The organism is Thioalkalivibrio sp. ALM2T (assembly GCF_000381505.1).
GTDB lineage: Bacteria > Pseudomonadota > Gammaproteobacteria > Ectothiorhodospirales > Ectothiorhodospiraceae > Thioalkalivibrio > Thioalkalivibrio versutus.
On sequence record NZ_KB906557.1, the window covers coordinates 197,704 to 414,854 of the forward strand.

Here is a 217,151-nt window from a genome sequence, read left to right on the forward strand (position 1 = left end):
GTGTCTATTCTTAACTGGCCGGCCCGAGAACCCTTCCGCAAGGGGCTCCATACGGGAGAGGAAGATCAAAACAGGCGGCATCTTGTAGGGTGCGGTTGAGCGCAGCGAAACGCACCGTTCCCCACGTCGTGCGAACCCCTGATGCGATTCGCTGCGCTCATCACATCCTACGCCCCCCCCGGCACCCGCTCCGCGGGCGCGGCACGCCATGGTCGAAGGCCGAGCGTGCCCAGATGCCGGAACAGCCTGCCTCCATCCAATGGCACAGGCCTTCGGACCGCCGTTGTCTTGACCTACCTCCCCGTTGTCGTCGCGCCGAGTGGAGAGGCTTTCCGCGGGATCAGAGGCGCTGGATGTTTGAGCGGAGCCGAAGGCGCAGCGAGTTCAGCGCCGCCCGCGAAAAACCTCGGAGCGAGGGAAACCCCGGCCCGCGCAGCGGGCCAGGGTCGCGGCCGTCGGGCGTGTTTCTTGGGTACTTCTTTGCACGAGCAAAGAAGCCCGTTTTTGATCAACAACGGGCGCGGCGCGCTGGCGAGTCAGCGCCGGGCAGTATGCGGACCGAAGCCACCGTAAACACCCAACGACGAACCGGGACCAGCCTCTACTGGGCGAGAGGGCGGAAGACACCTCAAACGGCAGCCAGGGAGCCGCGCGGCTTGGTGCGCGTTAGCGCTTGACGGTGGCGCGGAGGGCCAGGCGTACCAGGGTCTCCACCGAATCCGCCTGATCGCGTACAGTGGCGACCATCTTCTCGGCGCTAGCGCGTTGATAGCCCAACGACTCCAGCGCGGCCAGGGCCTCGGCTTCCATCGCGGCGGCGGGCGTCGGTTCGCTGCCGCCCGCTCCCCCGGCGGGCGCGCCGACAAAGCCCATCTCGGCAAGGCGTTCGCCCAGTTCCAGCACGATGCGCTCGGCGGTACGCTTGCCGATACCCGGCACCTTGGCCAGGCCGGTGACATCGCCACCGCTGATCAGGCCCGCCAGCTCGTCGCCGGCGTAGGTAGAAAGCATGGCCAGAGCCAGCTTCGCGCCGATGCCGTTCACACGGATCAGACGCCGGAACAGGTCACGATCGCGCTTGTTCAGGAAACCGAACAGCTGATGGGCATCCTCGCGCACGACCAGATGGGTGGCCAGCACGACGGTCTCGCCCGGCTCCGGCAGGGCCGCCAGCGTGGACAAAGGGACGTCAACCTCGTAGCCAACCCCGCCGGCGTCGATCACGACGCCATTGACCTCCCGGCTGATCAGCCGACCTTCCAGCCGCGCGATCATGGGCGGCCGCCGATCGAGCCGGAGGTGGCGGCCGCCAGGCGCGCCTCGTGCTGCTGGGTGTGGGCGTGGCAAAGCGCGACGGCCAGGGCGTCGGCGGCGTCGCTGCTGGCCGGTTCGGCCAGGCGTAACAGTTGCTGCATCATGTGCTGGACCTGTTCCTTGTCCGCCCCGCCGATACCGACCACGGCCAGCTTGATCGCACGCGGGGCGTATTCGTGTACCGCAAGGCCAGCCTGGGTGGCGGCGCAGATGGCCGCGCCCCGGGCATGCCCCAGCTTGATCGCGGACTGGGCATTGCGCGCGACGAACACCGATTCGATGGCCAGCACGTCGGGCTTCAGTTCGTCGATCACCTCGACCACGCCGGCGAAGATCTCGCCCAGGCGCTCGGGGAACCCCTTGGCCTTGGGCCGGATCACACCGTGCCCGCAGGAGCGGCCGCGGCTGCGATCATACTCGACGACCGCGAAGCCGGTGATCCGGGAACCGGGGTCGATCCCGAGGATGCGCACGCCCGTCACGCGGCGGCCGGATCAGTCACCGCTGACCTCATCGGGAAAGTCGGCATTGGTAAAGACGTTCTGCACGTCATCCAGGTCGTCGAGCATGTCGAGCAGCTTGAGGATCGACTCGGCGGTCTCCGCATCCAGGGGCGCGAGCGTCTCCGGGCGCCAGGTGACCTCGGCATCTTCCGGTTGGAGTTCGCGTTCCGCCAGCGCCGCGCGGACGTCCTGATAGGTATCGGGTTCGGTGATGACCTCGATGGAACCGTCATCCTCGACCTGGACGTCTTCGGCCCCGCCTTCCAGCGCGGCCTCCATCACCACCTCTTCGTCCAGCCCGGGGGCGAAACGGATCACGCCCTTGTTCTGGAACAGGTAGGCCACCGAGCCGTCGGTCCCCAGATTCCCGCCCATCTTGGAGAAGGCGTGGCGCACCTCGGCGACGGTGCGGTTGCGGTTGTCGGTCATGCAGTCGACCAGGATCGCCGCGCCGCCCGGGCCGTAGCCCTCGTAGCGGATCTCCTCGACGTTGTCGCCGTCGCTCTCGCCCGCCCCGCGCTTGGCCGCGCGTTCGATGGTGTCGCGGGTCATGTTCGCGCCCAGCGCCTTGTCGATCGCCAGGCGCAGGCGAGGGTTGGTCTCCGGATCGGACCCGCCGTGGCGTGCGGCCACGGTGATCTCGCGGATCAGCTTGGTGAAGAGTTTGCCGCGCTTGGCGTCCTGAGCATTCTTGCGATGCTGGATGTTCGCCCACTTGCTGTGGCCTGCCATTCGGTCACGACTCCTTGGATTGGGTTCGGTTGCAGCGGCCCCGGGATTCCTCCGAGCCGCAGGACCCGCACAGTCTAATCGCTGGCGCGGCGGTAATCACGGATGCCTGCGCAGTACTCACCCACACCGCCTCTTCCCTCTCCCGTCATTGCGAGGAGCGCAGCGACGAAACACAAAAGCAGCGGAGCTGCGTTGAACGGCCGCAGGCCGGCCCGAAGAAGGACGCGCAGCGCGTCACCAACCGCACAAGCCCCGTCATTGCGAGGCCCCGAAGGGGCCGTGGCAATCTCCTCACGCTGGCAGAGCGCTGGAGTCACGATCCGGTGGTTCCGGACGGAGATTGCCGCGTCGCTGCGCTCCTCGCAATGACGGGGGCGGCGGTGGGGTCGGGCCGGCTGGGGTTATGGCAGGAACTCGCCCGTTTCCAGGAAATGGAGGGTCTCCTGGACCAGGAGACGGTTGACCAGCATGCCGAAGTGGGAGACCGGCATGGTGAGGTGGCGCGAGACCTCCGGACCGCGAGTCTCGTCCACCGCGACCGTGCCATCGTGCGGATCCGGTAGCGGCGCGACCCAGGGCCCCGGCCCGAACGGCTTGCTGCCGGCGATCATGCCGACGTCGCGACCGCGCAGGACGGGACTGCCGCCGAGCAGGCCACGGTCCAGGGCGGCGCCCAGCCACCAGCGGCCAATTCGGTTCTGCGCGAGGCACGCGGCCACACGACTGCCCTGCAGCGGCGAACCCAGCATCACGATACGCCCAGGGCGCTGCACGGGCGCGACCTCGAACAGGTGGCGCACGATCACGCCGCCCAGGCTATGGGCAACCAGGTGCACAAGGTCGCCAGGAACATCCTCGAGAAACGCAGCCAGGGCACGCGCGGCCTGCTCCGGCGTTTGCCGGCGCGAGGCATAGCGGAACCCGTGAACCTCGTAGCCGGCCGCGCGCAAACGGCGGCCCAGCAGGGCCATCTCCAGGCCCGGCATGTGCCAGCCATGGACCATGACCACACTGCTGCGCATGCCGGTCATGGCGTTCGGCCGGACACGCGGTTACTCGGCCTGTTGCGTGGCGCTGGGACGCAGACGGATACCGAGCTCGCGCAGCTGCTTCTCGCCCACCGGGGCCGGGGCGTCGGTCAGCAGGCAGGCGGCGGTCTGGGTCTTGGGGAAGGCCATCACGTCGCGGATCGAGTGGGCGCCGCTCATCAGCATCACCAGGCGGTCGAGACCAAAGGCCAGGCCGCCGTGCGGCGGGGCACCGAAGTTCAGGGCATCCAGAAGGAAGCCGAACTTCTCGCGCGCCTCTTCCTCACCGATACCCAGGGCCTCGAACGCGGCCTGCTGCATCTCGGGGTTGTGGATACGGATCGAGCCGCCGCCGACCTCGGTGCCGTTGAGCACCATGTCGTAGGCGCGGGACAGCGCCTCGCGGGGGTTGGCGCGCAGCGCCTCCGGATTGTCCACCGCCGGGGCGGTGAACGGGTGATGCAGGGCATACAGGCGCTTGTCCTGGTCGTCGTATTCGAACATCGGGAAGTCGACCACCCACAGCGGCTGCCAGCCTGGCTCAACCAGTTCCAGGTCGTGCCCGATCTTCACGCGCAGGGCGCCGATTGCCTCGTTGACCACCGAGGCCTTGTCCGCGCCAAAGAAGATCAGGTCGCCGGCAGCAGCCGCGGTCTTCTCCAGGATCTGCCGCGTCACGTCCTCCGGCAGGAACTTGAGGATGGGCGACTGCAACCCGCCCTCGATATCAGCCGGGTCGTTGACCTTGATGTAGGCCAGGCCCTTCGCGCCGTAGCGGCCGACATACTCGGTGTAGACGTCGATCTCCTTGCGCGTGAGCTTGGCGCCACCCGGCACACGCAGTGCGGCCACGCGGCCCTCGGGGTCATTGGCCGGGCCGTTGAAGACCTTGAACTCCACCGCCTGCATGACCTCGGTCAGCTCGGTGAATTCCAGCGGGATGCGCAGGTCCGGCTTGTCGGACCCGAAGCGGGCCATGGCCTCGGCATAGGCCATGCGCGGGAACGGGTCGGGCAGTTCCACCCCCTGCACCTCGCGGAACAGGTGACGGATCAGGCCCTCGGTCACCTCCATCACGTCCGCCTCGTCGACGAACGCCATCTCCATATCCAGCTGGGTGAACTCCGGCTGGCGATCGGCGCGCAGGTCCTCGTCGCGGAAGCAACGGGTGATCTGGTAGTAGCGATCCATGCCGGACATCATCAGCAACTGCTTGAACAGCTGCGGCGACTGCGGCAAGGCAAAGAAACTGCCCGGATGCGTGCGGCTGGGCACCAGGTAGTCGCGCGCACCTTCCGGCGTCGCCTTGGTCAGCATCGGGGTCTCGAGGTCGAGGAAGTCGCGCTCCTCGAGGAAGCGGCGCATCGCCGCGGAGACCTGCGCACGCAGGCGCAGGCGCTGCTGCATCAGCGGGCGACGCAGATCCATGTAGCGATAGCGCAGACGGGTGTCCTCGCCGACGTCTTCATCGTCCAGCGGGAACGGCGGGGTCTTGGCCGCGTTCAGGACCTCTAGCTCCAGGCCCAGGATCTCCACGGCGCCGGTGGGCAGGTCGGGATTCTCGGTGCCCTCGGGACGCCGGCGCACGCGTCCGGTCATGCGGATCACGTACTCGGTGCGCAGCTGTTCGGCGCGCGCGAAGACCTCTTCGCGATCCGGGTCGAACACGACCTGGACCAGGCCCGCGTGGTCACGCAGGTCGACGAAGATCACGCCACCGTGGTCACGCCGGCGGTTCACCCAGCCGCAAAGGGTCACCTCCGAGTCGAGTTCGTTCTCGGTGACACGTCCACACAGATGAGTTCGCATTGCGCTGTTCCAGCCGAAGGGCACGCCCGCCAGGGGCCTGCACGGTGAGTCGGGAAAACGGGACGAACATGGCGTTCGCACCCGTGAAAAGGCCGGAAATCTTACGATTTGCCCTGCCCCTGCGCAACCGGCGCCGGCGCTTCTTCAAGGCTTCTCATCGGTGTCACGACCCCCATGGACATCACGAACTTGAGACCATCCTCCACCGTCATGTCCAGTTCAATGGCTTCCTCGCGCGGGACCATGATCACGAAGCCGGAGGTAGGGTTGGGCGTGGTCGGGACGAAAACGGTGATGACGTCACGCTCGGTGCGGTCCTGCACCTCGCCAACGGCGACACCGGTCATGAACCCCACCGACCACAGCCCGCGGCGCGGATACTCGATCAACATCACCTTGCGAAACGCCTGCCCGCCATCGGACAGCACGGTCTCGGTGACCTGTTTGACTGCGCCGTAGATCGAACTGACCAGCGGGATTCGGCGGACGATCGATTCGCCCACCGACACCAGCTTGCGCCCAACGATATTGGCCACCACCACGCCGGTCACGAACACGACCACGACCGCCAGCACGATGCCGGCACCCGGGATGGAGAAACCAAGAATGGCCTCCGGCCGCCAGGGCGGCGGCAGAAGGAGGATGGTGAAATCCAGCAGGTCGACCAGCAGCTTGATAATGAAGCCGGTGACGATCAGCGGCAGCCAGACCAGCAGCCCTGCAATCAGATAGCGGCGCAGGGAGACCAGCATTGATCAGGTGCCGGTCGCGGCGGTACCGGTCTTGGCGCTACCGGAAGATGCGGACTTTCCGGAGGCGTCCGACTTCGTTGAGCTACTGCCGCTGGAGCTGGTGGCCGAGCTGCTGCCCTCTTTCAGGTTGCGCTTGCCGTCCTTCTTGAAGTCGGTCTCGTACCAGCCGCCGCCGGCCAGACGGAAGCCGGCCGCTGACACCTGCTTGGTCAGGGCCTCGGCACCACACTCCGGGCAAATGGTGGCCGGCGGATCGGAAATCTTCTGCAGGATCTCGGAGACCTCGCCGCAATCCTTGCACTGGTATTCGTAAATGGGCATGACTGGAATCCTCGGAATGCGTCCGCGAAAACACGGGTTGAGGCGTATTATGCGGCCGTTTTCGGGGAATGAAAGGCCTTCGCTTCCGGCAAACCGTTTTGCTGATCCCGAACGGTATTTCCCAGGCACACGCAAGCAGCCGGCTCGCCTTGCACGCCATCAATGGCATCCCGGCCGAAGGTCTGCGCAGAACCGGGATCTCCAGCGCCGCGGCAATCCCGACCGGAGCGATCCCGGATCACCGCTACGCGGCGTCCGGAAAGACGACAGCGGGGGGCGTCTCTTGCTGTCTACCGGCCAATCCGCACTGGGGTTTGCGCCCAACGGCCGCAGCGCGGATCATTCACCCCCAACTCGACGATACGACCGCGCAAGGACCTGTCATGGCCGAAAAGATCGTGATCATGCTGCTGAACCTGGACCTGGACCGCCCTGGCACGCTGGGGGCGCCCTTCTTCCAGGCCACCGTCGCCGCCGCGATGGATCTCGAGGTGGAGATCTACTTCGCCGCCGGCACCACACGCCTGCTGCGTCAGGGCGTAGCGGAGACCATCTACCCCGGCGAGGCCAGGGAAAAGTCCGTCTACAGCTTCATGCAGGACGCCCACGAGGCCGGCTGTGCCTTCTACGCCTGCGCCGGAGCGATGAGCGAGAACGGCCTGACGCTGGACAACGCAGTGCCGGAACTGGACGGGATGCGCGGCGGCGGCGCCTTCATCGGCGAGGTCGTCGAGGACGGCGTCGCCACCCTGACCTACTGAGCGCGCCGCGGTGAGCGAGACCTCTTCCCGCGCCGTCCTGATCACCGGCTGCTCCAGCGGCATCGGGGCCTGCACGGCGCGCGTGCTGCGTGAGCGCGGCTACCGCGTGTTCGCCACCGCCCGCCGCGGCGAGGATGTCGCCCGCCTGAAGAAGGACGGCTTCGAGGCCCTGCAACTGGATCTGAACGACTCCGCCAGCATCCACAGCGCGGTCACCGAGATCCTGCACCGCACCGACGGCCACCTGTACGCCCTGTTCAACAACGGCGCCTACGGCCAACCGGGCGCGGTGGAGGACCTGAACCGCGCCACACTGCGCGCCCAGCTGGAAACCAACGTGCTCGGCTGGCTGGAGCTGACCAACGCCGTACTGCCCGCCATGCGCCGCGCCGGCGAGGGCCGCATCATCCAGAACAGCTCGGTCCTGGGCCTGGTCGCCCTGCGCCTGCGCGGGGCCTACGTCACCTCCAAGTTCGCGATCGAGGGCATGAGCGACACCCTGCGTCAGGAACTGCACGGCACCGGCATCCATGTCGCCCTGATCGAGCCAGGACCGATCCGCAGCGCGTTCCGCGCCAACGCGCTGAAGGCCTTTCGCTACCACGTCCAGCGCGAGTCGAGCCCCTGGCAGGAGACTTACCGCGCCGCCGAGGCCCGCATGGCGAACGCCGAGGCCGATGCACCGTTCACTCTGGGCCCCGAGGCCGTCGCGCGCTGTGTCGTGCACGCGCTGGAGGCCCGCCGCCCGCGGGTGCGCTATCACGTGACCTTCCCCACGCGGCTGTTCGCCTTCCTCAAGTGGCTGCTGCCGGCCCGCGCGATGGATGCCGTGCTGCGCGGTGTATCACGCGGGGAGAACCGCTGACCGTGGCACACTGCACCGCATGAACCTGATCTTTCTCGCGCTGATCGTGATCGCCGTGGCCACGGCCGCGATCCGCGAGATCCGCTCCACCGACCCCAACGAACAACCGATGCAGGCTCTGTCCGAGGGCGCCATCGAGGCTGCCGGCTCCGCCGTGGAGCTGGCACTGGGGCTGGTCGGGGTGATGGCGCTGTTCCTGGGCCTGATGAAGGTCGCCGAGGCCGGCGGGTTGCTGACCGTGCTGGCCCGGCTGCTGCGCCCACTGATGGTGCGCCTGTTCCCGTCGGTCCCGCCCGAACACCCGGCGATGGGCGCGATGATCCTGAACTTCTCCGCGAACATCCTGGGCCTGGGCAATGCCGCCACGCCATTCGGCATCCGCGCCATGCAGGAGTTGGAAAAGCTGAACCCGCACCCGGGCACTGCAACCAACGCGATGGCCCTGTTCCTGGCAATCAACACCTCCAGCATTACGCTGCTGCCCACTGGCGTGATCGCCCTGCGCGCCTCGCTGGGTTCCGAGGCCCCGGCCGCGATCCTGCCGACCACGCTGTTCGCGACCCTGTTCGCGACCATCGCCGGCATCGCCAGCGCGCTGATCCTGCAGCGCTACTTCCTGCCACCACCGGCGACTCGCAGCATTGATCCGAGCCAGACGTCCGCGGACGCCGCGAGCGAACTGGACGATACGCTGCCCGAGGCGGGCCGGGAGGCGACGGCCGAGCCCACCCAAAACGCCGACAAGACAGCGGACAAGACCGATCAACAGCCGATGAACATCGAGGTCCCCACCGAGGGCTACCCCGCCTGGGTCTCAATACTGGTCCTGCTGAGCGTGCTCGCAATCATCCCGCTGACCATCCTCTACGGCCAAGCGATCGCGCCATGGATCATCCCCGGGCTGGTGGTGGGCTTCCTGTCCTACGGCGTCATTCGCGGCGTACCGGTCTACGAGGTGTTCGTGGAGGGGGCGAAGGAGGGCTTCAATGTCGCGCTGCGCATCATCCCCTACCTGGTCGCGATCCTGGTCGCGGTGGGCATGCTGCGCGAGAGCGGGGCACTGGGGATGTTTGTCGGGCTGGTCGGGCCGTTGACCACGCCGTTCGGCTTGCCGGCCGAGGCGCTGCCGATGGCGCTGCTGCGCCCGCTATCCGGCTCCGGCGCCTACGGCATCATGGCCGGCATCATGCAGGATCCGGCCACCGGGCCGGACACGCATGTCGGCATCCTGGTCTCGACCCTGCAGGGCTCGACCGAGACCACCTTCTACGTGCTCGCCGTGTACTTCGGCGCCATCGGCATCAAGCGCGTGCGGCACACCCTGGCCGCCGCGTTGACCGCAGACGCCGTCGCGGTGATTGCCGCGGTCGCGATCGTCGGCTTTCTCTTTCTGTAAGAAAATACTGACCAGGGACGGAGCCCCCCGCGCACCCCCTGCGCCGGGTCAGCCGGTCAGGCGGCTAGCGCGGCAGCCTTGTAACGCCCGCAGGAGCGCACTCGGACCGATCGGCTTGGTGAGCAGGTCGTTGAAGCCGGCCTGTTCGACCCGCTGGCGCGTGGCATCCGTGGCATCGGCGGTCACCGCAATCACCGGAATGGTGGCCAGCTCCGGCTCGGCCCGCAGCGCGCGCAGCACCTGAAAGCCATCCATGACCGGCAGGTGCAGGTCGAGCAGGATCAGGTCGGGCGGGTCCCGCAGGGCCATGTCGAGCCCCTCGGCGGCGGATTCCGCCATCCGGCAGTCAGCGGCGCCCTGCTGTTTCAGCGTCTCGCGCATCAGTCGCTGGTTGGCATCGTGGTCCTCGATACAGAGCACGCGGCAGTCGCCCGGCGCGCCGGAGCCGCCGGGCAGTGCCGCAGCGTCCCCGGTGCCGGACGGCATCCGGTCACGGGCCCGGGGCAGACGAAACCAGAAGGTACTGCCCTCTCCCTGCACGCTGTCGACCCCGATCTCGCCCCCCATCAGGTCCACCAGATTGCGGGTAATGGCGAGCCCGACACCGCTGCCCTCGATCCCCTGTTGGTCGGCCGCCAGTCGCTCGAACGGCTGGAACAGCCGCCGGCACTGCTCCGCGTTCAGCCCCGGCCCGCTGTCGTGGATCGCGATCCGAACCTCGGCCTCTGACGGCTCGCAGCTCACGCGTACGCTTCCGCCGGGCCGGTTGTACTTGATCGCGTTGGAGAGCAGGTTCAGGAGCACCTGCTTCAGGCGCCGCGGATCGGCCTCCAGCATGACTTCGGGCAACTGATCCGGCTCCAGCTCCACCCGATACTCGCGCGCCACGGGCGCAAGCAACGACAGGCAGTCCTCCAGCACCGGACCCGGCGCCACCGGCTCCGGATCAACCTGCATGCGGCCGGCCTCGATCCGGGCCAGGTCCAGGATCTCGTTGATCAGGTCCAGCAGATGCCGGCCGGCGCGCGTGATCTCGTCCAGGTAGCCACGCTGCTGGTCCTCCAGCGCCGGATCGCTCTCCAGCAGCTGGGCAAAGCCGAGCACCGCGTTCATGGGCGTACGCAGCTCGTGGCTCATGTTGGAGAGGAAATCCGACTTGGCGCGGTTGGCTGCCTCGGCCGCCTCGCGGGCGCGATGGAGCTCCGAGCGGCGACGCAACTCATCGGTGAAATCGCTGAAGATATTGAAACCGTACTGCGGCTCCCCACGGGCATCGCGCACTACACCAATGGTGCTGGCCGTAATGAACACGGCCCCGCTGGCGCAGCGCAGGGGCAGCTTGCCCGTCCAGGCCCCGCCCTCGGCCAGTACCTGGTCGATCTCCTGCGCCTCCTTCTTGTTCTCCTCCGGGATGACCCCCATCTCATGAAAATCCCGGCCCAGGAGATCCTCCAAGCGGTAGCCCAGCATCTCCCGAGCGGACACATTGACGTAGACGAAACGGCCCTCGCGATCCACCACTACGATCCCCTGTTCGGAAGATTCGAAGATGCGCTGGAACAACGCCAGGTGCTCCTGCGCCTGGTGCAGCTCGGTAATGTCCTGCAGGCTGCCGCCGACGTGGGCCAATCGGCCGTCGGCATCGAAGCGACCGCTCGCGATCATGTGGACATAGCGGATGCGATCCCCCGGCAATTGCACCCGGTGGTTGATCTCGTGATGCCCGCTCGCGCCGACGCCCCCCAGGAAGTTCTCGACCTGATTGCGATCCTCCGGGTGCACCAGGCTCAAATAGTCATCGCGCTCAAGGGGCGCGTCTCCGGCATCCATCTCGAAGATCTCGCGGATCACCCGGGACCAGGTGATCCAACCACTCTGCGCGTCCATCTCCCAGTTGCCGATACGCGCCAGACGTTGCGACTCCAGCAGGCGGGTGGACAGCTGGGACAGCGCCAGTTCGGAATTCTTGCGCTTGGTGATGTCCTGCATCACGCCCAGCATGTACAGGACCTCGCCGTCCCGGCTTCGAACCACGTCGCCACGCTCCAGCAGCCAGTGTTCGGACCCGTCCGGCCAGATCACCCGATGCTCCAGCTCGAGGTAGGAGCCGCGGCGCAGGCTGCTGGCGATGGCGGTGCGCACCCGTGCCTTATCATCAGGATGCACGGCGCTCAGGAAATTGGAGATGGTCGGCTCCAGCCCACCTTCGGGATAGCCCAGCAGCGGCGGGATGCGCTCCGACCAGCCCAGCGCCTCGCGCTCCGGCGCCCACTCCCAGGTCCCCATGTTGGCGAAGATCTGACTGGAGCGCAGGCGATGCTCCTGCCGCTTCACATGGGTAATCTCGGTGCGAATGGACACGTACTGATAAGGCCGGCCATTGCTCCCGAGATACGGGACGATGGTCGTCTCTACCCAGTACAACGAACCATCGCGCGCGCGGTTGCACACCTCGCCCCGCCAGATTCGGCCGGCGGCAATGGTCGCCCACAAGTCGGCATAGAACTCCGGCGGATGCTGCCCGGACTTGAGGATCCGGTGGTTGCGCCCCATCAGCTCGGACACGGCGTAGCCGCTCACCCGCGCGAACCGCTCGTTGGCGTAGATGATGTTGCCAGCGACATCGGCAATGCTCACCAGGGAGTGCTCGTTGACCGCCACGTGCTCGCGCTCGCGCTCGTACAACGCATCGCGATAGGACTGGCTGACCCCGTCGATCTGGCGCAGCTGGCGCGCCCGCGCCGTGATGGTTGCCGCGACTCGGGCCGGCTCCACCGGCTTCAGGAACACCCCGGCAACCCCGGGGTGCAGAGTCATCAGGTGATTGACCCGGCTGGGATCTTCAGTCAACAGCAGCAGTGGGATCGCGCCGCCGTTATCCCGGGTACGCAGCAGCGCGACAAACGACTCCACCGGTTCCGCCAGCCCCTGCAGGTCCAGGACGACCACGTCCGCGCCCGCCTCACGCAGGTGGCGCCGGACCCCCTCCGGATCGGATGCAATGGCCACACCCAGGCCTGCGCCAGTCAGGTAGGACTCGAGGCCGCCGTCTGCTGCATCATGGGTAACCAGCAGCACGCGATAGTCGGAGTCGACGATCACGCCGCCGATCTGCATCAGCTGCTCAATCAGGGTGTCCGTAGCGAGCGGGTGATCGAGACAGCGCGCCACCCCTTGGCGCACGCATTCGAGACGCGCCCCGGAACTCCAGCGGCGCGCAACCGCCAGCACCGGTAGGTCGCTAGCCAGCGCGGCCCCCAGACCGGGCAGCCCGCCGCCATCCGTGGCCACGGTATCGGCGCACAGTACGACTGCGGAAAACGGTGCATCGTCTGGGGCCACATCGGACCCAGGGGCATCCACCTCGCCCCGCGTCACGCGAAAGCCCTGCTCGTCGAGCATGCGGGCGATCTCGTCACCGGCCTCGCCCCCATCGTCGATCAGGCACACCCGCGTTTCGGCCGGGCGCCCGCCCAACGGCTGTATGCGGGCCTGGGCGACCGGCCGCGCGCGTTGTCGGTAGGCCTCGACACTCGTCGCGAGGCGTCGGACCCCGGCATGGATCAGGTCGCGATCCGGCCCGGCCGGGGCACGCCGAACGCCGGCGAGGGCAGCGCACAGGGATTCGGCGACCCCACGAATCAACCCGACATCGAAAACCTGGGCCGCTTGCGCCAGGGATTGGGCCTCGCGGTACAGTGTGGTGAGCCGATCGCGATCCTCCCCAGTACCGTCCAGGGCCTGAGCAAGCTTCTCCAGCTCCGCCGCGCGTTCCCCCAGGGACTCGAGAAACTCGCCCCGCAAACGCGCCAGCCCCGGCGATGCCGGGGCCGGGTTCACGGCCGTTGGCTGTAACGAATGCAACGGGTCAGTTCGGCGGACCGCCCGGATTGATGTCCTTGTCCTTCACGATGAAGTAGACCCCGATGGCGGCCAGACCCATCCACATGAGCAGCGCGAACACCCCGAGGATCTCCCAGAGCGTCACGAAGAAAAACAGCATGATGGCGGCAGCACCAAGGAAGATATTGCCGATCACGAAATTGGACGGCCGGCGGGATTCATTGTCGGGCATGGACGGCTCCGGTTCAGGCGCCTGGAGCGACGCCAGTGAACGCTACTGTTTCTTGTAGGGGGTAAAGTCGAACTCCCCGGCGGTCATGTCGTCCCACAGATCGCTCTGCAGTACGGCCAGCAGCTTGAACAGCTTGCGCAATTCGGGGTCATCCATGAAGCGCTGGTCCTCGCTGGCTTTCAGCACCTCGACCAGGGTGGCGCACTGCTCACGGCTGATCCCGAGGACATTCAGGCCGTTCTCTCCCATCTCGACATCCATCGAGCGACTCCCATTCGGTTAGATGGCGCCGATTGTAGCCGGTCGCGCACCGATGGCGAAAACGCCGGACTCCGGCCACGTTATTGCGAGGCCCCGCAGGGGCCGTGGCAACCTCGTGACGGACCCCCGACGTTCGACCGGGCCGGCGCCGGGGTCGGCCATGGAGATCGCCACGTCGCTACGCTCCTCGCGATGACGGTACCTACTACCCCCGTCATTGCGAGGCCCCGAAGGGGCCATGGCACAAAAGCGCGAAGCGCGTTGAACGGCCGCAGGCCGGCCCGAAGGGCGAGCGCAGCGAGTAACCTCCGGACGAAACCCCCGACGTTCGTCCCCGCCGGCGTCCGGGTCGCCCACGGAGATCGCCACGTCGCTACGCTCCTCGCGATGACGGTACCCGCTACCCCCGTCGTTGCGAGGCCCCGAAGGGGCCGTGGCACAAAAGCGCGAAGCGCGTTGAACGGCCGCAGGCCGGCCCGAAGGGCGAGCGCAGCGATAATCTCCCAACGAAACCCCCGACGTCCGACCGGGCTGACGCCGGGGCCGCCCACGGAGATCGCCACGTCGCTGCGCTCCTCGCGATGACCGGTATGGCTTACGCCGTCTGAGCGCGGATCAGGTCGACCCGGGTGCGCACGTACAGGTAGTACAGCACCGGGATGATCACCAGCGTCAGCAGCGTAGAGACAAACACGCCGAAGATCAGCGAGATCGCCAGGCCGGAGAAGATCGGGTCGTCGAGAATAAACCCGGCCCCAACCATCGCCGCCAGGCCGGTCAGCACGATCGGCTTGGCGCGCACCGCGCCGGCGTGCACCACCGCGTCGATCACGTCGACACCGCGACGGATCTCCTCGTTGATGAAGTCCACCAGCAGGATGGAGTTGCGCACGATGATCCCGGCCAGCGCGATCATTCCGATCATCGAGGTCGCGGTGAACTTGGCGTCCATGAAGAAGGCATCCATGAAGGCATGCCCCGGCATCACCCCGATCACGGTCAGCGGGATCGGCGCCATGATGATCAGCGGCACCATGTACGAGCGGAACTGCGCCACCACCAGCAGATAGATCAGGAGCAGCCCCACCGAGTAGGCGATCCCCATGTCGCGGAAGGTCTCGTAGGTCACCTGCCACTCGCCGTCCCACTTGAGCGAGAAGTTATAGGGGTTGTCCGGCTGGCTGATGAACAGCTGTTCCAGCGGCTCATCATAGGCCATGGGCTGGCCGCGCAGGCCGAAGAACATGTCGAACATGCCGTACAGCGGGCTATCCAGCCCGCCGGCCAGGTCGCCCATCACGTAGACCACCGGCAGCAGGTTCTTGTGATGAATCGAGTGCTCGAGGGTCGAGTCGACCACGTTGACGACCTCGGACAGTGGCACCAGCGTGCCGTCGCGCGAACGCACCTTGAGCCCCAGGACCGGGTCCAGGCTGCCCTTCTCGGCCTGATCGAACTCCAGGCGCACGGGCACCGCGTACTTCACGTTAGAGCCGTACAGGTAGGTCACGTCCTCGCCCGACAGGGCAGTCTCGATCGCCTGCACAACCGCCTGCTGCGATACACCCAGGCGCGCGGCGCGTTCGCGGTCGACCTGCAGGATCTTCTTCTGCCCCGGATACTCGACCGAGTCATCGATATCGGTAAGGCCATCGGTGTTCTCGAAACGCTCGCGCACCTGCCGGGCGATCTCGATCTGGCCGCCATAGTCCGGTCCGTAGATCTCGGCGACGATCGGCGACATCACCGGCGGCCCCGGCGGGACCTCGACCACCTTGACGGCCGCGCCATGTCGATCGGCGATCGCGTTGATCGCCTCACGCACGCCCAGAGCCACCGCGTGACTCTTGCGATCGCGCTCGTAGGAATCGACCAGGTTCACCTGAATGTCGCCGACATGCGAGCCCTCGCGCAGGTAGTACTGGCGCACCAGACCGTTGAAGTTGATCGGCGCCGCGGTGCCCGCGTAGGTCTGCACGTTGTGCACCTCGGGGACCGTCTTCAGGTAGTCGCCCATCTCCGCCAGCACGCGGGAGGTGCGCTCCAGACTGGTACCTTCCGGCATATCCAGCACCACCTGGAACTCCGACTTGTCGTCGAACGGCAGCATCTTCATGACCACCAGCTGGAAGTACGCCAGCGACACCGAGGCCAGGATCAACACCAGGGTGCCCAACCACAGCGCGAGGCGAGCGGTCTTCTTGCGGCCGCCAGTGCCAAGGAAGGGCAGCAGCAGGGTGTTGAAGATCTTCATCAGCCCGGCCGAGGCGCTCTCATTCTCAGCGCTGTGGCCGCCGCTGGCGGGCGCCGCGTGCTCGTGCTTCTCGGCCTGGCGCCGCAGGACCTTGTAGGTCAGCCACGGTGTGACCACGTAGGCCACCGCCAGCGAGATGATCATCCCCATCGAGGCGTTGATCGGGATCGGGCTCATGTACGGGCCCATCAGGCCGGTCACGAAGGCCATCGGCAACAACGCCGCAATCACGGCAAAGGTCGCGAGGATCGTGGGGCCGCCCACCTCGTCCACCGCCAGCGGAATCGCCTCGATGAACTTCTTGCCGCCCTTGGCCATGTGCCGGTGGATGTTCTCGACCACGACGATGGCATCATCCACCAGTATCCCGATGGAGAAGATCAGCGCGAACAGCGACACCCGGTTGAGCGTGAAGCCGTAGGCCCAGGAGGCAAACAGCGTGATCGCCAGGGTGATCACCACCGCCACGCCAACGATAAACGCCTCGCGCCAGCCAAGCGCGATCCACACCAGGATAACCACCGACGCGGTGGCCAGAATCAGCTTCTGGATCAGCGTGTTGGCCTTGTCGTCCGCGGTCTGGCCGTAATTGCGGGTAATGGTCGTCTCGATACCGTCCGGGATGTAGGTCCCGCGCAACTGCTCCAGCCGCTCGACCAGGGCATCGGCGATATCCGGGGCATTGGTCCCCGGCTGCTTGGCGATCGCCACCGTGACCGCCGGATGGCTATCACCCAGGCGCGCGCGATCCCCCGCGGCGGCGCCATGGGCAAAGCGCACATGCTCTGTGGCATAGGCCGGACCCTGCACCACCTCGGCAACATCCGACAGGTAGATCGGGCGATCCTCGTGCATCCCGACCACCAGGCTGGCGAAGGCCTCGGGCTCGGTGATGAAGTCGCCAGCCTGGACCAGGATTTCCTGGTCGTCCTGGTACAGCCGGCCTGCATCGCGCGAGAAGTTCGAGGCCTGAAGGCTGTCGCGCAGGTCATCCACCGACAGGTTGTGGGCGGCCAGGGTCTCCGGCTTGAAACGCACATGCACCACGTGATCAGGCCCACCGACGGTGTAGATGTCGCGGGTGCCCGGTACGCGCTTGAGCTCGGCCTCGATGCCATGTGCCACGCGCAGCAGGTCATGTCCGCCGCGCTCGGGGTCCTCGGTCCACAGGGTCACGTTGACGATCGGCACGTCGTCGATCCCCATCGGCTTGATGATCGGCTCGCCGACCCCCAGACCCTGGGGCAGCCAGTCCTGGTTGGAGAAGACCTGGTTGTACAGGCGCACCAGGGCCGCGGTGCGATCCTCGCCGACCTCGAACTGGATGGTGATCTGCGCCATGTTCGGGCGCGAGGTCGAATAGATGTCATCGATACCCTCGATCTCCGAGAGCACCTGTTCGGCCGGCGTGGCAACCAGCTGGGCCACCTCCTGCGCGCTCGCCCCCGGGAACGGGATGAACACGTCGGCCATGGTCACGTTGATCTGCGGCTCTTCCTCGCGCGGCGTGACCAGGATCGCGAACAACCCCAGCAGCAGACCGATCAGGGCCAGCAGCGGGGTGATCTGGGTAGTCAGGAAGGCCTTGGCAATGCGCCCGGAGATCCCCATGCGCTCGGACGCCCCCTCCGTGCCGGCATCGCTCATCGGTTCACCTGCTGATGTTCCTTCAGATAGATCTGCGCATGCACCGGATCCAGCGCCACGCGTTCATCGTCGTCCAGGCCGCCGAGGATCTCGATCATGCCGTCATGCTGGCGCCCGACCCGCACCTGGCGGAAGGCAACCCGATCATCCTCATCGACGACGTACACGGCGATGACCTCGCTGCGATAGACCACAGCCTCCACCGGCACCAGCAGGCGCTCAACGTCCTCCACCACGAAGGCCGTCTTCACGAACATGCCGGGGAACAGGCCGAGGTCCTGCTGCTCCGGCAGGTTCACGCGAATCCGGAAGGTGGAGCTGGCCGGATCGGCATAGGGGAAGATCGTCAGACTCTCGGCCGCCACGCGGTCCCCGTTCAGCAGGACCTCGGCACTGCGCCGCTCGCGCACGTTGTGGATCAAGCGCTGCGGCACATCCACGGCAACGCGCAACTGGTCCAGGCTGATCCCGGACAACAGCGGCGAGCCCGGGCTGACCGACTCACCGACCTCGACATGACGCTCGGTGACGATCCCGGAGTACGGCGCATACACCTCGGTGTAGCCGAGCTGCTCGCGGGCCTCCTCGACCCGGCCTTCGGCCGAGCGCAGGCGGGCACGCGCCGACCCCAACGCGGCCTCGGCGCGGTCGAACTCGGAGCGCGAGACCACCCCCCGCTCGAACACATCCTCAATCCGGTTGAACTCCGAACGCGCCTCGTTGAAGCGGGCGCGGGCGTCGGCCAGATCGCCCTCCGCCTGGCTCACACGAGCCTGCTGCTCGGTATCACTGACCCGAACCAGGAGCTCGTCGACCTCGACGAAGTCATCCACGTCCACGTAGATCTCGCGGATGCGCCCGGACGTCTGGGCGGAGATCGTGGACCGCTGCACCGCCTCGACGCGGCCATCCAGGATGCGTTCCTGGGCAATGATCTGGCGTTCCGCGGTGGCCGTGTCGAACGGCAGCTCCGCCTGGGCCGCAAACGGCAACAGCAGCAGGGCCCACAGGGTGTGGCGCATCCGGATTCGTGTCATGGGGTCTTTCCTTGCTTGGTGAGGTCGCCGGGGATGGGCCGTCTCGCACTCGTCCCGGCTCCATATATTAGCTTTTTCTAATTTATTATTTCCTGATGCTGAACGCAATCCGGATGCATCCTCCCGCGACCGGTCCGCTTCCTCGCAGCGAGTATAGCCACCCTGACAAGGGTTTCACCCACCCCGGCGACTCGCCGGGACGCTGCAGCGCACCCGCGCTCCCCGTATCATGGCGACCGATCCGGGAACCACACAAGATCTGGAGGACGCCATGCCGCTGCTGCGAGTCGAGACCAATACCGCCCTGCCGGACGATGCCGCCGGCCTCAGCCAGCGCCTGTCCGCGCAGGTCGCCGACTGGCTGGGCAAGCCCGAGGGCTACGTGATGGTGGCCTGCACGCATCACCCGGCCATGTGCTTTGGCGGCAGTACCGATGCGCTCGCCTACTGCGAGCTCAAGAGCATCGGCCTGCCCGAAGGCCTGACCCGCGAGCTGTCGCGCAAGCTGTGCGACGCCCTGCAGGCAGAGCTGGGTATCGAACCCGCTCGCGTGTACATCGAATTCGCCGACGCCCCGCGCCACTTCTGGGGCACCAACGGCACCACGTTCTGAACCCTTTCCAGCCATCAACCACGGACTGCACCCGATGCGCGTCTCGCAATTCCCGCTGAACACCCTGAAGGAAACCCCGGCCGACGCCGAGATCATCTCCCATCAGCTGATGCTGCGTGCCGGCTACATCCGCCGGCTGGCCTCCGGGCTGTACACCTGGCTGCCACTGGGGCTGCGCGTGCTGCGCCGGGTCGAGGGCATCGTGCGCGAGGAAATGAACCGCGCCGGCGCGCTGGAAGTGCTGATGCCGGCGGTGCAGCCCGCCGAGTTGTGGCAGGAATCCGGCCGCTGGGACTTCTACGGCGCCGAACTGCTGCGCCTGAAGGACCGCCACGACCGGGACTTCTGCTTCGGCCCGACCCACGAGGAGGTGATCACCGACCTGGTACGCCGCGAGGTCCGCAGCTACCGCCAGCTCCCGATCAACTACTACCAGATCCAGACCAAGTTCCGCGACGAGCGCCGCCCGCGCTTCGGGATCATGCGCGCGCGCGAGTTCCTGATGAAGGATGCCTATTCCTTCCATATCGACGGTGACTCGCTGGCCGATACCTATCGCCAGATGCACGCGGCCTACACCCGCATCTTCGAGCGCTGCGGGCTGGACTTCCGCGCCGTGGAGGCGGACACCGGCGCGATCGGCGGCAATGCCTCGCACGAATTCCACGTGCTGGCCAGCTCCGGCGAAGACGCCATCGCCTTCTCCCCGGCCGGCTTCGCTGCCAACGTCGAGCTGGCCCCCTGCCCGCAGCCGGGCCCGGCCCCGGCGCCCGGCGCGGCGATGACAAAGATCGCCACGCCCAACGTGCACACCATCGACGAACTGGCGAGCTTCCTGAACATCCCGACCGAGCAGACGGTAAAGACCCTGGTGGTCGCCGCCTCCGATGACATTGACGCCGACCTGGTGGCGATCGTGCTGCGCGGCGATCACGAGCTGAACGCGGTCAAGGCCGAGAAACACCCCTGGATCGCCGAACCGCTGCGTATGGCCGAGGCGGCCGAGATCCGCGCCGCGTTCGGCGCCGACCCCGGCTCGCTGGGCCCGGTGGGCAGCCCGATCCCGGTGCTGGCCGACCAGACCATGCTCGGCATGGCCGACTTCGTGGTCGGCGCCAACGCGGACGGCCATCACCTGACCGGCGTCAACTGGGGCCGCGACCTGCCACAGCCGGAGAGCGCGGACCTGCGCAACATCACCGAGGGCGAGCCGGCGCCGGACGGCTCCGGGGCGATCGAGATTCGCCGCGGCATCGAGGTCGGCCACATCTTCCAGCTCGGCGACAAGTACAGCCAGGCCCTGGGCGCCCGCGTGCTGGACGAGGACGGCCGCGAACAGGTCGTGACCATGGGCTGCTATGGCATCGGCGTCTCGCGCGTCGTCGCGGCGGCCATCGAGCAGAACTCCGACGAACGCGGCATCTGCTGGCCCACCGCCATCGCGCCCTTCGACATCGCGCTGTGCCCGATCGGCGCGAAGAAATCCCAGCGCGTGCGCGAGGCAGCGGAGAAACTCCACGACGACCTGCAGGCGGCCGGCTTCGAGGTCCTGCTGGACGACCGCGGACAGCGCCCCGGCGTGATGTTCGCCGACATGGAGCTGATCGGCATCCCGCACCGCATCGTCATCGGCGAACGCGGCCTGGACGCCGGCGAACTCGAGTACCAGGACCGCCGCGCCCCCGAGGCCGAACACCTGCCGCTCGACAACCTGCTCGACACCCTGCGCGAACGCCTGCGGGGCTAGGGTCGGCCAAAAATACGTGGGCCTTGCGGACTATTAACGCACCGCGTTAATGTCAATGCATGATCAGGAGCTACCCAGGGAGGCGCTGAGCAATGTACGCGCTCGCGTTGGTGCTCCATTTTTTCCGAGACCAGGCGCGGCGTGCAGCCCGGTAGTGGTTCTACCGGCAATCGGCGCAACGCAGGATCGGGAAAAATGGGGCACCAACCCCACTAGCTATTGAACGACGGGGCTCGGCCGATTTTGCCCGCTGACCGCGTTGCGGTTCCCTTGTGCAGAATGGCTGCACAGCAGTCACCGCGCCTTGTCAGCACGCAAAATCGACTCGAGCGCGAGCGCGTACATTGCTCAGCGTCTCCCTCGGCAAGGAAGCCGAACGCGTGGCGCAGGGCGAGTCATGTCGCCGAATATCGGCCGATATCGTACGCCGCGCGCGGATGCGGCTGGCCCGCATCCATGCCGCCACCCAACTGGACGACCTGAAGGTTCCGCCGTCGCACCACCTGGAACGGCTCAAGGGAAACCGGGCGGGCCAGTACAGCATCCGCATCAACGCGCAATGGCGGATCTGTTTTGAATGGCACGACGGCCATGCGTACAACGTCGAGATCGTGGACTATCACCGATAGGCGGGACGCCGGAGGCGACCATGAATCATGAAAATTCGCATAACCCGATCCATCCAGGGGACCACTTGGCCGAATTCCTGGAAGAGACAGGGATCAGCCAGTACCGCCTGGCGCTGGATATCAGCGTCCCACCCCGCCGGATCAACGAGATCGTTCGCGGCAAGCGCGCCATCACCGCCGACACAGCCCTTCGTCTGGGCCGATACTTCGGCACCTCGCCCGAGTTCTGGATGAATCTTCAGGACCACTACGAGCTGGCGTGCGCTCAACAGGCGCTGGGCAATCGGCTCGACCAGGAAGTTCGCCCGCACGTCGCCTGAGCGAAGGCAGCGGCCGCGCCATGCACTCCCATGAAACATTGAACAGGAACCGCGTCGTGCGCGGCGGTCGCTAACTGCAGTGGAAAACATAAGCTTCACGCTGGAGATGGGGATCGTGTTCGGCCTGCTGGGGCTGACGATCCTACTGTTCGTGACCGAGGTGATCCGGATCGACCTGGCGGCGCTGAGTGTGCTGTTCCTGCTGGGGATGGTCGCGCTGGTGCCGGGGGTCGCGCCGATCGTCGAGGGCGAGGCGCTCTTCTCCGGCTTTGCCTCGAACGCGGTGATCGCGATCATCGCGGTGATGATCATCGGTACGGGGCTGGACCGCTCCGGAGTAATGAACCGCCTGGCGGACCTGATCCTGCGGTTTGGCGGGAAGACGGAACGCCGGGTTATGGCAACCACCTCGGGCGCCGTGGGCATCGTGACCAGCTTCATGCAGAACATCGGCGCGGCCGCTCTGTTCATGCCGGTGATCAACCGCATTGGTGCCGCCGCCCGCATCCCGCGCTCGCGCCTCCTGATGCCGATGGGCTTCGCCGCGATCGTCGGGGGCACGCTCACGCTGGTCGCCTCCAGCCCGTTGATCCTGCTCAACGACCTGCTGCCCAGGGATGTCGAGGGCTTTGGCCTCTTCGACGTGACGCCCATCGGGCTGGCTCTGCTCGCCACCCTGATCCTGTACTTCGCGGTGCTCGGGAAATGGGTTCTGCCCGCCCGCGATCCGCAGACGGAAGACCCGGACGAGAGCCGGGTGCAAACCACCTCCGCCTGGTTCCGCGAGGTCTATGGCATGGACTTCGGCGTGCGCGAGGCACGCCTGGGCGAGGACAGCTCGCTGGCCGGACGCACGGTGGGCGATTTCGAGGCAGCCTTTGGCGTACACGTCGTCGGCGTGACCAGCGATGACGAGACCCGCATCGAGCCCAACCGCGACGTGGAACTGAAGCGCGGGGCACACCTGGCCATCCTCGGACCGGTCACCACCATCGAGAAGACCTGCGACAGTACCGGGACCGTCCTCAAGGACGAGCTGGATGTGTTTGCGCGCGTGCTGTCGGCCCGCCATGGCGGGATCGCCGAGGTCATCGTGCCGCCCGGCTCCGACCTGATCGGACAGACCGTGCGCGACAAGGGCATGCGCCGCACCTACGGCATCTCGGTCCTGCGCATCCAGCGCGGCGACGACCTGATCATCGAGGAGGTCCCGGACACCCCGCTGAAGGCCGGTGACACGCTGGTGGTGCATACGCCATGGGAGCACCTGCAGGCGCTGGAGGACAACCGTGACTTCGTGGTGGTGACCAGCCGCTATCCGCGGCGCAAGCAGGAGGCCTCGAAGACCCACCGGCCGCTGGCTGCGCTCGGGTCGCTCGCGCTGGGACTGGGGCTCGTGCTGTTCACCGACCTGCCGCTGGCGCTGGCCCTGCTGGGCGGCGCACTGGGGATGATTTTCAGCGGCGTCATCAGCATGGACGAGGCCTATCGCGGCATCAGCTGGAAGACGGTGTTTCTGCTGGCATCGCTGATCCCGCTGGGGCTTGCGGTGGAGAATTCCGGGGCTGGCGAGTGGATCGCCACCAACGGCATGCAGCAGCTGCACGGGATGCCGGTCTGGGTACTGCAGGTCGCGGTGTTCCTGCTGACCACCTTCTTCACCCTGGTCATGTCCAACGTCGGCGCAACCGTGCTGCTGGTCCCGCTGGCGGTCAGCTTCGCGAGCGTCGCCCAGGGCATGGGCATCGATGCCGATCCACGGGTCTTCGCACTGATTGTCGCGATCGCCGCCTCCAACTCGTTCATCCTGCCCACCCACCAGGTCAACGCCCTGATCATGGACCCCGGCGGCTACCGCGTAGCCGACTACCTGCGCGCCGGCTCGCTGATGACCGTGCTCTTCATGGTCGTCTCGCTGCTCGTAATCAACCTGATCTTCTAGACAGACCCGATCAGCGAGACGCCGGCGCTCGGAATCATTGTTGCGCGTTGCGCAAACCGCTACACTCGAACCATGATCAAGACGATCCGCCACAAGGGACTGAAGCGGTTCTATCAATCCGGCTCCACAGCCGGAATACAGGATCGGCATGCGAAGCGGCTACGAATGCTGTTGATCGCCCTGGAGACCGCTACCGTCATCGACGACATGGATGTTCCTGGCTTTCGGCTGCACAAGCTCCTAGGGAAACACTGATTAATGTACACGCTCGCGCTCGAGTCGCTTTGGCGTGCGAACAAGGCGCGGTGACTGCCGTGCAGTCATTCTGCACAAGGGAGCCGCAACGCCGTGCGCACGCCAAAGCGGCCGAGCCCCGTCGTTCAATAGCTTGTGGGGTTGGCACCCCAGGTTCCCCGATCCTGCGTTGCGCCGATTGCGGGTAGAACCACTACCCGCTGCACGACGCGCCTTGTCTCGGAAAACCTGGGGTGCCAACGCGAGCGTGTTCATTAATCAGTGTTTCCCTAGGACTCGATCCACCACGCTGGTCGATCAGTGTCAGCGGCAACTGGCGATTGACGTTCGAGTTTCGTGATGGCCAAGCGTATCTGCTGGATTACGAGGACTACCACTGATGGAAAGCACCGCCCACATGCACAATCCTCCGCATCCCGGCGAGTTCATCCGCGAGGTGTATCTGGAGCCTTTCAACCTCAGCGCCCGTCGGCTGGCCGAGCGGCTCGACGTGGCCCCGTCGACGCTGGGACGGATCCTGAAGGGATCGAGCGGCATCACCCCAGAAATGGCCCTGCGACTATCGAAGGCGTTGGGACGAACGGCTGAAAGCTGGCTCGCGATGCAGGATGCGCACGATCTCTGGTGCGCTCGCAAGCGGGTCGATCTTGACCCGGTCCAACCCATCCGCTTCGACGCCGCCTGACCTCGGGACCCTCGACATGCGTTCGGTTCAGGGAAAGTACAGCAGGCATCGCCGAGACTGACTGTCCGACCAACCGAGACCCCCGATCATGCGCAACCTGCCTTCCCTTGCAGTCATCTTGCTGCCGCTTCTCTTGCTCATCGCCTGCAGCCCGCGGATCTACGGGGTAAGCGAGGAACAGTGGGACACGATGGGCGAGGCCGAGCGTGTCGAGGCCATCCGCGCCTGGGAATCGGTGCAGAAGGCGCGCGAGGTCCGCCTGCAGGCGGAGGCCGAGCAGGAGGCGGCGCTGGCGGCCGAACGCACAGCGCAGATCGCCGCCATCCGCAGCGGCGAGGCCGGCCTGCCCGGGGATCTGATCCGTGTGAGCCTGCGCGGTGGAACCCTGCGGATCGGCGGCCGCGACCGGGCGTTGGAACCGACGTCCTTCACCCTCGCCAGTGGCGAGGTCCGCACCATCGAGGTCCACTCCGAACGCCATCGCAGCGAACTTGAGGTTGCCTTCGATGACGGCCTGCTGCTGATCGATCTGCCGCGCCATTCCCGCACCGGGGCCGCGCGTCTGCCCTGGGACGGCGCCTGGATGCAGGGGGCCGAGTCCCGCATTCGTTCGGACGGGCCACACCGGCTGCGCGACGTGCGTGCCTTCGTCCAGGTCATTCCGCCACCGGGCCGCCCGCTGCGGCGCTACTGACGCGCCATCGGGTCAACCGGTGGAGAAGTCTCCCGGCGCCGGGTCGGGCGGCGGCAACTCCTCGGCCTCCACCGCGTCGACCCGCGCCATACGCGGGCCGTCCGCCAGCCACTCCTCCAGCGCGTCCAGTGCCTTGCGCGGACCCACGGCCAGCACCTCCACGCTGCCGTCCGGTTCGTTGCGGGCATAACCGGTCAGGCGCAGGCGTTTCGCCTCGTCGCGGGTAGACGCGCGGAAGAACACGCCCTGTACCTGGCCGCTCACACGCCAGCGGCGGGCATGGTTATCATTGGTCTCCGTCATTTGTTGTCCTCCGGAGTGGATTCATGTCCGATGCCCCTACGCTGTACCACAACCCGCGCTGCAGCAAGTCGCGTGCGACCCTGGCGCTGCTGCGCGAACAGGGCGTGGAACCGCAGATCGTCGAATACCTGAAGACCCCGCCGGACGCGGCCACCCTGCGCGCGATCGTGGACAAGCTCGGCATCACGCCACGCGACCTTCTGCGCACCGGCGAGGCGGAATACCGCGAACTGGGCCTGAAGGATGCCGAGATGGACGACGAGGCGCTGATCCAGACCATGGTCCAGCATCCGAAACTGATCGAGCGCCCCATCCTCGTCCGCGGCGACGTCGCCCGTATCGGGCGCCCGCCGGAACAGGTCCTGGAGATCCTGTCGTGAGCGCCGCCCCCGAGATCCTCGTGCTGTACTACAGCCGTTATGGGGCGACGGCAGAACTGGCCCGCCACGTGGCCAGTGGCGTGGAGCGCGCCGGTGCGGTCGCCCGCGTGCGCACCGTACCGCCGGTGAGCACCAACATCGCCGGCGACGCCCCGGCGGTCCCCGCCGACGGTCCGCCCTACGCGGAGACCCGCGACCTCGAAGAATGCGCCGGGCTGGTGATGGGGTCGCCCACCCGTTTCGGCAACATGGCCGCGCCACTGAAACACTTCCTTGATGGCACCAGCGGTCTCTGGGCCAGCGGCGGGCTGGTGGATCGGCCGTTCGGGCTGTTCACCAGCACGGCTACCCAGCATGGCGGGCAGGAGACCACCCTGCTGACGATGGCCATGCCGCTGATCCACCAGGGGATGCTGTGGGTGGGCGTGCCCTACACCGTGCCGGAACTGAGCACCACCACGAGCGGCGGATCGCCCTATGGCGCCAGCCACGTCGCGGGGGGCCAGGGCGAACACCCGGTCACGCGCGACGAGCAGCGCATTGCCGGCGCGCTGGGCGAACGCGTCGGCCGCATTGCCCTGCGGCTCCAGGCCGGAGACGACGCATGATCCTCGCCGCCCGCGCGCTGGCGCTGATCGCCTACTTCGGCCTGCTGGGCGTGATCCTGATCTGGACGACCTGGATCGACCCGCCGGAGATCGTTCCGATCGCCGTGGCGCTGGTCGTGCTGGTCCTGCCGCTGATGTTCCCGCTGCGCGGCATGCTGCACGGACGCCGCTACACCCACGCTTGGTCCAGCCTGCTGGCGCTGGCTTACATCACCCTCGGTATCACGCTGGCCGCCGCGGCGGACGCCCGGCTCTACGGCGTGCTGATGACCACCACCAGCCTCGCCTGGTTCGCCGGCTGCCTGCTCTACGTCAAGCTGGACGCCCGCCGCGCCCGTCAGCTCAAGGACGATTGACAGGAAGATGGGAAGGTCGGAGGAGGACATGATTGTAGTGGCTCGGATGGGGCCTAAGCGCGTTGCTCCATCCGATGCGTTACTACCCTTCCCAACGCCTCAAAGCGGTGAGCCGGGGCCCTCCTGATGGGATACTTCTGGTGCCGGCGATCCCGGCTCTACGCTGCACTTCGGTCGGGATGACGGCGCAACGGCCGGTTGCCCCTCAAGGCCCCAACCATCCAATTCCTTCCCTACTTCCCATCTTCCTGTAAACCGCCCTTGACCTTGACCTTGACCTTGACCTGACCCTTCTTCGTGCGTTTCGTGGTGAGAATCAGCGAGTAGGATGCAGTTGAGCGCAGCGAAACGCATCAATCCGGGAACCGGGAAGCCCCGAGCCGCGACACGATGCGATTCGCGGAGCTCATCGCATCCTACCGTTCTGAAAGCCTTGTCCCTTTCTTCGTGGACTCTGTGCCCTCTGTGGTGCAAACGCCCTTGACCTGACCCTTCTTCGTGCCTGCGTGCGCTTCGGGGTGACGATCAGAAACGCGCGAGCTGGTCGCGGACGAAGGGGATGGTCAGGCGCCGCTGCTCGGCCAGGGCGGCCAGGTCCAGGCGGTCCAGCAGCTCCAGTAGCGCCACCAGGTCGCGGCGATAGTGGCGCAGCAGGTACTCGGCCACCGCCTCCGGCAGCTCCAGCCCGCGCAGAACCGCGCGCTGGGCGAGGATGCGTTTGAGATCCTCCTCCTCCGGCGCCTGCATGCGGAACACCGGCCCCCAGGCGAGGCGCGAGGTCAGATCCGGCAGGCGACTGCCCAGCCCGTCCGGCGCGTGCGCGGCCGCCAGCAGCACTCGGCAGCCGCCATCGCGAAGTCGATTCAGCAGCCCGAACAGGGCCTCGTCCCAGTCGCCCTGCCCGACCACCGCATCGAGATCGTCCAGCGCAACCAGGCGGGCGCGCTCCAGCCCATCCAGCACCGCCAGCGGCGGCGCGGTCACCAGTTCGGCCAGCGGCAGATAGGCCACGGGCTCGTCGCGTTCGTGGCCCTGATGGCAGGCAGCCTGCAGCAGATGGGTCTTGCCCAGGCCCGCCGGGCCGTGCAACAGGATCTGTGGCTCGGTCATCCCGGTCCCGATCGAGAGGGCCTCCACCGCGTCCCGCGCGAGGCGGTTGCCGCCCGGATAGAAGCTGGAAAAGCGCGAGGCGTCGCGCAGGCGTAAATCCAGCGGGAGCTGGCGCTGCGGCGCAACATTGCCTCCCTGCCCCGTCGTCATGAGCCTCCGCCCCCTGTATCCACGGGCGCATCCTCGGCATTCAGGCGCCGGTAGTGCGCCAGGGTATGGCGCACACCCACGGCCAGGACCGCCGCCACCGGCAACGCCAGCAGCACGCCGAAGAACCCGAACAGCTGGCCGCCCGCCAGCACGGCAAAGATCACCGCGACCGGGTGCAGCCCGGTACGGTCCCCCACCAGCCAGGGCGTCAGGACCATGGACTCCAGCACCTGGGCAATGGCGAAGATCACCAGCACGATCAGCAGCAGGCTCCAGCCGTCGCCCTGCACCAGCGCCGCGGCGGTCGCCAGCAGCACGCCAACAATCACGCCGACATAGGGAATGAAGCTCACCAGCCCCGCGATCAGGCCGATCGCCAGCCCCATCTCCACGCCCACCACGGTCAGGGTGACGGCATAGAACAGGCCGAGCGCCAGCATCACCAGCAACTGCCCGCGCAGGAAGGCCCCCAGGGTCTCGTCCGACTCCGCGGCGAAGGTCAGCACTGCCGGGCGCCAGGCCTGTGGCAACAAGTCGCGCAGCCCATCCAGCAGCCGCGGCCAGTCGCGCAGCAGGTAGAAGCTCACCACCGGGATCAGCACCACGTTGAGCACCCCCAGCACCAGCGCGCCGGTCGAGCTGCCGATCCATTGCAGCACGCCCCCGGCCAGCCCGCCGGCCTCGCGCCAGTGGTCGGCCACCAGCCCCTGCAGCGCGCTGGCATCCAGCGGCGGCAGGGAATCCCCGGCCAGATCCTCCAGCCGCGGGCGCACCTGATCGTCGAACCAGCCGAGGATTTGCGGCATCGCCAGCGTAAGCCGCTCGAATTGGGCGATCGCCAGCGGGATCAGGATCAGGATCAGCGCCGCCAACCCCAGCATCACCAGCAGGAAGATCACCACGGTCGCCAGGGTGCGCGAACGCCCCGTACGCGCAACCAGCCGGGTCACCAGCGGGTTGAACAGGTAGCCGATCAGCAGGGCTGCGACGAAGGGCGTGAGGATGGGCGCCAGCAGGTACAGCGCTCCGCCAAGGACCAGCAGCCCAACCAGGGCAGCCAGCGGGGCGGCTGACAGCGGCCAGACATGGTCGCGGGTATCCGGATTCATGGCGTCCTCCCCGAGGTCCCTGCCGGATTCGTGTGTCCGTGCAGGTGACGCCAGGCATAAAACCCCCATTGCACGGTATAGGCCAGCCCGCTGGCCACGGTGGTGAAGGCCACGACGATCACCAGCAGTTGCACCCAGATCGGATCCAGCGCCAGCAGACCGACCTTCACGATGGCTACCAGTACCAGTGTGATCTGCAAAAAGGTGTTCATCTTGCTGATCAGCAGCGGCCGGATGGCCAGCGGGCCCACGAACACCCGGTACAGCGCGGAGCCCACGGTCAGCCAGACATCCCGCCCGACCACCAGCACCAGCAGCCACAACGGCAGTAGCCCGGACATTGTCACCGCGACGTAGACCCCCAGCATCAGCAGCTTGTCCGCTGCCGGGTCCAGCCAGGCCCCGAGCCGCGTGTGCCAGCCGTAGCGCCGCACCAGCCAGCCATCCAGGGCATCACTCAGCCCGGCGATCGTCAGCAGCACCACCGCCACCACGTAGTGCTCCAGCGCCAGCAACCACACGATCGGCGGAATCAGCGCGATCCGGCCAATGGTGACGGCGTTGGGGATCTGGTGGCGAGGGAACATTCGATAAAAGTGGGCGCGAACCGAGGCCGGCGCGGATTAGCGCCGGTCCAGCCAGGCATCGGCCCCGGCGGCGTCCTCGGGCGCCTCGGCCCGCGCGAAGCCGGAGCCACGCAGCAGATCGATCAGATCGTCCTGCTCGAGTCCAGTACGGACCTGCAGCACCACGCTATCGCCGGCCAGGGAATCCAGGCGCGCGGCCTCCACCGCCTGCAACCGCGTCAGCTCGGCGCGCAGGCGCTCGAAGGCCCCATAGCCCTGAACCCCGGCAAAGCCCAGACGCAGCCATTCCGGCTCGGCCGCCACCCGCGCCAGGCGTTCGGCCACCTGATCCAGCCCTCGCGCCACCGCGTCGTGCGCTGCAGTACCGGGATTCTCCCCGCTCGCCGAGCTGCGATATTCGCGGCCATCGTGCACGGCAATCGCCCGCGCCTCCGCCCCGCTCGTGGTCTCGCGCACATGCAGCAGCACGACGCCATCGGCGTCGTAGCGACGCGCCGCCTCCACCAGCGGTTCGGTCACGCCGCCGACAATGTCGGACGGCTGGGCCGCGCGGCGGTCCTGAAGGTCGCCCAGGGGGAACAATAGCGGCATGTCACGCGCCGCGGCCAGATCGCCCAGCGCGGAGAGAATGCCCGGACCGTCCACGGCATCCCCGAGCAGGTCGCGCTGCCCGCCCCGCTCGTGGACGGCCCAGACCAGCAGCCCCGGACGCTCCCCGAGCACGGATGGCACCCCGGCATCGCGCAGCGCGCTGCGCAGACGGAAGCGGTCGAACTCCAGGCGGTAGGACTCGTCCTCGACCTGCTGCCGGCGCTCCAGGGCCGCGATCCAGCCCGCGTCGTCACGGGCGTCCAGCAACGCCTCGACCAGTTCCAGTACGGGCTCCGAGCGCAGCCCGGCCAGGCGCACCAGCGCCTGTTCCAGGCCCTGCTCCAGGGCCGCGGACTCGTCCTCGGCCGTGACCGTCACCACCACCGGACCATCGGCCGCGGCCGCGGCCGCCGGGGCCAGCACAAGGAGGAAAAGACCCAGCAGCATAGCCAGGCGCGAATGCGTTCGGGGATGCAGTGACATGGTTGCGTTCAATTGTTCGACAAGCGCCACAAAATACCACAGGCCACCGCGCCGAAGTCCCTGAGGAAAGCGGCCAAATGCGGCCCGGGCCAGACCGTCTTCTTTGCACGCCCGCACCCGGCTCGCTACCATGCCGGGTTCTGTAAGACCGCCACGGCGCGCGGTCGTCAAACATCGGGGAACCCATGTCCGAATCCCGTTCAGGCCTGACCTACCGCGAGGCCGGTGTCGACATCGAGGCCGGCGCCGAGCTGGTCGAACGCATCAAGCCGCACGCGGCGCGCACCCGGCGTCCCGGTGTCATGGCCGGACTGGGGGGCTTCGGCGCCCTGTTCGAGCTGCCGATGGATCGCTACAAGCAGCCGGTTCTGGTCTCCGGCACCGACGGCGTCGGCACCAAGCTGCGCCTGGCCCAGGAGACCGGTCGTCACGACAGCATCGGCATCGATCTGGTCGCGATGTGCGTGAACGACATCGTGGTCCAGGGCGCCGAGCCGCTGTTCTTCCTCGACTACTACGCCACCGGCCACCTGGACGTGGACATCGCCGCCGACGTGGTCACTGGCATCGCCGAGGGCTGCGAACAGGCCGGTTGTGCGCTGATCGGCGGCGAGACGGCCGAGATGCCCGGGATGTACCAGGGCGAGGACTACGACGTGGCCGGCTTCGCGGTCGGCATCGCCGAGAAGGCCGCCCTGATCGACGGCAGCCAGGTCACCGCGGGCGATGTGGTCCTGGGCCTCGAGGCCAGCGGGCCGCACTCCAACGGGTATTCCCTGATCCGCCGCGTGCTGGAACACTCCGGCGCCGGCCTGGACGCCCCGTTGCCGGGCGCCGACGGGGTCACCCTCGGCGAGGCGCTGATGGCCCCCACCCGGATCTACGTACGCCCGCTGCTGGAGCTGCTGCAGCAGTTCCCGGTGCACGCGATGGCGCACATCACCGGCGGGGGCCTGACCGAGAACATTCCGCGCGTCCTGCCGGATACCCTGGGGGCACGCATCGACCCGGACAGCTGGGCCCGGCCGCCGGTGTTCCAGTGGCTACAGCAGGCCGGCGACATCGCCGACGAGGAGATGCTGCGCACCTTCAATTGCGGCATCGGCATGACCGTGATCCTCCCCGAGGACCGGGTCGAGGCCGCCAGCTCGCAGCTGGCCCGGGCCGGCATCCGCAGCTGGCCGATCGGCGTGATCCAGGAACGCGACGACTACCAGCCAAGCGTCTCCTACGCCGCCGCATGAGCGTCCCCGCCGGGCAATCGGCCGAGACCCCGAAGCGCCTGGTGGTGCTGATCTCCGGGCGTGGCAGCAACCTCGGCGCACTGATCGAGGCCTGCGAGCAGGACCGCATCCCGGCGCAGATTGTCGGCGTCATCAGCAACCGCCCCGATGCCGCCGGCCTGGGCTTTGCCGAACAGCATCACATCCCGCACCGGGTACTGAACCACCGCGACTACCCCTCGCGCGAGGCCTTTGACGCCGACCTGGCCACCGCCATCGAGGACTATGCCCCCGACCTGGTCATCCTGGCCGGCTTCATGCGCATCCTGACCCCCGGTTTTGTGGACCGCTTCACCGGCCGGATGCTGAACATTCACCCGTCGCTGCTGCCGAAGTACCGTGGCCTGGATACCCATGCCCGCGCCCTGGCCGATGGCGAACCCGAACACGGCGCCAGCGTGCACTTTGTTACCCCGGAACTGGACGGCGGCCCGGTCATCATGCAGGCCCGCGTGCCGGTCGACCCCAACGACACGCCCGACACCCTGGCCGCCCGCGTGCAACGGGCCGAGCACCGGCTGTACCCCGAGGCCGTGCGCCGAGTGTGTTCAGGTGAAATTCAGTGGTCCGGGCGGATCCTGCAGGCCGACGGCTCGCCGCTTGAGGCGCCGCTGCAACTCGACGAGGACACCCACGATGTTTAAGGAACCTCTGCCCGAATCGCGTGTTCGCGCTCGAGTCGCTTTTGCGTGCGAACAAGACGCGGCGACTGCCGTGCAGTCACTCTGCACAAGGGAGCCGCAACGCCGTGCGCGCGCAAAAGCGGCCGAGCCCCTTCGGGGTTGGCGCCCCCTGTTCCCCGATCCTGCGTTGCGGCACTTACCGGTAGAACCACTACCGGCTGCGCACCGCGCCTTGGCTCGGAAAACAGGGGGCACCAACGCGAACGCGCGATTCGGGCAGAGGTTCCTTAAGGCCCTGACGACCGGAGCCGCCCACCGCACCCGGTCGGCTAGAACCCCCATGTCCCGACTCGCAATCGCCCTGCTGCTGGCCCTGCTGGCCGCCCCCGCGGCTGCGGAGCGCGACCTGAGCCCGATCCCGCCTTACACCGCCAGTTACGAGGCCAACGCCATGGGCAACACGCTCAAGGCGCGCATCACGCTCAATCACGAAGACGTGCAGACCCGCATGGCGATGGACGCCCATGTCTCCGGTTTCCTGCGCATCCTCGGGCGTTTCGAGCTGAGCCGCGAGGCCCTGATGAACAGCCGAAACGGCGATTTGCAGCTGGTGCAATCGCGCAGCCAGCAGATCACCCCGCGCCGCGAGCGCAAGGTCGAGACCCGCTTCGACTGGGAGACCAACCGCGCGATCGGCACCATCAACGGCGAACGCTTTGATCTCGAGGTGCCGCCGCAGACCCTGGACTTCCTTGGATCGCTGTATCTGATGATGCAACGCCTGGAGAGCGGGGCCCTGTCCAGCGCAGGCGACCGCGAAACCATCCAGGCCCTGGAACGCGACCGCCTGCGCGAATACCGCTTCGAGTATGCCGGGCGCGAGACCATGGACTCCCCGATCGGCCGGGTCGAGACCATCCGCATCGATCGCCGCACGGACGACAGCGATGTCGCCCTGTCCGCCTGGTTCGCCCGCGAACTGCGCCATGTCCCGGTGCGCTTCGACTACGAGGCCGACGGCCGCGTGTTCGAGCTGAACCTCACACAGCTGGAATGGCACGACCCGATCATTGATCTGACCGACGAGTAACCACCATGAGCGAAACCTTTGACCTGGCCATCATCGGCAGTGGCCCCGGGGGCTATCGTGCTGCCGTCCTGGGCGCCCTGCGCGGACTGAACGTCGTCATCATCGAAAAGGCCGACTGGGGCGGCTGCTGCCTCAACCGCGGCTGCGTGCCCAAGAAGGACTGGTACCACACCGCACGCACGGTTGCCGCCCAGCGCCACTTCGCCGGCCGTGGCATCAGCGGCAGCCTCAGCGCCGACATGGGCAAGGCCTGGGACCACCAGAAGGACGTGGTCACCGAGGTGCGCAACTCCTACCTCGGCTACATGAAGCACCTGAAGATCCAGTACCGCCACGGAGCCGCGAGCTTCCGCGACGCCGAGACCCTGGAGGTCGTGACCGACGACGGCACCGAGGTCGTGAGCGCCCGGCACACCATCATCGCCACCGGCGCCACCGCCAGCGTGCCGGCACCGTTCAAGGCCGAGCCCGGCCGCGTCCTCACCACCGACATGCTGTTCGACGACAAGCCGCCGGCCGGCCAGCGCGTCGCCATCATCGGCTCCGGCGTGGTCGCCACCGAATTCGCCTGGATCTTCCACCACCTCGGCAAGGACGTGGCCTGGCTGAGCCGCTCCAAACCACTGTCCGGACAGAAGTTCAGCCCCCAGGCCCTGGGCACGCTGAAGGAACGCCTGGCCGAGGACGGCGTCGAGCCCACCCGCGTCAAGGGCTACGAGAAGGTCGAGATATCCGACGACGGCGTCACCATCACCGACACCGAAGGCAACACCTTCGAGGTCGACTGGGTCCTGCTCGGCACTGGCCGCACCCCACACACCGAGGGCCTGAACCTCGACACGATCGGCGTGAAGACCGATGGCCGCGGCTTCGTCCAGCGCCGCCCCACCCTGCAGACCGACGTCGACAACATCTACGTCATCGGCGATGTCGCCAGCGAGTGGCAGACCGCCAACCACGCCCTGGCCGACGCGACCATCGCGGTCGAGAACATCCAGAACGGCAACACGCGCGAACAGGACGAGCGCTTTGTCCCGATCGCGATCTACTCCGCGGTGGAGATGGCGCGCCTGGGCATGGACGAGGACGACGCCGAGGACGATGAACTGGAACCGGCGGTCGGCTTCGCCGCCTTTGAGACCTCCCCCCGCGCCCTGGGACAGGACGAGCCCGAGGGCTTCGTGCGCCTGATCGGCGACATGGACACCGGGGCCCTTCTGGGCGGCGAGGTGATCGGCGCCGACGCCGGCGAGCTGATTCATATCCTGTCGCTGGCCCCCGACCGCGACACCGCACTGGCCTGGATCGCCAAGGGCCAATGGAACCACCCGACCCGCGCCGAGGAATTCCTCAACGCGACCGAGACCCTCGCCTCCAAGTGGGGCCTGAAGTCCGAGATCTTCGGCCTCTGAACGGCTCGCGATTGCCGCAAGGTGCCAGAGACCACCTCAAGGCAGTCCGACTGTCGCGCAAACCTCGCAATCCGTGCCGTGAACGACTAGGTTCGCGGGTGCATGCAGTGACAAGGACGCCTCATGATTGCCAAGCCCGACTACATCGAATGCGGTGAATCCGCTCGCCTGATCCCCGTCACCGCGGACTCCAACCGGGAAGTTCGGGCGACCTCGGTCGTACTTGCCGCGATGCGCGGCATTTTCGAGTTTCGCCAGACCATGCTCAATTCCCTTGGCGTCCGCGTCGGCAACCGCGCCGAGCTGGGAGCCTGGACAGAAGTCACCTTCAGCGAAGACCGCAAATCGAAGCAACGTAAGACGAAGAACGATCGTCCGGACGGGCTTATTGTCCTCGACACCGGCCGCAAGAAGTGGACCGCCCTGATCGAGGCGAAAATCGGCAACGCCGAGATCGGCGAGGACCAGCTGCAGACCTATCTCGATCAGGCGAAGGCCCACAAGATCGACGCCGTCATTACCATCACTAACCAGTTCGTCGCCGAGCCCTCGCACCACCCCGTCAAACTACCCAAAACGCAGACGCGCAACATCGAGCTGTATCACTGGTCCTGGATGTATCTGCTGACGCAGGCCACGCTCCTCCTCGAAGGGAACGAGATCGATTCCCCCGACCAGCACTTTCTGTTGGAAGAGGTCGTGCGCTATCTCGGGCACGATTCAAGCGGTATCAGCCGGTTCGACAGCATGAATCGCGAATGGAAAGACGTCGTTTCCAAGGTAAAAAGCGGCGCCACGCTGAACAAGAACAGCGAGGAAGTGGAGAACACCGTCTCCAGTTGGCACCAGGAACAGCGGGACCTGAGCCTGGTCATGAGCCGCAAACTATCGCGTTCGGTGCGGCTGCGTCTGTCACGCTCGCATCGAACCGACCCGAAAAAGCGATTGAAGGATGATTCCGAAATCCTCGCCAGTAAGCATGTTCTGGAATGCGAACTAGAGATCCCCAATGCGGCTGCCGAACTTCACGTGACGGCCGATCTGGCCAAGCGGGTAATCGTCTGCTGCATGAAGCTGGCTGCGCCACAAGACAAGAAACGCGCCAGTGCGCGGGTCAACTGGCTACGGCGTCAATTGTCGGGCATCGATACCACCGGTCTGTTCGTCAAGGCCACCCGACCCGGCCGCGCAGAAGCCACACAGGCGGCCCTGGCCGACGTGCTGGAAGACCCGGATGCATTGGAGTCCGACAACACGGATGTGGTCCCTACAGGCTTCGAGGTTTTCTACATGAGCGATCTCGCGGCGCGCTTTTCTGGCAACAAGGTCTTCATCGAAGAGCTTGAGCGCGCCGTGCCGCATTTTTACGAGCAAGCCGGCCAACGGCTGAGAGCCTGGGTACCCCCTCCTCCTACGATCCGGAGGGGCGACCCTGCAGCACCCGCTAACGAGGATGGCTCATCCGATAGTGATGATGTTGCGTCCGACACAGCGATCTGAGGCGCTCACAGGGCGAGAACTACCGCCCTCTACGGTGTGTTACGAGTAGTTCGCCTCTTTACCGGTGCGCTTAGCTTCAAGAAGTTCCGTGTCCGCGCGGTGGACGAAGTGGTCAAGATGGGTGTCGTCGGCGAGAAAGCCGGCCGCGCCGACACTGATGGAGATGTCTGCCTGTTCCAGCACCCGCGCCTGCAGGCGCTCGGCCATCCGCCGGGCGTCTGCCAGGCGGGTGTCCGGGAGCAGGACGACGAATTCGTCCCCGCCATAGCGTCCAAGCAGGTCCGCGTCGCGCAGGGTTGCCTGCGCGGTCGCGGTGACCCGCTTCAGCATAGCGTCGCCGGCCGCGTGTCCCTCTTCATCGTTGATCCGCTTGAAGCCGTCGAGATCGAACATCAACAGCGATAGGGGATTGCCGTGGCGGCGGGCGCGCTTCATCTCGCTCTCGGCCCGTGCCTGAAAGTGCCGGCGATTGCCAACCCCGGTGAGGGGGTCGCAGGACGCGAGTTTTTCCAACCGCTGATTGGCCTCCTGGAGCTCGCGGTTGGCCCAGGGAAACACTGATGAATGTACGCGCTCGCGCTCGAGTCGATTTTGCTCGCTGACAAGACGCGGTGCCTGCCGTGCAGTCATTCTGCACAAGGGGGCCGCAACGCCGTCAGCGGGCAAAATCGGCCGAGCCCCGTCTTTCAATGGCTTGTGGGGTTGGTGCCCCATGTTCCCCGATCCTGCGTTGTGACGCTTGCCGGTAGAACCACTACCGGACTGCGCAACACGCCTTGTCTCGGAAAACATGGGGCACCAACGCGAGCGTGTACATTCATCAGTGTTTCCCTATTCAGGGCCTGAGTGCGCTCCTCGACCACGGCCTCCAGGTTGTGGCTGTAGCGCTCCAGATTCTCACGCGCCAGGCGCAACTCGGTGACATCCTGGGAGATTCCGAACAAGTGCGTGATCGCGCCCTGCGTGTCATGCACGGGCAACAGCAGGGTGAGCCAGTGCCCTTCCTTTTCGACTCCATCGCCGTCGCGAAAGGCCGCATGTTCCTCGTAGCGCAGGGGCGCATCCTGGCGCAGGCAGTCGCGGTAATGCGCGACCACCTGCTCCGCGACCGGCCACGGCAGGATGTCGTGCAGGCGCCGGCCGGTACAGTCCTGCGCGAACAGCTGTTGCATCTTCGCGTTGGATGCCTCGACCACGAAATCCGGGCCTTCGACCCGAATCAGGAACATGTTCTCCGGAAAATGCTGCCAGATCTCCGCGAGCACGCTGGTCTGCGCCAACTCGTGCAGAAATCCTTCCCTCGCCGTTCTATCGTCCGTCATCGAATACCCTTCTGGTACGCTGGGGACACGCGACCCCACACACGTGGTCGCCCTCGAATCGATCTGTCGTGCTGACAAGGCGTGGTGAGCTCAGTGTAGCCGAGCTTTCGTCGCGAACCGCAACGCCGTCAGTGGGAACATTGGCCGAAGCCTGGCGTTCAATGACTTGCGGGGTTGATGCCCCGCGTTCCTCGACCCGGAGCTACCTACCACGGGTGGCAACGGGCCGGTAGAACCGCGTCCACCCTGCGCCCCACATGGAGCGCCGACGCGGGTGTGGACAAGGGCCAGCGTCGCCCTAACGCATGTACCCGTAACCCTCCTGCTGTTGCAGGCGGATGATTTCGGCATCGGCCATCGGGACGACGCTCGCGAAGCCGTGGAAGTCCTCCGGGGCGTAGCCGCGACGAGCCGCGCCGGCCTGGCAGATGCGATATTCGATCACGCCATTCAGGGTCAGCCCGCGGGCACGCGTCATCAGCTGCTCGTGCGCGGCGAAATGCTCGCGCGCGAACAGGTCCAGCGCTCCACCATGGACCACCAGGACGATGTGGCTGTCGAAGGGGTCGTCCTCGACCATCCGGCTCAGGTAGGCCGCGTGGTCGAGCACGTTCTGCAGGGCCTCCGGTGTCCCGGCGGTCACGTCGTACACGGCCCGCAGACCCTGGTAGTCCTGTTCCACCGGCGCAGCCGCGCCCCAGGGGGCTGGAGTCTCCCCTGCCTGAGCCATGACGACGGGCCCGGTCGCGACCCCCATCATCCATCCGGCGAGCAGGAGTGCCCGCCACCCGCGCTGGGTGTTTGCTGTCATTCCGTCGGTCCTCTCGGTTCGCGGTCCGCCTGGTTCGCCCGCCCGGGCCCATCGGCCACCAGGGCCTCGAAATCGGCGACCGGCATGGCGTGGTGATACAGGTAACCCTGAAAGCGCTGGCAGCCGTGACGCACGAGGAAATCACGCTGGGCCTCGTTCTCCACACCTTCGGCAATCAGGCTCAGGCCCATGTTGTGGGCGATGGCCGCGATCGTCGCGACGATGTTGGCGTCGTCCGCGTCGTGCTCGATGTCCTGGACGAAGGAGCGATCGATCTTGAGCACATCCAGCGGGAGACGCTTGAGATAGCCAAGCGAGGAATACCCGGTCCCGAAGTCGTCCAGCGCCAGCGCCACCCCTCGCGCCCGCAGGGCCTCCAGATTGGCAATCAGCTGCGGCGAGGCATCCGCCATCACGCTCTCGGTCACCTCGATGTGCAGCCGCTGGGCAGCGGCCCCGGTCTCCTCCAGGATGCCTGTTACCTCGTCCATCAGGCGCGCCTGGCGCAAGTGATGCGGCGACAGGTTGACCGAGATCGGCAGATCCTCCAGCCCTGGCCGCGCCTGCCAGGCACGCAATGTCTGGCAGGCCTGAAGCAGCGCCAGGCGGCCTATCTCGAGGATCTGCCCGGTGTGCTCCGCCACCGGGATGAACTCGCCCGGGGAGATCCAGGTTCCGTCCGGCTGCGGCCAGCGCATCAATGCCTCGGCACCCAGGATCCGTCCCTCCGGGTCCACCTGGGGTTGCAGGTGGATCACCAGTTCCTCGCGCCCCAGCGCCTGGCGCAGGTTGCGCTCCAGCTCCGCCTCGCGCAGCAGGGTCCGTTGCATCGCCGGGTCGTAGAAGCGCACCGCGTTACGGCCCTGGTGCTTGGCCTGGTACATGGCGAAATCGGCCTGCTTGAGCAACTCCTCCGGCGTATCGTAGCCACGCGGGAACAGGGTGATCCCGATGCTGCCGGACATCACATGCTCGATGTCATCGATCCGGACCGGCTCGCGCATCGCCTTCAGCAGCTCGCCGGCGATGCGCTGGGCGTCGACCCCCGCCTGTGAACGATCGGGGCTCAGCTCCTCCAGCAGGGCAACAAACTCGTCGCCGCCCAGGCGTGCCACGATGTCCTGGTCGCGCAGTCGCGCGGTGAAGCGCTGGGCCAGGGCCTGCAACAGGCGATCCCCGGCGGAATGGCCGCAGGTGTCGTTCAGGGTCTTGAAATTGTCCAGGTCGATCAGCAGCAATGCGGCATGCCGGCGGGTCCGGTTGACCGTGTGGATGGCGTGTTCCAGATGCTCCAGCAGGAGTCGCCGGTTGGGCAGGTCGGTCAGCGCATCGCGGAACGCCAGGCGGGCGTTTTCCTCTTCGACCTCCAGGATGCGGCCGAGGCGCTGCGCCATAGTCTGTGTCACCTGCTGCAAGCGGGCGATCTCGGTCACCCGGGAGTCAACGCGCAGATCCGTGTGGAATTCTCCATGGCCGATCCGGTCGAGGGTCTTCATGGCCTGCTGCATCGGCCGCAGGGTGCGACCCAGCCACAGGTACAACCCGCCCGCGATCAGCACGAGCACCAGGAAGGCGGCCGCATAGGTCAGCGCATTGATGAGGTTCTGGGTGGCGACCGATTCGGTCAGGTCACGCGACAGGACCACGTTGGCGGTCGGGCGCTCGGCCGCGTATGGCGTTAGGGGCAAATAGACCACCTGCGAATGCCGACCATCCAGATCCACGCGCCCGGCGGCCGCCTGCTCCTGCAGTCGCCCACTCAGCGAAAGGGACATCGAGAATGGCGCGGTGAGGGCCAGTGGCCCGCGACCATCCAGCAACGCGGCGCGACCGCCGATCGCCTCCGCCATGGACTCGAGCGCCGAGGTCGACAGATCGCGCAGTTGCACGACACTGCCGATGGGATTGCCGCCACGATAGACCGGGATGGCCAGACCGGCATAGATTCGCTCGCCGGGCACATGATGCAGCCCCTCGTGGAAGCGCCCGTCCGCCAGCGCCGCGTCCGCCAGCGGCACGCGCTCGCCACGGGTGCCGTCGGAGTCATAACGCACCGTGCCCTGGGCATCCAGGACCACGATCCGGTCCGCGATCCCGCCGGCGCGCAGGCGGTTGTACAGAGGGTCCGCGTAGGTGCTGATGCCCGCGTCGGCACGCATGGCGCCAATCAGCGCCTCGTTGCGCGTCACCGCGGTCGCCTCGGCGCGCATGCGCTGCCACTCGTTCGCCAGCGTCTGGCGCCAGGCGGCCGACTGGCCCTCCACGCCCAGCCGGTCGAGGCGCTGCTCCGCCTGACCGACCGCAAGGTGCGTGCCCATCGCAAGGGTCCCGGCAAGCACGAGGAGCCCGGCGAACATGACAGCGGTCAGGACCGTCTGGAGCCGTATGCCCTTGCCGGAATGTGCGTCTGTGGCGCCCACGCGGCTATTCGAAGGGATAGCCGGAGCGGATCCACTCGGGAAAGCCGCCGGGAAAGTAGTAGAGATGAGTGAAGCCCCACCCGAGGGCGCGGTGCGTGGCCGCCTCGGTGCGCCAGCAGTCCCGTTCGTTGCAGTACATCACCACCGGGGCGTCCAGCTCGCCGATGAACTCCAGCAGGCTCTCCCGGGTAAAACGATTCCGCTCGTCATCGGGGTCGCGCATGATCGTCAGGTTGCGGGCCTCTGGCACTCGCCCCGCCTCGAAGTCCGCGCGCAGCCGCGTGTCCACGAAGGGCACGCCCTCGCGGAACAGCGCCCAGGCCTCGGATGCCTCGATGGTCTGGGTACCCGGGATCGCTGCAGGCGCGCGATAGGGGCCCTGAGCCGCCGCCGCACTCCCCACGACCAGCGCCACCAGCACCCCGAACGCCGCGATCCAGCGAGGCCATGCGCGGCCGGCGCGGCGCATCCGGACGCGGGGTTGACGATATCCAGCGATCATGCGGGAACCGTAGCACGTTGCCCGCTCTGCGCCACACAAAAAAGGTCTTTCCAGGACACGTTCTAGCGTGGTTCTGCCTCGCCAAGTCCATGCGACGACGCCCGTCCCGATTTACAGCCCGAATTGCGCACAAAAAAAGCCCCGCACTAGGCGGGGCTCTCTCAACCTGGCGCTTGCGCGCCGGGGTTGTCTTACTGAGCTTCGACGTTCGCGGCGGCCGGGCCCTTCTGGCCCTGCTCGACGTCAAACGAGACGCTCTGGCCTTCTGCCAGCGACTTGAAGCCGCTACCCTGGATGGCGCTGTGATGGACGAAGACGTCCTTGGAGCCATCAGACGGGGTAATAAAGCCAAAGCCTTTTTCGTCGCTAAACCACTTCACTGTACCTGTAGCCATTTCGGTTACCTCTGCTTGTTCATAATAGATTGGGTTTTCGAGGGGAGGAGAGACTGGAGGGCAACCGAACGACGATGGAACTTGATCGTGATTCTACGCGGCCCCAAACCAACCGGGACCGGAACTGCGAATCTTAACGCCCCTTTCGGGGTGTCGCCTGGTGCTGCATGGAGCCTGTTACCGTTACCTCGCAGCCATTGTCCTCCCAAACCGCTCTCGATTGAAAGTGTTTTTTCGGATTTTCTTGATGTGCGCCCGGAAAATCGTTTGTTATCCGCCGCTTGAGTCGGATTTTAATTTGGATTCAGGTGCTTGTTTCCCACATGGAAGCGGTTTCAAGGCATTTCCGGCCAGAACCAACCCGCCTCGAGGGACACCGGCCGCACCCTCATGCCCAGGCCACCCGCTACTCCAAACCATCAAACACCCCCTCCATTGCCAGCGGCAGCGGGACGTGTAGCGACGCCGCCATCACTCGCAGCAGCTCGACCTCGGCCGGCACCACCTGACCGCCATGGCTGACGGTGGTCACCATCGCCCGAATCAGCGAGTCCTTGTCGCGCATGCGCAGGGCATCCAGCTGTTCCAACACGCGGTCCAGCACATTCGCCCATGCGCGCGCACCGGCCGCCCCGGTCAGGGCCTCGGGGATCTCCACCGCCAGCGGCAGCGCCCCGTCCAGGCTGCCAATCCCGGCGGTCAGCGCGGCGCGCGCCGCCGCCGGGTCGTCTGGATGGCCATGGTGGGCCAGCACCGCCAGCAGGTAATGCGCGCTCTGCTTGTGGGCGTCCAGCGTGGCAGTCCTGGGGCGGGACGCCGCGGCAGGATCCTGCACATCCCGCAGCTGGCGGCTCAGCATGCGCCCAAGGGCATACTCGAATACCGCCACCCGACCATCGGCATGAATCAGCCGCTCCACCAGCCCCTGCAGGCGCGCACGCTCCTCGGCTGAAAGCCGCCGCAGCATCGGGAAGCCCAGCTCCAGAAGCGACAGGCGCAGGTCCTCGCGCAGCGCAGGTTCCGCTGCCTGCAGACGACGTACAGCCTCTCCGCGCGCCTCCCCCAACGCCTCGGCAATCATCATCAGCTGCCGCTCGCGCACATCCGGGTCCGCATGCAACAGGAGATACAAGACCACCTCGATCGCCCGCGCATCCGAGCGCGCGGCCCAGGCCAGTGGACCCGGGATGGCCGCAAGCAACATGCCGGCACCGAGAATATGGGTCAGTGCCGGGTGGCCACCGAGGGCATCCCCCACGGCCTCGGCGCCCGGCAGGCGCCCCTCGCGTTCGCGCTGCATGCCGTCCACCGCGCGCTCGTGCGCCCGCTGCCGCACCCGGGCATTGAGCTGGTCGCGCAGGCGCTGCAGATCCCGGGGCTCGAAATGCGGCTGCAAGGTGCGGATGCGATCCAGCAGGGGTGGATGGGTCTCGAAGATCTGGCCGATCGCGTCGCTGGCGAACAGCATGTGAGTGATCTCCTCGGTATTGCCATTCAGCCCGGCATAGCGGGCCGCGACCTTCTTCAGCGCACCGGCCAGGCCGTCCGGCTCGCGGGTGAACTGCACGGCGTGGGCGTCCGCGAGGTATTCGCGCTGGCGCGAGATGCCGGCCCGGATCCAGCGCGCCAGGGCCAGCCCGGCATAGCCCACCACGATCAGGGTCACACTGAGCACCCCGACCGCGGTAGCGGCAATATCGCCCTTGTGTCGACGCCGGCGCCGCGCCAGCCCGCCCTGCCCCAGCAGCGCCAGAATCTCGATCCCGTAGAGGATGCCGATCAGGCGCATGTTGAGGCGCATGTCCCCATTGAGGATATGCCCGAACTCGTGCGCGACTACACCCTTCAGCTCGGCGCGCTCCAGGCTGTCCAGCGCACCGCGGGTCACGGCGATCACCGCATCGTTCGACGCAAAGCCTGCGGCGAAGGCGTTGATGCCCAGGTCCTGCTCCAGCACGTAGATCTCGGGCACCGGCACCCCGGAAGCAATGGCCATCTCCTCGACCACGTTGCGCAGCTGCCGCTGCTGCGGGTCCGCGGGATGGCCTTCAACCCGGACGCCGCCCATTTCCAGCGCGATCAGGCGGCCACCGCCATCACGCAGCCGCCAGGCGCGGTAGAGGCTCGCAAGAACGATCAGCCCCGCGGTGATTCCCATGGCCCAGGCCATGGCCGCGGTGCCGCCCCCCATAGCCCAGACGATCAAGCCCAGAGCCCCGACGATCGCCAGCACGGCCAGGGCAAACAGCGCCAGCAACCAGCGGGCCCTGCGCTGCGTCTGCTCCTGCTGCGCGAAGAAGTTCACCGGTGTGCTCCCACAGGGCTATGCTCCGCGCAGCCCGACGCTTGCGGCTCCCCATTCCAGCAAGCGCCGCGCGGCCCTCGCTCCGCCCCCCTGGATGCGCCTGAATGATCCATCCCCCTCCTGCCTGCCACGGTCTTGCTCCCTCACTGTAAGCCCGCCATTGGCCGCCGAGCGAGCCGCTCCGTGGTCGGCCTTTTCTGCCGGCCAGCCCGCCGCCAACACCCAGGGCTACAATGTACGCGCCGAACCCAGGTGCCCCGAGAGCGTATCCAGCAAACCATCACGCTGCGCATGCAGCTCGTCCAACCGAACAAGCGCGCGTTCCCCTTGACCCCGTTCGCGGAGTAGCACCAGCTCCCCGGCCAGTTCGTGGATCTCCTGATGCCGCTGGAGCAGGGTCGCGAGCTCGACCGGGGAAAGCAGCCCTGAATGCTCCAGGCTGTGTACAAATCCCTCCCGGTCCTCGGCGAACGTCGGTGGTTGCGGGCTCTGGCCGCGAAGGTAGGCCTCCACCCGCATCACCCAGGCCCGATGCGCAACAGAGGCATACATCAGCGGCATGTCCTCGCGACCAATGCGGGAGAGCCCTGCCCAGTGCGTCGCTGGCCGCCAGTCGCGCACCCAGCCCGGGATCCGATCCGCCGGCATGGGACGAGCAATACCGTAGCCCTGGGCCAGGTCACAGCCGAGGTACAGCAGCATGTCGCCATGCTCAAGGGTCTCGACACCCTCGGCGATAACCCGGCGTCCGAAGGCCTCGGCCAGACTCATCACCCCGTTCAGGATGGCCAGATCCTCCGGGTCCTCCAGGATATCGCGTACGAAGCTCTGATCGACCTTCACGGTCCCTGCAGGCAGACGCTTGAGGTAGGTCAGCGAGGCGTAGCCGGTGCCGAAATCGTCCAGCGACACGGCGACACCCAATGCACGGCAGCCCTCCAGACGCCGGGTCACCTCGACCATGTCGCCCAGTGCACTGGTCTCCAGGACCTCCAGCTCCAGGCGCCGGGGCGCGATTTCCGGATGCGCCTCCAGGAGTAGCTGCAGGCGTTCGACAAAGTCACTCTGGCGCAGCTGGAAGGCAGCGACGTTGACACTGACCTCCAGGGCCGGGCCGTCCTCGGCCTCCCACTCTTCCATCTGTTTCAGGGCCCGCTCGATGACCCATTCCCCCAGCTCGACGGACAGGGGATGATTCTCGATTTCGGGCAGGAAGCGGGCAGGCGGCAACAGGCCATGCTCGGGGTGCTGCCAGCGGATCAACGCCTCGACCCCGATCACCTCGCCCGTGCGCATGTTCACCTTGGGCTGATAGTGCAGCACGAACTCCTCGTCTCCCAGGGCGCGACGGATGTCCTCGATGGTCTCGTGATGGCTGCGGGCCGTCCGGTCGCGCTCGGCATCGAACACGTGAAAACGCCCCTTGCCGGCCAGCTTGGCCTGATACATTGCCTGATCGGCCTGGCGCAACAACTGGTCGGCCTCCAGGTCCTGACCGGCCTCGGGGTAGAAGGTCACCCCCAGACTGGCGGACACCTGAAGCCGGTCGTTGTCGATGCGTACCGGCTCCGAGGCAGCCCCGAGCAGACGTTTCAGCAAGGGCCCGCAGGCGTAGACACTGTCCACATCCACCAGGACCGCGACGAACTCGTCACCCCCCAGGCGTGAAAGCGTGTCCTCGGCGCGCATCACGCCCTTCATGCGCGCCGCAAGCTCCACCAGCATCCGGTCCCCGGCGGCGTGCCCATGGGTGTCGTTGATGGCCTTGAATCCGTCCAGGTCCAGGTAGACCACCGCCAGGCGCTCGCCATGGCGTTGCGAATGTGCCATGGCCTGGTGCAGACGATCCGCCAGGAGTACGCGATTGGGCAGGCCGGTCAACGGATCGTAATGCGCGATCCGTTCCAGCTGTCGCTCGTGATCCTTGAGGGTGGTGATATCGGTCGAGATGCCCAGCAGCCCGACGATCCGTTCCGGATCGATCTCGTCCCGAATCGGGGCCTTGATCTCCAGGTAAACCCGGCGTTGACCGGCAGGATCGACGACTTCGACCTCCTCGGTTGTCTGCTCACCGGAAAGCACCCGGCGGTCGATCTTGTGCAACCGGCGCACGGTTTCCGGGGGAAAGAACCGGTTGTCGTCACTGCCGGGCAGATCCTCCGGGGTCACACCGAACAGCTCCAGACCGGCGTGGTTGGCAAAGGTGTAGCGGCCCTCTGTGTCCTTCATGTAGATGTAGGAGGACACATAATCCAGTGCGGCGCGGAAACGCTGGGATTCGGCGTGCGCGGCTCGCAGCGCCAGTTCGTCATTCTTGCGCTCGGTGATGTCGGTATCGGTACCGATCATGCGTAACGGACGCCCATCCTCGGCACGGCTGACGACGATTCCACGGTCCTGGATCCAGATCCAGTGGCCATCCTCGTGCTGCATCCGGTACTCGTTCACGTAACGCGCCCGGCGACCCTCGAGATAGTCCCGCAATGCAGACGTCGCAGCCACACGATCATCCGGATGGACGCGTCTTTCCCACTCGTCCAGGGAGGTCCCGAGGGCGGACTCGTCCACCCCCATGATCTCCGCCCAGCGGGGGGAGAAGTACATCGTGTTCTGTGCGATGTCCCAGTCCCAGAGGCCACCGCCGGAGCCCGCGATGGCAAAGCGCCAGCGGTATTCGCTCTGGCGCAGCTGCTCTCCCTGCTCCCTGAGCTCTTCGGTCAGGCGGGCAGCAATCTGCTCCGCCCGCACGCGGGTGCCGGAGATGGACAGGATCAATCCGAACAGCAGGCCGCTCAGCAACAGCCCCGCGCCCAGCGTCGCCCAGGCGGTGGTATAGGCCACCACTTCCTGCGGACTCTGATGATCGAACTGCAGGGACCAGATGCGCCCGTTGAAATTGACCTCCCGGGACTGGGCAAACCGACTGGGCGCCCCGGAGTCGATCTCGCTGTTGCTGAATAGCAGCCCCTCCGAATCCACCTCGGGGCCGTCATAGATGCGCAACCCCACGGCCTCGCCTTCCATCAACTCCCAGTCTCCGAGGATGCCGGTCATCAGATCCGTCATGCGGTAGGGACTGTAGGTCCAGCCTTTCAGGGCCTGCGCGCGCTGCGCCCGCGTGTTGGTCGGCATATCCACGTGATAGACCGGTACATACATCAGGGTTCCGGCCTGCACATCGTCCCCGGTCTCCTGCAACAACTGCACCCGACCGGACAACGCGGCGCGACCGGTGTCGCGGGCCTGAATCATCGCCTCGCGGCGCACCGACTCGGAGAACATGTCATAGCCGAAGGCCCGCTGATTACGGGCATCAAACGGTTCGAGAAACACGATGGAGGTGTAGATATCCCGCGGGCCCGCGGGATGCACGGTGTAATCCGGATAGCCTTCGGCGCGAATCTCTGCGATATGGGACTCGAGCTCGTCGGGCCGCAGCAGGCGCGTGAAGCCGATCCCCAGCACCTTTTCAAGGGTGTCTGAGACGCGCAACTTGCGCACGTAGTCGCGCCATTCCGTGCGCGTGACCGCGTCGGAGGCATCGAACAGCCCGGCCGCCCCGCGCAGAACCAGGGCATAGGCATCCACGCGTTCTTCGATGCGGATCGTGACCTGATCAGCGGCGAAGGCAAACCGATCGACCGCCTCGTCATCCAGCAACTGCTTGACCTGCACCGCCGCCAGCAGCGACAGCAGCACGCCCAGCATGAGCACCAGGGCGGCGAACGAATACCGGCCGTTTGCATGGGCACGTGGATGAAATAGCGAAAGAAGCTTCAACAAGGCGCCCAGACGCGGAAGGATGCCTAGTTAATCACAAAAAAAGCGCCGATATACAGGGCCCGGTGCCAGGCCAGGGGATCCCCCGCCGCGCCCCCGGCGGTTGCCTGGATCCGCAGGGCAAGTCCCGTTTGCAAAACCCTACCGGGACACCCGCCCTGCCCGGCACGGCCAGCCCGAAATGGTCCCGAGGCTGGCCTCACCGCACAGGATCAGTCGCCGGCCACCGTCATGGATTCGATCAGGATGGAGCCGGTGTGGATATTGCCGCGGCGGTCGACGTCGGTGCCCACGGCCGCCATCCGCTGGAACATGTCCTTCAGGTTGCCGGCGATGGTGATCTCCTCCACCGGATACTGCAGCTCGCCGTTTTCCACCCAGAAGCCGGCGGCCCCGCGGGAATAGTCGCCGGTCACCGGGTTCACGCCCTGGCCGATCAGCTCGGTGACCAGGAAACCGGTCCCCATCTCGGCCAGCAGGGCGGCGAAGTCCTTGTCGCCCGGGGCCACGGTCACGTTGCGCGCACCCCCGGCGTTGCCCGTGGCCTCGAGGCCCAGACGCCGCGCAGCGTAGCTGTCGAGGGTATAGCTCTGCAGCACGCCGTCGGCGATCAGCGGGCGGTTGCGGGTGCGCACGCCCTCCCCGTCGAACGGGGCGCTACCCAGCGCGCGCGGCGTCTGCGGGCGTTCCTCGATCTGCATCCACGCGGGGAACACGTTCTCGCCGATGGCGTTCAGCAGGAACGAGCTCTCGCGGTACTGGGACGGACCGGCGATCGCACGGGTGAAACTGCCAATCAGGGTGCGCGCCATCTCCGGGGCAAACAGCACCGGGCAGTTGCGGGTCGACAGCTTGCGCCCGCCCAGCCGGCGCACGGTGCGCTCGGCGGCCTCGCGCCCGACCTGCTCGGCAGCGGTCAGGTCCTCCGCGTGGCGTGCGACGGTATAGGCGTAGTCGCGCTGCATGCCTGCTGCGTCGCGCGCCACCAGCGCGCAGGACAGGGAGTGCCGGGTGCTGCGATAGCCGCCCATGAACCCCTGGCTGTCGCCGAGAAACGCAACGGCCCGCCGCGTGCTGACGCTGGCACCCTCGGAGTTCTCGATCCGTTCATCTGCCGCGAAGCCGGCGGCCTCGATGGTACGGGCCAGCTCGGTCGCCTCGGCGGCGCTACAGCCCCAGGGGTGATCCAGGCCAAGGTCGTCCCACTCACTCGCCTTGAACGCGGGATCAGGCATCCCGGCGTACGGGTCCGGCTCGGTGTAGCGGGCGATGCGGCAGGCCGCCTCGACGGTGTCGATCAGGGCCTGGTCACTGAAATCGGTGGTGGAGGCAGCCCCCTTGGACTGGCCGAAATAGACGATCAGCGAAAGACTCTGGTCACGCTCGTGCTCCAGGGTTTCGATCTCGCCCTTGCGCACCCCCAACTCCAGCCCGACGCTGTGACTGACCACGGCCTGGACGTCCGAGGCACCGCGCTCGCGCGCGGCCTCCAGCGTGCGCTGAACCCTCGTCTGCAGGGAGTCCAGCGAATGGGACAGGGCCTGGACCCCGTCTTCCTGGGACACGGGTTCCGGGATGGCGCGTTCGGGAGATGTACTCATGCAGGGTTCCGCTACTCGATGACTGATCTGGGGGCGATACAAGGACACCCCAGGCCGGATGGCCCGGGGAAGGGATGACTAGTCGACCCGGGCGCCGTGCTTGTGGACCGCGCCGGCGTTACCCCAGCGCTCCAGGTCGTCGACGTGCACACCGACCCAGTAGAGCATTCCGACGCTATCACGCGTCCAGCCGCCCACCAGGTCCTGGCCTTCGCTCAGCTCCACGTGGTGGGCGAACTGCTCGGCCTTGTCGCGCGCGCGAAAGACATGCCACTGGACGATCTTGTCGTGGCCATGCCCTTCCGGCAGGGAACGTTCCTGTTCGAGAAAATCGAGATTCATCTGTGCCTCCTTGGTTGCATCGGCCCCGCAGCCCTCAGGCCGCCTGGGTACCGCCCACGGTCATGCCGTCAATACGGAGCGTGGGCTGTCCCACGCCGACCGGCACGCCCTGGCCCTCCTTGCCGCAGGTGCCGACGCCGGAATCGAGCTTCATGTCGTTCCCGATCATCGACACCCGGGTCAGGACATCCGGGCCATTGCCGATCAGGGTCGCACCCTTGACCGGGTACGTCACCTTGCCCTTCTCCACCCGGTAGGCCTCCGAGGCGGAGAACACGAACTTGCCGGAGGTAATGTCCACCTGCCCGCCACCGAAATTGACCGCGTACAGGCCATCGTCCACCGAGGCCAGGATCTCTTCCGGATCGGCGTCACCGCCCAGCATGTAGGTATTGGTCATGCGCGGCATCGGCAGCCGGGCATAGGACTCGCGACGGCCGTTGCCGGTGGACTGCGTACCCATCAGGCGGGCATTCATCTCGTCCTGCATGTAGCCGCGCAGCACGCCATCCTCGATCAGCACGGTCTGCTGAGTCGGATTGCCTTCGTCGTCCACGTTCAACGAGCCGCGGCGGCCCTCCAGGGTACCGTCGTCGACGATGGTGATGCCCTTGGCCGCCACCTGCTCGCCGATGCGCCCGGAGAAGGCCGAGGTCCCCTTGCGGTTGAAGTCACCCTCCAGCCCATGGCCGATCGCCTCGTGCAACAGGATGCCCGGCCAACCGGGCCCGAGCACCACCTTCATGCTGCCGGCCGGCGCGTCGCGCGCATCGAGATTCACCAGGGCCTGGCGCACCGCCTCGCGGGCATAACCGGCGGCGCGGCCATCCTCGCGGAAGTACTGGTAGCCGTGACGACCGCCGCCTCCGGAGGTGCCAGATTCACGGCGCCCGCCCTGCTCGACGATCACCTGGACGTTCAGGCGCACCAGCGGGCGCACGTCGGTGGTCATCTCGCCGCGGGCATTCAGTACCAGCACCACCTCGTGCACCCCGGCCAGCGAACACATCACCTGGGTCACGCGGGAATCCTCGGCGCGGGCGACGGCATCCACCTCCTTCAGGAGGTCGATCTTGGCCTGCTCGCCCAGCGAATCGAGCGGATTGTCGGGGGCGTACAGCGCCGGCCGCGAGGACGCGCGCGAGGCAACCGCAATACGCCCGCTCTGCCCGGCACTGGCAATGCTGCGCGCGGTCTTCGCGGCCTCCAGCATGGCCGGCATCGCGATGTCGTCGGAATAGGCGAACCCGGTCTGCTCGCCGCGCACCACACGGATGCCAACGCCGCGTTCGATGTTGAAGCTGGCGGATTTCACGATGCCGTCCTCCAGCGACCAACCCTCCTGGCTGGCGAACTGGAAGTAGCAGTCACCGCCATCGATACCGTGACCGAAGGTGGTCCCCAGAAGGGTGCTCAGCTCGCTTTCGCCGAGACCGGCGGGGTCGAGCAGGGTCTGTTGCGCAAGGCGGTCGATCATGAAGTCCTCTCGGGTTCCGTAAATCCGCTGTTCCGTGTCCATCATGGGGGAGCAGCTGTCGGCCCTCAGTATGGAGCTTGGGGCACGCCGTTCGCTTTCAAGCGCGCGGCCGTTGCGGGTATATCGCCACCCCGGCCCGGAAAACGCGGTATCCAGGGGGTACGCTTCCTGGTCAGATGGCCCCGGGGCACGGCAGGCGGCGGTGGTCCACTGCCGGGAAGCTGCTCCGGATGCGCGCGGCCTGGGTCGGGTCCAGATTCGCCAGCAGTACCCCGGGGTTGCGCTGCAACTGGCCCACGACCCGACCCCAGGGGTCCACCAGGGCGCTATGGCCGTAGGTTTCGCGGCCGTTCACGTGGAAGCCGCCCTGGGCCGCCGACAGCATGTAGTACTGGTTCTCGATTGCGCGCGCCCGCAGCAACACGTCCCAGTGCGCCTGTCCGGTCTGGGCGGTGAAGGCCGCCGGCAGGGCGACCCATTCCGCATTCTGGTCCAGCAGGGCCCGGAACAGCTCGGGGAAGCGCAGGTCGTAGCAGATCGCCAGCCCCATGCGGCCGACCGGCGTATCGACGACCACCACCTGGTCACCCCGCTCGAAGACCTTCGACTCGGTGTAGGCCTCGGTGCTGTCCGGCAGGCACACATCGAACAGGTGGATCTTGTCGTAGCGCGCCACCTGCTGCCCGCGGTCGTCAAACACCAGACAGGCCGAACGTACCCGCTCGGAGCCCGGGGTCTGCAGCGGGATGGTCCCGCCAACAATCCACAACCCCAGGCGCCGGGCCTGCTCCGCAAGGAACGCCTGCAGCGGGCCGGCACCATCGGCCACCTCCGCGATCCCGAGGATGTCGGTGTCCTGCATGCCCATGAAGGCAAAGTTCTCCGGCAAAACCGCCAGGCGGGCACCCTTGCCGGCGGCTTCCTGCAGCAATCGCTTCGCCTCCAGAAGGTTCGCCTGGGGCTGGGGTCCGGAGGCCATCTGGATGGCCGCTACCTGAGTCATGTCGCTCCGATCATCTGGTTACCGGGGCCGGTTATGGCGCCCGCAACGCCGATCCCTGCCGGCGTTAGTCGTTGTCAGTCCCATCGGCTCCCGCGGCCGGTTGTACCAGCACGCGCACCTGCGGGTCGTCCCAGGGGCCCGTCACCGCATACTCGACACGAGCCGCCTCTTCTATCTGATCCCCAATCCCCAGCACGCGTTCCGCAAGCAGCACCACGACCCCGGTCACCGGCCCGCCCACCAGCGCCCCGACAATCGGCAGCGCGGTACGCAGGCTGGGCACCACCACGATCTCGTGATCGTAGTCGCGCGCCACCAGCCCGGTGCGACCACTCAGGCGTACGCGCGCCGAGGGCCCTTCCATGCGCAGGGCCGGCACGTAGAGATCACCATCGCGCAGTGTCGCCTCCGCGATCAGTTCGCTGAAGGTCAGGCCTTCGGTGAACACGTCGCGGAAATCCAGCCGCAGCCGCCGCGGCAACACGTCCAGACTAACCAGGCCGAGCAGGCGGCCGGCGCCCGGCTCGACATCCGCCAGACGCCCGTCCTCCAGGGAGAGTTCCATGGAGCCCGCCAGCTGCGCGAGGCGCGGGGCATACAAAGGGCCCGGCCAGGTCAGCGACAGCGAACCGTCACCGCTACCGCCGACCATCGCACGCGACAACCCCGCCGACTCGAGCGCCCGGCCCCAGTCACCGCCGGAGAGGCTCACGTCCAGGCGCGTCTCCGGCAGACCGCCGGTGGTCACCCGCCAGACCCCGACGGCGTCTGCGTGCAGGTCACCGTCCGGGGTCCTCAGCTCCAGGTCGCGGACGACCAGTCCGTTCGGCTGCGGCTCCAGCCCCAGCTCGATATCCGCGAAACGGTAATCCCCCAGCGCCAGGCTGTCGAGGGTCAAGTCCACGGCCGGCCACACGCGCGGGTCCTCGAAGCTCCCGGCTGCGACGGGCTTCACCCCGGGATCGGGGTCCGGCTCGCCGCCCCACTCAAGATCCTCCAGGACCAGGTGGCGCACATGCGCCTCCCAGCGGTCGCGCCCGCCCGCTCCCATCGGCCGCCAGCGGGCCTCGCCCGCCAGCCAGTCGGAAGTGGCCTCCAGATCCCAGCCCGCATCCCCGCGTCGACCGAGAAAGCGCACACCGGGCAGGTCCTGCTCGCCCCAGCGGATCCGGTCGCGGATATCCAGTTCCAGGCGGGTCAACGCGACCGCTCCCGCGGTTTCCCCAGCGTCCTGGCTGGCCGCACCCAGATCCACATCGCCACCCCAGGGGGCCTCGCTCAGGGCCTTGAGCCAAGGGTCGACCGCCAACTCCGGCAGGCGCGCCCGCACCGAGACCCCCTCCCCCGGCAAGGCCAGGGCACCCGCCCACGGCGCGCCGATCTCCAGCGCCATGGCCTGCAACCCAATCCCGCGTGCCGCCGTACGTGGCTCGGCACCCCGTACAGCCGGGTCCTCCGGCGCGGCCGCCGCAGACAGACGCAAGTGCGCCCGCAACACCTGACCCAGCGTCAGGTGGCCGATACCGGCGCCGTCATGCCCGAGCGGAAGCGCCAGCTCCAGCTCGCGGGCCGCAGCCGCGGACTTGCCGATCGGCTCCGGCCAGTCGATCGCGACCCCGACCAGGTCCGAGCGCAACTCCAGACGAGCCCCGTCCACCGCCGGCCCCAAGCGCAGCTGGGCATCCCAGTGCGCCGAGCCGTCGAGATAGGGCGCAAGCTCCGGGAAGTCCTCCAGCCACGGGGCCAGGGGTTGCGGGCCGCGCGCCGTCAACCGCGCCGTCTCGCCATCCAGCGGCCAGTCCGCCCCCAGCGTCACCGTCTCGCCGTGAACCCGCGCGGTGACCCCATCGGCCGTCACGCGATCCCCGGTATCGAACTGGACCCGTCCCTCCACGGACTCGAGAATGGTCGGCCAGCCCGAGACCTCGGCGCGGATACCCCGCAGGTCCAGCTCACCGGCGACGCGGGTCGCGGCCATTCGGCCCGCCTGCAGCGGGAGGTTCAGGGACAGACCCAGCCGGGTCGGCCCGTCCAGCCGCGCCTGGTCACGGAGTTCGGCCGCCTCCTCCAGCAACTCGGCCTGGCGCAGGTAGTCCAGAAGATCCGCCGCATCGCCCTCTGCCGTGCCTTCCAGTTCGAGGACCGCATGCTCCATGTCCTCGATCCCGATCCGGGTGTCGCGCACCTCGGTGTCCAGAATGCGCCCGCGCGCACCCTCGGCGCGGAAGCTCGCGTTGTGGAACAGGAGCCGGCCACTGAGGTCCTCGGCCCGCGGCCAGCCCTCCTGATAGTCGAGGATGCCCGCCTCGACATCCGCCCAGAGATCAAACACACCCTCGTCGCCGGCGAACGGGAAGTCTTTCCCGCGCCCGCGATAGGCCATGCCGCCGCCGGAGGACGTGCCCGTAACGATGCTGTCCACCAGCCACTGGTAGGTGTTGTCCGGCAGGTGGTAAAGCGGCAGGTAGCGCGCGGTGTGATCACCGTCAGCACGCAGAATGTCCATCGCAATATCGACGCGGGGGCCGGCCGCGTGCCCATCCAGCAGCACCCGCAGGCGGCCGCGAACCGCGGCATGGGCATTGGCGGCATTCAGGCCCTCGCCCGCCAGGCGCCAGTGTCCGGCGTCATCGCGCTCGGCACGCAGCCGTCCGCGCACCGTATCCAGCGGCACCGGATCGGCCAGCACACGCGGCAGGTCGATCTGCAGGTCGCGGCTGTCCAGCAGCAGTTCCACACCGCCACGGCGCCATTGCATATAGCCCGCGGCGCCCTGCACGCCAAGCCCGTGATCCCCTGCGCGCCAGCCAAGGTCGTGCACATCGGCCTCCGCCCAGACAGGCTGCAGACGGCCATCCTCGCGGCGGGCCTCCAGCCGGGCGAAATCCAGGGTGCCGCGCGGATGCAGGTCCGCGATCCGCTCCGCCAACTCGGGCGCCGCATCCTGAAGCAGCGTGAGCAGCGGCGCGTAGGGTTCCACTTCGAGATCGCGCGCGGCCATTTCCACCGCGTCCACCACCAGCCCCTCCGGCTTGCCCTCCAGGCGATAGGCGAGTCGCAGATCGCCGGAACCGGGCTGGGTCCCGCTCCAGGACGAGCGGTGGCGATCCTCCTGCACCCGCCAGTCGAAACGATGTCCGATGGCCGGGCCGACCGGCTCCCCGGCCAGATTGAGGGTGGTTTCGTGCTCCCCACGCAGCCAGGCCATACGCCCGTCGTCGAGTCCGCCCCACAGACGCAGCGCCGCCGTGCCCTCGGGCGCGGGCCAGCCGAGGTAGGCCAGCCACGGCTGCCAGGCGGTCAGGTCGACCGCATCGGCCCGCAGGAAGAAGCGCGCATCACGCAAATCCGCCGCGGGGGCCTTCAGCCCCAATTCGAAGTGCCCACCCGCGGCCTCGCCATCCAGCACCCCTTCGAGGTACATCCGCAGCGACCCGTCATGCGCCGTGCGCAGGGCGGCCCGGTCCAGCCACGCATCGGACTCCAGGCCGGCGCTGCGATCGTCCCAGACCAATCGGATGGCCTCGGCCTCGACATCCGGCCACTGCTCCACGGGGAGCGTGAACAAGCGGCCCTCGCCCATGCCAAGCTCGCGACCGTGCAGGGAAAAGCGTCCGTCGGCGTGGCGCACCAGGCGCAGCTCGACGCCGCGAAGATGCACTGTGAAGGATGGATGGCGACTGCGCAGACTGGCCCCGACGCTCAGCGCGACCCCGAGGTGGTCGATGGCGACCGGTTCACCATCCGGCATCGCCACGCGGACATCGCGCGCCACCAGCGCCGGCGACCAGCCGGTCCAGCCGAGTTCAATCCCTGCGGCGGTGACCTCGCGCTCGAGCTGCTCGCTGGCAGTATCCTCCACCCAGGCGTGCAGGCCATCCCAGTGCGGAAGCGCCAGGCGCAGCAGCACGATCACGATGACCAGCGCCAGGAAGGCGCCCAGCGCCACCCTCAGGATTTGTGATAGGCGTCTCATTTCTCCACCGGGAAGGCGCAATCCGGTCCGCCCGGCCGACCGGGACCCGTATCCGTGCTGGGTCCGCACTGGCGATTCATCTTCGCGCCTCTTCCTCCCTGACGGAGACGGGGACCGGGTGTCTGTCTACTTATTACTTGTAGATCAGACGAAGACCACGTCGAACTGTTCCTGGGTGTACAGCGTCTCCACCTGGAAGCGGATCGGGATGCCGACAAAGCTCTGCAGTTCGGCCAGGCTGGCGGATTCCTCGTCCAGCAGCAGGTCGATCACGTTCTGCGAGGCCAGCACGCGCAGCTCGCGCGCATCGTACTGACGCACCTCGCGCAGGATCTCGCGGAACAGCTCGTAGCACACCGTCTCGGCCGACTTCAGGTAGCCACGCCCGCTGCACACCTGGCAGGGCTCGCACATCTGGTGCTCCAGACTCTCGCGGGTGCGCTTACGGGTCATCTCCACCAGGCCCAGCGGCGACACGTCGCAGGTCTGGGTCTTCACATGATCGCGTTCCAGGGCCTTTTCCAGCGCGCGGATCACCTGGCGCTTGTGCTCGTCGTCCTGCATGTCGATGAAATCGATGATGATGATCCCACCGAGGTTACGCAGGCGCAGCTGGCGGCCAATCGCCTGGGCCGCCTCCAGGTTGGTCTTGAAGATCGTCTCTTCGAGCTTGCGGTGACCCACAAACCCACCGGTATTGATGTCGACCGTGGTCATCGCCTCGGTCTGGTCGAAGATCAGGTAGCCGCCGGATTTCAGCTCCACCTTGCGCTCCAGGGCGCGGTGGATCTCTTCCTCGACGTTGAACAGATCAAAGATCGGCCGCTCGCCCGGATAGTGCTCGATCCGGCCGATCAGCTCCGGCAGATAGCGCTCGACGAAGCCGCAGACCTTCTGATAGGTCTCGCGCGAATCGATGCGGATACGCTCGATATCGCCCCCCACCATGTCGCGCAGGATGCGCTCCACCAGCGGCAAATCGGCGTAGACCTCGGTCCCCGGCGGGGCCCCGACAGCCTGCTCCTGCAGGGTATCCCAGACCTTCTTCAGGAACGCCGTGTCGTTATACATGGCCTCGTGGTCGGCCAGCTCTGCGGCCGTGCGCACGATAAAGCCGTGCTGCGGCGCCAGCTCGTCACGCAACTGCTCGATGGATGCACGCAGCCGTGCGCGCACGCCCTCGTCCTCGATGCGCGTACTCACACCGACATTGGACTGGTTCGGCATCAGCACCAGATTGCGCGACGGCAGGGTGATATAGGTGGTAAGCCGTGCGCCCTTGGAGCCCAGCGGGTCCTTGACCGCCTGTACCAGGACCTCCTGCCCCTCGCGCAGCAGCTCGCGGATACCCTCGCGCACCACCGGGGCCGGCGTGCCGGTGCCATTGCCGCTGGCCACGGGCGCCGCAGGGGCGTCGCGGGCAGACGGGCCGTTGCCATTGAGCTCTTCGCGCTCCACCGGGGCCACGTCGGAGGCATGCAGAAAGGCCGTGCGCTCCAGCCCGATATCGACGAAGGCTGCATCCATGCCCGGCAGTACCCGCACCACCCGGCCCTTGTAGATGTTCCCCACAATCCCGCGGCGGCGGGCGCGCTCCAGGTGCAGCTCGGTCAGGACGCCATTTTCCACCAGGGCCACTCGGCTCTCCTGGGGCGTCACGTTCATCAGGATCTCGGTTCCGGTCATGCGTTCTTCTTGTTCTTGATGTCACGGGCAGACCGCCGAACCCGCACACGGGCGGGCCGGCGATCAGGGATGTCGGGCTACTTGGTGGCGGCTTCGGCCGCGGCGGCCTCTGACTCTCCAGAGGGCTCCGGCGGCGGCCGCTGGGCGCGCGGCCAGGACTTGATCACCGCATGCACCAGCGTCGCCAGCGGGATGGCAAAGAATACCCCCCAAAGCCCCCAGATGCCGCCGAACACGAACACCGCGGCGATGATCGCCACCGGGTGCAGGTTGACGACCTCCGAAAACAGCAGCGGCACCAGCACGTTGCCGTCGATGAACTGGATCACCCCGTAGGCAATCAGTACCCAGGCGAACTCCGAGCTCAGGCCGAACTGGAAGTATGCGACCGCCGCCACCGGGATGGTCACCACGGCCGCGCCGATGTACGGAATGATCACCGAGATGCCCACCATGAACGACAACAGCACGGCGTATTCCAGCCCGAACCAGTTGAAGGTAAGAAACGTGACCGCCCAGACAATCACGATCTCGATGAATTTGCCGCGCACGTAGCTGGCGATCTTCAGGTTCACCTCGGTCCAGACCTCGCTGGCCAGGTGGGTGTCCTGGGGCATGAAGCCGCGGATCCAGTTCAGGATCAGATCGCGGTCCTTCAACATGAAGAACACCATCAGCGGGACCACGATCAGGTAGATCACCACGTCCACCAGGTGCCGTGCCGAGGACAGCGAGAACGACACCACACGTTGCCCCAGCAAGGTCGCCTCGGCGCGAATGGCCCCCATCAGCTCGAACACCTGATCGTCACTGATCAGTTGCGGGTAACGCTCGGGCAGCTGCAACAGCAGGTTCTGGCCCTCGGAGATCATGCCCGGCAGCTCGCGCACCAGCTGGGTCACCTGGGCCGACATCAGCGGCACCACGCTGAACAGCGCCGCCACCGTCAGCGCCAGGAAGGCCAACAGCACAAGGGTGACCGCGAGGATGCGCGGGATGTGCAAAAAGACCAGCTTGCGCACCGCCCCCTCCAGCAGGTAGGCGATGATTAGCGAGGCCAGCAGCGGCGCCAGGATACGCCCGGCAAAGACGATGATCAGGAATCCCGCGAGCAGCAGAAACGCCAGGATCACCACCTGCGGGTCGGTGAAATGACGCTGGTACCACTGGCGCAGGATATCGATCATGACGAGGCCCCTCCCGGCGCCTCGTCATGGTCGGCATCCGTCTGTCGGGTCGGATCCTGGACGACGGCCTTCTCGTAGTGAGTCCGAAAGACCACCTCCAGCTCGTCGATCACCTCCACCGCCGGGCGCCCCTGCATCACGTGCTGGCCCATCAGGGCCGAGGTCTCGTTCAGCAGCTTGGAGCGCTCCAGCATGGGATAGGTCGCAGAAAGCCGGCGCATCGCCTTGATGACGGACTCGCTCTCCGGACGCGGGATCGGCTCCGGCTCGGGGACCGGCTCCGGCGCGGGGGCCGGCGACTCCTGGTCCAGAAAACGGGCGAATTTCAGCAGGCTGGCCTGATCCTCGGTCGACAGCCGCGCGGCGATCTCGGCGATCACCTTGGCCGGGTCCTCCCGGCCCTTCTTGCGCGCACCGCCGAGTACCGACCCGAGATCGCCCCCGGACAGGCCCCCCTCGTTGCCCATGCCCAGGGGTGGGATCATCCCTCGTCCTCGATCTTCAGGCTGAACACCGGCATCTTGCGGCGTTCCTGCATCAGGCCCAGCGTCTTCACCAGGGCCACCAGCACGTCCTCGGTCACCTTCTGCATCTCGCCCCATTCCATGCGCGCCTCGCCCAGGAGCTCGCCCATGTTCGGCGGCGGATTGTGCCGCGCCTCCATGATGATGTCCTCGAGCATCCCGGGCTTCACCTCGGGTCGGAACAGCATGCCATAGGTCAGCTCGTCCGGCCGGATCGCCAGCCAGTCGCCGTCGTCGTCCACCAGGATCGGCTGCACGTCCTCCGGCAGGTCGACGCGGCCGTTGACCAGCTGCAGCACCCGCCGGCCATCCAGGGCCTCGGCCAGTGCGTCGCCCTCGCCGGATGCGGTCTTGTGCGCGGTCACGAAACGGGCACGGTACATCGGGTCCTCTTGCGCGGTGCCGCCGGCCTGTTCGGCCACCAGCAGCCCGCCCATACCGACGCCCACCACCGGACGCTTCGAGCGGCGGAAGATATCGATCAGCGACAGCTCGTCCGGGACCTGCGGATTCTCCTCGTGATCCGCCGTCGGCCAGGCGCCGCCCAGCAGCCACAGCCCGTCGAACTGGGCTGCGGAGCCCGGCAGGTCCTGACCCACGAACGGTCGGTAGTAGGAGAAGCCGATGTCGCGCTTCTCCAGCTGCGACTCGATCAGGCCGAGAAACTCGGAATAGGTATGCTGCACCACGCAGTAGTTCTTCATGTCACGTCAATCCTGTTTGAGTTCTGATGCGGGGGCGAGCGGACGCTGACCGGTGCAGTACCCGCGCAGGAACTGCATCAGCACCTCCAGCGTGGGTACGCGGAACTTCTGCCGCGCATGCACCAGCGAGATCGGCCGTTCCAGCGGCGGCGACAGCGGCAACGCCACCAGTTCGCCAAGGGCCAGTTCCTTGGCCACCACCGCCTCGGACAGCACCGAGACCCCCATGCCGGCCACCACCGCGCCCTTGATTGCCTCCGGGCTGCCCAGTTCCATGCAGCCGCGCAGACTGCTGCGGTCGTATCCGGCGCGCCCAAGGTACTCCATGATGACCTCGCGGGTCCCGGAACCCTCCTCGCGGCATATGAATGGGCGTTCGATGAAGTCGGCGACGGTCACCGTGTCGCGCCGGGCCAGCTCGTGTTCCGGCGGCACGATTAGCCGCAGCTGGTCCACCAGACAGGGCTGGACCTGCAGGCTGCGGTGGGTCACCGGGGCCTCGACGATGCCGAGATCGACACTGCCCTCCTCGACCATCACCACGACATTCTCGGTATTGCCCACCCGCAGGCGTATGCCGATATCCGGATGCTCGCGGCGGAATGCACCCAGCAGCGCCGGCAGCATGTATTCCGCCACCGTGGTACTGGCCCCGATCACCAGCGCCCCGCCGTCCGCACCCTTCAGCTCGCGCAGCGCGGCCTCCATCTCGCCATAGGTGTCAAAGATGCGTTCGGCATATCGTTGTACCAGCCGCCCGGCATCGGTCAGGGTGACTCGATTGTGGTTGCGGTCGAACAGTCGGGTATCCAGCTGTTCCTCCAACTGGCGCACCTGAAAGGTGACCGCGGGCTGCGTCATGTGCAGCACCTCGGCGGCGCGGGTGAAAGACAGCAACCGTGCCACCGTAAGAAAGACCTGCAAACGCCGATCGGCCATGCCGCTCCGCCAAGTAGAAGGTTCCAGACAATCAGGGAAACCCTGGTCGAGGAATGCTACCAAGCCCCCGCGACCGGCAACAGCGACCCAGCGCGCGATGCGGCGATACCGGACCGCGCGCACAGCCCGCCCGCAACGTCTATAAACGTGGCGGCACCCAAAAGGCGTTAGCCGAAGGAACCGGAATGGCGCAGCCCCCGTTTGCCGCTTGGTCGTATACACGCTCACAGGGAATCCGTGGAGGCTGGCGACTCGCCGGGGCCGCTGCCGTCCCAATTCTAATGGCGCTGGTGGCCCTGGTTGTCCATGAGACCGGCGGCACCTCCACCGCCTACCTCAACTTCATCCTCATCCCGGTGCTGCTGGGGGCCGCCCTGTTCGGGCTGTGGGGCGGGCTGGCCTTCGGGCTGCTGGCGGGGCTGCTCCTGGGTCCGTTCATGCCCCTGGATACCGCCACCGGGGCGGCTCAACCCGCATTGAACTGGCTCACGCGCACCGGCATCTACATCGTCCTCGGGGGATTCTCCGGCTGGCTGTTCGACACCCTGCGCCGCCACTCCGAACGGCTTCTGGAACAGGCCTACAATAACCCCGTAACCGGCCTGCCCAATCGCGAGTCGCTCGAGCAGTATGCCCGGCAACTGATGACCCAGGCCGACGCCCCGCACGCCGCCGCCACCCGCGTGTTCGTCATCAGCCTGCAGATGGACAACTACCCGGACAGCATCGGCGCCCTGGGCTTCGCCGCCGAGCGCCCACTTCTGCGATCCATTGCCGAGCGCCTGCAGGCCGTGGCCGAGCCCGCCGGGGCGACCGTGTTCCACATCCACGACGATCACTTCGCCCTGATCCTGCCGCACCGTAGCCGCAAAGAGACACTCGCCGTCACACGCGCCGCGATCGAATGCCTGCAAACGCCCTTCGAGGTCTTCGAGATCCCGGTCTATCTCGGGGCCCACGCGGGCGTCTCCTCCTTCCCCTTTCATGAGCAGGATGAACCCACCCGGCTGCTGACCAAGGCCTGGAGGGCGATGCACGAGGCCAGCCACTCGGGGCGCCGCTATCGCACGTACAACCGCCGCAGCAACGATCACAGCCTCTATACCGTGGAACTCCTGGGCGAGCTGCAGAGCGCGCTGGACGACGGCCAGCTAAGCCTGCACTACCAGCCGAAGGTCGATCTCGCGAGCGATCAGGTGATGGGCCTGGAGGCCCTGCTACGCTGGGACCACCCGGTTCGGGGCCGCATCGCTCCCGACCAGTTCATACCGCCGGCCGAGCGCACCGGACTGATCCACAGCCTCACCGACCGGGTCCTTGATCTCGCACTGGCCGACATTGCCCGCCTGCGCGCCGAAGGCCTGGACATGCCGGTCAGCGTGAATATCTCGGCGCGCAACTTCCTCGACCCCGGATTCGCCGATCGCCTGCTGGAGAAGGTCCACGTCTCGGGGCTTCCACCCTGCGCCCTGGAACTCGAGTTCACCGAGACCGCCGTGATGGCGGACCCGGACGAGGTGATCCGGGCCCTGCGTCGCCTGACCGAGGCCGGACTGGAACTCGCCATCGACGACTTCGGCACCGGTTATTCGTCGCTGGCCTACCTCAAACGTATGCCGGTGACGACGCTCAAGATCGATCAGGCCTTTGTACGGCAAATGCTGGAGCACCCGGTCGACCGGCAGATTACCCGCGCCAGCATCAGCCTGGCCCGGGATCTGGGCCTCAAGGTGGTCGCCGAGGGAGCCGAGGACGCGGCCACCCTGGCGCGGCTGCGCGACTACGGATGCGACGCGGCTCAGGGCTACGGCATCGCGCGTCCGATGCCACTGGAGGCGATCATCGCCTGGACGCGCGACCGGGGCCTCGTCCCCGGCCTGTGCCCGGAGGCCGCTGAGCGGCTCACCATGCGAGCGAGCGGCCAATAATCGGCTCGTTCACGCTCGAACCAACTGGCCCTGGAGCAAGGCTTCTTGCCCCACAGCCGCCGCGAATGTTCCCGAATTGATCAGCGCCTCCCTTGCACCCGCCCCGGGGCTACGCTATAGTCCGCCGTCTTTCTGGTAGACCCAAATTCCGGAGTCCCCCGATGGCCCGAGTATGTCAGGTGACCGGCAAACGCCCGGCGACCGGTAACAACGTTTCTCACGCTCACCGCAAGACGCGGCGGCGCTTCCTGCCCAATCTGCATTTCCACCGTTTCTGGGTGGAGAGCGAGAACCGCTTCGTACGCCTGCGCCTTAGCTGCAAGGGCATGCGGATTATCGACAAGCGCGGCATCGACGCGGTCCTGGCGGACTGCCGTGCCCGCGGTGAAAAGGTCTAAGGAGGCTTCACGATGGCTGCCAAGTCCGCACGCGACAAGATCCGCCTGGTGTCCTCCGCCGGCACCGGGCACTTCTACACCACGTCCAAGAACAAGCGGAACATGCCCGAGAAGATGGAGATCAAGAAGTTTGATCCCGTCGTCCGCAAGCACGTGATGTACAAGGAAGCCAAGATCAAGTAATCGCGCCCATCGGCTCGATTGCCTGACAACAGGCGAAAAAAGGCCCGGCCCGCCTACGCGGTTCCGGGCCTTTTTGCGTTGGCGCGAGCGAGAAACGAACCGGCAAACGCATTCGCGTTAGCGCACCGTTTCCCACTTGCCACTCGGCTCGCGGGGCTCGAGCACGCCGCGCTCAACGCGCCCGGTCGGCGCTCGAGATCATCTCGAGCGCGTATGCATCCAGCCATATCCCCCGTTGATGCGGGCTCAGACCGGATCCGGCTGCCCGCCATCCCCTGGCGTCGCGGCGCCCTCGGCGGCGGTTTCCGCCCAGCGCGTCATCACGCGGCCCCAGCGGTGAGCCGTCGCCGGATCCAGTTCGATCTTGGTATAACGCCCGCCATCGCGGATAATGACCCGCAGCAGCGGGACCCCCGAGTCGTGCAGGATCTGGCGCAACTCCACGACTTCTCCAAATGGCGCATCAATCGAATCCATGGTGCTTATGTCCCTCCCGAGCCGGCCTGCCGCACGCAGTCGTGGCCGCCCATCCGTTTTTGACCAAGGGAAACACTGATTAATGTACACGCTCGCGTTGGTACCCCAGGTTTTCCGCGACCCGGCGCGTCGAGCAGCGGGGAGTGATTCCACCCGCAAGCGGCGCAACGCCGGATCGGGGAACCTGGGGTGGCAACCCCGCAAGTTATTGAACGCCGAGGCTGGACCGCCCGTTTTTAACGAGAACGGGCGTGCGCACGGCGTTGCGGCTCGCTTGTGCAGAGTGACTGCACGGCCATCACCGCCCCTTGTTCGCACGCAAAAGCGACTCGAGCGCGTACATTAATCAGTGTTTCCCTAGCGCAAGCATGCAACCAATTTTTGTCGGCCGGCAACCCATCTTTGACGATCAGGAGAATCTGATCGGCTTCGAGCTCCTCTTTCGCACCGGGCACCTGGATGCCGCCTCGGTCACCGACGGCGACCTGGCCACCTCCGACCTCCTGCGCAGCGCCTTCATCGACATCGGCCTCCAACACCTGGTCGGCGAACACCTGGCCTTCGTCAATCTCACCCGCGGCTTTCTCGAACACGAGGTCATCACCAGCCTGCCTCCGGAACAGGTCGTGCTGGAGATCCTGGAGGATATCGAGATCGACGCCGAGGTCATCGCCGCGGTACGCCGACTGAAGGCCCAGGGCTTTCGCATCGCACTGGATGACTACCAGTTTCAGGAGAGCCATTCCGAACTGGTCGGACTGGCCGATCTGGTCAAGCTCGATGTGCTCGCCCTGGGCGGCCAGCGCCTGGAGCAGGAAGTCACCAACCTGGGCGCCTTCGACGTGGAACTGCTGGCCGAGAAGGTCGAAACGGCCGAGGACTATGCTCGCTGCCAGGCCCTTGGCTTCACCCTGTTCCAGGGCTTTCACCTGTCCTTCCCCCACGTGATCGAGGGACAGCGCCTGGAGAGCCTGGAAATGGCCCTGCTGCGCCTCCTGCGCGCGCTACAGGCGCCGGATCCGACGCCGGCCGAACTGGAGGAACTGATCGCCGCCGAGCCCGGGCTCGCCATCCAGCTGCTGCGCATCGCCAACAGCCCGGCCTATCGCGGCTCTCGCCCGACCGATTCGCTCTACAACGCGATCCTGCGCCTGGGCCAGGGGCGCATCAAACGCCTGGCGATGCTGATGGTACTGCGTGGTACCGGCAATCCCACCCACGGGCTCGAGCAGGTCATGATCCGTGCCCGTATGGGCATGCTGATGGCGCGCGCCCTGGGCCTGCACCCCTGGGAGTGCGAGCGCTACTTCACCCTGGGCATGCTCTCCGGGATGGATCGCGTGCTGGGGGTACCGCTGCGACACATCCTGGGCGAACTCCGCCTGTCCACCGAAATGGAACAGGCCCTGATGGAAGGCACAGGACCGCTGGCACCGCTGCTGGCGACCATCGCCGCCTTCGAAGGCCCGACACCCCCGCTGGACAACACGAATGCCCCGGTCCCGGCGCCGGTCTCCAGCCGCCTTTACCTGGAAGCCGTACGCTGGACCGAGGATGTGCTCGCCTCGCTGGCGGAGAACTAGATGCCCCCCCTTACCCTGCGCAGCCAGCTCATGCCGGAAGCCGCCGCCGGCCCCAATACGGGAATGCACATCCGGCTGCGCGAACCCGCCGGGATCGACAGCGGGCCCGGCCACCTGGAGATCCGCCCGGGCCTGCAGCCCCTGACACCGGATCACTATGTCGAGTACTGGACCGCCAGCGGCACGCCAACACCGGTCCACGAGGGGCCCGTCCACCTGCTGGAACACGAGGACGTCCTCTTCGCGACCTGGAGCGGACCGGATAACGGCCTCCGGGAGCAGACCGAACACGCCTACCGCGCCCTGCTGGCCGCCTGCCGAGCACGCGGCTTCGAGCATTTGGCGCGCGTGTGGAACTACTTTGGCGACATCCATGCCGAGGAGGACGGGCTGGAACGCTATCAGGCCTTCTGCATGGGCCGCGCCACCGCGCTTGAGGCCCTGGAAATCCCGCTCGCCAGCATGCCGGCCGCCACGGCCATCGGGAGCGACCAGCGCCAGCTGATCATCTACCTGATCGCCACTCGCACCCCGGCCGAGTCCCTGGAGAACCCGCGTCAGGTCAGCGCCTATCATTACCCGGCGCGCTACAGCCCGAAGAGTCCGACCTTCGCCCGTGCGACCCGCCTGGAAACCGCGGGCGGCCCACTCATCCTGCTCTCCGGCACCGCCAGCATCGTCGGCCACGAGAGCCGTCACCCGGACGACGTCGTCGCCCAGGCACGCGAGACCCTGGCCAACTTGCGGTCCCTGCATGACACCGCTGGCCACGAACTGCCACGCCCGTCCTGGCTGCGCGTCTACCTGCGACATCCGGAAGACCGGCCCAAGGTCGCCGCGGTCCTCGCCGAGCACTACCACGACGCCCATCCGGGGCCGATCGTCCAGTGGGTCCGCGGCGACGTCTGCCGGCGCGAGCTGCTGCTGGAAATCGAGGGCGTGCATGCCTGAACTGCCCGAGGTCGAGACCACCCGGCGCGGGCTCGCCCCCCTGCTGGCCGGGCGCCGCATCACGGCCTTCGAGGTCCGCGAGCCGCGCCTGCGCTGGCCGGTGCCGCCGGAGCTGGTGCAGCAACTGGCCGGCGCCCGGGTCCGCAGCCTGACCCGGCGCGCCAAGTACCTGTTGCTGGAGACCGATCGTACTGGCCTTCTGCTGCATCTCGGGATGTCCGGGAGCCTGCGCCACTGCACACCCGAGACGCCTTTGCGCCGGCACGATCACCTGACCCTGCATCTGGACAACGGCTACCAGGTTCGGCTGCACGATCCGCGCCGCTTCGGCTGTTGCCTGCCGCTCCCCGAGGGCGCCGTACCCCACGCCTTGCTGGCCGACCTCGGCCCGGAACCCCTGGACCCCGAATTCGATGGCGACTACCTGTTCCGCCGCAGCCGCGGCCGCCGCAGCCCGGTCAAGGCCTTCATCATGGACCAGGCGATCGTGGTGGGAGTGGGCAACATCTACGCCACCGAGGCCCTGTTCCTCGCCGGCGTTCGGCCCGGGCGCGCGGCCGGACGCGTCACGCGAGCCGAATACGAGCGCCTGGCAAGCCACATCAAGGCGGTGCTGGCGGCGGCCATTGAACAGGGCGGGACCACCCTGCGCGACTTCCTGCACGAGGACGGCACCCACGGCTACTTCCGCCAGTCGCTGCGCGTCTACGGCCGCGCCGGCGAGCCTTGCCCGGTCTGCGCCGAGGTATTGCGCACACGCCGCATCGGCCAGCGCGCCAGCAGCTACTGCCCCGCCTGCCAGAAGTAGATCGACCCCACGCGGGTCAGCTGCGCCGAAAGGCCGTTGTTCACCGCACAGCGCAGGCGGACGGGCGGGCTTACAGATAACGCGAGACGCGCGGCACGGCATCCAGCAGGTGGCGGGTGTAGTCGGCCTGCGGATTGGCCAGCACCTCGGCGGTGGCGCCGATCTCCTCCATACGCCCGTCGTGCATCACCAGCATGCGGTCGGAGAAGTACTCGACGACGCCCATGTCGTGGGTGATGAAGATCATCGCCAGACGTCGCTCCGCGCGTAGCCGGCCCAGGATCTGCAGCACCTCTGCCTGGACGGATACGTCCAGCGCGCTGGTCACCTCGTCGCAGATGATCACGTCCGGGTCCAGCACCAGGGCCCGCGCGATCGCGATACGCTGGCGCTGGCCACCGGAGAACTCGTGCGGATAGCGCCACAGGGTGTCCTCCGGCAACGCCACCTGATCCAGCACCTTCCCGGCCAGGGCAATCCGCTCATCCTGATTGGCGCCGATGCCATGCACCGCCATCGGCTCGGTCAGCAGCGTCAGCACGTTCAGGCGCGGGTTCAGCGACGAGGCCGGGTCCTGGAACACGACCTGCAGATGCCGCCGCAGCCGGCGCAACGGCTTGCGTGCCATGTGGGTCAACGACTCGCCCCGGTAGCGGATCTCGCCACCGGTCGGCTCGATCAGGCGCAGGATCGCGCGGCCCAGGGTGGTCTTGCCACAGCCGGACTCCCCCACCACGGCCAGCACCTCGCCATTCTCCAGCTCGAAACTGACGTCATCCACCGCCCGCACCACATCCACCTGGCGACGCATCAGGCCCTTCAGCACCGGGAAGTGCACCTGCAGGCCGGACACCTGCAACAGTGCTTCGCGCCCCGCGCCCGGCACCGGCGGCAGCGGTGGCAGGTTCTCCGGCAAGGCCTGGATCAGCTTGCGGGTGTAGGCGTCCTGCGGAGCGCGCAACAGCGGCAGGCATTCACCCTGCTCCACCAGGCGCCCCTGGCGCATGACCGCCACGCGATCAGCCACCGAGGCCACCACGCCGAAGTCGTGGGTGATCAGCAGGACCGCCATGCCGTTCTTCTCGCGCAGGTGGTCGATCAGCTTCAGGATCTCGGCCTGAATGGTCACGTCCAGCGCGGTCGTCGGCTCGTCCGCGATCAGCAGATCCGGCTCGGCGACCAGGGCCATGGCGATCATCACCCGCTGGCGCTGGCCGCCGGAGAGCTTGTGCGGGTACTCGTCGCGGCGCTGTTCGGGGTTCGGCAACTGCACCTCGCTCAAGACCTCGAGGGTGCGCGCGGCGCGCTGCTCCGGACTCATCTGCGGACGGTGCAGGCGCAGCACCTCCTCGATCTGATCGCCCACCTTCAGCACCGGGTTCAGGGAGGTCATCGGCTCCTGGAAGATCATGCCGACGCGGTCGCCGCGCACATGCTGCATCACCGCGCTGGGAAGCCCCAGCAACTCCTGGCGGCCTTCGCGTCCGGCCAGCCAGGCCTCGCCCGAGGGCCTCTCGAACCCCGCATCCAGCAGCCGCATGATGGCCAGCGCCGTGATCGACTTGCCGGAGCCCGACTCCCCGACCAGGGCAAACAGCTCGCCCTCGCGGATGGCGAAGCTCACATCCTCCACCAGCGCCGCCTCGCCGTCGCGGTGGCGGATCTGCAGATTGCGCACCTCCAGCATGGTCAGCGCACCCCGCCACTGGTGGCGCTGGTGGCCCCGGCCGCCGGGCGTGCGCCATCATCGCGATTGGCGGTGCGCGCCGCGGAGCGGGCATGCGGGTCCACCGCGTCGCGCAGGGCCTCGCCGATCAGGTTGTAGGCGAACACGGTCAGGAAGATCGCGCCCCCGGGGAAGGCCGCCATCCACCAGTTGAAGGTGGAGCTCTGTACCGCCTGGTTCAGCATCTGACCCCAGGAGGGGTCATCCACCAGTCCGAGGCCGAGGAACGACAGGGTCGCCTCGGCGAGGATCGCGGAGGCGACGCCAAAGCTGGCCGCGACCAGGATCGGCGCGATGCCGTTCGGCAGCATGTGCCGGAACAGGATGGACGGCAGCGACAGCCCCGAGGCGATGGCCCCCTGCACGAAGTCCTGCTGGCGCAGGCGCAGGAACTCGGCACGCACATAACGGGCGTAGCCGGACCATGAGGTCAGCCCAATGATCAGCATCATCAGGTACAGCGAACGGCCGAAGAAGGCGACGAAGGTCAACAGCAGGAACAGCGTCGGGATGGCCTCGAAGATCTCCACCAGGCGCATCCCGATCATGTCCACGATCCCCGAGAAATAGCCCATCAGTCCGCCCAGGATCACCCCGATCCCCAGCGCAATCCCGGTCGCGATGAAGCCAATGGACAGCGCGATGCGCGTGGCGTGGATCATGCGCGAGAGCACGTCGGCGCCGGTATCGTCCGTACCGAACCAGTGCACCCGCTCCGGGGACTCGCGCGGGGCCTCCAGCCCGGTATCGGCGTAATCGCGCAGGTAGTCGCGCGGCGAGTACGGGATCGGCGCGCGGATTACCCGCTGGTACTCGCCCAGCACCTCGGCCTCGCGGTACTGCTCGTGAATCACCAGCGACGGCGGCGACACCGTCTGCCAGGCCACCACGCCCAGCACCGCGCCCAGCACCGCCCAGAGACCGAAGCGCCGCCATGGCCGCCCGGGCAGACGCCAGAAGATCAGAGCCAGCACCAGCAAACCAAACAGGGTGACGTCCGCAGCCGTCAGGTAGCGCAGAAACGGCAGCGCCCAGGCGCCGTCGGCGGTCTGCACCAGCAGCGGGTGGGAATTCGCGAGCACCGGCGCAAGGACCGCGACCAGGGTCAGCAGCGCGATCCAGCCAATGCCGAGGCGGGCGCCCCAGCGCAGCAGGATCTCGCCCACCACGCGCCGGGCCCAGGAACGGCTGCGGCGATCCGCCTGCTGCGTGTTGTGCGTGGTCTCAGTCATAGCTCACCCGCGGATCGACGATGGCGTAGGCCAGATCCGCCAACAGATAGCCCACCAGGGTCAGCACGCCGGAGATCAGGGTGATCGACAGCACCAGCTCGCGGTCGCGCGTCTGCACGGCCTCCACCGCCAGCTTGCCCATGCCATCAATGGAGAAGATCGCCTCCACGATCACCGAGCCGGCCAGCAGCGAGGGCAGCAGCGTGGCCGACACGGTGATCAGGGGCAGCAGGGAATTGCGGAACACGTGACGCCACAGCACGTCGTGCTCGGCCACCCCCTTGGCGCGCGCCGTACGCGCGTAATCCGAGGTCAGGTTCTCCAGCACCGCCGAACGCGAAAGCTTGGCCAGGAATGCCAGCCCGCCGTAGGACAGGCACAGCACTGGCAACACCAGGTGCCAGGCCCGGTCCAGCAGGAAGCCCGGCACCATATGGCCCGGCGCCAGACCCAGCGCCAGCGCCAGCCCGGCACCCAGCCCCAGGGTGCCCAGATAAAACCCGCGCAGGACGCCCCAGTCACTGTGCGCCATCATCCAGCCCACTCCGCCCCCGAGAAGCACGGCCACGGCGGTACTGACCATCCCGGCCGGTGCCAGATCGCGGAACATCAGCCAGCCGCAGACGGCCCCGAGTGCCGCCCCGACCCCGCCGCGGATACGGGCGGGCAGGTAGCGCGCAAGGTAGATCCCCAGCGCCACCCCCAGAAACGGCAGGATCAGCAGCAACGGCAACGCCCAGACCACCTCCACCGTGGGCAGGAAGGTCATGTCCAGCGCTGCGCGCTGGCTGAGCCCCCCGGTGGGGAACCACTGCCAGAACTGGTCGGAGGCAAAGAAGCCGATCAGCAACACGCCGGCCAGCATGGTCGGCACCGACCACAGGGCCAGCAGCACGACGCCTGACTGCGAATCGAAGGCCTGGCCATGCTGGGTGGCCGCGCGCACCCCCACGGCGACCGCGACGATGTAGATCAGCGGGATGGAGAGCACGTTCAGCAGCAACGTGATCGGCAAACGTTCGGCCACCAGATCGATCACCGGCCGGCCATAGCGGAAACTGGTGCCCAGATTGGGGACCTTGAAGTGTGGCCAGCCGGTCAGCGAGCCGTCCGCGTCCTGGGCAAATCCGATCGGCGAGATGTTGTTCAGCCAGCGCCCGAACTGCACCGGGGCCGGCTGATCCAGCCCGTAGAGCTGGTTGTAGTAGTCCTCCATCGCCTTCTGTGCCTGGGGCTCCAGGCCCTGCCCTTCGACCAGCGTCAGGGCGCTGATCCCACCGGGTGCGGCCGCCATCACCGCAAACACGACCACGGTGATCCCGAACAGGGTCGGCACCATCAGCAGCATGCGGCGCAGGATGTAGGTCAGCATCGCGTGCGGCGCTCCCCTGCCGCTTCAGCTTCCATGGGCATCGCCGGCTACTGCCCGTACCGCTGCGATTCGAACGGGACGTAGATCTCCAGCGGCACCGCCCCCAGGTTGAGCCCCAGCGCGGTCTGCTCCAGGTTCTGGATGCGCCGGTCGATGAAGGCCAGGGTCTGGCGCCGCATCAGGAAGGTATACGGCTGGTCCTCGTGCAGGATGCGCTCGGCCTCGCGCCAAAGCTCCATACGCGCTGGTTCGTCTACCTCGCCACGCGCCGCCTCGATCACCGCATCCAGTTCGGGGTTCTGATAGTGGATGAAGTTGTCGCCACCGGAAACCACCTGACTGGAGTGGAACATCTGGTAGATATCCACCTCCACACCGCTGGTCCAGCCCAGGGTGATGGCATCGAAATCCTGGCGGGTGAGTTGTTCCAGCATCACCGACCACTCGGTCGGCGACGGGCGCATCTCGATCCCGGCCCGCGCAAAGAGATCGCGCAGGAACAGCGCGATGCGGCGGGTGTCCTCGTTGTCCTGGAAATACGACAACTCGAAGGAGAACGGCTCGCCGTCCTCGTTGACCAGCACGCCATCGCGATTGCGTTCGCGGAAGCCCGCCTCGGCCAGCAGCTCCAGGGCGCGCTCGACATCATAGGGGATCGGATCGAGATCCGGATTGTGCTGATCGCTGCGCGGTGAAAACGGGGAGATCGCGCGCTCGGCATACCCCAGCATGACCTCCTCGATCAGCCGGTCAACGTCGGTCAGGTAGCTCATCGCCTTGCGTACCCGCGGGTCGGCGAAACGCGTCGGCTCGCCATCGCGCTGCTGGTTCCAGGCAATGTAGGAATAGCCGGCCGTGGGGCTCATGTACTCGTGGGTATCCGCGCGCTCGCGCAGGGCCTCGTCGTCGCGCAGCCGAGCATATTCGCGTGGACGCGCCCCGTAGACGTCAATATCGCGATTGCGGAAGGTGGTCAGGCGCGCACTGTCATTCTGGATCACCCGCCACACCAGCCGATCCAGCGACGGCTCCACCGGTCCCCAGTAACGCGGGTTGCGCTCCAGTTCGATACGGCCGGCATCCGGGGTCCAGCCGGTCGGGTCCTCCATGCGGTAGGGTCCGGAACCCAGCAGGATGCCGCGCGATTCGTTGAAGGTCTCCGGATCGTCCAGGTAGCGCCCATAGAAGTGTTCCGGCAGGACATCAAGGCCGCCCGCCACCCGCATGGCGTCGAAGTACGGCTCCTCGAACACGAACCGCACCGTGCGTTCGTCGACGGCCTCGACCGCCTCGATCTTCTCCAGGAAGGCCCGCGCCCGCGGGACCGCCACGGCATCGGTCATCAGGAAGTTGTAGGTGAACTGGATATCGCCCGCCGTCAGCGGTTCCCCGTCGGAGAACTGCAGACCCGGGCGCAGGCGGAAGGTCAGCTCGGTCCCGGTATCGTCGAACTCCCAGGATTCGGCCAGCAACCCCTGCCACTCCAGCGTCTCCGGGTCGCGCACCACCAGCGACTCCAGCACATAGTTCTGCACCTCGGAGGCATAGGCATCGGAGGAGACATACGGCGTGATCGTCGCGAGGCCCGTGCCAAAGGCCTGCACCAGCCAGTCACCCTCGGCGTAGTCGCCCTGCTCGGCCGCCCGCGCCGCCCGCCGGAACGCCGAGGGAACATCGTCCGCCCGCGCGGCGCGCTCGCCATCCATCCCGGTAAAGCGCCCGGAGGCCAGATCCGACTCCAGACCCTGCACACTGCGCCGCAACGCTCGGAGGTCACGGGCCTGCTCGGTCATGGTGTTTTGCATGGAGGCCATGCGCTGCCACTGGCGGTCGATCTGGACCATCACCAGCAACAGCAGAATGCCCAGCACGATCAGGGTGGCGATCCAACCGAAATGACGACTCACAAGGCCTCCGGGCGATTGCGGGGACGGTCACGGGGACCGCCGATCTTCGCACTATAACAAGCTGCCTGCTCCGGCTCACCGGGTGCTGGCCGCACTTGCGGCACATCGGTATGATCCTGAAGACACTGGCGTCCTTCCCCCGGTTCCGTACGTGGACGGGCGCCGTAGAGACGGCCCGTCCGGGCGCGTCGGCACGGATCTGAGCCAAGGAGTTTCAAAATGGGTTTTCTCAAGGGCAAGCGCGCACTGATCGTCGGCGTTGCCAGCAACCGTTCCATCGCCTACGGCATTGCCGCGGCCATGCATCGCGAGGGCGCCGAACTCGCCTTCACCTACCAGAACGAACGCCTGCGCGATCGCGTCGAGAAGCTGGTCGCGGATTTCGATTCCGACATCCTCGTACCCTGTAACGTCGAGGATGATCGCGAGATTGAACAGGTCTTCGAGCACCTGGACAATTACTGGGACGGGGTCGACATCCTGGTGCACTCGGTCGCTTTCGCGCCCAAGGAGCAGCTGGAGGGGGACTTCCTCGACAACATGACCCGCGACGGCTTCCGCATCGCGCACGATGTCAGCTCGTACAGCCTGGCCGCGCTGGCCAAGGCCGGGCGCGGCATGATGAAGGACCGCGACGCCTCCATCCTCACCCTCAGCTATCTGGGCGCCGAGCGCTCGATGCCCAACTACAACGTGATGGGCCTGGCCAAGGCGAGCCTGGAGGCCAACGTGCGTTACCTGGCCTACACCCTGGGGCCGGAAAGCACCCGGGTGAACGCGATCTCCGCCGGCCCGATCCGCACCCTGGCGGCCTCCGGCATCGGCGACTTCAAGCGCATCCTCGATCACGTTCAGGCCAACGCGCCGCTGCGCCGTAACGTCACCACGGATCAGGTCGGCAACGCCGGCGCCTTCCTCTGCTCGGACTTGGCCTCCGGGATCACCGGCGAAGTGATGTACGTCGACTCCGGCTACAACACGGTCGGCCTGGGCGCAGCCGAGATCGGCCTCGAAAAATAAGGCGACCCTGCAGTACCCGGGCGATCCCGGGTACCAGAAAAAAGCCCGGCGCCGCGCAAGCGGGCCGGGCTTTTTCGTGGGCGGGATACGAAAATCGCATCCTGATTCCGCGTGGACTAGTCGAGCGCGTCGGGGAAGCGCTTGATCTCCGCTTGCTCTTCCAGCCAGGCGAGATAGGACCGGAACTCGGCACTCCCGTAGGCATTGCCGATCTGGTCGCGTGCCTGCTGGCGCGCCGCAGCATCGATTGCATCCTCACCCATGCGCACCGCTTCCAGCACCGTCACCGCGAAGTCACCATCCCCGATCCGGGCGCCGGCAATCTCCACCGTGCCCTCGCCTGGCGCCGGCAGGCGGAACAGATGGTCCTGCAACCCGGTTGGCAGCTCGGTCGCCCGTTCACGGGTGACCTCGACCGAGCGACTCCATTCTCCGTTCTCCACGGCCTCGGCGGTCCAGTCGTCGGCTTCGCGCAGCCGCTCGATCAGGGCCTCACCCGCCTCACGCGCGGCATCCGCGGCTGCCTGACGCTGCAGGCGCTCGCGGATCTCGTCCTCCACCTCGGCCAGCGGGCGCACCTCGGCCGGCTCGTGCTCATCGACACGCAGGATCACGGTGGAACGGTCCTGCAGGTCAATCGCCTCGCTGTTGTTGCCGTCTTCCAGTACCCGCGGGTCAAACGCCGCATCGCGAATGGAACGGTGGCGGGCGATGCCATCGCCCGAGCCGCGCGAGAACCAGTCGCTGGTCTGGACCTCCAGGCCCGTTGCGTCGGCGGCCGGCTCCAGACTGTCGGGAAACTCGATCGCCAGTGCCATCAAGTCGTCCAGGGCGTCGATCTGCATCTGTTCGGCCGTCCGGTCACGCAGGTCCTGCTCGACCTCCTCCCGCACCTCTTCGAACGGCTGCGCCCGGGATTCATGGATCGAGGTCACCTCAAGGATGAACCAGCCACGATCCGTTCGTACCGGCTGACTGATGAGGTCCTTCGGCAGGGTGAAAATGACCGTCTCCAGGGTGGAATCCAGATCGCCCCGGGCGACCTCGCCCAGGCTGCCACCACGGTCGGCCGTCAGGCTGTCTTCGGAGTATTCCTCGGCCAGGTCGCCGAAATCCTCGCCATCATCCAGGCGACTGCGCACTTCACGGATCCGTGCCTCGCCATCTTCGTCGGTGTCCTGGATGCGGATCTGGCGCACCTCGCGCAGTTCCGGCTCTTCGTAGCGACTGCGATTGACCCGGTAATGCTCGCGCACCTGATCCTCGGTGACATCGACCCCGGCCTCCAGGCCTTCCGGGTCCAGGCGCAGATAGCTCACCCGCACCCGCTCCGTGGTCGTGAAGTCTTCCGGATTGGCGTCGTAATAGTCGCGGATCGCGTCGTCATCCACCACATCGGGACGATCAAAGTCGTCCGCGGCGAAGACCTTCCAGCTCGCAACCCGCGTCTGGTTGCGCAGGCGGCTGTAATCCTCCACCAGGGCTTCCGGCACCACCCCCGTGGCCTGGATGCCACGCTGAATTTGCGACATCACAATACTGCGGGCGATGTCCTGCTCGAAGTCGGCCGGGCTGATGCGCTGAGCATTCAACAACTGGCTGTAGCGTTCGCGGCTGAAGTGGCCCTCCTCCTGAAACACCGGCATGCCGCGGATCTCGCGCAATACGCTGTCACCCGCCGCCTTGAAGCCGGCGGAATCGGCCGCCTGGCGCAGCAGTTCCTGGCGGATCAGGGTCTCCATCGCCTGCAGGCGGATGCCCTGCTCGTCCAGCACGTCATCCGGGATCTCGCCGCCAAACATGCGCGCCATCTCGTCGCGCTGGGCGCGGGCCTCCTGGTGCACGTCGCGCACCGCGATATCCGTGCCGTTCACCTCGGCGGCGACCAGCGGGCCCGCCCCGCCGAAATACTCGCCCAGGCCCCACAGGGCAAAGGGGATGGTGATCAGGCCAATGATCACATAGGCGAGCCAGCCGCTCGCCCGGTCACGAATCGCTTGCAACATGATGGTCTCTGCTCACTCCGGCAATTGGGAGGAAAACGGGAATCAGCGGCCGATGGTAGCAGGCACGCCCGCGCGCGTCTGCGCCTGGGCGGCGGTGTCTGCCACGCAGCGCCCGCTGACAAGAAGAAGGCCCCGACCAAGATCATCTACAGGCAGAAGCGACGACTGGATGGGCGGCGCCGCGAAAACCTGAGCCCCTGGACCGGTCTCCGCGCATGATGCCTCGCGCACTCTCGTGCCGGCGCCGATCGCTGGGGACATCCCTCGGAGCCGTCGGCCTGGAGGGTCGGACCTCGCATTCGATGCGCCCGCGCGACTGCTATGGACCCAGGTCTGGCCCAAAGGTGTGGCTTCCAGCGCTTCGTAGTGGTCAACAAAGAAAAAGGCGCCACAAGGGCGCCTTTCTCAAAGATGGCGGAGCGGACGGGACTCGAACCCGCGACCCCCGGCGTGACAGGCCGGTATTCTAACCAGCTGAACTACCGCTCCGTATTCGTGCAGCGCAACCAGGGTCAGGGTTGCACTTGGTGGGTGCTGACGGGTTCGAACCGCCGACATTCGCCGTGTAAAGGCGACGCTCTACCAACTGAGCTAAGCACCCGATAAAGCGCGCTAGTTTACTCGATCCTTGAGCGCTTTACCAGCCTTGAACGAAGGCGTTTTCGAGGCGGCAATCTGGATGCTCTGACCGGTACGCGGGTTACGGCCGGTGCGGGCTTCGCGCTCGCGCACCAGGAAGGTACCAAAGCCCACGAGGGAGACCTGGTCACCCTTGGCGAGGGTATCGCCGACCACACTCACCATGGCATCCACGATCTTGCCGGCCTGGGCCTTGGGAACATCGGCTTCCGCCGCGATCGCGTCGATCAATTCGGATTTATTCATGAAGCGCTTCCTTATCTCAGTGGTGACTCAGGCTTTCTGCCGGACGGGGCCTAGCTTACACCAGCCGGGGACCTTTTCTCCATGGCCCCGCGACTGCCCTCGGCACGAAATCAGATGATGCGCATGGGGTTATAGCAAGCCCCCCGAAAAAGTGTCAAACGCCCTTCCGGCGGGGCGCGCGGCCAGGCGTGAACCAGCACACAAAAAACCGCGGGCGCCGATGAATCCAGCGCCCGCGGTTTCGCTCCAATTACAGATGCTTAGTGATGCCGGACCCGACGGCGACCGGATTCTTTGGCCGGCTTGACGACTTCCTCAACCTTCTCTGGCGTTTCCCCGGCCTTGCCTTCCGGCATGTGGGTCAGCGCGAGCTCGAGCACCTCGTCGATCCAGCGCACCGGACGAATATCCAGCTTCTGCTTGATGTTCTTCGGGATGTCGACCAGATCCTTCTCGTTCTCTTCCGGGATCAGGACGGTGCGAATCCCTCCGCGGTGGGCGGCCAGCAACTTCTCCTTCAGGCCCCCGATCGGCAGAACCTGACCACGCAGCGTGATCTCACCGGTCATCGCGACATCCGCCCGCACCGGGATACCGGTCAGTGCCGAGACGATCGCGGTGCACATGCCGATGCCCGCGGACGGGCCATCCTTCGGCGTCGCACCCTCCGGCACGTGGATGTGCAGGTCCTTCTTCTCGTGGAAGTTCTCCTCCAGGCCAAGGGCCTCGGCGCGCGAGCGAACCACGGTCAGGGCGGCGTGGATGGACTCCTGCATCACGTCGCCGAGCTTGCCGGTCTGCTGGGTCTTGCCCTTGCCCGGGACCACGCTGGCCTCGATGGTCAGCAGCTCGCCGCCGACCTCGGTCCAGGCTAGACCCGTGACCTGCCCGACCTGATCGTTTTCCTCGGCCAGGCCGAAGCGGAAGCGACGCACGCCGAGATATTTCTCCAGCGTCTTGGGTGTGACCGAGGTGGTGCGTGCCCGCTCCTTCTCGCTGGCCAGCAGACGCTGCTTGGCCACCTTGCGGCAGACCTTGGCAATCTCGCGCTCCAGCGAGCGCACGCCGGCCTCGCGGGTGTAGTACCGCACCATGTCGCGCACCGCCGAATCGGAGATCTGGATCTCGGCCGGCTTCAGGCCGTTGGCCTTGATCTGCTTGGTCAGCAGGTAATTGTGCGCGATGTGGACCTTCTCGTCCTCGGTGTAGCCGGACAGGCGGATGACCTCCATGCGGTCCAGCAACGGCCCAGGGATGTGCATGCTGTTGGCCGTGGCCACGAACATCACGTCCGACAGGTCGAAATCGACCTCCAGGTAGTGGTCGCTAAACGTGTGGTTCTGTTCCGGATCCAGCACCTCGAGCATCGCCGAGGCCGGGTCACCCCGGAAGTCCATCGCCATCTTGTCGATTTCGTCCAGCAGGAACAGTGGGTTGCGCACACCGACCTTGGCCAGGTTCTGGATGATCTTGCCCGGCAGCGAGCCGATGTAGGTCCGACGATGGCCGCGGATCTCGGCCTCGTCGCGCACGCCGCCCAGCGCCATGCGCATGAACTTGCGATTGGTCGCACGCGCGATGGACTGCCCCAGCGAGGTCTTGCCAACCCCGGGCGGACCCACCAGGCACAGGATCGGGCCCTTCAGCTTGCGCACGCGGGACTGCACCGCGAGGTACTCGAGGATGCGTTCCTTGACCTCTTCCAGGCCGTAGTGGTCCTCGTTGAGGATCTTCTCGGCGCGCGTCAGGTCCTTGCTGACCCGGGTCTTTTTCTTCCACGGGACGTTGACCAGCCAGTCGATGTAACTGCGCACGACGGTGGCCTCGGCCGACATCGGCGACATCATCTTGAGCTTGTTCAGCTCGGCGGTCGCCTTCTTCTTGGCCTCCTCCGGCATCCCTGCCTTCTCGATCTTGTCGGCCAGGTCTTCCTGCTCGTTCGGCGCGTCCTCGAGATCCCCCAGCTCCTTCTGAATGGCCTTCATCTGCTCATTCAGGTAGTACTCGCGCTGGGACTTCTCCATCTGCTGCTTCACGCGGCCACGGATCTTCTTCTCGATCTGCAGCACATCCATCTCGCCCTCGATCTTGGCGACCAGGTGTTCCAGGCGTGCGCGCACATTGGCGATCTCGAGGACTTCCTGCTTCTCCTCCAGCTTCAGCGACATGTGCGCGGCAATGGTGTCGGCCAGGCGCGAGGTGTCGTCGATCCCGGCCAGCGAGGTCAGGATCTCCGGCGGGACCTTCTTGTTCAGCTTGATGTACTGCTCGAACTGATTCAGCGCGGAGCGGCCGAGGATCTCCAGCTCCTTGTCCTCGGTGTCGTATTCCTCGTCGATCAGCCGGATGTCGGAGACGAAGTAGTCCTCCTCCTTCTCGACATTGCCGGTAGTGGAGATATCCATCACATGGGCGCGCTGGGCACCCTCCACCAGCACCTTGATGGTGCCATCGGGCAGGCGCAGCAGCTGCAGGATATTGCCCAGGGTGCCAATCTGGTGCAGATCGCCGGCCTCCGGCTCGTCGACCTCCGCGCTCTTTTGCGCGACCAGAAGCACCTGCTTGTTCTCGGCCATGGCCGAATCCAGCGCGCGGATCGACTTCTCGCGACCCACGAACAGCGGGATGACCATGTGGGGATAGACCACGACATCGCGCAGCGGCAGGACCGCGACGCGCTTGACGGGGGAGTCCACCTCGTTCTGGGAGGAGTGGGTATCGGTCATGTTGCCCCCTAAGGGCTGGACGAATGTACAGGAGGAAGTGGGGGCGGCGGCGCCCGTTTCAAGGGCGCCGCAACACTTCCGCTCAGGAATCCGCGGCAGCCTGCTTCTTGGCGAACGAGTCGTTCTCGTAGACCAGGTACGGTTCGGCATCGCCACGGATCACCGCCTCGTCGATCACCACCTTGCTGACCCCCTCCATGGAGGGCAGCTCGTACATGGTGTCGAGCAGGATGTTCTCCATGATGGTGCGCAGACCGCGCGCACCGGTCTTGCGGGCCATCGCCTTGTGGGCGATCGCGGACAGGGCATCGTCGCGGAACTCGAGCTCCACGCCCTCCATCTCGAACAGGCGCGCGTACTGCTTGATCAGGGCGTTCTTCGGCTGGGTCAGGATCGTGATCAGTGCGTCCTCGTCGAGCTCGTCCAGCGTCGCCTGCACCGGCAGGCGGCCAACGAACTCGGGGATCAGGCCATAGCGCACCAGGTCATCGGCCTCCAGCTGCTTCAACCACTGGCCACCGGACTTGGCCGCCTCGGTGGTGCGCAACTCGGCGCCAAAGCCGATCCCGCCCTTCTCGGCGCGCTGCTGGATCACCTTCTCCAGCCCGGAGAAGGCACCGCCACAGATGAACAGGATATTGCTGGTATCGACCTGCAGGAATTCCTGCTGCGGGTGCTTGCGCCCGCCCTGCGGCGGCACCGAGGCGGTGGTGCCCTCGATCAGCTTCAGCAGGGCCTGCTGCACACCCTCGCCCGAGACGTCACGGGTGATGGACGGGTTGTCCGACTTGCGCGAGACCTTGTCGATCTCGTCGATGTAGACAATGCCGTTCTCGGCCTTCTCGACGTCGTAGTCGCACTTCTGCAACAGCTTCTGGATGATGTTCTCGACATCCTCACCCACGTAACCAGCCTCGGTCAGCGTGGTGGCATCGGCGATGGTGAACGGGACATTCAGCACCCGCGCCAGGGTCTCGGCCAGCAGCGTCTTGCCGGAGCCGGTGGGGCCGATCAGCATGATGTTCGACTTGGACAGCTCGACATCGTCCTTGCCGGCCCGGGCCTGCAAGCGCTTGTAGTGGTTGTACACCGCGACCGAAAGGATCTTCTTCGCGGAGTTCTGGCCGATCACGTAGTCGTCAAGGATCGCGCGGATCTCGTGCGGGGTCGGCAGGGAATCACGCTCGGCGTGCCCCGCTTCCTGCATCTCCTCGCGGATGATGTCGTTGCACAGCTCGACGCACTCGTCGCAGATGAATACGGATGGCCCGGCGATCAGCTTGCGCACCTCGTGCTGGCTCTTTCCGCAGAAAGAACAGTACAGGAGCTTGCCGTCGGCGGGGGGGGTGGTTTCGTCGCTCATCCGTTTGCCTCGGTTGCGATTTCAGTGTTCTTCAGAACATGCCCCGTTTGCCTGGCAGTTGCAAACGAGCCAAGCGGAAGTCCGGTATTGAAGCTGCGCCCCGCAGCGGTGCTCCGGGGCGCAGCTGCGAAGGACGCGGACTCAGCTCGCGGAGTCGCGGTGGGTCAGCACGTGGTCAACCAGGCCGTATTCCTTCGCTTCGGTCGCGGTCAGGAAACGGTCGCGATCGGTGTCCTCCGCGATCTTCTCCACCGGCTGGCCGGTGTGGTGGGCCAGCACATTGTTCAGTTCATCACGGATCTTCAGGATCTCGCGGGCGTGGATGTCGATATCCGAGGCCTGGCCCGAAAATCCGCCCAGCGGCTGATGGATCATCACCCGTGAGTGCGGCAGGGTGTGCCGCTTGCCAGCGGCACCGCCCGCCAGCAGCACCGCGCCCATGCTCGCCGCCTGGCCGACGCACAGCGTGCTGACCTCGGGCTTGATGAACTGCATGGTGTCGTAAATCGCCATGCCAGCGGTGACCGCACCGCCCGGGGAATTGATGTATAGGCTGATTTCCTTGTCCGGATTTTCCGACTCGAGGAACAGCAGCTGGGCCACGATCACGTTGGCCATGTAGTCCTCGACCGGACCCACACAGAAGATCACTCGATCCTTCAGCAGGCGGGAGTAGATGTCGTAGGCGCGCTCGCCGCGGGCGGTCTGCTCGACCACCATCGGTACCAGGTTCAGCCCCTGGGCGTGTTGTGCGCCCTGGTCGGCCATATCGTGGCTCATTCAGTCGACTCCTTGTTCGGATTCATCACGTCCTGGAAGCTGGTTTCCTTCTCGGTGACCTTGCCCTGCTCGAGCACCCAGTCAACGACCTGATCTTCCAGCACCAGTGACTCCAGGTTGCTCTTCGCCTGGGGATTGGAGCGGTAGTACTGCTTCACCTCTTCCGGATCCTCGTAGGTTGCGGCCATCTCCTCGAGATCGCGCTCGACCCGCTCGGCGTCCACCTCGAACCCCTTCTGTTCGATGATGGCGCGCAGCGCCAGGCCCAGGCGCACGCGACGCTTGGCTTCTTCCTCGAACAGGCTGTCCGGCAGTGGCTGGGTCTGCTGCGCGCCGCCGAAACGCTTCTCGGCCTCCTCGCGCAGGCGGTTGACCTCCGACTTCACCAAGGCCTCCGGAAGATCGAAGTCGTGCTTGTCGACCACGGCCTCCAGCACCTGTTGCTTGACCCGACCCTTCAGGGCCTGACGCAGTTCCCGCTCCATGTTGGACCGCACATCGGCGCGAAGTTTCTCGACCGAGCCATCCTCGATGCCGAATTTCTTCGCAAATTCCTCATCGACCTCCGGCAGCTTGGGGCCTTCGACCTGCTTGATGGTCAGCGCGAACTGCGCGGTCTGGCCCTTCAGGTTCTCCGCCGGGTAGTCGTCGGGGAAGGTGACATCGATGGTCGGCTCCTCGCCGGTCTTCACGCCCTTGAGCTGTTTCTCGAAGTCCTCGATCAGGCGCCCGGCACCAAGCTCGATCTGGAAGTCGTCGGCCTTGCCGCCCTCGAACTCCTCGCCGTTCAGCGAGCCGACGAAGTCCAGCGTCACCCGGTCGCCTTTCTTCGCCTTGCGTTTGACCTCGGCCCACTCCTTGTTCTGCTCGCGCAGGGAGTCGATCACGCGATCGATGTCCTCGTCCCCGACCTCGGCCACCGGGCGCTCGATCTCGACGCCGGAGAAGTCGGCCACATCCACTTGCGGGAACACCTGGAAGCTGGCGGTGAATTCGATCGCGTCGTCACCTTCCAGATTGGTCGGCTCGATGCTCGGGTTACCGGCCGGCTCCAGGCCCTCCTGCTGCACCGCCTCGCGGTAGCTTTCCTGCAGGACCTCGCTCAGAACCTCCTGATACACACCGGTGCCGTAGCGCTGGCGCACGACCTTCAGCGGGACCTTGCCCGGGCGAAAGCCGTCCAGCTTGACCCGCTTGGCGAGGGACTTCAGGCGATTGTCGACCTCGGTATCGATCCGCTCGGAGGGGACCTGGATGGTCATCTTGCGTTCCAGGTTGCCGGTGGCTTCAACAGAAACTTGCATGGAGGGCCTCGTCATAGTTCGGTAATCGGTCATCCCTGCCGATCGCAGTGGTAACCTTCATGGCTGGTCGGAATGCAGACAGTGGTGCGAAAGGAGAGACTCGAACTCTCACGGGTTTTACCCCACTGGGACCTAAACCCAGCGCGTCTACCAGTTCCGCCACTTTCGCAATCTTGCAGAAAACTCTTGTCATTCGGACGCTATTGCGCAACAGCTGCGCATTCTAGCGTGTTCCCCACCCACAAACACAAAGAGCCCGTATAGACGGGCCCTTGTGCCGGTGCGGGGACCGGAGAAAATGGTGGGTCGTGTAGGATTCGAACCTACGACCAATTGGTTAAAAGCCAACTGCTCTACCAACTGAGCTAACGACCCTTTTCGGTTCGGCCCGGAGCGAACATCTGAATCGCCCTGGCCGTTGCAAAGTCGAAGGCCCGGGATCGCCGGGCCTCCAGTGCCGCGTAGTTTACGGCGCGACGGGGAAAACGCAAGACGTGCCCCCGTCGCTATGCCATCAGATGGCTTCCAGCTTGCGCATGCCGCCCGGCAGCAGCTTCATGTCCACCAGCGAGGTGATCAGCGCCTTGCCGAAGCTGGCCTCGTCTTCGTAGACCATCTTGTAGTACTGGATCTTCATGGTCAGCGCGGCGCCGAAGACGATCATGATGAACGTCAGGAAGCCGCCCAGGGCCAGCGTGGAGATCCCGGTGATCCCCTGGCCGATGGTGCAACCCATGGCCAGCACCCCACCGAAGCCCATCAGAATCGCGCCCACGAAGTGGTTGACGAAGTCGCGCACCGAAGCGAACCACTCGAAGCGGAAGGCACGCGTGACCAGGGCCCAGAAGAAGGAACCCAGGATCACACCGGCCAGCGCCATGACGCCGAAGTACAGGACGGTGTTATCGAAACCGCTCGACACGTAGCGCAGGCTCTGCCCCATCGGGTTGATGAAGGTGAACGACTGGTTGGCCCAGGGGGCACTCTCGGCCGGGCGCTCACCGGCGTCAGCATCCGCCACGAAGTCCCAGTCCGAGACATAGGCTTGCGGGGTGTAGGTGTCCATGCCGTCGTCGACCTGGATGTTGCTGGTCAGCCACCAGGCGCCCAGCACCACCAGACCGATCACCAGACCGCCCAAGATATTGTCAAAGCTGCGACGGAAGTCCGCGGCCTTGAAGATCAGGGCCAGTAGCAGCACGCCAATCACCAGACCCAGCACCAGGCGCGCCGTCAGGCCGTTCGCTTCACCGGCGACCAGCGTACCCAGATCCTGGCCCGCCGGTGTGGAGATGGCCAGCGCGGTGGTCCAGTCCATGAACAGCAGGGAATACAGGGTGTCGGACGTGCCCGGGAACGGGCGCACCATGAAGTACGCGATGATCGCGATCACGATCAGCACCATCAGCGACTTGATGTTGCCGCCGCCGACGCGCACCAGGGTCTTGTTACCGCAGCCCGAGGCATAGGTCATGCCGATCCCGAACAGGAAGCCGCCCAAGGCGTGTTCGACCCACTGGAATTCGGTCATGCGATAGTTGGGGAAGGAGCCATCCGCGCTCAGCACGCCGAAGAACTCGAGGATCGCCACGCCCAGCATGGCCACGGCAATCGCCAGCAACCAGGAACGCATGCGGCCGGTATCGCCCATGTTCACCCAGTCGGACACGGCGCCCATGGTGCAGAAGTTGGTCTTGTTCGCTACGGCTCCCATGATGAAGGCGAGGATGAACGCCCCACCCAGGAACGCCATTGCGGCAGTCGAAAAACTGGTGAATTCCATCACGTATCCTCTCGATGAAAGATTTCAGGGCACGCCTGCACCCATGGGGTGCGCAGCATACATCGGACGCTAGACGAGATCGAGCCCGCTTTCATTCCTGCCCGAGGCATTCCGGGGCCGCGGATCAGTCGGGGACATAGCGGGTCGGGTCGGGGACACCGGCGGCCGCGAAGCCCTCGCGGCGGATGCGGCAGCTGTCGCAGCGCCCGCATGCGCGGCCGTCGGCGTCGGCCTGGTAGCAGCTGACCGTCTGGCTGTAGTCGACCCCGAGGCGGACCCCGGCCTGGATGATCTCGGCCTTGGACCAGTGCATCAGCGGCGCCCGCACCTCCCAGGGCGTGCCCTCCACCCCGCTGCGGGTCGCCACCCGGGCGAGGTCGCGGAAGGCCTCGATGAAGGCCGGACGACAATCCGGGTAGCCGGAGTAGTCCACCGCATTGGCCCCCACATACAGCAGGCGCGCGTCCAGGGTCTCGGCAAACCCCAGGGCGAGCGCCAGAAATACCGTGTTGCGTGCCGGCACGTAGGTCACGGGGATGCCCTCGGTCGGTGCCGTGGGCACGGCGATCGCGGCGTCCGTCAGTGCGGACCCACCAATCGCACTCAGATCCACCGCCACTACGCGGTGATCCGCCACGCCCTGGGCAGCGGCTACGCGCCGCGCGGCGTCCAGCTCCGTGTGATGGCGTTGACCGTAGTCGATCGACAGGGCGTGACAGTCCAGCCCCTCGGCGCGGGCCATGGCCAGGCACGTCGCCGAGTCGAGCCCGCCCGAGAGCAGCACCACGGCCTTCTCTGCGCGCTCGCTCATCTCAGCGCCCTGGCTGGTCGCCCCAGAGGAGCTTGTGCAGCTGCATCTGAAAGCGAACCGGGAGGCGTTCCGCGATGATCCAGTCGGCCAGGGCCCTCGGTTCCAGTTCGCCGTACACCGGCGAGAACAGGACCTCGACCTCCGGGGCCAGCCCCAGACGCTCCAGCTCGCCTCGCGCCCAGTCAAAGTCCTCGCGCCCGGCCAGCACGAACTTCAGCTGGTCGCCGGCCTTCAGCCGGGGGATATTTTCAGGGCGATTGCGAGCGGACTCCTGCGAGGCCGGCGCCTTCCAGTCCATCACGATGGCCACCCGCGGATCGACACCCGCGATCGCCATCGCCCCGCTGGTCTCCAGCGAAACGCTGAAACCGGCATCGCACAGGCACTCCAGCAGCGGCAGGCAGCCCGGCTGCGCGAGCGGCTCGCCACCCGTCACGCAGACATGCCGAACCCCGGCGCGCCCGACCCAGTCGAGGATCGTCGCCAGCATCAGGGCCTCGCCACCCTCGAAGGCGTATTCGCTGTCACACCAGCGACAGCGCAGCGGGCAACCGGTCAGGCGCACGAAGGCGGTGGGCCAGCCCACCTGCGCCGCCTCCCCCTGCAGGGAGACGAACATCTCGGTGATCCTCAGCCGCACCGCGGCCGGATCGATCACCCCGGCGCCCCGGGCATCGCGCAGCGTGTCCGTGGTCATTGGCTGTCTTCGATCCGCCGCAGGCGCTCACGGGCCAGGCGATCCAGGGTGGTCCCACCGTAATCGGCCCGTACCGCCTCCAGCGCCTCGCGCGCCGCGTCGAAGTTCTGCAGTTCGTAGTGGGCGTAGCCGATCTTCAGCAGGGCATCGCCACCCTTGTCGCTTTCGGGGAAATCCTCTCGCAGCCGCTCGAAATCCTCCAGCGCTGCTTCGAACTCGCCGCTGGCGTATTTCGCCTCGGCCAGCCAGTACCAGGCATTGGCGGTGAAGTTGCCCTCGGGGTAGTCCTCGATGAACTGTTCCAGCTTGCGCATGGCCGTGGTGTAATCCCCGGCCATCAGGTCGTCAAACGCCGCCTGATAGGCGGCCTGCTCGTCCGCTTCCGGCAGGTCCAGTTCGACCACTTCCTCCCGCGGCGCGGCATCCGTGGCTACCGCCCCGCTCTCGAACGCGCCCACCCGCTCATCCAGATGACGGAACTGATCGCGCTGTCGGGTGCTGAGACGGTTCATCTCGTGGCGCAGGGTTTCCACCTCGCCGCGCAGTTCGCGCAGATCCCGACTCAGCGACTCGGAGACCTGCAGCAGTTCGTTCATCGCACTGGAATCCAGCACCCGCTCGACACGCTCGAGGCGGCGTTCGAGCTGGCGGATCTGCGACTGGGTGGCGAACACCGTATCGTCCTGGGCCCCGGCCGTGCCCGGCACCAGGGCCAGCGGGGCCAGGGCAACCGTTACGGCCAGAATGACGCCAAAAAGAAGGCCCGGACGTCCCGGGCACCGAAACAGAAATGCCCCCGAGGGGGCATTTCCGCAAGACTTGTCGAGCTTTGATTGCATCTGGCTTCCCGTCGCTTAGCGCCGGGATTCGTAGACCAGCTCGACCCGGCGATTCTTGGCCCAGGCCTCCTCGTTCTGCTGGAAGGCCACCGGCATCTCTTCACCATAACTGATGACCTCGAGCTGGTCATCCGAGGCGCCGTTCAGATTCAGCACCCGGCGCACCGACTGCGCCCGGCGTTCGCCCAGAGCCAGGTTGTACTCGCGCGTGCCGCGCTCGTCGGTATGCCCTTCCAGACGCAGGCGCGCACCCGAATTCTGCGAGAGATAGGCGGCATGCGCCTCCAGCATCGGCATGTATTCGGACTTGACCTCGTCGCGGTCGAACTCGAAATACACCAGGCGTTCGGCCAGCGGGCTTTCCGGGTCGTCCAGGGCCGCCGCGTCGAAATCGCGATCTCGACCCAGGCCGCGGGCCTCGGCGGCCTCGCGTTCGGCACGCGCCTGTTCGGCGGCCGCCTCGCGCTCGGCGGCTCGTTCGGCATCCTCGGCATCGCGCGTTGGTGTGGCACAGGCCGACAGGGCCGCAATGACGACAGCCGCAAGGGCCAGGCGAAACAGGTTATTCATGGCGTTCATTTCCTCGAAAAAGGGACAGTAAATAGGTCCGGGGACATCAGTTCAGGGGCGACCAGGCAGGTTCGCGCACCTCGCCTTCGCGGGCGGCCAAACGCTGGTGCACCTGGCCGTCGCGACTGACGGAGCCGAGCACGCCTCGCCCCCCATCCGTCATGGCATACAGAATCATGCTGCCATTGGGTGCAAAGCTTGGCGACTCTGCATCGCGCCCGTCCGTGAGGCGCGTCACACGGCGATCATCCAGATCCAGACGCGCCAGCTGAAATCCGCCATCGCCCCCATGGACGTACACCAATGAGCGACCATCCGGGGAAATCGTGGCCGCCGCCGCGTAGCCGCTCTCGAAGGTGAGACGGCGCGCATTGCCACCGCTGGCCGGCTGGGCATAGATCTGCGGCGCGCCCGCACGGTCGGAGGTGAAGTAGATGGTGTCGCCGTCGGGTGACCAGACCGGCTCGGTCTCGATCGCGCTGGAGCGCGTGAGTTGACGCAGATCGCCTGAGGCCAGATCCATCACGTAGATATTCGGCGAGCCGTCGCGCGAAAGGCTCAGCGCCAGCTGGCGGCCGTCCGGGGACCAGGCCGGGGCGCTGTTAATGCCGGTAAAACTCGCGATCCGGTTGCGCTCGCCGGTCTCCACATTCTGACGGAAGACCTCGGAGCGGCGATTCTCGAAGGAGACGTAGACCAGCTCACGACCGTCCGGCGACCAGTCCGGCGACATGATCGGATCCCGCGACCGGAACAGGGTGCGCGGATTGGCGCCGTCGGAGTCGGCGACCTCCAGGCGAAACTCGCGCGAGTCGTTGCGGCGCTCGACGCTGACAAACGCGATACGCGCGCTGAAGGCACCCGGGTCTCCGGTGATCTGCTCGTAGACGATATCCGACACGCGATGCGCGCCGCGGCGCAGCATGTCCGCCGGCACCGGGATGCGCCAACCGCCCAGGCGTTCCTCGGCCAGCACGTCGAACACGTGGAACTCGACCATCACGTTGTCGCCGTCGGGGCGCATGGAGCCGACCACCAGGTACTCCAGACCCGCCTCGGCCCAGGGCTGGGCAAGGAAGTCGGCTGGGCCCGAGGGTGCTTGGGGCAAACCGTCGCGTTCGACGTCAAACAGCCCGCTCCGGGTCAGGTTCGCGGCCAGGATCTGGTCCACATCCTCGCCCGGACGCCCGTCGCCGTCCCAGGTGAACGGAGCCACGGCCACCGGGATCGCGCCGGTCACCCCCTCGGTCACCGTCACTTCCAGTACCGCCTGGGCCTGCGCCGACCAAAGCAGCGCCAACCCCAGCAGCATCGTATGAATCATTCGTTGCATGTGTTTCCTCGTGGACCGGCTTGCGGCGGCCCGGTCAGTCGGGCTCGAAGCGGATGAGCACCCCGCCGCGCACGGCATCCGCATCCGGCGGGCGCGGCAGCGACGACAGGCGATCCATGGTCTGACGGACCGAGTCGCAGAAGGCGGGCCCGCCGGAGCAGCTCTCGATGTCGAAATTGATGATACGCCCGGTCTCGTTGACGCGCACGAGAACGATGGCACGATCCGAGGCATCCAGCCCCGATGGCTGGCGCCAGCGTCGCTGCACCACCGATTGCACCTGCGCGCGCCATTCGTTCAGCTCGCGATCCGCCTGTGCCTGGCGTTCCGCGGCCTCGCGCCGGGCCTGCGCCTCGGCCATGCGCTCCTGCTCGCGCTCCATCGCCTCGCGGCGGCGCTGCTCTTCCAGTTCGCGCTCCTGCTCGGCGCGACGCTCGGCCTCTTCCCGTTCGCGGCGTTCGGCCGCCTCGCGCTCGCGGCGCTCCGCCTCTTCCTGCGCCTGACGTTCCGCTTCCTCGCGCTCCCGCCGTTCCGCCGCCTCACGCTCACGCGCCTCCTCGGCATCGCGGCGGGCCTGTTCCGCAGCCTCGCGCTCCTGGCGGATACGCTCGCGTTCGGCCTCGGCCTCCTCGCGCGCCTGGCGCCGCTCCTCCTCGGCCTCGCGGCGGGCCTGCTCGGCATCCTCCAGGGCCTGCTGGCGCGCGCGCTCCTGTTCCTCGCGGCGGCGTTGCTCCTCGGCCTGGCGGCGCTCTTCCTCGCGCCGGGCCTGTTCCTCGGCGCGGCGGCGTTCCTCTTCGGCGCGCAACTGCTCGGCGACCTGTTCCTGTTCGGCGACCTCGCGCTCGTGTTCGATGCGATCGAAGGTCTCGGCATCCACCGCGACCGCGTCGATCACCTCGATGTCCTCCTGCACGGCGATCTCGACCGCGGCACGGGTGGAGGTAGGCGACATCAGGCTGACGTTCAGCAGCAACGCCGCGAACAGCACGCCATGCAGAAGCAGGACGAGGAGCAGGCTGACGGGATGACGGCGCAGGAGCTCGAACACGGCGGGGCGGCTCAGTCCTGGTTATCGCGCGGCGGCTCGGTGATCAGCCCGACCCGGCCGCCTCCGGCGCGTTGCAGGGAAATCATGGCATCGATCACACGGCCATAGTCCACATTGCGATCACCGCGCACGAAGGTCTGGGTACCCGGGTTCTCGGCCAGGAACTCGCGCACGATCTCGGTCATCTCCTGCGGCGCCAGCGGCTCGTTTACATGCGGGCCCTGGTTCAGACTCATGGCCCCGGCGGCGTCTACCGTCACCACCAGTGGCTCGGCCGCCTGCGGGTCCTCTTCCATGGCCTCGGCGTCGGCCTCCGGCAGGTCGACCTCCACGCCCTGTTGCAGCATCGGCGCGGTGATCATGAAGATGATCAGCAGGACCAGCATCACGTCGATGAACGGCACGACGTTGATCTGCGACATGGGCCGCCGGAGGCGGCGGCTATTGCGACGCGACTCGGCCATGGCTCAGGCCGGCGCCCCGGAGGCGCCTTCGGCAGGCTTGCCCGCGCCCTGGCGATTCAGCAGGGCCACAAACTCGTCGCTGAAGTTCTCCAGCCGCGAGGCCACGCGATCGACGTCCCCGGCAAAGCGGTTATAGGCGATCACCGCGGGGATGGCGGCGAACAGCCCCAGCGCGGTCGCGATCAGGGCCTCGGCAATCCCCGGTGCCACCATCGCGAGGGTCGCCTGCTGCACCCCGGACAGACCGAGGAAGGCGTGCATGATGCCCCACACCGTGCCAAACAGGCCGATGTACGGGCTGGTCGAACCCACCGTGGCCAGGAACTGCAGATAGCGCTCCATCTCGTCGGTCTCGCGCGCAATGGCCACGCGCATCGCGCGGTGGGCGGGCTCGCCGGCGGACATGCCGTGCTGGCGCGAGCGCAGGAACTCCTTGAAGCCGGAGGAAAACACATGCTCCATGCCGGACATCTCCGACTTGCGCCGCACCCCCTCGTACAGATGCGACAGATCGGCGCCGGACCAGAAGCGCTCCTCGAATTCATCGCTGGCGCGGTGGGCCGCGTTGAGGGAACGCGCCTTGATGATAATCACCAGCCAGGAGAGCACGGAGGCGACCACCAGGATCACCATGACCAGCTGCACGATCAGACTCGCGTCCATGATCAGCTGGTACATTGAAAAGTCGACTGTCACTTGTCCATCTCCCGTTATGCCTTTGTTCCATCCGCCGCACGCAGCGCGTGCGTCACTTCATCGGGGATTGCCACCGGCGCCTGCCGGGCCACGTCCACACAGGCAATGCCGACCTCGCCAGTCACCAGCACCGTCGCGTCACGCTGCACCACCTGCGCGAATTCGATGCTGGCGCGGCGCAGACGCTGCACCCGGCAGGTCACCGTCAGGGCCTCGTTGAAATGGGCGGGACGCTGCATCTCCACAGACAGACGCCGCACGGCGAACACAATTCCGTACTCGGCGCGCAGCCGGTCCTGCTCGAAGCCCAGCGCACGCAGCCATTCGGTCCGCGCGCGCTCCATGAATTTCAGATAATTCGCGTGGTAGACCACACCACCGGCATCGGTGTCCTCGTAATACACCCGCACCGGCCATTCGAAATCCGTCGTCATGGCTGGCGCGCGCCCTCGGCCATCGGCGTCAGCAGGTCACCCTCCTCCGTGCGCGCCAGACCAAACATGGTCAGCGTGCGGCGGGTCGCCTGGCGCCCGCGCGGGGTGCGCTGCAGATAGCCCTGCTGGATCAGGAACGGCTCGACCACATCCTCCAGCGTGCCGCGGTCCTCGTTCATCGCGGTGGCCAGACTCTCGACCCCGACCGGGCCGCCATCAAACTTCTCCACCAGCACCTCCAGCAGACGGCGGTCCTGGGCATCCAGCCCCGAGGCATCGATCGCCAGCAGGTCCAGCGCCTGCGCGGCCACATCGAGCGTCACCACGCCGTCGGCCCGCACCTGGGCGAAATCGCGCACCCGTCGCAACAGACGATTGGCCAGACGCGGCGTGCCGCGCCCGCGGCGCGCGATCTCGGTCGCGCCCTCGGCCTCAATCCCCACGCCCAGCAAGCCGGCGGCGCGATTCACGATATGCGCGAGATCGGGGACAGTGTAATGATCGAGGCGCTGGACGATACCGAACCGGTCACGTAACGGGGCCGAGAGCAGCCCGGCGCGGGTGGTAGCCCCCACCAGCGTGAACGGCGGCAGGTCCACCTTGATCGAACGCGCGGCCGGACCCTCGCCGATCACGATATCCAGCTGGCCATCCTCCAGGGCGGGATACAGGATCTCTTCCACCACCGTCGGCAGGCGGTGGATCTCGTCGACGAACAGGACATCGCGCGGCTCCAGCGCGGTGAGGATCGCCGCCAGGTCGCCGGCGCGCTCCAGCACCGGGCCGGAGGTCTGACGCAGGCCCACCCCCAGTTCGTTGGCAATGATATGCGCGAGGGTCGTCTTGCCCAGCCCGGGCGGGCCGGCGACCAGCGTATGGTCCAGGGCCTCGTCACGCCCGCGGGCGGCCTCGATGAACAGTCCCAGTTGCTCGACCACGCGCGGCTGACCGGTGTAGTCCGCGAGCCGTTTCGGGCGCAGGCTGACCTCCGCCCGCTCTTCCTCGGACCGACTCTGCATATCCACCAGACGTGATTCCATAGGCTCGCAGTATGCATCGCCACCGGCGCCGTTTACAGGGCCTGCTGCCGGGTTTTCGGGCCGGGGTCCGGGCGCGGGTCCGCGTGGGTCAGGCGCTGGCGGGCAAGTCGCGGGCGTAGACCAGGAACACGCCATGCCCGCCGGCCTCGAACTCCAGCCAGATCATTGGCAGATCCGGGAAGGCCGCCTCCACCGCGGCCTGGCTGTTGCCGACCTCCACGATCAGCGCGCCATCCTCGGTCAGGTGCTCGCGGGCCCCGTCCAGGATCCGGCGCACGATATCCAGCCCGTCGCCCCCGGCAGCCAGTCCCAATGCCGGCTCGTGGCGGTACTCGTCCGGCAAGGCCGCCATATCTTCGGCATCCACGTACGGCGGATTGGACACGATCAGGTCATAGCGGTCACCGGCTTGCAGCCCATCGAACACGTCGGACTGCAATGCACGGACTTGTTCGCCCATCTGGTGGCGCTCGATGTTGATCCGAGCCACCGTCAGCGCATCCGGCGAGACATCCGCCAGGTCTACCTGCGCCTGCGGCAGGGCCAGCGCCATCGCGATACCGATGCAGCCGCCCCCGGTGCAAAGATCCAGGGCCCGAGTCACCCCATCGGGATCCAGCCACGGCTCGAAGCCCGCGGCGATCAACTCCGCCAGTGGCGAGCGCGGCACCAGCACGCGCTCGTCGACATAGAACGGCAACCCGGCGAACCAGGCCTCGCGGGTCAGGTACGCCGCCGGCTTGCGGGTGGCGATGCGCTCGCGCAACACCGCCACCACCCGCGTGCGCTCAGCCTCGCTCAAGCGCGAATCCCACCACGACTCGGGTAGATCCAGCGGCAGGTGCAGGGTGTGCAGCACCAGCCAGGCCGCCTCGTCAAAGGCGTTGTCGGTGCCATGGCCGAAGGTCAGCCCGGCGCCGCGAAACTGGCTGGCGCCGAAGCGAATGAAGTCGCGCAAGGTGCGCAATCCGGTGGTTGAATCCATGCCCGGTCTTTCCGTTGCGTGCGGGGGCGGTCATCATACCGCCTCGATGTCACTGTGTACGCCCGAACGAGATCCCGCATGAGCAAGATCGATCCCTGGCTGGCGCGCCTGTCGCACCTGCTGCCGCAGCACGCCCTGTCGCGCGTGGTGCACCGTCTGGCGCGCATCGAGTCGCCGCAGCTGCAACCGCTACTGCGCGCCTTCGTGCGCCGCTTCGGCCTGAACATGGACGAGGCCGCGGAACCGGACCTGACCACCTACCCCAGCTTCAACGCGCTGTTCACCCGCGCCCTGCGCGAGGACGCACGGCCACTGGAGGGGGACGCGAATACCCTGGTCAGCCCGGCCGATTCCCGGGTCAGCGCCGCCGGACGCATCGAGGGCGGGCAGATCTTCCAGGCCAAGGGGCATCACTACACGGTCCGGGAACTACTGGGCGGGGAGGACGAGCTCGGGGAGGCCTTCCGTCACGGGCACTTCGTGACCCTGTACCTGTCACCGCGTCACTACCACCGACTGCACATGCCGCTGACCGGCACCCTGACCCACATGATCCATGTGCCCGGACGGCTGTTCTCGGTCGCCCCGCGCATCGTGCGTCACGTGCCGCGGCTGTACGCCCGCAACGAACGTGTGGTGACCTGCTTCGACACCCCGGTAGGACCGATGGCCATGGCCTTGATCGGTGCGCAGAACGTCGGTTCCATCGAGACGGTATGGGCTGGCGAGGTCACCCCGCCGCAGGGTCGCGAGATCAGCGTCAGCGAGTATCCGGACCGCGCCATCACCCTGGAGCGCGGCGCGGAGATGGGTCGCTTCAACTTGGGCTCGTCGGTCGTGCTGCTACTGCCGGAACACCCACTGAAACTCGTGGACCACCTGACGCCCGAGACCGAAGTCCAGGTCCGCGCGGCGCTCGGCCAGTTCTACTGAGTTTTCACCACGAAACGCCCGAACAAAGGCCAGGTCAAGGGCGGATTGACCTGGCCTTTGTTCGGGCGTTCGTGTGCTTCGTAGTGATTCCTAAAGTTCAAGCGTGGGCGCGGGTCCCGGCCGGCTGATTGAAATAGGCGGCCTTCCAGCTTTCGTAGTCGGCGACGAGCCGCTCGACGTCGGCGGCATCGAACGCGCGCAGCCCGCTCAGCACCAGGTGCTTGCTGCCGTCGGCAACCACCGACTGGTCGATCACCAGCTCGTAGTCCAGGCGGATCTCGCCACGCTTGCCGTTGACCGTCATCACCGCATCCTTCAGGCGCGGCTCCGGCACCCCGGCGCTGGCCGCCAGCGGCTCGGGCAGGCGAAAGCCCATGCGCTCGTACATCACCAGCGGGCGCTTCGGATTGACCATCACGCCGTGTTCCTCCATCAGCGGCACCAGCACGTGCGGGAAGTTCTGCCCGGAAAAGCCGACATAGCTGCGGATCAGCGACTCGATCGCATTGGGCTCGTCGATCACCGGCCCGGAGCGTTCCACCTCGATCACGCTCTTGCCGCCTTCGTCGGTGATGGCGAAGGCGTCACCCGGGCTGTCCGGGAACACCAACGGCACGTTGCCACCTACCATGCCGGTAAAGCGGAAGTGCATGTTGGCGCTGGCGCCGTAGGTATCCAGCACCAGGGCGAACAGGAGATCGCCCGGGACGCAGAAGCGCCGGTTGTCGGCATCGTGGATCGGATTGAAGTCACCCGCGAGGGTCTTGGCGAAGTCGCTGCCCTGCTCCGGGGTTACGACCAGCTGACCGTCGCGAAGGCGGTAGAAATCCTCAAGGAAGCGGGTATCGGTCACGCGGTCTCCCCGAACGCATCATTTGGTGTGGTTTTTCGCACCACTATAGCCCGAAATGCCCCTCGATGGCCTTGATAAAGGCATCGCCGTAGCGTTCCAGCTTGTGCTGCCCGACCCCGGAGATCCCGGCCATCTCGTCATGGGTTCGCGGCGCGGCCGCCACCATCTCCAGCAATGTGGCATCGCTGAAGATCACGTAGGGGGGCACCCCCTGATCGCGAGCAAGGTCCGTGCGCAGGCCTCGGAGTGCCTCCCATAGGGCGCGATCCTCGGTGTCCATCGCCGCGACACTGCGGGCCGTATCACGCCGCGCCGGGCTGGCGCTACGTGCCCCCTTCTCCGGACGGGCCGCCTCCTCGCGCAGGTGAATCCCCTCCTCTCCGCGCAGAACCGGGCGACAGGCCGGATCCAGCTTCAGTCCGCCGTAGCCCTCGTCATCCAGGCGCAGCAGCCCACGCGCCAGCAACTGCCGGACCACGCCGCGCCACTGCGCCTTGTCGAGTTCCTTGCCAATGCCGAAGGTGCTCAGGCGATCGTGTCCCAGACGGGTCAGGCGCTCACTCGCCGAGCCGCGCAGCACGTCGATCACATGCCCGGCGCCGAAGCGCTCGCCGGTTCGATAGATGCAGGACAGGAGTTTTTGCACCGGCACACTGGCATCCCAGGTCGCCGGCGGCTCCAGGCAATTGTCGCAGGCCCCGCAGGGTTCCGGCATGTGCTCGTCGAAATATCCCAGCAGGGCCTGGCGGCGACAGCTGGTGATCTCGCAGAAGCCCAGCATGGCCTCCAGCTTTTGCTGTTCGACGCGCTGACGCTCGGCCCCGGCCTGCGACCCCTCCAGCATCTGGCGCAGGGTCACGACATCCTGCAACCCAAACACCATCCAGGCATTGGCCGGCAGGCCATCGCGGCCGGCGCGGCCGGTCTCCTGATAGTAGCCCTCCAGACTCTTCGGCAGGTTCAGGTGGGCGACGAAACGCACGTTCGGCTTGTCGATGCCCATGCCGAAGGCGATGGTGGCGACCATCACCACCCCCTCCTCGCGCAGGAAGCGGGTCTGATTCGCCGCGCGGGTCGCGGCCGGCAGGCCGGCGTGATACGGCAGGGCGGTGACACCCTGCTCCGCCAGCCATTCGGCCACGGCGTCCACCTTCTTGCGTGACAGGCAATACACGATCCCCGCCTCTCCGGCGTGTTCCTCGCGGATGAAGCGCAGCAGCCGATCACGCGCCGAGCCGCCCCGGCCACCGTCCGCCTGGGCGATGCGATAGCGGATATTGGGGCGGTCGAAGGAACTGACGAAGGCGCGCGCCTGATCGAGGCACAACCGTTCGCGGATCTCCTGGCGGGTCGGACCGTCGGCGGTCGCGGTCAGGGCCAGGCGCGGCACCTGCGGAAAGCGCTCGGCCAGCACCGCCAGCTGGCTGTATTCGGGGCGGAAGTCATGCCCCCACTGCGAGACGCAGTGCGCCTCGTCGATCGCGAACAAGGCGAGATCGATGCCTTCCAGGCGTTCCAGCATGCCCGAGGCAAACAGCCGCTCTGGCGACATGTACAGCAGATCCAGTTCGCCGGCGTGCAGGGCCGCCAGCACGGAACGCGCCTCGTCCGCCTTCTGGCCGGAGTCCAGACTGGCCGCGGCCACGCCGTTCTGGCGCAGGGCGGCGACCTGGTCCTGCATCAGCGCGATCAGGGGCGAGATCACGATGCCGCAGCCGGATCGAGCCAGCGCCGGGATCTGGTAGCAGAGCGACTTGCCGCCGCCGGTGGGCATCAGCACCACCGCGTCGCCACCACCGGTCACGTGCTCGACGATCGCCTGCTGCTGGCCGCGAAATTCCGTATAACCGAAGGTCTCGCGCAGGATCTCCAGTAGCGCCGCCGCCGGAGCGCTTCCCTGCGCTTCTCCAGCTGCAAGACCCGAGGGTTCCAATGGATACACTCCAAACAATATGACAGGCGGGCAAGACTGCCGAATGCCCGGCACCGCTGCAAGCGACAAGCCCCGGAATCGCCCGCCACGACCCGCAGGCCGCACCGTTAAGGAGACGCTGATTCGTGTTTGCTTGGCGCATTTCCGTGACAACACCCACCGCGATAAACTGCCAGCCAAATCCCTATTCCCCGGAATCCCGATGCCGACGCCCGCACGCCTCCTGCCTGTTGCCTGTCTCGCGCTATTCACACTTGCCGCCTGCGCCGAGGCCCCGGATTCGGACAGCGAAGGCGAGGCCTCGCAAGCACCCGCCAGCGAGTCGAACGCAGCCTCGGACTCCACGGCGCAGCTCGACTACAGCCTGCCGCCGGAGGATTTCACCGCCGACCCCGAGGCCGGCCGCTCGCTATTCCGGACCAACTGCATGCAGTGCCACGGCGAGGAGGCGCGCGGCACCGACCAGGGTCCACCGCTGATCCACCGGATCTACGAACCCTCGCACCACCCGGATATCACCTTCCATCGTGCCGTGGCCCTGGGCGTGCACCAGCACCACTGGGAATTTGGCGAGATGCCGCCGGTGGCCGGCGTATCCGGCGAGGACACCGCCCACATCATCGCGTGGATCCGCCAGGAGCAGCGCGCCGTCGGCATCGACTGATCTCGATGCCCTCCAACGGCAAGGCCGCAATCCGCCAGGTCGTTCACGGTTACCTCGACGCCTGGCTGCGTGAGCGTGACCTCGCACGCGTACTCGGGTGGCACGCACCGCAGGTCAGTGGCTTCGGAACCGGAGGCGACGAAGCGGCCTTCACGCCCGAGGACGTAGAGCGCATCGTCGGACGCGACATCGAACTGGTCCCGGAACCCTTCGACTACGAGGTACACCGCGAAGACGTCCGCCTCGTCACGGATGAGGTTGCCCTGGTGATGCTGGTATTCGACATGCTGCTCGACACCCGCGGACAACGAGTGCGACTGAACGGGCTGCGGGCCAGCCTCTTGCTGCACCGGACCGACGACGGCTGGCGCCTGGAACACCTGCACGGCTCCTTCCCCGCCAGCGTCCACGATGCCGACGAACCGTACCCGGTCAAGGAGCTGGAGGAGCGCGCGCATGTGCTCGAACGCCTGGTCCAGGAGCGAACACACTCCCTGGAGGCGGCCCAGAGACGCCTGGAACGTCTCGCCACCACCGACCCGCTGACAGGCCTGCACAACCGCATGAAGGCGAGCGAGGTACTGGCCGACGAAATCCGGCGGGCCGAACGTCACGAAGGCCTGCTTGGCGTGATCATGATGGATCTGGACCACTTCAAGCCGATTAACGACACCCTGGGGCATGGTCGCGGCGATGCCGTGCTCACCGAGGTCGGTCGCGTGATCGCCGCCCGCATCCGCGAAACGGACCGGGCCGCCCGCTGGGGTGGCGAAGAATTCCTCATCCTGTGCCCACAGGGCGATGTCGTGGCCACGAGCCAACTGGCCGAGGACCTGCGCCACACCCTTGAGGCCACCGACTTCGACACCGGACACGCGCTGACCGCCAGCTTCGGCGTGGCCCAGCTGAAACCGGGCGAGAGCGCGGAGGCCCTGGTCGATCGCGCCGACCGCGCCCTGTACGCTGCCAAGAATGCCGGGCGCAACCAGGTACAACAGGGCACGTGAACTCGATCCGCCCCCTGTGCGTCCCATCAGTGGATCGCACAGACCGGCCGCATCAAACCGGCAAAAGGAGTATTGCCATGTTGACGCAAAGACTGACCCTCGGCGCCCTTCTGGGCCTTCTGGCCCTGCCCGCCCCGGCCGACGAGGTCGATATCCTGGAGGCCCAGCTGCACGCCGCCGGCCCGAACCAGTGGCGGGTGTCCGTCACCGTGGAGCATCCGGATACCGGCTGGGAGCACTATGCGGATGCCTGGCGCGTGCTCGACGCCGATGGCAACGTCCTCGGCGAGCGCATCCTGCACCACCCGCATGTAGACGAACAGCCATTCACGCGCAGCCTGCGCCGGCTGTCCATCCCCGAGGGGGCCCGTTTCGTGCAGATCGAGGCGCATTGCTCGCAGGACGGCTGGAGTCACCGGCGCCTGCGGATCGACCTGGAACAGGACCGGGGCGAGGGCTACCGCATCCACCGCTGACCTTCCGCGGACGCGGGGATGAGCCGCTACTGAACGCGCGCCCATGTGCGAATTCCGCCGCGCCTCTCTAAAGTAAGCGACCTACCCAGCCCCGGACTCCCCCATGCGCGGTCATTCCAGCGTGCACGATGCGCCCGACGAGGCGATCAACTGGCGCATCGTTCGCTCCCTGTTCCCCTATCTCGCGGAGTTCCGCGGGCGGCTGTTCCTCGCCCTCGGCCTGATGGGCCTGGCCAAGCTGGCGACCGTGCTGGTCCCGCTGGCACTGAAGTACATCGTCGACCACTTCGAGGATTCCGGCACCGACGCGCTGGTCACGGTCCCGGTGGCACTGGTGGTGGCCTACGGCCTGTTGCGCTTTGGCGGCACCCTGTTCGGGGAGTTGCGCGACGCGGTCTTCGTGCGGGTGGCCGAGCGCGCCATGCGGCGCGCGGCCCTGCGCGTGTTCGAACATCTGCATCGGCTGGAGCTGAGCTTCCATCTGGCGCGCGAGACCGGCGGCCTGGCCCGGGACATCGAGCGCGGCACCAGCGGCATCAGCTTCCTGCTGCGCTTCATGGTGTTCAACATCCTGCCGACGATCATCGAGATCGCGATGGTCGCGGTCATCCTGCTGATCGCGGTGGGCCCGATATTCACCCTGACGGTGATCATCGCGGTGGCGGCCTACATCGCCTGGTCGGTGTGGATTACCGAGTGGCGCACCCGCTTCGTGCGCGAAGCCAATCAGCGCGACAACGAGTCCAACACCCGCGCGATCGACAGCCTGCTGAACTACGAGACGGTGAAGTACTTCGGCAACGAGGGCTTCGAGGCCCGGCGCTACGACGAGGGCCTGGCCACCTGGGAACAGGCGCGCACCAAGAACGTCCTGTCGCTGGTGCTGCTGAACTCCGGACAGGCCCTGATCATCGCCGGTGCGATCACCGTAATGATGCTGCTGGCCGCCAGCCGCGTGGCCTCGGGGCAGATGTCGCTGGGCGACCTGGTCATGGTCAACGCCTATATGATCCAGCTGTTCATGCCGCTGAACTTCCTCGGCTTCGTCTATCGCGAGATCCGCCAGTCGCTGGCGAACATCGAGCGCCTGTTCGGGCTGCTGGAGAAGCCCGTGCAGGTCGAGGACCGCCCGGACGCACCGGATCTCGAGGTCACCAGCGGGCATGTGTGCTTCGAACAGGTCGCCTTCCACTACCAGCCGGAACGGCCGATCCTCGCGGACGTCTCGCTCGAGATCCCCGCCGGGCACAAGCTCGCGGTGGTCGGGCCCAGCGGGGCCGGCAAGTCCACGCTCGCCCGGCTGCTGTTCCGCTTCTTTGACGTGACCGACGGGCGCATCACCATCGACGGCCAGGACATCCGCGAGGTGACCCAGCAGAGCCTGCGCCGCGCGATCGGCGTGGTCCCGCAGGACACCGTGCTGTTCAACTCCAGCATTCGCTACAACATCGCCTACGGCGACCCGGAAGCGTCCGAAGAGGCGATCTTGCGCGCGGTCCACCTGGCGCACCTGGACGATTTCATCGAGCGCCTGCCCGACGGCCTGGACACGGTGGTCGGCGAACGCGGGCTCAAGGTCTCCGGCGGCGAGAAGCAACGCATCGCCATCGCCCGCATGCTGCTGAAGGACCCGCCGATCCTGGTATTCGACGAGGCCACCTCGTCACTGGACTCGGGCTCGGAGAAGGCCATCCTGCAGGCCCTGAACGAGGTCTCGGCGCGGCGCACCACGCTGGTGATCGCGCATCGCCTGTCGACCGTGAAGGACGCCGAACAAATCGTGGTGCTGGATCAGGGCCGCGTGGTCGAACGCGGCACCCATCGCGAACTCATCGCCAGGAACGGCGCCTACGCCCGCCTGTGGCAACACCAGCAGGAACACGAACCCACCACCGCCAACGCAAGCCCGAACGCCGGGGACTAAACCCTTGTTCACCACGGAGGGGACAGAAAAAAGGGAAGTGGGAGTGAGATACGGGTATTGATTGCAGCCTGGGTTACTGCCGGTTAACCGCCGCTGCTTCGTGCGCTTGGCGGCACCCCGCACCCTTGACGGATCACGCACATCAGAGCCTTTCGAATTTCTCCGTGTTCTCCGTTCTGAATACGCCCTTGAATTCCTTCATTTCTTCGTGCGCTTCGTGATGAACCGAGAAGTGAATCAGTCCGGGTCGACGCGGCCGCGCAGGGCCTTCTTGCGGCCGCGCTGGGTCTTGCCCTCCAGGCGACGCAGCTTGGAGGCGCGGGTCGGCCGCGTGGCCTTGCGCGCCTTGATCGGGCGGCCGGCCTCGCGCAGCAGCTCCGCCAGGCGCTCCAGCGCGTCCTCGCGATTGGCCTCCTGGGTGCGGTACTGCTGCGCCTTGATGACGATCACGCCGTCCTTGCTGATGCGCTGATCGCGGCGGCGCAGCAGGCGTTCCTTGTAGACATCGGGCAGGCCGGAGGCGCGGATATCGAAGCGCAGGTGAATGGCCGAGGCGACCTTGTTGACGTTCTGGCCGCCGGCGCCCTGGGCACGGATCGGAATCAGCTCGATCTCGTGCTCGGGGACGCTCACGCTGTTGGAGATTTGCAGCATCGCGGGATCAGCGAAACTCGCCGCCACGGATACGATTTTCGTCGTCCAGTTCGGCGAAGAACCGGCTGTTATCGGTGCGGTATTCCTGGGTCACGATATCACCGGGCAGCACCAGCATCACGTCGGGGTAGACGCGCCCGAATTCCGCGGGTGTCGGGCGGCTCTCGAGAAAATGCAGGAACGGGTTCATCTGCTCGACCGCGCCCGGACGCGGCTCGGGCCCGTCACCCCGGGTCTCGGTCTTGTGCACCGAACAGGCACCAACGCCCAGCGCCAGCACTACAACCACAAGGGCCGGGGTCCATCGGAAATTCAACGCCATGCAAACCTCCTGCGCAGGCAAGATGCAACGTCATTGCGAGGCGCCGAAGGCGCTGCGGCAACCTCCAGAAGCTCGCACCCCAGCTAGATCCGATGGCCCACGGGAGATTGCTTTGTCGCTTCGCTCCTCGCAATGACGGGACAATGTCCCGCGCGCCGAGGGAGTAGTTAGGAGCGCGGAGGTTACTCCGTCGGCTGGCCGTGCTCGCGGGTCGACTGGAAGCGGATCTCCGGCCACTTCTCCTGCGCCATCTGCAGGTTGACCCGGGTCGGGGCGATATAGACCAGATCGCCGCCGTGGTCGATGGCCAGGTTGGTCGCCGCCTTCTCCTTGAACTCGTCGAATTTCTTCGGATCATCGCTTTCGACCCAGCGCGCGGTCTGGACGTTCACGTTCTCGAACTGTGCCTCCACCTTGTACTCGGTGCGCAGGCGTTCGGCGACTACCTCGAACTGCAGCACGCCGACCGCCCCCAGGATCAGGTCGTTGTTGGTCAACGGGCGATAGAGCTGGGTCGCACCCTCCTCGCACAGCTCCTGCAGACCCTTGGCGAGCTGCTTCATCTTCAGCGGGTCCTTCAACTGCGCGCGGCGGAACAGCTCCGGGGCGAAGTTCGGCACACCAGTGAAGGTGAGGTCCTCGCCTTGGGTGAAGGTATCCCCGATGCGGATGGTGCCGTGGTTGTGGATGCCGATGATGTCGCCGGGATAGGCGGTCTCCACATGCTCGCGGTCGGAGGCCAGGAAGGTCAGCGCGTCCGGGATCTTGACGTCGCGCCCGATGCGCACGTGGCGCAGCTTGGCGCCCTTGTCGAAGGTGCCCGAGCAGATGCGCATGAACGCGATGCGGTCGCGGTGGTTCGGGTCCATGTTCGCCTGGATCTTGAACACGAAGCCGGTGAATTTCTCCTCGGTCGGCTCTACCTTGCGCGAGTGGGTCGGGCGCGGCAACGGGCCGGGAGCGTACTCGACGAAGTCGTCCAGCAGCTCCTCGATCCCGAAGTTGTTGATCGCCGAACCGAAAAACACCGGGGTCTGCGCACCGCTCAGGTAGGCCTCCGGGTCAAATGCGTGCGAGGCGCCCTGCACCAGTTCCAGTTCCTCGCGCAGCTCCCCGGCCTGCGGCCCCAGCACCTCGTCCAGGCGCGGGTTGTCCAGCCCCTCGATGATTTCGCCGGTGGACTTCTTGCCGCCCTCTTCGGGGTCGTACAGATGCACCGCGTCGCGGCGGAGGTGATAGACGCCACGGAAGCGCTTTCCCGAGCCGATCGGCCAGGTGATCGGGGCGCACTGGATCTTCAGCACCTCCTCGACCTCGTCCAGCAACTCGATCGGATCGCGGCCCTCGCGGTCCATCTTGTTCACGAAGGTCATGATCGGCGTATCGCGCAGCCGGCAGACCTCCATCAGCTTGATGGTCCGTTCCTCGACACCCTTGGCGGCGTCGATCACCATCAGCGCGGAGTCCACTGCGGTCAGCGTGCGATAGGTGTCCTCGGAGAAGTCCGCGTGTCCCGGGGTGTCCAGCAGGTTCACCATGCGGCCCTTGTACGGGTACTGCATGACGGAAGAGGTGACCGAGATGCCACGCGATTTCTCCATCTCCATCCAGTCGGAGGTGGCATGGCGCGCTGACTTGCGCCCCTTGACCGTACCGGCGAGCTGGATCGCACCGCCGTACAGCAGGAGCTTTTCGGTCATGGTGGTCTTGCCGGCGTCCGGGTGCGAAATGATCGCGAAGGTCCGGCGTCGGCGGGTTTCCTCGATAAAGGACATGAATACGGGCCGCTTGAATCAGCCCGTCAGTTTAACGCGAAAGCGCGGGTCCGGTTCATCTTTCCGGGTGCCCAACATGCAAACGGCCCCGAAAAACGGGGCCGTTTGCATGTGCTCCGGCGCTGCCCGATCAGCGCGCCGAGGCCGCCTGAAGCGCGGCGTTCTGTTCCTTGAGGCGCCCCTGAGCAGTCACCAGGTCACGGTTGTTCATGCGGGTCTCCAGCGAGGCCAGGCGTTCCCGGTCGTCCGCCATGCTGTACCAGACATGCGCCTGCACCAGATCACGTTCGACCCCGCGACCGTTCTGGTGCAGGCGACCCAGCCCGATCTGGGCATGCCGGTAGCCCTGCTCCGCTGCGGCGGTATACCAGCGCGCGGCGGCGGCCGGATCACGCGATGTGCCCTGACCATTCTCGTGCATCAGCCCCACATAATACTGCGCGGCAGGCAGTCCCTGATCTGCCGCCTTGCCCAGCCACTCGAGTGCGGCGGTCGGATCCTGCTCGCCATTGGCCAGATGGCTGCCCAGCCAGTACTGGGCATCGGCATGACCCAGTTCCGCCGCGCGTGAGTAATGTTCGTGACTGCGTTCGGCGTCGGCCGCAGTGCCCTTGCCGGTCGCGAAGAGGTAACCCAGATAGTAATGCGCACTGGCGTGGTCGGCATCCGCAGCGCGAGCGAACCAGCGCAGGGCCTGATCGTAGTCCACCGCCGTGCCGCGCCCGGCGTAGTTCGCCATGCCCACGTCGAACATCGCCGCCTCATTGCCCTTCTGTGCGTTGCTTTCACGGATCTCGTACCAGACTTCCAGCAGCTCCTGCTGGCGCTCGGCCTCGTCGTAGCCAAAGGCCTGCTGGGCATGGGCAAGCCCTCCGGTAGCCAGGAGTGGCAACGCCAGGGGGAGCGAAACAAACAATGCACGTAGGGATCGGGACATGGGTTACCTCATCCGGAGTCGGGGCCAATACCGAGTTCGATCATAGACCCGGGGGATGACCGTCACAACGCGGAGGTCCCGGGACGAGAACCCAAGGCGGCAAAACCCGACCGGGTTACGGATTTTGCACCCGACGCTGTGACTGACTTCACACTCCAGCGCCGAACCGACACATCATGCCCCGGCGGGTGCGGCGCAGCGACGCGTCAGCACCCAGGCATCCTCGCGGCCGCTGGGGAGCGGGTAGTAGCGCGGACGGGTACCGATATGTTCAAAACCCTCGGAGCGGTAGAGCTGCACCGCCGCCACATTGGATGGGCGCACCTCGAGGAACAAAGCCTCTGCGTCCTGACTGCACACATAGTCAAACAGGCGACGGACCATGAAACGGCCAAGCCCGTTGCCTTGCCAGCGCGGATCCACCGTAAGGTTGAGCAGGTGGGCCTCGCCGGCGGCCACCGTCAGCACACTATGCCCCACCTGGCGACCATCCACCTCCAGCACCCAGCAGTCGTAACCCACCCGAAGACAGTCCTCGAAGATGCGGGCGGTCCAGGGGTACGCATAGGCCTCGCGCTCCACGCGCATCACGCCTTCCACATCGGCCACCTGCATGCGGCGCAACTCGGGCTGGACGCGGGGTTCGGCACTCATGACGCAGGCTTCTCCGGCAGCAGTGAAGGAAAGGACGGGGCAAATTGTCGTTTGTTCGGAACCCTGCGACTCGGCCAAGGTTCCCAATCCCTCAATCAGTGAGCGGTTTTGACAGACAGGTCCGGGCGCGCTGCAGGTCCTGCCAGGCACGGGCCTTGTCACCCGGCGTTCGCAGCAGGTAGGCCGGATGGTAGGTCACGATCAGGGGAACGCCCTGGTAGCGCTGCTCCGTGCCACGCAGCCGACCGAGCGGCTCGTCCGTCGCCAGCAAGGCGTGGGCCGCTACACGCCCCAGCGCCACAATCACCTCTGGCTGGATCAGTTCGATCTGGCGATCGAGAAACCCGCGGCAGGCCGCGGACTCCTGGGGTTTCGGGTCACGGTTTCCGGGCGGGCGGCACTTCAGCAAATTAGCGATGAAGACATCGCGGCTCCGGTCCAGGCCCAGCGCCCACAGCATGTTGTCCAGCAGCTGCCCCGCACGACCCACGAAGGGCTCACCGCGGCGGTCCTCTTCCGCACCCGGGGCCTCGCCGACGAACAGCCAGCGCGCGCGCGGGTCGCCCACCCCGAACACGGTCTGCGTGCGTTCGCGGGCCAGCTCGGCGCAGGCATGGCAGCCGCGCACCCGCGTCTCCAGGGCCTCCCAGTCCAGGGTATCGACCGCGGCGCCCGGCGCCCCGGCATCCACGACCTCGGCGCGCTCGCCCGCCACAAGGACGGATTCCGCCGGAGGCGCCACAGCCTCGGTCTTGTCCTCCAGCGCGATGCGCGAGCGCCACACCGGAATGCCCATGTCCGCGAGGATGCGGCGCTGGCGCACCGACAGCGACACGCGGTTACTCCCCCGACGGCGCCCGGCGACGATGCCGGCGCCAGCGCTCCAGGGTCAGCAACGGTCCGGACAGGGCATAGATGACGAAGGCCGCCAGCAGGACCTTGGGCGGATCCAGAGCCAGCAGCATCAGCGCCAGCACCACCCCGACAATCGCCAGGAAAGGGACCCGATGCTTGAAGTCCATGTCCTTGAAGCTGAAGTAGGTCAGGTTGCTGACCATCGCCGCCCCGGCGAGCACGGTGACCACCAGGATGCCCACCAGATAGGGGTCAGCCAGCTCCGCCGGGATACCCCAGTCCTCCAGCACCCAGACCATGCCCACCAGGATCGCGGCGCTGGCGGGGCTTGGCAGCCCCTGAAAGAAGCGCTTGTCGCTGACCGCGAGCCGGCTGTTGAAGCGCGCCAGCCGTAGCGCCGCGGCGGTCGCAAAGAAGAACGCCGCCACCCAGCCGAAGTTGCCGAGGTCGTGCAGTTGCCACAGATAGACCACCAGCGCCGGGGCCACACCGAAGGACACCAGGTCCGACAGCGAGTCGTACTGCGCGCCAAACTCGCTCTGGGTGTCGGTCATACGCGCGACGCGGCCGTCCAGGGTGTCCAGCACCATGGCCACGAAGATCGCGATGGCGGCGGTGATGTATTCGCCGTTGATCGCGGAGACGATGGCGAAGAACCCGGAGAACAGCACCCCGGTGGTGAACAGATTGGGCAGCAGATACACCCCGCGCCGGCGCCGGCGATGCGGCGGCTGGTCGTCGGCGACGCTATCCTCGCCCTCGATGTAATCCGACTCGGGATCCGTCCGTCGATCGCCTTCGTCCCCTGCACTCATTGCAGCACCTCCGCCGCGCTCTCGTCGTCCCCGGTCGCCTCGGATTCGGGTAACCCGCCGAGCAAGGCCGAACCCGCCAGGACCCGCTGACCCGGCTCGACCATCACCTGCGCGCCGACCGGCAGCCAGACCTCGAAGGTACCACCAAAGCCGGCGAACCCCATGCGCTTGCCGCGTCCCAGGCGGTTGCCGGGGACGTTGTTCTGCATGCGCACCATGCGGGGCCAGTGATCGACGCTGAGCGCCAGGGTCAGCCGGGTGCCCTCGTCGGTCTCCAGCGCATAGGCCAGACGCCCCTCCAGCTGGGCATCCGGCACCTCGTCGGTCTCCTTGCCGGGCCAGACGCGTTCGCGAATCTCGGCCTCCTGCGGGGCGTGCACGTTATATTCGCCCAGGCGGCGCTGGCGCAGGCGGATGCAGACCGCCGGCTTTTTCGTAAACGGATCCCGGGTCTCGGTAATCGACTCGATGGTGCCATCGGCCGGGGCGATCACGCCCAGGGCCGGTGCCGGGGCCTTGCGCCGCACGTTCCGGAACAGCCCCATCAGGGCCACGGTGAGGATCACCATGAACAGGCCCAGCTCCGCCTCCCCAACCAGCAGCGTAATCACCGTCATCCACGCGGCGATGATGACGAACAGACGGCCTTCGGGAGCTAGCGGAAACAGCATCGGGTGCTCGAGAGAGAGGACGCCCTGCGACAGACCGGAATGTCCATCGCAGGGCCTCGCATCAGTTGCGGGACTTGTCGACCAGCTGGTTGGCCGTGATCCACGGCATCATGGAGCGCAGACGTTCGCCGACCTGTTCGATCTCGTGGGCGGCGTTCAGGCGCCGGTTGGCGGTCATCGACGGGTAATTCATCGCGCCTTCCAGGATGAACTGCTTGGCGTACTCGCCGTTCTGGATGTTGCGCAGGGCTTCACGCATCGCCCAGCGCGACTCTTCGTTGATCACCTTCGGGCCGGTCACGTACTCGCCGTATTCCGCATTGTTGGAGATCGAGTAGTTCATGTTGGCGATGCCGCCCTCGTACATGAGGTCCACGATCAGCTTCAGCTCGTGCAGGCACTCGAAGTAGGCCATCTCCGGCGCGTAACCGGCCTCGGTGAGGGTCTCGAAGCCGGCCTTGACCAGTTCCACCGCACCACCACACAGCACGGCCTGCTCGCCGAACAGATCGGTTTCGGTCTCGTCCTTGAAGCTGGTCTCGATGATGCCGGTGCGGCCGCCCCCGATCGCGGAGGCGTAGGACATGGCGATGTCACGCGCCTTGCCGGAGGCATCCTGCTGGATCGCGATCAGGTCGGGGATACCACCGCCACGGACGAACTCGGAGCGCACGGTGTGACCCGGGGCCTTGGGCGCGATCATGATCACGTCCAGATCCTTGCGCGGCTCGATCTGGTTGTAGTGGATCGCGAAGCCGTGGGCAAAGGCCAGGGTCGCACCCTTCTTCAGGTTCGGCTCCAGCACGTCGCGGTACAGCGCAGCCTGGTATTCGTCCGGCGCCAGCACCATGATCAGGTCGGCACCGGCGGTCGCGGCGTCGACATCGGCCACTTTCAGACCGGCCTCTTCGGCCTTGGCGCGCGAACTGGAGCCTTCACGCAGACCCACGGTCACGTCCACACCGGAGTCTTTCAGGTTGTTCGCATGGGCGTGGCCCTGCGAGCCGTAGCCGATGATGGCCACCTTCATGCCCTTAATGATGGAGAGATCGGCGTCTTTGTCGTAGTAGAGATTCATTGCAATTTCCTTGATATCAGCCCGTAGGGAAACACTGGTTAATGTACATGTTCGCGCTCGAGTCGCTTTTGCGTGCGAACAAGGCGCGGTGACCGCCGTGCAGTCACTCTGCACAAGGGAGCCGCAACGCTGTTCCCACGCAAAAGCGCCCGAGCCCCTTCGTTAATTAAATTGTGGGGTTGGTACCCCAGGTTCCCCGATCCTGCGTTGCGGCCCTTGCCGGTAGAACCACTACCGGCTGCGAACCGCGCCTTGTCTCGGAAAACCTGGGGTACCAACGCGAGCATGTACATTAACCAGTGTTTCCCTACCGGGGCCCATGGCAAACAAACGGGCCCCGCCCCCGCAACGGGGGGCCGGACCCGGGGATTCAGATTTGCAGGGCGACGTCGCCCCGGGCGATGCCCATCACGCCGGAGCGCACGACCTCCAGGACAGTAAACGCGTCGAGGGCCACGAGGAAGGCGTCCAGCTTGGAGCCCTCGCCGGTGATCTCGATCACGTAGCTGTCCTGGGTCACGTCAATGATCCGGCCGCGGAAGATGTCCGCCAGGCGCTTGACCTCCTCGCGCTCGGCGGCCTCCGGCACACGCACCTTGACCAGCGCCATCTCGCGCTCGATGTGCGGATAGGCGGTCATGTCCAGCAGTTTGATCACGTCGATCAGCTTGTTCAGCTGCTTGGTGATCTGCTCGACGATCTCCTCGGAGCCGCTGGTGACGATGGTCATGCGCGACAGCGACGGGTCGTCGGTCGGCGCGACGGTCAGTGACTCGATGTTGTAACCCCGTGCGGAGAACAGCCCGGCCACCCGCGAGAGGGCACCGGATTCGTTTTCCAGCAGGACACTAATGATATGACGCATACGGCTCTTCCCTGTACCCGGCTCAGACCAGGATCATTTCGTTCTGGCCGGCACCGGCCGGGATCATCGGATACACGTTCTCGGACTGGTCGGTAATGAAGTCCATGAACACCAGGCGGTCCTTCTGCGCCAGGGCCTCCTTGATCGCGCCCTCGACGTCGCCCGGCTGGGTGATCTGGATACCGACGTGGCCATAGGCCTCGGCCAGCTTCACGAAGTCCGGCAGCGCATCCATGTAGGACATGGCGTAGCGGCCCTGATAGAAGAACTCCTGCCACTGCCGGACCATGCCCAGGTAGCGGTTGTTCAGGTTCAGGATCTTCAGCGGCAGCTGGTACTGGAAGCAGGTCGACAGCTCCTGGATGCACATCTGGATGCTGGCCTCGCCGGTAATGCAGCCCACCGTCGCCTCCGGATGCGCGAACTGCACACCCATCGCGAACGGCAGGCCCACGCCCATCGTCCCCAGCCCACCGGAGTTGATCCAGCGGTTCGGTTTGTCGAAGCGATAGAACTGCGCCGCCCACATCTGGTGCTGGCCGACATCGGAGGTCACGTAGGCATCGCCCTCGGTCAGCTCCCAGAACTTTTGCACCACGTACTGCGGCTTGATCAGCCCAGAGGTCTGGTCGTACTTCAGGCAGTCCTGCGCCTGCCATTCCGCGATCTGCTTCCACCAGGTCGCCAGCGCGTCGGCATCCGGCTTGCCGCCGTTCTCGTTCAGACCCTTGATCAACTCGCGCAGCACCGGCTCCACCTCGCCGACGATCGGCACATCCACCTTCACGTTCTTGGAGATGGAGGACGGATCGACGTCCACGTGCACGATCTTCGCATGCGGACAGAACTTCTCGATGTTGCCAGTCACACGGTCATCGAAGCGCGCGCCAATGGCGATCAGCACATCCGCGTGGTGCATGGCCATGTTGGCCTCGTAGGTGCCGTGCATGCCCAGCATGCCCAGGAACTGCTTGTCCGACGCCGGATAGCCACCCAGCCCCATCAGGGTGTTGGTGATCGGATAGCCGAGCTGGCGGGTGAACTCGGTCAGGGCCTCGGAGCCACGCCCCAGGATCACGCCGCCGCCGGTGTAGATCATCGGCTGCTTGGCCGACAGGATCAGGTCCACCGCCTTGCGGATCTGGCCGGTATGCCCCTTCGTGGTCGGGTTGTAGGAGCGCATGTGGATGCTCTCCGGGTACTCGAACACGCAGGTATCGGCGGTCACGTCCTTCGGGATATCGACCACCACCGGGCCAGGGCGCCCGGTGGTCGCCACGTAGAAGGCCTTCTTGATCGTGGACGCCAGGTCCTTCACGTCCTTGACCAGGAAGTTGTGCTTCACGCAGGGACGCGTGATCCCCACGGTGTCCACTTCCTGGAAGGCGTCGTTGCCGATCATGCTGGTCGGCACCTGGCCGGTGAACACCACCAGCGGCACCGAATCCATGTAGGCATCGGCAATCCCGGTAATCGCGTTGGTCGCGCCGGGGCCCGAGGTGACCAGGGCCACGCCCGGCTTGTCCGAGGACTTGGCATAGCCCTCGGCCGCGTGCACCGCACCCTGCTCGTGACGCACCAGCACGTGGGAGACCTTGTCCTGCCGGTACAGCGCATCATAGATGTGCAATACCGCACCACCGGGATACCCGAATACGACTTCGACGCCCTCGGCCTGGAGGCTGCGACAGAAGATTTCGGCGCCGGTGATGGCGGTGGCGGAGCTTGCGGACTCGGACATGGTGGTCGACTTCCTTACCGGGGGCTTGTGCACGATCGTCGGGCGATCACGCACCACAAATCAAAATAGCCCACCATCCTAATATGAAATCGCCCCCATTTCACGCCATAAAGCGGATGGGCACGCGCCGGTCCTCGCGGGGAGCCAGCGACGTAGCCACCGGCACACGCGGCTAACCGACCCCGCCGCCCTGCCCGCTCCCACGAGATTGCCACGGCCCCTGCGGGGCCTCGCAATGACGGGGGCAACAAGCACCGTCATCGCGAGGGGCAAAGCGCCGTGGCACTAAAGCGCGGAGCGCGCTGAACGGCCGCAAGCCGGCCCACAGGGCGAGCGCAGCGAGTAATCTCCACGGGCGGCCCCGGCGCCGGACCGAGCCGACACCGTAAGTCAGCTGTGCTCGCCCCCGGCCTGCGCGGTGGGCAGCTCGGCGAAATGCGCGCGGGCCCGCGCCACCAGCTGCGGTGGCAGGCCGTTCTTCTCGGCGATGGTCAGCCCGAAGGAGACCCCCGGCTCGCCGATCAGCAGCCGGTAGGTGGGCGACAGGGTGTCCGCGTCGAACTGCATCGAGGCATTCACGATGCCCGCATGCTGCGCCGCGTAGTCCTTCAGCGGTGCCAGGTGGGTATTCACGATCCCGCGCGTACCGCGGGCGCGCAGCTCGTCCAGCATCGCCATGGCGAGGGCTGCACCTTCGTCGGGGTCGGTACCGGTACCCAGCTCGTCCAGCAGGATCAGGCTCTCGGAGCCAGCATGGTCGAGGATCCGCTTGAGCACCTCCACATGCCCGGCGAAGGTCGACAGATGGTGGAACAGGCTCTGGTGATCACCGACATCGACCATGACCCGATCAAAACGGCCGATGCGGCAGTCCTGCTCGGCCGGGATATGCAGCCCGCACCAGGCCATGGTGACCAGCAGGCCCAGGGTCTTCAGCGCGACCGTCTTGCCGCCGGTGTTCGGCCCGGTAATCAGCAACAGCGGCTGCTCGCCATCCAGACGAATCGACAGGGGCACCGGCTGCGGGCCGTTCCCCTCGGCGAACTGCAACAGCAGCAGCGGGTGGTAGGCCTCGATCAACTCCACGCCGGCCTCGGGCTCCAGCCTCGGGGCATGGGCATTCATCTGCGCCGAAAGCTGTGCGGCGGCCGAGGCCAGATCAATCCAGGTCAGCGCGGTCAGCATCAGGTCCAACGGCTCGCCATGCTGGCGCACCCCATCGGTCAGCTCGCGCAACAGACGCTGCTGTTCGGTGTTGATCTGACTGTTGACCGTATCGAGCTGATTGTTCAACGGGACCGCCTCGATCGGCTCCACGATCTGGTCACGCCCACCCATCGCGGTGCCCCGACGCACACCCTTGACCGCCCCGGCCGCGTCGCCGCGCAGCACCATGACCGCGCGCTCCTGGTGCCACTGCACCTTTAGCGCATCCTCCCCCTTCTGCGCCACATCGGAGTCCGACAGGCGCTTTTTCACCACCGCCTCGACCTCGTCACGCAGCCGCCCGCGCTGCCCGAAGGCCTCGACCAGCTCGGCGCTGGCGTCTTCGCGCAGCGAGCCGCCGGGGTTGAGGCAGGCAGCCAGGCGCTGTTCCAGCGCCTCGGGTGGGTACAGCTTGTTCAGATCCGCCGGATAGATCTCCGGGGTGTCGGCCAACTGATCCGCCAGTTCACGGGCCTGGCGCATGATGACCTGGAGATTGTGCAGGGCCTGTACCGGCAGGGCCGAACCGGGGTTGGCCGCCTGGCGCAGCGCGGCACGCACATCCGGCAGCTGGCCCAGCCGCGGCAGCGTGCCGGCATCCAGACGCTGGCGTGCGACGGTCACCGCCTTTTGCAGCGCCCGCGCTGCATCCAGATTCGGCGCCGGTTCCAGCCCGCGCGCGGCATCGGCGCCATAGGGCGTGGCAGTCAGGCGTTCCAGCAGACGCTGGATCGCGGGGAATTCGAGGGCCTTCAGATCAACCTGCATGGCATACCCTTGTGTATGAAATCTCCACCACCGCAGAGGCTCCGGAACCCTTGTAGGAGCCGGCTTGCCGGCGAAGCCCCTGCCAAAGTCGGACGCGGGCAGGGGCTTCGCGTGCAAGCACGCTCCTACAAGGCGTTATTCCTCCTCGGCCTTCTTGAACATGCCGAGATAGGCCTTCTTGTCCATCATCGGCTCGCGCATCACCGCCAGCATGTCGTCCAGATGCTCCGGCGTGCTCATGCCGACCAGCGAGGTGCCCAGACCCGGCGTGGAGCGGTTGAACTGCAACGCGCGCTGCGCCGGGTTGGGCAGGCTCGCCAGTTGCTGCTCGACCACCTCCACCGACTGCTTCGCCAGATGCCCCTTCAGCATGGAATGCGAGGCGATCATGTACACCTCCAGCTGGTGAGCGGCCTGCAGCGGGCTGGCTACATTGCCCTGCCCGGTCGCGGTGTTGAAGCGGGTAAAGCCTTCCAGCATCACCTGGTTGAACGGCAGCATGGCGATCTTGAAGTGGTGCCGCGCATGGTCGTCGCCGGTCACCGTCTGCGCGGCGCGTTCGGCCAGGCCCTGCATGGAGGTGAGCGACTGGAACACCGCCGCGTCGGTCTCCTCGCGGAAGCCCTCGAAGGTGGAGATGCCGTAGGTGCGGATCTTCTTTTCGAGTACCGCCCGCTCCAGCATCTCAAACACGGGTTCCAGCTTGCGGTTGGTCGGCTCCTTACCGATCTCGTGGATGTGCACTTCTGGCTGGTCGATCAGGAACGCGTCCAGCGTCTCCACCCCCATCAGCGAGCGCGACAGCTCCATCTGGTAGTGGAGGTATTCCGGCGTCAGCATATGCGCGCCCTTGGCCAGATCATCCTTCGTGCCCATGCCCTGGGCCTCGATCTCGCGCTGGAACCAGGCCTCCATGTCCTCCGGAGGCCCACCGCGCAGGGTCAGGAAGCCGCCCTTGGAGATCAGGAACATCGCCTCGCGCGCAACCCCGGCCTCGAGCGCGGTACGCACGCCGGCCCCCACCGCGGCCAGCGACCGGCCATAGCGGTAGTGCGCGCCGGTATCGACCACGTTGACGCCCTCGGCCAGGCCACGCGCAACGATGGCGGAGATCTGCGCGTCGACCTCGGCGGTGGCTGCCCCGCCAAAGGTGCCGATCCCGAGGCTCGACAGGCGCATCTTCGCGCGCGAGAACTCGCTGTAATGCCCCTCGGCGGCCTTGCCCGCGGACACGAACTGCTCTGCGTAACGACGCGTCGCCTTGGCATTGGCGTATCCGGGTATCAGTTTCTGCACGGGCTGCATGCGTCTCCTCGATTGGTCGCGGGCCCCAGGTGACGGACTCCGGGAAGCCCCGAACCCTCACCCACCCGATGAGGGGGAGAATCGTACGTCAGCGGACGGGATTTGCGAAAACCCGCAACGCGAGCGGGCCACTACCGGCGGCATTGTACGACCGCACAAACAACCGCGCCCCGGCATGTGCCAGGGCGCGGGTCAGAGGCCGCCCCGAGCCGGAAGCCAGGGGGCGGCAGAGGAAAGCAGCGGAGGCTACAGGCCCGGGGCCGAATGCCGATAGCGGCGGAAGGCCCCCAGCATCACGAGCCCAAGCCCGATCAACCAGACCGGCCCAGGGAGCGGGACCTCAGTGGCGGTGGTGGTGAACCGTCCGCTGAGATAGAGCTCCTCGAAGCCATTGTTCAGGTCATCCATGAAGAAATCGATCCCGAACAGATAGCCCGCACCGGAGAACAGGCCGAGATCCATGGTCGGGGCAAACACGATGTAGTCGAGCTTGCCACTGCCCTTGTTGGCATCGGCCTCGTACACCTCGCCCGATTCGCCAACCACCTGGACGTCGCCGGGCGAGAGAACCGGGCCGCCATTACCGTCGTCGAAGATCCAGCGAGCCACGCGTTCCCCGGTGACGGGGTCATAGATGAAGACCTCGGCCTGGACGAACAGATCGGGGTTCCCCCCTGTCTGGTTGTGGTCGAAGATGAACGTGGGGATCGTGGCCCCCGGGTTGATCGCATCCAGGTACGCCAGGAGGTTGTCCACCAGCACGGGGCCATTGGCCTGGGTACCCAGTCCCCAGTTACCGGTGAAGTCGTTCGCGCCGCCACCCGGGAAGGGCATGGGGTTCTCGAAATTGTAGCTGCCGTCGGGCCCAATACCCTGATTGTTCTGACCACCCGCACCCGTGCCCACAATCAGATCCAGCGTGCCGGTGCCCTGCCCGGTAAACTGGTTATTGGACAGGAAACCCCACTGGTTCAGCAACGAGCCGGAGTAAGAATAGAAATCGTTGTACTGAATAGCGACCGGGATCCCATCGTAGGTCTCGTCGACGTCCGGAAGCTCGATAATGGCCGCGTTCGCCACCGAGCCTGCGAGCATTACGCCCGCTAGCACCACCACCTGCTTACTCCACCACTTGCGCATCACACTCACCTCCGGCTCCCGGCCTTTTGACCGCTCAGGGCGCCTTTCGCCCTCTCGAGCAACTACGAAGCAAGACACGCGCCAAAGCCGATAAGACCCTGTTTGATCCGGAGTTATTCTTAAACCCGATTCACCGCGAAGGGCCTCGTGTAAACCATACCGACATTTTTCGGGAAAACGGCCCGAAACCCCGTCGGAAAGCTTTACACCCGATGAGCGCCCCAGGAGACGCGGAGCCGCAATCCAGGCTCGGTATCGTCTGTACCCGCAGTCACGGGCCGGTGGTGGTTCAGCGTCTCTCCACTACCCGCGCAACAGCGGGTGTGTATGAAAAAGCCGCTCCAGGCGGTCCTCGAGTTCGGGACGCACGGGGCCGGAACGGTCAGCGTCCAGGCGGGAGACGAACAGGTTCGCGTACCACGCCTCTTCCTCGTCCATGTCCCAGTCGACCTCGCGCAGCAAGGCCTGGCCGCCAGCGGGGATCGCAGCGGGGAGGTCGCGCCCGGTAAGCAGGGCCCAGACGCCGGTCCAGCAGCGGGCGAGCGCGAGGGGGTGATAGCCGCCACCCCCGAGGACCAGCAGCTTCGGCGTGCCATCCGCATGGCGCGGGCTGGTTTCGATCACGTCGTCGATGCAGGCGAGGAAGCACTGGGTGGAGATGCCGAACTTGCCGAGCGGATCCGGCAGCAGGGCATCGGTACCGGCCTGGACGACAATCACGTCCGGCCGCCAGCGATCAAGCACCGCGTCCCAGACCCGGGTGAAGGCGGCGCGGAATTCGCTGTCATTGGTCTCCTTCGGCAGCGGCACATTCACGGCGTTGCCGAGCGGACCCGTGTCCTCGATGCGACCGCCCTCGAAGGGATAGCCGTATTCGGTATCCATGTGCAGGGAGACGGTGAGGACATCCGGGTCATCGATGAACGCGGCCTCGACGCCGTCGCCATGGTGGGCATCGATGTCGAGATAGAGCACACGCTGACCGGCCTGGCGCAGGCGCAGGATCGCGAGCGCGGGGTCGTTGAAGTAGCAGAAACCGCGCGCCTGGTCGGGGGCGGCGTGGTGCATGCCGCCAGCCGGATTAAAGGCCATCTGCCCGCCCAGCACGACCTCGGCGCCCTGAATGGAGCCGAAGGTGGCAGTGGCCGGGGTGGCGAAGAAGCCGGCGAAGAACGGGTTTTCGAAGTTGCCGATGTTGTGGCGGTCGCGGTAGCGCTGGAAAACCTTGCCCAGCGCCTCGGCGCGCTGCATCGCGGAGACATACTCGCGGGTGTGGAACCATTCGAGCTCGGCCGGCTGCGCCTTGCGCGTGACGGCCATCTCCCCGGGGGTGATCGCGTCATAGGCCTCGATCAGGTCGATGGTCAGCGACACGCGCGGGATACCCAGTGGGTGATTGTCACCGTAGCTGTGCCCGCGATAACGCGGCGCATGCAGCAGGGTCGCGTGGCGACGGGCCGGAGCGCGCTCCGACCCCGGGGCTGTGGCGTCCTGATCGATGGCTTCGGGGGTGGCATTCACTGGCGCAGCCTCAGGTAGATCTCGGGCAGACGGCGCGGCAGCTCGTCCACGTGGTCGATGATGGTGTAGTGCCCGGGGCCGAAGATGGCCGGCAGGTACTCGGACCCGGACGGGTCCAGGGTGATGCAGAAGGGGTGAATACCGGCATCCACCGCCTCCTTCATCGCCATGCGGGTGTCTTCGTGCAGATAGCGCGGGTCACCGCCGTCGTCATAGTCGGCCGGGCGCCCGTCGGTGAGGATCAGCAACAGGCGACGCTGGCTGGAGTTGCGCTTGAACGCCTCCAGCGAGTGACGGATGCCCGCCCCCATGCGCGAAGCCAGGCGCCCGGACATCCCGGCGATGCGGGCGCGCACGGTGTCGTTCAGGTCCTCGTTGAAATCCTTCAACCAGTAGTAATTGACCTGGTCACGCTGCTTGGAGGCAAAGCCGGCGAGCGCATAGGGGTCGCCGACCTTCTCGATGGCCTCGGCGAACAGCATCATCCCCTCGCGGATGCGGTCGACGATCTTGCCCTGCCCACTCGGGTGGCGCGCCATGATGGAGGTGGACATGTCCGCCAGCATCAGCACCGAGGTGTCGCGGTGCTGCACCGCGCGGCGCCGGTAGATGAAGGCCTTGGGCGAGAGCCCGGCCTTCTTGTCGGCGATGTAGTCGATCACCGCTTCGGTATCCAGCTCGTCGCCGTCCAGCTGCTTGCGCTGTGGCGCCAGACGCATGGGGCGCTGCATCTCCAGACCGCGGGTCAGACGTTTCAGGGTGTCGGCGTTCTCCGACAGGATGGTCGCCGCCAGCTCCGGGTTCTCGTCGTCCAGCACACGCTCGTAGAGGTTCACCCAGTCGGAGATGTAGCGTTGTTCGCGGTAGTCCCACTCGGGATACGGGATGCCGTCCTTCCGTGGCGTATAGGGTACGCCGCGCTTGGCCACCTGGGCCGGCTGCGGAATGCCGGTGCCAATGCGCCCGCCGGTGCCGGAGGTCTCCTGCTGCGGGGTCTGGATATCCGCGTCCGGGTCCTTCTGCGCCTGTTCCGGGGCCTGCTGGGGCTGCTCTTCCTGTTTCTGGTGCTCGAGCTTGTGCTCGTCGTGCGCCTCGTGGTCGCGGAAATCGGCCAGGCTGCCATCGCGCTTGCGTTGCGGGTAGACCGGCAGCGACTGGTTCAGCGACAGCCCCGGCAGATAGGCCTCGGCACGCTCCTCGATCGTGATTTCCGGGAAGGCGTCGTCGGCGAACAGTTCCTCGCCCACGGCCCAGGCGGTGACGATATCGGCGTCCGGCTCCAGCATCCGCTCCAGGCGCGGATCCTGGGCCTCACCGCGCAGCAGGGCCTCGTGGGCGCGCAGGGCGAAGTCGTAGTAGATGCCGGCTGCACCCTCCGGACGCTCGTGGGCCCGGGCGAGTTCCACCAGGCGCGACAGGAAGTTCGGGATGCGCGGGGCCAGGCGCGCGTTCACGCGCAGGTCCTCGGCCAGGTCGAACAGGACCTGGAAGCTGAACATGCGCGCCTCGAACTGAGCGAACAACGGACGCCAGGTGATGCGCGACTTGTCGTCCAGCGGCGGATGCTCGGCGCCGGCGCGCTCGAACAGACGCTCGACGTCGGGTTGCGCGTAGGTATCGAAGGCGAGATGTGCGGCCGCGTGCTGGGTCGCGACGATCGCCTCCTCGCGCGAATCCATCACCGCCGGCATGAACAGGCGGCGCCCGTCGGTCTCGAGCATCGGACGACCCTCGCCCGGCTTCCAGCTGGAATCCGCCAGCGGGATATCGGCATCCAGCCAGGCCATCAGCACCAGGCGCAGAAAGCGCCCGTTCATCCGCGGGCGGAAGCCCGGCAGCGCCTCCAGCAAGAGCTTCAGACTCTCGTCGCTCTCCAGGCGGAAATAGGCCTCGCCGCGCGAGCGCCCGGCCTTCAGCAAGTCCGCCCCACGCCGCGCCCAGGAGAGCAGACCCGCGTCGCCGACCAGGTTGCGGGCGATCGGGGCGCCCTCAAGGTAGGCGTCCAGGGTCAGGCCACGCTCGTCGAACAGCTTTTCGGCCGGCTCGATCAGGGCGCGCAGGCCCTCGATGCCGCGCCCGCCCGAGAGCTTGTCGAATGGAGCCTCGAAATAGGCACGGGCATCCGGCAGGCTCCGTGCGCACCAGCGCAGACCGATCTCGGCCCACTCGCGCTCGCCGGCCTCGCCCCACTCCGCGTACACCCGGTCGGCCTGCGCCATGAAGCCTTCCAGGGCGTAATTGGAGTTCACCCACTCCTGAAAGCGCGCAGCCTGCTCCAGCCACAGCTCCACCGTCTGCATGTGCTCGGCAAGGCGGGCCGAGTGGCGCATAAAGCTCTTGCCGGCCTCGCGGTCATGGAAGAACAGGTCGCGTGCGGTCTCGATCCAGCGCCGCGCGATGGTCGCCCCGAACGGACGGATCGCCGGCAGGGCCTCCTTCGTATCACGGTGCGCGACGAAGCTGATGTCCTCCAGGTGCTGGAGGATCTCCTCGATCTCGACGAGTTCTTCCGCCTCCGGTTTCGCGCCGCCTTGAGTCGCGGGGTCCCTCACGCGGCTTCGGACTCGGGGAAGTGGGCGTCGAAGATCTCCTCCAGTGCCTGGATCAGCTCGGGGTCATCGGTGATCGGGGCGATCATCGCGGCGCGGCAGGCGACGCGCGGGCTCAAACCCGCCTGCATCAGTTCGCCGGCGTAGGCCAGCGCACGGGTGGAGGTGGCCTCTTCCAGACCGTGGTCCTTCAGTGCGCGCGCCTTGCGCCCGGCGGCGACCAGCTTCTCCACGCGATCGGCGTCCAGGCCACCGGATTCCTTGGCCACGATCTCGCGCTCGACATCCTCCTCCGGGTAGTCGAAATGGATGCCGACAAAGCGCTGCTTGGTCGAGGGCTTCAGGTCCTTCAGCACGGTCTGATAACCCGGGTTGTAGGAGATCACCAGCATGAAGTCTTCGTGCGCATCAATGATCTGCGACTTCTTGTCCAGCGGGAGCTGGCGGCGGTGGTCGGTCAGTGGGTGGATCACCACGGTGGTGTCGGTGCGCGCCTCGACGATTTCGTCGAGGTAGCAGATCGCACCCTCCTTGACCGAGCGCGTCAGCGGGCCGTCCTGCCAGACGGTTTCCTCGCCCTCCAGCAGGAAGCGGCCGACCAAGTCGGAACTGGTCAGGTCCTCGTGGCAGGACACCGTCACCAGCGGCTGACCCAGGACGTGGGCGATGTGCTCCAGAAAGCGGGTCTTGCCGCAACCGGTTGGCCCCTTGAGCATCACCGGCAGGCGCTTCGAGTAGGCCGCCTTGAAGATCTCGATCTCGTCGCGCTGGGGCTTGTAGAACGGGGCGTCCCCTGCGTCCCCCGGTTTCTCGATGACGTCGCGTTCCACACCGCGGATGCGGTTGATCAGGTTCTTCATGGGATCTCCGATGTCGACCGCGGGGCCGGGACTGGCCGCGGGGCCGGGACTGGTGTATGCGCGGGGGCGGCGTTACCCTGCTGCGCGTTGGGCGGGCCGCCAATCGTGTTCCCGCAGGCTTTGTTGTATCATTCTCTGTTTCTATTCTATCGAACCTGCGCACTTGCATGAACCAAACGCCCCACGGCTACGGGGTTGGTCTTGCGGATGCGCCCGTCACTCGGATTCAGCGCTTCAATAGAGGACCCGGTATGAAACTTGTCAAGCTCGTCAAGCTGAACAACCTGCAGTACAACCCGAACCGCGACCCGAACTTCTACCGTCGTCCGGTCAACGAGGAATTCCGGCTGCAGGCCGTGCTGAACGGCTCCGGCAGCGCCCAGTGCTCGTTCTCCGTGGAAGGCGAGACCCTGTGCGAGGGCAGCGTGTCCCTGCCGGGCACCTTCGACTGCAAGTTCAGCTACGACACCGCCGGCACCCGCATTGGCGACCTGGTGATCGAGGGCAATGGCGAGACCTTCCACGAGAAGGTCCGCATCGACGTGCTGGAACACGCCTGGATCGGCTGATCCAGCCCCGCTAGCGCGGCCCCGCTCCATCGGGGACGGCAGCAGCGAAAGGCCCCGCGGCAACCTGCCCGGGGCTTTTCGCGTTTTTGGTCCAGCCACAACCGTCCCTTGCCATCTCCTGCCACACGCCCCGTCATCCCCGGCCGCATGCCCCTCGTCATCCCCGGCCGCATACCCCCTCGTCATCCCGGCCGCAGCGAAGCGGAGAGCCGGGATCTCCCGGGCGAGCCCCCGGACGTCCGGGCAATCTCCAGCGGTTATCCGGGATGCCGAGGGAGGAGCGTCTTCATGGTGACCGGAGAATGCCGACAAGGTGCTCCGATCGACCCGTCGCCCGTCCCCGAATCGGGCTTCTGCGGGCTGTTCGTGTCTTCCGTGGTGCAATCGCCTTGGCCCTTCTTCGTATCTTCGTGCGCTTCGCGGTTAACAATGGAATCGGGGCCCCAGACGAAGAAAGCCCCGCCGGAGCGGGGCTTTCGGGCATGGCCATGGCCTACGGTAATCAGTCGATCACACCGGTCACCCAGTACTGCACGTACTTCGGGTTGTCCTCGATAAAGCGATCCACGGCCTCCGCGTAGGAGTTTTCCTGGGCGTAGAACATCGCGTCTTCCAGGACCTCGAGATCCAGGTGCATACGCGAGATCATCATCGCCACGTCGTGGTACTCCTCGGCGAAGCCTTCACGAGCCAGGGCATGGATACGTTCGAAGCTGCCCAGGGCCCCTTCCGGGTCTTCGAGGTAACGCAGGTCATGGGCGCCGAATTTCCAGTGCGGGCTCCAGCCGGTCACCACGATCCACTCGTCACGACGGATGGCGCGTTCCAGCGCGGAGGTCATACCCGCCCCGGAGGAGATCTGCAGGTTGTAGCCATCCAGGCCGTAGGTCTCCATGGCCTCTTCCGACAGCCGCGTCAGACCCGCGCCCGGGTCGATCCCGGTGATGCGGCCATTCAGCTTGTCCCGTACGGAGTCCTTCTTCAGGTCCTCGATGGAGCCGAGCTCGTCCTCGGGGATATAGTCCGGCACCACCCAGCCGAGGCGGGCGTTGCCGTACAGCGGTCCAAGATTCACCACGTCCTGGCCCACGCGTTCCATGTAGTCGGCGTGGGTCCCTGGCAGCCAGGCCATCAGCATCATGTCGATGTCGCCGGAGGCCAGACCCTGGTATTGCGGGGCGATATCGGTCTGGATCAGATCGACCGAGTAGCCCATTTCGTCCTCGATGACGCGTTCGGCCAGCCGGGTCACGAACTCGGCGTCGGACCACGCGGTCCAGCCAATCTGGATATCGTCGGCCTGGACCGTGGAGAGCCCCATGGAGGCGGCCAGTACGCCGCCCAGCAGGGTTGAAGTCAGTGTCTTGGTCATCGTGCTACTCCTTCCTTCGAGTGAAACGGATAGCGCGACGCGAGGGCCGGTCAACTGCTCGCCTTGCGCCGCAGTCCTACGCTCTGAGTGATCCGGTCGAGCAGGATGGCGAGGATCACGACCCCCAGGCCGCCCTCGAACCCCAGCCCGACATCGAGCCGCTGGATACCGGTGAGCACGGTGTTGCCAAGCCCGCCGGCACCGATCATCGACGCGATCACCACCATGGAGAGCGCCAGCATGATGGTCTGGTTGATGCCCGCCATGATCGACGGCATCGCCAGAGGCAGCTGAATCTTGGTCAGGAGTTGGCGCCGATTGCAACCGAAGGCCAGCCCGGCCTCGATCTGCTCGCGATTCACCTGCCGGATACCGAGATTGGTCAGACGCACCACCGGAGGCATGCAGAACACCACCGTGGCGATCGCGCCGGGCACCGTGCCCAGCCCGAAGAAGATAGCGGCGGGGATCAGGTAGACGAAAGGCGGCATGGTCTGCATCAGATCCAGCACCGGACGGATGGAGGCCTCGAGCCAATCGCTGCGCGCCATCGCGACCCCGACCGGCATACCAATCGCCAGCGCCACGGCGGTGGCCGCCAGCACCAGCGACAACGTCTTGATGGTGGGCTCCCACAGGTCCATCCCGAGGATCAGGCCCAGCGCCACGATGGCGAAGATGCCAAAGCGCCAGCTGACCCGCCACCAGCTAAGCCCCACCAGCACCAGCACCAGCAGCCACGCGGGGATCGCGAGCAAGGCCCCCTCGAAGGAGTTGGTCAGCAGCCCCAGGAACCAGGCAATACCGTCCAGCGCCGGCTCCAGGTTATCGAGGATCCAGTCGACTCCGCCCTCGATCCATTCGCCCACCGGGATATTGATGCGCCCTTCCATGTCAGTAATCTCCGTTCGCGGCGGCCGCGTTGCGGCTGCGGTCCAGGGCCTCGACCAGGCGCTGCAGGGTTACCAGACCGCGGAACCGGCCCTGGCCATCCACCACCGGGATGGATACCGGGCTCTGCGCAGCCCGCCGCGGCAGGTCGGCCAGCGCCGTATCCTCGGGGACCGGCTCCACCTCCACCGCGACCTCGCTGGCGGCGCGATCCAGGGTAAGCTCGCCCAGACGCTTGGCCTGGACGACGGACTGGAAGCGCCCGCCGGCATCGACGATCACGGCCTCGTTACCCGGTACGTGGGCAATGCGGTTGCGCGCCTCACCAGCCGTGGTATCGGCTTCCAGTACCGGGATGTTCTCGCTGTCCATGATGTCGCAGGCCTGGAATACCTGGGTGATGTCCACGCCGTGGAAGAACGAGCGCACGTATTCGTTGGCTGGGTGCGTGATGATTTCCTTCGGCGTACCCACCTGCACCACCTCGCCCCCCTGCATGATGGCGATGCGATCCCCGATCCGGATCGCCTCGTCAAGGTCGTGGGAGATGAACACGACCGTACGTCGGTGTTCGCGCTGCAGGTCCAGCAGGCGGTCCTGCATCTCGGTGCGGATCAACGGGTCCAGCGCCGAGAAGGCCTCGTCCATCAGCATGATCGAGGGATCGGTCGCCAGCGCACGGGCCAGGCCCACGCGCTGCTGCATCCCGCCGGAAAGTTCATCCGGATAGCTGCGGGCATGGGCCTTGAGACCCACCTGGTCCAGGGCCTCCTGGGCGCGTTCACGGCGGCGGGCGCGGCCGACGCCGGCGATCTCCAGGCCGAGGGCGGCGTTGTCGATCACGGTCTTGTGCGGCATCAGCGCGAAAGACTGGAACACCATCGCCAGATCCTCGCTGCGCAGCCGGATCAGATCGCGCTGGCTCATGCGCGTGACGTCACGCCCACGGACCTCCACCGTGCCGGCAGTGGGCTCGATCAGGCGGTTAAGCAGACGCACCAGGGTGGACTTGCCCGACCCGGACAGCCCCATCACCACGAAGATCTCGCCCTCGGCGATATCGAGGTTGCAGTCCTTCACGCCCACCGTGTTGCCGGTGCGTTCGAAGATCGTGTCCTTGTCCAGCCCGTCCTCGATCAGACGCAGGCCTTCCTGCGGGTTCGGCCCGAAGACCTTGTACAGCTCGCGCACCCGGATGATGGGTTCCATGCCACGATCTCCCTGTAACGCTGCGTCCGGCCGTCAGGCCGGACCGGGGCCCGTTACCAGTCGTACTGGCGAATGAACTCGGGAAGCTTGTCGATCATTTCGTCGCGCCCGAAGAAACGATCGGCGCGGGACAGGCGCATCTCGTCCTGGATGTCCTGATCGCCACCGAAGCAGAATACCGGAAGATTGATCTGGTATTCCATGCGCAGCATCCGGATCACGTCCAGCGGGTCGAAGGCCTCGATCTCGTCCAGATCCAGCAGCAGGAAGCGGTACAGTAGGATTTCGTTCCACGGACCCAGTTCATCCAGGTCGGTCACCCGGTGCAACTGCCAGCCCTGCGGCAGTTGGGCCTGCATGCGCTCGGTCAAGCCGGCATCCTGCGTCATCAGGATGACGCGTTTCTCCAGGCGGCGTTCGATCGTCGGTTCGGACATACGGCATCTCCGGCGTTCGTGGGTAACGGAAAGGGCGGGTCAGGCCGCCGCGATTCCGCGATAGAGCCCGTCGATGCGGGCGCTGATCTCGTCGACCATGCGGGCGTCGAGCTGGCCATTCAGGCGCGAGCGCACGCGCAGGCGCTCCGGGGACTCGCCAATCAGGTGTTCCTCGAGGATGGCGGTGGTCGCCGGGTCCTCGCACCAGACCCGTGCGATGTGCGAGCCCTCGACGTGCAGGCGCAGGCGCCCACAGGCCCCGCGGGTCTCGAACACGTGATTGTCGCGGTTCACCCGAATCCCGTCGCGCACCGCAGGCGACCCCTGCCCGTCGGCCAGATCCTCGAGCTCCTCGCGCCCGGCCGCCAGCCACTGTTCGATGGTGTCTCGGTCCGGCTCGATCACCCGCACCGGCACGCCGAAACGGCGTTCCAGGACCGCGCGCAGGGCGGCCTCGACCTGCGCGGGCTCGGGTGGCTCCGGGCACTGACGGGCGCAATCCGTCATGCCGGTCTCCAGCGCCGGGCGCAGCCAGTCGCGGTAGCCCTCGCTAGGGGCATGGACACAGGCGAGAAAACGCTCGACCGGGAAGTGCCGCAGGAAGCTGGCCCCGAACACACAGCCCTCGTCGAGCGTGGCCGCGCCGGTGCCCATGATTTTGCGCCCCTGGACCCAGACATCCTGGCCCCGCGCCTCCACGCCCTCCAGCCCAAGCTCGCGCAGGACATCCATCGCAATGCCCAGGCCCATGGCAAACAAGTGGCGATGCCCCCGAGCGAGGACATGACGCGGCTGGATCAGGAAGAAACAGGCCTGATCGGCATCCACCCAGACCGAGCCACCGCCCAGCGGGCGCCGCACCACCGGGACGCCCTGCTCCGCACAGGCCGCAAGGTCCAGATCGGACGTGGCATCCTGGCTAGCGCCGACCGAAATATGTGGCTCGCGGGCGTGCGTCCAGAGTACGCGCGGGGGGGCGTCCGGCGAGGTCATGCTCGCCAGCCCCGCATACAGCGCGTGGAGTTCCTCGGCGGAGCGAGCCCCGGCGTCGATCCACTCCGGGGTCACCGTCGATGCGACCAAGTGTCAGCCCTCGGTCTTGTCCTGGCCGGCAGCGGGATCGTCCGCCTTGTCCTCCTGGCCGGGCTGGTAGAAGTAACGGAAATAGAAGTCACTGCGCGAGAGGTCCCCGTACAGCTTGGCGCGTTCTTCCACACCGCTGCGCATGATCTCGACCATGGCCATGGCCTGCTCGCCATCGATGATATGGATGCCGCCGGACAGCTCCTGATCGGTGTCGAGAAAGTGCGCGGCCAGCTCTTCCGGCTCCTGGATGTAGACCAGGAAGGACTTGCACTCGGCATCCTCCAGATCCAGCGGCTGCATCACGATCTTGCCGAGCCAGGCCAGGCGCGCGACCTGGTTGAACTGATGGATATCGAGCTTCTTGCCCTTCTTGTACTTGTTGAGTTCGTTGCGGATCTCGCCAATATTGGCGATCTTCATCGATTTCATGGATGTACATCCTGCCGCGAGTGTTGCGGGAGCATAAAACAACTGCGTGCCCGGGCCGTAAAAAAACCCCGGCAGACCGGGGTTCTTGAGTGGGGTACGCGGGAATTCCGACACCCCTTGCGCCGTTCCATGGCGCGAACGGATTATAGCGGGGTTACCACTCGAATCCGCTATCTTCCTGCTCCTCGTAGCCGGCGACCGCCTTCAGGGTCTCCTCCAGCGCGCCGGGCGAGCTGCGCAGACGCATGAAGCTGTTGTCTCCCAGCATCCGCAGATCCGGGAAATGCAGCGCCTTGCGGAAGCGCATGTGCAGCGCCTCCACCTCACCGCCACGGACCAGGATCTCCATCGGCACGGTCGCGGTATGGCGGAACTCGCCCACATCCACGATGCCGAGCTGGTGCAGGTCGGCCGAGTCCTGGGCGGCACCGTCCGCCTCGCGCACGGCCACGCCGATCACGGTGACGTCCTGCCCCGGGATATCCACCCGGTAGACCTCGCTGACCCCGGCGACACGGGATGCGAGATTGCCATCCAGCTCGCTCAGCGCCGCCCGCCGGGAGCCATGACTGGCCAGCTCGTACGGGGCATCAAAGCGCTCCATGCCGAAGGTATAGCGATAGCGGTTCAGATCACGCTCGCTCAGCCCGCCCTCGGAACCGTACTCGCGTTCGGCACCCAGGGTGCTGGACAGGCGGTTGGCGACCCCCGTTACCGGACGATCCAGCCGGTAGGCGTGGCGGAAATACTCCAGGTTGTTGTAGCTCACCTGCAGCTGGCCATCGACCGCGGTCACCGCCACGCGGATCGGGGCAATGTAGCCACCCCGCTCCTCGGAACCGGCGACCGACAGCAGATCATCGTGCGTCACCACAATCACGTGCCGGTCATCACTGACCGGGTACTCACCAAGGAACCGGAAATCGGCCCCCTCCAGGCGTTCGCGAACACTGGCGGCCTCGGCGGAAACATCGGTCCCCGATTCGGTATAGGCCAGCACGAACGGGCGATAGGTATCGGCCGCCACGGTCTGGCTGGCCGCAAACAACGCAACCACCGCCACCATTCCGGCCGCACTCATATAGCCGCGCAAGGCATGAATTGCTCGCATGGCATCCTCCTTTGAATTCTTGTGGAGTTCGAGCGGAACGCTCGACTAGAAAAAAGGCCCGGGACGCACCCCCCGGTGCGGAACGAACTTCGGCATTGCCCGCCCTCCCTTGCGGACCCGACCTTCCCCTCAAGGCCGGCGCGCCATTCACTGGCGCACGACACCGAAGCCCGCTGCGGTCAGCCGACCGCCCCGGACCTCCCGATCAGAACCGGTACGCGTACCCGATCTCGAGCTCGTACTGACGCATCTCGATCTCGATGTCCTGGCCATCCAGCGGGTTGGTGCCACTTACGCTCTTCTTCGGCGCATACATCGCGGCAAAGCTGAGCTCATGGTTCTCACCAAAGCCCTTGGTGAAGCCCGCCGTGAAATGATCTTCCATAACGGCCGGTGCAAGGATATTAATCAGCACGTCATCCGAGCGAACCGGATTCTGACCGCGGTTGTAACCAACACGCCACGTCCAGTCATTGCCGGCCTCGAACTGGGCACCAATCTTGAAGACGTTGATATCTCGCCACCCGAAGCCGGGGCCGTTCTTCCCGCCGAGGCGTGCTTCCGGATCTCCCATTGAAGGGTCCCCCCCCATCATTCCAATGGCTTCGGGGCTATTAAACAGATTCGAGAAGGGGTTCGAGACTGCGTCAACATCCGAATAGTTGATTCGCTGATAATCCGCGGCGATGGTCACAGACGGCGTCACTTCGACCGAGATCCCCGCACCCCAGGTTGACGGAATGTCGAAACTACCGCCTTCAGCAAAGAGCCCGGAATAATCGTCGAAATCGCCGTTGCGGATCTTGGAACGATAGTTAGCGCCAATGGTAACTCCGTCCGCAACATCCGCCTGGAATCCGATCTGCCCACCATAACCCCAGGCAGAATCAGTCCCGTTATCACTAAGATTCTGCGGGTCGGAGCTGAAGCCCTCGAACCCTTGAATACCCTTGGCCTCGAACCGAGAGTAGCTAATAATTGGGCTGACGCCCACGCTCACCCGCCCATCCGCAAACTTCTGCGCATAGGTCGGGATGATCGCCAACTGCTCGAGATTTACTCCCGCCGAACCGCCACCAAACGTCCCGGTTGGCTGGCCCGGACCATTATTCACATTCGGATAGTTGGTGTTCAGCCCACCGTTGCCCAGCAGGGTGACACCCCAGGATCGGGTTTCGTCGATCTGCTGGACATAGCCAATCGAGGGAATGAAGAAATTCTTGCTCCCACTCTCCACCTCCCCGGGGGCTAGCGGGAAAGGTCCCTGTCCTTGCGGCTGCCCTGCCGTATAGGAACGCTCCGGCCGAAAGTAGGCGAGCGAGCCATCGATACGGGTCTCCATGCCAGCCAGGCCGGCGGGATTGATACCGGGCGCGTAGGAATCCTGGGAGATCGCCATGCCGACGCCCCCCATGCCCTTGGCCTTGGTGCCATACCCGTGGGCGAAGTAGCCGTTGGTGGCGTGCGCGACGCCGGCGGAGCCCATGGCCAAGCCGACCGCGATCGTCACCAGGCTGCGGCGAATGAAGCGTGCTTCCATCTTTTATCTCCTTTGGTGGTCTTCTTGTTGTGTTGTGCGAACACCCCGGTTCCGCACGGCCCCCTTGTATCGCCGCCGGTCCGGTCTTGGTGGTGTTCCCACGACCCGCGCCACGGTGACCGACTGTGGCGCGAGTTTTTCGGCAGGTGTGTTCAAGGGCACTCGGACGAATGGCCTTGATAACCCTGCTCGAAACCTGAATATTCAAAAAGTCTTATTGATCCCCTGACGTGCGAAAGCCCCGGGGGTGCCGGGGCTTTCGCTGGATACTACCACTATCGATTTCAGGCTGTCTTCTCGTCTTCCGCCTCGTCGGCGTCGAAGTCGAAGGTACCGACATCCTCCCCGGCCATTTGCCGCTGGACGAAGCCGACATCGGTCGAGTTCAGCGCAAACGGGAAGGACAGGATGTCGGTCGGGCTGGAATCGCCATACGGGCGGTTGCAGGCCGAGACCTCCTCGTCCGACTTGCCGGGGCAGCCGGAGGTCTGGAACGGCTTGCCGGAGGCAATCAGTTCTTCCACCTCGGCCTGCGGCAGACCGAAGTCCACTATTTGACCGTCGGCATTGAACTTCATGTCGTCGATGCGACCACCGGCGTAGTCGATGACGAAGCGACCCAGCTGCACGCGGCGCCACTGGTCACGCGGGACCGGGTTCCAGTCTTCCATCAGCGAGCCCTCTTCCGGGAAGAAGGCAAACATGTGGTTGTGGCCACCCAAGTCACGGATGCGCTGGCAGACCTGCAGGATCTCTTCCTCGGTCTCGCCCATGCCGCAGATCAGGTGCGCGCCAAACTTCTCTGGGCCGAAGATCTCGGCGGCCCACTCGATGGACTGCCAGTACTTGTCCCAGCTATGTGGGCTTTCGACCGCCTTGCCGCGGGTGCGCTCGAAGATCTCCGGGGTCACCGCGTCCAGCGCGACGGTGAAGATGTCCGCACCCTTGTCGCGCAGGAGCTGGAGGTCTTCATAGCTCATGGTGGTCGGATTGGACAGGATCGACACCGGGATATGATTGACCTCGGCGACCCAGCGCTCCAGCAGCTCGACGGTGTCGGCGTCGGAGTTCGGGTGGGTGATCATGGAGATGCACATGCGCTCGAACTGGCCGGCGTCGGCGTGGTTCTTCACGCGTTCGATCACCTCGTCGTACTTGGCCGTTGGCCAGTCGACGCGGATGAAGTTACGGTCGGCGTAATCCCGCGATTCCTCGCGGTGGCGGGCCAGGCCGCAGTAGGAGCAGTTGGCACGGCAGCCTTCCGGGTACGTGACCAGGAGGTTCAGGCAGTGCGTGCAGGACGTGCGATGCATGGTGCCCGGCACCAGGCCCAGCGTGATCGCGGCCGCGGTGGACATCTGCACGTACTCCGGCGAACGCATGTCCGGGGTCTTGATGTGATAGTCGGGCCGATAAAAGTTGATCGGCGCGACCATCTCCTCTGCACTTGCACTCATGGAATTCCTCCAGCGTTGTCTCGGGGATGCCAGGCATCCGTCGACCGGGGCCGATTACGCGGCCCGGTCACCATCGTTGAAATACTCGGAAAATGCAATCCATCCGCGGCGCTGGGTGGCATCTTCCTGCGCCCGCGGGGTTCGCCAGTGTTCGTTGAGGAAGGCGCGCCGCTCGCAGGCGCGATCCAGCGCCGGCCCGTACTGGTCGCGCATGTCTTCGTCGTAGTCGGCCAGGGCCTCGGCGTCGCCTTCCAGATGGCCGATCGCGGCCTCGCCGGCGGCCTCGCCCGAAACCACCGCTGCGGCAATACCGGCACCGGTAATCGGGTGCGTCAGGCCACCCGCGTCGCCGACGAACAGCACGTCGCCAGCCACCAGCGACTCCCGCAGGCCGCCAACCGGGATCGCCCCGCCGGTGCGGTAGCGGATCTCCTCGCCCAGCAGTCCCTGTTCCACGAGCTGGGCATGCAGGGATTCCAGCGGCGCCTTGAGATCACCGGCAATGCGCTTGTCCGCGCCCAGGCCGAGATTGGCCCATTGGCCCTTGGGGAACAGCCAGGCGTAGCCGCCCGGGTAGTCATCGGACAGCCAGACATCGGTGGCGGTGTAAGGCTTGCTCAGCGGCACGGTGTACTGGCGGGTCTGCACCGTAGGCAGGGCCGGCAGGCCCAACGACTCGGCGACCGGCGAATGCGGCCCATCGGCCGCGATCAGTACGCGATAGCCGATCTCGTGTTCGGCACCGGCGTGTTTCACCCGGGCGGTATGACGTTCCGCGTCCACCGCCACCAGCGGAGTCGAGGTCACCAGCTGCGCCCCGTTCGCCTCGGCGGCACGGATGATGGCGCGATCAAACTCGCCGCGATCCACCATCAGGCCCGGGAAGTCGGAATGTTCCACCGCGCCCGAGGGCAGGAAGCTCTGCATCGCGTCGATCCGCTGTAGCAACACGCCGTCGGGCTGCGCGTACGCGCCCATCGGGTTGGGGATGAACTCGGCGCACTGCACCGGCTCGCCGAAGGCCTTGTTACGCTCGACCGCGAGCACCGACAGCCCGGCCTCGGCACACACACGCGCGGCCGAGGCCCCGCCCGGGCCCAGACCGACAACCAGCACATCCACCGCGCCGGGCAGCATTAGCGAAAACCTCGTGTTCCGTTCATCATTCCGCGACCGCTTCGACCTCGGCCTGCGCCAGCGCCGACTGGATGGCGGCGATGAAGTCATCCGCGCTCAGCTGGAGCATCTCGACGTCGCGCTCGGCGAAGAAGGCGCGCACGCGCTCTTCCATCTCCGCCTGCGGCGTATCCCGCAGGGCCGCCTCGAGATCGGCGATCGTGCGGGCCGGCTTCACGAAGATGTCCCCGGTAATCCACAGCTGCTTCAGACGCTTGCGCTCCGGGTCCAGCGCCACGCCCACCCGCATCAGCCCGCCATCGGACTTGGAGATGCTCTCGAACATCGGGGCATCGGTCGCCGGACGGTTGCGCTGATACACCCACTCTTCGGTATCGATGTCGGCCAGCGCCTCGTCGAAGGCGCGGCGCTCTTCCGGGAGCAGGCCGGCGGCTTCGGTGCGCACCCCGAATTCCTCGGCGAAGGCGCGCGCAATGGCCTCCTTGACCACGTCCAGCGCGGGCATCTCGTCGAGCAGCGTGGCGAGGTTCACTACCCGGTCGCGCGCCGACTCGATGGCCTTGTTGGAAAGCTTCTCCGCCGGGATGCGCAGGATGCGCAGCATGTCCTCGACATCGAACTCGATCAGCAACGTGCCCTGGTACATGATCGAATCGCCGTCAAAGGCGCCGCCGGTGCCCGAAATCTTCCGGCCGTCGACCTCGATATCGTTGCGCGGGCGGAACTGCGCGTCCACGCCCAGCGAACGCATGCCGGCCGCCGCGGCGTTACAGATGCGCGCGGCAATCTGCCCCATGTCGGCCGAACCGAGAAAGCGTTTGTCCAGATACAGTTCCCAACCGAGCTGGGTGGCATCGAAATAGATCGCACCACCGCCGGTGATGCGGCGCTGGATGGCGATGCCGTTCTCCTGGCAGTACTCGGTGTTGATCTCCTGGTCCACGTTCTGGTGGAACCCCACCAGGGCACAGGGCTGGAACTGCAAAAAGCGCAGGGTATGCGGCGATGCGCCTTCCTGATGGCATTCCAGCAGGGCGCGGTTGAACGCCATGTTCTCGGCGGCCGGGCGCAGCCCGGTGTCGAGGATGCGCAGGGTCGTCTGGTCGCGCTCAGGCATGACAACCACCTCCGGCTGCAACCTCGCCCCCCTCGGTGACGATGCGAATGCCGCCCAGGCCCTGGCGCGCCTTGCGCTCCTGCTCGCGACGGCGGGCTTCCTCGGCCACGATGGTGTCGAGGTCCAGTTCGACGCCACTGGCGGCGCCGGCGTCTTCGGCCATCACCTCGTCCCCGACAGCGATCGAGCAACAGGCCGGAGTCACGCGCACCTTCTTGCCCAGGCGCGCGGCGAGCTCCACCACCCCCTCCGCCGGGTGAGCGATCCCGGACAGGCCCGCCATCACGGCGTAGCTGTCGATCTGGCTCTTGGCCTCGCCCGGCGGACGGGCGCAGCCCAGCAGCAGCGAGGTATCACCCAGGCGTGCGCGGGCGTCGTGGAAGAAGCGTCCCACCGCATGCACATCCGGGGTCTCGAACGGGCGACTGGCCGGCGCGTAGAATGGCATGACCACCACCAGCACCACGGCATCGGGCAGGTGGCGCGCCAGCATCTCGAGCGCATTCCACTCGCCCAGCAGCTTGCCGTAGTGCAGGCCGATGACGATATGCGGGACCACCTTCATGTTGGTGTTCACCAGGCTCTCGAGCGTGCGCTCGAAGTCGTCCACGCTGCGCCGCAGGTGATAGACCTGCGTGATGGTGTCCTGGGCGCCGATGACGTCCATCATCGCCGCATCGATTCCCGCCTGTTCCATGGACAGCGCAATGTCGTCGTCCACCAGTGCGGTATGCATGGCAATGCGGAATTCGGGGAATTCGTCCTTGATGCGCCGGATGGTGGAGTAATACGGGTCGTATTCGACCTCGTTGCGATGATTCGAGCCACCGGTCAGGAGCATGCCCTGGGCGCCGGACTCGATCACGCCATTCACCTGGCGCCAGAGATCCTCCGGGGTGCGGACCGGGATCATCGGGTCCAGGATCTTCGCCTTGCAGTGATCGCAGGCCAGCTTGCAATCGCCACCGGTGATGGACATCGCAGGCCACGCACTCTTGCCACAATCGGCCAGCTCGCTGGACTGGTAGGACTTGAAGGTCGGGGTATAAAAGTGCACCGAACCCGGATCCCCGGCGTGTTGCAGGCTATGCTGGAGGTCATCAACCAGCAACGGATCGACGGGGACGTCCTCGAGGGGCTCTACCCGCTGGATTACATCGTTCCAGCTTGTCATCGGCGGTCTCCGGGTCGGCGCATTTCTTGAAGGTTTTACTCGGGTATTACCGAAAAAAAGAGGCCGCCAACCGCAACGGGTCAGCGGCCCGGACCGGATCGGGGCTTAGCAGCCGCCGAAACCGTCCGCTTCCATCTTGGCTTCGAAGGCCGCATGGGCGTCGGAACCGGTCTTCAGATCGCCGATTTCGCCATCCCAGTCTTCCGGCTTCAGCTTGATCAGCCAGCCTTCGCCGTAGGGATCTTCGTTAATCAGGCCCGGGTTACCCGCAACCTTGTCGTTGGTCTCGGTGACTTCACCGGTGACCGGGGTCTTCGCCGGACCCACCCACTTGCCGGATTCGACGGTGGTGCAGGACTTGTCCTTCTTGACCGTCTTGCCGACCTTCTTCGGGGTGTAGGACACAATCGTGCCCGCCAGCGAACAGGCGTAGGACGTCAGACCGACGGTGGCGGTACCGTCGCTTTCCTTGCGCACCCAAACGTTGTTTTCAACGTTGTACATCAGATCTTCCGGAATATCACAACCCCGAACTGCACCCATGTCTTCCTCCAGGAATATTCAAATAAAGCGGGAAAATTAAAACGTTATCGTTTTATCACTGCGTAGTATCAGGTCGGCTAACTCGCTCGCCCGATTCACTTCATCGACATCGTCGATGAGATCCGAAGACGCGTCGATTCTATACCCCGGCAGAGCGGGCTGGCAAACGTGCAAGCGCACGCCTGCACGTTTTGCGTCCTGGATAAAGTCCTTGATCAGCTTGCCGTCTTCCATGGCCCGCAGATCATCCGCTACACCCTGCTCCATCAGGCGCACGCCCTCCATGGTGAAGAAGATGTGCACGTCCACATCCATCGAGGCCATCACCGCGCCGAGATAGAACGGCGTGGCGCAACGGCCGGGCGTCGACGGACCCGAGGTCATGATGATCACGACCGTCTGCTCGTCGTTGTCCAGGTAATAGTCGTTGTCGATATCAGCCATGGTCCCGCTCACCGCAGCTTGCGCTGGCACTGGATGTCATCGTCCTTGGCCCGCTTGCAGTAGCCTTCCTCGGCCTTGTCCCCGGTCAGGAACACCTCCAGCGCGGCCTCGATCCCATTGGTGGGCTCGACGCGGGCGATCCAGGCATTGTAGGGATCGGAATTCAGCAGCACCGGGTTCTCCAGCACCTCCTCGTTCCCCTCGACGATCTTGCAGTCGATGAAGTTGGGGATCGGCCCCGCCCATTTTCCACTTTCGATCGTGGCCACCGGCTTGCCCGGCGGTCGCCGCGTACCCGGCCGCCGCACCCGCACGTGGATGATCTTGCCCGCAATCGTCTGCGACAGATCGGTCATCCCCACGGTCAGGGTGTCGTCGTCCTCGCGCCGAAGCCAGATCTGGAATTCGTCGTCGTAGAACAGTTCAGGGTGAAACTCGCAGCCGTTGCAATCCATGTTTCGCCTCATTCCCGGGACCGCGGGGACCCGTGCCTCCACAAAAAAACGGGCGCCAGGCGCCCGTCTTCCAAACTCATCGATGGGCCATGCCGGGCATGGGTCCAGGGATCAAATGACCCCCTTCTCCTTCAACAGGCCAATCGAATCACTCACGTTCTCGTGAATGCCCAGTTTCCGCGCGGACAGGCCCATGGCCAGACCCAGCAACTGGGTGAAGTACAACACCTTCACATCGGTCTTGATGCCGAACTCGGTCTCGGCACGAACCTGGTGCATCTCCAGACCGGAGTGGCAGGTCGGGCACTCGGTGGCGATTACTTCCGCACCGGAGTCTTCCGCCGACTGCAGCAGGTTCAGCACCAGCTGGGTCGAGGTATCCGAATCGGACAAGGTGTGCGCACCACCGCAGCAGGACGTCTTCAACGGATACTCGACGTTCACCGCACCCGCGGCGCCAAGAAGGTCATCCATGAAGTGCGGCTGATAGCTGGAGTCGGAGCCCGGGCCATTGTCCTTCTCCGGGAAGATCTGGCGCGGACGGGTGTACATGCAACCGTAGTAGTTCGCGACCTTGATACCGTTCAGGCTCTTGGTCATCTTCTGCTTGATGCCTTCCGGGCCGAGTTCTTCCATCAGCCACTCGAGCAGGTGGAGGGTGCGAACGTCGCCGCTATAGACCGGGTCATCCGACTGACGCGCAAGATCCTGCACGGTGTTCATCGCGTCTTCCGACGTAGCGGTTTCGAACTCGGCTTTCTTCAGGTTGTGATAGCAGCCGTTGCAGGGGGCCATCACGGTGTCCATGCCCATCTGTTCGGAGGCGATCGCCATGTTCCGTGCAGACAGGTAGGTCTGCAGCATGGGGTGAACGTTCTTCACCTCCATCGCGCCACAGCAGTTCCAGTCGCGCAGGTTTTCCATCTCGAGCCCCAGCGCCTTCACAAGCACGCGGGTGGAGCGATCGTACGGCCCACCGGAACCCTCAAGTGCGCAACCCGGATAGTAAGCAACCTTAGCCATGAGCGGCCTCCTTCTGTTCGCGCACGTAACTCTTCAGCACGTCCCCGGTCTTGCCCCAGGACTTGGTGCGCGGCGTATGAATGGTGTTGAAGCCCATCGCCATCAGGTGCTTCACCGGGAGGTGCTTCATCATGCGGAAGACGAACACCTTCAGCCATTCCTGCAGAAGCGGCTGGCCGGTCTTCTTGAAGAAGTTCTGCATCACCTTGCCGTCTTCGATGCGGCCAGTCTTGTAGATCTGGTCGGCGAACTCTTCATCAAAGATGCTGGACGGGGTCTTTTCGGTGATCCCTTCCTCTTCCATCCAGTGCGCCAGCGCCTTCATCACGCCTTCCGGCTTCACGTCCTTCGGACAGATGTTCGTGCATTTGTTGCAAGAAACGCACTGCCAGATGATGTCCTTGTCCTTGACCAGCTCTTCCTTCATGCCAAGGCGGGTCAGGTAGATCCAGTAGCGCGGATTGAACTGCACATTCTGCGCGTACATCGTGCAGGAGTTGGTGCAGGACCCGCACTGCCAGCAGCGGTGCACGTTCTCCGCACCCGTGTAGGTCTGGATCTTCGCCTCGAAATCGTCGTCGTAATCGCGAACCGTGCGCGGGGCAATCATGGTGTTCCAGTGACCGGAAACATCCACCCCGTCGACCACCAGCTCGTCGTGCTGCTGGAGTCGTTCGTCCTCGATCAGTGCTTTTTCATGTATTGCCATGACGTCTCTCCGAAAACCTGTCTTGCCAGGCTCAAGTTCGTTCCGTTATTCAATGCAGCGACGCATCGGTTCCTTTCAGGCGACCTTCCGGGGAATCGATCCCCAGCATCTTCACAGCCAGCTCCAGTGGATCCTGCTTGCCACCAAACTGGTTGTCGATCATCCCTAAACTCATCGATAGCGAACGGGCGTAGTCCGAATAGGCCTGGACCCAGACCAGATCCGTCACAAACGGCAGGTCTCGGTAAAAGCCCTCTTCCGCCAGCGCCTCGTAAAACCAGCGCCGCGCCCCCTCGATCGCACCGACCGACTCCCCGATCGGGATCGACCGAAGCGTGTCGTTGGCGCGAATGAACTCGCGCAACGACCCGGTCGTGGTCGAAGTATCCCAGACCCAGCGACAGGCCAGTGGCACGGCGTCGGGATCTGCAAAATGCAGGATCTCGGCACCGAAGTCCCAGATCGCCCGGCGCAGCTTCTTGTCATCCGCCGCCAGGTCCGCGAATGCGGCCAGGCGTTCGTTGACATCCACATCCGGGCGGACCAGGGAACGTACCCCATCCACCAGGGCGCCTTGCCGTTCCGCCATCAGGGTGACCAGCTTCCGGCGAACCGAGAAGACCAGCCCCCCAAGGGCCCGAACATCCTCTGCATCGATCTCGTCGCCCTTCGCCACGATCGCCGCAAAGACTTCATGCTTCGAACGCAAGGCCTCGATGAACGTCTCCAACCCATCGACCCCGCCCGCTTCGGCGATGGTCGCTTTCAGGGTGGAGAGCTTGGACGCGAGGATCTCCTTGTCAAAGGTAACCTCAAGCGGCTCCGGGACCAGCCCCGAAGCCGCCTCGTCGCTGACGACCTCAGCCGGCTTTCTGAACCAGCGCATGCAGATCCGCAACCGCGCGGCCACCGGCGGCGGCACCCTGGGCGATCGAGTCGTCGATCGTCTCGGGACCGTAGGCCGCACCGCAGGAGTAGATCCCCTTGCGGGTGGTACCACAGGTGTTGGTGTACTGCTCGGCCTTCTCGATGAAGCCGTGCTTCTCGAGGCCGATACCGAACACCTGGGAAAGCTCGGGGTTATCCGCGTTCGGATCCATGCCAATGGCATGCACGACGATATCGAACGGGATGATGATCGGGCGCTTGACCAGGGTATCTTCACCCTTGACCAGCAGGCGACCATCGCCCGAGGCCGTCACTTCCGCGATACGGGCCTTGACGAACTTGGTTTTGAACTCTTCCTGGGACTTCCAGTAGAACTTGTCTTCGTACAAGCCGAAGGTCCGGATGTCCATGTAGTAGATGAACACGTCGGTTTCCGGCGAGATCTCCTTGATTTCCATCGCCAGGTTGGCGGAGACGGTACAGCAGATCTTGGAGCACCATTCGCGACCGATCTGACGGTCACGGGAGCCCACACACAGCAGGATGCAGACACGTTCCGGCACACGGCCGTCGGACGGGCAGGCGATCTTGCCACTGCCCACCATCTGTTCCATCTGGGTGGTGGTCAGCACGTCTTCATACGTGCCAAAACCCCACTCCGGCTTGTTGATGGAGTCGAAATGGGTGAACCCGGTTGCCAGAACCACGGCGCCGGCCTGGACGGATTCGCCGTTGGTCAGCTTGGCGGTGAAGTTACCCGCCTCGCCTTCCAGCTTCTCGACCTTGGCGCTCTTGTGCACGGTCGAGTTGGCGTCGTCTTCCACGCGCTTGACCATGCGACCTATGGCGTCCTTGGCCCACTCGCCGGAAGGCACCAGCTTGGCGTAACCCGACAGGATCGGGGCGCCGCCGAGGACGTCTTCCTTCTCGACAACCACGGCCTTGTAGCCGGCCGAGTTGACATTGGCGGCAGCGGCCAGACCGGCCGGCCCACCACCCACTACTAGAACGGTATCTTGCTGCATCAGACCTTGCCCCCGTAAGCGAGTTCAGGATTGTAGAGGTATTCGATATTGCCGGCTTCGACTTCCTTCAGGTACTCCTGGAAGGTCTTCTTGGCCTCGGACCAGGACATGCCCATCTTCTCGACCAGGTCCTCGCAGGGCGACGCGTGCCACTGCAGCTGGACGATCTTGAACGGGTCCGCACCGCAGGCCAGGGCCGCGAACTGGACTTCCGCCATGATCGGGATCTGGAAGTTCTGGTTGTGTGCCTTGCCGATCCACTGGTTCTTGTCCATGGTCGTGACACAGCCGGTATCGTTGGCCAGCATCACGTCAGCGTTGGCTTCCTCGCGGGCCACGCGGATCTTGCGATCCATCGTGAACGAGCGAGTGAATTCGCGCTCGGAGATGATGTGGCGGAAGCCGAAGCCGCAGCAGTCGTACCAGGTCGAATAGTCGATCACCTGCGCACCCAGGGCCTGGGCGGTGGAGGTAATGATCGCGGTACGGTTGCCGCCCAGCACGGTCGGATCGTACACCGCGTCCTCGTGAACCATCTTGTAGTAATGGCAGGCCACGTGGGCGGTGGTGCGGATGTGGGAGACATCGATGGTCTGCAGCTCGGAAGCGATGCGGTTACGCATCACGTGCACCCACTCGGAGTAGTGGATGATCTCTTCCGGGATGACCAGCTTGCCGTCGACCAGGCGACCCAGCTTGCCGAGGATCTTGGTGACCTTCTCGCGCAGCTCGGCGGACTCGACCAGATACTTGCGGATCTCCTTGTAGTTACCGAAGGACGTGCCGCAATGCACCAGCGGGTAGAAATGACCCAGCTCGTGGCCGTGCTGCTTGCCGGAGACGTAGGCCTGGTGGAAGTTGCGCAGGAACACCGCAGCGAGCGACTCGACGTTCCCGATACCGGAGCCGTGGTAGTTCCACGCGGTGCAGGAGGTCTGGTCGGTTTCGTCGAGGTAGTCCTTGCCCGGCTCGAAGCCGAACTTGTTCATGAACCACAGCAGCGAGGTCGGGTAGCCAGGGATGTTCCCGCACTGGCCACAGGACTTGTGGTGCCACAGCTGCTTGGTCGGGACCTTCTTGTCCCAGCCGAACAGGGTCTTTACCGACATCGGCTCGTGTTCATCGTTAATGCGATGAATGATGATCTGGCCGTCCTTCTCGAGCTCGTACATGTGCTCGCGGACGTCGTCCATGCGGTCGCCAAGGTCGACGGTGCGGCGGTCGACGTGCTTGCGCACCCAGTCGGTGGCCTTGACTGCGTCTTCCTTCGACAGGTCGGTCGACTGGAAGAACGAACCGTGACCGGCGATGCCCTGCCCGTCGGTGTTGTGGGAACCGGGCTTCATGGTGCCGGCGCCAGCGCCTTCACCATTCTGGTTGTGATTGCCTGGGGTCTGTTCACTCATAACGCTTCTCCTGATGTCTTGGATGCGGGAATCGGCAGGCGACTTACTCGTCGTCTTCCTCTTCCTGCTCCTCGAGCCAGTCTTCGTAGTCCTCGCGCTTCTCGTCGATGAAGTCTTCGATCACGTCGAAGAGGTTCTCGTCCATCAGCTCGAGGGACTTCAGGACTCCGGTCATTTCCCAGATGGTGTACATCTCCACCGAGGTCTTCAGGGACACTTCCCAGGCGGTCTCGACCGTCTGCAGCGTCTTCACCGGAATTGCCTTGCGCAGGATGCGCAGATCACCTTCCACCTTCTGGATGTTGGGACCCCAGTCAGGGAAGTGATCGGGCTGGATCATATCGGGAGACAGCTGGTTCCCCGTGGTGATCAGCTTGAGCATGACGCGGCCGAACGGACGAAGCACGTCCTTGGCGGACTGCATCTCGTGCTTGATGGCCACTTCGCGCATGATCGCGACCAGGCCACCGGGGGAGTTCTTAAACGGGCAGCGCGCCGCACAGGTCATGCACTGGGCGCAGGCCCAGATCTTTTCCTGCATCGCGTCGTAGATCTGCTCGACGTTCTCGGTCCAGAGCAGCTGCACGATCTCGCGGGGCGAGTAATCGTAGAACTGGGCGGACGGACACGTGGCCGTGCAGATGCCGCAGTTCAGGCAGCCGTTAAGCTCGTGGTCGTAGCGAAAATCTCCACGAATATCGTCGAAGATTTGCTGCATCTCAGCGTATGTCGCCATATCTCACACCTCTTCGCTTTAGGCGATGCAGGTTTCTTGTGAACCTTGCGCAGCCAGCCTAGACCTCGTCCAGGCACCAATCCAGTTACCGCATGGCAACCATCGTTATTCAGGATTCGGGGCGGCAACCCTTGCGAATTGCCGCCCCGAATCAAGCACTTGAAGCGCCTTAGCCCTTCTTGATCAGGAAGTAGAACTTGCCGCCTTCTTCCTTGTGCTCCATCAGCTCGTTGCCGGTCTGCTTGGAAAATGCCTGGAAGTCCTTCACGGCGCCCGGGTCGGTCGCGATGATGTGCAGAACCTGGCCGGCGTCCATCGCGGCCAGCGCCTTCTTGGCGCGCAGGATGGGCAGCGGGCAGTTCAGGCCGGAAGCATCGAGTTCTTGGTCAAAGTTGGCCATCGTTTCTCTCCTTTGAGTGCGTTTTATCAGTCGTGTACTGCGGTCCGGTTGGGCCCTGTGCGCTGCAGCCATTACCGAACGGTAATCAACCGAATTCCCCCTTATAGGCGAATCGGCATCGGAATACAACCGAATTCTAATCCGGGCTTACCACCGGTTTTCCGGTCTGGGCCCACCCGACAATGCCGCCGCGCAGGCTGCTTGCACAGTCCACCCCCTGTTGGGCGAGAAAGGCGCAGGCCTGGGCGGAACGCGCCCCACTCTGACAGTAAATGACCACCGGCGCATCACTACCGGTGAACTCGTCCTTGCGCAGCGGCAAGGTGGCCAGCGGGACAAGCTCCGCTCCCGGGATGACGCCGCGACCGGTCTCGCCCGGCGAGCGCACATCCAGCAAACGAAAGCTCTTGCCCTCGTTGCGCCACTGTTCCAGTTCGTCCGGGGTGATCTCGGTAAATCCGTACACGCTGCGCTCCGGGTCTTTCACTTGCGGGGGATGCCGTACTCGTCGCGTGAGCTCTGACCGGCGGCCGCTCTACGCAAGGAGTGGGCGCGGAGCATAGCGAAACCGATCGGAAATGCAAACAAGACCAAGGGGGGAGAGGTGGATGGTCGCCCGGGACGAAAAGTTCTGCTATCGTCGCCCACGCTTAAGAAAACGCTGATGCAGACACATCAGCTTCATTGCTTCGCGGAGGATATCCCGGTGGACAAGAGCGAATTCCAGGTCGACGGCCACTATGCCGTCACGCTGAAAGACGAAAACGGCAAGCTGCGCCCTGCCAACATCTACGTGCACGACATGCAGGACAACTACATGATCGCGCGGCGTACCTCCGGCGGCGACGTGGGCCTGCTGTTCAAGATGGACTATGACGACGTCATCAAGCTCGTCCGCACCCACAAGGTGCTGGACCGCAAGAAGTTCATGGTGCCTGCGGCGATGCTCAAGCCGAAGCTGTGGGAAACCCGCGACAGCATGCGCACCTATTCGTCGGCCCCGGGGCTTGGCAAGTAACGACCGCCCCCGGCATGCCCACATAAGAGGGCCGGCGCCCGCCGGCCCTCGCGGCATGCCTTCTATTGTCCATTTCCTGCTCGCCGTCCTTCTGGTGGTGGCGAGCCTGGCGGTACCACCCGCCCACTCCAGTGGCGTTTCCCTGCCCGACCTGGGCGAGGCCTCCGGCGGCGTACTGACCCCGGCGGAAGAACGCGAGCTCGGCCGCTCCCTGCTGCGCGAGGTCCGCCGCAGCGCCCCCCTGGTGACCGATCCCGAGATCGTCTTTTATGTCGACTCCCTGGGACGCCAATTGCTGGCCAACGCACCCAGCGCCGATGGGCCGTTCTACTTCCTGACCATCGACAACAGCCAGGTGAACGCCTTCGCGATGCCCGGGGGCATCATCGGCATCCATGCCGGGCTCATGCTAGAGGTCCGCGACGAGGCCGAACTGGCCGCCGTGGTCGCACACGAAATCGCGCATGTTACCCAACGGCACCTCGCGCGCATGTTCGCGCGCGGGCGCGACATCAATTTCACCACCGGCCTCGCCATCCTGGCGGGCATCCTTGCCTCGGCGGTGGATCCGACCCTGGGCTCGGCCATCATTACCGGGGGTGTGGCCGGCGGCATCCAGCAACAGATCAATTTTACCCGCGCAAACGAGGCCGAGGCGGATCGGGCCGGGATGCAGATCCTGCAAGGCACCGGCTTCGACCCCAATGCGATGGCCGATTTCTTCGAGCGCCTGCAAGAGCTCTCGCGCGGGGTAGGCGACCAGGTGCCGGAGTACCTGCGCACGCACCCGGTCACCCTCGACCGGATCACCGACGCCCGCAACCGCGCAAACCAGATGGCCGCCAGCGACACCCGCAACCGCGGCCCCGAATTCCAGTGGATGCAGGCGCGCATGCAGGCGCTGCAGGATCCACGGCGAACCCTGGAGCGCTTCCGCGCAACGGACACCCCTTCGCCACAGCAGCGCTACGGGGCGGCGGTCGCCTATCTCGAGCGCGGAGAACCCGGCCGCGCCCGCGAACAGCTCGAACGCCTGGAGGCAGCGGACGCCCCCGGACTGACCCTCGAACTCGCGTTCGCGGCACTGCTGCGCGAGGAAGGCGAACACAGCGCGGCGCTGGAACGGCTGGAGGATCTGGACGCGGTGTACCCCGGCCACCCGGTGATCCGCGAACGCCTGGCCCGGGTCCACCGCGACCTCGGACAGCCCGACCGCGCCATTCGCATCCTGTCCGACATGATCCGCCGCGAGGCGGCCCCCAATCCGGAGCTCCTGCGCCTGCAGGCGGACATCGCGGACGCCGCCGGGTATATTGCAATCAGCCGCGAGGCCATGGCCGAATACTTCTTTCATCGCGCCCAGTACGAGGAGGCCGTGCGCCAGTTCGAGGCGGGAATGGACGCCTCGGATGCCAGCGAGCGCGACCGTCAACGCATCGAGGACAAGCGCGACACGGCCCGAGAGACCGCACGCGAGGCGCGCGAGGACCGGCGATAGAAACCCCGTACACGGGGAATGTTCCCGCAGGACCGTTCGTCTACCGACAGTCATAGAACTGCCCGAAAACCCACCACCAATACACCCGGACAAGAGAGGTAGAACTCCTTATGCACATCTCACGCCGAGAATTCATGCAGTTACTGGCCGCCGCCAGCGCCGCCGGTTTCCCCCTGGGCACCGCCGCCTGCAGCAACAACAAGGGCGGCACTGCGGGTGATCCCTACGACACCCTGGATCGCTTCGGCAATGTGCACCTGCTGCACTACACCGACTGCCACGCCCAGCTCAAGCCGGTGTACTTCCGCGAGCCGAACGTCAACCTCGGCGTGGCGGACATGCGTAACCGTCCGCCGCACATCGTGAGCGAGCACTTCCTCAAGCATTACGACATCGAACGCGACAGCATCTACGCCCACGCCTATACCAACCTGAACTTCATGGAGGCGGCCGAACAGTACGGTCGCGTAGGCGGCTTTGCGCATCTGAAGACGCTGATCAACAAGCTGCGTGACTCGCGACCCAACGCCCTCCTGCTGGACGGCGGCGACACTTGGGGCGGCGGCTCCGGCTCCGCGCTTTGGACCAACGCGCAGGACATGGTGGATGCACAGAAACTGCTGGGCATCGACGTCATGACCGGTCACTGGGAATTCACCTACGGCGCCGACCGCGTGGAAGAGGTCGTGAACGGCGACTTCGCCGATGCCGGCATCGACTTCGTCGCCCAGAACGTGCGCGACGTGGACTGGGGTGACCGCATCTTCAAGCCCTACGTGATCCGCGAGATGAACGGCGTGAACGTGGCGGTGGTCGGCCAGGCCTTCCCCTACACCCCGATCGCCAACCCGCGCTGGATGGTTGAACAGTGGTCCTTCGGCATCCGTCCGGACGACATGCAGGAGACCGTCAACGACGCGCGTGCCGAAGGCGCCGAGATCGTCGTTGCCCTGTCGCACAACGGCATGGACGTGGACATCAAGATGGCCGGCATGGTCGAGGGCCTGGACGCCATCATGGGCGGCCATACCCATGATGCCGTGCCGCAGCCCCTGCCAGTCGAGCGCCCCGACGGCGGGACCTGCCTGGTCACCAATGCCGGCTCGAATGCCAAGTTCGTCGGCGTGCTGGACTTCGACTTCCGCGACGGCGCAATCAAGGACTGGGAATACCGCCTGGTGCCGGTGTTCGCCGAGATGCTGCCGGAAGACCCGGCAATGGCGACCTACATCCACAACATGCGCAACAGCGAGGTCACCTGGAAGGGCGAGACCTTCAACATGGAGGAGAAGCTGTCCGAGGAACTGGCGGTCACCGAGGACCTGCTGTTCCGCCGCGGCAACTTCAACGGCACCTTCGACCAGCTGATCTGCGATGGCCTGATTGAATACAACGATGCGCAGATCTCGTTCTCCCCGGGCTTCCGCTGGGGCACCACCGTGCTGCCGGGCATGCCGATCACCTTCGAGCACGTGATGGACCAGACCGGTCTCACCTACCCGGAGATGACCCGCAACGCGTTCACCGGGGCCCAGATCAAGGAGATCCTGGAAGACGTGGCCGACAACCTGTACAACGCCGACCCGTTCTACCAGCAGGGCGGCGACATGGTCCGTGTCGGCGGCCTGAAGTACGCCATCGACCCGAGCGCCAGTGCCGGCAACCGGATCTCCGAAATGGAACTGGACGGCAGGAAGCTGGACGCCGACAAGGAATACGTCGTCGCCGGCTGGGCCAGCGTGCAGCAGAGCGTGCCCGGCGGTGTCGGGGTCGACATCTGGGACGGCGTCGCCGACTACCTGCGCAGCCAGGACGGCAATGTGCGCATCAGCGACCTCAACGAACCGAAGGTCAAGGGCATCGGCGAGGACAACCTCGGCTACGTCCCGACCACCGAGGACATGTACCGCAGGTCCTGATCGGTTCTCACCCTTTCCGGGGGCCACCCCGGAACGAGAAAGCCCCGCTCATGCGGGGCTTTTTTGTGGCCGTCTTCCGGGTGACCCGTCTCCGGGCAAGTCGCCCGGGGCACCGGGGTTCTCTCTAAACATCCACCCAGCGCCCGCTGGCATCACGGCAGGCCGTGCCGTTAATCGTTTCGGGGTAGCCGTCCATGGTGGCCTGCACCTGGTACTCGCGGCAGTCCTGCCCCGAGGAGCGGTAGGTCCGGGTCGGTGTGGCGTGGTACTGATGCCCGGTATTCGGGTTGCGCCAGGTCGAGCTCTGGCGATCCGGGACCGTCTCCAGCGTACGCGACACGCGCATCCGGTCCACGTCATCCATGCTCCGCCCCACCGAACCACCAACCGCCGCACCCGCCAGGGTCCCGGCAATAATCGCCGCAGTACGCCCGCGCCCGCCGCCGATCTGACTGCCGATAACACCGCCTGCCGCGCCCCCGATCAGGGCCCCCGTCTGCTGCTTGCTCACCGTCTGACACCCTGCCAGCAAGGTCACGGAAACCACCAGAAACAGTATCGTCAGAATCCTGCTTGTCACCTTTCTAGCCTCCCGACGGCACGAACCGCCCTGATCCTCAACACGCAGACAGACTACGCCCACGCATCTGAATGGAAGGTGAAAGCATCGATCACATCACGGCGCGCGTTCGCGCCAGACACAGCAAAGGGGCCCGCCCACGCCAGCAGCGCTTTGCGAGAAGACAAGAGGAAGAGGAGCAAAAGAAATGGTGGGCCGTGTAGGAATCGAACCTACAACCAATGGATTAAGAGTCCACTGCTCTACCAATTGAGCTAACGGCCCCCTGAACAAAAAAGGGGGTGGGGTGACCGATGGGACTCGAACCCACGACAACCGGAGTCACAATCCGGGACTCTACCAACTGAGCTACGGTCACCACCGTGTCACTGTACAGCTACTTGCGCGAAGGGCGGCCCTGGCGCGCCCGGCAGGACTCGAACCTGCAACCGTCGGCTTAGAAGGCCGATGCTCTATCCGGTTGAGCTACGAGCGCGTTACCGCCGAGCATTGAGGCCATGGCGCCTGATCCGAGCCTGCCGGAAAACCGTGGCCGGGAGCCATGGTCGGGGTAGAGGGATTCGAACCCCCGACATCCTGCTCCCAAAGCAGGCGCGCTACCAGACTGCGCTATACCCCGTCGAGCCGTCCCCGCTAAAGGGCCTACACAGCGAGCGCAGGATGGTAGCCCCGCGAGGGGTTCGCGGTCAACATTCATCAACAGATTCCGCCTGCAATGCCCTCCCCTCGGGCGCGGCTCCGTGCTAACGTCGGCTCGGGACGTTCGCAGGGTCGCGAGCGCGGAGGGGACGGATGCTCGACTGGGTAGCCAACACAGCCATTGTATTGGGGGCAAGCGGCCTCCTGTATGCCCAATGGACACTCGCCCGGCTGCTGCGCGAGCTCCCCGAGAGCCGGGTCCGCACCGGCTGGAAGATGATGTTCTTTCTGGTCCCGGTCTTTACCCTCGGCTACTTCGGCTACATCCCGCTGAACTGGGGGCTCTACGAGGGCCTGCCCGATCTCCTGGTGCCGGCCATCTTCCTCCTCGGGGGGTGTTTCGTCTGCACCGTGGTCGGCCTGACCCACAGCTCGGTGGAGAAGATCCGCCACATTACGCGGCTGGAACACGAATCCATCACCGACCCTCTGACCGGCCTGTTCAACCGCCGGCACATGGATCGCCGGCTGGACGAGGAGGTATCCCGCGCCCGGCGCTACGGCCAGCCATTGTCCGTCGTGATGCTGGATATCGACCAGTTCAAGCCGATCAATGACCGCCTGGGGCACCTGATCGGGGACTACATCCTGACGACCCTGGCCGAACGCATGCAGCAAGTCCTGCGGCGCTCCGATCTCGCCGCGCGCTTCGGCGGGGAGGAGTTCGTCGTCGTCGCCCCGCATACCGACCTCAAAGCAGCCATGGCGCTGGGCGAGAAGCTGCGCGAAGCCATATCCGGCCACCCGATCACCCTGACCGGGCACCAGGCCGCCCCGCCCTGCGCACCGGATACCCTGACGGTCACGGTCAGCGTCGGCATCGCCAGCCTCGACGCGAACCCGAAATCCAGGGACACCGCCGAGACCCTGATTGCCCGTGCCGACGACTCGCTCTATCGCGCCAAACAGGACGGGCGCAACCGCTGCGAGGCCAGCGCGCCCGCAAGCGGCCTCTCGGCGGCCCTGTAGCCAGGCATCTCCGCTGGCCGAGGCATCCGCCTCGCCCCCATGCAGATTCCGCCCGGCAAATCGCTTGAGCCCCCGCGCCCGCCATGGGAAGATCGCGGGCGTTCCCCCGGAGGCGAGACCCCATGACGGCCCAGATCATCGACGGACGCGCGATTGGCCAGACCCACCGCGCAAGAATCGCGACCGAGATCGAATCCATGACCGCCCGCGACCTGCGTCCGCCGGGCCTCGCCGTGGTGCTAGTCGGGACCAACCCGGCCTCCGAGGTCTATGTGCGCAACAAGCGCAAGGCCTGCGAACAGGTGGGTGTCGTCTCGCACTCCTATGACCTGCCCGCGGGCACGCCGCAGACCGATCTGCTGGCGTTGATCGACCAGCTCAATGCCGACCGCACCATCGACGGCATCCTGGTCCAGCTGCCGCTGCCGGATCACATTGACCCCGAGACGGTGATCGAGCGCATCTCCCCGGCCAAAGACGTGGACGGCTTCCACCCGTACAACGTCGGCCGCCTGGTGGCGCGCGTGCCACGCCTGCGCCCCTGCACCCCCTGGGGTGTCATCCAGCTACTGAGGCATATTGAGGAACCGTTCAAGGGCCGCACAGCCTGCGTGATCGGCGCCTCCAATATCGTCGGCCGACCCATGGCTCTGGAACTGCTGCTGGCCGGTGCGACCCCGACCATCTGCCATCGCTTCACCCCGGATACCGCCGCCATTGCACGACAGTCCGACATCGTCGTCGCCGCGGTCGGCAAGCCCGGTCTGGTCAAGGGCGACTGGATCAAGCCCGGCGCCACGGTGATCGACATCGGCATCAACCGCCGCGACGACGGCACCCTGACCGGCGACGTGGAGTTCGACGCCGCCGCCGAGAAGGCCGCCTGGATCACGCCCGTGCCGGGCGGGGTCGGTCCGATGACCGTGGCGATGCTGCTGGACAACACCCTGCGCGCCCGCGCCTTCGGGACCCACGAAGCGGCCTGAACAATGGCGTCCAGCGCCCGCCTGCGGGCGGCGGGCGCTTGCTCCTCGCGGGTTTAGCCCGCTGCGTGACGACGCGCGGCCTCCAGCCGCAGACGCACGCGTTCGCGCCCCAGATACTCCCAGATACGCGGCAGCTCCGGTCCAAAGGTCTGGCCGGACAACGCGGCCCGCAGCGGCATGAACAGCTTGCGCCCCTTGCGTTCGGTGGCCTGCCCCACCGCCTTGGCCAGGGCTGGAAAATCCTCGGCCGCATCCAGCGCCTCCAGCCCTGCGCTAAAGAAATCCGCGCCGGCAGCCGTCAGTTCCTCGCGCGCGGCCGCGCTGTATGGCGCCGGATCGGCGGCGAACGCCGCGACCCACAGTGGCGCCTCCTCGGCGCGGGTGATGTTGTCGCGCAGCAGCCGCGCCAGCGCCGGGCGCTGCTCGGCGGCCACCGCCTCCAGCACCCCCGCCGCCTCCAGGTAGGCCTGCATCTCGGCATCCGAAAGGCTACGCAAGGCCTCCGACTGCCAGTGATCCAGCTGCTGCGGATCATGCCGCGCCGCGCTGTGACCAATACGCTCGGGGCTGAATCCGGCCGCCAGCTCCGTGGGCGACAGCAGGGCATCGCTCTCGTAGCGATGCCCAAGACGCGCCAGGTGGTTCAGGATCGCGACCGGCAGATAGCCCTTCGTCCGCAACTCCTCGACGCTCGCGGAACCATTGCGCTTGGACAGCGGCGCGCCGTCCTGCCCCATCACCAATGGCAGGTGGTGATAGGCCGGAGCGCCCAGGCCCAGGGCCTCCAGCAGCATCATCTGCCGCGGGGTGTTGGCGATATGATCCTCACCGCGCACCACGTCGGTCACGCCCATCAGGGCATCGTCGATCGCGTTGGAGAAGAAGAAGGCCGGCGTGCCATCGGAGCGGCGAATCACGAAATCACCGATCTCGTCGGTACGGAAGCTGACCGGCCCACGCACCCCGTCCTCGAAGCGGATGGTCCGGCCCAGTGGCACACGAAAACGCAGCGTGGGCTCTTGCCCCTCGGCCTCGCGCCGACCGACCTCCTCCGCACTCAGATGGGCGCAGGTCCCCGGATAGCGCGGCGGCTTGCCCTGGGCACGCATGCGCTTGCGTCCGCGCTCCAGTTCTGCCGGTGAGCAGAAACAGGGATAGGCGAGCCCCTGATCGATCAGCTGGCGGTAATAGCCCGCGTAGAGTTCGCCGCGCTCGGACTGCGCGTAGGGGCCGGCATCGCCCCCGGCACCAAAGCCCTCGTCCCAGTCCAGCCCCAGCCAGCGCAGATCGCGCTGCAGTGCGTCGACGAACTCCGGGCGCGAGCGCTCGGCGTCGGTGTCCTCGATGCGCAGCAGGAAATGCCCTCCGCGCGAACGGGCCCGCAGCGCGCTGAACAGCGCCGTGCGTACATTGCCCAGGTGCAACAGGCCGGTGGGACTGGGGGCGAAGCGGGTGCGGATTATCGAGTTCGTCATCGCGCGCATGGTAGCGGAGCGCCCCGCGAGCCACCAGCCGGGCATTCCGTGGGCATGGTGCCGTTGCTGGCGAGCATCCGGCCCGCCGGGTACCATGGCCGCCCGACATTCATCAGGAGGGTCAGTCCCGTGCAACGATCCCGTTTCCGGCTCGGCATTGTGCTGGCCACCGCCCTTCTTGCCCTATTGCTTTCAGGAGCCCCCATGGCCGACACCAACCCGCAGGTCGCGATCGAAACCAACCATGGCCACATCGTGCTGGAACTCAACGCCGAAGCCGCCCCGGAGACGGTCGCCAACTTCCTCTCCTACGTGGATGATGGCTTCTTCGACGGCACGATCTTTCACCGCGTGATCCCGGGCTTCATGGTCCAGGGCGGCGGCTTCGACAAGGATATGAACCAGAAGTCCGCTGGCGAGCCGATCCGCAACGAAGCGGACAATGGTCTGAAGAACGTGGTCGGTGCGATCTCCATGGCGCGTACTCAGGACCCGCATTCCGCCACCGCCCAGTTCTTCATCAACGTGAACGACAACGACTTCCTGAACCACACGGCCCCGAACGCGCAGGGCTGGGGCTATGCCGTGTTCGGCAAGGTCTCCGAGGGCATGGACGTGGTGCGCAAGATCGAGGCTCTTCCCACCGGCCGCGCCGGCATGCATCAGGACGTACCGCAGGAGCCGGTCGTGATGGAAAGCGTCAAGCGCGTCGAGGACTAACCTCTTCGTGAGTGCCCGCGCGCCGGCCCTGGTCATCTCCGACCTGCATCTGGATCGCGAACCCGGCCCTCTGCTGGAGGCCACGCTCGCCTTCCTCGAAGGGCCGGCGCGCGCGGCCTCCTCTCTGTACATCCTCGGCGACCTGTTCGAGTACTGGGTCGGCGACGACGCCGGCTTTCCCGCTGCCGAACGGCTCGCCGCAGGCCTGAAGACACTGGACATCCCGGTTGCCTTTATCCATGGCAATCGGGATTTTCTCGTGGGCGAGGCCTACGCCGCGCGCGCGGGCATGCAACTTGCCCCCGACCCCCTGCATGCGGCCCTGCCCTGCGGACCCGCCGTGCTCCTGCACGGTGACTCCCTGTGCACCGACGACACCGAGCACATGGCGTTTCGTCAGCAAGTACGCAGTGGGGAATGGCAACGGGCGTTTCTCGCCCATCCGCTGGAAGAACGCATCCGCCAGGCCGAGGCCATGCGCGCCGCCAGCCGCGACAGCGGCCAGATGAAGGCCGCCGCGATCATGGACGTCAATGCCGAAACAGTCGCCGACACCTTCCGCGACGCCGACGTCCCGCTAATGATCCACGGCCATACCCACCGCCCGGCGATCCACAAGCTGACCGTCGACGGCCAGCCACGCCAACGCTGCGTTCTGCCCGCCTGGGACGAACACCCCGGCTACCTTGAGATCAGCGCGGCAGGCCCCGTCCTGCGCCAACTCGACGGCTCGCCCTACCCCGAACACCTGCTCTGCACCTAAGCGAATCCGCCACAGCGAGCACTACCGGATCGCACTCTGCGAAAGCAGGGTTTGTGGGAGCGGGCTTGCCCGCGAACGTCCCCGCCAAGCCCTAACAGAAAGTCCACAGGGTCCCGAATCGTATCCGTACGAAGATAGCCTTTCACGTCGAGGCTAGGCCTGGTTCGGCGTTCGGTGTTTACGTGCCTTCGGTCCGCCGCCTGCCACGCGCTCTCTCGCGAGCGCACCGCGAGGTACTTCTTTGCTCGTACAAAGAAGTACCCAAGAAACACGCCCGACTGCCGCGACCCCGGCCCGCTGTGCGGGCCGGGGTTTCCCTCGCTCCGAGGCTTTTCGCGGGCGGCGCTGAACTCGCTGCGCCTTCGGCTCCGCTCAGACATCCAGCGCCTCTTCTCCCGCGAAAACCCTCTCCACTCGGCGCGACGACAACGGGGAGGAAGGTCCAAACAACGGCTATCCCAGCGATATAGCTAGTGGATGATGGCTAGACTTTCGGACATCTTGGGCACGCTCGGCCTGCGGCCATAGCGTGCCGCGCCCGCGAAGCGGGCGCCGGGGGCATAGGATGTGATGAGCGCAGCAAATCGCATCACGGGTCCGCACGGCGTGGAGAACGGTGCGTTTCGCTGCGCTCAACCGCACCCTACGAGGAGGTCGGGGCGGCGGCCTGAGCCTCCAGTTGGGCCATCTCGGATTCGGTGAAGCCGGCGGCGCGGCGTGCCGCGTGCGCGAATGGTGGGCGCACGCGGCCGGGCATGTATTCGGCCAGCAGGTCGAGGAACAGCGGTTCGGGATCGAGACCGCGTGCCCGGGCCAGTTCGCGGAACCAGTGCGTACCGATCGCCACGTGCGCGACCTCCTCGCGCTGGATGATCCCCAACAGGCCCACGGTGTCGACATCCCCCGCCGCCTCCAGCCGCTGGATCATGCCCGGAGTCACGTCCAAGCCGCGTGCCTCCAGCACCCGCGGCACCAGTGCCATGCGCACCATCACGTCGTGGTCGGTCGCCAGCGCCGCCTCCCACAAGCCGTTGTGGGCCGCCAGATCCCCGTAGTCCGCACCCAGCTCGAGGAGCCGCGCCCGCAGCAACCGGAAGTGCCGCGCCTCCTCCGCCGCGACCTGCAGCCAGTCGCTGACGAACGGCGCCGGCATGTCGCGGAATCGGTACACGGCATCCAGTGCCAGGTTGATCGCATTGAACTCGATGTGCGCCACCGCATGCACCAGTGCGACCCGACCGGCAGTGGTCTTTAGCCCACGCCGCGGCAGCTCCTTCGGATGCACCAGCACCGGCCGCTCCGGCCGTCCGGGCACCTCCATGCGTTGCGGCGCGGGGGCAGTCGCACCCTCCAGCTCATCCGCCCACCAGGCGCGCGTCAGCTCCAGCACACGCTCACACTTGGCCTCCGGGTCGCGCTCGCGCAGCGCGGCCTCGGCCGCGCGGTAGACGGCCGGGTGCGGCCGCGGTCTTTCGCTCATGGCATCCCTCTGTCGCTACGCACGGTCAGGCGCGGACGCGCACGTTCACCATCATGTCGTTGTCCTCGTGCTCCAGATTATGACAGTGGAACACGTAGAGCTGATCGCCATCGTAGTGATGGGTGAAGTCGAGCGCGATGCGCACGGTCTCGCCCGGCCACAGCAGGACCGTGTCCTTCCAGCCCAGGTCCGTGACGGTCAGGCCTTCATCGTTCACGGCCTGCTGGCGCACGAAGTCCGGACCGCCCGAACGTGACAGCACCTGGAACGAGAAGCCATGGATATGCATCGGATGCGGCATGCTGCGGTCCGCATTGCGAATCGTCCAGACCTCCCGCGTGTTGGCATCCACCTCGATCGGCACCCGGTCAGGATCGTACGTCTCTCCGTTGATGCGCCATTGCATCGGCGCCATGTCCAGACGGATATCCCGTTCGCCGGCATCCGTCACGTCGATGGGCTCGATCCGCGACAAACGCTCGGGCACCTCGGCGGTGACCGCCTCGCCCTCGCGGACCACGAACTCGAGCAATGCGAGCGGATCGCCGTCGTGCATGCCGCCACCCATCATGCGACCCATGCCACGCCCCATCATTCCGCCGCCCATGCCGCCACCGGCCATTGGGTCGAATTCCAGGCTGTGCAGCTCGACCCGGTCGCCTCCGGCAAACGCGGCAAAGTCGACCAGGACCTCCAGGCGTTCTCCCGGCGACAGGAAGGCCTCGTGGGCCTCCCGGGGCGACTCCAGCAGGCCCGCGTCCGTGCCGATGACCCGGAACGGAATGGCCTGACCCTCCGCGCGCAGGGCCAGCCGGTAGATCCGGGCGGTGGAGCCGTTCAACAGGCGCAGGCGATGCAGGCGCCGCTCCACTTCATGGGTCGCCGACGGCGTCATGTTCACCAGCACCTCGTCGCCGAGATACCCCATCATCCGCTGCATCGGGTTCGGCTGGTACACCAGATGGCCGAGCCGGTCGAAGCGCTTGTCCTGCAGCACCAGCGGCAGGTCGGTCTTGCCGAGTTCCAGCCCCAGAGCCTCGTTCAGCACCACGTTGTCGTCATCGCTCACCAGCAGGAAGCTCGCCAGCCCCTGGTGGGCCTGGCGCGCCGTCCGGTGATGGGCATGGGTGTGATACCAGTAGGTACCGCCACGATTGGTGACTTTAAAGCGGTATTCGTACTGCTCACCGGGGTCGACCGTATGGATCGGATGCCCATCCACCCGGCCCGGAACGTGCAGGCCATGCCAGTGGATGATCGTGCCCTCGTCGAGCTGGTTGTCCAGGGTCACGTCCAGTTCATCGCCAGTGCGTAGCAAGAGGATTGGATTCTGGTATTCATGGCCGTTCATCTGCGTCCGGTACCAGAGGAACGGGGTCTCCTCGCGCCCCGGCACCGGCAGCCACCCCTGCTCCGCGACCAGGGTGAACGGCTCGTTGGGTGCGAGCACCGCAAACGGGCCGTTCGCGCCGGGCAGAAACAGGGCGTTGTCGAAACGGGGGGCGGACACTGCATGGTTGAACAGGCTCCAGCCGCCGAATGTGGTGATGACGGGAAGCGCTGCGGCCAGCCCCAGAAACTGACGTCGTTTCATCATTACTTTTCTCCAGTACGGGATGCCGGCATGCTCCGGCGCAGCAGAATGGAATTGCCGATCACCGACAGCGAGCTGGCGGTCATCGCGATCACGCCGATCATCGGGTGCAGCAGCCCGGCCGCGGCGATCGGGATCGCGGCGCTGTTGTAGCCCCAGGCCCAAAACAGGTTCTGCACGATCTTGCGGAAGGTCAGCCGCGACAGCTGGACGGCCTCGACGACCTTGGTCAGCTCGCCGCGCACCAGGGTCACGTCCGCCGCCTCAATCGCGACGTCGGCACCGGCCCCGATCGCAATCCCGACGTTCGCCTGCTGCAGGGCCGGGGCGTCGTTGATGCCGTCGCCGACCATTGCCACGTGCTCGCCGTACTCCTTTTGCAACTCGCGAATGGCCTCGACCTTGCCCTCCGGCAGCACGCCGGCCCGCACCTCGTCGATCCCCACCTGCGCGGCCACGGCCTTCGCGGTGCGCTCGTTGTCGCCGGTGACCATCACGCAGCGGATACCGAGGTCATGCAGTTGTTCGATCGCGGCCTGCGACTCTTCCTTGAGCGTATCGGCGACCGCGACAACGCCGGCCGGGCGGTCGCCGATAGCCACCAGCATCGCGGTCTTGCCGGCATCCTCCAACTCCCGCAACGGGCCAAGCAGGGCCGACGGATCCAGGCCCTGCTCCTCCAGCAGGCGCTGGCTGCCCACCAGAACCCGTTCCCCGTCCAGGCGGGCCTCCACACCGCGCGCGGTGTGCGACTGGAACTGCTCGGCCTCGGCGACCTCCAGCTCCCGGTCCCGCGCGCCCTGCACGATGGCGTCGGCCAGCGGGTGCGCGGAACCGGCCTCGACGGCCGCCGCGGCCCGCAGCACGCGGGACTCGTCGAAGCCCTCGGCCGGGATGACATCGGTCAGCGCGGGCTTCCCCCGGGTGATGGTGCCGGTCTTGTCGAGCACGATCACCGCAATGTCCTTCAGGGTCTGGATCGCGGAGCCCGAGCGGATCAGCACGCCACGCTCGGCCCCCATGCCGGACCCGACCATCAGCGCGGTGGGCGTGGCCAGCCCCAGCGCACAGGGGCACGCAATAACCAGCACGGCGATCGCCGCCAGGATCGCCAGCACCAGCGGCGGGCGCTCCGAATCGACCCAGGGCAGGAAACCCTCGCCCCAGATCAGGATGGGCTGCAACGCCCCGGAGAACGCCAGCCAGGCCGCGAATGCCGCCAGGGCGATGACCAGCACGGCCGGGACGAAACGGGCGGTGATCCGGTCCGCCAGCTCCTGCACCGGCACGCGCGAGCCCTGCGCCTCGTTGACCAGGCGAATCACCTGCGACAGGAAGGTGTCAGCCCCCACCCGAGTGGCGCGCACCTTCAGCCGCCCCTGCTGGTTCAGGGTCGCACCAAGCACGGCGTCACCCTCGCCCTTGTCCACCGGCACCGACTCGCCGGTCGCGATGGACTCGTCCACGGTGCTCTCGCCCGCCACCACCTCGCCGTCAGTCGGCACCTTCTCGCCCGGGCGCACGATCATCACGTCGCCCACCTGGAGCGACTTGACCGACACCTCGACCTCCTCGCCATCGCGTTCGACCCGGGCGGTCTTCGCACCTAGGTTCAGCAGCTTGCGGATCGCCGAGGAGGCCTCGCCCTTGGCGCGGTACTCTAGATACCGCCCAAGCATGTGGAAGGCCATGATGGTCGCGGCCATCTCGATGAATGAGGTCATCGGATAGACGAAACCGACCAGTCCAATCAGGTAGGGCGGCAGCGAGCCCATGGAGATCAGTACGTCCATGTTCAGGTTGCCGCTTTTCAGCGAACGCCAGGCGGAACGATGCGTGGCCGCGCCCCCCGCCAGGAACACCACCGGGAAGGCCAAAAGCGCAATGATCAGCAGATAGCCGGGGATCGGCTGCCAAAACATGTGCGGCATCATCAGGACCATGATCGCGATGGTCGGCACCATCGCGAACCACAGACGGTTCCAGGCCTGCTTCACGTAGGCGGCATCGATCGCCGCGTCGTCTGCCTCGCTGGCGGCGTCGTCGGTCTCCACCGCCGCCACGTCGTAGCCAGCCCCCTCCACCGCCGCGCGCAGGGCCTCGCCATCGGGCCCCTCAGGCGTCACCTCCACCGTCACCCGGTGGTCCGAGATGTTGGTGCGTATGGATTCGATCCCGGCGAGCTTCTCGATCGCCGCGCGCACGATGCCCGCGCAGTGATCTGAGCCCATACCGGGCACCACCAGGCGCACCGCACCCGAACCCCCGGCCTCCCCCTCGACCTGCGCGACGTCGTAGCCGGCGCCCTCCACCGCGGCGCGCAGCCCCTGCGGGTCGACCTGGTCGGGGGCATACCCCACCGTCACCCGGTGCCGGGCAATATTGGTTCCCACCGAATTCACCCCCGGGGTCTTTTCCAGCGCCGCGCGCACAATGCCCGCGCAGTGGTCCGACCCCATGCCGGGGACGATGACCACCGCCTCGCGTGCGTTCGCCGGCTTCGTTTCTGACGTCGTCATCGCGTGACTCCTCACCGACCACCGAACAGATACTTGATCAGCGCGGCAATCCCGAGGATCAGCAGCACCAGGACCAGAAGCCCGATCAGGCCTCCGCCGAGACCCATACCGCCCAGCCAGCCAAAACCTTGTTCATTCATCATGATGTAGTCCTCCCAGGGACCTAAATGCAACGGCGATACGCGAAACCGCGCACCGAGGGGGCGATCAACAATCGCCCGGGGCCAGGCGGATGCCCGGCCGGGGAGGGCTCAGAGAGGGGGCCGCAGATCCGGACCCGCGCGGGCGCCGGGACCCATGGCCACGGCCCCCGGAACGGGGCGGGATAGCGAAGCGGTGACCGGCATGGTCACGGAGGAAGGCAGGGCCGAGACCCCGCAGACACCACAGACCGCGCACGGCATCTCGCAGCTCGAGAAGTCCGCCTGAACCGCGGGGTCCAAAGGCATGAGGTCCGAATGCTCTGTGGCACCTTGATCCGGGCAATGGCCCGGCGTCGCCATTTGCGCCCCGTGATCCCCATGCATCATCCCCGCACCGGCGATCGGCGCCAGCAACAGCGCAGCGGCGATCAGCAGAGTCAGCAGGTGGGACAGGGCGCGCGGCACGGCAAGCCTCGAAAACACATGTGGAATACAAGTCTAGCAGCGAGGGCGGCCTTTCACATGATCCAGATCAAAGGCCGTGAAGACCCTACCGCGGGGACACAAAACAGCGGGAACGCTTGCCGCGCCGCTACAACACCGGCGCCAGCAGATAGGCTGCACGCGCGGCCACACGGCGCCAGAGCGGGAGATCGTTCACGTCCTGCGGAGTCATCTCGCGCGAGCGGGCGAAGTCGGCCTCGAACATACGCGCCGTCTCGCGCGCGAAGGCCGGGTCCAGCACCAGGGCCGTGACCTCGAAGTTCAGCCGGAAGGAACGGTTGTCCAGGTTCACGGTACCCACGGCCGCGCCCATGTCGTCCACCACGAACGCCTTGCCGTGCAGGAAGCCTTCCTCGTAACGATAGATGCGCACGCCGGCGTCCAGCAGCGGCCCCAGGAAGGCGTAGGCCGCATGCGTGGTCAGCGGGTTGTCGGTGACCTCGGGAATCAGCACGCGCACGTCGACGCCGCTGAGTGCGGCCAGCTTGAGCATGCCCTGCACGCCCTCGTCGGGCACGAAGTACGGGCTGGCTATCCAGATGCGCCGGTCCGCCGCGTGGATCGCCTGCTGCATCATCAGGCTGGCGGTCTCGAATTCGTCGGCCGGACCGGAGGGAAGGATCAATACCGGGACGCCATCTTCCGCCATGGTCGCCGGCTTCCATTCCAGCTCCGGGACCGCCTCGGTGGCCCAGTGCCAGTCCTCCAGGAACACCGACTGCAACGCGAGGGCGGACGGCCCCGCAATGCGCAGGTGGGTGTCGCGCCAGGAACCGATCTCCGGATCACGGCCCAGGTACTCGTCCCCTACATTAAGCCCGCCGAGCCAGGCCTGTTCGCCATCGGCGACCACGATCTTGCGATGATTGCGGAAGTTCAGCTGGAAGCGATTGCCGCGTCCGCGGGTGGAGTGAAAGTGCTGCACATGGACGCCCGCCTCCCGCAGGGTGTCCAGGTAGCTCCCGGGCAGGCGGTAGCTCCCGATCTCGTCATACAGGAAATAGACCTCGACACCGGCCTCGGCACGCTCCACCAGCCGGCGCTGGAGTTCGCGCCCGATCGCGTCGTCACGCACGATATAGAACTGCACCAGCAGGTAGCGTTCGGCCTGCCCGATGCCGCGAAAGATGCTGTCGAAGGTCGCCTCGCCGTCCACCAGCAGCTCGACCTCGTTGCCGTGGAGAAACGGCCAGCGGGCGAGCTGCTGTACGCCATCCAGGTGTTTGCTCGGTTCCTGCGCGACGTACTGGTGCGACCACAGCTCCTCGGTCTTCGGCTGCAGCGCGCGGGCCAGGCTGGAGTCCTCGTCGCGGCGCGCCACGACATAGCCGCGAAACTCGCTGGCGCCGAACACCCAATAGGCCGGGACAGCCACATACGGCACGGTGTTGAGTGAAACGATCCAGGCCACCGCGCCCTGCGGCGTGCGGGTGGACATCAGCGCATCCAGCGAGGACAGGAAGCCCAGCAGGTGGAACCCGATAACGACTGTCAGGAGGACACGCCAGCGCGACCGGCGACGCGGAGACTGGCCGGGCTGAGTGTTCAAGGCTCGCGACATTCCCGCCCGGCTCGGGTCGTGGGCTCAGAGGGCGTCGAGGCCGCGCGCCAGATCGCGCTGGATGTCGGCGACGGCCTCGAGCCCGACCGCGACCCGCACCAGGGCCTCGGTAATACCCTGGGCCTCGCGCTTCTCCGGGTCCACGCGACCGTGGGTGGTGGTGGCCGGATGGGTAATGGTGGTCTTGGCATCGCCCAGGTTCGCGGTAATCGACAGGAACTGCGTGGCGTCGATCACCGACCAGGCCGCGTCGCGCCCGCCGGCGACCTCAAAGCTGAGGACCCCGCCGAAGCCGCTTTGCTGCTGCTTCGCGATCGCATGCTGCGGGTGATCTTCGAGGCCGGGGTAATGCACGGCCGTGACCGCGGGGTGGGATTTGAGCCACTGCGCCAGATTGAGCGCGTTCTCGCTGTGCGCACGCATGCGCAGGGGCAGCGTCTCCAACCCCTTCAGGAACACCCAGGCGTTGAACGGCGACAACGTCGGACCCGCGGTGCGCAGGAAGCCGTAGACATCCTTGCCCACCCGCTCGGCGTCGCCCACCACGGCACCGCCGAGGCAGCGGCCCTGGCCATCAAGGAACTTGGTCGCCGAGTGGATAATGATATCGGCGCCCAGATCCAGCGGGCGCTGCAGGATCGGCGTGCAGAAGCAGTTGTCCACCGCGAGCAGGACGTCGTGGCGATGGGCGATGTCGGCCAGCGCACGGATGTCCACCACCTCGCCCAGCGGGTTCGATGGCGTCTCGCAGAAGTACAGCCGCGTATTCGACTGCGTCGCCTGCTCCCAGGCCTCGAGGTTCGACAGCTCGACGTAGGTCACCTCGACGCCGAAACGCGCCAGGTAGTTGTTGAACAGCACGGTGGTGGTCCCGAACACCGAGCGCGAACAGACCACGTGATCGCCCGCCTTCAGCAGGCCCATCATGGTCGCGAGGATCGCGGACATCCCGGAGGCGGTCGCCACGCAAGACTCGCCTCCCTCCAGCGCGGCCAGGCGGTCCTGGAAGGTGCGCACGGTGGGGTTGGTGAAGCGCGAATAGATATTGCCCGGGACCTCGCCACCGAAGCGCGCGGCGGCCTCCGCGGCACTGCCGAACACGAAGCTCGAGGTCGGGAAGATCGCCTCGGAGTGCTCGCCCTCGGGCGTGCGCTGGTAGCCATAGCGGATGGCGACGGTCTGCGGGTCGTATTCGCTGGGATCGAAATCGGTCATTGGGGTCTCTCGGGCCACGGATTGCTGACCGGACAGTGTACCCGGCGTTTCCGTCAGTTTCCGGGCTGCAGCCGGTCCGCCACGCGCGTGAGCACGTCGTAGCTGATGGTGCCCGCCGCGCGGGCGACCCGTTCCACCGGCAGGCCCTCGCCCCACAACGTCGCCATGGCACCGACCTGCACCTCCGGCAACCCGGACAGGTCCACCGCCAGCATGTCCATGGAGACACGTCCGATCAGCGGGCAGAGCCGGTCCTGCACAAGGATCGGCGTGCCCGACGGGGCATGCCGCGGGTAGCCATCGGCATATCCCATTGCCACGATCCCGGCACGGCCCGGATCGGCGGCGGTCCAGGTCGCGCCATAGCCCACCGTACTGCCAGGCTCGAGAGGCTGGGTGGCGATGATCGGGGCGCGCACGGTCATCGCCGGGCGCAGATCGCCGTCCGGGCCCTCCGGGAGGTGCTCGACGGGGACCGAGGCCGGATGCGCGCCGTAGAGCATGATGCCGGGGCGCGCCCAGTAGTCGCCGGACGCCGCCGACGCGCAGCCCTTGCCCCAGCCGGCGAACAGGGCCGCCGAATTGGCCACGCTACGGAGCCCCGGGAAAGCGGAAACCGTCGCGCCGAATTGTTCCAGCTGGCGGGCATTCTGCGGATGCCCGGGCTCGTCGGCGCACGCCAGGTGCGTCATCCAGTGCAGGCCACCGCACCCGTGCCCGCCAGCCTGCAAACGCGTGGCGACGCGCTTTGCCACCTGCGGCGCGAACCCCAGGCGATTCATGCCGGTGTTGAGTTTGACCCAGACCACGGGGAGCACCACACCAGCGCCGTCGAGATGGTCAAGCTGGGTCGCGTCGTGCAGCACGGGCTGCAGGTCGAACTCGGTACAGGCACGCGCCTCGGAGACGTCGCGAGGGCCCTGCAACACGAGCAGCGGGCCGCGAAAGCCGGCAGCGCGCAGGGCGCGGGCCTCGCCAATCTGGGAAACGGCCAGCCCGTCGCTCGCCTCGGCGAGGGCCTCGGCCGCCCACAACAGACCATGTCCGTAGCCCTCGGCCTTGATGACCGACCACATCGGAACGCCCGGCGCCAAGCGGCGCGCCACACCCAGGTTGTGTCGGAGCGCCTCGGGATGAAGGTGGATGCAGGCCGCGCGTCTCACGTCGTGCCTAGTGGCCGATCTCGCCGTAAACGTCGGGGGCGTAGTTCTCGAAGCGGGTGAACTGCCCGTGGAAGGTCAGGCGCACGGTCCCGATGGGGCCATTACGCTGCTTGGCGATAATGATCTCCGCCGTGCCCTTGTCGGGCGACTCGTCGTTGTAGACCTCGTCGCGATAAACGAAGGCGATGATATCCGCATCCTGCTCAATGGCCCCGGACTCGCGCAGGTCGGACATCACCGGGCGCTTGTTCGGACGCTGTTCCAGCGAACGGTTGAGCTGCGACAACGCGATCATCGGCACACTCAGCTCCTTCGCCAGGGCCTTCAAGCCACGCGAGATATCCGAGATCTCGTTGGCGCGATTCTCGCTGCTGCCGGGGGACTGCATCAGCTGCAGGTAGTCGACCACGATCAGGCCCAGGCCCTTGTGTTCGCGCATCAACCGCCGGGTCCGTGCTCGCAGCTCGGTAGGCGAGAGCGCCGGGGTATCGTCGATGTACAGCGGGGCCTCGGACAGCATCTGCACCGCGCTGGTGAGGCGCGGCCAGTCGCCATCCTCCAACCGTCCGGAGCGCAGCTTCTGCTGGTTGATCCGCCCCATCGAGGACAGCAGGCGAATGGCCAGCTGCTCACCCGGCATCTCCATGGAGAAAATCGCGACCGGCTCGGAGTTCTTCATCGCGACATACTCGGCAATGTTCATCGCGAACGAGGTCTTCCCCATCGAAGGCCGCCCGGCCACGATCACCAGATCGCCAGGATTCAGCCCCGAGGTGAGGGCATCCAGATCCTGATAACCCGTGGCAATCCCGGTGATTGGATTCTGGCTTTCGTAGAGATACTCGATCTGATCCACCGCCGCCGTCAGCAGTGGCTTCATCCCGCGAAAGCCCTGGGCCCCGCGTGCACCCTGCTCTGCGATGCGGAAGACCTTCTGCTCCGCCACATCCAGCAGTTCCTTGGAACCGCGGCCGTCCGGGGTATAGGCGGAATCGGCGATCTCGGTACCTACCGAGATCAGCGAACGCAGGATAGAGCGCTCGCGGACGATATCCGCATAGGCCACGATGTTGGCGGCACTCGGCGTCTCGGCGGCCAGCCGTCCGAGATAGGCCATGCCACCGGCCGATTCCAGCTCGGTCGTGCGATCCAGCTGCTCCGATACGGTGACCATGTCGAACGGGGCATTACGATCCGCCAACGCGGACACCGCCCGGAAGATCAGGCGGTGATCATGGCGGTAGAAGTCGTCTGCAGTGATGCGGTCCGCCACCCGGTCCCAGGCAGCGTTATCCAGCATCAGCCCTCCGAGGACCGCCTGCTCGGCCTCCTCGGAATGCGGGGGGACCCGCGGATTCGGGATCATGGGCGAGTTCATGCGACGAACCCGCCCATGTGCCGGGTATCAGCGACCCGGTGGGGCCACCCTCCCGACATCCGGCGGATCACTCTTCGCCGATCACGACGACGCGGATGTCGACGTCCACGTCCGAATGCAGGTGCAGGGCGATCTCGAATTCACCGGTGGTGCGCAGCGGGCCTTCCGGCATGCGCACTTCGCGCTTTTCGACTTCGGTACCCTTGGCGGTCAGCGCGTCGGCGATGTCCGCCGGGCCGATGGAGCCGAACAGCTTGCCTTCGCCACCGGACTTCGCGGTGATCTCGAGCACGGTTGCGTCCAGCTTTTCCTTGCGGGCCTCGGCCGCAGCCAGGGCCTCGGCCGCAGCCTTTTCCAGTTCAGCGCGACGCGCCTCGAATTCGGCGATGTTCTCGGCGGTGGCAAACTTGGCCTTGCCCTGCGGCAGCAGGAAGTTGCGCGCAAATCCCGGACGCACGTTGACGCGGTCGCCCAGGGTGCCCAGGTTATCGATCTTTTCCAGCAGAATGACTTCCATCTTTGGTATTCCTGTAACGTTTGATCAGCCCCCGAAGGGGCGCATTCTACACCGGTCTCGGACCGGTCTCACGGATTGTTGTCACTGTCCTGCCCGCCCTGCGCTGAACCGGGGCCCAGTCGCGAGCGGATATCCGCCCAGGCGTCGATCACCCCGATGGTGGCCAGCAGCAGAAACATCTGCGGCATGGCCAGGGCCAGGAGCACGTACATCCCCACCAGCCAGAAACTGCTCATCCCCTGCCGGAAGGTCAGCGCGTGCATCAGCGCGATCCCCTGCAGGAAGAACAGTACCGCCAGGATGAACGCCAACTCCGTGGCCACCGGCACCGGGCCCAGATGCCCGATACCGGCCAGCAACAGCGTGACGGCACTCAGCATCCGCCCGAACTGCAGGCCCCGGAACTCCTCGCCGAACGCCCCCGGGTTGTACAGCAGTGCCTGCCAGTAGCGACCCAGCAGCACGGCCAGCGTCAGGCTCAGCAGCAGGATCCCGGCCAACAACCCGGTCAGGTACGGCGCCGCGCGACGCAGCCCCGCCTCCAACTCCTGTGGGCCGGTGTCGCTGCCCTCGACCAGAGGCCCCAGCAGGGCCATGCCCGCCTCGGCCCAGGTGGACTCGAGATCCGGCACCAGCAGGTGCACGGCCAGCACGCCGATCCCGGCGACCGCGGCGGCGACCTGCAGCGTCATGCGCCACGAGATCGTGCGCCGCAGCAGCTCGGCGAGCAGCGCCACTGGCGCCCACTGCACCACCCCGGCAACCACCCCCGCGAACAGCGGGGCCTCCGGGATCAGGACAAACATCGCCACCCCGAGCACCACTGCGGACAGCACCATCACCAGGAGTGCCTGGCGCAGGCCGATGCGCAACCCCACGAGGGCGATCAGCGCACTGCTGAGCAGCGCCACCGGAGGCAGGAACAAGCCCGCCACGCCAAAGCCGGAAACCGCGCCTACGGCGCGGCTCCGGCTTTTCATCGCAAATTCGGCCAGTACGCGCATGGCGACGGCCCCGGCGAACCGGTGCGGGACTTAGTGGTTATCGCTGTACGGCAGCAGGGCGAGGAAGCGCGCACGCTTCACCGCCGTGGCCAGCTGGCGCTGATATTTCGCGCTGGTACCGGTGACGCGGCTAGGCACGATCTTGCCGGTCTCGGTCACAAAACCCTTCAACAGATTCAGGTCCTTGTAATCGATGTACTCGATGCCTTCAGCGGTGAACTTGCAATACTTGCGGCGACGCGGAAAACGGGCCATGTCAGATCTCCTTCAATGATTCGGTCAACGAACGGGCGGGATTTACTCGGCGGAAGCCGAGTCGTCGGAGGCACCTTCGCCACCCTCGTCGTCACGCTCGCGGCGACGGCCCTTGCCACTCTCCTCTTCCTGGCCCTTGGCCAGTGGGGAGATCTCGGTCACGGCCTCTTCCATGCGCATCGCCAGGTGGCGCAGCACGGCATCGTTGAACCGGAAGGCACTGGCGAGCTCTTCCATCGCCTCTTCCGAGGCCTCGATGTTCATGAGCACGTAGTGGGCCTTCACCAGCTTCTGGATCGGGTAGGCCAGCTGACGGCGGCCCCAGTCTTCCAGGCGGTGGATCTTGCCTTCATGGCCTTCGACCAGGCCCTTGTAGCGCTCGATCATCGCCGGGACCTGCTCGCTCTGGTCCGGGTGGACCAGGAACACAACTTCGTAATGACGCATCGGGAACTCCTTGCGGGTATCAGCCTCCCGTCAAATGCGGTGAGGCAAGGGTTCGACCCAGCGGACGCAGCCGCAGGGCAGAAAGGCGCAATACGATAACCGAAGCGGGCGCCAACAACAAGCAGGGGAGCCGGCGAAACAGGGGTTTGCACCGCCCCTCGGAAGGCTACCGGCTACGCAGAACCGGTCGGCGGACCTTCGCGGCGCTGACGAACCGCCTCGAACAGGGTGACGCCGGTGGCGACGGAGACGTTGAGGCTCTCCACCGCCCCCTGCATCGGCAGGGCCGCGAGGTAGTCACAGGCCTCCCGGGTCAGACGCCGCAGGCCCTCGCCCTCGGCCCCCATAACGATCGCGGTCGGTGGGCGCAGGTCCAGATCATAGAGGCTCTCGCCCCCCTCCCCGGCCAGGCCTACGGTCCACATCCCGGCATCCTTCAGGGCTGCCAGCGTCCGCGCGAGATTGCCGACCGTCACCACCGGCACGGTCTCGGCGGCCCCGGACGCCACCTTGATGGCGGCGGGGGTCAATGCGGCGCTGTGATGGCGCGGCATGACCACCGCCCCGGCCCCGGCCGCATCCGCGGTCCGCAGGCAGGCCCCGAGATTGTGCGGGTCGGTCACCCCGTCGAGCACCAGCAGAAGATCCAGGCCATCGCGCACCCGGGTGATCAGAGCCTTTTCGTCCAGCAGCGGACGCGGCGTGCAGTGCACGACCACACCCTGGTTCTGGAACCCCGGAAGCTGTTGATCAAGCCGCTCGCGGGCTACCCGCTCGATCGAGATGCCGCGCGACTGCGCCAGCTCTCGCAGGCGTTCCAGAGCGGGTTCGACGGGGTCGGTCGCCAGCTGCAGCCGCTTGACCCGCTCCGGGGCCCGCTGCAACACGGCGGCCACTGCGTGGATGCCCCCAAAGGTCTCGGCGCGGCTACCCTTGCCCCCCTTGCTCATCGCGGACCTCCGGGACGGCGATCCCGCCTCGGGTCAACGCCCCGGCGGACACCGCCTGAGCGGCCCCCGAGCAAGCGGGGGAACAGACGCGGGTTCACCCGGCGCCTCAGGACGAGGACGGACGCCGACGACGGCTGCGGCCACGCCCCGACCCAGAGGATTCCTTGGCCTTGGCCGGGCGATCCGCGCTCGGCTCGACAATGGTATTTCCGTCCTTGTCGGCCTCGGGGCGCGGCGGCGGCACCGCCTCGTTGCCCGGTTCCGGGGCATCGCTGTTGCCTTCATCCGGCGCGCTCCGCGGGCGGCGTGCGTTGCCCCGGCCACGTCCGCTGCCCCGGGTCCGTTCATTCCCCGGGCTTGCTTCATTCCCCGGGCTCGCTTCATTCCCTGGGCTCGCTTCATTCCCTGGGCTCGCCTCATTCCCTGGGCTCGCCTCATTCCCTGGGCTCGCCTCATTCCCTGGGCTTGCTTCATTCCCTGGGGTCGGCTCTTGCCCCGAGGTCGGTTCTTTCGCCGGGCTCGGCTCGGCAGCAGGGCTCGTCTCGCCACCGGCGGCTCCACGGCGGCGGCCACCACGACGGCGGCGCTTCTTCTTCGGCGCCGGGGCCTCATCGTCGGCCGCGGGCGCTTCCGGCCCGGCTGCTGTGGGTTTTGCCTCAGGCTCGGGCGCTGCTTCGGTTGGTTCGGCGGCGGCCTCGACCGGAGCCGCATCGGCATCCTTGCGGCGCTTGCTACGACGGCTGCGCTTTTTCGGCGGCGGAGCCGCGGGACTCGGCTGACCCGCTTCCTGGGCCAGGGCCAGATCGATCTTGCGATCATCCAGGCTCACCCGGGCCACCTGCACTTGAAGCTCGTCGCCGATACGGAACACCCGGCCACCGCGTTCGCCGGTCAGGCTGTGGCGCGCCGGGTCAAAGTGGTAGAAGTCGTTGTCGAGGCTGGTCACATGCACCAGGCCCTCGATGTAGACGTCCTTGATCTCCACGAACAGACCGAACCCGGTGACTCCGGAGACCACGCCGGGGAAGGTCTCGCCGACCTTGTCCTGCATGTACTCGGCCTTCAGCCAGGCCACCGCGTCGCGGGTCGCATCGTCGGCGCGTCGCTCGGCCATCGAGCAATGCTCACCCAACTGCTCCATGTCGCCATGGGAGTACGGGAAGGCCTTGGCGCTGCCCTTGCGCAGCACATGGCGAATGCCGCGATGCACCAGCAGGTCCGGATAGCGGCGGATCGGCGAGGTGAAGTGCGCGTAGTCGTCCAGCGCCAGGCCAAAGTGGCCATCGAGTTCCGGGGCATACACCGCCTGGCTCAGCGAGCGCAGCAGCACGGTCTGGATCAACTGCTGGTCGGTGCGCTGGCGCGCCGCCTTCAGGACCTCGGTGTAGTCGGCGGGGCTCGGCTCGTCACCACCACCCAGGCTCAGGCCCGCGCCATTGAGGAAGTCGCGCAGGTCGTCGATCTTGTCCGACGGCGGCTGATCATGGATGCGGTACAGCGCCGGCACCTTGTGCTTCTTGAGGAAGCGCGCGGCGGCCACATTGGCCATGATCATGCATTCCTCGACCAGGCGATGCGCATCGTTGCGCACCGTCGGCACGATCTTCTCGATCTTGCGGTCCTCGCCAAAGACGATCTTGGTCTCGGTGGTGTCGAAGTCGATCGCGCCCCGGCGATTGCGCGCCGCGTGCAGGGCCTTGAAGGCCTGGTGCAGGGTCTCCAGGTTCGGCATCACATGCGCGTTCTGCTTGCGCTGCGCCGCGTCGCCGTCGAGCATCGCGGCCACGTCCTCGTAGATCAGACGGGCGTGCGAACGGATCAGTCCCTCGTGGAAGCGATAGCTCTTCAGCGCCCCGCGCGCACCGATCTCCATCTCGCAGATCATGCTCAACCGGTCCACGTTCGGATTCAGCGAGCACAGACCGTTGGACAGGGCCTCCGGCAACATCGGGATCACGTTGTTCGGGAAGTACACCGAGGTGCCGCGTGTGCGCGCCTCGCGATCCAGCGCGGCGTCGCGCTGGACATAGTGCGACACGTCGGCGATCGCAACCCACAGCCGCCAGCCCTTGCCTTCCGGCTCGCAGTACAGGGCGTCGTCGAAGTCGCGGGCGTCGTCGCCATCGATCGTGACGAACGGCTTCTCACGCAGGTCCAGGCGATCCTTCTTGTCTGCCTCGGCCACCGCGGCGCCCAGCTCGTCGGCCGCCGCGGTGACCTCGTCCGGCCACTCGTGCGGCAGGGCGTGGGCGCGGATCGCGATGTCGATCTCCATACCCGGCGCCATGTGCTCGCCGAGGACTTCCTGCACGTCCCCACGCAGGCGCGCCGTGCGCGAAGCGGATTCACGGATACGCACGACCACGATCTGGTCGTCCTCCGCCTCGCCCAGGCCGTCCGGCGGCACCAGGATGTCGTGGGTGATGCGCTTGTTGTCCGGGGTCAGGATACCGACACCGTCCTCGATCTTCAGGCGCCCGACCACCTGGGTGGTGTTGTGCTCCAGGACCTCGACAATCCCGCCCTCGCGGCGGCCGCGACGATCCACGCCCATGACCCGGGCCAGAACGCGGTCGCCATGAAATACCCCGCGCATCTGCTTCGGCGACAGGAACAGGTCGTCGTCCTGCTCGTCCGGCACCAGGAAACCAAAACCATCCGGGTGACCGATCACGCGCCCGCGGATCAGGTCTTCCTGGTTGACCGGCAGATAGGCACCGCGCCGGTTGCAAAGGGCCTGCCCATCGCGCTCCATCGCCTTCAGGCGGCGGCGCAGGGCCTCGAGGCGATCCTCGTCGTCGATCTTCAGACGTTCCGCGATCTCGTCGTAGGACAACGGATTGTCGGCTTCCTGCAGAAGCCCGAGGATGAACTCGCGACTGGGGATGGGGTTGTCGTATTTCTGCGCCTCGCGCTCGAAATTGGGATCGGCGGGGGTCTTGCGACGTTGTCTTGGCATTCAGTGAACTCTGTGGATGTTGCAATGGGCAGCCCCTCACCAGGAATCCGGCTGGGCGCGCAAAGCGCCCATTATGAGGCATGCGGAATTTTGTTGCGCAGGGGACGCGTTTGCGCGCCCCCTGCCGACCACACCGGAGGGAAACATTCCCGCTCCGGGGCGTTGACAGCCCCCCAGCCGCGCACTATATTGCGCGCTCCTGAAGCGCAGGACACACGGTTTCCTCTCGTGTGTCGTCCCTCGTGCCGAGGTGGCGGAATTGGTAGACGCGCTAGCTTCAGGTGCTAGTGGGGGTAACCCCGTGGAGGTTCAAGTCCTCTCCTCGGCACCATTTTTCAGCTGTAACCGAATCCCTGTTATACGCGAAGCGACACCCGTGAGGGTGGCGTATTTTTGCGTGGCGAATCCCACCTGCTCCGCCACTCGGCTCGCCGGAGCCCGCACGATGCGCGCGCCCCGACGTGCCCAGGGAGACACTCAATCAGCTGTCGAACGGGTCGCGCAACACCAGGGTCTCGTCACGATCGGGCCCCGTGGAGACCATGTCAACCGGCACCCCGACCACCGCGCTCAGACGCTCCAGATAGGCGCGGGCATTAGCCGGCAGCTGGTCATACTCGCGGATCCCGACCGTGGATTCCGTCCACCCCGGCATCTCCTCGTAAATCGGCGTGCAGGCCGCATAGGCCTCGGCGCCGGACGGCGGCGCCTCGCGGGTCTCGCCATCGCAGTTGTAGCCCACGCAGATCTGCACGTTCTCCAGGCCGTCCAGCACATCCAGCTTGGTCATGCACAATCCGCTGATGCTGTTCACCTTGACTGCCCGCTTCAGCGCGACGGCATCGAACCAGCCGCAGCGCCGTGCGCGCCCCGTGGTGGAACCGAACTCATTACCCTGCCGCGCCAGGTGTTCACCCATGTTGTCGAACAGCTCGGTCGGGAACGGTCCGGCGCCCACCCGGGTCGTGTAGGCCTTGGTGATCCCCAGCACGTAGTCGAGATCGCGCGGACCCACACCCGACCCAGTGGACGCACCACCGGCGGTGGTATTCGACGACGTCACGAATGGATAGGTGCCGTGGTCGATGTCCAGCAGCGTGCCCTGGGCCCCCTCGAACATGACGTCCTTGCCCTGCTCGCGCAGCTTGTGCAGGCGGCCCGCCACGTCGGTGACCATCGGCTGCAGGCGCTCGGCGTGCGCCAGGCACTGCTCCAAGACCTCTTGTTGGTCGATGGTCGGGGCCTTGAAGTAATGCTTCAGCGCGAAGTTGTGGTAGTCCATCACCTCGCCCAGCTTGGCCGCCAGGCGTTCGCGGTGGAACAGGTCGTCCAGACGCAGGCCCCGGCGCGCAACCTTGTCCTCGTAGGCAGGACCAATGCCGCGCCCGGTGGTCCCGATCGCGGCCTTGCCACGGGCCTTTTCGCGCGCCAGGTCGAGGGCCACATGGTAGGGGAGGATCAGCTGGCAGGCATCCGACAGGCGCAGACGGTCCGCCACCGGCACACCATTGGCCTCCAGTTCCTCCATCTCGGTGATCAGAGCCTCGGGCGAGAGCACCACGCCGTTGCCGATCATGCATTCCACACCCTCCCGCAGGATGCCCGACGGGATCAGGTGGAGCACGGTCTTCTCGCCATCGATCACCAGGGTATGCCCGGCATTGTGCCCGCCCTGGAAGCGCACGACGGCCGCGGCATCCTCGGTCAGACGATCGACAATCTTGCCCTTGCCCTCGTCACCCCACTGGCTGCCCAGTACGACTACAAAACGTCCCATCGCCATCAATGCTCCACTACTGTCCATTCCCCGGCGCGCTGCTCGAGCCGCGCGCCCCCGGGTACTTCGTTGTCCTGGCCTTCCAGCTCGCGCACTACGCGCACGCCGCGGGCACGGAGATCCGCAATGGCCGCCTCCAGCGCCACATCGCCGGTGGCCGGTGCCAGCACCGTCTGACGAGGCGTCATCGGCGCCCCGGCCTCGCGGCGCACGAAGGCGCGCAGGTCAGTGCTGAAACCGGTGGCCGCGCGTGCGCGGCCGAAGACGCGACCGATCTCGTTATAACGGCCACCGCGCGCGATCGCCTGGCCGGACCCGGGCACGAAGGCCGCGAACACCAGACCGGTGTGATAGGCATAGCCGCGCAGCTCGGCCAGGTCCAGGTGCAGGTCCAGGCCCGGCTCGCTCGCCTCAAGCCGTGCGACCACAGCCTGCAGGTGATCCAGCGCCACCGCCACCTCGGCTGGTGCACCGGCCAAGGCGCGACGGGCAGCGTCGAGTACCGTGGCATCGCCATTCAGATCCACCAGGGAGCGCAGCCGCGCACAGGCCGCCGGATCCATGCCGCCGGCCTGCCAGGCCGCCAGGGTCTGTTCGATCTCGGGCACGCTCTTGCGCTGGAGTTGATCGAAAAATTCCTGCTCCTGGCTCGCATCCAGACCCGCATCCTGCGCCAGGGCGCGATAGATCCCAACGTGGCCGAGATCCATGCTAGGACGCTCCACTCCGCAGGCAGCCAGGGTCGCCAGCATCAAGCGAATAATCTCGAGATCACTATCGATCCCGTCATGGCCAAACAGCTCGGCCCCGGCCTGGAGCGGACTGCGTGAACCCGACCATTCATCTGCACGGGTACGCAGCGCACTGCCCACGTAACAAAGCCGATTCGGGCCCTGGACACGCAGACGGTGAGCATCGATCCGCGCCACTTGCGGGGTCAGGTCTGCGCGCACGCCCATCATGCGGCCAGTGAGCTGATCAGTCAGCTTGAAGGTCTGCAAATCCAGTGCGTGCCCGGCACCAGTCAACAGGGACTCCAGATACTCCGCCAGCGGCGGCATCACCAGGTCATAGCCCCAGGTGTCGAACTGGTCCAGCACGCGCCGGCGGAGGTCCTCCAGACGGCGCGCAGCATCCGGAAGGGCCTCCTCCAGCCCGTCCGGCAGCAACCAGCGGTTGATATCGGTCATCTCGTCCCTGCTCTTGTGCTGTGATCCGCCACGCCCGAGTGGCAGCCCGGCAAAAATCGGGCCCGGAATCTTCCGGGCCCGTTGCAAACGGCCACCTTCGAGGCGGCCACGGCGGACCGCCTCCGCCCCTCCTTTACCGGGTCGGCAACGGCGCCGGGCGTTCGCCACCGGGGGCGTTGAAGAACTGGAAGAACTCGGAGTTCGGTTCCAGGATGAAGGTACTGTTCTCGCCGCTCATGCTATTGCGGTAAGCGATCAGGCTTCGATAGAAGCGGAAGAACTCCTGATCCTCGCCAAACGACCGACCGAGGGTCTCGGTGGCGATCGCATCACCGGCACCACGGATCTCTTCCGAGTCACGATAAGCGTTCGCCAGGATGACCGTGCGTTCACGGTCGGCGCGCGAGCGGATGCGCTCGGCCTCTTCCTGACCACGGGCGCGGAAGTCCTGGGCGACCCGCTGACGCTCGGCGCGCATGCGTTCGTACACCGACTCGGACACCTCGTCCGGCAGGTCCATGCGGCGGATGCGGACGTCAACCAGGTCGATCCCCAGCTCCTGCGCGGTCTCCAGCGCGGTCTGGCGCACCGCACCCATGATCGTCAGGCGTTCGCCAGCGACCACGTCCTGCAACTCGAAGCGCGCAAACTCGTTACGCATCCCGTCGCGCAGGATCTGGGCCAGGCGCTCCTCGGCCAGACGCTCGTCACCACGGGTGGCACGGTAGAACTGGCCGACATCGTCAATCCGCCACTTGGCGTAGAAGTCGACAATGATGTTCTTCGCCTCGGAGGTCAGGAACCGGTCCGGCGGGATATTCAGCGTCATGATCCGGGCGTCGAACTTCTCGACGTTCTGGATCAGCGGGAACTTGAAGTGCAGCCCAGGGGCCGGGTCGACCTCCCGGATCTCCCCGAGGGCGAACTTGATCACGCGGTCACGCTCGTCGACGGTGTAGGTCGACAGCGCGACCACGATCCCGAGCACGACTACGGCAATACCGACGATGCGTAACATTAGCGAACCTCCCGCGAACGCTGGGCGGCCGGGCTGCGATCGCCCAGTCGGTTCGTGCCCGTGCCACTGTTGCCGAACGTGCTGCGGCTGGTATCCAGCGGCCGCGGTGTTGGCGTGTCACCGGAATTAGTGGTGGAACGCTGCCCCTGGAACAGTTGATCCAGCGGCAGCATCATCAGGTTGTTACTGCTGCCAACATCCAGCATTACCTTGCGGGAATCCTGCAGCACGGCCTCGACGGCCTCGAGGTACAGGCGGTCGCGGGTTACGTCCGGCGCCTGCTGGTATTCGGCCAGCAACTGATCGAAGCGCGAGGCGTCACCCTCGGCGCGCGCAATCACCTGGTCCCGGTAACCCTCGGCCTCCTCGATGATACGGGCGGCCTGACCGCGTGCCCGCGGAATCACACCGTTGGCGTAGGCCTCGGCCTCGTTGCGGAAACGCACCTCGTCCTCGCGGGCACGAATCGCGTCGGCAAAGGCCTCCTGCACCGGCTCCGGCGGCTGCGCCTGCTGCATGGACACGGCCGTCACGATAATGCCCGCGCCATAGGAATCGAGGTTTTCCTGCATCACCACTCGCGAGGAGGATGCGATCTCGCCACGCCCCTCGCCGAGAATGAAGTCCAGGTTGTTCTTGCCGATACGCTCGCGGATCGCCGACTCCATCACCTGGTTCACGGTGGTGTCGGGATCGCGCACGTTGAACAGGTAGTCGACCAGATCGAGGACGCGATACTGCACCGCGATATCGACATCAATGATGTTCTCGTCACCGGTCACGATCAGCGCACGGTGGGAGAGCGTGCGCACGTTGTCGACATTCTCGATCTCGACGCGCTCGATCGGGTATGGCAGGTGCCAGCCCGGCCCCGGATTTTTCACTTGCTGGAACTCGCCGAAACGCAGCACGACCCCGCGCTCGCCTTCCGAGATGATATGGAATCCGGAGGCCAGCCAGACGACCACGGCAATAATCAGACCGAGGCTGACCAGGGCCTGCGTGCCGCGCCCCATGCCGCCGCTTCCGGAACCGCCGGAGCCGCCACTGCCGCCCCCGCCGAAGATGCCGTTCAGCTGACGCGACAGCTTGCGCATCATTTCTTCGAGATCGGGCGGCTGGTTACCGCCTCCGCCGCCACCGCTACCGCGCTGGCCGCCACCACCCCCACTCCAGGGGTCGCGGTTGTTATTTCCCGGTTCGTTCCAGGGCATGGAGTGGACTCCGTCGCTCGCTCAGGGCTGCGCCCGACGCGGAATCCATGGAGACCGGCGGGCATAAGGGGTCACATTCTAGGGAGGCGCCTCCGGGCGGGCAACCACGTCCGGAGGGAAATGGGGGTTACTCGGGGCCCATACCGGCCGGCTCGGCCTCAATCACGACAAACGCCTGGGCGTAATCGCGCTCGTCGCTGATGCTGAGATGGATGGTCCCGGCGCCCAGACGCTCGGCCGTGGCGCGGGCACGCCCCTCCAGCACGAACTCGGGCCGACCACGGGCATCATGGGTCACGCCGGCCTCGGCCAGTGCCATATCCGCCCCGATGCCGCAGCCGAGCGCCTTGGACAGGGCCTCCTTGGCGGCGAAGCGCCGGGCGAGAAAACCGGCCGGGTGTTCGGGCGGGAGATCCGCGCGCTCCAGCGGGTGCAAGATGCGTTCCGCCAGGCGCGCACCATGGCGCTCCCACATGCCCTGCATGCGCGCGACCTGCACCAGATCGGTTCCAATGCCCAGGATCATCCGACGCTCAAACCGGGTACTGACCGGGCGGCAGACCCTGGCGCGCGGCATCCATCAGGCCGCGCATATGGCTGACCGCCTCGGGCAGGCCGGTGAACAGGGCCCGGGCCACGATCGAATGCCCAATGTTCAGCTCGTGAAACACCGGGTTGGCAGCAATCGGCCGCACGTTGTCATAGTCCAGCCCGTGCCCCGCGTTGATGACCAGCCCCATGGCCTGGCCAGCCGCAGCGGCCTCGTTGATGCCGCCCAGGAGCCGCTCGCGCTCGGCGACATCGCGGGCATTCGCATAGGCGCCGGTGTGCAGCTCTACCACCGGGGCGCCGATGGCCACGGCGGCCTCCAGCTGGCGCACATCCGGCTCCACGAACAGCGAGACCTCGATCCCGGCGGCGGTCAGCGGCGCGACAAACGCGCGCAGCCGCTCCATCTGACCCAAGGCATCCAGGCCGCCCTCGGTGGTCAACTCCTCGCGTTTTTCCGGCACGATGCAGCACGCCTCCGGGAGCAGCTTCAGGGCGATCGCCTGCATCCCCTCGGTGGCGGCCATCTCCAGATTCATCGGAACCTTCAGCCGCGGCTTGATCCCGAACACGTCGTCATCCTGAATATGGCGCCGATCCTCGCGCAGATGCAGGGTGATCGAGTCGGCCCCGCTGGCCTCGGCCAGGCGCACGGCCTGCATCAGGTCCGGATACGGCGTATGCCGCGCCTGGCGGATGGTGGCGATATGGTCAAGATTGACCCCGAGCTTCAGCGGAGCAGGATGCGACATGATGCGGTGCCCTTGTATGGCTGCGGTCCGGGCCACTACAGCAGACCCCGGGTCCGCAGCGGCCGCCCGGCCAGATGGGTGTCGATCAGCCGACGCATGAAGTCGCGGCTGACGCGGGCCTGATTATCCGGCACGTCGCAGGCGCTGGCCAGCGCCTGCAGCGCGACACCGGGGATCGCCTCGCTGCGACCAGCGGCCACACGTTCCATCCCTGCTTCCGGGTCGTAGCGATACCAGGCATCGGGGTCCAGCTCGGCCGGGTCCACGTGCTCGAGTCCGGAATCGAGTGGTGCGAGCAGGGCCCATTCCGCGCGGCGCAGGACCGTATCGGCGCGCTCGCGGGCGGCCAGCCGGGCATAAGCGGATAACAGCGCCGGGAGCGCCTCCGGGATCGGTGCGTCGCGTGGGTACAGGCGCAGGATCAGCTCGTTCAGGTACAACCCGCAGACCAGGGCCCGCCCGGTCAACGGGAAGACCCGCTGCTGCTCGGCCACATTCAGCGTCGGCAGCTCGCCGCGCCCACGCCAGGCGAGATCCAGCAGCACGAAGGGCTGCACCGATCCGGCCTTGCCGCGCACCACGGCCGACAGGCGCCCGGCCTCGGCGGTGAGCAGGTCGAGCACCCGACTGTTCTCGCGTAGCGGGCGGGCGTGCAGGACCACCCCCTGGGTGAGCCCGGCGGTCGCGCTCACCGCGATTCTTCGATCCCGAGGTCACGCAGGGCGCGCGGGTTGCGGGTCCAGTCGGCCTCGACTCGCACGGTCAGGCGCAGCATCACCTTGCGCTCCAGCAGCGCCTCCAACTGGACGCGGGCGGCCTGGCCGATGCGCTTGAGTCGCTGCCCGCCCTTGCCGATCACGATGCCCTTCTGGCTGTCGCGCTCGACCAGGATCACGGCATCAATGTGAGTGGTGCGCGGCTCGTCCGACCATTCCTCCACGCGCACCGCCACCGAGTACGGGACTTCCTGCCCCAGATGCTCCAGCATGGACTCCCGGATCATCTCTTCGGCACGGAAGCGCTGCGGGCGATCCGAGAGCTGATCCGGGTCGTACAGGAACGGCCCCTCCGGGATATGCGCCCGAATCTCCGCAATCAGACCGTCCAGGTTGGATCCGGTCTTTGCCGAAAGCGGTACCACGCCGACATAGCCGAAGGCCGCAGCGCGGGCCTCGATGAACGGAAGCAGTTCTTCCTTCTCCCGACACTGGTCCACCTTGTTGATCACCAGGAGTGCCGGACGCCCGGAATGACGGATGGTCTCCTCGATGCGTTCGTCGCCGGGGCCGAACTCTCCAGCCTCGACGATGAAACAGACCAGATCGGCATCCGCCAGCGCCTGGCTGGCCGTGCGATTGAGGACCCGGTTCACCAGCTGGGTACGCTCGGTATCGATCCCAGGGGTATCCATCAGTACCACCTGATCCTGCCCCTCGGTCACGATGCCGAGGATGCGATTGCGCGTGGTATGCGGCCGGCGGGTCGTCGCCGCCAGCTTCTCCCCAACCAGGCGGTTCATCAGCGTGGTCTTGCCCACGTTGGGCCGGCCAATCAGTGCGACCAGCCCGCAGTGCGTGGTGGCGGGTTCGGGGACTACGGTTTCACTCATTGTTCCTGTACCTGTTGCAGGCGTTTCAGGGCAGCCTCGGCCGCGGCCTGTTCGGCGCGACGGCGCGAGGAGCCCTGGCCACGTTGGCCCCAGCCCTGGGTGGGCAGGTGGACCGCCACGGTGAACTGGCGCTTGTGATCGGGGCCGACCACCTCCAGCACCTCGTAGACCGGCAGATCCGCATTGCGGCCCTGCAGTTGTTCCTGCAGCCGGGTCTTGGGGTCCTTCAGCGATTCGGCCGACGGGAGATCGTTCAGGCGCTCGACATACAGCGCCAGGGTAAAGTCGCGCGCGGCCTCCATCCCGGCCTCGCGGTAGGTCACCCCGATCAGGGCCTCCACCGCATCGGCCAGGATGGAGTCACGGCGCTGGCCGCCACTCTTGCGCTCGCCCTGGCCCAGGTTCAGCGTGCCCTCGAGGCCGGTCTCCCGAGCCAGATCCGCCAGCGACTCGCGATTGACCAGCGCCGCACGCAGGCGGGTGAGATCCCCTTCCGGGGCATCCGGGAGCTTCTCGTACAGGGCGTCGGCGATCACCAGCCCAAGGACGGCGTCACCCAGGAATTCCAGGCGTTCATTATTGCGCCCGCCGGCGCTGCGGTGGGTCAACGCCTGGTCAATCCCCTCGCCGTCGCGCACAGCCGCGGGCAGCAGACTGCGAAAATCCCGGTTCACGAACCCACCCGACAAAGCATGCAAGGAACCGACGCCGACCCCATCAGGGGGCCAGCGTCTCGCTGTTCGAGAAGCGCGCCACCACATCCACATTGCCGAGGAATTCGCGGCGCACCTCGTACTCCACGTGCAGCTGGCGGCTGGCACCATTCTCAGTCACGCTGAAGTCCTCCTCGACAATCCCGTCGTATACGGAATTGATCTGGAAGCGGCGGTTGATCTCGCGCCACAGTTCGCGTTCGCTCTTCTCTGCCGCGCCGGCCTGGGTGGCGACGTCCTGCATGATCGAGCGCACGGTGAGGAACTGGGTGTACTGCGTGCCCATCTTGATCACGAAGGTACCGATCAGCAGCGCCAGGAAGATCAGCGCGAGAATGGTGATCGCGCCCGCGCCCTGCATCGAGTGTCTGGAATGTTGCATGAATACCCCGTCCCTGTTTGCCCGCCCCCGCGGGGCTACTAGCGAATCGCCTGGCCGATCCGGGAAAAGTCCCGATGGCCTTCATTGTAATCCCAATGCAGCCAGATGAAGAGCGCACGCCCAACCAGATGCTCCTCGGCGACAAAACCCCAGGACCGGCTGTCGTTGGAATTATCGCGGTTGTCACCGACCATGAAATAGTGCCCGTCGGGCACGGTGACCGATCCATCCAGGCTGGCCTGCTGCTCGCGCATCAGGGTGTTGTACGTGCGCCCGTCCAGGGTCTCCTCGAAAATCGAGGCACCCGACATCACCTGCCCCGAGCCCTCGCCTTCGAAGGTACCGACGCGCTCGGCCGACTGCGGCTCCCCATTCACGTACAGGACGCGGTCGCGGAACGCGATGGTGTCGCCCGGCAGGCCGATCACACGCTTGATGTAGTCCTCGGCCGGGTTGCGCGGATATTTGAACACCACCACCTCGCCCCGCTCCGGTTCCCCGGTGTCGAGAATCTTGGTGCGCGTCACCGGCAGACGAATGCCGTAGGAAAACTTGCTGACCATGATGAAGTCGCCCACCAGCAGGGTGGGCATCATCGAACCCGAGGGAATGCGAAAGGGCTCGGCCACGAACGAGCGCAGGATCAGCACGATCAGCAGGACCGGGAAGAACGAGCGCGAGTAATCGACGAACCAGGGCATTTCACGCTGGCGCTCGGGGCTCCGGCGCCGCCGCAGGATCACCCAGCCCAGCCAGATCAGGCCGGTCACGGCGGTTGCCAGCACCAGGATCAGTTCGAGATTTGCCATGCCGTGTCCTTTTGTTCCCGGCCCGCCGGGGATCGCCCTGCGACCCGTCCGGGCCGCAGGCCTGGTTGTTACTTCTTGTCGTCGTCTACCGACAGCACCGCGAGGAAGGCTTCCTGCGGGACATCCACCCGGCCGATCGACTTCATGCGTTTCTTGCCGGCCTTCTGCTTTTCCAGCAGCTTGCGCTTGCGCGAGACATCCCCGCCGTAGCACTTGGCCAGCACGTTCTTGCGCATCGCCTTGACCGTGGAACGCGCGATGATCTTCGACCCGATCGCCGCCTGGATCGCCACTTCGTACATCTGGCGCGGGATGATCTTGGCCATGCGCTCGATGATCTGGCGCCCGCGCGACTCGGCGTGGTCGCGATGCACGATCGCCGACAGCGCATCCACCCGGTCGCCATTGATCAGGATATCCACACGTACCAGCGGCGCCGCCTCGAACCGCAGCGGCTGATAGTCGAACGAGGCGTAGCCACGGGTCGCGGACTTCAAGCGATCGAAGAAGTCCAGCATCACCTCGGACATCGGCAACTCGTAGGCCAGCTGCACCTGGCGCCCCAGGTACTGCATCTTGGTCTGCGACCCGCGCTTTTCCACGCACAGCGTGATCACCGCGCCGACATACTCCTGCGGGACCAGGATATTGGCCTCGATGATCGGTTCGCGGATCTCGCCAATCTCGTTGTTCGGCGGCAGCTCCGAGGGGTTATGCACCATCACCACCTCGCCGTCGCTTCTTTCCACCTCGTAGACCACGGTGGGCGCGGTGGTGATCAGGTCGAGGTCGTATTCCCGCTCCAGGCGCTCCTGCACGATCTCCATGTGCAGCATGCCGAGGAAGCCGCAGCGAAAGCCGAAGCCCAGCGCCTGCGAGGTCTCCGGCTCGAAGGACAGCGCGGCGTCGTTCAGGCGCAGCTTGTCCAGGGCATCGCGCAGGTCGTTGAAGTCCTCTGCACTGACCGGGAACAGCCCGGCAAACACCCGCGGCTGAACCTCCTGGAAACCCGGCACGGGTTCGGAGGCCGGGTTATTGAAGTCCGTAAAGGTATCCCCGACCTTGGCCCCGGAAATGTCCTTGATGGTCGCGATCAGATAGCCGACGTCGCCGACCTCCAGGGTCGCGCGATCCACCGGCTTGGGGGTGAACACCCCGACCCGGCTGACCTCGTGGGCACGCCCGACCGACATCGCCTTGATCTTCTGCCCGGCGCGGAAGCGCCCGGCCTTCACCCGCACCAGCGCGACCACGCCCAGGTAATTGTCGTACCAGGAGTCGATCACCAGCGCCTTGGGTGCAGCCTCGGAATCGCCCTCCGGCGGCGGGATACGACGCACGATCTCTTCCAGCAGTTCGGCCATCCCCTCGCCGGTCTTCGCGGAGACTCGCAGGGCGTCGGTGGCCTCGATACCGATCACATCCTCGATCTCGGCCGCCACCCGATCGGGCTCAGCAGCCGGCAGGTCAATCTTGTTCAGGACCGGCACGACCTCCAGACCCTGGTCGAGTGCGGTGTAGCAGTTCGCCACGCTCTGCGCCTCGACGCCCTGCGACGCATCGACCACCAGCAGTGCGCCTTCGCAGGCGAACAGCGAACGCGACACCTCGTAGGAGAAATCCACGTGCCCCGGGGTGTCGATGAGGTTCAGCTGGTAACGCTGACCATCCTGGGCGTCATAGAACAGCGACACGCTCTGCGCCTTGATGGTGATTCCGCGCTCGCGCTCCAGATCCATCGAGTCCAGCACCTGCTCCGACATCTCGCGCTCGGTCAGGCCGTTGCAACCCTGGATCAGGCGGTCCGCCAGCGTGGACTTGCCATGGTCAATATGCGCGATGATGGAGAAATTGCGGGTAAGGCGGGTTTCGGTCATGCAGGGGCCAGTAGGTCCAGCAGTGCCTTTCGGTCGAGGAAATGGCAGCAGAGAATGTCGCCGTCGACCGCGAGCACCGGGACCTTGACGTTGAAACGCGCCTGCAGGTCCGGGTCCTCGTCGATGTCGACGACCGTAAGCGCGAAAGTATAACGGCTTTTAAGGGCCATGATCTCGGCCAGCATGTCATGGCAGAGACCGCAGCTCTCGCGATGATAAAGGGTCAGTTCGGTCATCCAGAAACGATTGGGAGGGCTGCCGAACCCGCCGGCAGCCCTCCCGTTCTCCATTGCGGCCCCGAAGCACCCGCGCCGTTGGACACGCGCGAGCGCAGCACGAGGCGGTTTCAGTCCCGCGGAACGCGCAGGGCGATATAGGTCGGATTGCCGCCACGGTACACCAGTACCGGCACCGTGCGCCGCTCACCCACCTCTTCGATCCGCTTCTCCAGGGTCTCCACCGAGTCGACCGCATGGCCGCCGAACTGGACGATCACGTCGCCGGAACGCACCCCGGCCGAGCGCGCCGGATTGTCGGTGACGTCCCGGACCACCAGGCCGCCATCGACGTCCAGCTCTGCGGCACGCTCGGCATCCAGCGGCTCCAGGACCATCCCCAACAGGCTTTGCGGCTCGGTCCGCTCCGGGGCCTCACGCTGCGGCCCGCCGCGCTGGGCGGAAATATCCTCCGGCAGACGCTCGATCTCGACGATGATGGTGCGAGTCTCGTCACCGCGGCGCACCTTGACCTCGGCCTCGGCGCCCACCGGCGTGCGCCCGACAATCGGCGGCAGCGCGGACGAGTTCGGCACCTCGATGCCGTTGAACGACAGGATCACGTCCCCGGTTTCAAAGCCGGCCTTCTGCGCCGGACTGTTCGGCTGCACGCGCGAGACTAGCGCCCCGGCCGGCTTGTCCATGCCGAAGGAATCGGCCAGCTCGCGGGTCACTTCCTGGATCAGCACACCCAGCCAGCCACGCGTCACCTCGCCGTGCTCGCGCAACTGCTGCACCACGTCGCCCACCATCTCGATGGGCACGGCAAAGGACAGCCCCATGAACCCGCCGGTCCGGCTGTAGATCTGCGCGTTGATGCCAATCACTTCGCCATCCAGGTTCAGCAGCGGCCCCCCGGAGTTGCCCGGGTTGATGGCCACATCGGTCTGAATGAACGGCACGTAATTCTCGCTCGGGAGGCTGCGCCCCTTGGCACTGACGATGCCGGCGGTCACCGAGTGGTCGAAGCCGAACGGTGAACCGATCGCCAGCACCCATTCGCCAACCTTCAGATCGGACGAGGAGCCCAGTTTCAGAGTGGGCAGGTTCTCGGCGTCAATCTTGAGCAAGGCCACATCACTCTGCGGGTCCTTGCCAACGATCTCGGCGTCGAACACGCGGCGGTCGGACAGGTGCACGACAACCTCCGAGGCGCCCTCCACCACATGGTTGGCGGTGATGATGTAGCCATCTTCGGTATAGATGAACCCGGAACCCAGCGAGTTGCGTTCGAAGCGCTCCGGCCCGCGCGGGCCCTCGCCACCCGGGCCGCCAAAGAAGCGCTCGAACAGGTCTTCGAAGGGCGAGCCCTCGAAGTCCGGCATCTGACTGCGATGCGGGTTCTCGCGCTCGCGGGTGGTCGCGATATTCACCACCGCCGGGCTGTGCTCCTCCGCCAGCGGCACGAAGTCCGGCAGCATGCGCGCCGAGGCCGGCAGCGACAGGGCGAGAAAGGTCAGGGCCACCAGTGCCCATTGCATCGGTTTCATCATCATCCAGCCCGCATTGGGAAGTCGTAGGTTCATGGCTCTAGAAAGCCGGCCCGGCCACAAGTTCCCGGCGACCGGCACGAAGATTCAGGGCCGGGGCGCGGCCATGGGTGCCGCAGCGCGGTGGGTTCCCGTGGCCGGATGGCGCTCCAGCAGCACCGGCGCCAGATCCGGGGCGCGCCGGCGCAGCCAGGCGCGCACGCCGAGCAGCCCGCCCGCGAACCCCAGGGCCCCGACCAGCAAATGGAAGCCCTCCCCGAGTCCGGGCACAACCAGCATCAGCAGTGCCGGCGCCGCCACCAGGCCGGCGAGCGGCAGCAGGTACATCGCCAGGGCCCCCGAAACCAGCGCCTGATCGCGGATACCCAGGGTCACGGTATCTCCCGGCTGCAGCGAGCCGGGATGGCCGATGGACACCTCCACTGCCTTGCGGCCCAGCACTTCGGACAGGACGCCGCTGCCGCAGCCCGTCCGGGCCGAACAACTGCCGCAGGTCGAACGGCGTTCGATACGCACACGCGCCGCGTAGCCCTCCACCGAGAGCACGGTTCCCTGTTCGCGGATCCATTCACTCATGCTTGCGGGCCCATGTGGCGATTCAATTGCCGGGGTGATGCACCACGGCGTCCAGCACGCCCCGCACCGTCGCCTGCGGGACATCGCCTACCGCAGTGACCTGGTGCCCCGCAATCGAACGCGCGGCCCCGTGCGTGGCCCCGGCACGTGTCGTCCCCTCGAACATCTGCTCGCCGCTGGCCTTCTCGATATAGACCGAGACCGAGGCCAGACCGTCGCTCAACACGAAATGACGCAGGCTGGCCTGGTCGTCTCCGACACGGCGTTCGGACGCGGCAATCGCGGAAAAGCCATCCGGAAGGTTGGCAAAGCTCCAGCCGTCCATGCCGGTCTGCTCGTCCCAGTCGGGCTTCTTGTGCCCATGGTCGGCTCGCACCTCGACATGCTCGGCGTCCTCGCGGGTCGCCTCGAGGGCGGTTTCCGCGACCTCGTCAAGATGCTCAAGATCGGTAAAGGCCAGGCGCTCAAGCAGCGCCCCGTGACCGTCGTACAGTTCGCTGAGCAAGGGGAGCGCGGTCGCGGTGTGCAGGCAGTAGCGATGGCTGTAACGCAGCATATCGCGGGCACGCGCAAGGATCATGCGGCACTCGAGACCGGCGACACGATCGACACCCATGTCTTCCAGGGCGTAGTGATCGTGGTGCTCGAGCAGGAAGACCGGCGCTCCGGCCGGCCAGTGCGGGGCCCCTCCACCACCCTCGCCGGCCGCGGCCCGGGCTCCCTTCAACGCGCTCAGACGGTCGACCGACCGCAGGATCTCGCGGTGGCTTCCAGTCAGGGTTTCCAGGCGCTCGCGGTAGCCACCGTTCTCGGCGGCGTGCACCACACGAATGGCGTCCAGCCGGTCATCCCGCTGGAGCACGAAAGTTCCCTGGTAACTCTCCGAATGCAGGCTGCTGGTCATCCGCTGCAGCCAGTCTGCCGGGGATTGATCCCCGGCCAGAATCGGCAACGGAACGCAGCAAAGTGCAGTGGCGGCAACCAGGACGAACGGCAGGCCGCAGCGCATCACGCGTTACTCGTCACTCACCGAGTAACGAACCCGGCCCAGGGCGGTAGAACCCGGCCCGGTCAGTTCCGCGTGATTTTCGAGGTAGCGGGCAAAGCGTGGGTCCAGCGACTCGCGGCCGGCGGCCGGGGCCTCGACGTCGGAGGTACTGGTCCGCTGCACGCCATCGGCGACCTGTGCCGGGGTGCGGGTCTCGCTGGCGACCGGAGCGGCCTCCTGCGTGCCCGTGTCGGGCCCCAGCATCTGCATCCCGACCAGGGTCACCATCGCGACCGCGGCGGCCACGCCGGTGCCCGCAACCGGCTTCAGCCAGCGCGGCTGCGCCGGCTTGTGGGCAGCCGACAGCGGCGCCTCGTCGGCCAGGGCCGCATGGACACCGTCCATGAAGTTCGCGGGGGCCGTGCGGCGCATCCCGCCGCGCAGACTATCGCCGATCAGGTGATAGCGTTCCCACTGGCCGCGGTCCTCTTCGGACTTGACCAGTTCATCCATCAAGCGACGCGTCTCGAAGTCATCCGTTTCTCCGTCCACCAGGGCCGAAAGACGTTCATTCTTTGAGACTTGCTCTGTCATGGCGCTACTCGTTCAGTTGTTGTCTAACAAAGGACGCAAGGTCCGGTCGATGGCCTCGCGGGCCCGGAAGATACGCGACCGGACCGTGCCGATCGGGCATCCCATCGTCTGCGCGATTTCCTCGTAACTCAGTCCCTCGATCTCGCGCAGTGTGATGGCCATCCGAAGGTCGTCGGGCAGTTCCTCGATGGTGCGACGCACCGCCCCTTCAATCTCTTCGGACAACAGTTCCCCCTCCGGGGTTGCACTGTCCTTCAGGGCGGAATCACCGCCCATCTGTTCCGCGTCCTGCGCATCGATTTCGGCCTCGGGCCGCCGCCGTCCCTGGGAGACAAGGTGATTCTTGGCCGTATTGATGGCGATGCGGTAAAGCCACGTATAGAACGCGCTCTCGCCACGAAAGTTCGCCAGCCCCCTGTAGGCCTTGATGAAGGCCTCCTGGGACACGTCCAGGGCCGCTGCATGGTCATGGACATAACGCCCGACCAAGTTGACGATCTTGTGCTGGTACTTCAGCACCAGGACGTCGAAGGCCGCCTTGTCGCCCTTCTGAACTCGCTTGACCAGGGCCTCGTCGGAAGCCTTCTCGCTCATGCGGGGACTCCCGCCAACACGCCAGTCTCCGGTATTCTATGTTGCATGGACCGCCTGACTCGCATTAAGTTCGCTTTGCGCACAACACTGTTGCGCAAGGGCCACAATTCGCTCTGGCAACAAGCGCAGCACGTTACCTGACCCATGGGGACAGTACAACAACCGCGCCTGGCGGACGTCCTCGTGATCGGAAGCGGCGCGGCGGGGCTCTCCGCAGCCCTGCATCTGGCCCCTCACCGTCGCGTCACCGTGATCAGCAAGGGCCCGGTGGATGAGGGTTCTACCCGCTATGCCCAGGGCGGGATCTCGGCAGTCCTCGACCGCACCGACTCCTTCGATGCCCACATTCAGGACACCCTGGACGCGGGCGCGGGCCTGTGTGACCCGGACGCCGTGCGCCGCACCGTGGCGGCGGGCCCCGAGGCGATCCACTGGCTACTCAATCTTGGCGTGCCGTTCACCCGCGAGCCGCTCGAGGGCCGCAGCCGGCTGCACCTGACCCGCGAGGGCGGGCACAGCGCCCGGCGCGTCGCGCACGCCGCCGATGCCACCGGGCGAGCCATCGAAGAGGCCCTGGTGCGCAGCGCCTCGGGCCAGGGCAGCATCGAGGTGTTCGAACGCCACGTCGCCGTGGATCTGATCACCCAACCGGTGGACGGCACCCGCCGCGTGGTTGGCGCCTACGTGCAGGACGCCAAGACCCGTGAGGTGGAGACCATCCTCGCCCCGACCGTGATCCTCGCCACCGGCGGCGCCAGCAAGGTCTACCTCTATAGCTCCAATCCGGACGGCTCCACCGGCGACGGCATTGCGATGGCCTGGCGCGCCGGCTGCCGCATCGCCAACATGGAGTTCATGCAGTTCCACCCGACCTGCCTGTTCCATCCGCGGGCCAAGTCGTTCCTGATCTCCGAGGCGGTCCGCGGCGAGGGCGGAGTCCTGCTCCTGCCCAACGGCGAGCGCTTCATGCCGCGCTTCGACGAGCGCGCCGAGCTGGCCCCGCGCGACATCGTCGCCCGCGCCGTCGACCACGAGATGAAGCGCCTCGGCATCGACCACGTGAACCTCGACATCAGCCACAAGCCGGCCGAGTTCATCCGCGAACACTTCCCCACCATTCACGAGCGCTGTCTGGAATACGGTTTCGACATGACCCGCGAGCCGCTGCCGGTGGTGCCGGCCGCGCACTACACCTGCGGCGGCGTGATGGTGAATCACTTCGGCCAGACCGACCTGCCGGGGCTGTACGCCGCCGGCGAGGCCTCCTACACAGGCCTGCATGGCGCGAACCGCATGGCCAGCAACTCGCTCCTGGAGTGCCTGGTGTATGCCCGTGCCGCGGCCGACCACATCCTGTCGCAGACCGACTTGCCCGCCCCCGAGAAGCTCCCCGTGCCGCCGGCCTGGGACGAGTCCCGAGTGACCGAGTCACAGGAAGAGGTGGTGGTCGCCCACGACTGGGACGAGCTGCGCCGGCTGATGTGGGACTACGTCGGGATCGTGCGCGCCCGCGAGCGCCTGCACCGCGCCGAGCGGCGCATCCGCATCCTGCAGGAAGAGATCCACGAGTATTACAGCCACTTCCGCATCTCCCCGGACCTGCTGGAGCTGCGCAACCTGGCCATGGTCGCCGAGATCATCGTGAAGAGTGCCCTGTCGCGCAAGGAAAGCCGCGGGCTGCACTTCATCCGCGACTACCCGGACACCGACCCGGCCCTGGACGGCCAGCCGACCATCCTCGCCCCCGAAAACGCCCTGCGCCCGGGCGACACCCGCCGGCCGTAATCCTTCTGGGTTCGAGCACCGCGCCGGCCTTTCCCCCGTCATTGCGAGGAGCCGCAGGCGGCGAAGCACAAAAGCAGCGAAGCTGCGTTGAACGGCCGCAGGCCGGCCCGAAGGGCGAGCGGAGCGAGTAACCTCCTGAAGCTCGCAGAGTGGTGGTCAGCCTGTCGCGATCCAGTGGTTCCGCACGGAGGTTGCTTCGTCGCCTGCAGCTCCTCGCGATGACGCGGGCTGCGAAAAGCACCGAGCGACCGCCATTACCACCACTTCTCGTATTTCAGCTGCGCCTCGGGGATGCCCCATTCCGCCAGCAGGGTGGCCATGTCCTCGATGAACTCGCGCGAGCCACAGAAGTAGAACAGCGCATCGCGCGGCAGATCGAGCGACTCCAGCAGCCGATGACTGATGCGTCCGGTGTGGCCCAGCCAGTCCTCGGCCTCGCGGGTCACAGTCAGGCTGACGTCGATATTCGGCGCCTTGGCCATCGCCTCCAGTTCCTGCGGGAACAGCACCTCGTCCTGGTGCGCCACGCTGTACACCAGATGCGCATAGACCTCGGGCATGTCTGCATGAATCGCGCGCAGGATGCCGAACAGCGGCGTCACGCCGATGCCAGCCCCCAGCAGCACGACATTCCTTGCCATGCCGGGCTCAAAGAAGAAACTGCCCTGTCCCGGCGTGATGTACACGGTGTCGCCTTCCTGCGCGACCGCGTGCAGGTGATGCGTCGCGTGGTGGTGGTCGGCGTACTTGATGGCCAGCTGCAAACGGCCATCCGCGCGCGGCGCGGACACGACCGAATAACCACCGACGAAGGGCTTGCCCTCGGGTTGCGGGATCACCAGATCCAGCCACTGGCCGGCCTTGCTGGTAAAACGCTGCGGGTCCGCGGCCAGGGTGAACACCTTGATCAACGGGGTGACCTGCTCGATCGTCTCGATCCGGGCCGGCAGAAAGTGGTCGGGCAGTTCGACGGCGTCGCTCATCTCGGGTCCTTGGTCTCGGATTCGTCGTAAGGCTGGCGCTCGCGGCGCCGCGCCTCCTGATAAAGGGTCTCCTGGGCCGCGAAGTCCAACGCCCCCAGGGTCTCACCGCGCGCGGCGGCCAGGGCCTCCATATGCCGGAAACGGGCCTCGAACTTGCGCGTACTTCCGCGCAGCGCCCCCTCCGGATCCACACCCAGGTGGCGCGCCCAGTTACTGACGGCAAACAGCACGTCGCCGACCTCCTCGGCGATGCGCGCCGCGGCCTCGCCCTGATCCACGGCCTCCTGCACCTCGGCCAGTTCCTCGTGGATCTTGGCGACCACCGGCGCCGGATCGTCCCAGTCAAAGCCGAGCCGGGCGGCGCGGCGCTGGCTCTTTACCGCCCGCGACAGGGCCGGCAGAGCCAGCGGGATGTCGTCCATGGCGCTCGTCTGGGCGCGATCGGCACGCTCCCGGGCCTTGTCCGCCTCCCAGGCCGCCTCGCGCTCCGCATCCGAGGCATGCGCGACATCGGCAAACACGTGCGGATGCCGGCGCACCAGCTTGTCGCCGATCGCGCGCGCTACATCATCCAGATCGAAACGCCCGGCCTCCTCGGCGATGCGCGCCTGGAACACCACCTGAAACAGCAGGTCGCCCAGCTCGTCACGCAGCTCGCGGGTATCCGCCGCCTCGCCCTGGTCGCGCGCGATCACGTCGGCCAGCTCATAGGCCTCTTCCAGGGTGAACGGGACGATAGTCCCGGCCGTCTGCGCCCGATCCCAGGCACAGCCGGATTCGGGATCGCGCAGCCGCGCCATGATCGCCCGCAGGCGGTCCAGCGGACCCGGCACGTCAACGGGTGTGTGTTCGGTCATCGCGGGAGTGTACGGGGTCCGGCAAGCGGTAAAAACCGCCCACCGGATGAACATTCGGAACCGGTGGCTCCTGGCGGGGCCACCGGAAGGGGTCGAACTAGCCCTGCTGATCGGTCTCGCAGAGGCGCCTCTTCTCGTCCGGCAGGTTGTCGGGGCAGATTCCGCAACCTTCGTTGCCCGGCAGGGCCCAGTCGATCTTCTTCGGGTACGGCAGGTCCATCTCGTCCATGATTTTCACGAACTCCGCCTCCGGCTTGCCCTTGCCCAGGCGCGGGTTGCGCATCTTCTCCTGGCCGATGGTGGTGATCTGGCGCTCTTCGTAATCGTGCGCGGGATACACCAGGGTCTCGTCCGGCAGGGTGAAGAACTTGTCGTGGATCGAGTGATAGAGCGTCTTGGCATCCCCCGACTGGAAATCGGTGCGGCCACAGGCCTCGATCAGCAGGGCGTCGCCGGAGAACAGCATTTTCAGGCCCACGTGATCCATCAGGTAGGCGTGGTGCGCATCCGTGTGCCCCGGGGTATAGAGCGGGTTGACCACCAGGTTGCCCACCTGGAAGGGCTCGCCCTCGCGCAGGCCGAAATCGCGACACGGCAGTTCGTCCATCGCCGGCCCGCCCAGCTTGCAGCCGGTCTTTTCGCGCAGCATCCGGGCGCCGGTGATGTGGTCGGCGTGGATATGGGTCTCGATGACGTAATCGAGGCTCAGGCCCATCTCCTGCAGCACGCGCATGTCGCGGTCGACGGTTTCGATGACCGGGTCGATCAATGCGGTCTTGCCGGTATCCGGGCAGCTCAGAAGATAGGTATAGGTGGACGACTCGTCCTCGAACAGTTGCTTGAAAATCATTGCGATTGCCTCCATGGCCCGGCGGGCCGAACGTTATTGACCTGATGCTAGCGCAGCCAACCCGGAACAACCCAAACCAGCCCGACAATCCATGCAGGTGTTTTCCTACGAACCCGTGCCGCGGGAACGAGTTCCCCGCGTGGGGGAACTTCTGTCGGGCCCATCGCCCGGCTATCATCCGCGGCTGACCAATACGCACCAATCAGGGGACTCATCATGGATGCCAATCAAGTGGCCGAACTCATTCGCGCCGGCCTGCCGGCGGCCGAGAAGGTCGAGGTTACCGGAGGCGAGGGCAAATTCGAGGCCCTGGTCGTCAGCCCACAGTTTGCGGGCATGAACGCGGTCAAGAAACATCAGACCGTCTACGCCACCGTACGCGAGCAGATCGACTCCGGCGAACTCCACGCCCTGTCCATCCGCGCCTTCACCCCCGAGGATGCCCCGAACGCCTGAGGCGTTCAGCGCGCGTGCCGATGCTGTCGCCCAAGGGTCGCGAGGAGATTGAACGCCTGCTGGAGGGCGGCCTGGTACACGACTGGGGCGAGGCCGAGACCACCCTGCGCAACGTCACGCGCATGCTGCTGACCACCCGCCCCGACCTCCTGCGCCTGTATTTCACGCCCGAGGCCTGGGAGCAGATCACCGCCTGGCCGCAGAAGAAGGCCGCCAACGCGATCATCGCGGCGCTGCGCACCGGCGTGGTGGACACCCTGGGGCGGCCCGCCATCGCCAACCGCGAGCAGGCGCGGTTCTATCTGCTGTGCTTTCAGGACGACCTCACCGGCCGGGTCGACGCCTGGTGCCGCGAGCACCCCAAGGAATGCCCGCGGCGCAGCCGCAAGCGCACCACGGCCCTGCCCGACGACTCCGACACATGAACAACCCCGCGATCCAGACCTGTGGTGACCCGGCCCTGCAGGACGCGCTCGTGACCCTGTTCGCCCGCTACGGCCTGCGCCTGGTCGTGCACCCGGCCCAGGCGCCGCTGCCCGGCAGCTGGTGGGGCGAACCCGAGGCCGGGATCGTCGGCCATGACGTGCATGTGCGTCCCGACACCCCCATCCACTCGGCCCTGCATGAGGCCGGACACGTCATCTGCATGAACGCAGGACGGCGCGCCGCCCTGCATACCAATGCGGGCGGCGATGACCTGGAGGAGTGCGGCGTATGTTATCTGCAGATCCTGCTGGCCGACGAGATCCCCGGCGTCGGCCGCGAGCGGCTGATGCGGGACATGGACGCCTGGGGCTACAGCTTCCGCCTGGGAAATACCGCTGCCTGGTTCCGCGAGGATGCCGCCGATGCGCGGGGCTTTCTGCAAGCCCATGACCTGATCGACGCCGCCGACCGACCGCGCTTCGCCTGCCGTGGGGCGGCGTCAGCGCTTCCCGCCACCGGATCGGATGCTACACTGGCACCAGTCGAGTAACCCGCGCAGCGGGTACGCCCCGCGGCCCGCCACGCGGCGCTGCAGCGCGGGAACGGATTGGCACAGCACGGATCGGGAACCGCCCCATGGATAGCACCAGCATTGATGCCCTGCTTCAGGACCTGGACCTGACCTCAAGCCTGTCGGAGCAAGCCCGCAGCGAACTGGCCTCGGCCTGCCTGGCCCGGGAACTGGACGCCGGGCGGCGCCTGCGCCCGCAGGAGGTCGAGGATCGCTACCTGTTCCTGGTACGCGGCCAGCTGGTCCGCGTCAGCGGCGGCAATCCGGCCCGCATCACCCTGGAGTCGACCGATCCCGACAGCCCCCTGCAGATGTTCGACCAGAACATCGGGCAGCAGGACTTCCTCATTACCGAGAAGACCTGTCAGTTGCTGGAGATCCCCACAGCGGCGCTGAAGAAGGCCCACAGTGCCTCGCTCGTAGTGCACGACACCGACCTGGACGACACCGAGGGCGCCTTCTTCGGCGAGCTCTACGACCTGATCACCAGCAATCGGCTGGAATTGCCGACCATGCCGGAGATCGCGCTGCGCATTCAGGAACTGACCAACGATCCGGATGCCGACCTGGACAAGCTCACCGAGGTCATCCAGCGCGACGGGACCATCGCCGGTGCGCTGCTGCACGCCACCAACAGCCCGCTGTTTCGCGCCGCCAAGCAGATCCAGTCCGTGCGCGACGCGGTCAACCGCCTGGGCTTTCGCAACACCCGCATGCTGGCGATGAACATGGCCCTGCGTCAGGCCTTCAAGGCCAAGCACGCCTCGACCCGCGACGCGATGGAGTCCAGCTGGAAACACGGCGCCCTGCAGTCGGCCTACAGCTACCTGATCGCGGACTCGCTGAAGCAGCTGGACCGCGAGCGGGCACTGCTGGCCGGGCTGGTCGCCGGGATCGGCGCGGTCCCGATCATCCAGTTCGTGGAACTGCGCGAGGACCACCCCGACCGCGAGCGCGTGCAGTCGCTGGTGCGGCGCCTGAGCAATCTCGCCGGCGTCCTGGTAATCAACTACTGGGATCTGGGCGGCGACCTGGTAACGGTCGCTGAACACGCCGGAGACTGGGGCTATCGCGCCAGCGAACCGGACTACGCCAGCATCGCCCTGGTCGCGGAATGGGCCACCCGCCGCGCCGAAGGCGAGGCCGTCCCCGATGCCACCGATGTCGCGGCCTTCGGGGTTCTCGGGATCACCCCGCCCCCACCCGGCGAGCCGATCGCGTTCCTGGAAGAGCGCGCCGAGGATCTGGCGGAACTCCGCGCCATGTTCAACGTCTGAACCGCGGTGATCGAGCAACGCCTCCCCCAGCTGCACCCGTTTGCCGAGCTGAGCGACCGGGCCCGCGACAAGCTACTGCAACACGCCCGGACCATGACGGTGGATCCGGGCTTCAAGCTGCATGCACGGGACGAATTCCGCAGCATGATCTTCCTGCTGGAAGGCCGCATGATCCTGGCCAGCGGGCGCAATTCGGTCATGTTGAAAGGCGACAGCAGCGAAGCGCTGAACCCCCTGTTCGATGCGCACGACTACCACAGCCATGCCATCGCCGCGACTCGCTCGACCCTCGCCATGCTTGATCGCAAGGTCTATGAAACCCTGATCGACGGCGGCGGCCAGGACAGCGTCGAGGTCAGCGAGATCGAGCTATCCGATCTCGAGGGCGAACTGTTCAGCAGCATCTACACCCATGCCTACTCCGGGGAACTGGCCCTGCCCCAGCTCCCCGAGGTTGCCCTGCACCTGCAGCGGGCCCTGAAAGACCCGGATGTCTCCATCGCCGAGGCCACCCGCATCATCGAAGAAGATCCGAGTGTAGCCGGCCGCCTGCTGAGTGTGGCCAACAGCCCGGCCATGGGCAGCCGCCGTGTCGTCTCGCGCCTTCAGGATGCCGTCGCCCGGCTTGGACTGGAACGCACCCGCCAGTTGGTGATGGCCCTGGCGATGCACCAGGTGTTCATCCATCGCGACAACCCCTACCACGAACTGCTGGAACGCCTGTGGCGGCGCTCCGCACGCATTGCCGCGGTCAGTTGCGTGCTGGCCGACCAGTGCGAGGCCGCCGATCCACAGAGTGCGTTGCTCGCCGGACTCCTGCACCGCGTCGGGGCCTTGCCGGTCATCGCCGAGGTCGCCCGCACCCATCCGGATCGAACACCCGGGGAAGTGGAACGCGTACTGTTCCGACTGGAAGGCCTGATCGGCGAACTGGTTGCCCAGCAATGGGACCTGGCATCCGATATCATAGAGGCCATTCGCGATTCCGGCGGCCCGGAAAACCCGGAAGCTCACGCCCTGACCGACATCGTGCGAATCGCCCGCGCCGCATGCCCGCGGGATGCCGAAGACGACCTGCTCGCCGACCGCATCCCGCTCACCGACCTGCGGGCAGTGGAACGCCTCGGCTTTATCCTGGACGAGGACGGCAACCTGCCCGCCATCGAGACGGCTAGGCAGGAGGTCGAGGCGCTGATCCGCGAGGTTGCCTGAGCACGCCCGATCGCCCCACGCCGGCCGCACAACCCGGCCGCCACGAAATTCAGGGAAGGTCCATGGACACTCGAATCCGCCCCCAGCCCGGTGAAAAACAGCGCGCCGCCGACAAGGTCGCGCGCATCCCGGTCAAGATCCATCCCACCGAGAAGCCCCAGCGCAAGCCCAAGTGGATCCGCGCGCAAAGCCAGGCACGGCCCGAGGTACAGCGCATCAAGGGCATCCTGCGCGAGCAGAAACTGCACACGGTCTGCGAAGAGGCGAGCTGCCCGAACCTCGGCGAATGCTTCGCCCACGGCACCGCCACCTTCATGATCATGGGCGACATCTGCACCCGCCGCTGCCCGTTCTGCGACGTCGCCCACGGCCGCCCCGAGGCCCTCGACGCGGACGAGCCCCGTCACCTGGCCGAGACCATCCAGGCGCTTGGCCTCAACTATGTCGTCATCACCTCGGTGGATCGCGACGACCTGCGCGACGGCGGCGCCGGGCACTTTGTTGACTGCATCCGCGAGGTGCGCGCCCTGAACCCGGACATGAAGATCGAGATCCTCGTACCGGATTTTCGCGGTCGCATGGATCGCGCGCTCGAAATTATGCACCAGGCCCCGCCGGACGTCTTCAACCACAACCTGGAGACGGTCCCGCGCCTGTACCGCGAGGCCCGCCCGGGCGCCGACTACGCCTGGTCGCTGGAGCTGCTCCGGCAGTTCCGGGAACAGCACCCTGGCGTGCCGACAAAGTCGGGCCTGATGCTGGGGCTCGGCGAGACCCGTGAAGAACTGCTGGAGGTCCTGCAGGACCTGCGCGACCACGGCTGCGACATGCTGACCCTGGGCCAGTACCTGCAGCCGTCGCGCCATCACCTGCCGGTGACGCGCTTCCTCTCCCCCGAGGAGTTCGACGAGCTCGGCGACCGCGCCCGCGAGATGGGCTTCAAGCAGGTGGCCAGTGGCCCGATGGTCCGCTCGTCCTACCACGCCGACCTCCAGGCCCAGGGCCTCGAAACCGCCTGACCCGTCCCGGCCCCGGTGGCCCGTTCCAACGGCCCATCCAGCCCTGCATCGCGGGCCTGGCCCGCTCGGCATCCGGTGTTGACGTGCCTCCGTCCGGCCGCCTGCCGGGTTAGGCTGGTCCCGGTTCGTCCTTCGGTGTTTACGGTGCCTCCGGTCCACCGCCTGCCAGGCGCTCTCTCGCGAGCGCACCGCGCCCGTTGTTGATCAAAAACTGGCTTCTTTTCTCGTGCAAAGAAGTACCCAAGAAACACGCCCGACTACCGCGACCCCGGCCCGCTGTGCGGGCCGGGGCTTCCCTCGCTCCGAGACTTTTCGCGGGCGGCGCTGAACTCGCTACGCTGCGCCCCGCTCAAACATCCAGCGCCCCGTGTCTATTTAGAATCGTCCCGCGAAAAGCCTCTCCACTCGGCGCGACGACAACGGGGAGGCAGGTCCAAACAACGGCTATCCCCGCGTGCTTGCCAGTGGATGATGGCTAGGTTTTCGAGCATCTTCGGCACGCTCGGCCTGCGGCCATGGCGTGCCGCACCCGCGAAGCGGGCGCCGGGGGGCGTAGGATGTGATGAGCGCAGCGAATCGCATCAGGGGTTCGCTAGGCGTTGGAGATGGTGCGTTTCGCTGCGCTCAACCGCACCCTACGAGATACCGTCTGTTTTGACCTTCTCCTCCCGTATGGAGCCCCTTGCGGAAGGGTCCTCGGGCCGGCCAGTTAAAAATAGACATGGGGCGCTGGATCTCTGAGCGACGCGCAGCGCAGCGCAGCGAGTTCAGCGCCGCCGGCCCGAGGGCCCTGGAGCAAGGTTCCCGGGCGGAATCCGGGTGCGCCTCGAAGGGTACTTTCTTGGGCAAGCAAGAAAGTACCTCGCGGTGCGCTCGCGAGAGAGCGCACGGCAGGCGGCCGGACGAAGGCACGTAAACACCGGAGGATGAACCGGGACCAGCCCAGCCTTGGGAAGACCAGGCGACGTGTTACGGCGCCGGGCTGCGACCCAATGCCTGCACGCGCACCAGTTCGGCGGGCAACGCCGCCTCGTGCCGAAGCGGGAGATCCACCCCCTCGAACAGCTGGATGGCGAGATTCGCCAGGAGCGCGTCGCGAACACGTTCGATTGCGACCGGACCACCAAGCTGGACCTGCATGGAGGTCGTCGGCAGGCCCGCATAGCCACAGGGGTTGATGCGCGCAAACGGCGCCAGCACCGGCGCCACGTTCAGGGCGAGGCCATGGATGCTGCGGGCGTGGCGCACGCGCAAGCCGAGGGCCGCAATCTTTGCCTGCCCGACATAGACCCCGGGCGCGTTGGCCCGACGTTCGGCCTCGATACCCCATTGGGAGAGCGTCTCGATGATGGCCTGTTCCAGACACTCCACCAGACGCCGCACGCCGATCCCGAGCCGCTTCAAATCGAGCAGCGTGTAGATCACCAGTTGCCCGGGCCCGTGGTAGGTGACCTGACCACCGCGGTCGATCGCCACCACCGGCACGGCCCCGGGATCCAGCAGGTGCTCCGGACGGCCATTGCGCCCCTGGGTGAAGACCGGGGGATGCTGCACGCACCACAGGGCATCGGGGGCATCGGCCGCGCACTCGCGCCCATGCAGCTGCATCGCCTGCCAGACCGGGACGTAAGGCTGCAGCCCCAGCTCGCGCACCTCGACCGGGGCCGGTGTCACAGGATCATGCGCACCCGGTCGCAACGGCCAAGGGAGCGGTAGAAGGCGTCCAGTTGTGCCTGGCTGGTCGCGGTAAAGGTGATGGTGATGCCGACGTAACGGCCGGCGCGCGAGGCCCGTTGCTCGATCACAGCGTCATCGGCATCCAGGTGTTCGGCCACGCAACCCTCTACGGCCTCCATCAACTCCGGATGGGCATCCCCCATCACCTTCACCGGGAACCGGCAGGGAAATTCGATCAAGGTCTCGCGGTCACTCATGCGGCACCTCCGGACTGCATTGGCTCACTCACGGGCGCACCCGGCTTGGCAGCCTGATAGGCCGCATGGAGGGCCTTCCAGACCGGACCAGGATGCCCCGCGCCTACGACCCGGTCATTGAGGCGCGTGACCGGGAGGATCTCGCGGGTCGAACTGGTCAGCCAGATCTCCTCGGCCCGTGCCAGGTCCGGCTCGCTTACCGCGCACTCCTCCACCAGGTAGCCCAACTCGCGCGCCAGATCGAGAACCCGCGACCGCGTCACCCCGGGTAGCACCGAAGGCGCAAGTGGCGGCGTCACCAGACGGCCGTCGAGGACCACGAGGACGTTGCTGGCAGCACCCTCGGTGAGCTGTCCATCACGCAGCAGGATCGCCTCGACCGCACCCTGCTCGACCGCGGCCTGGCGGTTCAGGACATTGGCCAGCAGCGTGGTCGCCTTGATGTCGCAGTGGCCCCAGCGGCGATCCTCGGCGGTCACGGCCGCCACGCCCTCCGTGCGCACCGTCTCCGGCAGAGGACGGATCGGGCTCACCATCGCGAGGACCGTCGGCCGGGCATCCGGCGGGAAGGCATGATCGCGCGGGGCCACGCCGCGGGTCACTTGCAGGTACACCCCCAGATCCGGGGTAGCGGGATCGGCATTGCGCGCCAGAAGATCTTCCAGAAGCGCAGTCCACTGCCCCGCATCAAAGGGGCTGGGAATACGGATCGCCGCGAGAGACCGATCCAGGCGCTCGAGATGCGCGGGGAGCATGAAGAATTCGCCCGCGTAGCTGGGAATCACTTCGTAGACCGAATCCCCGAACAGGAAACCGCGGTCCAGCGGCGAGATCCGCACCTGGTCCAGCGGCAGATAGTCCCCGTTGAAATAGGCAATACTCACGCGCGACCTGCGTGTCAGAACGGCCAGGCCGCCTGGATACCCAGCGCTGCCCCATCCCACAGGCGGCGCACGAGACCACCTTGCTCCACCGTGTGCAACGCAACCAGTGGCTGGGTACGGATCACTTCGCCATCCAGGCGCACGACCACTTCACCGACCGGGTCACCCGCCGCCAGCGGTGCCTCCAACGGCTGGTGCACCTCCATCGAGGCGTCCAGGTCGTCCTCACGCCCCGGCGGAACCATCACCCAGAAAGCCTCGGCCAGCCCCACGGCGACCTCGGTATCCGCCCCGCGGTAGACCCGTGGCGTTCCCAGTTCGTGCGCCCCTTCGAACAGCTTGCGGGTCGCGGTGAAACGCATACCCCAGTTCACCAGCGCCTGGGATTCGTTCGCACGGCGGGTCCCGCCCTGCTGATGGTCGGCCGCTTCGATGCCCATCACCGCGGCCACCAGGCGACGATCATTGCGCTTGGCCGACGACACTAGGTTGTACCCGGCGCTCGAGGTCCAGCCGGTCTTCAGCCCATCAAAGCCGGAATCGCGCCACAGGAGCATATTGCGGTTGCTCTGGGAGATGTCGTTGTACTCGAAGGACCGCTCGCTGTAGTAGCCATAGAGATCCGGAAAATCGCGAATGAGCGCCCGCGCCAGCAGCACCATATCCTGCGCAGTGGTGTACTGCGACTCCTCGGAAGGCAGGCCATGCGGGTTGGCAAAATAGGACTGGCGCATCCCCAGTTCACGAGCCTGGGAGTTCATCATGTCGACAAAGGCCCCCTCGGAGCCGGCCACATGCTCGGCCAGAGCGGTAGAGGCATCGTTCCCGGACTGGACGATCATGCCGCGCAACAGGTCCTCGACCGCGACCTCCTCGCCGACCTCGATGAACATCCGCGATGCCCCGGTCATCCCGGTGCGCCAGGCACGCTCGCTCACCGTGACCATATCGTCCAGCGCCATGCGGCCCTCGGTGATCTCGCCGAACACCACGTAGGCAGTCATCACCTTGGTCAGGCTGGCCGGCTCGCGCTCCACTTGCGGCTCGCGGCTGGCCAGCATCAGACCGGAGTCGAAGTCCATCAGCGCAAAACTCGCCGCCGTCACATCCGATGGCGGGCGCGGGATCCCGCTGGGGGTGATCGCTCCATCCCCGGCCACGGGCAGTTGCTGTTCCTGCGCGTGCACCGGAGCAAGCACCAGCATCGCGAGCAGGCAGGCCACCAGAAACGGCAAAAAGGGAATGCGGACGGACAGAGTCATGGCAGGGAAGGACCTCCTTAAGGACCGGTCTACGATAGCAGAGTGGGGCCCGGGACGGGCCGGAAAAACAACAGCGGCAGAGCCTTTACTGGGCGTTCTCGACTACGCGGTAATCAACGTGCGCCGCACCCTGCAGGCGATCCGTGATCGCGCGCACCGCATCGCCATCCGCCAACGGGCCAATCCGCACGCGATGGAGATCCGCACCGTCGTCCCGCCCCAGGGTGGAGATACGAACCGGGTCGAAACCCAGGGCGCGCAGATCTTCGCGCACCTGTTCGGCGGACTGGCGCTCGGAAAACGCCCCGACCTGGACAAAACGCCCGCCCCCGGCGCCCTCGCCGTTGGACCCGGCGGCGGGCATCCCGGAGTCTGCTATCTCCGGTAGCGGTTCCGGGACTCGCTCGGCCCCCCGTTCCGGCGAGGTCACGGCGGCCACATCGACGACGGGCCCCGCGGCCGACGCGGCCGCAACTCGGGCGTCGGACTCGGTGTCACCCGGCCCCACCGAGCGCACACGCACCCGAGCCACACCGGCATCGGTCATGTCGATGCGGTGGGCCGCAGCGTAGGAAAGGTCGATGATGCGCCCATCCACAAATGGCCCGCGATCATTCACCCGCACCACCACCTGCTTGTTATTCTCCAGGTTGGTGACCTCGACATAGCTTGGCAGCGGCAGAGACTTGTGTGCCGCCGTCATCGCATACATGTCATAGGGCTCGCCGCTGGACGTACGCCGGCCGTGGAATTTCGTGCCGTACCAGGAGGCAATGCCCTCTTCCTCGAAGCCGTCACTGGTCCGCAGGGTGCGATAACGCTGCCCGAACACCTCGTATTCCGACGGGTTGCCATAGCGGCTGGGCGGCTCGTTGCGAGGCTCCGGTTCCGGGATCAGGGCGAGATCCTGCGGCACGTCGGCCGCATCGGGATAGCTGTCATAGGCGGCGTCACCCAGCGGGCGCGGGTCGCGCTCCGGGGTACCGGAACAGCCAGCCAGCGCCAGCAACACAAACCCCAGCAGGAGCGCCCCGGGCGCAGGCCCGGAGGCCGAACTAGTCGGCCAGTGCCTCGGCAAGTTGGTGCACGGCCATCGCATACAGCGGGCTCCGGTTATAGCGGGTAATCACGTAGAAGTTCGGGTATCCCAGGTAGTACTCGTAACCGTCATCGCCCTCGAGACGAATGAAGGAATACTCGCCATCCTCGTCCACGGCCTCATCGGGATAAATGCCGTGCTCGGCCAGTTCGTCGAGACCGAAGCGGGCCTGATAGTTGCGGCTGATCAGGGCCTCGTGGGCATCCCCCTCGACCCGCGCCTTCGCCACCACTGGCTCGCCATGGTTCCAGTGGTGCTCGCGGAAGTAGTTCGCCACCGAACCGATCGCGTCCGGCCAGGAGTTCAACAGGTCACGCTGACCGGAACCGTCGAAGTCCACTGCGTAGTGGCGGTAGCTGGAGGAGATGAACTGGCCGCGCCCCATGGCCCCGGCGTAGGAGCCGCGCGTCTCGCGCGGATCCAGGCCTTCCTCGTCCACCAGGGTCAGGAATTCACCCAGCTCGCGGCGGAAGAAATCCGATCGCGGCGGGTAGTCGAAGCCCAGGGTCACCAGGGCATCGAACACGCGGAAGCCGCCAGTGTTGCGGCCATAGTAGGTCTCGACCCCGATAATGGAGGCGATGATCTTCGGCTCCACACTAAAGCGATCCTCGGCGCGCTTGAGCCAGCGGCCGTGTTCTTCCATGAAGTCGTGACCGCGCTCGATGCGCTGGTCGGTGATGAAGATCGGACGATAGTCCTTCCACGGCCGCGCCTCGGCCGGGCTGGAGATCAGGTCGAGGATGCGCTGCTGGGGGTCGGCGGCGGCAAACATCGCCTCCAGCGCCTCGCGGTCGCGGCCGGCCTCCACCTGTTCGTCGATGAACGCCTGCACCTCGTCGCGCTCGAGATACGGCGGATCGCCGGCACGGAATTCGCTTTCGGCCGCGACCGGGAGGGACACGGCCGCCAGGGACAGGACCAGCCCCGTCCGTAACAGGGTCGGGCGGACAATGCGGGCCCACACGGGGCGCAAGTTCAGGCTCATCGATTCACCAGGCGTTTCTGGGAGGCTATGCTCATGAGAATACCGAAGGCGACCATCAGGGTCACCAGCGAAGTACCCCCGTAACTGACGAGGGGCAGCGGCACGCCGACCACCGGCAACAGGCCGGTCACCATGCCGATATTGACCACCATGTAGACCGCAAAGGTCAGGCTGATACTCCCGCCCAGCAACCGGGCGTAGCGATCCTGCGCCAGCGCGGCGATCCAGAGCCCGCGCGCAACAATCGCAAAATACAGCAGCAGCAACAGGGCGACACCAATAAAGCCGAATTCCTCGGCGTAGACCGCAAAAATGAAGTCGGTGGAACGCTCCGGCAGAAACTCCAGTTGCGACTGGGTCCCGTTCAGCCAGCCCTTGCCATACAGCCCGCCGGACCCGATGGCGATCTTCGACTGGATGATGTGATAGCCGGCGCCCAGCGGATCGGACTCCGGGTTGAACAGCGTCAGCACCCGCTGGCGCTGATAATCCAGCATCTGCGACCACAGGATCGGGATGGCGGCGGCCGCCGTGACCCCAAGCCCCACGAACCAGCGCCAGCCCAGCCCCGCAAGGAAAATCACCAGGAACCCGGCGGCCCCGACCAGCATCGAGGTGCCCAGGTCCGGTTGCTGCATGATCAGATAGACCGGCGCCAGGATCAGCGCCGCGGTCACCACCAGGTCTCGGAAGCGCGGACGACCATTCCGTTGCGACAGGTACCAGGCCACCATCATCGGCACCGCGAGCTTCATGATCTCCGAGGGCTGGAAGCGCATGAAGCCAAGATCCAGCCAGCGCTGCGCACCCTTGCCAACATCCCCGACCCACATCACCGCCAGCAACAGCAGGACCCCGGCTACAAAGAGCCATGGCGAGATCGCTCGCAGGGCATGCATGGACACCTGGGCGACCAGCAGCATGGCGGCCAACCCCAGGCCAATGCGCATGACCTGACGCTCCAGGGCGACCACGCTCTCGCCGGTGGCGCTGAACAGTACCGCCAGCCCCAGCAGCAGCAGGATGGACAGCAGCACCAGCAGCACACTGTCCAGACGCAGGCTGCGCAATACCCACTGGCTGACAGACATCTCGCGACCGGTCACGCTGATCATTCGTCCTCCGGGACAGCGATCGTCATGCCCGCCCCCTCCAGCAGATAGGCATCCATCACCTCGCGGGCCACCGGCGCCGCCACCCGGCCACCGGAACCGCCGTGCTCCACCAGTACCGCCACCGCGATGCGCGGATCCTCGGCCGGGGCATATCCGACGAACAGGGCATGGTCCCACAGGCGCCGTGCCAGTTCCTCCTCGTCGTATTCCTCGTCCTCGCCCAGGCTGAACACCTGCGAGGTACCGGTCTTGCCGGCGATGGTGTACTCCGGCCGGGTACTGCCGACGCTACCCCAGGCGGTGCCATGACGTGCATTCACGGCCTCCACCAGCGAGCCATGGATGGCGTCCCAATGTTTCTCGTCGACCATTACCGGATCCCGCAGCATGGGCAAGCGATACTCGGGTTCGCCCACGCCGTTGTCCATGGCGCGCAGCAGGTGCGGCTGATAGCGCTCGCCACGGGCCGCAAGGGCCGCAGTGAAGTCGGCCATCTGCAGGGGGGTCGACAGCATATAGCCCTGGCCGATTGCGGTGATCAGGGTCTCGCCGGGAAACCACACCTGGTCATGCGTGGCCCGTTTCCAGTTGCGGCTGGGCAGGATGCCCGGGCGCTCCCCGGTGGAATCGATCCCGGTCCGTTGCCCGATCCCGAAGGCCCCCAGAACCGGGACCATGCGGTCGATCCCCATGGTGTGGGCCAGGTCGTAGAAATAGACGTCCGACGACACTGCGATGGCGCGCGACATGTCCACGCGACCATGCCCCTCGCGACGCCAGTCGCGATAGCGCCGCTCATGCCCCGGGAGCTGGAAATACCCGCGGGCAAACATCTCGCGCTCGGCGGTGGTCACCTCTTCATCCAGGGCGGCCAGACCCACCAGCGGCTTGATCGTCGAACCCGGCGGGTACTGGCCACTCAGGGCGCGGTTGAACAGGGGCCGGCGATGGTCGTCACGCACCGCGGCAAAGTCCGCCTGCGAGATTCCGTGGACGAACGACTCGGGATCAAAACCGGGGGCGCTGACCAGCGCAAGCACCTCGCCATTATTCGGATCCACGGCCACGATGGCCCCGTCCCGCCCGGCCAACGCCCGATAGGCCGCCTGCTGCAGGTTGACGTCCAGGGTCAGGGTCAGGTCCGTGCCCGGTTGCGGCGGGGTCACCGAGAGTTCGCGGATCACGCGCCCCTGGGCGTTCACCTCCACCTGGCGATAGCCTGGCCGCCCGTGCAGCAGATCCTCGTAGTAACGCTCAACACCGCTCTTGCCGATATGCGAAGTGCCGGCATAGGCACGCCCGTCGACCCGCTGCAGGTCCTGCTGGTTGATGCGCCCGACATAGCCGACCGCATGCGAGAACTTCGACCCCAGCGGATAGAACCGCAGCGGCCGCGCCTCGATCTCCACCCCGGGCAGCTCGTGGCGCGAAACCGCAATCCGCGCCACCGTCTCGTCGTCCAGGCCGGCCTTCAGCAACACCGGCTGGAACGGCCGCCGCTGACGCACCCCGCGCTGGAACCGCTCGACGTCCGCCTCGCTCAGCTCCACGTAACCACGCAGGCGAGCGAGCAGGGAATCGAGATCGCCGGCCTGCTCGACCGTGACCTCCAGTTGATAGGACGCGCGATTGCCCGCCAAAAGCACGCCATTGCGGTCGCGGATCACCCCTCGAGTGGGGGCAATCGGTTCCACCCGCAGGCGGTTGTTCTCCGAGAGCGTGGTGAAGTGCGTGTGCGCACCGACCTGCAGGCCCGAAAGCCGCCAGCCCAGTGCCAGCAGAATGACCCCCAGGATCACCAGCGCGAGCAGGATGCGCACGGCAAAGCGTTCGCGGTCCTGCTGTTCCTCGCCGTAGGCGTCGCGTTCGGCCATTTCAGGGGGTCACGGGGCCGTGACCCCCGCTGACCACCGCCCACGCAAAGACCGGACCGCCCCAAGGGGGCGGCCCGGCGCTGGCCTCTCGCTGCATGCAGCGGGTGGCGACGTCAGATCTTGCTCTTCTGGAAACGCTTGTAGCTGGCAACAATCTCCGCCTTGGCCGCCTCGGCGTCCGCCCAGCCCTCGACCTTGACCCACTTGCCCTTCTCCAGCTCCTTGTAGTGCTCGAAGAAATGCTTGATCGAGTCCAGCAGTTCCTGACCCACGTCCTCCGGCCCCTGATACTTTTCGTACTGCGGATGCAGTTTGGTCACCGGCACGGCCAGAATCTTGGCGTCCACACCCGCCTCGTCGGTCATCTGCAACACGCCGATCGGACGCGAACGCACCACCGAACCCGGCATCAGCGGCACCGGGGTGACCACCAGCACATCCACCGGATCGCCGTCTTCCGACAGGGTGTGCGGAACAAACCCATAGTTGCACGGGTAGAACATCGCGACCGTCATGAAGCGATCAACCATCAGGGCCCCGCTGTCCTTGTCGATCTCGTATTTGACGGGCTGCCCGTGGGCGGGGATCTCGATCACGACGTTGACGTCATTGGGGAGATCCTTGCCGGCTTCGATCTGGTTCATGTCCATGCTTGCTTCCCAAAAGTTGGTTTGGCTAGCCGGGCATTATACAGGGGACACGCACCTCAAGGGCACCCGGCCAGCGGCCCCAACGGTTGCGGGCAAGCACCTTCAGGCGGTATAAGACCGCGCTCGGGAAACGGTTTGCGTCTTCAGTGACCAGCCCCGTTTCGCCACCGCCATTCACCGTGCCGCCCCCGTTCCCGGCTAGTCCTGCGGTTCGGCGCGGCACCCGGCAGGAGTCAGCTATGCGTATCGTCCTGATGGGCGCCCCCGGTTCCGGCAAGGGCACCCAGGCCAAAAAGATGGTCGCCACCTTCGGCATCCCCCAGATCTCCACCGGCGACCTGCTGCGTGCCGCCGTCGCCGCCGAGACAGAACTCGGCAAGCAGGCCAAGAGCGCGATGGATGCCGGCCAGCTGGTCCCCGACGACCTGGTGCTGGGGCTGATCCGCGATCGCCTGCAGGAACCCGATGCGCAGAAGGGTTTCATCCTCGACGGCTTCCCGCGCAACGTCGCCCAGGCCGAGGCCCTGGATACCATGCTGGCCGACATCGAGTCGCCGCTCGACCGCGCGATCCAGATCGACGTCCCGTTCGAGGAACTCAAGCAGCGCCTGACCGGGCGTGTTTCCTGCGGCGACTGTGGCGCAGTGTTCAACACCCATACCTTCCCGCCACAAAAGGAAGGCGTGTGCGACCTGTGCGGCGGTGACCTGGTCCACCGCGCGGATGACAACGAAGAGACCGTGGTCAACCGCCTCAAGGTCTACGAGGAGCAGACCCAGCCGCTGATCGAGTACTACGACGGTCATGGCCTGCTCAAGCACATCAACGGCACCCGCGACATCGAGCTGATCTTCGACGAGATCCGCCAGCTGCTGTCCTGAATTCGGGATGAGCCGCCGGCCCGCCAGCTCCGCGCCTCGCCGTCACCCGATCGCGCGGCAGGTCGCGGTGAGCCTGGGCTTGGCGGCCGCCGGCCTGATCCCCGTAACCGTTCCCGCCGACGAACGCCCGTCGGGATGCGCGTTTGCCCCGGGGATCGAATGGCCCGAGCTGCGTACCCTCGAGGGCGGCCTGACCGAGATTGACGCCGATCACGTCCGCCGCGACGGCGAACGCATCTCGGCCACAGGCAACGTGCACCTGTTCGAGGCCGGGCGACGCCTGGATACCGACTTCCTCGAATACGACCGCGCCTCCGGCACTGCGCGCACCGAGGGCGACACCCGGCTGTTCGACGGCGACCTGCTGCTGCACACCGAGGGCGGCGAATATCGCCTGGACGCGGAGACCGGCGAGTTCCGCCGAATCGATTTCCTGGTGCAGTCCATCCCGGCACGCGGTAGCGCCGCACGCGGCGTTCAGCATGCCCCGCACCTCCACGACTTCGAAGACGCCGAATACACCACCTGCCCGGTGGGCAACGACTCCTGGTGGCTGCGCACCGGCGACCTGGAGCTGGACCGCGAAAGCGGCGTCGGCGTGGCCCGCAACGCGACGATCCGTTTCAAGGGTGTGCCCATCGCCTACACCCCGTACATCAACTTCCCGCTGGATGATCGCCGCAAGAGCGGCTTCCTGCTGCCCAGTGCGGGTACCGGCGGGCGCACCGGGTTCGATCTCGCGACGCCCTGGTACTGGAACATCGCGCCCAACTACGACGCGACCTTTACCCCGCGCATCATGGCCGACCGCGGAATAATGCTGGGCACCGAGTTCCGCTATCTGCAGCCCCGGCACAATGGTGTGCTCGACGTCCGCTACCTGCCGGATGACCGCGAGACCGGCGAAGACCGTCACTTCGCCCAGTGGCGCCACCAGACCCGGATTACCTCCAATCTGAACCTGCGCCTCGATGCCGCGGATGTCTCCGACCGCGAATACTTCTTCGATTTCGGCAACTCGGACCGTTACGCTGGTTCCACCCCTTATCTTCGGCGCTCCGCTGACCTGACCTGGAACCAGCCGGCCTACCGCCTGCGCACGCGCATCGAGGACTACCAGATCGTCGACCCCGAACTGAGCGCCACCGGCGAGCCCTACCAGCGCCTGCCGCAGATCACCCTGGAGGCCGGGGAATACCTGGGCCACGGCCTGTCCTGGGACCTCGACACCGAACTGGTGCGTTTCGAGCGCAGCGAAGATCAGTCCGGGCGCCCACTGGGCACCCGGCTCGACCTGAACCCCGAAGTGCGCTGGCGCCATGACACCAGTGGCTTCTTCTTCGAACCCGCCGTCGGCATCCGTCACACCCGCTACGAACTGGACCGCCGCGGCCAGGACGACCGTCCGGAATCGATCAGCCGCACCGTGCCGCGCGCCTCCATCGACACCGGACTAATCTTCGAGCGCCCGATCGCGGACGGGCGGCGGCTACAGACTCTGGAACCGCGTATCTTCTACGGCTATGTGCCCTTCCGCGACCAGAATGACATCCCGATCTTCGATACCGGCGAGGCCGATTTCAGTTTCGACAACCTGTTCAGCCTCGACCGCTTCGTCGGCGCCGACCGGGTGGGCGACACCCACCAGGTCACCACCGCCCTAACCACCCGGATCTTCGACCAGCAAACCGGACGCGAGCGCCTGAGCCTATCCGCCGGCCAGATCCACTATCTGGAAGACCGCGAGGTCCGCCGGCGCCCAGGAGATGACCCACTATCCGAGTCACGCTCCGATCTCGCGCTGGAAGGCCGGGTCCGCATCGGCGATGCCTGGGACGGCCGCGGATCCATCCTCTACAACCAGGATGCCGGCGAGACCACGCTGGCGGCGGTCTCGGTCGGCTACAGCCCGCGCGAACGCGCCCGGATCAACGTCGGCTACCGCCAGCGCGAGGCCGGCGCCCGCTCCATCGACCAGACCGATGTCTCCGTAATGTGGCCGGTCACCGAGCGCATCGACGCCATCGGGCGCTGGAACTACAGCCTGCAGGAGGAACGCGATCTCGAACTTCTGGCCGGGCTTCAGTATCGTAGTTGCTGCTATGGTATCCGCGTGGTCGCACGCCGCGCGCTCTCCTTCGACGAGACCTACGACAATTCGATCTACTTCCAACTCACGCTGGACGGCCTGGCACGGTTCGATTCCGGCGTGGATTCGCTATTGCGCGAGGGTATTGCCGGATATGACGCACGTCCCTGAACAACGCCGCCGCGGCAAGGCCCGCGCCCTGCTACCGCTGCTGGCCGCCCTGGTCTACGGCCTCGGCCTGCCGGCGATGGCCCAGACGACCGCGCCCGCGGCCGGCGACCTCTCGCAGGGCGCGGTCGAGGCCCCGGTCACCCCCGGGGCCGCCCGCGACAGCGGGGCCCCGGCCGCCCCCATCACCCCGGAGGGCGACCGCTTCACCGACCGCATCCTGGCCGTGGTGGGCGACGACGTGATCACCCAGCGCGAACTGGTGGAACGCATGAACCTGATCGCCCAGCAGATGGTCGAGCGCGGCACCCGCCCGCCGGATCAGGACACCCTGGCGCGTCAGGTCATGGAGCGCCTGATCGTCGAGCGCGTGCAGCTGCAGGAGGCCGAGCGCGTCGGCATCAACATCGACGAGATGACCCTGAACCGCGCGATGGAGAACATCGCCCGCGAGAACCGCATGACCCTGCCGCAACTGCGCCAGGCCCTGATGCAGGACGGGGTGGACTTTAACGCCTTTCGCGAACAGATCCGCCACGAACTGACCGTGAACCAGCTGCAGCGCCGCCAGGTCGATCAGCGCATCCGCGTCTCCGACCCGGAGATCGCCGACCTGATCGCCTCCGAAAGCGGCGCAATCGACCGCGGCGTGCGCTATCGCATCGCGCAGATCATGGTGCCCCTGCCCCAGGGCGCCGATGCCCGCCAGATCGCCGAGGCACGCGAGAAGGCCGAAGCGCTGCGCCAACGCGTGCGCGAGGGCGAGGACTTCGCCACCGTCGCGATCAGCGAGTCCCAAGGCCCTCAGGCCCTGGAAGGCGGCGACCTCGGCTGGCGCTCGGCCGGCGAGATCCCCGGCATGTTCGCCCGCGAAGCGGTGCTGATGCGCACAGGCGAGATCAGCGAGCTCCTGCGCTCGCCCGGCGGCTTCCACATCATGAAACTGCTGGACCGCGAGGGCGGCGACCAGACGCGCGTGCAGCAGACCCGCGTGCGCCACATCCTGATCAGCCCGGACCAGGTGCGCAGTGACGAGGACGCCCGCCGCCAGGCGCAGTCGCTGTACAACCGCATCCGCGAGGGCGCGAGCTTCGAGGACCTGGCACGTGCCAACTCGGACGACCCCGGCTCGGCCGCCCAGGGCGGCGCCCTCGGCTGGGTCAGCCCGGGCGAACTGGTGCCCGGCTTCGAGGAGGCCATGGACGCCCTGGAACCGAGCATGGTCAGCGAACCGGTGGAGAGCCAGTTCGGCTGGCACATCATCGAGGTCCTGGAACGCCGCGAAGTCGACACCTCGCGCGAACAGATCCGGGCCCGTGCCCGCGAGATCCTGCAAAACCGCAAGCGCGAGGAAGAACTCGAGTTGTGGCTGCGCCGCCTGCGGGACGAGGCCTATGTCGAATACCGGGTCGACGGCTTCGGCTCCTGATCCGCGCGGGGCCCACGCGGTCCCGCGCCTGGCCCTGACCGCCGGCGACCCCGCCGGCATCGGGCCCGATCTCCTGATCGCCATGGCCCGGCAACATGGCCACGCGCAGCGCGTCGCCATCGCCGACCCGGACGTCCTCGAGGCCCGTGCCCGCCAGCTCGGCGAGTCCCTGCGCCTGATCCACTTCGACCCGAAACGCCCGCGCGCGGTCACCCCGGCCCACACCCTGGAGATCCTGCCCGTACCGGTGGCAACCCCGGTGGTCGCCGGCACCCTGGACCCGGCCAACGCCGAGCACGTGCTGGCCTTGCTGGCCACGGCCGCCGCCGGCTGCCTCGACGGCACCTTCGAGGCGATGGTCACCGGTCCGGTGCACAAGGGCGTAATCAACCGCGCCGGGATCGCCTTCAGTGGTCACACCGAGTGGCTGGCCGAGCGCGCCGGCGCGCCGATGCCGGTGATGCTGCTGGCCACCGAGGGCCTGCGGGTCGCGCTGGTCACCACCCACCTGCCACTGCGCGCGGTCCCTGACGCCATCACCGCAGACCGCCTGGAGGCCGTGACCCGCGTCCTGCATCACGACCTGCAGCGCGACTTCGGTATCGCCGACCCGGTGATCGCCGTCTGCGGGCTGAACCCGCATGCCGGCGAGGATGGTGTCCTCGGACGCGAGGAGATCGAGATCATCACCCCCACCCTGGACCGCCTGCGGGAAGCCGGCATGCGTCTGCGCGGGCCACTCCCGGCCGACACCGCATTCACCCCGCGCGCCCTGCACGGCGTCGACGCCGTGCTCGCCATGTACCACGATCAAGGACTGCCGGTTCTCAAGCATGCCGGCTTCGGCAGTGCCATCAATGTCACCCTGGGCCTGCCCTTCATCCGCACCTCGGTGGACCACGGCACGGCACTGGATCTGGCCGGCACCGGGCGCGCCGAGGTCGGCAGCTTCCAGGCCGCCGAACGCCTGGCCGAAACCCTCGCGGCGCGAGCCGCCGCACGCCGGAGCACCCCTAGGGCATGACCCGAATCAAGACCTCGTCGCCGATCCGCAAGCGTTTCGGCCAGAACTTCCTCCACGATGCCGGCATCCTCGCGCGCATCGTCGCGGCGATCGCCCCACAACCCGGCGATGCCGTGCTGGAGATCGGTCCGGGTCGTGGCGCCCTGACGGCCGCCCTGCTGGAGCGCCTGGAGCATCTGGTCGCGGTGGAGATCGACCGCGACCTGGCGGCCGGCCTGCGCGCCGGCTTCCCCCCAGAACGCCTGGATCTGCACGTGGGCGACGCCCTGCATATGCAGCTATCCGATCTCGGCGCGTTGCCCGAGCGGGGTTGGCGCGTGGTCGGCAATCTGCCCTATAACATCTCCACCCCGTTGATGTTCCACCTGCTGGATCAGGTCGGCGCCATCCGCGACATGCACTTCCTGCTGCAACGCGAGGTCGTGGAGCGCATGACCGCCGCCCCCGGCAGCAAGCGCTACGGGCGCCTGACCGTGATGCTGGCCGCCCGCGCCGAGGCGACCGCCCTGTTCACCGTGCCCCCCGGGGCCTTCCACCCCCCGCCCAAGGTCTACTCCAGCGTCGTGCGCATCACGCCCCTGGCCGAACCGCGCGTCGCGGCGACGCTGTACCCAACCTTCGCACGGGTGGTCAACCAGGCATTCTCCAGCCGCCGCAAGACCCTGCGCCGCGGTCTCTCCGGCCTGGCCGAGATCGCCGACCTCGAGGCCGCCGGCCTGGATCCGGGAGAGCGCCCGGAGAACATCGACATCACCGGCTTCGAGGCCCTGGCTCGACGCCTCCACCCCGCCACCCCCTGAACAGCCGGCGGCCGCGATCCGCTACCATGGGCCCATGGACCTGATCGTTGCCGATGTTGGCGGGACCAATACCCGCGTTGCCCGCGCCCACCGCGATGCGGACGGGTGGTCTTTGCACGAGGGCGAGCGCTACCGCAGCCGCGAACACCCCGACCTGGCCAGCATCCTCGAACGCTGGCGCACCGAGGTTGCGACAGTGGATACCTTTGCAGCGGCGGGTCTGGCGGTGGCCGGCCCTGTGCATCATGGCCGGGCGCGCGTCACGAACCTGCCCTGGCCAGCGCTGGACACCACCACGCTCGCGGATCACCTGGGGCTGCCCGTCACCCTGTTGAATGACTTTGCCGCCATCGGCGCGAGCCTCGACGCCCTGCAGCCACAGGACTACGAAACCCTGCAGGAAGGAGCGCACGATCCCGCCGGCCTGCGCCTGGTCGCGGGCGCCGGTACCGGGCTCGGCACCTGTCTGGTGGGCCCGCCCGGCGCCGCCACCATCTTTCCCGGCGAGGGCGGCCACGCGCGCTTCTCGCCCAGCGGGGCGGAGGAGGCCGCACTAGGCGATTTCGTAGCCCGCGAACTGGGCTACTGCACACGCGAGCATCTGCTCAGCGGTCGTGGAATCGCCCGCATCGGGCATTTCGAGCTCGACCGCCAGCCTGACCCGGAATTGGCACAGGCCCTGGAGACCGCCGAACCCGCCGCGGCGATTGGCGAACTGGCGCTCGCCGGGCACCCCGCGGCTCAGGCCGTCATCGATCGCTTCGTCGGCGTCTACGCCGGGCAACTGGCGGACATGGCCCTGACCGCACTCCCCAGCGGGGGGGTCTTCCTGGCCGGTGGCATCGCCCCGCGCTGGCTCGAGGCATTCCGCGGACCACGCTTCCGTAGCACCTTCCGTAATCGCCCACCGATGACCCACTTGCTTGAGCAATTGCCCGTGGCCCTTATCATGCACCCCGAACCGGGCCTGCTCGGCGCTGCCGTTTACGCCAGCCGGTCCGTGAAACCCTGATGCCGGGCCTGCCCCGAGCACGGGCGTTTCCCGCTCACGAATCTGGAGCCGCAACCGCATGAACCAGCCCCAAGAGCACGAAACCGAAGCCCACACCATCGAGATCGAGGTCTCCACCGCCTATGTGGAAGACCAGTCGGAACCCGATGACGACCGCTACGTATTCGCCTATCACGTGGTGATCCGCAACGCGGGCGCGCTGACCGTGCAACTGCTCAACCGCCACTGGATCATCCGCGATGGCCGCGATCAGACGCAGGAGGTACGCGGCGAGGGCGTGATCGGGGAACAGCCCAGCATCGAGCCCGGTGACAGTTTCGAGTACACCAGTGGCACGGTGATCGAGACCCCGGTGGGCACCATGGAAGGCAGCTACGGCATGCGCGACGAACGCGGCAACACCTTCGACGCGCCAATCCCGCCGTTCACGCTATCCGTCCCGCGCACGCTGCACTAGGCGGCCCGATGGCACTGTACGTCGTCGGCGACCTCCAGGGCTGCCTGGACCCGCTGGAACGCCTGCTGGAGCAGGTGCACTTCGACCCGGCGGCCGACCATCTGTGGCTGGTCGGCGACCTGGTCAACCGTGGCCCGGACTCGCTCGGCTGCCTGCGCCGGATCCGGGCGCTGGGGGATGCCGCAACCACGGTACTGGGCAATCACGACCTGCACCTGCTGGCCACCGCGGAAGGCGTGCGCCCCCCCGGCGGCAAGGACACCCTGCGCCCGGTGCTGGACGCGCCGGACGCCGCCGACCTGCTGGACTGGCTGGCGCGGCGCCCGCTCCTGCAATCCGACACGGCAAGCGGCTGGATGCTGGTACATGCGGGCCTCCCGCCGGCCTGGGACCCGGACACAGCGCAGACCGAGGCACGGCGCGTGGAGGCCGATCTACGCGACCCCGCCCGCCGTCAGGCGCTGTTCGAGGTCATGTACGGCGATGAACCGACGCTGTGGAGCCCCAATCTCGACGGCTACGACCGCTCCCGCTACACCATCAACGCCTTCACCCGCATGCGCTACATCACCGCCGACGGGGCGCTGGAATTCGCCGGCAACGGCCCGCCAGAAGAGGGCCCATCCGGCCTCACCCCCTGGTTCCAGGTACCCGTCCGCGCGGCCGCCGGCCACCCGATCGCGTTCGGCCACTGGGCCGCACTCGGACATCGCGTCGGACCGGACTGGCTGGCCCTGGACAGCGGCTGCGTCTGGGGCAACCGCATGACCCTCGCCCGCCTCGACAACACCGACGGCGACCCCGCCCGCGTGACGACCTGGCAAACGCCCTGCCCCGCCTGACCCGGCCGCTACCGCGCAGCACCTTCCAGGCACCCGCCTACCATCCAGCCGCATATGCCATGTTGTGGCTGGCCATGGTTCATCGCTCGGTGTTTACGGTGGCTTCGGTCCGCATACTGCCATGCGCTGACTCGCCAGCGCGCCGCGAGGTACTTCTTTGCTCGTGCAAAGAAGTACCCAAGAAACACGCCCGACTGCCGCGACCCCGGCCCGCTGTGCGGGCCGGGGTTTCCCTCGCTCCGAGGCTTTTCGCGGGCGGCGCTGAACTCGCT

At 66.4% G+C, this 217,151-nt stretch carries 201 protein-coding genes, 9 tRNA genes and 2 pseudogenes; 57 read left to right on the plus strand and 155 right to left on the minus strand.

Going from position 1 to position 217,151, the window contains the following annotated elements; translation table 11 throughout:
- Positions 1–666: 666 nt before the first annotated feature.
- The 7 genes from ruvA to F816_RS0103635 form a co-directional block, all read right to left on the minus strand.
- Complete coding sequence (gene ruvA, locus F816_RS0103605; protein WP_019568005.1) at positions 667–1,275, minus strand: Holliday junction branch migration protein RuvA; 609 nt, start codon at positions 1,273–1,275, stop codon at positions 667–669.
- Entirely contained in the window at positions 1,272–1,787 is a 516-nt protein-coding gene (gene ruvC / locus F816_RS0103610) for a crossover junction endodeoxyribonuclease RuvC (protein ID WP_026181986.1), read from the minus strand. Before ruvC ends, ruvA begins: the two co-directional genes overlap by 4 nt.
- Before the next feature lie 21 nt (positions 1,788–1,808).
- On the minus strand, positions 1,809–2,549 hold the full coding sequence (locus tag F816_RS0103615; protein ID WP_019593587.1) for a YebC/PmpR family DNA-binding transcriptional regulator: 741 nt from the start codon (positions 2,547–2,549) through the stop codon (positions 1,809–1,811).
- Between the two features lie 401 nt (positions 2,550–2,950).
- Positions 2,951–3,580, minus strand: coding sequence for a triacylglycerol lipase (locus tag F816_RS0103620; protein ID WP_019593588.1), 630 nt, complete (start codon positions 3,578–3,580; stop codon positions 2,951–2,953).
- A 21-nt stretch (positions 3,581–3,601) separates the two neighbouring features.
- Positions 3,602–5,386, minus strand: a complete 1,785-nt coding sequence (aspS, locus tag F816_RS0103625; protein WP_019593589.1) for an aspartate--tRNA ligase — start codon at positions 5,384–5,386, stop codon at positions 3,602–3,604.
- 101 nt (positions 5,387–5,487) lie between these two features.
- A complete protein-coding gene (locus F816_RS0103630) occupies positions 5,488–6,138 on the minus strand; it encodes a DUF502 domain-containing protein (protein ID WP_019593590.1) in 651 nt (216 codons plus the stop codon).
- A 3-nt stretch (positions 6,139–6,141) separates the two neighbouring features.
- Entirely contained in the window at positions 6,142–6,459 is a 318-nt protein-coding gene (locus tag F816_RS0103635; protein ID WP_018143892.1) for an FmdB family zinc ribbon protein, read from the minus strand.
- Between the two features lie 383 nt (positions 6,460–6,842).
- Here F816_RS0103635 and F816_RS0103640 point away from each other — a divergent pair, with 383 nt between their 5' ends.
- Genes F816_RS0103640 through F816_RS0103650 form a run of 3 tightly spaced genes read left to right on the plus strand, consistent with a single transcriptional unit; the run spans position 6,843 to position 9,481 of the window.
- The gene (locus F816_RS0103640; protein ID WP_018143893.1) at positions 6,843–7,220 is read left to right on the plus strand and encodes a DsrE family protein; all 378 of its coding nucleotides are present in this window, start codon (positions 6,843–6,845) and stop codon (positions 7,218–7,220) included.
- A 10-nt stretch (positions 7,221–7,230) separates the two neighbouring features.
- Entirely contained in the window at positions 7,231–8,085 is an 855-nt protein-coding gene (locus tag F816_RS0103645) for an SDR family oxidoreductase (protein WP_019593591.1), read from the plus strand.
- 19 nt (positions 8,086–8,104) lie between these two features.
- Positions 8,105–9,481, plus strand: coding sequence for a nucleoside recognition domain-containing protein (locus F816_RS0103650; RefSeq protein ID WP_019593592.1), 1,377 nt, complete (start codon positions 8,105–8,107; stop codon positions 9,479–9,481).
- Positions 9,482–9,529: 48 nt separating this feature from the next.
- Here the strand turns inward: F816_RS0103650 and F816_RS0103655 are convergent, their stop codons facing one another.
- From F816_RS0103655 to F816_RS0103675, 5 genes are all read right to left on the minus strand, one after another.
- Complete coding sequence (locus F816_RS0103655; RefSeq protein ID WP_019593593.1) at positions 9,530–13,321, minus strand: PAS domain-containing protein; 3,792 nt, start codon at positions 13,319–13,321, stop codon at positions 9,530–9,532.
- Positions 13,322–13,349: 28 nt separating this feature from the next.
- Complete coding sequence (locus tag F816_RS0103660; RefSeq protein WP_019593594.1) at positions 13,350–13,556, minus strand: hypothetical protein; 207 nt, start codon at positions 13,554–13,556, stop codon at positions 13,350–13,352.
- A 42-nt stretch (positions 13,557–13,598) separates the two neighbouring features.
- A complete protein-coding gene (locus F816_RS0103665; RefSeq protein WP_018938746.1) occupies positions 13,599–13,817 on the minus strand; it encodes a hypothetical protein in 219 nt (72 codons plus the stop codon).
- 595 nt (positions 13,818–14,412) lie between these two features.
- A complete protein-coding gene (locus F816_RS0103670; protein ID WP_019593595.1) occupies positions 14,413–17,718 on the minus strand; it encodes an efflux RND transporter permease subunit in 3,306 nt (1,101 codons plus the stop codon).
- Positions 17,715–18,740, minus strand: a complete 1,026-nt coding sequence (locus F816_RS0103675) for an efflux RND transporter periplasmic adaptor subunit (protein WP_019593596.1) — start codon at positions 18,738–18,740, stop codon at positions 17,715–17,717. Before F816_RS0103675 ends, F816_RS0103670 begins: the two co-directional genes overlap by 4 nt.
- Before the next feature lie 286 nt (positions 18,741–19,026).
- On the opposite strand from F816_RS0103675, the gene F816_RS0103680 reads away from it, so the two are divergent.
- The 9 genes from F816_RS0103680 (at position 19,027) to F816_RS0103715 (ending at position 25,640) form a co-directional block, all read left to right on the plus strand.
- On the plus strand, positions 19,027–19,368 hold the full coding sequence (locus F816_RS0103680; RefSeq protein WP_019593597.1) for a phenylpyruvate tautomerase MIF-related protein: 342 nt from the start codon (positions 19,027–19,029) through the stop codon (positions 19,366–19,368).
- A 34-nt stretch (positions 19,369–19,402) separates the two neighbouring features.
- Positions 19,403–21,115 carry a proline--tRNA ligase gene (locus tag F816_RS0103685; RefSeq protein WP_019593598.1) on the plus strand — a complete coding sequence of 571 codons (1,713 nt, stop codon included), beginning with the start codon at positions 19,403–19,405 and terminating at the stop codon, positions 21,113–21,115.
- Positions 21,116–21,459: 344 nt separating this feature from the next.
- Positions 21,460–21,744 (plus strand): type II toxin-antitoxin system RelE/ParE family toxin, encoded by a 285-nt coding sequence (locus F816_RS0103690; RefSeq protein WP_019593599.1) that lies wholly within the window; start codon positions 21,460–21,462, stop codon positions 21,742–21,744.
- A 20-nt stretch (positions 21,745–21,764) separates the two neighbouring features.
- Complete coding sequence (locus tag F816_RS0103695) at positions 21,765–22,064, plus strand: HigA family addiction module antitoxin (RefSeq protein ID WP_018649772.1); 300 nt, start codon at positions 21,765–21,767, stop codon at positions 22,062–22,064.
- A 79-nt stretch (positions 22,065–22,143) separates the two neighbouring features.
- Positions 22,144–24,006, plus strand: a complete 1,863-nt coding sequence (locus F816_RS0103700) for an SLC13 family permease (RefSeq protein ID WP_019593600.1) — start codon at positions 22,144–22,146, stop codon at positions 24,004–24,006.
- A gap of 72 nt (positions 24,007–24,078) precedes the next feature.
- Entirely contained in the window at positions 24,079–24,261 is a 183-nt protein-coding gene (locus tag F816_RS0103705; RefSeq protein WP_019593601.1) for a type II toxin-antitoxin system RelE/ParE family toxin, read from the plus strand.
- Between the two features lie 233 nt (positions 24,262–24,494).
- On the plus strand, positions 24,495–24,641 hold the full coding sequence (locus F816_RS14840) for a type II toxin-antitoxin system RelE/ParE family toxin (RefSeq protein ID WP_231363380.1): 147 nt from the start codon (positions 24,495–24,497) through the stop codon (positions 24,639–24,641).
- Positions 24,641–24,946 (plus strand): HigA family addiction module antitoxin, encoded by a 306-nt coding sequence (locus F816_RS0103710; protein WP_019593602.1) that lies wholly within the window; start codon positions 24,641–24,643, stop codon positions 24,944–24,946. Before F816_RS14840 ends, F816_RS0103710 begins: the two co-directional genes overlap by 1 nt.
- Before the next feature lie 88 nt (positions 24,947–25,034).
- On the plus strand, positions 25,035–25,640 hold the full coding sequence (locus F816_RS0103715) for a hypothetical protein (RefSeq protein ID WP_019593603.1): 606 nt from the start codon (positions 25,035–25,037) through the stop codon (positions 25,638–25,640).
- Between the two features lie 12 nt (positions 25,641–25,652).
- On the opposite strand, the gene F816_RS0103720 is transcribed toward F816_RS0103715, so the two are convergent.
- Positions 25,653–25,943, minus strand: coding sequence for an acylphosphatase (locus tag F816_RS0103720; protein ID WP_019593604.1), 291 nt, complete (start codon positions 25,941–25,943; stop codon positions 25,653–25,655).
- 23 nt (positions 25,944–25,966) lie between these two features.
- Between F816_RS0103720 and arsC the strand changes: the two genes are divergently transcribed.
- From arsC to F816_RS0103735, 3 genes are read left to right on the plus strand one after another with little or no spacing between them, the layout of a single operon-like run.
- Entirely contained in the window at positions 25,967–26,323 is a 357-nt protein-coding gene (gene arsC / locus F816_RS0103725) for an arsenate reductase (glutaredoxin) (protein WP_019593605.1), read from the plus strand.
- Positions 26,320–26,931, plus strand: a complete 612-nt coding sequence (gene wrbA, locus F816_RS0103730; protein WP_018143909.1) for an NAD(P)H:quinone oxidoreductase — start codon at positions 26,320–26,322, stop codon at positions 26,929–26,931. Before arsC ends, wrbA begins: the two co-directional genes overlap by 4 nt.
- Positions 26,928–27,287 carry a DUF2069 domain-containing protein gene (locus F816_RS0103735; protein WP_019593606.1) on the plus strand — a complete coding sequence of 120 codons (360 nt, stop codon included), beginning with the start codon at positions 26,928–26,930 and terminating at the stop codon, positions 27,285–27,287. The genes wrbA and F816_RS0103735 overlap by 4 nt, the downstream gene beginning before the upstream one ends.
- Positions 27,288–27,812: 525 nt before the next feature.
- On the opposite strand, the gene hda is transcribed toward F816_RS0103735, so the two are convergent.
- Genes hda through F816_RS0103755 form a run of 4 tightly spaced genes read right to left on the minus strand, consistent with a single transcriptional unit; the run spans position 27,813 to position 31,317 of the window.
- A complete protein-coding gene (gene hda, locus F816_RS0103740; protein WP_019593607.1) occupies positions 27,813–28,547 on the minus strand; it encodes a DnaA regulatory inactivator Hda in 735 nt (244 codons plus the stop codon).
- The gene (locus F816_RS0103745; protein ID WP_019593608.1) at positions 28,544–29,656 is read right to left on the minus strand and encodes an AI-2E family transporter; all 1,113 of its coding nucleotides are present in this window, start codon (positions 29,654–29,656) and stop codon (positions 28,544–28,546) included. The genes hda and F816_RS0103745 overlap by 4 nt, the downstream gene beginning before the upstream one ends.
- The gene (locus F816_RS0103750; RefSeq protein WP_019593609.1) at positions 29,653–30,243 is read right to left on the minus strand and encodes a CDP-alcohol phosphatidyltransferase family protein; all 591 of its coding nucleotides are present in this window, start codon (positions 30,241–30,243) and stop codon (positions 29,653–29,655) included. The genes F816_RS0103745 and F816_RS0103750 overlap by 4 nt, the downstream gene beginning before the upstream one ends.
- A gap of 36 nt (positions 30,244–30,279) precedes the next feature.
- Positions 30,280–31,317 carry a DUF2066 domain-containing protein gene (locus tag F816_RS0103755; protein ID WP_026333115.1) on the minus strand — a complete coding sequence of 346 codons (1,038 nt, stop codon included), beginning with the start codon at positions 31,315–31,317 and terminating at the stop codon, positions 30,280–30,282.
- A 185-nt stretch (positions 31,318–31,502) separates the two neighbouring features.
- Between F816_RS0103755 and purM the strand changes: the two genes are divergently transcribed.
- The 5 genes from purM (at position 31,503) to F816_RS0103780 (ending at position 37,225) form a co-directional block, all read left to right on the plus strand.
- Entirely contained in the window at positions 31,503–32,561 is a 1,059-nt protein-coding gene (gene purM, locus F816_RS0103760) for a phosphoribosylformylglycinamidine cyclo-ligase (protein WP_019593611.1), read from the plus strand.
- Positions 32,558–33,244, plus strand: a complete 687-nt coding sequence (purN, locus tag F816_RS0103765; RefSeq protein WP_019593612.1) for a phosphoribosylglycinamide formyltransferase — start codon at positions 32,558–32,560, stop codon at positions 33,242–33,244. Before purM ends, purN begins: the two co-directional genes overlap by 4 nt.
- A 319-nt stretch (positions 33,245–33,563) precedes the next feature.
- Positions 33,564–34,313 carry a DUF3108 domain-containing protein gene (locus tag F816_RS0103770; protein WP_019593613.1) on the plus strand — a complete coding sequence of 250 codons (750 nt, stop codon included), beginning with the start codon at positions 33,564–33,566 and terminating at the stop codon, positions 34,311–34,313.
- Between the two features lie 5 nt (positions 34,314–34,318).
- Entirely contained in the window at positions 34,319–35,725 is a 1,407-nt protein-coding gene (locus F816_RS0103775) for an NAD(P)/FAD-dependent oxidoreductase (RefSeq protein ID WP_019593614.1), read from the plus strand.
- A 123-nt stretch (positions 35,726–35,848) separates the two neighbouring features.
- The gene (locus F816_RS0103780) at positions 35,849–37,225 is read left to right on the plus strand and encodes a hypothetical protein (protein ID WP_019593615.1); all 1,377 of its coding nucleotides are present in this window, start codon (positions 35,849–35,851) and stop codon (positions 37,223–37,225) included.
- A gap of 39 nt (positions 37,226–37,264) precedes the next feature.
- Here the strand turns inward: F816_RS0103780 and F816_RS14000 are convergent.
- From F816_RS14000 to F816_RS0103865, 18 genes and pseudogenes are all read right to left on the minus strand, one after another.
- Positions 37,265–37,771 (minus strand): annotated as a pseudogene (locus F816_RS14000) (GGDEF domain-containing protein); the annotation flags it as partial.
- Between the two features lie 284 nt (positions 37,772–38,055).
- Positions 38,056–38,505: pseudogene (locus F816_RS14005) on the minus strand (PAS domain-containing protein); the annotation flags it as partial.
- Between the two features lie 340 nt (positions 38,506–38,845).
- Complete coding sequence (locus F816_RS0103790; protein ID WP_019593618.1) at positions 38,846–39,304, minus strand: DsrE family protein; 459 nt, start codon at positions 39,302–39,304, stop codon at positions 38,846–38,848.
- Between the two features lie 50 nt (positions 39,305–39,354).
- A complete protein-coding gene (locus tag F816_RS0103795) occupies positions 39,355–41,715 on the minus strand; it encodes a bifunctional diguanylate cyclase/phosphodiesterase (RefSeq protein ID WP_019593619.1) in 2,361 nt (786 codons plus the stop codon).
- A gap of 67 nt (positions 41,716–41,782) precedes the next feature.
- Positions 41,783–42,247 (minus strand): rhodanese-like domain-containing protein, encoded by a 465-nt coding sequence (locus F816_RS0103800; protein ID WP_019593620.1) that lies wholly within the window; start codon positions 42,245–42,247, stop codon positions 41,783–41,785.
- 224 nt (positions 42,248–42,471) lie between these two features.
- Positions 42,472–42,675, minus strand: coding sequence for a cold-shock protein (locus F816_RS0103805; protein WP_018143924.1), 204 nt, complete (start codon positions 42,673–42,675; stop codon positions 42,472–42,474).
- A 406-nt stretch (positions 42,676–43,081) separates the two neighbouring features.
- Positions 43,082–44,980, minus strand: a complete 1,899-nt coding sequence (locus tag F816_RS0103810) for a M48 family metalloprotease (protein ID WP_019593621.1) — start codon at positions 44,978–44,980, stop codon at positions 43,082–43,084.
- Between the two features lie 228 nt (positions 44,981–45,208).
- Positions 45,209–48,688 carry an EAL domain-containing protein gene (locus tag F816_RS0103815; RefSeq protein ID WP_019593622.1) on the minus strand — a complete coding sequence of 1,160 codons (3,480 nt, stop codon included), beginning with the start codon at positions 48,686–48,688 and terminating at the stop codon, positions 45,209–45,211.
- A gap of 284 nt (positions 48,689–48,972) precedes the next feature.
- The gene (pmbA, locus tag F816_RS0103820; protein WP_019593623.1) at positions 48,973–50,361 is read right to left on the minus strand and encodes a metalloprotease PmbA; all 1,389 of its coding nucleotides are present in this window, start codon (positions 50,359–50,361) and stop codon (positions 48,973–48,975) included.
- Positions 50,362–50,439: 78 nt separating this feature from the next.
- Complete coding sequence (locus tag F816_RS0103825; protein ID WP_018143927.1) at positions 50,440–50,703, minus strand: hypothetical protein; 264 nt, start codon at positions 50,701–50,703, stop codon at positions 50,440–50,442.
- A 34-nt stretch (positions 50,704–50,737) separates the two neighbouring features.
- The gene (tldD, locus tag F816_RS0103830; protein WP_026333118.1) at positions 50,738–52,180 is read right to left on the minus strand and encodes a metalloprotease TldD; all 1,443 of its coding nucleotides are present in this window, start codon (positions 52,178–52,180) and stop codon (positions 50,738–50,740) included.
- Positions 52,181–52,352: 172 nt separating this feature from the next.
- Positions 52,353–53,183: a carbon-nitrogen hydrolase family protein gene (locus F816_RS0103835; RefSeq protein ID WP_019593625.1), complete on the minus strand. Its 831-nt coding sequence runs from the start codon at positions 53,181–53,183 to the stop codon at positions 52,353–52,355.
- Positions 53,184–53,247: 64 nt separating this feature from the next.
- Positions 53,248–57,159: a YhdP family protein gene (locus tag F816_RS0103840; protein WP_038085279.1), complete on the minus strand. Its 3,912-nt coding sequence runs from the start codon at positions 57,157–57,159 to the stop codon at positions 53,248–53,250.
- Between the two features lie 144 nt (positions 57,160–57,303).
- Positions 57,304–58,845 (minus strand): Rne/Rng family ribonuclease, encoded by a 1,542-nt coding sequence (locus F816_RS0103845; protein ID WP_019593627.1) that lies wholly within the window; start codon positions 58,843–58,845, stop codon positions 57,304–57,306.
- 77 nt (positions 58,846–58,922) lie between these two features.
- Positions 58,923–60,032 (minus strand): AI-2E family transporter, encoded by a 1,110-nt coding sequence (locus tag F816_RS0103850; RefSeq protein WP_019593628.1) that lies wholly within the window; start codon positions 60,030–60,032, stop codon positions 58,923–58,925.
- The gene (locus F816_RS0103855) at positions 60,029–60,517 is read right to left on the minus strand and encodes a hypothetical protein (protein WP_019593629.1); all 489 of its coding nucleotides are present in this window, start codon (positions 60,515–60,517) and stop codon (positions 60,029–60,031) included. The genes F816_RS0103850 and F816_RS0103855 overlap by 4 nt, the downstream gene beginning before the upstream one ends.
- Complete coding sequence (locus tag F816_RS0103860) at positions 60,514–61,260, minus strand: type 1 glutamine amidotransferase (protein ID WP_019593630.1); 747 nt, start codon at positions 61,258–61,260, stop codon at positions 60,514–60,516. The genes F816_RS0103855 and F816_RS0103860 overlap by 4 nt, the downstream gene beginning before the upstream one ends.
- Positions 61,261–61,266: 6 nt before the next feature.
- Positions 61,267–62,199 (minus strand): LysR family transcriptional regulator, encoded by a 933-nt coding sequence (locus tag F816_RS0103865; protein ID WP_018143935.1) that lies wholly within the window; start codon positions 62,197–62,199, stop codon positions 61,267–61,269.
- A 185-nt stretch (positions 62,200–62,384) separates the two neighbouring features.
- On the opposite strand from F816_RS0103865, the gene F816_RS0103870 reads away from it, so the two are divergent.
- The 3 genes from F816_RS0103870 to rpmG all read left to right on the plus strand — a co-directional run bounded on the left by F816_RS0103870 (position 62,385) and on the right by rpmG (position 64,708).
- Positions 62,385–64,127 (plus strand): bifunctional diguanylate cyclase/phosphodiesterase, encoded by a 1,743-nt coding sequence (locus F816_RS0103870; protein ID WP_026333119.1) that lies wholly within the window; start codon positions 62,385–62,387, stop codon positions 64,125–64,127.
- 161 nt (positions 64,128–64,288) lie between these two features.
- Positions 64,289–64,525, plus strand: coding sequence for a 50S ribosomal protein L28 (rpmB, locus tag F816_RS0103875; RefSeq protein ID WP_018143937.1), 237 nt, complete (start codon positions 64,289–64,291; stop codon positions 64,523–64,525).
- A gap of 12 nt (positions 64,526–64,537) precedes the next feature.
- The gene (gene rpmG, locus F816_RS0103880; protein WP_017941410.1) at positions 64,538–64,708 is read left to right on the plus strand and encodes a 50S ribosomal protein L33; all 171 of its coding nucleotides are present in this window, start codon (positions 64,538–64,540) and stop codon (positions 64,706–64,708) included.
- A gap of 246 nt (positions 64,709–64,954) precedes the next feature.
- On the opposite strand, the gene F816_RS0103885 is transcribed toward rpmG, so the two are convergent.
- The gene (locus tag F816_RS0103885) at positions 64,955–65,185 is read right to left on the minus strand and encodes a hypothetical protein (protein ID WP_018143938.1); all 231 of its coding nucleotides are present in this window, start codon (positions 65,183–65,185) and stop codon (positions 64,955–64,957) included.
- A gap of 368 nt (positions 65,186–65,553) precedes the next feature.
- On the opposite strand from F816_RS0103885, the gene F816_RS0103890 reads away from it, so the two are divergent.
- The 3 genes from F816_RS0103890 to mutM are packed head-to-tail and all read left to right on the plus strand — an operon-like array spanning position 65,554 to position 68,527.
- Positions 65,554–66,768, plus strand: coding sequence for an EAL and HDOD domain-containing protein (locus tag F816_RS0103890; protein ID WP_019593632.1), 1,215 nt, complete (start codon positions 65,554–65,556; stop codon positions 66,766–66,768).
- Positions 66,769–67,719, plus strand: coding sequence for a hypothetical protein (locus F816_RS0103895; RefSeq protein WP_019593633.1), 951 nt, complete (start codon positions 66,769–66,771; stop codon positions 67,717–67,719).
- Positions 67,712–68,527 (plus strand): bifunctional DNA-formamidopyrimidine glycosylase/DNA-(apurinic or apyrimidinic site) lyase, encoded by an 816-nt coding sequence (mutM, locus tag F816_RS0103900; RefSeq protein WP_019593634.1) that lies wholly within the window; start codon positions 67,712–67,714, stop codon positions 68,525–68,527. The genes F816_RS0103895 and mutM overlap by 8 nt, the downstream gene beginning before the upstream one ends.
- 70 nt (positions 68,528–68,597) lie before the next feature.
- On the opposite strand, the gene F816_RS0103905 is transcribed toward mutM, so the two are convergent.
- The 4 genes from F816_RS0103905 to F816_RS0103920 are packed head-to-tail and all read right to left on the minus strand — an operon-like array spanning position 68,598 to position 74,764.
- The gene (locus tag F816_RS0103905) at positions 68,598–70,214 is read right to left on the minus strand and encodes an ABC transporter ATP-binding protein (RefSeq protein WP_018649752.1); all 1,617 of its coding nucleotides are present in this window, start codon (positions 70,212–70,214) and stop codon (positions 68,598–68,600) included.
- 2 nt (positions 70,215–70,216) lie between these two features.
- Positions 70,217–71,485: an ABC transporter permease gene (locus F816_RS0103910; protein WP_019593635.1), complete on the minus strand. Its 1,269-nt coding sequence runs from the start codon at positions 71,483–71,485 to the stop codon at positions 70,217–70,219.
- Entirely contained in the window at positions 71,478–72,857 is a 1,380-nt protein-coding gene (locus F816_RS0103915; protein WP_018143944.1) for an ABC transporter permease, read from the minus strand. Before F816_RS0103915 ends, F816_RS0103910 begins: the two co-directional genes overlap by 8 nt.
- Positions 72,858–72,904: 47 nt before the next feature.
- Positions 72,905–74,764, minus strand: a complete 1,860-nt coding sequence (locus tag F816_RS0103920; protein WP_019593636.1) for a peptide-binding protein — start codon at positions 74,762–74,764, stop codon at positions 72,905–72,907.
- Between the two features lie 219 nt (positions 74,765–74,983).
- On the opposite strand from F816_RS0103920, the gene F816_RS0103925 reads away from it, so the two are divergent.
- Positions 74,984–75,784 (plus strand): enoyl-ACP reductase, encoded by an 801-nt coding sequence (locus F816_RS0103925; RefSeq protein ID WP_018938774.1) that lies wholly within the window; start codon positions 74,984–74,986, stop codon positions 75,782–75,784.
- Positions 75,785–75,900: 116 nt separating this feature from the next.
- Here F816_RS0103925 and F816_RS0103930 read toward each other — a convergent pair whose 3' ends face one another.
- From F816_RS0103930 to prmB, 22 genes are all read right to left on the minus strand, one after another.
- A complete protein-coding gene (locus F816_RS0103930) occupies positions 75,901–77,790 on the minus strand; it encodes a SurA N-terminal domain-containing protein (RefSeq protein WP_019593637.1) in 1,890 nt (629 codons plus the stop codon).
- A gap of 412 nt (positions 77,791–78,202) precedes the next feature.
- Positions 78,203–78,279: transfer RNA gene (locus F816_RS0103935), tRNA-Asp, on the minus strand.
- 36 nt (positions 78,280–78,315) lie between these two features.
- A tRNA-Val gene (locus tag F816_RS0103940) sits at positions 78,316–78,391 on the minus strand.
- 11 nt (positions 78,392–78,402) lie between these two features.
- Entirely contained in the window at positions 78,403–78,675 is a 273-nt protein-coding gene (locus F816_RS0103945; protein ID WP_018938885.1) for an HU family DNA-binding protein, read from the minus strand.
- Between the two features lie 260 nt (positions 78,676–78,935).
- Positions 78,936–81,401 carry an endopeptidase La gene (gene lon / locus F816_RS0103950; protein ID WP_018143949.1) on the minus strand — a complete coding sequence of 822 codons (2,466 nt, stop codon included), beginning with the start codon at positions 81,399–81,401 and terminating at the stop codon, positions 78,936–78,938.
- Positions 81,402–81,483: 82 nt separating this feature from the next.
- A complete protein-coding gene (gene clpX / locus F816_RS0103955; RefSeq protein WP_018143950.1) occupies positions 81,484–82,764 on the minus strand; it encodes an ATP-dependent Clp protease ATP-binding subunit ClpX in 1,281 nt (426 codons plus the stop codon).
- Positions 82,765–82,905: 141 nt separating this feature from the next.
- A complete protein-coding gene (gene clpP / locus F816_RS0103960; protein WP_018938883.1) occupies positions 82,906–83,544 on the minus strand; it encodes an ATP-dependent Clp endopeptidase proteolytic subunit ClpP in 639 nt (212 codons plus the stop codon).
- Positions 83,541–84,848, minus strand: a complete 1,308-nt coding sequence (gene tig / locus F816_RS0103965; protein WP_019593638.1) for a trigger factor — start codon at positions 84,846–84,848, stop codon at positions 83,541–83,543. The genes clpP and tig overlap by 4 nt, the downstream gene beginning before the upstream one ends.
- Positions 84,849–84,930: 82 nt before the next feature.
- Positions 84,931–85,017 (minus strand) — tRNA-Leu (locus F816_RS0103970).
- A 130-nt stretch (positions 85,018–85,147) separates the two neighbouring features.
- Positions 85,148–85,223: transfer RNA gene (locus tag F816_RS0103975), tRNA-Lys, on the minus strand.
- 139 nt (positions 85,224–85,362) lie between these two features.
- A complete protein-coding gene (locus F816_RS0103980; protein WP_019593639.1) occupies positions 85,363–86,631 on the minus strand; it encodes a YeeE/YedE family protein in 1,269 nt (422 codons plus the stop codon).
- A 124-nt stretch (positions 86,632–86,755) separates the two neighbouring features.
- Complete coding sequence (gene queC, locus F816_RS0103985) at positions 86,756–87,442, minus strand: 7-cyano-7-deazaguanine synthase QueC (protein ID WP_019593640.1); 687 nt, start codon at positions 87,440–87,442, stop codon at positions 86,756–86,758.
- Position 87,443: 1 nt separating this feature from the next.
- Complete coding sequence (gene queE, locus F816_RS0103990; RefSeq protein WP_019593641.1) at positions 87,444–88,139, minus strand: 7-carboxy-7-deazaguanine synthase QueE; 696 nt, start codon at positions 88,137–88,139, stop codon at positions 87,444–87,446.
- The gene (gene ybgF / locus F816_RS0103995; protein WP_019593642.1) at positions 88,136–88,978 is read right to left on the minus strand and encodes a tol-pal system protein YbgF; all 843 of its coding nucleotides are present in this window, start codon (positions 88,976–88,978) and stop codon (positions 88,136–88,138) included. The genes queE and ybgF overlap by 4 nt, the downstream gene beginning before the upstream one ends.
- 15 nt (positions 88,979–88,993) lie before the next feature.
- Entirely contained in the window at positions 88,994–89,548 is a 555-nt protein-coding gene (pal, locus tag F816_RS0104000; protein ID WP_018168451.1) for a peptidoglycan-associated lipoprotein Pal, read from the minus strand.
- Between the two features lie 46 nt (positions 89,549–89,594).
- Positions 89,595–90,881, minus strand: a complete 1,287-nt coding sequence (tolB, locus tag F816_RS0104005) for a Tol-Pal system beta propeller repeat protein TolB (RefSeq protein WP_019628555.1) — start codon at positions 90,879–90,881, stop codon at positions 89,595–89,597.
- A gap of 34 nt (positions 90,882–90,915) precedes the next feature.
- Positions 90,916–91,929, minus strand: a complete 1,014-nt coding sequence (gene tolA / locus F816_RS0104010; protein ID WP_019593644.1) for a cell envelope integrity protein TolA — start codon at positions 91,927–91,929, stop codon at positions 90,916–90,918.
- A gap of 11 nt (positions 91,930–91,940) precedes the next feature.
- Entirely contained in the window at positions 91,941–92,393 is a 453-nt protein-coding gene (gene tolR / locus F816_RS0104015; RefSeq protein WP_026333120.1) for a protein TolR, read from the minus strand.
- A gap of 3 nt (positions 92,394–92,396) precedes the next feature.
- The gene (tolQ, locus tag F816_RS0104020) at positions 92,397–93,071 is read right to left on the minus strand and encodes a protein TolQ (protein ID WP_019593646.1); all 675 of its coding nucleotides are present in this window, start codon (positions 93,069–93,071) and stop codon (positions 92,397–92,399) included.
- Between the two features lie 32 nt (positions 93,072–93,103).
- Complete coding sequence (gene ybgC / locus F816_RS0104025) at positions 93,104–93,523, minus strand: tol-pal system-associated acyl-CoA thioesterase (protein ID WP_019593647.1); 420 nt, start codon at positions 93,521–93,523, stop codon at positions 93,104–93,106.
- Positions 93,520–94,563, minus strand: coding sequence for a Holliday junction branch migration DNA helicase RuvB (ruvB, locus tag F816_RS0104030; RefSeq protein WP_038085287.1), 1,044 nt, complete (start codon positions 94,561–94,563; stop codon positions 93,520–93,522). Before ruvB ends, ybgC begins: the two co-directional genes overlap by 4 nt.
- Positions 94,564–94,651: 88 nt before the next feature.
- Entirely contained in the window at positions 94,652–95,548 is an 897-nt protein-coding gene (gene prmB / locus F816_RS0104035) for a 50S ribosomal protein L3 N(5)-glutamine methyltransferase (protein ID WP_019593649.1), read from the minus strand.
- A gap of 78 nt (positions 95,549–95,626) precedes the next feature.
- Here prmB and asd point away from each other — a divergent pair, with 78 nt between their 5' ends.
- A complete protein-coding gene (asd, locus tag F816_RS0104040) occupies positions 95,627–96,481 on the plus strand; it encodes an archaetidylserine decarboxylase (protein ID WP_019593650.1) in 855 nt (284 codons plus the stop codon).
- A gap of 97 nt (positions 96,482–96,578) precedes the next feature.
- Here the strand turns inward: asd and F816_RS0104045 are convergent, their stop codons facing one another.
- Both F816_RS0104045 and recQ read right to left on the minus strand, forming a co-directional pair.
- Positions 96,579–97,334, minus strand: a complete 756-nt coding sequence (locus F816_RS0104045; RefSeq protein WP_018938873.1) for a DUF3581 family protein — start codon at positions 97,332–97,334, stop codon at positions 96,579–96,581.
- A 43-nt stretch (positions 97,335–97,377) separates the two neighbouring features.
- On the minus strand, positions 97,378–99,267 hold the full coding sequence (gene recQ / locus F816_RS0104050) for a DNA helicase RecQ (protein WP_019593651.1): 1,890 nt from the start codon (positions 99,265–99,267) through the stop codon (positions 97,378–97,380).
- A gap of 202 nt (positions 99,268–99,469) precedes the next feature.
- Here recQ and F816_RS0104055 point away from each other — a divergent pair, with 202 nt between their 5' ends.
- The 4 genes from F816_RS0104055 to F816_RS0104070 all read left to right on the plus strand — a co-directional run bounded on the left by F816_RS0104055 (position 99,470) and on the right by F816_RS0104070 (position 103,338).
- Positions 99,470–99,931 carry a c-type cytochrome gene (locus F816_RS0104055; RefSeq protein ID WP_019593652.1) on the plus strand — a complete coding sequence of 154 codons (462 nt, stop codon included), beginning with the start codon at positions 99,470–99,472 and terminating at the stop codon, positions 99,929–99,931.
- Between the two features lie 5 nt (positions 99,932–99,936).
- On the plus strand, positions 99,937–100,938 hold the full coding sequence (locus tag F816_RS0104060) for an SgcJ/EcaC family oxidoreductase (protein WP_019593653.1): 1,002 nt from the start codon (positions 99,937–99,939) through the stop codon (positions 100,936–100,938).
- Between the two features lie 77 nt (positions 100,939–101,015).
- The gene (locus tag F816_RS0104065) at positions 101,016–101,414 is read left to right on the plus strand and encodes a hypothetical protein (protein ID WP_019593654.1); all 399 of its coding nucleotides are present in this window, start codon (positions 101,016–101,018) and stop codon (positions 101,412–101,414) included.
- Between the two features lie 103 nt (positions 101,415–101,517).
- The gene (locus F816_RS0104070) at positions 101,518–103,338 is read left to right on the plus strand and encodes an ABC transporter ATP-binding protein/permease (protein WP_019593655.1); all 1,821 of its coding nucleotides are present in this window, start codon (positions 101,518–101,520) and stop codon (positions 103,336–103,338) included.
- A 237-nt stretch (positions 103,339–103,575) separates the two neighbouring features.
- On the opposite strand, the gene arfB is transcribed toward F816_RS0104070, so the two are convergent.
- The 17 genes from arfB to F816_RS0104155 all read right to left on the minus strand — a co-directional run bounded on the left by arfB (position 103,576) and on the right by F816_RS0104155 (position 123,054).
- Complete coding sequence (arfB, locus tag F816_RS0104075; protein WP_019593656.1) at positions 103,576–103,992, minus strand: alternative ribosome rescue aminoacyl-tRNA hydrolase ArfB; 417 nt, start codon at positions 103,990–103,992, stop codon at positions 103,576–103,578.
- 7 nt (positions 103,993–103,999) lie between these two features.
- Positions 104,000–104,314, minus strand: a complete 315-nt coding sequence (locus tag F816_RS0104080) for a hypothetical protein (RefSeq protein WP_019593657.1) — start codon at positions 104,312–104,314, stop codon at positions 104,000–104,002.
- A 182-nt stretch (positions 104,315–104,496) separates the two neighbouring features.
- On the minus strand, positions 104,497–106,089 hold the full coding sequence (locus tag F816_RS0104085) for a peptide chain release factor 3 (protein ID WP_018143973.1): 1,593 nt from the start codon (positions 106,087–106,089) through the stop codon (positions 104,497–104,499).
- 130 nt (positions 106,090–106,219) lie between these two features.
- Complete coding sequence (locus F816_RS0104090) at positions 106,220–107,026, minus strand: tetratricopeptide repeat protein (protein ID WP_038085291.1); 807 nt, start codon at positions 107,024–107,026, stop codon at positions 106,220–106,222.
- Between the two features lie 174 nt (positions 107,027–107,200).
- Positions 107,201–107,680 (minus strand): ribosomal protein S18-alanine N-acetyltransferase, encoded by a 480-nt coding sequence (gene rimI, locus F816_RS0104095; RefSeq protein ID WP_019593659.1) that lies wholly within the window; start codon positions 107,678–107,680, stop codon positions 107,201–107,203.
- Between the two features lie 91 nt (positions 107,681–107,771).
- Positions 107,772–108,515 (minus strand): uracil-DNA glycosylase family protein, encoded by a 744-nt coding sequence (locus F816_RS0104100; RefSeq protein WP_019593660.1) that lies wholly within the window; start codon positions 108,513–108,515, stop codon positions 107,772–107,774.
- A gap of 4 nt (positions 108,516–108,519) precedes the next feature.
- Positions 108,520–109,350 (minus strand): CDP-diacylglycerol--serine O-phosphatidyltransferase, encoded by an 831-nt coding sequence (gene pssA, locus F816_RS0104105; RefSeq protein ID WP_019593661.1) that lies wholly within the window; start codon positions 109,348–109,350, stop codon positions 108,520–108,522.
- Complete coding sequence (locus tag F816_RS0104110) at positions 109,347–110,021, minus strand: phosphatidylserine decarboxylase (protein ID WP_018938865.1); 675 nt, start codon at positions 110,019–110,021, stop codon at positions 109,347–109,349. Before F816_RS0104110 ends, pssA begins: the two co-directional genes overlap by 4 nt.
- A gap of 61 nt (positions 110,022–110,082) precedes the next feature.
- Positions 110,083–111,099 carry a ketol-acid reductoisomerase gene (gene ilvC / locus F816_RS0104115; protein ID WP_019593662.1) on the minus strand — a complete coding sequence of 339 codons (1,017 nt, stop codon included), beginning with the start codon at positions 111,097–111,099 and terminating at the stop codon, positions 110,083–110,085.
- Positions 111,100–111,469: 370 nt separating this feature from the next.
- The gene (gene ilvN / locus F816_RS0104120) at positions 111,470–111,964 is read right to left on the minus strand and encodes an acetolactate synthase small subunit (protein ID WP_018938864.1); all 495 of its coding nucleotides are present in this window, start codon (positions 111,962–111,964) and stop codon (positions 111,470–111,472) included.
- A 22-nt stretch (positions 111,965–111,986) separates the two neighbouring features.
- Complete coding sequence (gene ilvB, locus F816_RS0104125) at positions 111,987–113,705, minus strand: biosynthetic-type acetolactate synthase large subunit (protein ID WP_019593663.1); 1,719 nt, start codon at positions 113,703–113,705, stop codon at positions 111,987–111,989.
- Between the two features lie 390 nt (positions 113,706–114,095).
- Positions 114,096–115,679 carry a DNA mismatch repair protein MutS gene (locus F816_RS0104130; protein WP_019593664.1) on the minus strand — a complete coding sequence of 528 codons (1,584 nt, stop codon included), beginning with the start codon at positions 115,677–115,679 and terminating at the stop codon, positions 114,096–114,098.
- A 135-nt stretch (positions 115,680–115,814) separates the two neighbouring features.
- A complete protein-coding gene (locus tag F816_RS0104135; protein ID WP_019593665.1) occupies positions 115,815–116,984 on the minus strand; it encodes an aldo/keto reductase in 1,170 nt (389 codons plus the stop codon).
- A gap of 246 nt (positions 116,985–117,230) precedes the next feature.
- Positions 117,231–118,124, minus strand: a complete 894-nt coding sequence (locus F816_RS0104140; RefSeq protein WP_019593666.1) for a PEP-CTERM domain protein — start codon at positions 118,122–118,124, stop codon at positions 117,231–117,233.
- A 303-nt stretch (positions 118,125–118,427) separates the two neighbouring features.
- The gene (locus F816_RS0104145) at positions 118,428–119,645 is read right to left on the minus strand and encodes an acetoin utilization protein AcuC (protein ID WP_019593667.1); all 1,218 of its coding nucleotides are present in this window, start codon (positions 119,643–119,645) and stop codon (positions 118,428–118,430) included.
- Positions 119,642–122,197 (minus strand): nitric oxide reductase activation protein NorD, encoded by a 2,556-nt coding sequence (locus F816_RS0104150; RefSeq protein ID WP_019593668.1) that lies wholly within the window; start codon positions 122,195–122,197, stop codon positions 119,642–119,644. The genes F816_RS0104145 and F816_RS0104150 overlap by 4 nt, the downstream gene beginning before the upstream one ends.
- Positions 122,194–123,054, minus strand: a complete 861-nt coding sequence (locus tag F816_RS0104155; RefSeq protein WP_018168425.1) for a CbbQ/NirQ/NorQ/GpvN family protein — start codon at positions 123,052–123,054, stop codon at positions 122,194–122,196. Before F816_RS0104155 ends, F816_RS0104150 begins: the two co-directional genes overlap by 4 nt.
- A 251-nt stretch (positions 123,055–123,305) precedes the next feature.
- Here F816_RS0104155 and F816_RS0104160 point away from each other — a divergent pair, with 251 nt between their 5' ends.
- A complete protein-coding gene (locus tag F816_RS0104160) occupies positions 123,306–123,623 on the plus strand; it encodes a hypothetical protein (RefSeq protein ID WP_018143988.1) in 318 nt (105 codons plus the stop codon).
- Positions 123,624–124,125: 502 nt separating this feature from the next.
- Here the strand turns inward: F816_RS0104160 and F816_RS0104165 are convergent.
- From F816_RS0104165 to F816_RS0104275, 23 genes are all read right to left on the minus strand, one after another.
- Complete coding sequence (locus F816_RS0104165) at positions 124,126–124,995, minus strand: glycine betaine ABC transporter substrate-binding protein (RefSeq protein WP_019593669.1); 870 nt, start codon at positions 124,993–124,995, stop codon at positions 124,126–124,128.
- Positions 124,996–125,045: 50 nt separating this feature from the next.
- Entirely contained in the window at positions 125,046–125,888 is an 843-nt protein-coding gene (locus tag F816_RS0104170) for a proline/glycine betaine ABC transporter permease (RefSeq protein WP_019593670.1), read from the minus strand.
- Between the two features lies 1 nt (position 125,889).
- Complete coding sequence (gene proV / locus F816_RS0104175) at positions 125,890–127,095, minus strand: glycine betaine/L-proline ABC transporter ATP-binding protein ProV (RefSeq protein WP_019593671.1); 1,206 nt, start codon at positions 127,093–127,095, stop codon at positions 125,890–125,892.
- A 53-nt stretch (positions 127,096–127,148) separates the two neighbouring features.
- Positions 127,149–127,532, minus strand: coding sequence for a hypothetical protein (locus F816_RS0104180; protein WP_019593672.1), 384 nt, complete (start codon positions 127,530–127,532; stop codon positions 127,149–127,151).
- 39 nt (positions 127,533–127,571) lie between these two features.
- Complete coding sequence (locus F816_RS0104185) at positions 127,572–128,615, minus strand: lipoate--protein ligase family protein (RefSeq protein WP_019593673.1); 1,044 nt, start codon at positions 128,613–128,615, stop codon at positions 127,572–127,574.
- Between the two features lie 3 nt (positions 128,616–128,618).
- Positions 128,619–129,047, minus strand: a complete 429-nt coding sequence (locus tag F816_RS0104190; protein ID WP_019593674.1) for a hypothetical protein — start codon at positions 129,045–129,047, stop codon at positions 128,619–128,621.
- A 154-nt stretch (positions 129,048–129,201) separates the two neighbouring features.
- A complete protein-coding gene (locus F816_RS0104195; RefSeq protein WP_019593675.1) occupies positions 129,202–130,158 on the minus strand; it encodes a hypothetical protein in 957 nt (318 codons plus the stop codon).
- Between the two features lie 205 nt (positions 130,159–130,363).
- Positions 130,364–131,698 carry an OmpP1/FadL family transporter gene (locus tag F816_RS0104200; RefSeq protein ID WP_019593676.1) on the minus strand — a complete coding sequence of 445 codons (1,335 nt, stop codon included), beginning with the start codon at positions 131,696–131,698 and terminating at the stop codon, positions 130,364–130,366.
- Between the two features lie 284 nt (positions 131,699–131,982).
- Positions 131,983–133,155, minus strand: coding sequence for a radical SAM protein (locus F816_RS0104205; RefSeq protein WP_019593677.1), 1,173 nt, complete (start codon positions 133,153–133,155; stop codon positions 131,983–131,985).
- A gap of 54 nt (positions 133,156–133,209) precedes the next feature.
- Positions 133,210–134,292: an NAD(P)/FAD-dependent oxidoreductase gene (locus F816_RS0104210; protein WP_019593678.1), complete on the minus strand. Its 1,083-nt coding sequence runs from the start codon at positions 134,290–134,292 to the stop codon at positions 133,210–133,212.
- Between the two features lie 25 nt (positions 134,293–134,317).
- Entirely contained in the window at positions 134,318–135,409 is a 1,092-nt protein-coding gene (locus F816_RS0104215) for a biotin/lipoate A/B protein ligase family protein (protein WP_019593679.1), read from the minus strand.
- On the minus strand, positions 135,402–136,583 hold the full coding sequence (locus tag F816_RS0104220; RefSeq protein ID WP_018144000.1) for a radical SAM protein: 1,182 nt from the start codon (positions 136,581–136,583) through the stop codon (positions 135,402–135,404). Before F816_RS0104220 ends, F816_RS0104215 begins: the two co-directional genes overlap by 8 nt.
- 105 nt (positions 136,584–136,688) lie before the next feature.
- Complete coding sequence (locus tag F816_RS0104225) at positions 136,689–137,126, minus strand: glycine cleavage system protein H (protein WP_077276997.1); 438 nt, start codon at positions 137,124–137,126, stop codon at positions 136,689–136,691.
- Positions 137,127–137,162: 36 nt separating this feature from the next.
- On the minus strand, positions 137,163–137,570 hold the full coding sequence (locus tag F816_RS0104230) for a DsrE family protein (protein WP_026181993.1): 408 nt from the start codon (positions 137,568–137,570) through the stop codon (positions 137,163–137,165).
- Between the two features lie 8 nt (positions 137,571–137,578).
- Positions 137,579–138,025, minus strand: a complete 447-nt coding sequence (locus F816_RS0104235; RefSeq protein WP_018168416.1) for a glycine cleavage system protein H — start codon at positions 138,023–138,025, stop codon at positions 137,579–137,581.
- Positions 138,026–138,136: 111 nt separating this feature from the next.
- Entirely contained in the window at positions 138,137–139,048 is a 912-nt protein-coding gene (locus tag F816_RS0104240) for a CoB--CoM heterodisulfide reductase iron-sulfur subunit B family protein (protein WP_018144004.1), read from the minus strand.
- On the minus strand, positions 139,041–139,757 hold the full coding sequence (locus F816_RS0104245; RefSeq protein WP_018938848.1) for a 4Fe-4S dicluster domain-containing protein: 717 nt from the start codon (positions 139,755–139,757) through the stop codon (positions 139,041–139,043). The genes F816_RS0104240 and F816_RS0104245 overlap by 8 nt, the downstream gene beginning before the upstream one ends.
- A gap of 49 nt (positions 139,758–139,806) precedes the next feature.
- The gene (locus tag F816_RS0104250; RefSeq protein WP_019593680.1) at positions 139,807–140,679 is read right to left on the minus strand and encodes a hypothetical protein; all 873 of its coding nucleotides are present in this window, start codon (positions 140,677–140,679) and stop codon (positions 139,807–139,809) included.
- The gene (locus F816_RS0104255) at positions 140,618–141,646 is read right to left on the minus strand and encodes an FAD-dependent oxidoreductase (RefSeq protein WP_019593681.1); all 1,029 of its coding nucleotides are present in this window, start codon (positions 141,644–141,646) and stop codon (positions 140,618–140,620) included. The genes F816_RS0104250 and F816_RS0104255 overlap by 62 nt, the downstream gene beginning before the upstream one ends.
- A gap of 23 nt (positions 141,647–141,669) precedes the next feature.
- On the minus strand, positions 141,670–143,076 hold the full coding sequence (locus F816_RS0104260) for a heterodisulfide reductase-related iron-sulfur binding cluster (RefSeq protein ID WP_019593682.1): 1,407 nt from the start codon (positions 143,074–143,076) through the stop codon (positions 141,670–141,672).
- 43 nt (positions 143,077–143,119) lie between these two features.
- Positions 143,120–143,794, minus strand: a complete 675-nt coding sequence (locus tag F816_RS0104265) for a 4Fe-4S dicluster domain-containing protein (RefSeq protein ID WP_017941141.1) — start codon at positions 143,792–143,794, stop codon at positions 143,120–143,122.
- 187 nt (positions 143,795–143,981) lie between these two features.
- A complete protein-coding gene (locus F816_RS0104270; protein WP_018144009.1) occupies positions 143,982–144,212 on the minus strand; it encodes a sulfurtransferase TusA family protein in 231 nt (76 codons plus the stop codon).
- Positions 144,213–144,348: 136 nt separating this feature from the next.
- Positions 144,349–144,678 (minus strand): rhodanese-like domain-containing protein, encoded by a 330-nt coding sequence (locus F816_RS0104275; RefSeq protein ID WP_018144010.1) that lies wholly within the window; start codon positions 144,676–144,678, stop codon positions 144,349–144,351.
- Positions 144,679–144,876: 198 nt separating this feature from the next.
- On the opposite strand from F816_RS0104275, the gene F816_RS0104280 reads away from it, so the two are divergent.
- The 3 genes from F816_RS0104280 to soxB all read left to right on the plus strand — a co-directional run bounded on the left by F816_RS0104280 (position 144,877) and on the right by soxB (position 148,647).
- Positions 144,877–145,230: a hypothetical protein gene (locus F816_RS0104280; RefSeq protein ID WP_018144011.1), complete on the plus strand. Its 354-nt coding sequence runs from the start codon at positions 144,877–144,879 to the stop codon at positions 145,228–145,230.
- Between the two features lie 55 nt (positions 145,231–145,285).
- Positions 145,286–146,728, plus strand: a complete 1,443-nt coding sequence (locus F816_RS0104285; RefSeq protein WP_019593683.1) for a M48 family metalloprotease — start codon at positions 145,286–145,288, stop codon at positions 146,726–146,728.
- A 110-nt stretch (positions 146,729–146,838) separates the two neighbouring features.
- Entirely contained in the window at positions 146,839–148,647 is a 1,809-nt protein-coding gene (gene soxB, locus F816_RS0104290; RefSeq protein ID WP_019593684.1) for a thiosulfohydrolase SoxB, read from the plus strand.
- 124 nt (positions 148,648–148,771) lie between these two features.
- Here the strand turns inward: soxB and F816_RS0104295 are convergent, their stop codons facing one another.
- The 5 genes from F816_RS0104295 to F816_RS0104315 all read right to left on the minus strand — a co-directional run bounded on the left by F816_RS0104295 (position 148,772) and on the right by F816_RS0104315 (position 149,846).
- Positions 148,772–149,227, minus strand: coding sequence for an RT0821/Lpp0805 family surface protein (locus F816_RS0104295; protein WP_231362666.1), 456 nt, complete (start codon positions 149,225–149,227; stop codon positions 148,772–148,774).
- A 188-nt stretch (positions 149,228–149,415) separates the two neighbouring features.
- Positions 149,416–149,491, minus strand: a tRNA-Lys gene (locus F816_RS0104300).
- A gap of 18 nt (positions 149,492–149,509) precedes the next feature.
- Positions 149,510–149,585, minus strand: a tRNA-His gene (locus F816_RS0104305).
- 40 nt (positions 149,586–149,625) lie between these two features.
- Positions 149,626–149,702: transfer RNA gene (locus F816_RS0104310), tRNA-Arg, on the minus strand.
- 67 nt (positions 149,703–149,769) lie between these two features.
- Positions 149,770–149,846, minus strand: a tRNA-Pro gene (locus F816_RS0104315).
- 173 nt (positions 149,847–150,019) lie between these two features.
- Here F816_RS0104315 and F816_RS0104320 point away from each other — a divergent pair.
- Together F816_RS0104320 and folD are read left to right on the plus strand one after the other, a co-directional pair.
- Entirely contained in the window at positions 150,020–150,895 is an 876-nt protein-coding gene (locus F816_RS0104320; protein ID WP_019593685.1) for a GGDEF domain-containing protein, read from the plus strand.
- 122 nt (positions 150,896–151,017) lie between these two features.
- On the plus strand, positions 151,018–151,881 hold the full coding sequence (folD, locus tag F816_RS0104325; protein ID WP_019593686.1) for a bifunctional methylenetetrahydrofolate dehydrogenase/methenyltetrahydrofolate cyclohydrolase FolD: 864 nt from the start codon (positions 151,018–151,020) through the stop codon (positions 151,879–151,881).
- Positions 151,882–151,934: 53 nt separating this feature from the next.
- Here folD and gltX read toward each other — a convergent pair whose 3' ends face one another.
- Positions 151,935–153,365 (minus strand): glutamate--tRNA ligase, encoded by a 1,431-nt coding sequence (gltX, locus tag F816_RS0104330; protein WP_026333121.1) that lies wholly within the window; start codon positions 153,363–153,365, stop codon positions 151,935–151,937.
- Positions 153,366–153,560: 195 nt separating this feature from the next.
- On the opposite strand from gltX, the gene F816_RS0104335 reads away from it, so the two are divergent.
- Both F816_RS0104335 and F816_RS0104340 read left to right on the plus strand, forming a co-directional pair.
- Entirely contained in the window at positions 153,561–154,076 is a 516-nt protein-coding gene (locus F816_RS0104335; protein WP_019593688.1) for a peptidylprolyl isomerase, read from the plus strand.
- A 7-nt stretch (positions 154,077–154,083) separates the two neighbouring features.
- Entirely contained in the window at positions 154,084–154,839 is a 756-nt protein-coding gene (locus tag F816_RS0104340; protein ID WP_019593689.1) for a UDP-2,3-diacylglucosamine diphosphatase, read from the plus strand.
- Between the two features lie 643 nt (positions 154,840–155,482).
- On the opposite strand, the gene F816_RS0104345 is transcribed toward F816_RS0104340, so the two are convergent.
- From F816_RS0104345 to rnr, 15 genes are all read right to left on the minus strand, one after another.
- Positions 155,483–156,319, minus strand: coding sequence for a ferritin-like domain-containing protein (locus tag F816_RS0104345; RefSeq protein ID WP_019593690.1), 837 nt, complete (start codon positions 156,317–156,319; stop codon positions 155,483–155,485).
- A gap of 25 nt (positions 156,320–156,344) precedes the next feature.
- A complete protein-coding gene (locus F816_RS0104350; RefSeq protein WP_019593691.1) occupies positions 156,345–157,916 on the minus strand; it encodes a multicopper oxidase family protein in 1,572 nt (523 codons plus the stop codon).
- Positions 157,916–160,432 carry a heavy metal translocating P-type ATPase gene (locus F816_RS0104355; protein WP_019593692.1) on the minus strand — a complete coding sequence of 839 codons (2,517 nt, stop codon included), beginning with the start codon at positions 160,430–160,432 and terminating at the stop codon, positions 157,916–157,918. The genes F816_RS0104350 and F816_RS0104355 overlap by 1 nt, the downstream gene beginning before the upstream one ends.
- An 11-nt stretch (positions 160,433–160,443) precedes the next feature.
- A complete protein-coding gene (locus tag F816_RS15100; RefSeq protein ID WP_019593693.1) occupies positions 160,444–160,575 on the minus strand; it encodes a hypothetical protein in 132 nt (43 codons plus the stop codon).
- Between the two features lie 108 nt (positions 160,576–160,683).
- Positions 160,684–161,040, minus strand: coding sequence for a hypothetical protein (locus F816_RS15045; protein WP_019593694.1), 357 nt, complete (start codon positions 161,038–161,040; stop codon positions 160,684–160,686).
- 127 nt (positions 161,041–161,167) lie between these two features.
- On the minus strand, positions 161,168–162,628 hold the full coding sequence (gene cls / locus F816_RS0104370; RefSeq protein WP_231363381.1) for a cardiolipin synthase: 1,461 nt from the start codon (positions 162,626–162,628) through the stop codon (positions 161,168–161,170).
- Between the two features lie 36 nt (positions 162,629–162,664).
- On the minus strand, positions 162,665–163,855 hold the full coding sequence (locus tag F816_RS0104375) for an O-succinylhomoserine sulfhydrylase (RefSeq protein WP_019593696.1): 1,191 nt from the start codon (positions 163,853–163,855) through the stop codon (positions 162,665–162,667).
- Between the two features lie 53 nt (positions 163,856–163,908).
- Positions 163,909–165,018 carry an alanine racemase gene (gene alr / locus F816_RS0104380; protein ID WP_026333122.1) on the minus strand — a complete coding sequence of 370 codons (1,110 nt, stop codon included), beginning with the start codon at positions 165,016–165,018 and terminating at the stop codon, positions 163,909–163,911.
- A 7-nt stretch (positions 165,019–165,025) separates the two neighbouring features.
- Positions 165,026–166,384, minus strand: a complete 1,359-nt coding sequence (gene dnaB, locus F816_RS0104385) for a replicative DNA helicase (RefSeq protein ID WP_018144046.1) — start codon at positions 166,382–166,384, stop codon at positions 165,026–165,028.
- Positions 166,385–166,463: 79 nt separating this feature from the next.
- Positions 166,464–166,913 (minus strand): 50S ribosomal protein L9, encoded by a 450-nt coding sequence (gene rplI / locus F816_RS0104390; RefSeq protein ID WP_019593698.1) that lies wholly within the window; start codon positions 166,911–166,913, stop codon positions 166,464–166,466.
- A 68-nt stretch (positions 166,914–166,981) separates the two neighbouring features.
- Positions 166,982–167,917: a hypothetical protein gene (locus F816_RS0104395; RefSeq protein ID WP_019593699.1), complete on the minus strand. Its 936-nt coding sequence runs from the start codon at positions 167,915–167,917 to the stop codon at positions 166,982–166,984.
- A 30-nt stretch (positions 167,918–167,947) separates the two neighbouring features.
- On the minus strand, positions 167,948–168,172 hold the full coding sequence (rpsR, locus tag F816_RS0104400; RefSeq protein ID WP_018144049.1) for a 30S ribosomal protein S18: 225 nt from the start codon (positions 168,170–168,172) through the stop codon (positions 167,948–167,950).
- A 42-nt stretch (positions 168,173–168,214) separates the two neighbouring features.
- Entirely contained in the window at positions 168,215–168,619 is a 405-nt protein-coding gene (gene rpsF, locus F816_RS0104405) for a 30S ribosomal protein S6 (RefSeq protein WP_018168152.1), read from the minus strand.
- Positions 168,620–168,792: 173 nt separating this feature from the next.
- On the minus strand, positions 168,793–169,569 hold the full coding sequence (gene rlmB, locus F816_RS0104410) for a 23S rRNA (guanosine(2251)-2'-O)-methyltransferase RlmB (RefSeq protein ID WP_019593700.1): 777 nt from the start codon (positions 169,567–169,569) through the stop codon (positions 168,793–168,795).
- Positions 169,570–169,675: 106 nt separating this feature from the next.
- Positions 169,676–172,528: a ribonuclease R gene (gene rnr / locus F816_RS0104415; protein WP_019593701.1), complete on the minus strand. Its 2,853-nt coding sequence runs from the start codon at positions 172,526–172,528 to the stop codon at positions 169,676–169,678.
- Between the two features lie 244 nt (positions 172,529–172,772).
- Here rnr and F816_RS0104420 point away from each other — a divergent pair.
- Positions 172,773–172,859: transfer RNA gene (locus F816_RS0104420), tRNA-Leu, on the plus strand.
- Positions 172,860–173,009: 150 nt separating this feature from the next.
- Here F816_RS0104420 and F816_RS0104425 read toward each other — a convergent pair.
- From F816_RS0104425 to rpoE, 18 genes are all read right to left on the minus strand, one after another.
- Complete coding sequence (locus tag F816_RS0104425) at positions 173,010–174,311, minus strand: adenylosuccinate synthase (RefSeq protein ID WP_019593702.1); 1,302 nt, start codon at positions 174,309–174,311, stop codon at positions 173,010–173,012.
- Positions 174,311–175,495 (minus strand): ATP phosphoribosyltransferase regulatory subunit, encoded by a 1,185-nt coding sequence (locus F816_RS0104430; protein ID WP_019593703.1) that lies wholly within the window; start codon positions 175,493–175,495, stop codon positions 174,311–174,313. The genes F816_RS0104425 and F816_RS0104430 overlap by 1 nt, the downstream gene beginning before the upstream one ends.
- A gap of 133 nt (positions 175,496–175,628) precedes the next feature.
- Complete coding sequence (gene hflC / locus F816_RS0104435; RefSeq protein WP_019593704.1) at positions 175,629–176,513, minus strand: protease modulator HflC; 885 nt, start codon at positions 176,511–176,513, stop codon at positions 175,629–175,631.
- Positions 176,513–177,727, minus strand: a complete 1,215-nt coding sequence (gene hflK / locus F816_RS0104440; RefSeq protein WP_018144056.1) for an FtsH protease activity modulator HflK — start codon at positions 177,725–177,727, stop codon at positions 176,513–176,515. Before hflK ends, hflC begins: the two co-directional genes overlap by 1 nt.
- 127 nt (positions 177,728–177,854) lie before the next feature.
- Entirely contained in the window at positions 177,855–178,253 is a 399-nt protein-coding gene (acpS, locus tag F816_RS0104445; RefSeq protein ID WP_018168146.1) for a holo-ACP synthase, read from the minus strand.
- 7 nt (positions 178,254–178,260) lie between these two features.
- Positions 178,261–179,028 (minus strand): pyridoxine 5'-phosphate synthase, encoded by a 768-nt coding sequence (locus tag F816_RS0104450; protein ID WP_019593705.1) that lies wholly within the window; start codon positions 179,026–179,028, stop codon positions 178,261–178,263.
- A 35-nt stretch (positions 179,029–179,063) separates the two neighbouring features.
- Positions 179,064–179,720, minus strand: a complete 657-nt coding sequence (locus F816_RS0104455; protein ID WP_019593706.1) for a recombination protein O N-terminal domain-containing protein — start codon at positions 179,718–179,720, stop codon at positions 179,064–179,066.
- Positions 179,717–180,637 (minus strand): GTPase Era, encoded by a 921-nt coding sequence (gene era / locus F816_RS0104460; RefSeq protein ID WP_018144060.1) that lies wholly within the window; start codon positions 180,635–180,637, stop codon positions 179,717–179,719. The genes F816_RS0104455 and era overlap by 4 nt, the downstream gene beginning before the upstream one ends.
- Positions 180,634–181,311, minus strand: a complete 678-nt coding sequence (gene rnc / locus F816_RS0104465; protein WP_038085339.1) for a ribonuclease III — start codon at positions 181,309–181,311, stop codon at positions 180,634–180,636. Before rnc ends, era begins: the two co-directional genes overlap by 4 nt.
- A 43-nt stretch (positions 181,312–181,354) precedes the next feature.
- Positions 181,355–181,711, minus strand: a complete 357-nt coding sequence (locus tag F816_RS0104470; RefSeq protein WP_019593708.1) for a DUF4845 domain-containing protein — start codon at positions 181,709–181,711, stop codon at positions 181,355–181,357.
- A 59-nt stretch (positions 181,712–181,770) separates the two neighbouring features.
- Entirely contained in the window at positions 181,771–182,541 is a 771-nt protein-coding gene (gene lepB / locus F816_RS0104475; RefSeq protein ID WP_018144063.1) for a signal peptidase I, read from the minus strand.
- Between the two features lie 68 nt (positions 182,542–182,609).
- Positions 182,610–184,418, minus strand: a complete 1,809-nt coding sequence (gene lepA, locus F816_RS0104480) for a translation elongation factor 4 (RefSeq protein WP_018144064.1) — start codon at positions 184,416–184,418, stop codon at positions 182,610–182,612.
- Positions 184,415–184,654 (minus strand): glutaredoxin family protein, encoded by a 240-nt coding sequence (locus tag F816_RS0104485; RefSeq protein WP_018949846.1) that lies wholly within the window; start codon positions 184,652–184,654, stop codon positions 184,415–184,417. The genes lepA and F816_RS0104485 overlap by 4 nt, the downstream gene beginning before the upstream one ends.
- Positions 184,655–184,764: 110 nt before the next feature.
- On the minus strand, positions 184,765–186,189 hold the full coding sequence (locus F816_RS0104490; protein ID WP_019593709.1) for a DegQ family serine endoprotease: 1,425 nt from the start codon (positions 186,187–186,189) through the stop codon (positions 184,765–184,767).
- 81 nt (positions 186,190–186,270) lie between these two features.
- Positions 186,271–186,759, minus strand: coding sequence for a SoxR reducing system RseC family protein (locus F816_RS0104495; protein ID WP_019593710.1), 489 nt, complete (start codon positions 186,757–186,759; stop codon positions 186,271–186,273).
- Between the two features lie 22 nt (positions 186,760–186,781).
- Positions 186,782–187,768 carry a MucB/RseB C-terminal domain-containing protein gene (locus F816_RS0104500; RefSeq protein ID WP_019593711.1) on the minus strand — a complete coding sequence of 329 codons (987 nt, stop codon included), beginning with the start codon at positions 187,766–187,768 and terminating at the stop codon, positions 186,782–186,784.
- Between the two features lie 6 nt (positions 187,769–187,774).
- Positions 187,775–188,341, minus strand: coding sequence for a sigma-E factor negative regulatory protein (locus F816_RS0104505; RefSeq protein ID WP_019593712.1), 567 nt, complete (start codon positions 188,339–188,341; stop codon positions 187,775–187,777).
- A gap of 12 nt (positions 188,342–188,353) precedes the next feature.
- A complete protein-coding gene (rpoE, locus tag F816_RS0104510; protein WP_018144070.1) occupies positions 188,354–188,935 on the minus strand; it encodes an RNA polymerase sigma factor RpoE in 582 nt (193 codons plus the stop codon).
- A gap of 144 nt (positions 188,936–189,079) precedes the next feature.
- Here rpoE and nadB point away from each other — a divergent pair, with 144 nt between their 5' ends.
- Complete coding sequence (gene nadB / locus F816_RS0104515; RefSeq protein WP_019567746.1) at positions 189,080–190,720, plus strand: L-aspartate oxidase; 1,641 nt, start codon at positions 189,080–189,082, stop codon at positions 190,718–190,720.
- Between the two features lie 254 nt (positions 190,721–190,974).
- Here nadB and F816_RS0104520 read toward each other — a convergent pair whose 3' ends face one another.
- From F816_RS0104520 to F816_RS0104530, 3 genes are read right to left on the minus strand one after another with little or no spacing between them, the layout of a single operon-like run.
- A complete protein-coding gene (locus F816_RS0104520) occupies positions 190,975–191,703 on the minus strand; it encodes a ferredoxin--NADP reductase (RefSeq protein ID WP_019567747.1) in 729 nt (242 codons plus the stop codon).
- Entirely contained in the window at positions 191,700–192,614 is a 915-nt protein-coding gene (gene mazG, locus F816_RS0104525) for a nucleoside triphosphate pyrophosphohydrolase (protein ID WP_026333123.1), read from the minus strand. Before mazG ends, F816_RS0104520 begins: the two co-directional genes overlap by 4 nt.
- Before the next feature lie 43 nt (positions 192,615–192,657).
- Complete coding sequence (locus tag F816_RS0104530; protein ID WP_018168135.1) at positions 192,658–193,410, minus strand: MBL fold metallo-hydrolase; 753 nt, start codon at positions 193,408–193,410, stop codon at positions 192,658–192,660.
- A gap of 216 nt (positions 193,411–193,626) precedes the next feature.
- On the opposite strand from F816_RS0104530, the gene F816_RS0104535 reads away from it, so the two are divergent.
- The 7 genes from F816_RS0104535 (at position 193,627) to F816_RS15050 (ending at position 199,112) form a co-directional block, all read left to right on the plus strand.
- Positions 193,627–193,866 carry a BolA family protein gene (locus tag F816_RS0104535; protein WP_019593714.1) on the plus strand — a complete coding sequence of 80 codons (240 nt, stop codon included), beginning with the start codon at positions 193,627–193,629 and terminating at the stop codon, positions 193,864–193,866.
- A 20-nt stretch (positions 193,867–193,886) separates the two neighbouring features.
- On the plus strand, positions 193,887–194,291 hold the full coding sequence (locus F816_RS0104540; protein ID WP_019593715.1) for a hypothetical protein: 405 nt from the start codon (positions 193,887–193,889) through the stop codon (positions 194,289–194,291).
- The gene (locus tag F816_RS0104545) at positions 194,288–194,842 is read left to right on the plus strand and encodes a hypothetical protein (RefSeq protein ID WP_019593716.1); all 555 of its coding nucleotides are present in this window, start codon (positions 194,288–194,290) and stop codon (positions 194,840–194,842) included. The genes F816_RS0104540 and F816_RS0104545 overlap by 4 nt, the downstream gene beginning before the upstream one ends.
- 86 nt (positions 194,843–194,928) lie before the next feature.
- Positions 194,929–196,140: an HDOD domain-containing protein gene (locus F816_RS0104550; protein ID WP_019593717.1), complete on the plus strand. Its 1,212-nt coding sequence runs from the start codon at positions 194,929–194,931 to the stop codon at positions 196,138–196,140.
- A 6-nt stretch (positions 196,141–196,146) separates the two neighbouring features.
- On the plus strand, positions 196,147–197,352 hold the full coding sequence (locus tag F816_RS0104555) for an HDOD domain-containing protein (protein WP_018144079.1): 1,206 nt from the start codon (positions 196,147–196,149) through the stop codon (positions 197,350–197,352).
- Positions 197,353–197,414: 62 nt separating this feature from the next.
- The gene (gene lipA, locus F816_RS0104560) at positions 197,415–198,371 is read left to right on the plus strand and encodes a lipoyl synthase (protein ID WP_018144080.1); all 957 of its coding nucleotides are present in this window, start codon (positions 197,415–197,417) and stop codon (positions 198,369–198,371) included.
- Between the two features lie 468 nt (positions 198,372–198,839).
- Entirely contained in the window at positions 198,840–199,112 is a 273-nt protein-coding gene (locus F816_RS15050) for a hypothetical protein (RefSeq protein WP_231363382.1), read from the plus strand.
- A gap of 228 nt (positions 199,113–199,340) precedes the next feature.
- Here F816_RS15050 and lipB read toward each other — a convergent pair whose 3' ends face one another.
- The 9 genes from lipB to ppa form a co-directional block, all read right to left on the minus strand.
- On the minus strand, positions 199,341–200,045 hold the full coding sequence (gene lipB / locus F816_RS0104565) for a lipoyl(octanoyl) transferase LipB (protein ID WP_019593718.1): 705 nt from the start codon (positions 200,043–200,045) through the stop codon (positions 199,341–199,343).
- Positions 200,042–200,305 (minus strand): YbeD family protein, encoded by a 264-nt coding sequence (locus F816_RS0104570; protein WP_018144082.1) that lies wholly within the window; start codon positions 200,303–200,305, stop codon positions 200,042–200,044. The genes lipB and F816_RS0104570 overlap by 4 nt, the downstream gene beginning before the upstream one ends.
- Positions 200,302–201,189 (minus strand): D-amino acid aminotransferase, encoded by an 888-nt coding sequence (locus F816_RS0104575; protein ID WP_019593719.1) that lies wholly within the window; start codon positions 201,187–201,189, stop codon positions 200,302–200,304. Before F816_RS0104575 ends, F816_RS0104570 begins: the two co-directional genes overlap by 4 nt.
- 14 nt (positions 201,190–201,203) lie before the next feature.
- Positions 201,204–202,451, minus strand: a complete 1,248-nt coding sequence (locus tag F816_RS0104580; protein ID WP_019593720.1) for a D-alanyl-D-alanine carboxypeptidase family protein — start codon at positions 202,449–202,451, stop codon at positions 201,204–201,206.
- An 85-nt stretch (positions 202,452–202,536) separates the two neighbouring features.
- Positions 202,537–203,550: a septal ring lytic transglycosylase RlpA family protein gene (locus tag F816_RS0104585; RefSeq protein WP_081622660.1), complete on the minus strand. Its 1,014-nt coding sequence runs from the start codon at positions 203,548–203,550 to the stop codon at positions 202,537–202,539.
- The gene (gene mltB / locus F816_RS0104590; RefSeq protein WP_019593722.1) at positions 203,507–204,538 is read right to left on the minus strand and encodes a lytic murein transglycosylase B; all 1,032 of its coding nucleotides are present in this window, start codon (positions 204,536–204,538) and stop codon (positions 203,507–203,509) included. Before mltB ends, F816_RS0104585 begins: the two co-directional genes overlap by 44 nt.
- A complete protein-coding gene (gene rodA, locus F816_RS0104595) occupies positions 204,535–205,653 on the minus strand; it encodes a rod shape-determining protein RodA (RefSeq protein ID WP_019593723.1) in 1,119 nt (372 codons plus the stop codon). Before rodA ends, mltB begins: the two co-directional genes overlap by 4 nt.
- A complete protein-coding gene (gene mrdA, locus F816_RS0104600) occupies positions 205,650–207,527 on the minus strand; it encodes a penicillin-binding protein 2 (protein WP_019593724.1) in 1,878 nt (625 codons plus the stop codon). Before mrdA ends, rodA begins: the two co-directional genes overlap by 4 nt.
- Positions 207,528–207,640: 113 nt before the next feature.
- The gene (gene ppa, locus F816_RS0104605) at positions 207,641–208,177 is read right to left on the minus strand and encodes an inorganic diphosphatase (RefSeq protein WP_018144089.1); all 537 of its coding nucleotides are present in this window, start codon (positions 208,175–208,177) and stop codon (positions 207,641–207,643) included.
- Between the two features lie 239 nt (positions 208,178–208,416).
- On the opposite strand from ppa, the gene F816_RS0104610 reads away from it, so the two are divergent.
- From F816_RS0104610 to F816_RS0104645, 8 genes are read left to right on the plus strand one after another with little or no spacing between them, the layout of a single operon-like run.
- Positions 208,417–209,058, plus strand: coding sequence for an adenylate kinase (locus F816_RS0104610; RefSeq protein ID WP_018144090.1), 642 nt, complete (start codon positions 208,417–208,419; stop codon positions 209,056–209,058).
- 7 nt (positions 209,059–209,065) lie between these two features.
- Positions 209,066–211,318, plus strand: coding sequence for an LPS-assembly protein LptD (locus F816_RS0104615; RefSeq protein ID WP_019593725.1), 2,253 nt, complete (start codon positions 209,066–209,068; stop codon positions 211,316–211,318).
- A complete protein-coding gene (locus F816_RS0104620; RefSeq protein WP_019593726.1) occupies positions 211,302–212,744 on the plus strand; it encodes a peptidylprolyl isomerase in 1,443 nt (480 codons plus the stop codon). The genes F816_RS0104615 and F816_RS0104620 overlap by 17 nt, the downstream gene beginning before the upstream one ends.
- A complete protein-coding gene (gene pdxA / locus F816_RS0104625; protein ID WP_019593727.1) occupies positions 212,710–213,768 on the plus strand; it encodes a 4-hydroxythreonine-4-phosphate dehydrogenase PdxA in 1,059 nt (352 codons plus the stop codon). Before F816_RS0104620 ends, pdxA begins: the two co-directional genes overlap by 35 nt.
- Positions 213,765–214,568: a 16S rRNA (adenine(1518)-N(6)/adenine(1519)-N(6))-dimethyltransferase RsmA gene (rsmA, locus tag F816_RS0104630; protein ID WP_018144094.1), complete on the plus strand. Its 804-nt coding sequence runs from the start codon at positions 213,765–213,767 to the stop codon at positions 214,566–214,568. The genes pdxA and rsmA overlap by 4 nt, the downstream gene beginning before the upstream one ends.
- Positions 214,569–214,602: 34 nt before the next feature.
- Entirely contained in the window at positions 214,603–215,580 is a 978-nt protein-coding gene (locus F816_RS0104635; RefSeq protein ID WP_018951501.1) for a glucokinase, read from the plus strand.
- Between the two features lie 58 nt (positions 215,581–215,638).
- Positions 215,639–216,037 carry a Co2+/Mg2+ efflux protein ApaG gene (apaG, locus tag F816_RS0104640; RefSeq protein WP_019593728.1) on the plus strand — a complete coding sequence of 133 codons (399 nt, stop codon included), beginning with the start codon at positions 215,639–215,641 and terminating at the stop codon, positions 216,035–216,037.
- A gap of 8 nt (positions 216,038–216,045) precedes the next feature.
- The gene (locus F816_RS0104645; protein ID WP_019593729.1) at positions 216,046–216,879 is read left to right on the plus strand and encodes a symmetrical bis(5'-nucleosyl)-tetraphosphatase; all 834 of its coding nucleotides are present in this window, start codon (positions 216,046–216,048) and stop codon (positions 216,877–216,879) included.
- Positions 216,880–217,151: the final 272 nt, after the last annotated feature.

Excerpts from the sequence above, each read along its gene's own strand:
- ruvA (WP_019568005.1), bottom strand. The coding sequence starts at position 1,275 with ATGATCGCGCGGCTGGAAGGTCGGCTGATCAGCCGGGAGGTCAATGGC.
- F816_RS0103615 (WP_019593587.1), bottom strand. The coding sequence starts at position 2,549 with ATGGCAGGCCACAGCAAGTGGGCGAACATCCAGCATCGCAAGAATGCT.
- F816_RS0103620 (WP_019593588.1), bottom strand. The coding sequence starts at position 3,580 with ATGACCGGCATGCGCAGCAGTGTGGTCATGGTCCATGGCTGGCACATG.
- aspS (WP_019593589.1), bottom strand. The coding sequence starts at position 5,386 with ATGCGAACTCATCTGTGTGGACGTGTCACCGAGAACGAACTCGACTCG.
- F816_RS0103630 (WP_019593590.1), bottom strand. The coding sequence starts at position 6,138 with ATGCTGGTCTCCCTGCGCCGCTATCTGATTGCAGGGCTGCTGGTCTGG.
- F816_RS0103635 (WP_018143892.1), bottom strand. The coding sequence starts at position 6,459 with ATGCCCATTTACGAATACCAGTGCAAGGATTGCGGCGAGGTCTCCGAG.
- F816_RS0103640 (WP_018143893.1), top strand. The coding sequence starts at position 6,843 with ATGGCCGAAAAGATCGTGATCATGCTGCTGAACCTGGACCTGGACCGC.
- F816_RS0103650 (WP_019593592.1), top strand. The coding sequence starts at position 8,105 with ATGAACCTGATCTTTCTCGCGCTGATCGTGATCGCCGTGGCCACGGCC.
- F816_RS0103660 (WP_019593594.1), bottom strand. The coding sequence starts at position 13,556 with ATGCCCGACAATGAATCCCGCCGGCCGTCCAATTTCGTGATCGGCAAT.
- F816_RS0103665 (WP_018938746.1), bottom strand. The coding sequence starts at position 13,817 with ATGGATGTCGAGATGGGAGAGAACGGCCTGAATGTCCTCGGGATCAGC.
- F816_RS0103670 (WP_019593595.1), bottom strand. The coding sequence starts at position 17,718 with ATGAGCGATGCCGGCACGGAGGGGGCGTCCGAGCGCATGGGGATCTCC.
- F816_RS0103675 (WP_019593596.1), bottom strand. The coding sequence starts at position 18,740 with ATGCGCCACACCCTGTGGGCCCTGCTGCTGTTGCCGTTTGCGGCCCAG.
- F816_RS0103680 (WP_019593597.1), top strand. The coding sequence starts at position 19,027 with ATGCCGCTGCTGCGAGTCGAGACCAATACCGCCCTGCCGGACGATGCC.
- F816_RS0103685 (WP_019593598.1), top strand. The coding sequence starts at position 19,403 with ATGCGCGTCTCGCAATTCCCGCTGAACACCCTGAAGGAAACCCCGGCC.
- F816_RS0103695 (WP_018649772.1), top strand. The coding sequence starts at position 21,765 with ATGAATCATGAAAATTCGCATAACCCGATCCATCCAGGGGACCACTTG.
- F816_RS0103705 (WP_019593601.1), top strand. The coding sequence starts at position 24,079 with ATGATCAAGACGATCCGCCACAAGGGACTGAAGCGGTTCTATCAATCC.
- F816_RS0103710 (WP_019593602.1), top strand. The coding sequence starts at position 24,641 with ATGGAAAGCACCGCCCACATGCACAATCCTCCGCATCCCGGCGAGTTC.
- F816_RS0103715 (WP_019593603.1), top strand. The coding sequence starts at position 25,035 with ATGCGCAACCTGCCTTCCCTTGCAGTCATCTTGCTGCCGCTTCTCTTG.
- F816_RS0103720 (WP_019593604.1), bottom strand. The coding sequence starts at position 25,943 with ATGACGGAGACCAATGATAACCATGCCCGCCGCTGGCGTGTGAGCGGC.
- arsC (WP_019593605.1), top strand. The coding sequence starts at position 25,967 with ATGTCCGATGCCCCTACGCTGTACCACAACCCGCGCTGCAGCAAGTCG.
- F816_RS0103735 (WP_019593606.1), top strand. The coding sequence starts at position 26,928 with ATGATCCTCGCCGCCCGCGCGCTGGCGCTGATCGCCTACTTCGGCCTG.
- hda (WP_019593607.1), bottom strand. The coding sequence starts at position 28,547 with ATGACGACGGGGCAGGGAGGCAATGTTGCGCCGCAGCGCCAGCTCCCG.
- F816_RS0103745 (WP_019593608.1), bottom strand. The coding sequence starts at position 29,656 with ATGAATCCGGATACCCGCGACCATGTCTGGCCGCTGTCAGCCGCCCCG.
- F816_RS0103750 (WP_019593609.1), bottom strand. The coding sequence starts at position 30,243 with ATGTTCCCTCGCCACCAGATCCCCAACGCCGTCACCATTGGCCGGATC.
- F816_RS0103755 (WP_026333115.1), bottom strand. The coding sequence starts at position 31,317 with ATGTCACTGCATCCCCGAACGCATTCGCGCCTGGCTATGCTGCTGGGT.
- purM (WP_019593611.1), top strand. The coding sequence starts at position 31,503 with ATGTCCGAATCCCGTTCAGGCCTGACCTACCGCGAGGCCGGTGTCGAC.
- purN (WP_019593612.1), top strand. The coding sequence starts at position 32,558 with ATGAGCGTCCCCGCCGGGCAATCGGCCGAGACCCCGAAGCGCCTGGTG.
- F816_RS0103770 (WP_019593613.1), top strand. The coding sequence starts at position 33,564 with ATGTCCCGACTCGCAATCGCCCTGCTGCTGGCCCTGCTGGCCGCCCCC.
- F816_RS0103775 (WP_019593614.1), top strand. The coding sequence starts at position 34,319 with ATGAGCGAAACCTTTGACCTGGCCATCATCGGCAGTGGCCCCGGGGGC.
- F816_RS0103780 (WP_019593615.1), top strand. The coding sequence starts at position 35,849 with ATGATTGCCAAGCCCGACTACATCGAATGCGGTGAATCCGCTCGCCTG.
- F816_RS0103790 (WP_019593618.1), bottom strand. The coding sequence starts at position 39,304 with ATGGGGGTCGCGACCGGGCCCGTCGTCATGGCTCAGGCAGGGGAGACT.
- F816_RS0103795 (WP_019593619.1), bottom strand. The coding sequence starts at position 41,715 with ATGTTCGCCGGGCTCCTCGTGCTTGCCGGGACCCTTGCGATGGGCACG.
- F816_RS0103800 (WP_019593620.1), bottom strand. The coding sequence starts at position 42,247 with ATGCGCCGCGCCGGCCGCGCATGGCCTCGCTGGATCGCGGCGTTCGGG.
- F816_RS0103805 (WP_018143924.1), bottom strand. The coding sequence starts at position 42,675 with ATGGCTACAGGTACAGTGAAGTGGTTTAGCGACGAAAAAGGCTTTGGC.
- F816_RS0103815 (WP_019593622.1), bottom strand. The coding sequence starts at position 48,688 with ATGCTGGGCGTGCTGCTGTCGCTGCTGGCGGCGGTGCAGGTCAAGCAG.
- pmbA (WP_019593623.1), bottom strand. The coding sequence starts at position 50,361 with ATGAGTACATCTCCCGAACGCGCCATCCCGGAACCCGTGTCCCAGGAA.
- F816_RS0103825 (WP_018143927.1), bottom strand. The coding sequence starts at position 50,703 with ATGAATCTCGATTTTCTCGAACAGGAACGTTCCCTGCCGGAAGGGCAT.
- tldD (WP_026333118.1), bottom strand. The coding sequence starts at position 52,180 with ATGATCGACCGCCTTGCGCAACAGACCCTGCTCGACCCCGCCGGTCTC.
- F816_RS0103835 (WP_019593625.1), bottom strand. The coding sequence starts at position 53,183 with ATGACTCAGGTAGCGGCCATCCAGATGGCCTCCGGACCCCAGCCCCAG.
- F816_RS0103840 (WP_038085279.1), bottom strand. The coding sequence starts at position 57,159 with ATGAGACGCCTATCACAAATCCTGAGGGTGGCGCTGGGCGCCTTCCTG.
- F816_RS0103845 (WP_019593627.1), bottom strand. The coding sequence starts at position 58,845 with ATGACCGGAACCGAGATCCTGATGAACGTGACGCCCCAGGAGAGCCGA.
- F816_RS0103850 (WP_019593628.1), bottom strand. The coding sequence starts at position 60,032 with ATGATCGATATCCTGCGCCAGTGGTACCAGCGTCATTTCACCGACCCG.
- F816_RS0103855 (WP_019593629.1), bottom strand. The coding sequence starts at position 60,517 with ATGATCCCACCCCTGGGCATGGGCAACGAGGGGGGCCTGTCCGGGGGC.
- F816_RS0103860 (WP_019593630.1), bottom strand. The coding sequence starts at position 61,260 with ATGAAGAACTACTGCGTGGTGCAGCATACCTATTCCGAGTTTCTCGGC.
- F816_RS0103865 (WP_018143935.1), bottom strand. The coding sequence starts at position 62,199 with ATGGCCGATCGGCGTTTGCAGGTCTTTCTTACGGTGGCACGGTTGCTG.
- F816_RS0103870 (WP_026333119.1), top strand. The coding sequence starts at position 62,385 with ATGGCGCAGCCCCCGTTTGCCGCTTGGTCGTATACACGCTCACAGGGA.
- rpmB (WP_018143937.1), top strand. The coding sequence starts at position 64,289 with ATGGCCCGAGTATGTCAGGTGACCGGCAAACGCCCGGCGACCGGTAAC.
- rpmG (WP_017941410.1), top strand. The coding sequence starts at position 64,538 with ATGGCTGCCAAGTCCGCACGCGACAAGATCCGCCTGGTGTCCTCCGCC.
- F816_RS0103885 (WP_018143938.1), bottom strand. The coding sequence starts at position 65,185 with ATGGATTCGATTGATGCGCCATTTGGAGAAGTCGTGGAGTTGCGCCAG.
- F816_RS0103890 (WP_019593632.1), top strand. The coding sequence starts at position 65,554 with ATGCAACCAATTTTTGTCGGCCGGCAACCCATCTTTGACGATCAGGAG.
- F816_RS0103895 (WP_019593633.1), top strand. The coding sequence starts at position 66,769 with ATGCCCCCCCTTACCCTGCGCAGCCAGCTCATGCCGGAAGCCGCCGCC.
- mutM (WP_019593634.1), top strand. The coding sequence starts at position 67,712 with ATGCCTGAACTGCCCGAGGTCGAGACCACCCGGCGCGGGCTCGCCCCC.
- F816_RS0103905 (WP_018649752.1), bottom strand. The coding sequence starts at position 70,214 with ATGCTGGAGGTGCGCAATCTGCAGATCCGCCACCGCGACGGCGAGGCG.
- F816_RS0103910 (WP_019593635.1), bottom strand. The coding sequence starts at position 71,485 with ATGACTGAGACCACGCACAACACGCAGCAGGCGGATCGCCGCAGCCGT.
- F816_RS0103915 (WP_018143944.1), bottom strand. The coding sequence starts at position 72,857 with ATGCTGACCTACATCCTGCGCCGCATGCTGCTGATGGTGCCGACCCTG.
- F816_RS0103925 (WP_018938774.1), top strand. The coding sequence starts at position 74,984 with ATGGGTTTTCTCAAGGGCAAGCGCGCACTGATCGTCGGCGTTGCCAGC.
- F816_RS0103930 (WP_019593637.1), bottom strand. The coding sequence starts at position 77,790 with ATGTTGCAAGCGATTCGTGACCGGGCGAGCGGCTGGCTCGCCTATGTG.
- F816_RS0103945 (WP_018938885.1), bottom strand. The coding sequence starts at position 78,675 with ATGAATAAATCCGAATTGATCGACGCGATCGCGGCGGAAGCCGATGTT.
- lon (WP_018143949.1), bottom strand. The coding sequence starts at position 81,401 with ATGACCGATACCCACTCCTCCCAGAACGAGGTGGACTCCCCCGTCAAG.
- clpX (WP_018143950.1), bottom strand. The coding sequence starts at position 82,764 with ATGAGCGACGAAACCACCCCCCCCGCCGACGGCAAGCTCCTGTACTGT.
- clpP (WP_018938883.1), bottom strand. The coding sequence starts at position 83,544 with ATGAGCCACGATATGGCCGACCAGGGCGCACAACACGCCCAGGGGCTG.
- tig (WP_019593638.1), bottom strand. The coding sequence starts at position 84,848 with ATGCAAGTTTCTGTTGAAGCCACCGGCAACCTGGAACGCAAGATGACC.
- F816_RS0103980 (WP_019593639.1), bottom strand. The coding sequence starts at position 86,631 with ATGGAATTCACCAGTTTTTCGACTGCCGCAATGGCGTTCCTGGGTGGG.
- queC (WP_019593640.1), bottom strand. The coding sequence starts at position 87,442 with ATGAGCGAGCGCGCAGAGAAGGCCGTGGTGCTGCTCTCGGGCGGGCTC.
- queE (WP_019593641.1), bottom strand. The coding sequence starts at position 88,139 with ATGACCACGGACACGCTGCGCGATGCCCGGGGCGCCGGGGTGATCGAT.
- ybgF (WP_019593642.1), bottom strand. The coding sequence starts at position 88,978 with ATGCAATCAAAGCTCGACAAGTCTTGCGGAAATGCCCCCTCGGGGGCA.
- pal (WP_018168451.1), bottom strand. The coding sequence starts at position 89,548 with ATGAATAACCTGTTTCGCCTGGCCCTTGCGGCTGTCGTCATTGCGGCC.
- tolB (WP_019628555.1), bottom strand. The coding sequence starts at position 90,881 with ATGCAACGAATGATTCATACGATGCTGCTGGGGTTGGCGCTGCTTTGG.
- tolR (WP_026333120.1), bottom strand. The coding sequence starts at position 92,393 with ATGGCCGAGTCGCGTCGCAATAGCCGCCGCCTCCGGCGGCCCATGTCG.
- tolQ (WP_019593646.1), bottom strand. The coding sequence starts at position 93,071 with ATGTACCAGCTGATCATGGACGCGAGTCTGATCGTGCAGCTGGTCATG.
- ybgC (WP_019593647.1), bottom strand. The coding sequence starts at position 93,523 with ATGACGACGGATTTCGAATGGCCGGTGCGGGTGTATTACGAGGACACC.
- ruvB (WP_038085287.1), bottom strand. The coding sequence starts at position 94,563 with ATGGAATCACGTCTGGTGGATATGCAGAGTCGGTCCGAGGAAGAGCGG.
- prmB (WP_019593649.1), bottom strand. The coding sequence starts at position 95,548 with ATGGATTCAACCACCGGATTGCGCACCTTGCGCGACTTCATTCGCTTC.
- asd (WP_019593650.1), top strand. The coding sequence starts at position 95,627 with ATGAGCAAGATCGATCCCTGGCTGGCGCGCCTGTCGCACCTGCTGCCG.
- F816_RS0104055 (WP_019593652.1), top strand. The coding sequence starts at position 99,470 with ATGCCGACGCCCGCACGCCTCCTGCCTGTTGCCTGTCTCGCGCTATTC.
- F816_RS0104060 (WP_019593653.1), top strand. The coding sequence starts at position 99,937 with ATGCCCTCCAACGGCAAGGCCGCAATCCGCCAGGTCGTTCACGGTTAC.
- F816_RS0104065 (WP_019593654.1), top strand. The coding sequence starts at position 101,016 with ATGTTGACGCAAAGACTGACCCTCGGCGCCCTTCTGGGCCTTCTGGCC.
- F816_RS0104070 (WP_019593655.1), top strand. The coding sequence starts at position 101,518 with ATGCGCGGTCATTCCAGCGTGCACGATGCGCCCGACGAGGCGATCAAC.
- arfB (WP_019593656.1), bottom strand. The coding sequence starts at position 103,992 with ATGCTGCAAATCTCCAACAGCGTGAGCGTCCCCGAGCACGAGATCGAG.
- F816_RS0104080 (WP_019593657.1), bottom strand. The coding sequence starts at position 104,314 with ATGGCGTTGAATTTCCGATGGACCCCGGCCCTTGTGGTTGTAGTGCTG.
- F816_RS0104085 (WP_018143973.1), bottom strand. The coding sequence starts at position 106,089 with ATGTCCTTTATCGAGGAAACCCGCCGACGCCGGACCTTCGCGATCATT.
- F816_RS0104090 (WP_038085291.1), bottom strand. The coding sequence starts at position 107,026 with ATGTCCCGATCCCTACGTGCATTGTTTGTTTCGCTCCCCCTGGCGTTG.
- rimI (WP_019593659.1), bottom strand. The coding sequence starts at position 107,680 with ATGAGTGCCGAACCCCGCGTCCAGCCCGAGTTGCGCCGCATGCAGGTG.
- pssA (WP_019593661.1), bottom strand. The coding sequence starts at position 109,350 with ATGAGTGCAGGGGACGAAGGCGATCGACGGACGGATCCCGAGTCGGAT.
- F816_RS0104110 (WP_018938865.1), bottom strand. The coding sequence starts at position 110,021 with ATGCTGTTTCCGCTAGCTCCCGAAGGCCGTCTGTTCGTCATCATCGCC.
- ilvC (WP_019593662.1), bottom strand. The coding sequence starts at position 111,099 with ATGAATCTCTACTACGACAAAGACGCCGATCTCTCCATCATTAAGGGC.
- ilvN (WP_018938864.1), bottom strand. The coding sequence starts at position 111,964 with ATGCGTCATATCATTAGTGTCCTGCTGGAAAACGAATCCGGTGCCCTC.
- ilvB (WP_019593663.1), bottom strand. The coding sequence starts at position 113,705 with ATGTCCGAGTCCGCAAGCTCCGCCACCGCCATCACCGGCGCCGAAATC.
- F816_RS0104130 (WP_019593664.1), bottom strand. The coding sequence starts at position 115,679 with ATGCAGGTTGATCTGAAGGCCCTCGAATTCCCCGCGATCCAGCGTCTG.
- F816_RS0104135 (WP_019593665.1), bottom strand. The coding sequence starts at position 116,984 with ATGCAGCCCGTGCAGAAACTGATACCCGGATACGCCAATGCCAAGGCG.
- F816_RS0104140 (WP_019593666.1), bottom strand. The coding sequence starts at position 118,124 with ATGCGCAAGTGGTGGAGTAAGCAGGTGGTGGTGCTAGCGGGCGTAATG.
- F816_RS0104155 (WP_018168425.1), bottom strand. The coding sequence starts at position 123,054 with ATGAAGAACCTGATCAACCGCATCCGCGGTGTGGAACGCGACGTCATC.
- F816_RS0104160 (WP_018143988.1), top strand. The coding sequence starts at position 123,306 with ATGAAACTTGTCAAGCTCGTCAAGCTGAACAACCTGCAGTACAACCCG.
- F816_RS0104165 (WP_019593669.1), bottom strand. The coding sequence starts at position 124,995 with ATGACCAAGACACTGACTTCAACCCTGCTGGGCGGCGTACTGGCCGCC.
- F816_RS0104170 (WP_019593670.1), bottom strand. The coding sequence starts at position 125,888 with ATGGAAGGGCGCATCAATATCCCGGTGGGCGAATGGATCGAGGGCGGA.
- proV (WP_019593671.1), bottom strand. The coding sequence starts at position 127,095 with ATGGAACCCATCATCCGGGTGCGCGAGCTGTACAAGGTCTTCGGGCCG.
- F816_RS0104180 (WP_019593672.1), bottom strand. The coding sequence starts at position 127,532 with ATGTCCGAACCGACGATCGAACGCCGCCTGGAGAAACGCGTCATCCTG.
- F816_RS0104190 (WP_019593674.1), bottom strand. The coding sequence starts at position 129,047 with ATGAAATCGATGAAGATCGCCAATATTGGCGAGATCCGCAACGAACTC.
- F816_RS0104195 (WP_019593675.1), bottom strand. The coding sequence starts at position 130,158 with ATGCGAGCAATTCATGCCTTGCGCGGCTATATGAGTGCGGCCGGAATG.
- F816_RS0104200 (WP_019593676.1), bottom strand. The coding sequence starts at position 131,698 with ATGGAAGCACGCTTCATTCGCCGCAGCCTGGTGACGATCGCGGTCGGC.
- F816_RS0104205 (WP_019593677.1), bottom strand. The coding sequence starts at position 133,155 with ATGAGTGCAAGTGCAGAGGAGATGGTCGCGCCGATCAACTTTTATCGG.
- F816_RS0104210 (WP_019593678.1), bottom strand. The coding sequence starts at position 134,292 with ATGCTGCCCGGCGCGGTGGATGTGCTGGTTGTCGGTCTGGGCCCGGGC.
- F816_RS0104215 (WP_019593679.1), bottom strand. The coding sequence starts at position 135,409 with ATGCCTGAGCGCGACCAGACGACCCTGCGCATCCTCGACACCGGGCTG.
- F816_RS0104220 (WP_018144000.1), bottom strand. The coding sequence starts at position 136,583 with ATGACAAGCTGGAACGATGTAATCCAGCGGGTAGAGCCCCTCGAGGAC.
- F816_RS0104225 (WP_077276997.1), bottom strand. The coding sequence starts at position 137,126 with ATGGGTGCAGTTCGGGGTTGTGATATTCCGGAAGATCTGATGTACAAC.
- F816_RS0104230 (WP_026181993.1), bottom strand. The coding sequence starts at position 137,570 with ATGGCTGATATCGACAACGACTATTACCTGGACAACGACGAGCAGACG.
- F816_RS0104235 (WP_018168416.1), bottom strand. The coding sequence starts at position 138,025 with ATGGATTGCAACGGCTGCGAGTTTCACCCTGAACTGTTCTACGACGAC.
- F816_RS0104240 (WP_018144004.1), bottom strand. The coding sequence starts at position 139,048 with ATGGCTAAGGTTGCTTACTATCCGGGTTGCGCACTTGAGGGTTCCGGT.
- F816_RS0104245 (WP_018938848.1), bottom strand. The coding sequence starts at position 139,757 with ATGGCAATACATGAAAAAGCACTGATCGAGGACGAACGACTCCAGCAG.
- F816_RS0104260 (WP_019593682.1), bottom strand. The coding sequence starts at position 143,076 with ATGAGTGAACAGACCCCAGGCAATCACAACCAGAATGGTGAAGGCGCT.
- F816_RS0104265 (WP_017941141.1), bottom strand. The coding sequence starts at position 143,794 with ATGCAGCAAATCTTCGACGATATTCGTGGAGATTTTCGCTACGACCAC.
- F816_RS0104270 (WP_018144009.1), bottom strand. The coding sequence starts at position 144,212 with ATGGCCAACTTTGACCAAGAACTCGATGCTTCCGGCCTGAACTGCCCG.
- F816_RS0104280 (WP_018144011.1), top strand. The coding sequence starts at position 144,877 with ATGCAGACACATCAGCTTCATTGCTTCGCGGAGGATATCCCGGTGGAC.
- F816_RS0104285 (WP_019593683.1), top strand. The coding sequence starts at position 145,286 with ATGCCTTCTATTGTCCATTTCCTGCTCGCCGTCCTTCTGGTGGTGGCG.
- soxB (WP_019593684.1), top strand. The coding sequence starts at position 146,839 with ATGCACATCTCACGCCGAGAATTCATGCAGTTACTGGCCGCCGCCAGC.
- F816_RS0104320 (WP_019593685.1), top strand. The coding sequence starts at position 150,020 with ATGCTCGACTGGGTAGCCAACACAGCCATTGTATTGGGGGCAAGCGGC.
- folD (WP_019593686.1), top strand. The coding sequence starts at position 151,018 with ATGACGGCCCAGATCATCGACGGACGCGCGATTGGCCAGACCCACCGC.
- gltX (WP_026333121.1), bottom strand. The coding sequence starts at position 153,365 with ATGCGCGCGATGACGAACTCGATAATCCGCACCCGCTTCGCCCCCAGT.
- F816_RS0104335 (WP_019593688.1), top strand. The coding sequence starts at position 153,561 with ATGGCCGACACCAACCCGCAGGTCGCGATCGAAACCAACCATGGCCAC.
- F816_RS0104345 (WP_019593690.1), bottom strand. The coding sequence starts at position 156,319 with ATGAGCGAAAGACCGCGGCCGCACCCGGCCGTCTACCGCGCGGCCGAG.
- F816_RS0104350 (WP_019593691.1), bottom strand. The coding sequence starts at position 157,916 with ATGATGAAACGACGTCAGTTTCTGGGGCTGGCCGCAGCGCTTCCCGTC.
- F816_RS0104355 (WP_019593692.1), bottom strand. The coding sequence starts at position 160,432 with ATGACGACGTCAGAAACGAAGCCGGCGAACGCACGCGAGGCGGTGGTC.
- F816_RS15100 (WP_019593693.1), bottom strand. The coding sequence starts at position 160,575 with ATGATGAATGAACAAGGTTTTGGCTGGCTGGGCGGTATGGGTCTCGGC.
- F816_RS0104375 (WP_019593696.1), bottom strand. The coding sequence starts at position 163,855 with ATGACCGATTTCGATCCCAGCGAATACGACCCGCAGACCGTCGCCATC.
- dnaB (WP_018144046.1), bottom strand. The coding sequence starts at position 166,384 with ATGATCCCGAATCCGCGGGTCCCCCCGCATTCCGAGGAGGCCGAGCAG.
- rplI (WP_019593698.1), bottom strand. The coding sequence starts at position 166,913 with ATGGAAGTCATTCTGCTGGAAAAGATCGATAACCTGGGCACCCTGGGC.
- F816_RS0104395 (WP_019593699.1), bottom strand. The coding sequence starts at position 167,917 with ATGCGCGTACTGGCCGAATTTGCGATGAAAAGCCGGAGCCGCGCCGTA.
- rpsR (WP_018144049.1), bottom strand. The coding sequence starts at position 168,172 with ATGGCCCGTTTTCCGCGTCGCCGCAAGTATTGCAAGTTCACCGCTGAA.
- rpsF (WP_018168152.1), bottom strand. The coding sequence starts at position 168,619 with ATGCGTCATTACGAAGTTGTGTTCCTGGTCCACCCGGACCAGAGCGAG.
- rlmB (WP_019593700.1), bottom strand. The coding sequence starts at position 169,569 with ATGAGCAAGGGGGGCAAGGGTAGCCGCGCCGAGACCTTTGGGGGCATC.
- rnr (WP_019593701.1), bottom strand. The coding sequence starts at position 172,528 with ATGCCAAGACAACGTCGCAAGACCCCCGCCGATCCCAATTTCGAGCGC.
- F816_RS0104425 (WP_019593702.1), bottom strand. The coding sequence starts at position 174,311 with ATGGCGATGGGACGTTTTGTAGTCGTACTGGGCAGCCAGTGGGGTGAC.
- F816_RS0104430 (WP_019593703.1), bottom strand. The coding sequence starts at position 175,495 with ATGACCGATATCAACCGCTGGTTGCTGCCGGACGGGCTGGAGGAGGCC.
- hflC (WP_019593704.1), bottom strand. The coding sequence starts at position 176,513 with ATGTTACGCATCGTCGGTATTGCCGTAGTCGTGCTCGGGATCGTGGTC.
- hflK (WP_018144056.1), bottom strand. The coding sequence starts at position 177,727 with ATGCCCTGGAACGAACCGGGAAATAACAACCGCGACCCCTGGAGTGGG.
- acpS (WP_018168146.1), bottom strand. The coding sequence starts at position 178,253 with ATGATCCTGGGCATTGGAACCGATCTGGTGCAGGTCGCGCGCATGCAG.
- F816_RS0104450 (WP_019593705.1), bottom strand. The coding sequence starts at position 179,028 with ATGTCGCATCCTGCTCCGCTGAAGCTCGGGGTCAATCTTGACCATATC.
- era (WP_018144060.1), bottom strand. The coding sequence starts at position 180,637 with ATGAGTGAAACCGTAGTCCCCGAACCCGCCACCACGCACTGCGGGCTG.
- F816_RS0104470 (WP_019593708.1), bottom strand. The coding sequence starts at position 181,711 with ATGCAGGGCGCGGGCGCGATCACCATTCTCGCGCTGATCTTCCTGGCG.
- lepB (WP_018144063.1), bottom strand. The coding sequence starts at position 182,541 with ATGGCAAATCTCGAACTGATCCTGGTGCTGGCAACCGCCGTGACCGGC.
- lepA (WP_018144064.1), bottom strand. The coding sequence starts at position 184,418 with ATGACCGAAACCCGCCTTACCCGCAATTTCTCCATCATCGCGCATATT.
- F816_RS0104485 (WP_018949846.1), bottom strand. The coding sequence starts at position 184,654 with ATGACCGAACTGACCCTTTATCATCGCGAGAGCTGCGGTCTCTGCCAT.
- F816_RS0104490 (WP_019593709.1), bottom strand. The coding sequence starts at position 186,189 with ATGATGATGAAACCGATGCAATGGGCACTGGTGGCCCTGACCTTTCTC.
- F816_RS0104495 (WP_019593710.1), bottom strand. The coding sequence starts at position 186,759 with ATGAGTGAATGGATCCGCGAACAGGGAACCGTGCTCTCGGTGGAGGGC.
- F816_RS0104500 (WP_019593711.1), bottom strand. The coding sequence starts at position 187,768 with ATGCGCTGCGGCCTGCCGTTCGTCCTGGTTGCCGCCACTGCACTTTGC.
- F816_RS0104505 (WP_019593712.1), bottom strand. The coding sequence starts at position 188,341 with ATGACAGAGCAAGTCTCAAAGAATGAACGTCTTTCGGCCCTGGTGGAC.
- rpoE (WP_018144070.1), bottom strand. The coding sequence starts at position 188,935 with ATGAGCGAGAAGGCTTCCGACGAGGCCCTGGTCAAGCGAGTTCAGAAG.
- nadB (WP_019567746.1), top strand. The coding sequence starts at position 189,080 with ATGGGGACAGTACAACAACCGCGCCTGGCGGACGTCCTCGTGATCGGA.
- F816_RS0104520 (WP_019567747.1), bottom strand. The coding sequence starts at position 191,703 with ATGAGCGACGCCGTCGAACTGCCCGACCACTTTCTGCCGGCCCGGATC.
- mazG (WP_026333123.1), bottom strand. The coding sequence starts at position 192,614 with ATGTTCATCCGGTGGGCGGTTTTTACCGCTTGCCGGACCCCGTACACT.
- F816_RS0104530 (WP_018168135.1), bottom strand. The coding sequence starts at position 193,410 with ATGATTTTCAAGCAACTGTTCGAGGACGAGTCGTCCACCTATACCTAT.
- F816_RS0104535 (WP_019593714.1), top strand. The coding sequence starts at position 193,627 with ATGGATGCCAATCAAGTGGCCGAACTCATTCGCGCCGGCCTGCCGGCG.
- F816_RS0104540 (WP_019593715.1), top strand. The coding sequence starts at position 193,887 with ATGCTGTCGCCCAAGGGTCGCGAGGAGATTGAACGCCTGCTGGAGGGC.
- F816_RS0104545 (WP_019593716.1), top strand. The coding sequence starts at position 194,288 with ATGAACAACCCCGCGATCCAGACCTGTGGTGACCCGGCCCTGCAGGAC.
- F816_RS0104550 (WP_019593717.1), top strand. The coding sequence starts at position 194,929 with ATGGATAGCACCAGCATTGATGCCCTGCTTCAGGACCTGGACCTGACC.
- lipA (WP_018144080.1), top strand. The coding sequence starts at position 197,415 with ATGGACACTCGAATCCGCCCCCAGCCCGGTGAAAAACAGCGCGCCGCC.
- F816_RS15050 (WP_231363382.1), top strand. The coding sequence starts at position 198,840 with ATGATGGCTAGGTTTTCGAGCATCTTCGGCACGCTCGGCCTGCGGCCA.
- F816_RS0104570 (WP_018144082.1), bottom strand. The coding sequence starts at position 200,305 with ATGAGTGACCGCGAGACCTTGATCGAATTTCCCTGCCGGTTCCCGGTG.
- F816_RS0104580 (WP_019593720.1), bottom strand. The coding sequence starts at position 202,451 with ATGACTCTGTCCGTCCGCATTCCCTTTTTGCCGTTTCTGGTGGCCTGC.
- F816_RS0104585 (WP_081622660.1), bottom strand. The coding sequence starts at position 203,550 with ATGCGATGGCCGTGCACCAACTTGCCGAGGCACTGGCCGACTAGTTCG.
- mltB (WP_019593722.1), bottom strand. The coding sequence starts at position 204,538 with ATGAGCCTGAACTTGCGCCCCGTGTGGGCCCGCATTGTCCGCCCGACC.
- rodA (WP_019593723.1), bottom strand. The coding sequence starts at position 205,653 with ATGATCAGCGTGACCGGTCGCGAGATGTCTGTCAGCCAGTGGGTATTG.
- mrdA (WP_019593724.1), bottom strand. The coding sequence starts at position 207,527 with ATGGCCGAACGCGACGCCTACGGCGAGGAACAGCAGGACCGCGAACGC.
- ppa (WP_018144089.1), bottom strand. The coding sequence starts at position 208,177 with ATGGACATGAACCAGATCGAAGCCGGCAAGGATCTCCCCAATGACGTC.
- F816_RS0104610 (WP_018144090.1), top strand. The coding sequence starts at position 208,417 with ATGCGTATCGTCCTGATGGGCGCCCCCGGTTCCGGCAAGGGCACCCAG.
- F816_RS0104615 (WP_019593725.1), top strand. The coding sequence starts at position 209,066 with ATGAGCCGCCGGCCCGCCAGCTCCGCGCCTCGCCGTCACCCGATCGCG.
- F816_RS0104620 (WP_019593726.1), top strand. The coding sequence starts at position 211,302 with ATGACGCACGTCCCTGAACAACGCCGCCGCGGCAAGGCCCGCGCCCTG.
- pdxA (WP_019593727.1), top strand. The coding sequence starts at position 212,710 with ATGTCGAATACCGGGTCGACGGCTTCGGCTCCTGATCCGCGCGGGGCC.
- rsmA (WP_018144094.1), top strand. The coding sequence starts at position 213,765 with ATGACCCGAATCAAGACCTCGTCGCCGATCCGCAAGCGTTTCGGCCAG.
- F816_RS0104635 (WP_018951501.1), top strand. The coding sequence starts at position 214,603 with ATGGACCTGATCGTTGCCGATGTTGGCGGGACCAATACCCGCGTTGCC.
- apaG (WP_019593728.1), top strand. The coding sequence starts at position 215,639 with ATGAACCAGCCCCAAGAGCACGAAACCGAAGCCCACACCATCGAGATC.
- F816_RS0104645 (WP_019593729.1), top strand. The coding sequence starts at position 216,046 with ATGGCACTGTACGTCGTCGGCGACCTCCAGGGCTGCCTGGACCCGCTG.